The following is a 230,054-nucleotide window of genomic DNA, read 5'->3' as shown; positions in this document are numbered from 1 at the left end:
CGGACGGTCCAGGGAAGCAGGTGACGGGCACACCTGCCTCCACGGCCGCATCGACGATGGAATGACCTGGATCAGAAACCAACGGCATTCCTGCGTCGGACACGACTAGAACCGTCCCGGTTCGCGCGGCGTCGACCAGCATTCGTGAGCGTTCCGCCTCGTTGTGATCAAAATTGGAGACCACCTTGCCTCGAATGTCCACGCCCAATGCTTGGGCTAGGTTGCGTACGCGGCGGGTATCTTCCGCGGCGATGACATCGGCGTGCCCCAAGGCTTGCATGAGGCGTGCGGAGGCATCGCCAGGATTTCCTAGGGGCGTCGCAGCGAGGATGACACCGCGCGGCAAAGGATCAAGCTGAAGACTCATACACCCCAGCATGGCACACGCACGCTAAACTCTTCCGAGTGAGTATCGCAACGTCCATCGCCCGACCTGCCCGGAAGGGCCACACCGCCGCGCCCGGCCGCCATACCCGGCCGGCGCCGCCTGCGCCCCGCCCCTACGTCTGGACCAGTTCCGACACCATTAGCACCGCCATTATCGCTGTGCTGGCCTTCATCACGCGCTTCGTAGGCCTCACCAGTCCAGTATCGGAAGGCACCCCGGTCTTCGATGAGAAGCACTACGTGCCGCAGGCCTGGGACATGGTGAGCAGCTGGCACAACCTGTTCCTCGGCGGAATCGAGTCCAACCCCGGCTACGGTCTCGTGGTTCACCCACCGCTGGCGAAGCAGATTGTCGCTCTTTCCGAGTCTGTCTTTGGTTATACCCCGATGGGCTGGCGTTTCATGACCGCCCTCTTCGGTGTGGGCACTGTACTACTCACGATGGCCCTGGCTCGCCGCTTGTCGGGTTCCTGGCACGTCGGATTCTTAGCTGGACTGATCGCCGTTTGCGATGGCGTACTTCTCGTCTCTTCGAAGTTTGGCATGCTGGACATCTTCCAGGTCTTCTTTGTTGTCGCCGCCGCTTGGGCGCTTGCCCGTGACCACCAGCAGATGCGTGAGCGCCTCCACACCGCTTTCATCACGGGGGCGATGGGTACATCTGATTTCGGTCCCCGTTTTGGCTTCCGCTGGTGGCGTTTTACGGCCGGTGTTTTCTTGGGACTGACGTTGTCCGTGAAGTGGTCCGGCCTGTACTACATCATGTTCTTCGGCCTCATGAGCGTCTTCTCTGACCTTGCTCTGCGCCGCATGTACGGTGTGCGCCGCTACGTCCTTGGCACCCTCATCCGTGACACTCCGGCAGCTCTCGCCTCCATCGTCGTGCTGCCCATTGCCCTGTACGCCTGGTCCTGGCGTGCATGGTTTGCCGATGAAACCGCCGTGTACCGCCACGCTAAGGTGGACGGCACGATCGACGAAGGTTCGTGGCTCCTCAATCTCCCCGAACCTATTGCAGGTTGGTTCTACTATCACAGCTCGGTCTTGGAGTTCCACGCTTCATTAACCTCCTCGGGCGGCCATAGCCACCCGTGGGATTCCAAGCCATGGGCGTGGCTCGTGGCAGCGCGCCCTATTCTCTATTACTCCTCTACCGATCTCACCTGCCCCAATGGTGGTGACTGCCGCAAGATGCTCTATCTCTTCGGCACCCCCGCTATCTGGTGGCTCGTCATTCCGGCCGTGTTGTGGGGCCTGTGGTCGCTGCTCGTGCGACGCAACCGTGCTTTCCTCATCCCACTCGTGGGCGCAGCTGCCGGTTTCCTCCCCTGGCTCATGGTCTTTGACCGACAGATGTACTTCTTCTACGCCACGGCCTTCATCCCCTTTGTCATCGTGCTCATTGCTCTCGCGTGTGGCCAGATGATCGGCCGTGGGCCGGAACTCAGGTGGCCATGGCTCCGCTCGATCTTCGGTTCAACGATGCCACTGGGTACCTTCCTCACCGTGTGCTACGCGGCGCTCGTGGTCGCCATGTTCGCGTACTTCTCCCCCATTCTGTACGGATTTCTCATCCCTGAATCGTGGTATCAGTCGATGATGTGGCTGCCATCGTGGAGCTAATCCCACCTCACAGGATGTATCTGTTCCCCTAACGCTTAACGAGGACTCGCAGTCAGGGCGCGATAAACGTCCCGCAGCACAAATCCCCTGTCTGCAGCCCACGCCCAGCCCAGGCCCACTGCAGCCAATCCCGTGGCCACAAGGATGTAGATTTGGCCGGCTCCTACCGTTCCCAAAGCGAAATCCCGCATGGTGAAGCCACAGAGGAAGGCGAACATGGTACAGGCGACCGGCAGCAGGCCAGGCGCTGATGCTGGCCGCCAAGCGGCAAAACCGAGACCGCTGGCTAGTCCGAATCGCAACGCAGCTGCTTCCATGAGCAGGCGTGCGCGTTCCGGATCCGCACCTTCTGCCAGAGTTCCTTCACTGCCGGTGGTGGTCAGCCCAGATGCACTCACCACGACCACCACTGCCCACACAAGAAAGACCACGGACAGTACTGACAGGCTTATTCTCGCAAGAGCCACGGAAGCTTGACGTGCGCTCGAGGCCCGCTGCCATTCCGGTTCCACGCCCGCAAGGATGACCTCTGAGAGGTCCCGAGGGGGGTGCCCTGCAGGTTGGACCTGGCTCAACGAATGAGACAGCGCAGCTGCTTTATCACGGAAGGCCGCACATTCCGGGCATCCGGAAAGGTGGGCATCGATAACATCCGGAGCAAGCTGCGGCACTTCACCATCCAACTGCGCGGAGATTGCCGCCTGCACCTGCTCATGCTTCAGCACGGTTCAACACCCCATCTACGCTGGCGCGACCCGAACCAAACACGACAATCATGAGTAAGGACACCATGAGCACCAGCGGATACTCGATACCACCGTCCGCAGTGAAGAGGCCATTGCTCAAATGCACAAAGTAAAGAGCACATGCCATGAGCAGCGCCAATGCGCCGGCCACGAAGGTGGTCAACAGGCCGACGACCAAGGCGGCACCACCAATCATTTCCGCAACGCTGGCCAAATAGGCCGATAGCTGCGGCTGCGGGATTCCCCACGCAGAGAACTGCCCGGTGGTTTCGTCCATGCCAGCAAAGAACATCTTGTCCACGCCATGCGCCACGAAGATGACGCCCAGCACTGCACGGAAGATGAGCAACGCGGCATCGCGAACAGCGGGTCGATTCATGATTCATAGACTACCCTGGATGCCCACTGCCCTACGAAAGGACTCCCGCGCCATGAGCATCTGGACCGCCGTAGATTCACCGCTGGGTTCACTGACCCTCGTCGCCAGCGACGACGGCTTAACCCATGTCTATTTTCCTACTGAGAGCCCTGATCTGGATGCGGTCCCGCAATCCCCACGCGCAACATCAGCGGCTAGGTCTACCTGCGTACCCGAGCGCGTGCTCTGCTCCGCAACGAAACAACTCATCGAATACTTTGGCGGCACCCGCCACCATTTCGACGTGCAACTCGCCCTGCCTACTCCCCCGCTGTCCTTCCGTGATCGCGCCCACCGAGCTCTCGGCCTCATTCCCTATGGGCATCGGTGGAGTTATGCGCACTTAGCACAGGCCGCAGGAAGCCCGCGTGCGGTTCGGGCAGCCGGCAGCGCCTGCGCGTCCAATCCGCTGCCGATCGTGGTTCCTTGTCACCGAGTAGTGCGCGCCGACGGGCTTATCGGTTCCTACCGCGGCGGCGCCGAAGCCAAGGCTTTCCTCCTAGAACACGAAGAACACCACGCTAGGATGGCGCAGAGCGGGAACCGCTGAGAGGTTTGCGCAGTCTAAGAAGGTATGACTGTTACGGAAATGACGAACGATACTGGGCCTGTGTACGACGCGGAGGGATTGGGGCGCCCCGCATGGGCGATGACCTCGCCGCTGCTACGCCACTATTACGACACTGAATGGGGTATGCCCGTTCACGAAGAGTCCGCTCTCTTGGAGAGACTGTGCCTCGAAGGATTTCAAGCAGGGTTGAACTGGGAGCTCGTGCTGCGCAAGCGTGATGCTTTCCGCGAAGCCTTTGCCGGTTTTGATGCGGATCTGCTCTCCAGCTTTGGGGAGGAAGAAATCGAACGCCTCATGGAAAATGACGGCATTATCCGCAATCGCTTAAAAATCAAGGCCACCCTCACCAACGCTAAGGCCACGGTGGCATTACGCGAGGAGGGCGGGCTCGATGAGTTCATTTGGAGCTTCCTGCCAGAAGACACCATCGCTCCTGAATGCGAGGAAGATATTCCCAAATACACGCAGGAAGCTGAAGACATGTCCAAAGCTTTGAAAAATGCAGGATTCAAGTTTGTAGGGCCGGTGACCTGTTTCTCCCTCATGGAGGCCATCGGCATGGTGGATGCCCACTTGGTGGGCTCACACCGCCGCGGCACCTCCGGTATCTGGCCGGCCTAACTAGCCCACACGGCGCGCCGCAAGGTCATCGCGGCGCTGACGTGGAGAGCTGTGCGGGCCGTCGAAATCACCGTCAGTGTCATCCTCGTCGTAGACCGGCAAGTAATCGAAGTCAGGGCTCTCATCATCAATCTCGAGGACGAGGGCACCTGGGCGTCGCAGGTTTGGCGGCAACGATTCAGCTGGGTTTTCTGCGTTACGCACTCCAAGGCGTGCACGGCGCAAATGGTAGACGCGGCGGCGCAGCAACTCCTGCTCGCGGCGCACTTGGGAGCGCAATGCGACGAGGTACACAGTGGTGATGACACCGGCGATTCCGGCGAGCCACCAAGCCCAGCCGCCAAAGACGATGCCGAGACAAACCGTGGCAACCACGGCCACGGCCAAGCCTATAAGCGTGCGCTGGCGGCGCTGGTAGCGGGTTGCGGATGCTTCCTTCTCCTTTACCGGATCCCAGCCGCCGCGTCCGAGGCGGCGCTGTGCAAAGGCAAGCTCCTCAGCGGAAAGCTCGGTATCGGTGTGTGGGTTGCGCTCCGGTTCTTCTTCCCCGTCAACGGCCTCGCTCATGGGAACAGCAGCTGATCCGGAAGAGACGGCATCATCGAACTCTGCGGAGTCCTCAGCATCAGTCTCCTCAGCATCAGCCGTACCCTCATCAGTGACAGCAGCACTCGCGGCAGCCGGGGCATCGATAGCCCCCGGATAAAGGAGATCAACCGGGGACGTGAAGGTCTCATCGAAGTCGTAGGCATCCTCTGCCACTGAGGTGTGGGCCGGCGTGGTAAAGACCTCAGCTTCAACGGGATCGACGTCTGCGTCGGGCTCCTGGATGCGTTCCTCTTCCACGATGACGTCATCCTCAACGTCGTCATCACTGGTGTCCTCGGCCGCGTCTGCATCTGATGCAGCATTCTCAGCACCGACGGGGACCGCCGCCACAGAAGCAGCCGTGGTGGCGCCCTCAGGGGTCTCGACCACTTCGCCGTCGATCGTGTCCGCCACGACATGGCCCTCAGTCCCCTCACCGGGACCCTTACTGGAGGCGGCATCAGCAGTACTGGAATGCTCATCCGAGGCATCATCAGCCAGCACCAGCTCATACTCGGCATCCGGGTCCTCGGCAGAGACGCGGGCGCTGGGCCGGATATCCGCCTTACCCAATCGTGGCTTGCGGCGGCCCGGTACGGAGCCAGAGTCGCCTTCAAAGAGCACGCGGGTCTCCTCGAAGGCCTCACCGGTGTGGCTCATGGGACGCTGGGAGCGCAGCAGCCACGGAGCAAGAATGAAAAGCCACACCACAATGACGAGGATGATGGGCACAGTGGTCATCATGAGGAAGGTTCCCACTTTCCAGGGTCGACGAAAAGGGAGTACAACTAGGCCCCCACTTTAGCCTCCCTACTACCCGATTCGGGCATTGTCGGCCCCAAAATTACAAGGTTGTGACTTAAGTGAAAGCAGAGGTCGACGGCCTTTATGCGATACGACCACTACTACGCAGGCGCTCGACGGCACTCGATGCAAAATCCTCTCGATTGAGCGCCAAAAAGTGGTGATCACGCCACGCACCATCAATATGCAAATTGCGGCGAAGGAAACCCTCATCACGGAAACCGTTATTGTGAAGGACCTTGCCGGAAGCGGGATTGCCCGGAAGATAGGTCGCGGTCACGCGGTGCAGACCAACCCGGTGGAAAGCATGATCTACCCCCAATGCGCAGGCCGCAGTGGCAATACCCGCGCGGTGTACCCCTGAATGTACCCAGTAGCCCACCCAGCATTCACTGACTCCTCCGTGCTGGATGTTTCCCAAGGTCAACTGACCACGAAACTGGCCGTCAACCTCGATAACAAGGGGGACCACGGTGCCGGAGCGGGCTGAATCACGCAGGAACATCAGGTGGTTCCACCACGCGGACTGAGAATGCGCGGAGTTCCAAGAAGTGGGCAGGGTTGGTTCCACCGGCTTGAGAAACTCACGATCCTCAATTCGCTGCTGCCGCCAAGCTCCGCCATCACCGCGCATGAGCGGCCGCAAACGCACAGACAGTCCGTGTGGAAACGCCGGAGTTGGTCTCATGCGAACGACGGGAGTGGCCTCAGGCCAACCAGGATGATTCGGGTTAACCTCACCGCTCGCAGGGCTCGACAGCCGCCCAGCGGCATTTCCAAAGGGATCCAGCATGGGCCTAGCTGCGCTGGGTCAAGAACAAAACGTCAACCACATCGCCTGGTCGGATCTCCGTGACTTCCTCCGGAATACGAATCATGGCGTTGGCCTCTGACAAACCAGCAAGCAGGTGAGCAGGTGCGCCCGCGGCCCCACCGAGCCCTTCCACAAGGTAGTCAGAGGTTTCAGCGTCACGCATCAAACGCGCACGGATAAAGCCACGCCGGCCCGGGCGAGACTCAACATGGTTGAGCACACGAGCGCGCACCACTCGGCGCTGTCCGCTTCGCTTGCCCAGGGATAGCCTAATAAGCGGGCGAACAAAGACCTCAAAAATGACCAGCGTAGAGACCGGGTTCGAGGGCAGCAGGAAGGTCGGGATACGTTCCTCTCCCAGCAAGCCAAAGCCCTGAACCGAGCCTGGGTGCATGGCTACACGTGAGGTATCGACGTCACCAAGCTCATCGAGAACCTCACGGATCTCGTCTGCGCCTGCGCCACCCACGGCACCGGAAATGACGAGAACTTCACTACGCGCGAGGTGGGTTTCCAGAGCTTCGCGCACACGGCGAGGCTCGCCAGCAGCAATGCCCACGCGTTGCGCGTCGGCGCCGGCCTCCTTCGCTGCGGCCGCCAAGGCATAGGAATTCACGTCAAAGACTTGACCCAAGCCCGGTTCACGGTCAATATCGACCAACTCTTTGCCATAGGACACGATGGTCACGCGCGGACGAGGATAGGCCAAAACTTTGGAGCGGCCTACCGCAGCGAGTAGGCCAATCTGTGCTGGCCCCAGGACGGTCCCAGAGGACACTGCAACGTCACCCGGCTGAATGTCATCGCCCACGCGGCGGACAAAGTCACCCGAGCGCACTGGACGGTGCGAGGTTACGCGCTTGCGTCCGCGATCAGACCATTCGAGGGGCAGGACAGCGTCGGCAAGCGTCGGCAAAGGTGCACCCGTGTACACCCGCACTGCCTGCTTAGGCTGAAGGCGCAAAGGCTGACGCGAACCTGCCGGTACCTCACCGACCACAGGTAGGGAACGTTCAGTCTCCGGTTCTGAGGCAGGATCACCCGCCTCATCCTCTGCCGGCCGCGGGCGGGGCTTAAGTGCCTTCTCCCCGCCGACATCAACTGCACGCACTGCATATCCATCAATCGCTGCCTGCGGAAAGCCCGGCAGCGGCTGATTCGCCTGCACTTCCTCAGCGCACTTGAGTCCCAGGGCATTCGCGATGGCTATGCGCACCGGCTCCGGGGTCACCGCCGCATCAAGAATGAACGCCATCTGGTCATCGACCGAACGCATACACCGCCTACCTTCGCTGTGGAGTCTGTGGGGGGATGGACTAAAGCTTAATGTGCGGAGGCTAGCCCTTCAGGCCGTTCTCCGCCTCATACTCATCCATGATGTGCTTGAGGGCCTTGTACAGCGCAGGGCCATACTTCTCATCACGCAGGCCGAAATCCACGTTTGCGGGAATATATCCACCCGGGTTACCCAGGTCATGGCGCTTGCCTTGGTGAACCACGACGTGAACCGGGTGGCCTTCCTTGATGAGAAGCTCAATGGCGTCGGTCAGCTGCAGCTCACCGCCCTTACCCGGTTTAATGCGACGCAGGGCATCAAAAATCTTACGGTCCAGCAGGTAGCGGCCTGTCGCGACCAGATTGGACGGAGCGTCCTCCGGCTCCGGCTTCTCCACCATGCCCACGACCTTTTTCACGCCAGGGACATTGGTGTCCTCTACGTCAAAGACGCCGTAGTTATAGGTTTCTTCTCGGGATACCTCGAACGCGCACAGCACACTGCCGCCGAGCGCTGCACGTACGCGAGCCATCTCACCCATGACGGTCGCGGGTAGAACGATGTCATCTGGCAACATCACGGCGAAGAAGTCTTCGTCCTCGTCCAAAACGGACTCAGCCAAGCCGACTGCATGCCCCAAACCAAGGGGCTTCTCCTGTGGAACGGAGATGGGGTGAATCAGTTGAGCGGCACGCTTAACCTTGCCCACCTGCTCATCCTTGCCGCGAGCGTCAAGAGTCTCAACCAGCTCGGGAAATTCCTCAAAATGGCGCATCACTTCCTGCTTATTAGGTGCGGTGATGACGGCCAGGCGCTGTGCGCCTACGGATGCGGCTTCCTCCGCAATCAGCTCAATACCCGGCGTATCGACGACAGGGAGCAGCTCCTTCGGCACAGTTTTGGTGGCGGGCAAAAAGCGGGTGCCCATGCCAGCTGCGGGGACAACAACCGTGGCGATCCCAGTGGGGGAATCCTCATGTGCAATAGCCATAGATTCCAGTTTACAATGCGCCGACCACAGCTCCGCGGTGCGCTACGCCAGCGATCTATGATTTATATCCATGACAACCTCCCCTAAGGCTGTTCTCAGGGCCCAGCTTCTTCAGTCGCGCCGAGCGCGCAGCCCCGAGCAGCGCGCTCAAGATAACAAGGCGTGGTGCGCCGGGGTTCGTGCACTTCTCACGCCTGCAATGCGGGTCGCAGCGTACCACCCGCTCGGCACTGAGCCGGGTGGCCCAGAGCTGGTGGACAGCATTGCTGCTGCGTGTCGCGAGGTCTATCTGCCGATTTCCGGCACCGATGGTCAGCTGCTGTGGACGCTTTACGACGGCCCAGAAGCCATGCGTCCCGGCGCGTTGGGCATTGCGGAACCGGTTGGCAAACGCCACACCAGCGCGGTGCTGGCACACCTTGATCTCATTCTGGCGCCCGCCATGGCCGTGAGCCCATCAGGCATGCGCCTGGGAAAGGGCGCCGGTTACTACGACCGCGCCTTGGCTCCCCTCACGACTGGCCAGCCGCCTGTGGTGGCTCTCGTGCATTCCACCGAAGTACGTGAGGTTCCCTTTGAGGACCACGATCGTCCCGTCGATGGCATCCTCACTGAGCGCGGAATGAGTTGGATGTAGCGACCTGGGAACCGCACGGAGCTCTGCACAGTCTAAGAAGATATGGAACTCGTTCATATCCTGCGCACACCAGGGCACCGACGCAGCGTGCTGATTCGGCGAACTCTGGCCTGCATGCTGCTCGTGGCTGCTGCCGTGAGCGCTCTAGCCTCTACTCGTGAGCAGCCTCGCACCGTGGTCATGGCACGCGAGGTAGCTGCGGGCGAGAAACTTGCCCAGGGTGATGTTGCGGTGGCTCGTGTCCCCTCGTCTCTTCTTCCCGCCACAGCCCTGGGAAGTAACCCGGAGGAGGCTGTCGGCCGAGTTCTCGTGGCATCGGCTGGCGCAGGTGAAATCCTCACTACTACGCGGCTGCTGAGCTCCGACCTCGTCGCGGACTTCGGGATGTCAGATGCCCACCTCATCCCTTTGACCTTGGCGGAACCGGAGATCGCATCCAACCTGCATCACGGCGATACCGTTAATATCGTCGGCGGCACAGACTCCCGCGATGTGGATGACGCGGTCGCTCTCGATGATTATGGTTCCTCTGCACAAGGCGCCACAATCGCCAGCGGCGCACGCGTCGTCTCGGTTGACGCGCCGGACGCTGGCGCCCGCACACGCACACTCCTCGTCGCACTACCCGCGCAGGCTGCTGAAGCCGTCGCCGCCGCGTCCCTGGCGCAACCGCTCACGGTGATCATTGTTGGAGACCGCGCTCACACATAGTCAGGTTCTGTGTTTGTCGGCGCCTTTTCTCGGATACCTGTCTCTGCACGTTGCCTCCGTTAACGTGCGCGGATTAGTGTGTTTATGTCCACTCAGGCGCCACAGCCCACTAGCCCACAGGGAGCTGCCGGCAGTGCGCCAGTCAGTGGCCTCTCATCGCAGTAGTTTCCCGCTCCGTCTCGCCCCTCTTTCCCGTTAGCCCACCACAGCATCGAATACATCGCGGTGGGCACGCTACGTATGGCGCACTGCACCGACATCCATGCGAGGAAGGTTGTAAGGCGATCGAGGTTTTCATTAGAAAAGGACATTCATATGCTCAAGGGTTTTAAAAACTTCATCATGCGCGGAAACGTCATTGAGTTAGCTGTCGCAGTCATCATTGGTTCGGCGTTCACCGCCATCGTCACCTCCGTGACAGATAACCTCATCCAGCCGCTCATCAATTCCTTCGGCTCCCCGGATATGGGCGGCCTAGGGTTCAGCATCACCGGTAGCCCGGAAACCTTCCTGGACTTCGGCGCCGTCATCACCGCCGTCATCAATTTCCTCATCATCGCCGCTGTGGTCTACTTCGGAGTCATTGCGCCGATCGATGCTCTGACGCAGCGCGCCAAGCGCCGCCAGGGTGTCGATCCTGAAGAGGCTGCACCGACCAGCGAGCAGCTTCTCGCGGAGATTCGTGACCTGCTCGCTGCTGAGAACGGTGGTGCTACGGGCCCGAACGCCAACGCCACCAAGAAGTAAAGGGCATAAAACACAAGGAGGGCTGGCCGTTCCGAGGAGGAAGGCCGGCCCTTTTTTCATGCACTGCCTACGGCCGCCTGCTCTACTGGGTAGCCCCGAAATGCGGCGGCATATTCTCGCGGTAGAAGGCCTCACCGGTGGGCTCATCGTCGTTTCCGACGACGGAGTCATTGTCGAGCGCGACGCTGCGCAGCTCGTCATCACCCACGTTCCCTGCGGTGTCGCGGAAATCCGTGCTGGGTGCATCAAAGCTACGGTCATAATTCTGCGCAGTGGACGGGCGCTGTACGCGGCGGCGACGACGTGCAGGACGCCGATCTGATTCAGCCATTAGACGCTGGACTTCTGCAGCTGGTCAACGAGGTGGTGTACCAGCGGCGTCAGCGTAGCCATGCCGTCACGGACCGCGGCACGCGACGCTGCGACATTGACAATCACCGTCGAGCCGGAGACACCGGAGATACCGCGGGACGTGCATGCATCCACCGCACCACACGCCTGGCCGGAGGACCGCAGCGCCTGTGCCACACCGGGGACCATCTGATCCAGCACTGCGCGAGTGGCCTCCGGAGTCTTATCGCGCGGCCCCACGCCGGTACCGCCGATGGTGAGCACGAGGTCCACGCCACCTACGACACCTGTTTCGATGGCTTGGCGGATCTTGGACTTCTTCGAACGGACAATCACAGCACCATCAACGGTAAACTCTGCTTCCGACAGCAGCTCGCCCGCGAGGCGGGAAGTATCCTGCGCAGTGTCATCTGGGTGATCCGTCACGATGACGACGAGCGCACGACGTGGCGCCTGCACGCTCTGCTCCTGTTCACTGGCAAAAAGGAAGGCGTCATCGGGTTCGTTGACGTCATCAAGCTCGTATGAGGCGTCGCGTCCCAGCATGTCTGTGGTATCGGTTTTCTCTGCCAAGGGAGTGTCTCCTTAAGGCCAAAGGCTCAGTGTTGTCCGTGGGGTGTTCTCTGCGTGGTCTAGGTGCGGCGGTCTCTGTGCGGCCCCGAACACGGCGCCCACTCAACCGCTTGGCTATGTGTAAACTTACTCGCTCGCCAGCGTTACCTCTACCTGTCGCGAATCTTCGCTGTCCTTGGTCGTCACTTCAAGGGTGACGGTCGCACCGAACTCCTGAGAACGTGTGGCCGCGATCAGCGAATCGGAGCTCTCAATGAGGCGATCGTTGACTCGGGTGACAATATCGCCGTCCTTCAAGCCTGCCTTGTCAGCGGGGCTGTCGGGTTCCACCTCGACGATTTCTGCACCATAGACAGTGCTTTGCGCGCGCACCTTCACTCCCAACGTGGGGTGCTTGACCTTGCCGTTGTTAATGAGCTCATCAGCCATGCGCTTAGCAAAGTTGGACGGGATGGCAAAGCCCAACCCAATGGAGCCACCTTCAGCGTTAGCGCCACTGGACAGGGAGGCGATCATCGAGTTCATGCCGATGATATTACCTTCCATATCGACCAGTGGTCCGCCGGAGTTTCCGGGGTTTACCGCGGCGTCGGTCTGGATGGCGTCGATAAGCGAAGACTCCCCGCCTTCCTGTGAAGCGCGCACTGGACGGTTCTTTGCTGACACAATGCCGGACGTCACCGTCGCATTGAGTCCCAGCGGCGAGCCTACTGCGACGACTTCCTGGCCCACTGCGGCGGAATCAGAATCGCCGAACTGCAAGAACGGCAGGTCTTTCGCATCATCGATCTTGATTACGGCAACGTCTGTCGTGGCATCTGAGGCCACAAAGGTTGCGGAATGATGCGAGCCGTCATTCATCGTTACCTCAAGGCGCCCGCCTTGATCCGCTCCCGCGACCACGTGGTGGTTGGTGAGAACATAGCCATCCGGGGAAATGATTGACCCAGAGCCCTCAGCACCACCCGAGCGCGTCATACTAAAAATCGACACCACTGCTGGGAGCACCTTCGAGGCCACCTCCTCCACGGAGCCATCGGCAGGCTCTTTGCCCGTGCTGTTGACCACGGGTTGCTGTTGCAACACCTCATTGACCGTCGACGTCGAATCCTTGTCATTGTTCATCGCGCCGACGACAGCGCCGGTCACACCACCCGCAGCGATGGCACCTACCAGCATCGCCAACGCGGTGCCTAAGCCAACTGTGCGTTTGGGTGTGGACTGCTTGTCAGTAGGAACCATGTGAACACCAGCATTCTGTTGGCCGCCGAACACTGGCTGATTCTGGGGGTTGTGACCAGTGCTGGCAGCGGTGCCGAACGCTCGCTGTCCGGCATAGGGTTGCTGCTGCTGAGTGCTGTGCGCGTTGTAGCCGTTGCGTGGCCGCGGGCCACCAAAACCATAGGAGCTGCCGCCGCTATACGACGTCTCCCCGCCCATGGATTCCTGGCCGGTGTACGGAGAGTGCGGTGCCTGAGGCACATACGGGGCCGACGCCCCCGAAGCGTCATTGGACCCTTTCTGCTCAGGGTTGTGGCTGGGACGGTTCCCAAAGCCTTGCGGGGTCTGTGCCGCAGAGCGCGGCTGGTTCCAGCCAGTCGACTCGCTCCCCGCCTGAGTGTTACGGGGTTCCTGCGAGTTATCCATGTTCGAGTTCCTCACGTTCATGTCATCTAGTGTGCACTACAGCGCTGATGCGGATCTGTTAGTGCACTGCAATTCTGCTACTAGAAGCTGAACGTTTCCTGTATACCATGAACTGGGATGTTAGCCTCTGGCTAGCCTTGGTTGAACCACCGCTCCGCAAAGATCTGGCCACGGTCAGCGGGGGTATCCTCCTGAAACTCATTAGGCTGTTCTTCCAGTCCGTCCACCATGGCATCTCCTTCCGTGGGGCGGCCCGGCAAAATGACTTCCATACGCGTTCCGCCATCCGCGGAGTCCTTGATGGTGATGACACCATTGTGACGCTCAACCACAGCCTTGACGATGGCCAAGCCCAAGCCGGAGCCCGGCATCGAACGAGCTTCCGCAGAGCGGTAGAAACGCTCGAACACCTTTTCCCGCTCCTCTGGAGCAATACCGGGGCCAGAGTCATCGACGCGCAGACACACCTTGTTCGCTGCCACCTGACGCATAGACACGCGGACCGTACCGGTAGGCGGAGACCACTTGGCCGCATTGTCCATGAGGTTGAGCGTGGCACGACCCAAGGCGAAAGGATCGCCATCGAGCACCCACGGGATAAACCTCACGCGGAAATCCACATCGGGGCGGCGACGACGTGCTCGGTTGAGAGAGTTCTCCAAAACCTCATGCAGCTCCACCGGCTCCGGTTCCTTCTCCGTTGCGTCCTCTCGCGCCAAGTCCACGAGATCACCAATAAGAGTGGAGAGCTCAGACATCTGTGCCATCACGTCGTCTTCGAGGTCGCGGCGATCTTCTTCGCTGATGCCGAATCCACCACCAGACTTGTTAAGCATCATGAGTAGCTCAATATTGGTACGCATGGAGGTTAGCGGCGTCTTGAGCTCGTGACCGGCATCGGCCACGAATTGGGACTGCTGCACGCGAGCGTGCTGAAGGGCGCTCAGCATTCGGTTGAAGGACACCGTCAACTGCGCCATCTCATCGTTGCTGACAACTTCAATCGGGCGCAGGTCATTGGTCTGGGTAACGTAATCTGCCGCGCGCTTCAGGCGCGCGATCGGCTGCATTCCTGTCTTCGACACCACCATGCCCGCAAAAATTGCCAGCAGCACGCCGAAGGCAACGATAATCAGCAGCGCTGAGCCCACGGCAGAAATTAGTTCCTCAGTAGCGCTAAGGCTCTTAGCCACGACCACCGTGGCGCCGCCATCGTGAGATTTAGCCAACACCCGCTCGCCATTCACCGTACGGATGGAGGTTTCCGTCGTGTCACCGTCACGCTTGAAATCCCCGCCCACCGGGAGAGCATCACCGTAGGCAAAAGTGGCCGAAGGAGGCGAAATGGAGACCCGTGTCTCCGGGTTGTACAGCTTGAAGGACGCGATTTCTTGGTCGATATTGCCGACGAAGCTGGGATCCTGCGCTTGACGTATCAGCACATCGGCCTGTTGCGCCATGAGCTTATCCACGCTCGCCGTCATTGACGCTGCCACCAGCCAATAGGTCACCAATGTCATGACTGCAACCGATACAGCGACGACAACGCCTGTCACGAGAGAAAGGCGCCACCGTAGCGGCGCCCGTGAAGCCCAGCTGCCGCGGCGGGGGGACATGGCCACCTGTGCGGCGGCCGGTGAGGCTTCAGAAGGCACCGCGTGAGGCGCGGGCCTTCGGAGAATCACGCGATAGCCTCCCTCATCACGTAGCCCACGCCACGCACGGTGTGGATGAGACGCGGTTCGCCATCTTCCTCGGTCTTCTTACGCAAGTATCCAATGTAGACCTCGAGAGCGTTGCCCGAGGTGGGGAAATCATAGCCCCACACCTCTTCGAGGATGGTGTTGCGGGAGAGCACCTTGCGCGGGTTTTCCATAAGCAGATGCAGGAGGGCAAACTCGGTACGGGTCAGAGAGATCTGACGGCCGCCGCGGGTGACCTCACGGGTGTCTGCATCCAGCTTGAGATCCTCAAAGCTCAGCTGGGTTTCAGCCGGCGGCTTTGCACCAATGGAATCAGCAGCAGCGCGACGGACCAAGGAACGCACGCGCGCGAGCAGCTCCTCCAACGCGAAGGGCTTGGGCAGGTAGTCATCAGCACCCGCATCCAAGCCAGCAACACGATCCGAGACACCATCACGGGCGGTAAGCACAAGAATCGGACGGTCCCAGCCCTCACTACGCAGAGTGCGGCAGACCTCGAGGCCATCCATGTTTGGCATCATGACATCGAGGATGAGTAGATCAGGGTTATCGCTGTGCACTGCTTCGACGGCCTGAACACCATCGGCGGCCAGCGCCACATCGTAACCATTGAACTTCAGAGATCGGCGAAGCGATTCGCGTACGGCTTGCTCGTCATCCACGACTAGAATCTTCATAGAACCAATTATGACTTATGAAGGGCATTTTAACGAAGCGAAACGTATTATTTCGCCCCCTTCAATCCCCCCTTAAGGACGAAAATCACCCCTCCGGCTTCATACCCCCCTTCCTCAACCCCGAAACGCGCTGCTCAATGACGGGGTGAAGATAGAAAAATCCCCGGCATAATCACTCAGTTTGAATGACTACGCCGGGGATACTGTCACAGCAGCAGGCTTAAACGCCTTAGAACTGCTCGACGTCGATGAGGCCGAGCTTGGCAGCCTTCACCAGACGGCGCGGGATACGCACGGTCTGACCGTCGATGGTGACTTCCTGGAGGGCGACGTTGTCAGCCTTCCACTGGGAACGGCGAGAGTGGGTATTCGCGCGGGACTTCTTAAACTTAGGAGTTGCCATCTTTTCCTATCCTCCTTACGCGTTCTTCTTCTTACGGCGAGCCATTGCACCGAAGCGCTGGTTGAACTTCTCAACGCGGCCAGCGGTATCCATGACGCGCTGGGCACCAGTCCAGAACGGGTGGGACTCAGCGGTCACGTCGACGACGATGAGCGGGTACTCGTTGCCGTCTTCCCATTCAACGGTGCGGTCGGAGGTAGCGGTGGACTTGGTCAGGAAGGAGTGGCCGGTACCGGCGTCCTTGAAGACCACCGGGTGGTAATCCGGGTGGATATCTTTCTTCATATGTCGATTCCCTCAGGGTTGAACTACGGGTCGGTTCCCTCTCTCCACACCGTGCGTGGGTGCATCACTACACGTCGCAACGCCACAGCGTGCGTAAGGATCGTGCCCGAGTTGGGTCTCAATGCTTACAAACTGTGCGGCTCTCGCCGACAACTCGGAATATCCTACAGGGCCGAGGTACCAAAACCTAAATCGCGGCTACGGCCCAACATTTCCTTTATATCTCCAGCCACACAGGGCCTCAGAGGTTACACACCTGACGGGCGCTACACATGCGCTCTCGTCGCCAGTTTCGCCTGCTCTTACAGCGAGGTGAGCAGGGCAAGAGCTGGCACGCTATGCTTAGCGACGCCTCCCCGTCCGCACGCCTCTCAGCGCGGCCAACCGCACGCGCCTACTCGATGGCTCAACTGATCGGCGATTAGGTTCTGAGCTGGCTGGCATGTAAGATTTCCCCTTGCTGTTGTCAAAGTAATCGTTTTACGCCCTCATCAACTGGTGTTCAACGGATTAAGCCTCCTGCTCAACCTCACTTTTCGAGCGCCGCGCCTCACCGCGGATTAGGCACTCCGTTAGTCGCTTTCGATGTGGGCGGCTAGGAGAAAGAAGACCCATGTCGGCTATTTGCCAGGTAACGGGCCGCAAGCCGGAATTCGGCAAGCAGGTCTCGCACTCGCACCGCCGCACCTCGCGCCGTTGGAACCCCAACGTGCAGCGTCGTCGGTACTACCTGCCCTCCGAGGGCCGTACCATCACCCTGAATGTTTCCACCAAGGGCATGAAGATCATCGACCGTGACGGCATCGAGTCCGTCGTGGCCAAGATTCGCGCACGTGGGGAGAAGATCTAAAGATGGCACGTAATGACATCCGTCCAATCATCAAACTGAAGTCCACTGCGGGCACCGGTTACACCTACGTGACCCGCAAGAATAAGCGCAACAACCCGGATCGCATCACCCTCAAGAAGTTCGATCCGGTTGTCCGCAAGCACGTCGAATTCCGCGAGGAGCGATAATTTATGGCTAAGAAGTCTAAGATCGCCAAGAACGAGCAGCGCAAGGAAATCGTCGCCCGCTATGCGGAGCGTCGCGCTGAGCTCAAGGCAATCATCAAGAACCCGAACACCCCGGACGACGAGCGCCTCGAGGCGCAGTTCGAGCTGAACCGTCAGCCGCGCGACGCCGCACGCGTTCGCGTCCGTAACCGCGACGCTGCCGATGGCCGCCCGCGCGGTTACCTCCGCAAGTTCGGTCTGTCCCGTGTCCGTATGCGCGGCATGGCTCACCGTGGTGAGCTGCCGGGCGTTCGCAAGTCCAGCTGGTAAAGGGGTAACCACACAATGGCTGTCAAGCGTAATAACCACAAGAAGTTCCGTATGGAGCAGACCCGTCGCCCGAAGAAGAACCCGCTCAAGGCCGAGGGCATTGAGAAGGTTGACTACAAGGAGATCAAGACTCTGCGTCTGTTCATCTCCGATCGTGGCAAGATCCGCTCCCGTCGCGTCACCGGTCTGACCCCGCAGCAGCAGCGGCAGGTTGCTACTGCCGTCAAGAACGCACGCGAAATGGCTCTCCTGCCGTTCACGTCCCGCTAAACACTAGCTGGTTTCAACAGCGCACTTTTGCCGCTGTACTCGTGACTCACTAGGACAGGACAAAAGAGCTTTCAGGCCGCCGCCTCGTTCCTCATTCAGAGGAGCTGGGGCGGCGGTCCTCGTTTTCACCGCTACAACTGACGTAACCTCGCACCACCCGCCACATGGCCATCGGTGGCTGTACTGCTAGATTGAAGAACGAGAAATACCCTGACAGGAAGGGGCCTGAGAACCTATGTCGCTGCACGAATCCTTAACTGATCTAAGCGAGCTCGCCGCACACTGCCACTCCCCCGCGCACGCCCGTGGCCTGCTGGAAGAGGCCCAGGACCTCATCCGCAATGCTGCTGCGCACCGCGCGGATGGCGTCGAGCTGGCAGCGTGGTTTGCCCGCGTGGTCACAGATCTCGTGCGCTCTCCGGGCCTCTGCAGCCCTGTACGTCTCACTGGGCCTGCCGCCCGGGGCGATCTCTTACCATCCATGCGCATTACGTGGCTAGGAGAAGACCCTCAGCTGGAGCAGGTAATCGCCGATGCTGGCCTTAACTGCGCCGCGGTTGAAGCATCTGCCGCCACCCGTGCCGATGCCGGCCTCCCATTGGGCGCTGGCGGCGAAGAGGACCTCTACACGGATGTCTTAGCCAAGCGCCCAGCTCCGCTGAAGCTCGTCGATGGCCTGCCGGACCGTTCCGCTGACGTCGCCATCCGCCCGACTCTGCTGGCCCCTGTCTCCGCCATTGCCCGCTGGGCAGCGCCCGCCCCTCGCCCTACTCCGGATCGTTTGGCCATCGGAGTAGAACGCGAGCTGCTCACCGCCAGCGAGGCCGAGGGGCTCAGCCTCGCCTGGGGCACGGGCGTGGCACTTGAGCTCGGAAGGTGGTACGAGGGCGTCGACAAGCACGGCGTTGTTCTTGGTGACCTTCCCCCACTCGATCGCACCGCCTATGGCTCTGCCTGCCGCACTGTTTCTGCAACTGTAGAATCCATCGTTGCGCGGCACGGTAGTGTGGTAGGCACAACTAAAGGGTAGGAATTAAGCCCTTCCCGCTGTGCGGAGTACGATAGTTGAATTGAAAATAATTAGTGAGTGACGCTCATCGAAGGGAGTCCGCCTGATGGCAGGTACCGTTGGCAGGCCGCGTAAGAACAGCCCACGCCGCCGTGGCAACACCGCGCGCGAGGAGATCTTAGACGCCTCGTCCGAGCTGTTCACCACACAAGGGTTTGCCACGACTTCAACCCACCAGATCGCTGATGCCGTGGGTATTCGCCAGGCCTCGCTGTATTATCACTTTCCGTCCAAGACGGATATTTTCCTTACCCTGCTCAACTCCACCATCGAACCTTCCCTCGAGCTCGCAGAAGAGTTGGCTAACTCAGACGCCGCACCGGCCCAGCGCTTGTGGTCTCTCGTTGCGGCAGAGTCGCGCCTCTTGCTGACTTCCGCGTGGAATGTGGGCCGGCTATATCAGCTTCCGGTGGCTAACTCCCCGGAGTTTGGGGAGTACCACGAGCAGCGTGACCGTCTGAAGGAGCATTTCCGCTCGGCTGCCGCCGGGATTGTCGGTGAAGATGATCCGCGCGTTGAGCTCCCCTTCCACATCGCCCTATCCGTCATTGAAATGCGCCCCAATGATGGCACAGCACCGTTCGATGCGTCCCAGCGCGTGCCGGAGCAATCCGCCATGCTGGCGGATGCCGCACTGGCAGTCCTCGGCACCACTCCTCCCGACGCCGCAGAGGCCACGACCCTGGAGTTGCTCAAGAACCGCAATGACTCCATCTCTTCAGCCGCTGCTGCCGCCGCCGACCGCAAGAAGGCCGCACGCTAGTAGCCCTCGGCGCCTTCAGCGTCCGTGACGAATGGCGTAGTGCGCCAGAAACGTCTTATAGGGTTTGTAGACCTTCTCACCGTCGGCTTTGAGGTTGTCAACGAGTCGATCCATTTTGTGGTTCGTCTTCTTTTCCGTCCATTCCAGGGCGTCCGCAATCTCGCGCACGGATGGAATATCAGCATCCGTTGAGCCGGGCTTCTTGAGGTAACTCGCTAGCTGCCGCAGGAGTTCCTCCTGCTCATCGTTAGGTACGTGGCGAGTTCGGGTGCGTTCTTCTTCCTGCACCTGCTCGCGCTTGGTGCGACGAGCATAATTGCTATTCTCCACGTCAATGTAGAGCTCATAAGGGCACTCGGGGGTCTCAAAAGTGATACGGGATGGTCCGGGCGGAACGGCGGCCACTGCCCGCGGGCCGAGGTCGATTCGCGAGAACCCCTTAACCCCACGCAGCTCGATGCGTAACGGGATGTGGCTGCCCACGTTACAAATCATCCAGCCCTGGCCGGCGTACCACAGCTGGAAGAGATGACGGTGCAGGGTGAGATCACCTTCGCCCACACGAAAATCACCGGCGCGGCCGACAACGACTTCCTCCCCCGGTGCAACGATCCTCACGCCACCAATGAGATCATCAATCCGCAGCCGCGGGCCGCGTTCCGCTTCCTGAAGCGTATGTGGTTGTTGCGTGCTCATAGTCACCTCCGTCGGGGGCACAACTTGGCAATCATGCCCGGAAAATTGTCTTTCAGTCTAGCGCCAACTCCTATGGAGCTTCTGAAAGAGCCTTCCGCTAAGCCACAACTGCCCAGGTCACCAGGAAAATAAGGAAGATTACCACGACGGTCGCAGCGATGAAAAGTGCATTCGTGTTGTCCTTCTTGTCCGGTATGCGTGAACCTGACGGCACCGCCGGAGTTACAGGCGTTGAAGGATCAATGTGCTCCGTTGACGAGATGGGGTTTGCCGGTGTGAAAAATCCGGTTGGCCGACTGTGTTCTGTCGGCCCCGACGGCTCTGGCCACAGCTGCTGTTGCTGCTGCGATATGCGCGGTAGCGGAGATTGCTGTTCGGGTTGCGAGGGTGGTGTCACACGGGCCTCTGGCCCCGGTTGTGACTGGGCCTCTGGTGTGGGCACGTGCTGCCTAGGCAGTGCGGCCGGAGACGAGGTCGAGCTCGCTGCCTTGTCGAGAGCCGAGATGAACTCCTGCGCCGTGGCATAGCGGCGCATGGGCACGCCATCGAGGGCTTTATCTAATACCTTCTGTACGTGGCTAGCCACTCGCGCGGTTTCCGGAGCTAGGAAATCGGCAAAGGCCGCACTCGTCAGATCGGGGAGGCGACGCTCCCCTATCCACTCGCTGCGGGGCATCGTGTCTTTGAGATGATGCAGAGTCAACATTTCAAAGGCGATGAGTGCCAAGGCGTAATCGTCTGCACGGGCCGAAAGATCATCATCGCCATAAGCTCGGCCATTGTTCTCGGGGGCCAAATACTTTTCTGTTCCTACGATGTGCCCAATCCTTGTCAGGCGGGACTGGCCTTCCTGAATGCTGATGCCGAAGTCCGTGAGGACAGCTGGCGGGAGACTACCTGGACGCTTCCGAAGCAGAATATTCGCCGGCTTGACGTCGCGGTGTACCCAGCCAGGATGTAACTCGTGGTGCATGTAGTCCAATGCCGAGGCAATCGGCTTGAGGTAATAGACAACCTCATTCACGCTAAAGCCTCGTCCAGTGCGGGCGCGATCCTTAATCGCATGCGCGAGAGTGCCACCGTCAATAAAGGCCATGACCATAACGTCGTCACCACGCGGAGTTGATTCCTTGGAGTAGAACTGAACCACGCCGGGATGGCTTCCGATACGGGTCAGCGCCTTCATCTCGTTGTGGAAGCGGGCGCGTGAGGCTTCATCACGGACATCATCAAGCAGCACCTTGACCGCTAGTTCTCGGGAGAGATCTGGATCCGTCGCATGAAAGACCTGCCCCATGCCGCCTTCACCCAACAGGTACACGGTGGTGTAGCGCTTATGCTGGGTAAGCCACTGAACGAAATAGGAACTAGTCACCTGACCATTGCACCATATGCAAAGAGTGCGCTGAGTCTGCCATGTCCCGTCTCCCCCGAATGGAGGGTACTCCCCTCGGTTGATGCCGGTTCGGGCATGCTCGTTATGATCGCTGTTGTTCTCAATCGTCTTTCCAAGGACTTTATGACTACCCCAGGATTTGGCACGAACTCTTATTCCGAGCAGCACGACCTCACCCCGGCTTCTGCTCACCCGGCTTCTGCTGCCTCTGAACAGCGCAATAATGTGCCGATCATGTGCGCGATCGCCATCCTCGTCGCGCTCATGATCTCCGGAATCGTTATTTGGAACGACGTGCGCTCCACCAGCCAAGAAATACCTGTGGCAGGAGAAAACTCCGACACTGCCGTGGCCTCGGAAGATCCAGAGCTTGAGCCCAAGGACAGTGCTGCGGAAGAGGCCTCACCGATCACAGACGCCGCGGCGGATAATGACGCCGCGGCGGATGCTTCCGACGTTGCTGCGGTTCCGCCCGGCCTGACTGCCGCCGGTTGGTCCGATTTCCCGGAGGCACGCTGTCAGAACCGTGAATCGATGGTCTTCGCAGCAGCTGGCTCCGACCCGAATTCACACATTGTTATCTGCGAGAGTCACGATTCCCTCGTCTACCGCGGTGTGTGGTCAAGCGGCGCTGCCTTTGGACCGGCAAGAGGCAACGGCACTGATTTCAGCGCTGCCATTGTGGATCCCGCAAGTGGCGCCACCACTGGTTCAGTATTGACTATCCGCGGCAAGGACTATGCCATCGACGGCGATACCGGAGTCTTTGACGTGTACTGGCCAAAATAAGGGTGGGCGAGCTTCTGACTCGACGTTATACCGCTCCCTGCTGGCAGCCGGCCGAAGGCCACTCCACGTCAGCGGACTCCAGCTGAGACACAAGGCGAGTGAGCATCTGTTGGGCATCGCCGTACTGCCCAGATTCAGCTTCGGCATAGATAGCCACGGCTACCGTGCGGCCGCCAAGGGTGATAAGACCCATCTGGCGGGCCTCATAGGAACCATCGGTGGCTGGGCCCCATCCACCTTTCTTCACTGCACCTTCAACGCCTCCAAGGCCATAGTTTTGCGCCGGATCGGGTTGCCCCATCGCCGCGAGCACTGCCTCCGCGCCATCCATACAGCCCAGTGCGGCCACGAACTCAGCTTGTTGGACCACCGACCACTGGGTTTGTCCAAAGGAACTAAAACCTTCGCGCGGCGGAATGGCCGGCACCGTGACCGTTCCGATGACGGCCTGCGTTGCCTGTGCTGCTTTCTCGCCCCCACCGAGTGCGGACCACAGCGAATCAGCAGCAGCGTTATCGGAATACGTGATTGCTTGAGACACAGCACCGGAATCAGCTACCCCGGCACGCTCAGCGGCGATGGCGAGGGGAACCTTCGACGTCGACCATGCGGCCACTGGGTCGGTGATTCCCGCGGCAAAGACTTCGTCAGCACCGGCCACGGCGATGCCGGTTCCGGGGTTCTCCGCCGCGATGGCGTCGAGGGCTTCCTGGGGGCTAGCCGCCTCAATCACGGGAACGTCCTCCATCGTGTCGGGGGCGGATGAGGTTTCCGGCAGCGTAGGCTGCGGAGTCGAGGGGCCGAGTGCTGACGGATCCTCGGCAGAGTCATGGGAGGAGACGTCCCCAATCGTGCAGGCGCTGAGCAGCGCTACCGACACGACGGTCGCGGTAGCAAGCGCGGAATCGCGCAGTGTCAACATTCGGCGCATTAGAGGATGTACACGATCGCGTTGTTGCCACCAGTGCAGGTGACAAATTTGCCGTTATCGGAGCAGTCCATCGTGTAGGTCTGCTTGGTCACCGGACTGTAGGCGGAAATCGTCGCGTTGAGTTCTTTGGTATCGACATAGTGCTTCACGTATTCATCGCGCACGATGTTGGCAAAGGCCTCGGAGGTAACCGTGGAACCGCGGTATATGCTGTTAAAGTTTCCGCCCGGTTCGTTGTTGCGGGCAGCGTCGTTCACGGGCTCAGCACCAGCTGGGAGCTCAGGGTGCTCAGGGCGTTTCTTCGGTTCGGAGCTCGTAGTCTGTTCCGAAGAGGTCGGTGACTCCGCGGTTCCCGCTGTAGAGTTTGCTTCGCCCTCATCGCCTGTGGCCTCCTCGGTTGCCTGCACGCCCGTGGTCAGTGGCGGCTGGGCCTGATGTCCAGAGGTGGAGTTCTTAAAGAAGAAGAGGTAGCCCAGCGCAGCAATGACGAGGAGAACGGCGAGGATCAGAACGGCGATGAGAACCATCTTGCCGCCGTTGGAGGAGCTAGAGTGTGCCGTAGCCTGCTGCGGGTATGCGGCAGGCGAACCACCAGCGGGCACTGTCTGCTGTCCCCACTGGTTCTGCTGTCCTTGCCAGCCCTGCTGACCTGGGTTTTGTTCCTGTGTAGGAAACTGCTGGGTCGGATGGGCAGCGCCCTGCTGTGCGAAGGGATTGGAGTACTGACGATTTTGGCTCAAAGGGCCTGACTGGGGCTCAAAGTCCACAGTCTCCGGGTGGGTATCCTTGCGCGACGAGTGCGGTTGGCCGCCGTGTTCCTGAGGGTGGGGCGCGCCGAATCCATGGTTGCGTTCTGAGTCAGTCACCGAAACCTCCGTTTCTACAGTGCCTGCAGCGTCGATGTCTGGAGTGGTTGCCGCTACAGCGAGTACAGTGCCTCCATCTTTGCACAGTGGTGACGGATATCTTGCTCAATTTCTTAGCGCAGTCACGAGAGCGCGGGGAATATCCCTCAAAAGTGGCGAGCACCGCGCGGGATTAGGCGGATACGGTTTAAGTTGTTAGAGACACCTCTCACGCATGCGGAAAGGCGGGTACGGACCCATGACATTTCCTTCTGGCCCCTCGGGCACACCATCTGGACGCTCAGGAGGTAACTCCGGTTTCGGTACCCCTCGTCCCGGCTTTGGTTCTCCTGCCGGGAGTTCTGGGGGTTCCGGCCATGGTGGGCCGCCGCCCTTCGGCAGCCGCCCCCAGAGCCCGGGGTCGTATCCGGGTGCTCCTACTGGCGGTAGTAGCGCCAACGCGCAGCCCGTTTTCGGTGGCGGGTCGACGCCTCCCCCGGGTCATGCCCAGTCGGGCCAACCACAGTCGTCGTTCCACGCCCCGAACCAGCCCCCGCAGCAGCCGCAGACACCGCAGTACTCCGCCCCGACGTCCCCGCAAGGCGCCGGCAAAGGAAAAGGCAGGTTCAGCGGCGCGATCGGCGCGCTCATTGCCCTCCTCGTTGTCCTCGCCATTGTTTTAGGTGTTGGCGCGTGGTTGATCTGGGGCCGTGACTCCGCCGATGCTGCACAGGCGGGGGCGTCCTCGGAGCAGACGTCGACAGCCGCGCTTGCCGGCACTCCGATTAGCACGCATGGCAGCATCGACACGGATCTCACCGAACAGGATGCGGTTATCGCACGCACTCTGTTTCCGGATTCCTATGTCTCCCACGGAGGCAGCACAAATATTGCTGATGTGCACCTGGCTGAGGGGCAGCGCCAACTCATCGCAGTCTTTGGGTTTATTGATAATCGTGAGAACTCCAAGGCTGCCAGCGCTACAGTTACCGTCAATGGAAGTGATGGCGCAGAGCTTGCATCTTTCGAGGTCCCCGTCGAGGAAGCAGTGGAAATGCCTATCAACGTGGCGAATCACCAGACACTGCGTTTTACCTTTACCTACAAGGATTCCGCCGGCAATCCTGCTGAGAACACCGGCTTCGCGGTGGCCTCACTGCACGCGCAGTAATAACCCGCATACCACGCAGGCCGCCCCTCAACCAGTGCGCTGCACCGAGCTGAGGGGCGGCTTTGTCAGGTCCTGCGCATACCGTCAGGACAAAGCTTTCAGGGAATTTAGTGGAAGAAGTGGCGCGTACCGGTGAAGTACATGGTCACACCGGCCTTCTTCGCGGCCTCAATGACCTCCTCATCACGGATGGAACCACCGGGCTGAACAACGGCCTTGACGCCTGCCTCAAGGAGGACTTCGAGGCCATCAGCGAACGGGAAGAAGGCATCGGAGGCGGCGAAGGAGCCTTCAGTACGATTGGTGCCGTCCGCCAGAGTGTTGGCGCGCTCGACGGCGAGCTTGGCAGAGTCCACGCGGTTGACCTGGCCCATGCCCACGCCCACGGTGGCGTTATCCTTGGCCAGCAGGATGGCGTTGGACTTCACCGCGCGCACGGAGCGCCAGGCAAACTCGAGCTGTGCCAGGTCGGACTCGTTGAGCGCCTCACCAGCAGCCAGAGTCCAGTTGGCCGGGTTATCGCCCTCTGCCTGGTAAGTATCCGGTTCCTGGGTGAGCACACCACCGGAGATGAACTTAACTTCCTCCTCCGGCGCTTCGTGCTCTGCCTGCAGCACGCGCAGGTTCTTCTTGGCCTTGAGGACGTCAATGGCGCCCTCCTCGTAGGACGGGGCCACGATGACCTCGGTGAAGATCTCCTTGACCTGCTCGGCCATCTCCACGGTCACCTCACGGTTGACGGCGATAACGCCACCGAAGGCAGACATGGGGTCGCAGGCGTGTGCTGCGCGGTGAGCAGCCGCGATGGACTCTTCAGATACCGCGATGCCACACGGATTAGCGTGCTTGATGATCGCCACGCAGGGGCGATCATGATCCCAAGCCGCGCGCCACGCGGCGTCGGCGTCCTGGTAGTTGTTGTAGCTCATCTCCTTGCCGTTAAACTGCTTCGCATTGGCCAAACCGCTAGTACCGATGCGGGTCACGGTCGCCTTTTGGTGGGAGTTCTCGCCATAGCGCAGCGAGGTGGTTGTAGGCTCCTCGCTGAGCTGATCAACGAACCATGCAGACACCGCGGCGTCATAATCTGCAGTGTGCAGGAAGGCATCACGGGCTAGGCCGCGGCGCTGCTCCAGAGTGAAACCGCCGGTGGCGACGGCCTCAGTGACATCGCCGTAACGAGCCGGGTCCACGACAACCGCCACGGATGGGTGGTTCTTTGCGGCCGCGCGGACCATGGAGGGGCCGCCGATGTCGATTTGCTCGACGCAGCCATCGAAGTCCGCGCCGGACGCTACGGTCTCACGGAAGGGGTACAGGTTGACCACGACGAGCTGGAAGGGCTCAACCTCCAGCTCAGAGAGTTGGTTGAGGTGGTCTTCCTTGCGGGTATCCGCCAGGATGCCGGCATGCACGCGCGGGTGCAAAGTCTTGACGCGGCCTTCCAGGCACTCCGGGAAGCCGGTGAGCTTCTCCACGGGGGTGACCTCGATGCCCAGATCCGCAATCTTCTTCGCGGTCGAGCCGGTGGAGACGATTTCTACTCCGGCCTTGTCGAGGGCCTGGGCAAGGTCCTCCAAACCGGTCTTGTCGTAAACGCTAATCAGTGCGCGCTTGATGGTCTTACGATCTTCGCTCATGGTGTGGGGACTCTAGCCTTCCTTGCTGTTGTTGCAGTTGTTACAGCTCAATGGTCAGCGCCGCATCCTGCGCGCGGGATGCCCGCAGGACAGTGACGATGAGTTCTCTTTCGACCACTTTGATGCGCTCGTGCAGGCTGGCTTCGTCATCTTCAGGCAGCACTCGCACGGGTTCTTGGGCGATGATGGCGCCAGTATCGACACCGGCATCAACAAAGTGGACTGTGGAGCCTGTGACCTTGGCACCGTAAGCCAGCGCGTCGCGCACGCCGTGCGCGCCCTTGAAGGCAGGCAACAACGCCGGGTGGGTGTTGATGGTGCGACCTTCGAAGCGGTCCAGAAAATCCTTCCCCAGAATCTTCATAAATCCCGCAGAAACAACAATGTCTGGCTGCGCAGCATCTACTGCAGCAACCAGACTCTTATTCCATTCGGCACGGTCAGCACCCATTTCCACGACCTCGGTGGCGATTCCCGCCGCCTGTGCGCGTTCGATGCCCTTACAGGGCACGTCCGCGATGACTTTGACTACGCCGTAGTGTTCGTCCTGACCATCGAGGATGGCCTGCAGCAAGGAGCCGGTTCCAGAAACGAGAACCACGACGTTGAGGCGGGCAGAAGTAGCGGGCTGGTGCGGTGTAGTCACGCGCTACAGCCTAGCCGCTGCGAAGCCTAAACAGGGAATGTCTTACTCCTTAGTGGGGTCCGAGTGCACGTGCTTGGCGACGTCCCCCTCATCACCCTCATCACTCACGCCACCGTGGTCCTCGTCCGCATCACTGATTTCTGGAGCTTCCGGTGTCTCATCCTCCGCCGGTGTCTCATCCTCCTCCGGCTCCTCAGGGTCTAGTGCTTCCTCAGGGTCTGCCGCTGCTTCAGCGTCATCAGTCTCATCAGCGAGCATGGCGGATACAGGCACTGCAGTCGCGGCTTCAGAATCAACTTCGGCCTCGACCACATCAGGTTCAATAGATTCAGACGACTCAGTGGACTCAGTAGAGTCAGCTGCGACGGTCCCTGTTGTGGTCTCTGTTGTCGCAGTGGGCACCGCAGCATTCTCGACATCGGCCTTGACGCCGGCAGTCTTGGCTTCGGTTCCATCACCGCGACGCCAGGCCATCAACGCATTAGCCGCGGCGAAGCCGACCCCCACGACAAGGCACCACAGTGCGCTGAGCCCCACCGCAGTCCAGAGCTCGGGACCGGTATAGCCGTAGGCCCCAAGGGTGCCGGAGACACCGTAAACGGCAGCCAACGCAGCAAGGGCAGCAACCACAGCCGCAGTGACGGCCACCTGGAAGTTCACCAACGCTCGGCGACGAGCAAAGGCCACAGCAGCAGCCAGAGCGGGCAGTGCAAGGAGAACCACAGCCCAGGAGCTAACGCTCGGAGGCACGGCGGCTGCCAGCGGCAACGGCGGCAAAGGCACCATATGACTGCTAAACAGGCTCACGCTACTCTCCGGCCCGATGTGCAGTTCCGAACCGCTCAGCACGGAACCCGCGGCCACGACGGCGTTAGGCAGGTACAGAATGCTCACAAAAATCAGTCCGGCGGTCCCCAGGGCATCAAGCGCCGGATACTGCGCCAGCATCTCAGCCTGTCGCGGCCACCCCAGAGCCCACAGGACAACAACGAGGACGAAACCACTGACGACGAGGTATCCGAGGTAGCTGAGACCGATGCGGGAGGCGTCGACAAGCACGTGCGGCACCCCGCCCCGCTTAGCCAGCGCCTTCCACAGACGCGTGCCCATACCTCCGATGAGCGCTGCTGAATGCAGGAGAAGCATGCGCGGAAGCACCACATAAAGCGCCGGTGGGGACACGTCATAGGCCTTACCAGCGTCCCACAGCATCAGCCAGGCCAGACATGTCAAGACGAGCGGTACGGCAAAGACACAGCCGGTGAGGACAATCAGATCATTAATACTGACTTTGTCCTTAATCGCTGTGCGCACGCGGGACCCCACCAACCAGGCCAGCAGCACCGCAGGTAAGGCCGGCAAGAAACCAAGATCAACGCCTCCAGCACGAATTGGCGCGAGGTTAAAGACCATCCAGGCTTCCGCCACGATGGTGTTGAACCATGCGGATGGCGAGCTCGTCAGCAACAGCGCGGCGATGACCACGACAATAATGCCCAGCACCACCACCAGATTGGGGACGGCAACCACCATGAGCATGCGGCGGATACGCTCCCGCAGCGTCGTAGGCCCCTGGGCGCGGCGCGCCTTAGCCTTAGCGGACTCCACCCCTTTAATTCGCTGAGCAGGCGCGCGGCGATCGCGGCGGGAAGAACGCTTGGAACGCTCGCCATCCTGGCCATGTCCACGCACCTGAGTGCGCGGCCGGGTTGCCGACCGTGACTGGGGACTCGTTTTCTTATTCATTGGCGTCCACTTTGCCACGCCCTACTCCCCCAACAGGGGTGGCGCGGCGGGGCTAGACCCAAATGATCGCTTGGCCGCAGGTGGTGGCCGAGAAGCCACACAGAGACAGCCCACACAAACAGCAAAATCTCAGCCCACAGACACAAGCTCTCAGGTAAATGCAAATATTCTTGCACTACCCCGTTGGGCAGTCACACTCATCACAACAATTAGCTTCAGTACCATTACTATTAGGATGTACGGCACTTACACAAGAAAAACCGCAAACTGGGTTGCTCTAACTTTCCTGAGACGCTACTGTTACATCTCGTTGGTAACAGGAAGGTCACAATCGGATAACCAACCGGCCGAGAACGTAACGTTGACGCCGGATGGACGATGGTGAATGAAGACGGAAGAAGAGTTCATGCGAATCAAGACTCAGCGGAGCGCAGGTCGCCACCGCAAGATCACCACCTCGCAGACCACGAAGGGGCGCATTGCAGTCGTCACCGTCGCTGCTGGCGCCGTGTCCACCGCAGGTGTCGGCGGCGCAGCCGCAGGCACCATTCAGTCCGGCGGCACTGAGGAGACTAAGACCCAGCCCATCGACTACGCCCTTCAGGCAGATACCGATCCGCTGAAGGACGTTCAGACGTCCATCGAGGATGCCGCACCCCAGATTCTCGCCATCGCCGAGTCTAAGCCGGTTGCAGATCTCTCCGCACAGCTCGACAAGGCCATCCAGGCCGCCAATGCCCGCGCCGCGGCCGATGAGGCCAACCGTGCGCCTTCCGTCGCTCGCCCGGCCGAGGGTGTATTCACCTCTGGCTTCGGCACGCGCTGGGGCTCCTTCCACTCTGGCATCGATATCGCTAACGCAGTCGGCACTCCCATCCTTTCCGTCATGGACGGCACCGTCATCGACTCCGGCCCGGCTTCCGGCTTCGGCCAGTGGATCCGCATCAAGCACGATGATGGCTCCATGAGCGTCTACGGCCACATGCAGACCCTCGACGTTGCTGTGGGCGAGCGCGTGCATGCCGGCCAGAAGATTGCAGGCATGGGTTCCGAGGGCTTTTCCACCGGCTCCCACCTTCACTTCGAAATTCACCCCACGGGTGAAGGCGCCGTAGATCCGATTCCGTGGCTGGCAGAGCGCGGAGTCGTCATCTCCTAGAACCCCAACTCTTCTCAACCTTCCACCAGCCCCGGCGGCTCAGAGCACTCACGCTCTGGGCCGCCTTTGGCGTTAAAGCCTCCCCTCCGCCGCGCCTCGCAGAAGATCTCACCCCGGGGCCAAAGCATTACCCCCAGCTAATACACCCTTGACTCGACTGATGGTTACCCGGTAACTTACCGGGTATGCAACGCATTTTAGTGATAACTCCCCCCGGGAGGTGACCATGTCCGTAAAACATTCCGTCCTCGCATTACTCAGTGAGGAACCCGCCACCGCCAGCCGAATCAAGACCCGCTTTGCTGAGTCCTTTGATGACCTCTGGCCGCTCAACATGGGCCAAATTGCCCAGACCTTGAGCCGCCTCGAGCGCGACGGCCTCATCACCGTCGACGGCGAAGTTACCGGCCCCACTGGGCGGCGTTCCACGAGTTACGCCCTTACTGACGCCGGCCGAGACGAGCTAGCCGGTTGGTGGACGTCAACAACCAACAAAGACGCTATCGAGCGCGACGAACTCGTCCTCAAAGTAACGCTTGCCGCACGGCGCTCCGATGTGGACGTCATTGCTGTGCTGGACGCCCAGCGCTTCGCCACCGTCCGCCAGCTCCGCGAGCTCAACCGCCAGGCCGCTGAACTCCCCGCGGAACGCAGCGCCCAGCGCCTCGCCGTCGAACGCCACATTTTCGACCTCGAATCCCTCTCACGCTGGCTCGACCGCGTGGAATCCCTCGCCAACCCATCCACCCCCACCGATACTGAGGAGGCCCCACAATGACTCCCACCTCTGTGCCAGCAACACAGCACCTGCCCTTCCCGCTCGAGCTGGAGAACATCACTTGTGTCTTCGGCAGCGGCGCTCGCCAGGTCACCGCACTGGACTCAGTCAACCTCCAACTCTCCCCCGGCGAACTCGTCGCGGTCATGGGGCCGTCCGGTTCTGGCAAGTCCACTCTGCTCAATGTCGCGGGGCTCTTGCAGCCACCCACATCGGGCCGCGTGCTTCTCGACGGCGCCGACGCCTCCCACCTCTCCAAGGCCAAGGCTGCGCTGGCTAGGCGCCGCCATGTCGGCTTGGTATTTCAGCACTTTAACCTGGTGTCGTCCCTGACCGTGGGTGAGAACGTTGCTCTACCCCTTGAGCTGGATGGACTTTCACCGTCACAATGCCGCGATGCTGCAGAGGAAGCATTAAGCGAGGTGGGCCTCGACGGCACCATTGACCGCTTCCCCGAGGAAATCTCCGGCGGCCAAGCTCAGCGTGTCGCCATTGCTCGCGCGCTCATCGGGCCACGCAAGGTGCTGCTCGCTGATGAGCCGACGGGAGCCCTCGATACCGCAACGAGTGAGGACATCATGAAGGTACTGCGCTCCCGCATCGACGCCGGGGCTTCTGGGCTGCTCGTTACCCACGAGCCGCGCTTTGCCGGCTGGGCCGACCGCGTTGTCATGGTCCGCGACGGCCGCCTCACCGGTGAGGAGGCACGCTAGTATGTCAGCGCTTACCGCCGCTACCCGCCCTACCCGGCGCGACCTATGGCGCCACCCGTGGCGCACATGTGCCGCCATCATCCTTATCGCACTACCAGTGGCCCTCGTGGTGGGATTCTCCTTGTTCTCGGCGTCCTCCACGTTCAATACTTTCCTTCTGTCACCCGAGCGCAGCATTCAGGTCCGTAGCGACCAGAAGGAGACCACCAACGCTGACGTTCCCGAGCTCGCTTCTGAGATTCTCCCTGAAGGCGCAACCGTCTCGCCTATCACCAGCTTCGCCAACACGTCGGTACTCGTAGGTGACCGGTCTACCAGTTCCTGGTTGGTGCAGTTTGATGCGGAGAATCCACCGGAGAAGGCGCGGGAGGTCGTCGACAAGCTGGGGCTTGGACCAAACGAGATCGTCCTATCGCGCGGCTCTGCCCGCGAGCTCGATGCCGCAGTGGGCGATACCGTGACGTTCCTGGGGCGGTCCATCGACGGCGAGCGCCACGCCACCGTAGCCGCCATCGGGCCAGATAATTTCAGTTTCGTCACCGCCCCTGCCTTAGGAGATCCCCCGGGTCACGCATCGACCAACACTACGTGGGTCATCAACGGCAATGTCCAGCTCACCTCTGAGATGGAGGACGCCGCCGCGCAGCAGGGACTCGACCTGTGGGGCCCCGAGCTAAGCGAATCTCTCCCCGACCAAGCACACGCGCCCACCCCCGGGGAAGCACTAGAAACCGTCGTTTTCTTCGTGTTCTTCGCCAGCGTCTATATCATCGCTGGCCTCCTCATTCTTTTCCTCCTGGCACCTGTATTCACACTCGCCATGGGGCGCAATACGCGCCTTTATGCACTCATGTCCAGTCAAGGAGCAATGCCGCGCCATATCATGCTGGCGGTTATGGCCTACGGTTTCTTCATGGGCATCCTCGGCGCCACGATCGGCTTGACCCTGGGACTGGGTGGCGGATGGCTGGCGTGGACGGCGCGGTACCCGGACTTCCCCGTCCACATGCCATGGGCTGAGGGCATCATTGCCTGGCTCGTCGCAGTCGTGGGATCAGTGGTGGTGTCCATCGTCCCGGCGTGGCTGGCTCAACGCAGCGCCTTGGCCGCGGCTATTCAGGGCGGCGCTCCTGACCGTCTGCTGCGCTTCCGGCCGTGGATGGCCATCGGTCCTGTGGCGTTGCCGCTCCTGTTACTCCTCAGCTTCACCCCGTTTGGCAGGATGTTTTCCGCTCTCATTGTGCTCTTCGGCATGATCGCCATCGCCGGCTCCGCCCCCGCACTAGTTTTCCTCTGCTCAAAGATTGCCCGGCGCGGGCCGTTGACGCTCCGACTTGCAGGTCGCAGCCTGACCCGCCGCAGCATGCATGCATTGCCGACGGCCATCGCCATCGTCGCCGTCTCGTTCGTCGCCACAGTGTTCGGCGTGTCCACCATGACCGAGGACGCCAAGCACCGCGCTGAAGAGCAGATCATCATGCCGAGAACTTCAGCGCTCATCCAGAGTGAAACGTACGGCGATCCTGTGAAGGAATCGAATGAGGCGGAACGCGCGGCTGCCGACGCCGTCATCAACACCGCCCCAGGCTCCACTCACCCCTATTACACGTACCCGTCCTATGGGGGTTACTCCTGGGCAGAGGAAGATCGAGAGATCTACGACCTCAGCACCGAGTTTGATTTTTTGTGCGAGCAAGTTGATATCACCGTGCCGGTTGACAGGGCCGTGTTCATCGACTCGCAAGGACGCCGCACCGATGAATCAGAGGAAGCGCGCGAGGAGTGCGCACACGAGATGATGACGATGTACGTCAGTAACTCGATGATCTCTGATTCCCGCCTCATCCAGGCTGACTCCGCGCAGTTGGACCTGTGGCAGTTCGATACGGAACAGGACCGCCAGGCCGCTGCCCGCACACTCGATGCCGGAGGCATTGTGCTTGCCCACAATTCTCATGTTGGAACGCACACTGAAGGCACGGTGACTGTGGATACGTTCGAGGATTCTTCTGCCAGTGCAAAGACCGACACACGGTCTGCTGACCTGCCCATCACTGAAGCCTTGCCCACCATGGCACGTGACATCGTTCTTGTGAGCCCGCAGGCAGGCGAGGCCTTGGGAATGGAACCGTTCTATGAGGGACGTGCTATTGCTTTAGACGAGGTTCCGGATAACACGACGCGCGAGGAGCTTAGCGACGCCGCCGCCCAAGCCTCCCAGTCCCAGTACTACCTTGCCTGGGCCTCGGGTCCCGTTGAGGACGTTCGCTTCTACCCGGCCCTCGGCATGGGTGTGGTCTGCTTGGTGGTTCTGGCGCTCATCATCGCTAATGCCGCCACGAGCATGCGTCAGGAGAACAACGTGTTCCAGTCCATCGGCGCTGACCCGGGGCTCATGTCACGGGTGTCGGCGTGGCAGACCTGGCTGGTGGCCACCGCAAGCATGCTCTTCGGTGTGCTGGCTGGTCACATTGGCACGTATGTCTTCTGCGATAACCCGCGCTACTTACTCGATCCGCCTTCCTATGCGCTGCGCGGCCAGGACTACTTCGTCCCCGACTGGTGGTCTTTCCTCGCGGTGCTTGTGGTGCCGCTGATCGCTGCAGCCCTTGCCGCCGCCGTGAACCGCACGCGGGAAGGAGCTGCGCTCACAGCTCGTGACCGTAGTGAGAGCAGGTCGTTGACCTAACCGCGTCTGGAACCACCCCAGCTCGCTAGCACGAGCTCGACCCCCCTCTTCGCCTCGGACCACCTCCGGTCCGAGGCACCCCCATTTCATACCCCCATTCTTTAAACCACTACTTTACCCTTGTAACTATCTTCACTTCAGTCACATGCGTAACATGCAGGGCTGTTCGATAATTTTTCGAACAATTCCTGGGTTTACCTGCATTTTTCACATTGCACAGGGGGTCAACCCGGGATAGTTTGTATCTCGTTGCCACACGGACTCACACGATGGCGTTAAGACGCCGGCGTGTCGCTGGCCGCGCGGCGGCACCGCGGTTGTTAGGACCGCAGCCCATCACTCACAGGTTTCATGCTGAGGGCCCTACCTCAGCAGAAGTCGCCGATACAGCTAGCCAGAGCAGTTCATAAGGACGTGAAGTTATGAAGCGCACCCTCTGCGCACTCGCCGCCGTGGCAGTTAGCGCCGCCGCTACCGTCACGGCTCCGGCGTTCGCCGCCGAACCAGCGGCGAGCGTAGATGTCTCCGACGGGTCCTCCAAGGGCACGGTCACTACAGACGTCAACGAAGAGTCCCAGTCCGACCTTTTCAAGGCTTTCACTGGGCTCCTCATCTCCACGGCCGGTGCTTTGAACGGCGCATCCGTCCCCACGGTCAATGCCACTGAGAACGGCTATGACATCGTTCTCGACCCTTCCAGCATTCCCGGCCTCGCGGAGGCCTTCGCCCCTGAGGGCGACCACTCCGGCCTGACCCCTACCCGCGGCCAGGATGCTGACGGCAACATCGTGGTGTTCCCAACGTCCGGTACGTTCACCTCTGGCTTCGGCCCACGCTGGGGTTCCTTCCACAACGGTATCGATGTGGCGAACCCGGTTGGCACCCCGATTTACGCCGTCATGGACGGCGAGGTCATTTCTTCAGGCGCAGCCCAAGGCTTCGGCAACTGGATTCGCATCCAGCACGATGACGGCACCATCACCGTCTACGGCCATATGCCGAGCGACCAGCTCTTGGTCAGCGTAGGCGACCGCGTCGAGGCCGGTGACCAGATTTCCGTCATCGGCAACGAGGGCCACTCCACCGGCCCGCACCTGCACTTCGAGGTTCACCCAGGCGGCGGCGCAGCTGTTGACCCAGTGGAGTGGTTCGACGAGCGCGGCATCCTCATCTAAAGCTTTAGAGCTTTTCCATCGGCACACCGCCGATGAGCATGAGGCGGACTTTGCCCGCTGAACCGAAGTCCACGGTAACCGTTGCGCGCGCACCGGTTCCGGAGGCCTCGATCACCGTGCCCAGCCCGTACTTCGCGTGGTTGACGCGGTCCCCCACAACTAAATTGAGATGGTTATTCTTTGGCATCGACGATGCTGACGCTGGCTTGCGTGAGCGCTGCGAAGGGGAAGACGCAGCGCCCCGCGAGCCATAACCACCCTGGCTGCCACCGCTTCGGGAACGGAAGAATCCGCTCTCGGAGCCAAAGCTACGCCCGTATTGGTAGGAATCATCTCCACCCCACGCGCCGGACAGCGAACTGTCTGGTTCTTCACGGCGCCAGTCGATGAGGTCCTCCGGGACCTCGGCGAGGAAGCGACTGGCCGGGTTCGTCACCGGGTTGCCCCACGACGAACGAAGAATCGCGCGCGTGAGGTAGAGCTGTTCCCGAGCGCGGGTAATACCCACGTAGGCAAGGCGGCGTTCCTCACTGAGCTCTTTCGGGTCACCTAAAGAGCGCATGTGCGGGAACTGGCCGTCCTCCCAGCCGGTGAGGAAGACCACCGGGAATTCCAGGCCCTTTGCAGTGTGCAGAGTCATCAGTGTGACGACTCCGGATTCGTGGTCCGGAATCTGGTCCGCGTCTGCCACGAGCGAGACTTTTTCAAGGAAGGCTTGCAACGAGCCCGGCGCGGCCTCTCCTTCCGCAAGCTCAGGAGTCTCTTGCGCATCCGCCCCCATAAAGGCTATTTGGTTGGCTGCCTCTGAGCTGAATTCACGAGCCACGGACACCAATTCGTTGAGGTTATCCAGACGGGCGCCGTCTTGAGGGTCGTTGGAGTTTTCCAGTTCGGCGCGGTAGCCAGTGGCATCAAGCAGTGCATTCAGCAGCTCCCCTAGGTCCGGCTGGCCGGTGACCTCATTGGTCATGCCCGGCAGCTGTTCACGCACGCCGTCCATCATCTCGTTAAATTTGCTCACCGCATTAACTGCGCGTGTTCCCAGCCCAGCGACTTGTCCTTCCGCAGCGTCCCGCAGAGCAGCACCAAAACTGACACCCAAGTTCTCCGCGTGGAGAGCAATCTGCGCCTGGGCCTTGTCACCGATAGCGCGCTTCGGCACATTAATGATGCGGCGCAGGCTCACGGTGTCATCTGGGTTATCCATAATGCGCAGATAAGCCACGAGGTCTCGAATCTCGCGGCGCTCATAGAAGCGTGTTCCGCCTACCACCTTGTAGGGAATGCCGGAACGTACGAACACGTCCTCAAGCGCACGGGAAGCATTATTCGTGCGGTACATGATCGCAATATCGGAATAGGACTTCCCCTTATCCGCAAGAGAATCGATTTCAGAAGCGATATAGCGAGCTTCATCGTGCTCGTTATCCGCCACGTAGCCCACAATCTGCTCGCCTTCGCCGTGTGCCGTCCACAGATTCTTCTTGCGGCGGCCCTCATTCTTGGCAATGACAGCATTCGCTGCATTCAAGATGGTCTGGGTCGAGCGGTAATTCTGCTCCAGAAGAATCGTGTGCGCTTGCGGGTAATCACGCTCGAATTCTTGGATATTACGGATCGTGGCTCCGCGGAAGGCATAAATGGACTGATCGGAATCACCCACCACACACAATTCAGGAGCATCATGGGGAAGCTCTCCCCTTCCTACCAAAGCAGAGACGAGAGCGTACTGCGCGTGGTTGGTGTCCTGGTATTCGTCGATAAGCACATGCTTAAAGCGCCGACGATAGAACTCCACCACCTGCGGGTGCTGGTTAAAAATACGCACGACCTCACCAATGAGGTCATCGAAGTCCACCGAATTCGCCGCGCGCAGGCGGCGTTGATACTCCTCGAATACCTTCGCCACAGTGAGTTCGAAGGGATTCTTCGTCTTCTCCGCTTCAGCGCGTGCCTCCTCTGGAGAGATAAGTTCATTCTTGCGGTTCGAAATTTGATTAGCCAGAACGCGAGCAGAGTACTTCTTAAGGTCCAGCTGCATGTCTTTGGCAATCATGGTGAGCAACCGGCGCGCATCATCGCCGTCATAAATGGTGAAGTTCGTATTCAGCCCCGGCACGAGCTGCGCATTGTTGCGCAGGATGCGTACACAAATGGAGTGGAACGTAGACACCCACATGCGCTCAGCCACCGGGCCGACGAGCTGGCCGACGCGCTCCTTCATCTCTGCAGCTGCCTTGTTGGTAAAGGTGATAGCGAGAATCTGCCAAGGAGCTACCCCGCGCGAGCGCATAAGAAAGGCGATGCGTCGCGTCAACACTGCCGTCTTGCCGGATCCTGCACCGGCAACAATAAGCAGCGGCGAGCCAGAGTGGGTTACGGCCTCTGCCTGCTGTGGGTTAAGTCCTTCCAGCAGTGGATCAACGCCCATTTCCGGCTCTTCTGGTTCCGGTTCCGGCTCCATTGGTGGCTCCGCCGGCAGACCAAACAAGGCATCGTCAGCGGCAGGCTCCGACGGCGCAGGGCTAAACGGTGAAGAGGACTGTGGCGCGGAGGGACGAGGGCTAAAAGGAGATTCGTTGTTCATAATGCTCTCCAACCTACTAGCCCCGCTGGACATTCCCCGTAAACCACATGTCACCTGCACCAACCACGGAACCACCAGAAGCGATTCCTTTTTGTTTGGCGGGGTGGCAAAATCTGATGGCATGAGCTCTTCACATGCTGATTCCTCCTCCGCAAGCGTGAACCCGGAGCACCACGACCCCAATGTCGTGGACAACGGGCTGAACATCCGCATGCCGTCCGGCACGGACGATCCCTTGAGCGACGCCGAAATTCAGCGCTACCGCGAGGAAATCAACCGCCTCGACCGCGTCATCCTTGATGCCATCAAGCGCCGCACAGATATTTCCCGCACAATAGGTAAGACTCGCATGAGCTCTGGCGGCACCCGCCTGGTACATACCCGCGAGATCGCCATTCTCAATGAGTTCCGCGATGAACTAGGCGAGGAAGGCCCCTCCATTGCCTCCGCTTTGCTTCGATTAGGTCGCGGCAAGCTGGGCTAGACCCGCCGGACAGGACCGCTCAACAATGAAAATTCTCTCTCGCATTCTCTCTACAGTCACCGCAGCTGCCATCGCTGCGAGCCTCTGGGCTCCTGCAGCACAGGCCCAGTTGGGCTTGGCGCAGCTCAGCTCAGGGTCATCGCAGCTTGATATAGGTGGCCTCGCTGATGCCTTGGCTCCCACAGGGGATGGCAGCATCTCGCTTCCAGGAAACCTGCAGCCGGAGATTTATGTCGCCGACCGGAATGCTGCTCAGTACTTCACCAACGCTGGACGCGTCGAGCCTGGATCTGCAATCTACAACCACGACGAACAGAAGAAATGCTCTGCAGGTCATATTGTGGGCGATGGGCACAACGTTTTTGTTGTCACCGCTGGGCACTGCGGCAATCCCGGACACCGCTTCTTTTACCGTGACCGCGCGGGGAAACCAGTGTTTTTCGGTCAGATGACCGTAGAGACCAAGAACACCAACCGGGACGGTCTTATCTCTTCTCCTGACATCGGCCTCATTCAGATCACCAACCCCGCCGCGGAGTACTCGGCGACACCAGCGCTCAATGGCAAGGTCAATGGTTGGTTGTCCCTCGAACAAGTCGATCGGATAAAGCCAACTATCTGTCGCATTGGTGCTACCCGCGGGTACTCCTGCGGCAATTACCTCACTGCGAAACCAGAGATCGGTGCCTTCTTCTTCGGAAACGACGGCTACTTCGGTGATAGTGGCGGAGCAGTCTATGCGCTCATTGATGGTCAGTACTACCCCGTGGGTATCTACTCCGGCTCTCTGACCACAGATAATCGGATTACGATGGCTATGGAATTAGGCCACATCATGAATCACTTCGGGCTCAAGGTCTATTCCTAAGAATCAGCCCTGCGTTTAAGGTCACTGTGGGGATCCGCCACCTCGTCAACTGTGTCGTCACACTCTCAAACTTTTCGGTGTGCCCCGTGGACAGCCGCGGACTGCTCCCCAACTGAGAACAGAGGCATTCAGCATGCGCTAAGCTCGCGGCATGCGCCTTCCCTCCCGCCTCGCGGCCTCTCTCATCGCGATCACCTCCGCCGTAGCGCTCAGTGCCTGTGGCAGCTCTTCTTCCACGGTCGCAACGATTACCACGACTACGCTGAACCTTCCGGGTGCAGGCGCCGGCCTGGAGGGCCGCGCCCCTGATAATGAGCAGCACCCCGATACGCAGGCCTCGGAGAAAGGCTCGGACAAGGTCCTCGATGGCGACGCTTTGTGGGATAATACCACCGAAATCCCCCAAGCCGAGCGCCCCGAACCACGCGTTGACCTAGCTCAGCCCGAAGCAGCCGAATACTTCATGACGGCAGGAGTGCTAACCCCGGGGGTTGCAATCTACAATCTCGACAATGACGGACGCTGTTCCGCAGGCCATTTTGCGGGTGACGGCCAACGCCTCTTTATTCTCACCGCAGGCCACTGCGGCGATAAGGGCGATACGTTCTATTACAACGACACCGCCGGAAACCGCGTCAAGATTGGTGAGATGGTGCTCGAAGCACGCAACACCAACACCGAACAGATCAACTCCGCCGATATCGGCTTGATCGAAGTTTCAAATCCCGCAGCCAAGGTATCCACATCCCCGGCTCTCAACGCACCGTTGATCGGTTGGATGAGCCTTGACGAAGTCGACCTAGCACACCCCACCATCTGCCGCGCCGGGTCCACGCGAGGAGTGTCTTGTGGTAACTACATTGGGCGAGATGCTGACCAGGGGTTGTTTGCCTTCGGTAACGACAGCGACCGTGGAGACAGCGGCGGCCCCGTCTACGCCGTCATCGATAACGAGCTCTACGCCGTGGGCGTCATGTCATACGTCGTTGATGAGCCCGATAACCAGAAAGCCGGCGCCATGGAAATCGGCAACACAATGCAGCATTTTGGTCTTACCCTCTACATCTAACTCCCCCGGCAGCGTCGCGCGTTCTGGACTACGGTAGAAACAGTAAGTTTCATGTCTGCTACCTGCCAGAAAGGCTTTTGCAATGGACATCACCGCACAGCCGCAGTGGGCCGCGCTCAGCTCGCTCTTTGAAGAGAAGAAGGACCTCAATCTGCGCGAGCTCTTCGCCTCCTCACCCTCCCGCGCCGCCGACTATTCCTTCGATGCCGCAGACCTGCATGTGGATCTGTCGAAGAACCTCATTGATGAGGAGGTCGTCGCCAAGCTTGTGGACCTTGCCCGCGCTGCCGACGTCGAGGGCCGCCGCGACGCCATGTTCGGCGGCGAGCACCTCAACAACACCGAGGACCGCGCCGTCCTCCACACCGCACTGCGCCTGCCCGTGGAGAAGGATCTCAGCGTCGATGGCCAGGACGTGGCTGCCGACGTCCACGAGGTCCTCGGCCGCATGCGTGATTTCGCCACTGCCCTACGCTCCGGCACCTGGCTGGGGCACACCGGCCACACCATCAAGAAGGTCGTCAACATTGGCATTGGCGGCTCCGACTTGGGCCCAGCCATGGCTGCCAAGGCCCTGCGTTCTTATGAGGTCGCGGGTATTAGCGCGGAGTTTGTCTCCAACGTTGACCCGGCGGATCTTGCTGCGACTCTCGACGGCCTCGATGCCGGCTCCACCCTCTTCATCGTGGCCTCCAAGACCTTCACCACCCAGGAAACCTTGGCCAACGCTCATGCCGCTCGCCGCTGGCTCATCGAGCAGTTTGATGGCGATGAGTCCACCGTGGCCAAGCACTTCGTTGCCGTTTCCACCAACGCGGAGAAGGTCGCCGAATTTGGCATCGATCCGAAGAACATGTTCGGCTTCTGGAACTGGGTGGGCGGCCGCTACTCCGTCGATTCTGCTATCGGCCTGTCGCTGATGTGCACCATCGGACCGATGGACTTCATGCGATTCCTCGAGGGCTTCCATGCCATGGACGAGCACTTCCGCACCGCACCGCTGGAGCAAAACGTTCCGGTTCTCATGGGTCTACTGGGCGTGTGGTACTCCAATTTCTTCGACGCTCAGACTCACGCAGTGCTGCCCTACTCCGAGGACCTCGGCCGGTTCCCGGCTTACCTGCAGCAGCTGACCATGGAGTCCAACGGTAAGTCCGTGCGTCGCGATGGCACCCCCGTGACCACCGGCACCGGTGAGATCTACTGGGGCGAGCCGGGCACCAACGGTCAGCACGCCTTCTTCCAGCTGATGCACCAAGGTACCCGCCTCATCCCGGCGGACTTCATCGGCTTTGCCCGCCCGAAGGAGGACTTCCCCACCGCCGACGGCACCGGCTCGATGCATGACTTGCTCATGGGTAACTTCTTCGCGCAGACCAAGGTTTTGGCCTTTGGTAAGACCGCCGAGGAAATTGCGGCTGAGGGCGTAGATCCTGCCGTGGTTCCGCACAAGGTGATGCCGGGCAACCGCCCTACCACCACCATCCTGGCTGAGGAACTGACCCCGCAGACCCTCGGCGCGCTCATCGCGCTCTACGAGCACATCGTGTTCACCCAGGGCATTATCTGGGATGTCAACTCCTTCGACCAGTGGGGCGTGGAACTGGGCAAGCAGCAAGCCAACGACCTGGCACCGGCCGTCTCCGGCAAGGAGGAAGCCGCATCCGGCGACGGTTCCACCGATGCTCTCATCGGTTGGTACCGCAACCACCGCTAAGCACTGCTTGGCGACGTCTCACCAACCCCCGATCGATCAAACGGTCGGGGGTTTATACGTATGAGAGGACTGGATTGTTCTGCGGGATCACCAACGTCGCGGATGCCTCGTGGGGGCGTCCGCGTCGGCGGTGTGGCGTTGGGGGGTTTACCCTGGCCGGGGCAGGTTGTTCTGGGCTTGCTGATAAGCGGCTTGGGTGGTGATTGGTTCTGCCCAGGGCGGGATGTAGCCAACCTCACCGCGCAGGCGGAAGACATAGCCTGCCCCGGTGGGTTTATCCGGGTCATCATCATTAATCCCGTTGTGATAAGCACACAACATCGTTAAATTCGGCGGGTTTGTTTCTCCACCGGCCTTCCACGGCACCAGGTGATGCACCTGGGCAAAATCAGCCGGCTTATTACAGCCTTCCCTCGCACACGTAGGGTGCTCGGCACTGGCCATCATGCGTTGCTCAAACCCAGCGAAGCGTTGCATGCGGTGTAGCCATACCGGCCCGATGGTGGGGTGGATTAGGGTGACGTAGCCGATTTCAGCAAACTTGTAGTTCAAAAACTCAGCCCCGGTCATACGCCCACCGTTGGTTAACTCCAGGACGATGTCGTCACCGTCACCGGAGACAATCTTGTCAAGCTTGTCTAGGGTCACCACCACGCTGGTGAGCACCGCAGGCTTTGTTCCACCGTGGTTGTTGGTGAAGAAGACTTGTTTGCAAGCCTCCAGCAGGTTGGTGTGGTTGATGGATTCTAAGGTGCCGTGCATCTCAGTAATCATCAACGGATCCCCGGTAATAGTCAGCGAGTGCGGGCCTTGCTTACGGTAGGTCATGCGCACCCCAGGTTTCGGCACACGCTTGGGCTTGAGCTCTTTTAGGCGCTTGGTGGCTACTGCTGGGATGTTGTGTGCGTCGGTGCCGGCAAGTCTGAGTCTTAGATTCCAGGCATCCAGCTGATTCTTGAGTTTCGACGTGTAGGACTCGATAAGGCTTAGTGTGGCCACATCGTGGCCTTGGTCTAGGGCACGCGCACGCGCGGTGCGTTGCTTACCAGTGAACTTGGTAGCACCGAAGTAGATGTGGTGCAGGCGTGCTAATTCGGCGGCATCGGCCGGTGCGGCACCGCGTGCGCGTAGGTGTTGTTCTCCTCCTCCCGCTTGCTCCACCAACGTGATCCCCGAGTTGCGGAAGGAGAAATAGGTCTCTAAATCCCCCATGCCAAAGGAGACTAAACCAGTCTCCTCACCTCCGCAACCGCAGAGAAAATCTAGAGCTTGATCATCGATTCCCAGCCGAAGGGAATCTCATCCGAATCGACAATCTTGCGACCGAAGGGGAAGCAGGTTACCGGAATCATCTTCAGGTTGGCCCACGCAACCGGAAGGCCCACGATGGTGACTGCCTGCGCCGCGGCGGTGGTGACGTGACCAATGGCCAGCCACAGGCCGGCGACGAGGAACCAGACAACGTTGGAGAACCGCGACATTCCACCAGTACCCTTGACCGGCTGAATGACGGAGCGCCCAAAGGGCCACAGCGCGAAGTTCGCCATGCGCATCGAGGCCACGCCAGCGGGGATAGTCACGATGGGGATACAGGCCAGGATGCCGAGAAGGAGGTAGCCCAGTGCGAGGACAAGGCCACCAGTTGCCAACCAGATGATGTTCAAAATGATCTTCATACCACCAAGCCTAGCCGCGCGGTTGGCAGTGCGGGCACCACCAGATGACTCGCTCTAGCTCACCGTCGTCGCCGCCGGCGTCCACACCACCCAGCGTGGATTTCTCAATAAGCGTGCCACACCGCCGACAGCGCTGGCGGTTGCGCCCAAAGACGTAGGTGGTCTCCCCTGCTCTCTTCACACCGGTGGTCACGCGCACTGGGGAGTCGCGGTTGGCCCAGATGAGGCGGCGGGAGAGGGTGAGGATCTGGGGGACGTCGGCAAGCGCTACGGGCGTTGCAGGATGGATACCGGCCAGGAAGCAGATTTCTGCGCGATACTCGTTGCCCAATCCCGCCACATTGCGTTGATCCAGGAGTGCCGCGCCAATGCTGCGCTCAGGACGCGACTCGATGCGCCGCACCGCCTCCTCAAAGCCGCCCTCCAACCACTCCGGCGCAAGGATGTCTGGACCCAAGTGCGCCATGCGTTGCTCAAATTCGCGGGCCGGGAAAACCTCGACCAACCCCAGCCAGTGGCCCACCAGCTCGATATCACGCGGTGAATTCTCCATCTGCAGCACCACGCGCGCGCTGTGGCCAGGCTTGTGCCAGCGGTCCCCGGCGTAATGGATGGCCCAGGTGCCCTCCATCTTGAGATGTGTGTGCAGAATCAGCTCGCCACCAAAATCCATGAAGAGGTGCTTGCCATAGGGCCAGACTTCCTCACACACCAGCCCATCGAAACGCACGGTGGCATAGCGCGGCACGCGCACAGAGGAATGCGACACGCGCCGGCCTTCCATAAACTGCAGCCGGTTAGACAGCTGTAGAACGGAATCACCCTCAGGCACAGCAGAACCTCCTCACCAAACGGGTGCCTACTCTACCGGCGTGTGCTGCCCAGTTTCCAACGGCTCCCACGGGGTAATGACGTGCTGTCGCCCAAGATCCTCAATCTTCTTCACACCCAGCAGCTGCAGGGTGTTCTTGAATTCGGCAGCGAGCAGCTCGATGGCGCGGTCGACGCCTTCCTTACCGCCAGCCATCAGACCATAGAGGTAGGCTCGTCCGATGAGGACGAAGTCTGCGCCGAGGGCCAAGGCGATGGCGATGTCCACGCCGGACATGACGCCGGAGTCGTAGATGATCTCTACTTCTGGGCCCACCTCTGCGCGCACGGCCTCAAGGGCCTGGAGTGTGTTGACTACGCGGTCGAGCTGGCGCCCGCCATGGGAGGAAACGACCACTCCGTTAGCGCCCAGGTCGATGACCTTGCGGGCGTCCGCCGGGTTGACGATTCCCTTGACGAAGAGCTTGCCCTTCCACTGCTGGCGTATCCACGCCAGGTCCTCGAAGTTGAGGCCGGGGTCAAACATGGTGTTGACCAGCTCGCCCAAGGTGCCGGTAGTGGACGTGAGGGAGGCGAAAGTGACTGGGTCCGTGGTAAGAAAATTGAACCACCATTCCGGGCGCCACGCGGCGTCGAAGACAGTACCGGCGGTCAGGCGCGGCGGGATGCGCATGCCGTTGCGGGTATCACGCAGGCGCTGGCCTGCCACGGGCGTATCCACGGTGACGACGAGAGTGTCATAGCCGTTCGCGGCAGCGCGGTCCATAAGGTCCTGGCACGCAGCGTGATCTTTCCACAGGTAGAGCTGGAACCAGCGGCGTCCGCTCGTGCTTTGCGACGCCGCCACCTCCTCCACCGAGCGCGTCCCCATCGTGGAGAGCGTAAACGGGATGCCTGCATCGCGCGCGGCTTGGCACCCGGCATCTTCGCCCTCGGCATGCATGAAACGAGTAAAACCGGTTGGGGCAATTCCGAAAGGTAGCGCGGCGGGTTCACCGGCGATCTCGGTGCCGAGGTTGATGTCATGTGCGCCATTGAGCACGTTGGGCATAAGGCGCACATCACGGAAGAAGTCACGGGATTCCCTGTAGCTCACCTCATCGCGGGCGGCACCGTCGACGTAATCGAAGGCAGCCTTCGGCGTGCGGCGCTTGGCAATCCGACGCAGATCCCACACGTCTGCAGCTTCCGCCAGACGGGCGGCTCGGCGGTCAAAGTTGGGAGCCTCGAATCGCATGAGGTTTTTCAGCTCGGTGACGTTGGGCAGTTGGCGCTTTAGCCGCATGGAAAGCACGACTCCTTAAAATCGAATGGTCTATCGTCCTTCCACGTTAGGCCTCGCGCCGAGTCGCTGAGGAAGCATTGCCCCTTAAAATTCAGCGTCGACGGCGTCGCGGGCGGAAGCCACCCGGGCTTCCAGGTTTTCCGGGTGAACCATTCTCGCCCACGGTGCCAGGAGCTTCCTCGTCCGAGTCGTCGAAGGAAAGCTCCTCGATGGCGTCCACGGCGCGACGTCCTCCCCGGCGAGCGGGACGGTGCGGCTCGGAGGGGGCTGCAGAAGATCGCGAAGGCATCACTGAGTTCGCGGAGCCAGTAATGCGCACACCTTTCGGTGTCAAAGCCGCACCGGCCGCGCGCAACTCACCGGCAAGCTCACCGTCAAAAATGGGACGGCCGTTAGCCTTCTCAATGACGAGCTTGCTTAGGCGGCCTGCGGCAACCAGCTCAGAGAGGCCCGCGAGAATGGCGGACACCACCTCGGTGCGCTCGATGCCCTCGGGCAGCGCCGCGAAGAACGTGGTGAGCGTCTTGCCGCCGCGGGTCAGGTGCGCAACAGGCAAGCCGTCCATGAGTACCACCAAGGCACCCGCGGCGCGGGTGGGGCGGGCTGCGGAGTCGGTGCCGTCAGAAGGCGGCCACGGTAGCGCTGCGCCATACGGGTTCGCGGGGTCCGTGGCGGCAAGGACATAGACCTGCGGCTCACGAGTGCCAGAAGGCCAGCCCGTGACGTCGGGGGAATCCGCCAAGCCGCGCAGGCGGTCGATGACCGCGGGGGTGGAGAACTGCGCAGCGCCTAGGCCCTCGATGACGTAACCGCGCATGGCCTTGCCGGATTCCTCAAAGCCAGAGAGCACCTTATAGGCCAGGGCGAAACCACCAAGGACGTCCTCGGCCACCACGGAACCGCGGGTGAGCACGCCATAGCGATCCAGCCAGGCTTCGCCATGCGCGATGGACCGCGACGTCGCATCCGTGGCGGCGGGAACGGACAGGGACCAGCGGCCCACCACGTCGGGGGCGTTCTGCGTTCCTACGGCATTGTGGGACTGGGCAAAGGACGTACGCCCCATGCGCAGGCGGGACCGGGTTGGCCGGCGTTTAGCGCGGTGAGCAGCCCGCCCCGCGCGGCCGCCCGTAGCCAGGTGAGCACGGATCGGGGAGAAGGAATCGGGACTCACCAAGCCGGCTTCTACTAGGCCCCAGAGCGCTTCGCGAACCTCCTCGCTCGTGCCGCTCAAGCGCGGTTGGATATCGGAGATGAGGTAGCTGCCGCCGCCGCTTAAGGCTTCAAGGATCTGGGTTTGCAGCATGGACAAGCCCACCTCCTCCGCGGAGACCTGCGGCGCCAACTGCGCTGCATAATCTACCGGCAGCAGCATGATCCAGGGGTCATTCGCACCCGCCTTGCCCGCGCCCACAATGAGGACCTCGCCACTAGCGGTGAGCTCATCCAGCATGGTCGGCGAATAATCCCCCACACGCGCGGGCAGGATGAGGCTCTCCCACGCAGATGCCGGAAGGCGTACACCCGCCAACTGCTCGATTACCGCAAAGACACCATCCACTCCGCGCAACACTGGGCGCCGGCCCACGGCCGCCACCTGCTGCCAGTCCGGCAGGAAGCGTCCGAAGGCTGCGGGCGAGACCGGCTGCGTGGCCGCACGGGCAGCAGCCAGCGAGCGGGAGCGAATAACCTTGAGCACCTCCGCCGCGCAGTACTCCTGTTCCTCCACGCCCTGGCGGTAGTGCCCGGCCAAGATGGAGTCCAGACCATTGAGCGTCGAGTGCGCCACGGCAGCGGACAGCCCAAAGGCTTCCTGCACATCGCGCGCGATGAACGGCCCACGCGTGCGCGCCCACCGGCTGACGAGCTGGTCCACAGCATCAGTAATCGTGGCTTGCTGGGCGGGGATGCCGGGCGGGACGGGGATGCCCAGACCGTCGCGAAGCAGCGGCGCATCCAGCGCTTGGGCTATGTGTTCGCGGCCGTTGATACGCACCCGCATAATGCGCGCACCGAGCGCATCGAGTGCGCTCAATGGCACCGTGCAATGTGCGCCCAGCTCGTCGACGGGAATCGGGCCCAGCACGCGCAGCAGGTCAGCGACCTCCTCGGTGGTGCGCGCCTGACGCTCCGGGGTGGTGCGCTGCAGCTGGGCGTGGACCTCGGCGATAATGTCGGCGTCGAGAAGCTCGCGCAGCTCCACCGTGCCCAACAGCTTCGCCAGAAGCGCCGGATCCAGCGCCAAGGCCGCCGCTCGCTTTTCCGCCAGGGGTGAGTCACCCTCGTACATGAAGGCGCCGGTGTAGTTAAACAGCAGCGAGGAGGCAAAAGGCGAGGGCTGCTCCGTGGTGACCTCCGCGATACGGATGCGGCGGTGCGACAGCTCCCGCATGACCTCCGTGAGCGCCGGCAAGTCGTAAACATCCTGCACGCACTCGCGCACGGTCTCCAGGATGATGGGGAAGGAGGGGTAGTTGCGGGCGACGTCGAGAAGCTGCTCTGCACGCTGGCGCTGCTGCCACAAGGGCGCGCGCTTGCCCGGATTGCGCCTCGGCAGGAGCAAAGCACGCGCCGCGCACTCCCGGAAACGGGAGGCGAAGAGCGCAGAGTTACCCACCTGCTCGGTGACGATGTCCGCGATCTCGTCGGCGTCAAAGGAAAACAGCGATGCATCCGGGTCCGCCTCGCCCTGCGGCAGGCGCAGCACGATGCCGTCATCGCCCGCCACGGCTTGAGCGTCCATGCCTGTCCGTTCCGCCACGCGCTGTCCCACCGCCAGCGCCCACGCAGCGTTGACCGGCCGGCCAAACGGGGTGTGCAGCAGCACGCGCCAATCCCCCAACTCATCTGTGAAGCGCTCCAGCAGCAGCGTCTTCTCATCCGGAATCAGCCCCGTGGCCTCCTCCTGCTCCTTCAGGTAGGCCGCGATATTGCGGCGAGCGAGCTCATCGGCATCGCGCACGATGGCCGGGTCCGCATATGCTTCTCGACGAAACGCTCCCAACGCCTTGCCCAGCTCAAAGGGACGCCCAGCCTGGTCGCCGTTCCAGAAGGGCAACCGCCCGGTATGCCCCGGGGCAGGGCTGACGAGCACCTGGTCGCGCGTAATCTCCTCCACGTGCCAGCTCGTCGCACCAAGCGTGAAGATGTCCCCCACGCGCGACTCATAGACCATTTCCTCATCGAGCTCACCCACACGGCGCGGGGATTTCTCGTTGCCTCCCACGAGGAAAACGCCGAACATACCGCGGTCGGGAATGGTACCGCCGTTGGTCACCGCCACGCGCTGCGCCCCGGGACGCGGGGTGAGCACGCCGCTCACGCGGTCATAGACCACGCGGGGTTTAAGCTCCGCAAAATCCGTCGAGGGATACACGCCACTGACCAGATCCAGCACGGAATCGAAGACCTCGCGTGCCAGATCGCGGTAGGGCCAGGAGCGGCGGATGAGGGAATACCAGTCGTCGGCAAGCAGGCCCTCCTCCCCTGCCGCTGCCGCAGCGGCCACCGTCTGCTGGGCCAACACGTCGAGCGGGTTACGCGGGGCGTGCATCTCCTCGATGAGGCCGTCCTCCATGCGCGCGACGGTGAGCGCCGACTGCACAAGGTCCGCCCGGTGCTTCGGGTAGAAGGAACCGTGGGACACCGCGCCTACCGAGTGCCCGGCGCGCCCCACGCGCTGCAGGCCCGACGCCACCGACGGCGGGGATTCCACCTGCACCACCAGCTCCACCGCACCCATGTCGATGCCCAGCTCTAGGGAGCTGGTCGCCACGACGGCCTTCAGCGTTCCCTCCTTGAGCATGGTTTCCGTCAGCGCACGCTCGTCCTTGGACACCGAGCCGTGGTGCGCTCGGGCGATAACAGCCGGGGCCTTCCCAGCAACGTCGACCTGCTTCATGAGCTGGGCTGGGTCGCGCCGGGTTGCAGGGCTTAAGGACTCTGGGTCGTGCTCCTGGGCGTAGAGCTCGTTGAGGCGGCTGGTCAGCCTTTCGGCAGTCCGCCGCGAGTTTACGAAGACGAGGGTGGAGCGGTGCTCCATGATTTCGGCGTAGAGCTCTTCTTCGATGAAGGGCCAAATGGACTTCGCCGAGGGCAGGGCCGATTCCCCTGCCCCGTCCTGCGCATGCACGCGCAGTGCATCTTGAGGGCCTTGCGTGATGCCTAAGGGGTCCTCGACTGTCGCCTCCCCGATGGGAGAACCCTGCTCCGGGGTGGGCAGGTCCGACATGTCCTCAACCGGCACGTGGACGTCGAGCTGCCAGCGCTTCTTCGCCGGTGGCGCGATGATGTCGACGGGGCGGTCACCGCCCAGGAAGTTCGATACGGCGCTCAGTGGCCGCACGGTGGCAGATAGGCCGATGCGCTGGAACTCGCCGGCGATACGCCCCAACCGCTCAAGAGTCAAGGCCAGATGTACGCCGCGCTTGGTGCCGGCCAGGGCGTGAATCTCATCAATAATGACGGTATCCACGGTCTTCAGGATCCCGGCCGCCTTCGACGTCAACATGAGGTAGGCCGATTCCGGCGTAGTGATGAGAATGTCCGGCGGCTTGCGCACCTGGCGGGAGCGCTCTGCCTGCGGGGTATCGCCGGAGCGCACGCCCACGGTGATGTCCGGCACGTCGAGCCCCAGGCGCTCAGCAGTGCGCGCGATGCCATTGAGCGGGGCACGCAGGTTGTTCTCCACATCCACGCCCAAGGCCTTGAGCGGGGAAATGTAGAGCACCCGTACGCCGTCGTGAGCGCCCTCGCGTGTGGGCTCGGTACTCAGCGGCAGGGCGGTCTGGCCTTCGCGCTCCACCAAAGAGTTCAGTGCCCATAGGAAGGCCGCGAGTGTCTTACCAGAACCAGTCGGGGCCACCACGAGGGCGTGGGCTCCCTCGGAGATAGCCTCCCATGCTTGTTCCTGAACGGCGGTAGGAGCAGCGAAAACGTTCTCGAACCAGCCGGCGACCTGCGGGCGAAACTTTCCGAGAACGTTTTTGGGCATGCCCTACTGTAGCGCGCGCGGTAATCTGGGCGTTATGACCGTTGAGATTTCTGATTCCCGTCTAACCAACTCCCTCGCCGATGGCTGCGGCGAGATCCTCAAAGGTGTGCGCAACGGTGGCCTGTTGCGCGGCTTGGCGCTTGGTGATGCCGGCGATGAAGCCGCCCAGGAATGGATTGCCCGCGTGCTGGAGCAGCACCGCCCTCAGGACGGCGTCCTGTCTGAAGAAGCCTCCGATGACTTGAGCCGCCTGAAGAAGGAGCGCGTGTGGATCGTTGACCCGCTCGACGGCACCAAGGAGTTCGCTACCGGCCGCCAAGACTGGGCCGTCCACATCGCACTGGTGGAAAACGGAGTCCCTATCCACGCAGCCGTAGGTATGCCGGATATGGGAGTGACTTTTAAGTCTTCCGACGTACGGGCGGTGACCGGCCCGCTGTCGAAGAAGTTTGTCGTTTCTCGCAACCGCCCGCCGAAGGTGGCGGGTTATGTCGCGGACAAGATGGGCTTTGAGACCGTCGGCGTGGGGTCTGCAGGTGCCAAGGCCATCCACGTCTTGTTGGGTGACTATGACGCCTACATTCACGCCGGTGGCCAGTACGAGTGGGACCAGGCTGCCCCGGTCGGCGTTGCCTTGGCCGCGGGTCTGCACTGCTCGCGCTTGGACGGCTCCCCCATCAAATTCAACAACGAGGACACCTTCATCCCAGATCTGTTGATCTGCCGCCCGGAGCTGGCCGAAGATATTCTCAAGCACGCTGCCGCCTACGCGGAGGCCAACGGCGGGTACTAGGTTTCTTGTGCGGCGTTCCCCTCCTACGCAGCGCCGCTAAGTCAAAGTCCCAACTCGTCTGCAAGACGAGAAACCATTCGAGCATGAAACTCGTGGTAGTCATTTAGTGTGTCTTTGCCGAGGTAACCGAAAACCTCGGCATTAATCACGCCAATTATCTGTATCCACGCCTCAAGCGCCTTTTCCATGACGTCAGCGGGAAGTTCCACATCAAGCTCATCAGATGCCGCAGCAAGGTCTTGCGAGAGCTGAGAGGAACGCGGTTCTAACTCTTTAACCGAGGTCTCAGATAACAAAACGGCTAGTCGCCGACTAACTTTTGTACCCGCACCCGTTGTTTCTGAGGCGGGCGCTTCGTATCCAATGATGGGCGTGCCGTAAATAAGCGCCCACCTTTGAGGAAATTTCAAAGCCCACATCCTCATAGCGGCCACAAGGCTCACGAATTTAGCTCGCGTCCCAGTAGCCGTACCCACTCCTTGGGCAACGGCGCCATCGAGCGCTTCAAACGCATCGATAATCAGCATCGTTAATAGGTGGGCCCTGTCGGGCACATAGCGGTAGATACCCGAAGAAACTATCCCCAAATCACGAGCAATTGCACGCAGATTCAAGGCTTCTGGGCCACCTGCATCAAGCTGCTTTCGTCCGAGCTCAACAATGCGCGACATCGTCTCTTCGCGAGCACGCGCTCTTGGTGTCATCGACATATGAAAACTATATCAACACAAAAGAGAGCACTGCTCTTGACGGTAGCCCAGTGCACCTATAACCTTAGAGAGCGCCAGTCACTAATAAGAGTGGAGGACACTCAATGCACTTTCTCATCACCGGCGCGGGCCCCGTTGGCCGTGCACTATCACGTGAACTCGCAAAAAGAGGGCACACATGCACAATCATGACGCGGCGACAGCCCCAATTCGCCACCAGTGAAAACGTTGATTTCAAGAAGGGCGACGCAACACACAGTGACGCCTACCCAGACCAGATCGACGCCATTGCCCACTGCATCCACGCCCCATATGACGCACAAAAGTGGCGCGACCTACTCATTCCAGCTGAAGAAACCGTGCTGAAGGTAGCCACCCAACGGGGCATCCCCGTCGTCTTTCCCGAATCGATGTATGGGTTCGACCAGACTTACGAGGTGATTTCGCCTGATACTCCCCTCACCCGATCTCGCAATGGCAAACCCGGTGTTCGAGCGACCCTAATCGAGAACCGCTTAGCCTCCCCCTCGCGCACTACCTCAGTAATCGCGGCCGATCTGTACGGACCAGATGCCGGCCCCGGATGCGTTTACCATCAGCTCATCATTGGGAAGAAGCGTCCCCTTGCTCTTTTTAACGCACACGCTAAACACTCGGTCACGTATCTTCCAGACTTTGCACGAGCGTTGGCAGACGCACTTTTAGATGATTCAACACCCCCAATAATTTCCACACCTTGCGCTCCCGCTCTGACTCAAGCTGAGTTTGCTCGACGTGCCGGATGCCAACACTCCCCCATCACCATTCACCCATGGATGCTGAAAGTAGCTGGCGTTGCCAGCACGGACCTCCGAGGACTGAAAGAAATGAGATACCTGTGGGACCGTCCCTCAATTCTTACCGGTGCCACGTCCTCATGGCAGGCGACCCCAATCGACGAAGCTCTAGAGGCTATTTATCAAGCCCAGCTATCGAAATAACAAATCTCATCACCGGTACCCCTACCGCTCTACCTAAGATTTCTCCAACGTTCTACACTTGGACATCATGAGTGACACTCCCACCGCTTCTTCAGCCCTCACAACACCATATGAGGATCTTCTCCGCCGCGTCCTCGAAGAAGGCACACCCAAAGGCGACCGCACTGGCACCGGTACCCGTTCCCTGTTCGGCGCCCAGCTGCGCTACAACCTGGCGGAGTCTTTTCCGCTGCTCACCACCAAGAAGGTTTATTTCCACGGCGTGATTGGTGAGCTGCTGTGGTTCCTGCGCGGCGAGTCCAACGTCAAGTGGCTGCAAGAGAACAAGGTCCGCATCTGGAACGAGTGGGCTGATGAGGACGGCGAACTGGGCCCTGTCTACGGCGTGCAATGGCGCTCCTGGCCCACACCGGATGGCCAGCACATCGACCAGATTCAGGTCGCGCTCGATACCCTGAAAAACAACCCGGATTCCCGCCGCAACCTCGTCTCCGCATGGAACGTTTCTGAGCTGGACAAGATGGCGCTCATGCCCTGCCACCTGCTTTTCCAGCTCTATGTCGCTAACGGCAAACTCTCCATGCAGGTCTACCAGCGCTCAGCCGACATGTTCCTCGGTGTTCCCTTCAACCTGGCCTCCTATGCCGCGCTGACCCACATGTTTGCCCAGCAAGCAGGTCTCGAGGTGGGCGACCTCATCTGGACCGGCGGCGACTGCCACATCTACAACAACCACATCGAGCAGGTCAAGGAGCAGCTTTCCCGCGATCCCCGCGAATACCCACAGCTCAAGCTCCACAAGGCCGCGAGCCTCTTTGACTATGACTTCGAGGATTTCGAAATCATCGGCTACGACCCCCACCCCACCATCAAGGCGCAGGTGTCCGTCTAATGCTCGGTGCTATCTGGGCGCAGTCCCTCGACGGCATCATCGGTGACGGTGCCGTCATGCCCTGGCACGTGCCAGAGGATCTCAAACACTTCAAAGAGGTCACCATGGGCGCGCCCGTCATCATGGGCCGCAAGACATGGGAATCCCTCAACCCTAAGTTCCGCCCGCTACCAGGCCGGGAGAACATCGTCCTCTCCCGTCGCGCACCTGGCGAGTGGTCTGCGGGCGCCACCGTGGTGGACAACCTCGACGCCGCACTCGATGCAGTGCTTGGCGACGCCTGGATCATCGGCGGTGGCCAACTCTATAACTCCTCCCTTGACCGGGTCGACACCATTGAGCTCACCCTCATGGGCGTGCAGGTCGGCGATGCCTACGGCGCGGATGCCGTCCACGCCCCCACTGTGCCCGAAGAGTTCAGTTTGTCTGCCGATACCGACTGGCTCACCTCCGAGTCTGGTCACCTCACCATCCCCGGTCAGCCCCCAAGCGAGCTGCCCATGAAATACCGATTCCTCACCTACAACAGAAAGGCTGCCGCCTAATGAGCACCAACGTTCCTACTCCCGAAACCACTGAGCACGTCACCATCTTCTTTGCCGACTGGTGCCCGTTCTGCAAGCGCTTGCTGACGGATCTGAATGAGCTCGGCACCCCGCACGCGCTTGTCGACGCCGAAGCGGAAGGCACCGAAGATATCAACGCGTGGATTGAATCCGTCAACGATGGCAACCGCATCGTGCCCACCGTCCTCTACTCCGACGGCACGCACGCCACCAACCCTTCCGCCAGCGAGGTACAGGCCAAGTACGCGGAGCTGGCCGGCAAGTAAATCCAAGGCGACGCATTTACCGCCACACCGAGCGGTGCTGCTAGTCTTACCTAGGTGCACAACGCACCCCCGCCCCAGTAGCTCAGGGGATAGAGCACGGCTCTCCTAAAGCCGGTGTCGGAAGTTCGAATCTTCTCTGGGGCACCATGTGAAGTCTCGAGACATCGTTCCGGTCGGTGTCTCGAGATTTTTCGTTTTCAGTTGCCCCAGAAACTAGCGATTCGACTCTCTGGGGCGTCCCGGAAGCTCAACACGACAGTGAGCTGCTCGACACATATTTGTGCCCCATTTTTGGCCTACAAGTGTTAGGACCACGTATTTAGTAACGCCGTGGTGAGCAAGCAGTAACGCCCGGGTGAGTATTGAGTAACACCCGGGCGTTGCTTATGAGCAACTACTCTGCGTTGCCTTCTAGGCGCATGTTGGGTCCTTCCAGTGTGATGATCTCAGCGCCAACGACAAGCCGATTCAGTATCGACTCGGCGATGACAGCATCCGGGATGGATTTGTACCACTCGTCGGGCGTGAACTGTGAGGTCACGATCGTTGATCCCCGGTGTTCACGTTCCGCAAGAATATTGAGTAGCTGGTGTGCTGTGGCTGCATCAATCGGGGTTGTTAGGAAGTCGTCAAGAACGAGTACGTCTGCCAGGTGTAGGTCTTGAAGAAATTCCATGCGTGCTGCGTCATTATGGCGTAGCACCATCAGCTGGTTGGCTAGTGTGTCTGTGCGGAAGAAGCGGGCGGAGTAGTCGTTTCTGCACGCGGCGGTTAGCAGTGCTTGGGCCAGGTAGGTTTTGCCGACGGATGATTTGCCGAGGATGACAATGCTTTGCGCTTTTTGACACCATTGGCAGTGAGCGAGTCTGGTGATTTGCTCTTTGTTGAGGTTGCGGCCGGGTGCGTAGGTGATGTCTTCGATACATGCATCAAGATTTGGCGATCGGGATGCTTTGAGTAGTTTGTTGACTCGTCTCTCACGCTTGGCCGCGACTTCTTTATCGAGTGCGTGGAGCACCTTGTCAGAAAAGCTCCACGAGTCGAAGACGGGATCTGCGGCAATATCAATCACGGTTCGGCCGAAGGCCGTCATTCGCAGATCGGTAAAGACCGGCAGGACCGATTCATCTAGAAAGCGTGCTGATGCCGATGCTGGTTGTGGCTGTGTCATGACTGCGAAGGTCCTTTCTTCCTAAGGTTTTCCATGCTGAACTGAGCAGACCCACCCAGATACGCGCCGCGGGTATCACGTGCGTGTACTGCTGGTGGTGTTTCAGGCGGTGTTGTTGGCAGAAGATCATGGCCTGTCGGGCGGGTGGATTGGTCTTTGCGTACCGCAGCCATCATGTTTTTCACCGCGGTATACGACACGGCCCTCCTTGCGCCATCAGGTGCGATCAGGCGGGCACAGGCTTGTTCCAAAATCGCCTTGTTGGCGTGCTTGCCCATATTTAGTACGTTTCGACACGACTGATATGCCTGGGCAGGGATTGCCTTTGCGCTGATGAGTTCTGCGATGACTTTCTGGGTCGCTGGCCCGATCTTGGCTGCTTCACGGTAGAAGTAGTCACTGGTCCACAGTCCTGTGGTATCAGCCATGGTGGCAGGAATATGATCCACGTCAGTGACATAGATCCCCCGGGCTTGGGCTAGCTGGTGGGTGGCAACACGCTGCCCAGCGTCAAAGACGGTTACTTCGTTGCCGGTGATGCGTACATCGACAGTGCGGCCGACGAGCTGGTAGGGCACCGAATAGTGAGCAGTATTGACGGTGATGTGGAAGTTGGGGGCGACTTTCGCGCGTTTCCATTCGGTATGCTGCCACGGTGATGCGGGAAGTTGGCCAAGCACATCACGTTCAAACTCATTAAAGAGCATTCTTCTGCTGGTGCAGGTGCCACGAAAGGGTACCGCGTCATTGATACCGTCAACTAGGCTGCGGATGCGTGCATTGAGTTCATCGAGCCCAACGCATTGATGCCCGTGGAGGGTATGGATGACTTTTTGGGTGATGATCTTGACTGCCGCTTCCACGTTCGCCTTGTCCTTCGGACGCCGAGCGCGAGCAGGCAGCGCGGCAGTGTTGTAATGCTCGAGGAATTCCTCGTAGGTGGAATTAACCTGCCGGTTGCGGTCAGCAGCACCGATTGCGTGTGACGCTGTCGAAGCATTATCAGGCACAATGACTTCAGCGACGCCACCGAAGTATTCAAACGCTTGGATATGCGCCCACAGCCATGCTGCTTGCCGCTGGTTCGGGCAAGCACAGGCAAACAACATTCCGGAATACGGCAGTGACGCCACGAAAATACTGACTTTTGCACCCCGGGCATCAATCGGGTCAAACAGCCGCATTGTGGTACCGGCCCAGTCGACTTGCATAGTGTGTGCCGGGATATGCGTAATGCGTGCGGTAAGTCCTGTGGCATCAACGTGTTCGGCGACAAGCTGGCGGAACCGCTCGTAGCTGTAGTAACGCTGAGACGGACGGGCAGGTTGGGTGGTGTAGCGGCCCCACAAGACTTGGAGAGTGACTTTGTTTCGGCCGGTACGTGCTTTGGCCACCGCGTCGAAGTCGATGGGCACGAAGTCTCCTTGGGCAAGACTTCGACCATCAACAAACCATGTGGCCATTTCTTCGTCGGTGATGCCGGCGAGTTGTTCATGGGTTGTGATCTGGTGTGCCGCCATTGTCTGGCGGGCCTTTTGGACTGTGGTATGTGAGCAACGCACAGTCGAGCAGATTTGACGGACGGACCAGCCTTGTAAGACAAGGTCCATCACGGCCCGGTAATCAGTCACGATCGGACTCCTCTGATTATGCCGCGAGCCCTTTTGTCACGCGGTCAGAAGAATCTTCCCCCAAAGTGTTACTCGATACTCACCATCCCGTTACTAGATAGTCACCACGGTGTTACTAGATACCCCCGCGCAACACTACAAGCTCCGTAGCTGGGCCTCTAGCCCGTTCATGCACGGCAAAATTGGCAAACAATGAAAGCCGCAACCCCATATTACTGGGATTTTAATCCTCAATAGAGTTCCTTAAGCAACGAAAGAAATACATCGACTTTTGCCCGCTCTTCTCCCCCTTTCAAAGTGACCGCTACGATAGGCAGCGCATCAAAATCATTCGAAAGCTGCTTTTGAACATAAGCATTCCCGTCATGCGAAAAACTGAGTTCCGAATATTGAGTCAATAAGGAATATCCCAGGCCGCGGGCCACCATACCTCGGATAACTTCATTGCTTCCGGTCCGAAACCAAACTTTTGGCTTTAACTTGACTTTCTCGAACAAGGACAGAAAATATTGTGCTGCTGGCTTCAATTCGAAAAGGATAAATCGGTCCTCGACCAACTGCTCCAACCAAACAGAAGGGGAACCTGCCAGAGGGTGTTCAGAAGGCAGTAAGGCATACGGTTTAACCGCCGTTAGCTCAGTAATCGTTCCAACTTCATTCAGCCCCTGTTCAAAACTGTAATCGTAAATCACGATGACATCGAAGTTTCCGCGCCGCAGGCCATCGATAAGCTTGGAACGATCTCCTGTTTCAAAAGATAACCGCAATTCTGGATACTTTGATTCCAATAGTTCTACAAGAGGAGGAACTAGACGCGGCGCGATTGTTGAATAACAGCCGAGACGAATAGACCCCGAAATCTCCTGCCCCAAGTGGCGTGCAACATTTTGGATTTCACTGACAACACCGAGTGCAGCCTTTGCATGTCTCAGAATTACGAGACCATCCGCACTTAGAGACAACCCACGAGGATGACGTATAAACAAGGAGACATTAAGGCTTGACTCTAGCTCACCGATTGCGCTCGAAATCGCCGACTGCGAGACAAATAGTTTTGAAGCAGCCGCAGTCACACTGCCAGTTTCAGCGACGGCGTCAAAGTACTCGAGCTGTCGAAAGGAAATACCCAACGAATACCTTTCTTCCAACGCCAAAATTGCAGGGCCCGTAAATGCTTGCTGTCACCCTGCAATCGTGGCAATCTTCTACCGGAAGTATAGTCACACCCGCTTAGGGGCGAGATGTATCATTGATAGTTCATTCTCCTAGAAGAGCCTCTTTTTTATTCCTCTTTGCGCCAGCCAGGTCCGATTCGTGCAAGAGAGCAATACCTTTCGTCTCAGGAATTGTAAGCAGAGTAATCACGCCAATTATCGCGACCACAATTAGCGTGTATGCCGGAATCATGTCGTTGCCAGTGACATCGATGAGCCACGTATTCAGGTACGGAAGGGTGCCGGCAAAGAAAGCTCCAGCAATTGAATAAGCCATCGATAAGCCTGATTGTCGGGTACGTGTCGGGAAAAGCTCGGATACGGTTGCCGAATGGGTACCAAGAATAAGCGCAAGAGATGCCGCAAGCCCAAAGGTAGCGATAAACCCTGCCAGCGCAGTCCCCTGCTTCATAAGCAAGAACATTGGGAACGCCAATACGATAAGCAATGCTGCAGCGGTAAACAATACCGGTTTTCGTCCGATTTTGTCGGACCAAATTCCAGCTAGTGGAATCATAGCCGCGGCAACAATCGAAGCGACCGCAGACAATATGGAAGCCACACCAGGTTCAATGCCTGCAACTGTCTCTTGGTAAGTGATGAGATAAACCATGACCACATAGAACGTGCAATTCATGAAAATCTCAATACCAATTGTTTGGAAAAACTGCTTGGAGTTTTTCTGAAATACCTCTTTCAGAGGGGCCTCAGGAACAATATCCTCCTCTTGCAGTGTTTGAAATTCTGGCGTGTCTTCAATTTTCAATCTGATCCAAAGGCCTACTGCTGCCAGAGGGACAGTCAGCAAGAATGGAACTCGCCATCCCCAAGCCATAATTGCTTCATCGGAAAGCGTCAAGTGCATTCCGGCCACCACCACGGAAGCCAAAAGGAATCCCATAACAGAGCCAAATTCAATCCACGAGGTTCCAAAACCACGTTTTCCGCGCGGCGAGTATTCAGAAAGGAACGATGCGGCAGAACCGAATTCTCCTCCAGCCGCGATACCTTGAATCACCCGGGCGACAATCAACAAGATCGGAGCCCAGATACCGATAGTTTCATGGGATGGAATCAGTCCGATCATGAGGGTTCCCACAGCCATCGTAATGATGACAAATGAGAGGGTTTTCTTTCGCCCGAGTGTGTCGCCAATATGACCAAATATCACGGAGCCAAGAGGCCGAACGAAGAAAGCAACCGCGAAGACCGCAAATACAGAGAGAAGGCTGGCCGTTTCATCGTCGGAGGGAAAAAATACGTGGGAAATCGTAGTCGCCAGATAGGCATAAACTGCCCAGTCGAACCAGTGGACGAGGACACCGATTGCCCCGGCAATGGTGTTGCGCCGTAGTTCTTGAGGTGACGCAGCCTTTCTTTGATCTATTGAGTTCGTCATTATCCAATCCTTTGCGTGATCCTACCGCCAGGTCTGTGTTGGACACCACAATTGAAATTCTGAGTGACAAGACAGTATTTATACTTCCAACGTGATGCGCCTTACACTGGCGCGTATTACGGATCACAGTATGGCAACTCTGACGTTTAGTCTATCGGTATTTTTTGATACCCCCTTCACTTTTCTTAATACCATTTCGCCAAATAGCCCTAGAGGCCCACCGGGTCACTTAGCCCTCCGAGCACTTCGTAGTGCAACTATCGACGCTCCTGCAGCAACAATCGCACGGTGTCAACAAACAATTCCGCCCTCAGCGACAGATTCTCCCCCCTTCGCTTAATTACCCCGACCCGAAGCCCCTCCTCCGCCCCAACTATCGGCACACGATTCAAATGCAGTCCTTCGTTAGTCAGGTCATGCACCGGCGACTGATTAAGCACGGAATACCCATAACCCCTTGCAACCATAGATCTAACAATCTCAAAGCTCTCGAATCTATAACTCACCAGCGGTTCAACCCCTGCCTCACGAAACACAGACAAGAAATAGTTTGAGGATTTCCCCAAGTCCAACAGCACTAGGGGATCAGACGCCAACGAGGACAATTCCACCTTTTCCGCATGAGCGAACCGGTGACCATCTCCAAAAACTGCATAAAGAGGTGCTGTGCCCATTGGGACAAATTCAATCTCTCGGCCATAATCGAAGTCATATGCAAGGGCAGCCTCAATTTTCCGCTGTGACAATGCGTCCTCCAACTGGTCCGCATCACATTCCCAAATATCAACATCCACCCCTGGATGGCTCGCATGAATTCCTTCTACAATATCCGGAATCCAAAACTGCGCGAGAGTCGTAAAGCATCCAGCCGTCAACCGTCCCCCCAAAGCACCCGTCCGCACACTATCAACCGCGTCCTTAACCCCCGTTAGAACCCTTAGGCAATGCGGATAGAAAATTCGCCCCTGATCCGTAAGGGCAACCCCCTTTGAACGACGTCGCATCAGAAGCTGACATCCAACAGCCTGCTCAAGCTGTGAGATAGCCATTGACACTGCGGACGGAGCTACAAAAAGCTCATCTGCAGCTGCGCTCATCGACCTCAGCTCAGCCACCCGCACAAAGTAACGCATTTGCGTCAGCGTTATCGCCGATTCAGTCTTTGCCACTGTCTGCTCCTTTACCCATCAAATACCCAAAACCGCACTCTCCACCGCAAAAAATACAGGTCATGCCTATTATCAGAATAATTGATGATCTTTGTACGTAGAAGGTACTTGCTTTAACTCGCACCCCCACAACAGACTATTGATATCTGGATCACACTTTCTAGACAGTGTGCCGCACTTTACCTTTACGACCGTGATCCAGCCTCATTTTCCGACATTTGGAGTTTTGTATGCCTCACATCAAAAAGGAAGTCGTCATTATCGGCGCTGGCCAAGCTGGTATTGCAACTAGCGAACATCTTCGCTCCTACAGGATCGACCACATCGTCCTTGAACGAGACAAAATCGCTTCTCGCTGGCGCTCGGAACGATGGGACTCTCTCGTTGCAAATGGCCCCGCTTGGCACGATCGTTTCCCAGGGTTGAAGTTCGAGGGAGACCAAGAACGCTTCGTCCCTAAAGAAGAAGTCGCTGACTACATGGTGAAATACACCAAGCTTTTCGATCTACCGGTTAAAGAGGGAATAACCGTCAGGAAAGTGACTCGCAAGGATGGCGGTCACGGATTCATTGTGGAAACTTCCGAGGACACGTATGACTGTGACTTTGTCGTTGCCGCCACTGGAGCATTTCAGGTCCCCGCAATCCCTGCCGTAGTCCCACAAGAAGAAATCTTCCAAATCCACTCATCCGACTACCACAACCCAGGAGATCTTCCCGAAGGCGGGGTACTCGTTGTTGGTGCGGGGTCTTCCGGCGTTCAGATTGCAGACGAGCTCCGCGACGCGGGCCGGGAGGTCTACCTTGCCGTAGGTCCTCACGATCGTCCTCCTCGTCGGTATCGAAACCGCGATTTTGTCTACTGGCTCGGCGTCTTAGATAAGTGGGATATGGCAACACCAGCAGAAGGCGCTGAACATGTCACTATCTCAGTTACCGGTGCCAAGGGCGGTCACACCGTGGATTTCCGAGATCTCGCAGCTAAAGGAATCACGCTCGTAGGACGCGCCGGACCGTATGAAAACGGTCGCATGAAATTTGCTGCAGACCTCGCACGCAATATCCATGAGGGAGACGAAAACTATCTCTCACTCCTTCGAGAGGCAGACGCATTCATTGAACAGAATGGGCTAGATCTCCCCGAAGAACCCGAGGCCCACACTTTGGGACCTGATCCTGAATGCGTAGTAAATCCGCTACAAGAGCTCGAACTGAAGGCCAATGGTGTGAATAGCATCCTTTGGGCCACCGGATATGGGAGAGATTACGCCTGGCTCGACGTAGAAAACGCTGTCGATAGCCAAGGTACTCCGATTCACAACCGTGGAGTCTCTACTGCGCACGGTGTTTACTTCGTCGGACTGCCGTGGCAGTCACGTCGTGGCTCGTCGTTTATTTGGGGCTGCTGGCACGACGCCAAGTTTGTCGCAGATCAAATCAACATTCAGCGCAACTACCGCGATTACCGTCACCCCGAAGACTGAGTCCCTCACGTTCATCATCCCAACTACCGAAAGGCTTCACCATGAAGTTCACTCGTATCCGTCCCTTCAATACGAAGGACACATACCCAGAACAAAATCTCTCCAATGATCTTTGCCAAGCAGTGGTCGCTAATAACATTGTCTTCCTCCGTGGCCAGATTGGCCAAGATCTAGACTCTCGCGAATCTGTCGGCATCGGTGACGTCGAGGCACAGGCCGAAAAGGCAATGGCAAACATCGACATGCTTATGAAAGAAGCAGGCGGAAGTCTCGAGAACATCGTAAAGGTCACCGTCTATCTGACAGACATTCGCTACCGCGAAGCCGTTTACAACGTAATGGGTAGGTGGCTGAAGGGCGTGTACCCCGTTTCTACAGGACTTGTAGTTGATGCACTGGCTCGCCCGGAATGGCTCGTCGAAATTGATGCGACGGCCGTTCTAGATAACAACTAGATTTCGATAACCATTCTGAGCCCTACAGGGGTGTCGACACTTCTCACTGTCCATCCGTATAAGGCTCCCCAAGCATTGGAAGGCTTATGACTTTTTCAATCATTGCTCGCGACAGCTCAGGTGCCATTGGCCAAGCTGTTTCGTCTTCTTCACCCGCAGTCGCTGCTCGCTGCCTCAACCTTCGTAGCGAAATCGGTGCGGTGTCATCCCAAAACATCACCGATCCACGGTTCGGTCCGGTACTTTTGGGGCGACTCGAAAATGGCAGTTCAGCTCAAGAGGCGTTTGACTGGCTCAAGGAGAATGACTCCACGCTGGATTACCGACAAATTACGATTCTTCCAGCGAAGGGTCCAGGTTTCTCTCACTCTGGAGTCCACACGCTTGGTACGCACAACCAGGTTGTCGGCGATAACTGTGTAATTGCCGGAAATATGCTCGCATCGGAAAAGGTTATCGACGCGATGCTTCGCCGATTTGAAAGCACTAGCGGTGAACTCGAGCACCGTTTGCTTGAAACGATGATCGCTGGCCTGGAGGCCGGTGGTGAAGCTGGCCCAGTTCAGTCTGCTGGTTTAGGCGTCGTTCGTGACGCTGGGTGGATAGAAACTGACCTGCGGGTGGACTGGTCTGATTCGCCGATTGCTGAACTCGAGAAGCTACTCGAAATTTGGATGCCCCAACGCGATGACTACGTGACGCGCGGAAAATCACCGCACACCGCTCCTTCCTATGGGGTGCCTGGCGATGAATAAGTATAAAGAGAGGGCGCGCGAAGCTATCCACAAGGAGTTGAGTGCTCTCATCGAGCTTTCTGAATGGCTTCATGAAAATCCCGAGATCGCTTGGGAGGAGGTTGAGTCATCTAAACGATGTGCAAACTTCTTGCGTTCACGTGGCTTTGATGTTGAAGAGAATTACGTAGCAATCCCTACATCATTTCATGCAGTGAAAGGCTCGGGTTCTAAGCGAATTGGGATCATGGCGGAATACGACGCACTGCCAGGTATTGGGCATGCCTGCGGCCATAATCTGATTGCTGCCATGTCTCTCGGGGCTGGTATCGCTCTTTCCGAGGTCGCGGAAGAACTGGATCTCTCAGTAGAGATTTTCGGAACTCCAGCAGAAGAAGGAAAGGGCGGGAAGGTTGAGATGCTAGACCGCGGCGCTTTCGATGGGCTGCACTTTGCAATGATGTCGCACCCCGCCCCCGTTGATGTCGTAAGGGCTAAGCCATTCGCCGTTCTGCATTGGGAAGTAAATTTCACTGGCCATGCGTCACATGCGGCTTCCTACCCAACCCAAGGCGTCAACGCTGCCGATGCTTTTACAATCTCAGAAGTTGCCATTGGTTTACTACGGCAGCAGCTTCCCCCGACTGTGCGTGTGCACGGGATTGTCACTAAAGGTGGTGATGCTCCAAACGCTATTCCTCACCGCACACAAGGGCGCTGGTACGTACGAGCGTCAACGATGGAAGAACTGGAGGCTACGTCCCAAAAAGTAATCAACTGTTTCAAAGCTGGGGCTCTTGCCACCGGTTGCGAAGTCTCCATCATCGATGAGTCGAAACCGTATTCCGACTTCGTTACTGATGAGGCTGGCCTCGGATACTACGAGAAAAATGCCCTTCTCCTTGGACGTGAATTGCGTACAGATGGCCCTGAAACATTAATGAGTCAAGCCTCAACTGATTTTGCTAACGTCTCCAATATAACTAGGGCAATACACCCTTATATCGGTGTGGGTTCTTATCCTGTTTTGAACCACCAAGAGGCTTTCGCCGATGCATGCGTAGGCGAAGTCGCTAACCAAACGCTTTCGGATGGTGCCACTGCTCTTGCGTGGACAGGAATTGATGTCGCCCTGGATTGGCTGAAGGAGCATTCCGGCTAATTGCATTTCCAAAGCGTTAGAACAAGTTATTGAGCTAGCTGTCCTCTTAGATTAAAGGCCTTCCGAAATTGCCGATGGCAATTATCTAGCGAGTGTAGATTCGAATTATGGCTGATTTCGACTTCGTTCCCGGAAAAAAGAATTACCCCATCGAAGCTTTTGCACCAGATGGCGAACTGTGGTGGGAGTCTAAACAGCGCGGTACGACCGGAGCAGTTCCAAGAATGGCATCCTGGCTTCGTTGGAACGTCGAACTAGGAGGCCGGTTTACTACGCGTCAGCTCAGAGAGACGCTCAACATCAAGAATGAACACGCACAGCGAAGGCAACGAGAACTTCGCGACTACGGTTGGGAGTACCTTTCAGCCAAGGAGGAACCGAGCCTTGGCGAGGATTGCATCCTTGAAAAGTACGGCTGGTGGCCCGGAGAAGGACCTCGCCCAAGCCGAGACTCCATTTCTGCGAAACTACGTCGGCAGGTTTTCGAACGTGACGGCGGGCGCTGTGTTCTATGCGGACGAGCCGCCCGTGAAAAGTATGATGACGGTTCAACAGTCGTTCTAACCGCTGGCCATATCAGAGCAAACTCACATGGTGGAACGGCTACGCTTGACAATCTCCAGACTGAGTGCCGTGTCTGCAACGAATCAGCACGAGCAGATACCGGTTCGACTGCTGATCCCCAAAGCGTAGTAGAACAAGTTAAGAGTTTGAAAAAGTCCGATCGCCTAGAAATGCTCTCTTGGATTCGGGCTGGCCAGCGAACACGAACTAATCTGGACCGTGCATTTGATGAGTACCGTCTTGGTGGACCGCTTGTTCAAACCGCCGTGCTCGATTATCTCGAAAGAGTCGAGGAACGCTAACTAGTTTTGCTATCTGTCGCCTCAAAGGCACTACGGATTTGAAGACCAACTGCCTTAGCTACGGGCGGCGGAAAAGCGTTACCAATTTGACGACAAGCGTTGGTCTTTCGACCTGTAATTTCCCAAGAATCAGGGAATCCCTGAATCCTCGCCAACATCTTAGGGGTCATCCGCGGTTGGCCGTTGAAATCTTGCTCTGGTGCCTCATCTGCAATAGTCGTGCCAATGACATTCATCTCCAGCCAAGCTTTCCGCGCGCGAGTTGGTCCTAAGTCTGGCCCACCATGCTTCTTTGAACCGCCAACAAGCGTCGGAGCGATTTTATTCGCACTTCTGGCCCAAGACTTTGCCCCTTTCCAACCGTTAGCGGACATTAGATCAACTACTGCTTCTCCAACTGTTGGTGCCTCTTCCGGATGCTTCTCCGGCCATTCAAAGTGCTCCCAATCCTCAGGTCTCAGAGCAATCAAGATCGCCCGCGGACGAAGCTGCGGAACTCCATAATCTGAAGCGATTATGAGCTTCCATTCGGCGATGTAGCCAGCCTTCTCTAAACGAGAGAGAATCTCCTTACGATATTCCTCAAATTTAGGATCCATAAGACCTCGAACGTTTTCAAGCAAAACACCGCGCGGGTTAATAATTTCTACAAGTTCGATTGCGCGCATGAAAAGATCACGCTCGTCTTCCTTACCGAGTTGCTTTCCTGCAACACTAAATGGAGGACAAGGTACCCCTCCTGCAAAGAGGTCAATACCGTGGTGCTCGGGCGCAGGCTCCCACTCGTTGAGATCAGCTTGCAGTACATTCCATTCAGGACGATTATGACGCAACGTTTTCGTACACCAGCTTTCGATCTCAATTAAAAGATCGTGCTCGAAGCCCGCCATCTCCAGCCCCAAGGCCTGCCCTCCAGCACCAGCGCATACCTCGATCGATGAGTAAAGTTGAGCCATCTTCTCTTACCTTTCATAGAGCGTGCTTGAGCTTTTTCGCTTTACACACTTGCCCCAGCCTCATTTTGTCTCCATCACGCTACAGGAGGGGCAAGACATACAGGCCACTGCCCCTAGGACTCGAGAAGCCGCCAAAGGCTCTCAAGCTCCCCCGAGAGGTGTCCACTGAGAATGTCAGCTATCAAAGACCGTAAGCCTAGTGATTCCAGCTTGATTCAAACAATCAAGGGCTAACGAGCGAGCCGAATCTAACAGTGTTTCTGGGTCCGAGATGTCTACCGTTACAGTGACGGGAATGAAACGAGTGATCGGCAGCGGCTTTTCACTAAAAAAGCGAATATCCCTAGGAGCAGAGATCTCCAGTGGCCTAGCCCCGGTCCACTCCATACCGATCCTAACGTCGTACCCTCTGACTCCCGTAAGCCGAGAGTACTCGGCCATCAAAGCTACGAGATCGCCTGCAACAACCGCAAGCCTATACGAGCTAACTAATGACGTCCCAGATCCTGCCACCGCTTCATCTAGGCGACACAACACAGAAATAGCACCATCGTCGTGAAACTCAACATATGTTTCCGGCCTCTCCCAATCGCGGTCCTCAGCAAATCTCCAGCTCCTGAAGCCTCGCCGACAGCTTTGATAACTAGCTGTCAATGGAGTTATCCCACCGTCATATTGCTTACGTATTACGTGGTCCTTGGCCGCTAGAGCAACTTTTACAATAGTTGTGGCTTCCCGTTTGAACCCAATAGCGCTCGAAGTCGGGTAGGCAACGCCCGCCATCCAATAGCCTTCATCTGCTCTGAGCTGAATAGTTCTTTCGAAAAGTACCTGAAGTTGCTCATCAGCCCTTGCCTGTGCTTCAAATCGCTGGCGGTACAAACGAGCGATTTCCGGCTCGGTGAGCCACTCAGAATAGGCGCCATTCCTGACTGGGACCGCAAGGGTCCGCTTATCTTTTTTCTCCACAAAATACATATGCGGCGCCTGCCTGCTTGCAGGTACCACAAGAACGAGAGCGTTGTTCTCTCGCCCTTCGTCCACTCGGTGAAACTCAAGCCCGTTCAGTGGCGGAGCGATACTTCCATAAGCCAGTTGTAAGACTGCTTGCTCAAACTCAGGACCGGTACTTCCTGCTGAGCTCCGAGTTCCCGCTTGATCTTTGTTCTCGCTGCTCTCGCGAATGCCGTATACAATCACTCCACCTCCCGTATTAGCCATGGCACACAAATCCTTCTTCATGTCACCGGCAGCTACAGCGGAGGCGGGGGGAACTTTCTCTTTAAAGTCCAAATCCGAGGCTTCCTCCACCCCGAACTCGACTAACTTGTCGAGCATTTCAGAAGTGATCTTTTCAGTGGGGCCGAGCCCCAATGCACGGTGAAGCGATGTGAACATAGCCTCAAGTATAGAGAGTTTTCGCTAGTCTTTTCGAGTCACTAAGGATTAATCGTCATCTGGCAGACCCACAACAAATCCCCCGCCTCAATGTGAGACGAGGGACGGAGGATCGAGGGCTGAGCGCTAGTTCAGGCCCGGAATCTTCGGCAGCGGCGGCTGCGGGATGTTGAGGCCGAAGATGCGGTTGACGGTCGGGATGAGGGCATAGGCGGCACCGCCCAGGACGGCGATGACGGCAACGATCGGGAAAATCACCTTGGCGCCGTTGCTCGAGCCGGCGAAGAAAGCCTCACCGATACCGCTTGCGGAAGGCTCCTTCGTATTGGTCGGCTCAGTGGGCTTGGTCGGTTCGGTAGTGGACTCAGACGGGGAGGTAGACGCAGAAGAGGACGGCTCTTCCTCCTTCACAGCCGGGCGAGCGGTGAGCCATTGGTCCGGGGTGAGAACGCCCTGGGTCAGGCGGGTCTCACCAATCCAGCCATACCACGGGTCCTGCGGCGTACGGTTATCAAAGCCAGCACCCATGACCCACTGCAGTTCGCGCGGGAGGAGGCCTTCAGCACCCTTGGCATTGCGCAGGATCGGGGCACCATTGATGAACATCTCCACGGTGTCGGAATCCGGCTTGTTCACCACCGCGATGTGCATCCATTCATCGGTGGGAACCTCGTGGGACCAGACAGTAGAGCCGGAGCCTTCCTTGGGCTCCGCCCACCAGCGCAGCTCGCGCAGGTTGGAGATGCCGAACATGACGGTGGGATCGGTGTCATCGGAGCCGTCGACAAGCTCAGCAATGCTGGAGTCACGAGACAGCGCACTTCCCCAGCCGTGCTCAGAGCCGTTGAAATCCTTCGGAATCTTCACGAAGGACTCGAAGGTGTAGCCCGCGGAGGTATCGACCTTGTTGATGGCAGCGCCTTCCTTGGACCGGAACTCCGCCATCGAAGCCTTGCCAGCCGGGTCAGACCAGTACAGGGAACCGGAATCGGAGGACAGCGGGTGGTGGTCAGTGCTGTAGGTGATGCGCTCGCCCACGTTGGACGGGCCGCCTTCGCGGACAAGGTCACCAGCACCATCGGCACCGAAGGCATCGGGGATGACTGCACCCTCGGTGGCCACATCGCCTTCGGCAAGCTGCTTGCCATCCTTGTTCTTGGTCTGACCAGGACGCCAGTGGAAGACAGTTTCTTTAGCCTTGACGTAGTCGTTCGGGCCTTCCGGCAGCTGGTCCTTCGGGATGGTGTACGGGGTGTAGCCTTCCTCAGCGATGTCGCGGGCCTTCTGGCCTAGGTCGGGGTCATTCTCATCGCCGATGGTCCACTCCGGGGCGAAGTCCGCGAAGCGCTCCTTGAAGTTGAGCGGCACGTGGTAGCTATCGCCCTTGCCGTCGAGGATGAGCTTGTCGAACTGCGTGAGCTCCTTAGCCGGCTTCTGCGCTACCCACGGGGACAGTGCGGTCATCTCCAGCTCATTGCCGGAAAGATCGAACTCGAGCACGCCGAGCAGACCGTTACCGCCCTGGTACGCCATCTGGTAGTCCTGCAAAATGCCGATAACATCGTGGCCAGCATCGTTCTTGTCTACGCGGTAGCCGGCGCCGTGGTGGTGGCCGCCCATGGTGAGGAAGATCTGGTCATTCTTCTTGATGAACTTGTCCCACAGACCCTGGCCGTAGTCATCGGAGTAGAACACCTTGCCAGAGCCATCAATGTTGAGAACCTCGTGGCTGGTGAGGATGACTGGCAGGTCCGGGTGCGCATCGAGAACGCCCTGGGCCCACTTCAGAGCTTCGTCGTCCGCGCGCCAGGCCAGCGCCAAGACCAGGTACTTCTGCCCCTCAGCCTCAAAAATGTGGTACTCAGAGTCATTGTTCACCGCGGTGTGGCGCTCCTGGAAGGTCTCCGGGTTGGCGGCCTTGGCGCGCTTAGCGCTGAAGTAGTCGTTGTACGGGTGTGCCGACTTGTCATCGATCATGTCGTGGTTGCCCGGCAGAACGGAATAATTCAGATCCGACTCATCGAGAACCTTCATCGCCTCGTCCGCGACCTTCCACTCGCCATCGATGTCCGCTTGGTCCACGACGTCACCGAGGTGGGTAGCGAAGTCCATATTGAGGGCCTTTTGATTCTTTACCAGCCACTCTGTCTGTGCCTTGTAGGGCTCGCTGCCATAGCGGGCCTGAGCAAGGTTTCCGGTCTCCGGAGTGGAGTAGCGGGAGTAGAACTGGGTATCCGGCAGCACGCCAATGCTGAAGCGCGAGCCCATTCCTTCTTCTGGCTCGGCGGCGCTAGCCGGGACCACGAGGAATGTTCCGGCCACCGAAGCGGTGACCAAGGTGCCAAGAAGGCGGCGAGTAGTCATAGTACTTCCAATCAAAGTGAATGTGGGTGAGATGAATCGGCCGAAAGAGACGACTGAAGAATAGTATTCCGAGTTGTCTCCTTCATGTCCGCAATATGAATAAATTTTTAACTGAACTCAATCGCTAGGATGGCCCTCATGAGCAATATCACGAAGAAGTACGGCGTCGACGTTACCCGCGTCAATACGGGTCACTACCGCGCCACAAATGCCGCCGGCGCCACCCTCGAGTTTGGAACCGGTGAGGGCCTCCTCAGCCCAGTCGAGCTGCTGCTGGCAGCCGTGGCGGGGTGCTCAGCAGTCGACGTTGATGTGGTCACTTCCCGGCGCGCAGAGCCTGAGCTTTTCGACGTCCACGTGGACGGCACCCGCATCAACGAAGACGGGGCTTCCCGGCTGAGCGAAGTCGACGTGGAGTTTTTCCTCCGCTTCCCCGACACCGATGCCGGCCGCCAAGCAGAGTCGATGATCGAGCGGCTCGTGCGCATTTCTCACGACAAGGACTGCACGGTATCCCGCACGGTGGAAAACCCCACCACCGTCACCTTCCGCACAAAGGAAGCTTAAGCACAAGGGCTATCGTCCTGGGCTACACCACTAGGGTTACTTTTCCAGTTACATGTGATGCAATTTTCAACCATTGTGACTAGAGTGTTTCCAGATACTCTTTTACCGTCAACTGTAGTGACATGCGGCGCCTTTCTATCCCTGTCCCCGCGCCGTCGTCCATGAGCCCGCTTGAGGAGAAACCGTGTCCCTGTCCCGTCGTTCCCTATTCAAGGTCAGCGCCATTGCGCTAGCCGCTGGTGCCGTTGGCAGCCAAGCCCCCGCCGCCCTCGCAGTGGGCCCCGCACTTGGCACCATCATTGATTTCTCCGCTGGTGTCCCTTCAGCCAACGCCATCAAAGCAGCCGGACACCTTGGCGCCATTCGCTACGTTTCCCAACGCCGCCCTGATGCACAGTGGATGAAGGGCAAGCCCGTAACCTTGGCAGAGACCAAGGCCAACGCCGCTGCCGGCCTCAAGACCGCCTCCATCTATCAGTTCGGCCGCGCAGAAACTGCTGACTGGCTCAACGGGGCCGCCGGCGCCGGTGTCCACGCCCCGCAGGCTATCGCCATCCATAAGGCCGCAGGAGGACCGACCGGCCGCCCGATTTACATCGCTATCGATGACAACCCAACGCGCGCACAGTACGAGAATCAGATTCGCCCCTACCTCGAGGCTTTCTCCACCGCGCTGACGGGCGCGGGATACCAGACGGGCGTGTATGGCAATTACAACGTCATCGACTGGTGCGTCGCTGACGGAATTGGTGAGTTCTTTTGGATGCACGACTGGGGTTCGGGCGGCAAGATTCATCCGCGCACCACCATCCACCAGCCAGCTAAACGTCAGGCCACTATCGACGGCGTCACGTGTGATATCAACACCGTGTACGCCCGCGACTGGGGCCAGTGGACGCCGGGCGACGGTTCGCTCTCCCTGCCGGATCTCAAAGACATCCCTGCTGTGCCGAACGACGCTCCACTGCCCGACATCTCCCTGCCCGATCCCACCGGCCGCGGCTCCAGCGCCGGCGGAAATGGCATCACCATCGCCGGCTCCTCAGTCAGCAATGACCAGGTTCGTGGCGCCATCGATGTCCTTAACACTGTACGCAAGGCGATGGGCTAGGGCTCCGTTACTTTTTGTCTGATGACGGCGACGTTGACGCGACTGTCGACGTCGCCTTTTTCTTTGTCTTTGGTTTCTTCGTCGTCGATGACGTGGTCGCAGTGCTCGACGAGGGCTTCGTCGTTTCAGACGACGAAGCAGTGGCCACCGTCGACGTGGTGAAGGACGGATTGGCTAGAGCTTCCTTATTCAGATTATTTCCCTTAACCAGGCTCTTGCCGGTGATTTCTTTGCGGACATACGAGGTAAGTTCACTCGCCGAGCCCTCAATAGATGCGGCAACGACGAAATTTTCGCTGAAGGAAACCGAGGAGTGGCGGTCCTTACTGTCGGACCATCCCCACTTCGTACCGACGACGTCGCTTAGCGCAGCAGTGCCATAATCCTGCTGGTATCCGTCAGCAGACACCTCGTCGGCGTGAGCCATGGCCACGAGTACCGGGTGGGTAGGGTCATCCTCCATGAGCTGCACAATGAATCTGACCACGTCATAGGTCGACGTTTTCGAATGCCCCCAGTCCTTCCCTGCCTTGGTTGAGGTAAGACCATACTCCCTGGCAATCGAGTCGATAGACCGTGGATATTTCTCAAAAAGCTTCCCGGCGCTCTCGTCGGATGAATCAGCAATCATCTCCAACGCGAGGTATTTGTCTTCGAAGGAGCCATGCTCGATGACATAGGTGGCGATGTAGAGCTTGATCAGGCTCAGCGCATAGCGGGGTTGGTGCTCTGTCGGCGAGCCCATGTGCATTCCGGTCTCGATGCGGTAGTACGTAATGGACTTCGACTTATCACCTGTGAGGAATTGACCCACGCTGTCATCAACGCCAGCCAGCTGCGGTGCACCTTTCCTGTGCGAGACGGGCGCTAGCGTCGCAGGTGCGGATCTCGTAGCACGACCTGAGTCTGAATCCTGCTCATTCGGCGGCGCGCAAGCGATGAGAACCGATGCACCAAGTACGCACGCCAGAAGGGCGGCACCAGCTCGTGCTGATACCGCCCTGTGCGATGGCTGCGAGTTAAACACGGAGTGTGAGTTTACCCGCTTCCCTCCTAGAAGTAGTGATCCACTATTGTCTTAGTGGTCAACCGGAGCCTCAACGCCGACACCGGTCAGGGAACGAACCTCCATCTCGGCGGAGAGCTCTTCGAGGTTGTCCGGCGGAGTCATGATGGACACGATCCAGCCTGCAAAGAACGCCAAAGGGATGGTCACAAGACCCGGGGAGGACAGCGGGAAGATAGACCAGTCAGCGTTAGGGAACATCGAGGTCGGAGTTCCGGATACTGCCGGGGACAGGAAGATGAGCACCAGACACGAGATAACGCCGGTGTACATCGAGGCCACTGCGCCTGCGGTGTTGAAACGACGCCAGTACAGGGAGTACAGGATAGTCGGCAAGTTCGCAGAGGCGGCAACGGCGAAGGCCAGGGACACCAGGAAGGCGACGTTCTGAGTCATGGCGAGAATACCCAGGATGATGGACGCTATACCGAGAATAACCACGGTGATCTGGGAGACGCGGACTTGCTCGGCCTCGGTGGACTCGCCGTTGCGGATGACAGAGTGGTAGACATCGTGCGCGATAGACGCGGACGCGGTAATGGCCAGGCCTGCCACAACGGCAAGGACTGTAGCAAACGCCACCGCGGAGATAACCGCCATGAAGATGGAACCGCCGATTTCCAGTGCTAGCAACGGCGCCGCAGAGTTTGCACCACCCGGCGCAGCGAGGATGCGGTCCGGACCAACCAAAGCGGCAGCACCGTAGCCCAGAACCAGGGTCATGAGGTAGAAGGCACCGATAATAACGATGGCCCACGTAACGGAGCGGCGAGCCTCGGTGGCAGTCGGCACCGTGTAGAAACGCATGAGAACGTGCGGCAGACCGCCAACGCCCAGAACGAGCGCAATACCCAGGGAGATAAAGTCAAGCTTGGTGGTCAGGTTCTTGCCATACTTCAGACCCGGCTCCATAATCTGGGAGGCCTCATAGCCGCCCTCCTTGATCGCAGCGGAGTTAGCGTGCATATCAATAGCCTGGCTAAAGAGCGTGCTAAAGCCACCTTTGAGCATGACGAAGGTCAGAATGCACATGATGACCACACCGGTCACCAGAAGCACGGCCTTGATCATCTGCACGTAGGTGGTGCCCTTCATGCCACCGATGAGAACGTAAACGATCATGAGGATTCCCACGATGCCGACCACGACTGCCTGCCACTTGAAATCGTGGATATTCAGCAGCACGGCCACGAGGGAACCTGCACCGGCCATCTGCGCGATGAGGTAGAACAGCGACACAAACAAGGTCGAGATGGCTGCTGCCACGCGGACCGGGCGCTGCTTAAGGCGGAAGGACAACACGTCTGCCATGGTGAAGCGGCCGACGTTACGCATCGGCTCCGCCACGAGCATAAGAGCTACGAGCCAGGCGACGAAGAAGCCGACCGAGTACAGGAAGCCGTCATATCCGTTCAGTGCTACGGCACCAACGATTCCAAGGAAGGATGCCGCGGAGAGGTAGTCACCGGAGATAGCAAGGCCGTTCTGACGGCCGGAGAAGCTACCGCCACCGGTATAGAAGTCCGACGCTTCTTTGGTGGACTTTCCGGCACGAAGCACCACGTACATGGTGATAACCAAGAAGGCGGCGAAAACGCCGATGTTCAGAATCGGATTGCCGGCGGAGGATTCCGCTGCGGCGACAGTAAAGGTCTGCATTGTTTAGCCCTCCAGTTCCTGGCGAATGGCCGCTGACTGCGGCTCAATGTTCTTGTTGGCGTAATTGACGTAGATGTACGTAATGACGAAGGTGGTCAGAAACTGAGCCAAGCCGAATACAAGGCCAATGTTCCAGCCGCCACCAATTTCAGTTCCCATGAACTCCGGCGCAAACACGGCTGCAAGTACGTACAGGACGTACCACAGAAAGAAGGCCACGGTCATGGGGAAAGTGAACTTGCGGTAGGTTCCGCGCAGTTTGCTGAACTGGGGGCTATCCCGCATGGCAATAAACTCTTGCGGCGTAGGTTCGCGGCGCGAGTTAAGCGAGGCAGGTGCATCAGTCATGTCGCTCTCCTTTGTGGAAATTATTTCTGCACAAAACGTCCACCGGGAATGAGGGACAGTGCCCTCGGTCACGTTTTGTCTTGATCTGTAAGTTACCGAACAGACTCTGCAAGGTTGTAAATCCTGCCAAGAAAAGTTGCCCACCTTAACATCAGCCACCCCCGCGATGCACTACAACATGCACCTATCCCCCGATTCTTGGCACCCCCGCTAATTCACCGCCCGCTCAAATCTAATTTAGCGAACCAAAAGTTAGCAGAGTTCTAGCCGACGACTTAACAACGTGCGAAGAGAAATCGTCACTTCATTGCCCAACGCCTCTCCCCGTTGCGTGATTGGACACAGCGAAACCCGCCTTCCTCCACTTCCCGAGCCTCCCCCTCCCCCAGCACTGGCGGGAGAATCGGGCGACGTGACGTGAAGAAAGACGGGCTAGCTTGTCTCAGTATGCGCGGGGTTACTCAGCTCCGGGGAACTCGCGCGGATCCTTGAACATGCGTCCAAATCCCTCACGGCCGTCAAGGGAATCAAGAACCTCGATGTCCTCGCGGGTCAATTCGATCGTGGCAGCCGCGAAATTCTCCTCAAGGCGCTCGCGACGGCTGGACTTCGGGATGACAGAAATCCCCTTCGCCATCAGATAAGCCAGCACCGCCTGCCCAGGAGTGATGCCGTGCTTCTCTGCAACGGCGGCAACCTCGGGGTTGTTGAGGATGACACCGCGCGCCAGCGGCGACCAGGCCTCTGTGACAATGTCGTGATTGTCGTGGAATTCCCGCAGCCCCGGCTGCGTAAAGCCCGGGTGCAGCTCCACCTGGTTCAGAACAGGCACGATGCCAGTCTTTGCCATGAGCTCCTGGAGGGTCTCCTCGTAGAAGTTTGCCACACCAATGGAGGCAATCTGCCCCATGCCCTGCAAACGAGCCATTTCCTCGAATGTCTCCACGTAGAGCCCTCCCTGTGGCCAGGGCCAGTGGATAAGGTACAGGTCAAGGTAGTCCAGCTGCAGCTTGTCCAGAGACTCACGGAAAGCCAAGTCCACCTTGCCTTTGCCGTGGTGGTCATGCCAGACCTTGCTGGTGATGAAGAGCTCATCACGAGTGACGTCACCGGCCTTCATGGCGTCGGCCAAAGCGTGACCTAGCTCCGTCTCATTCTCATAGAGAGTTGCTGTATCAAAGTGGCGGTAGCCCAGCTCGATAGCCTCGCGCACGCAGCGGGTGAGATCCTCACCGCGCAGTTTGTAGGTTCCGAGACCCAGCAACGGCATCTCGCGGTCATCATTAAACGTGGTTTGTGGGACACTCATGTCCCCCATTGTGCCCCACTGCGGCACACCGTGGGGCCGCCGAGCGCAATCACACACCTATCGTGTCCCCCGATTTTTGGGGACACCGTTCTTACCATCCCCATATACGCCGTATGCCCCGCCCATTTCCCCCTCAGCGCCTATCACGGCACTGGGGAGAAAGAGGCGGGGCACGTACCCTCGTGTGCGCGGTTTAGGCGCGAATCAGGTCAATGACGAAGGTCAGGGTGCGGCCAGACAGCGGGTGTGCGCCACCGGCAGGTCCATAGGCCTTCTCCGGCGGGATGACAAGCTTACGGCGGCCACCCACCTTCATACCCGGGATACCTTCCTGCCAACCGGCGATGAGGCCGGTCAGCGGGAACTCGATCGACTGACCGCGGCCCCACGAAGAATCGAACTCCTGGTTCGTCTCGTAGTCAACGCCAACGTAGTGGACCTCAACGAAGCCGCCCGGCTGGGCCTCGGCACCGTCACCCACCACGATGTCTTCAATGACAAGGTCTTGGGGAGCGGGCTCCGTTGCCGGCTCGATTACGGGCTTGTCCATTGGGGGATCTCCTCCTTGGATAAATTTTTCTTCTTTGGTGGCTGCAAATACTTAAGGCCGAGCCACATCGCCCCCAGTATACGGGGTAACGGGTGGCCCGGCCCTAGAAGCGCAGCGTATGAGCTATGCGCCGCACCGTATCAGCGTACGGTTTAGCGCTCGCTGCGCGGGGTAACCTTGCGCAGGGTCTCGCCGGTGTAAATCTGGCGCGGGCGGTTGATCTTGGTGTTGAGCTCCAGCTGCTCGCGGTACTGAGCAATCCAGCCCGGCAGACGGCCGATGGCGAAGAGGACGGTGAAGAAGTCCGTCGGGAAGCCCATGGCACGGTAGATGAGGCCGGTGTAGAAGTCCACGTTCGGGTAGAGCTTGCGGGAGACGAAGTAGTCGTCGTTGAGCGCAATCTCCTCCAGCTTCATAGCCAGGTCCAGCATCGGGTCGCCACCGAGGTGGTCGATGATCTCGTGTGCGGTCTCCTTGACAATAGCCGCGCGCGGGTCGTAGTTCTTGTACACGCGGTGGCCGAAGCCCATGAGGCGAACGCCCTTTTCCTTGTTCTTCACGCGGTTCATGAAGTCCGTAGCGTCACCGTCGTGGTTGTTCTGAATGTCCTCAAGCATCTCCAGAACGGCCTGGTTAGCACCACCGTGCAGCGGGCCAGACAGGGCGTTGATGCCACCAGCGATAGCAACAAACAGGTTGGCCTGTGCGGAACCAATCATGCGAACCGTGGACGTGGAGCAGTTCTGCTCGTGGTCAGCGTGGAGAATAAGAAGCTTATCCAGGGCCTTAGCAACAACCGGGTCAACCTCGTACTCCTCGGTCGGGTAACCGAACATCATGCGCAGGAAGTTCTCACGCGCGTTGAGCTTGTTGTCCGGGTACATGTACGGCTTACCCTGGGATGCGCGGTATGCGTACGCGGCCAGCATCGGCACCTTAGCCAGAAGTCGCACGGTTGCCTTGTCCAGCTGCTCCGGGTCCAGCGGGTTGAGCTGGTCCTGGTAGTACGCAGACAGAATGTTAAGGGAGGAAGCCAACACCGCCATGGGATGCGCGTTGCGCGGGAAGATGTTGAATGCGGCCTTAAAGTCCTCATCCAGCAGGGTGTGGTGGCGGATTTCCGTGTTGAACTTGGACAGCTCGTCCTCATTCGGCAGGTGGCCCTTAATCAGCAGGTAAGAGACCTCGTTGAAGGAGGCGTTCTCAGCCAAGTCCGCAATGTCATAACCGCGGTGGCGAAGGATGCCTTCCTCACCATTAATGAACGTAATCTTGGACTCAGTAGAACCGGTAGCTGCGTAACCCGGGTCGAAGGTAACGAGGCCAGTCTCGTTGCGGAGCTTGCCAATATCGAAACCGGAGTCACCCTCGGTGGACTGCTTGATGTCCATCTCGTACTCGCCACCAGGGTAGTGCAGTACAACCTTGTTCTCTTCAGAAGCCACGTGCTTTCCTTTCTCAACATGCCATTCCGGCTCACGCCGAAGCGGCTTAATTAAACCTCTTCACACTTTATCAAAACTTGTGACTCTGCCAACATTGGCAATCCTGGCAAAGTACCTAGTGCGCGAACGAAATTAGGCTACACTGCCCCCATGAGCAACTCAGAACTCTCCCTGCCAGCAGATCTCCTTCCTGCCGACGGCCGGTTCGGCTGCGGCCCGTCCAAGGTTCGCCCCGCCCAAATTGAGGCAATCAGGGCCGGCGCAGGCACCATCATTGGTACCTCCCACCGCCAGCCGGCCGTAAAGAATCTGGTTGGCTCCATCCGTGAGGGTTTGAGCGACCTTTTCTCCCTTCCTGCAGGTTATGAGATTGTCTTGTCCCTCGGCGGCGCTACCGCATTCTGGGATGCAGCCACCTTCGGACTCATTGAGAAGCAGTCTGCACACCTGAGTTTCGGCGAGTTCTCCTCCAAGTTTGCAAAGGCTGCTGGCAAAGCTCCGTGGCTCGATGCGCCACTCGTCACCGAGGCAGAAGTGGGCACCGCACCGGACCCGAAGGCGGCCGAGGCCACCGGCGCGGATGTCATCGCGTGGGCTCACAACGAGACGTCCACCGGCGCCATGGTTCCGGTCACCCGCCCGAACCCCGACGCTACTGACCAGCTCGTCGTCATCGATGCCACCTCTGGCGCGGGCGGCCTTCCGGTCGATATGTCTGAGACGGACGTTTACTACTTCTCCCCGCAGAAGTGCTTTGCCTCCGACGGTGGCCTGTGGTTGGCCGCTATGTCCCCGGCTGCCGTGGAGCGCATTGAGAAGATCAACTCTTCCGATCGCTTCATCCCAGCCTTCCTTAATCTGCAGACTGCCGTGGACAACTCTCGCAAGAACCAGACGTACAACACCCCCGCGGTAGCCACGCTGCTCATGCTCGATGACCAGGTGACGTGGATGAACGCTAATGGTGGCCTCGACGGCATGGTCAAGCGCACCACGGCGAATTCCAGCATCCTGTACAGCTGGGCTGAATCGCGCCCGGAGGCCACCCCATTCGTGCAGGATGCTTCCGCTCGATCTCTGGTCGTCGGAACGATTGACTTCGACGATTCGGTTGACGCTGCAGCGGTAGCCAAGACTTTGCGCGCCAACGGCATTCTCGATGTCGAGCCTTATCGCAAGTTGGGCCGTAACCAGCTGCGTGTGGGCCTCTTCCCGGCTATCGATTCCGAGGACGTCACGAAGCTCACCCAGGCCATCGACTACGTTCTGGACAACCGTTAGTCCCAGCAACCGTTAGTCCCAGCACAAATTCACCTACCTCCTCAACATGCCCCGCGCTCTTGCCAGAGTTCGGGGCATGTTCTGGGTAAAGTGGACTTCATCACATGTCCGCTACCAGGCTAAGGAGCGCCACCATGCGCGAGATTTTCCTCGCACCCAGCGACTCAACTGACTCCTCGCTCGTTCTCCGGGCAGAGGATGGTGAGGAGTTTTTCCTCGAGGTCACCGACGAGCTTCGTGAGTTGCTCGCTCCTGCTAGCTCCAGCGAGACCTCGGAATCTAAAGACTCCACAGCCTCAGCCAACTCGTCGGCAGACCAGGGTTCGGACCACACCACGGCAACCACAAGCACCACCCCATCGCCAGCTACCGCACACGAGCCTCCCCGGGGTCTTCACACCGTAGTGCCCTCCTCTCAGAGCGCCCACGATTCGCAGTCATCCTCCACGCAGGCGATGAGCCTGCGCCCGAACGAGATCCAGGCACGTATCCGCGCCGGCGCGTCCACCGCAGAAATGGCGGAAGAACTCGGTGTGCCGGAATCTCGTATCGAACCTTTTGCACACCCGGTGTTGCTGGAAAGGGCGAGGATTGCGGACGTCGCCAAGCAGGCACACCCCATCCGCGACGATGGGCCGGCCAAGCTAACGCTGTGGGAAATCCTCGCTACGGCTTTCGCGGCGCGCGGGCACTCACTGTCGGAGTCGACGTGGGATGCCTACCGCCACCAAGGCGAGCCGTGGATTCTACGTATCACGTGGAAAGCAGGCCTGTCTGCCAACGAGGCGGAGTGGACGTTCAAGCAGACCATGACCTCCCCCGCCACCGTGGAGGCTCGCAACTCTGTAGCCGCTGACCTGACGGACCCGGACTTTGTGCAACCGGTACGCTCCCTGACTTCAGTGGGGCGTGGCGAGCGCTATGACGAGGCCATTGACGGCCGCGGGCAGTTCGACGAGCACGAGGACATTGAGTCTGCGCGCGCCGGTGACCCGGGGGTGACGGATCTGTCCGTGTACTCGGGCAGCGCTTCGGACGCTGACTCCGCCGAGCATTACGCGGAGCCCTCCGTCCTGCCTTCGCCGCGCGGCGGCGAGGAGCCGGGCGCAGAGGCCTCCACCGATGCTGCTCACCGTGAAGACAGCCAGGGCTCCGCGGACCCCGTTACCGACGCGGAGAAGAGCAAGGACACCGGCGTGGACGAGGACTTCCTCCAGAACCCCGATCCGGAGCCCAAGCCCACCAAGCGCCGCCGCAAGGCCGTCACCCCGCACTGGGAGGATGTGCTGCTCGGCGTTCGTTCCACCACGAAGCGTCCCCGCGAGTAACCTGCCGTGGAAACTCAAAGCGCCGTTCTCACTCTCTGGTACGTCACTGCTGCTGACCCCGCCGAGGTCCTCCGCGGTGAGCCCAAGGCCGATCGCGGCTTCGGCCGGAAATTCCTGGCTCAACTCAATCCTGCACTCCCCGTGACGCCGATTGGTCAGTTCCCGCTTAACCGCTCCGCTGAGCCTGGTACGAGCGAGTTCTATATCGGCGGCTACCCAGGCGTCACCGTGGTTCAGACAATCATCAGTGATGATCAGCTCATTCTCTCGCAGCTCTCGCGTACTCTGCGGGAAGCCGTTCCGGCGCATGAGATCTATGCGTTCACCTCCAATCCGGAGACGGGTTACGCAGGATTCGCACACTGGACGGGCCCGCGCCTGCGCCGTTCCTTGTGCGGAACCCGTGTCAATCTCTATGAGGATCACGGACTTCCCGAGACGTTCGAGGCTCCCTACTGGGCCGGCGAGAAAGACGAGCCAGCCGGCGGCATTGCACTCCCCTTCGAGCCGCAGAGCATAACCGAAGCTGCCCAAGCCTACTGGTTGGGCATCGAGGTCGGCGCTGATGGTCCGGATGTGGACGTCGTGGGCTATGCCACCGATGGCCGCCCAGAGCCCAAGGTTGACACACCCCCGCCCCGCCGCAGCGTGGCTGAGGTAGCCAGCACCTCGGTGGCGAAGCTCGGCCTTCATGACTATGACGACTATGAGGAGCACGATCTTGAGCCGGATTCCACGGGTGAAGAGATTGTGCGCACCGCCAAGCACTTGGGCGGGTTAGTGCGCCGCTATGCGGTGTCGACCTCGCGGAATCTCTGGCAGCGCTGGCGCTCATAAAACGCAATGGCCGCCGACGTCGCCACGTTGAGCGAATCGGTTCCCTCCGCCATGGGGATGCGGGCACGCACGTCGGTAGCTTTCATCGCATGCTCAGTCAGCCCTGGTCCCTCCGCACCCACAAGCAGCGCCACCTTGTCTGCACCGTCGAGGGCGTCCGCAATGTGCACAGCCTCGGGATGCGGGGTCAGCGAGACGAGCCTGAAGCCCTGCTCACGCAGTGTCTCCAATCCACGCTGCCACGTAGTGAATCCGCCATCGAAGCGCGCCCACGGCAGGCGCAACACATGACCCATCGAGACGCGCACCGAGCGTCGATAGAGCGGGTCGGCCGCACCCGAGCCGAGCAGAATGCCATCCACCTCCATGCCGGCGGCATTGCGGAAGAGGGAACCAATGTTTTCATGATCCCCGACGCCCTCCATAATGGCGAGGGTGCGTGCACCGGCGATGACCTCATCCACGCTCCACGCCTCGGCGCGGTCTGCTGCTGCGACGAGGCCGCGGTGCATATCAAAGCCGGTGACTTCCCCCAGGGTGTGGCGGGTAACCTGGTACACGGGGATGTCCCCCACGTCGTGCGTGGCAAGGAAGGTGTCCAGCTTGGCCTCGAATCCGATAATGCAGCGCACCGGAAAACGCGAAGCCAGCAGGCGCTCCACACAGAGGGGGCCTTCACCAAAGACGAAACCCTCGCCGGACTTATCCGCGTGCTTCAAATCGCGGATATCGTCCAGGCGAGGGTCTTCCGGGTCATCGATGATCAAACGCATGCGCCCCAGTCTAGCGGTGGCCCAGTCTTGGTCCGAACCTCCCTAGGTCAGCGCTGCGGTAATCGGCCCCATGGCGAAGTAGACCACGAAGAGGGCTGCAACAAGCCACATGATCCAATGCACCTTCTTGGCCTTACCGGCGAAAGTCGCCATGAGAGCGTAGGCGATGAAGCCCACGCCAATACCGTTAGCAATGGAATAGGTAAACGGCATGACCACAATGGTGAGGAAGGCCGGGATTGCTTGGTCCATGCGGGTCCACTCAATGTCCTTGAGCTGTGCGGCCATCATGACACCGACGATGACGAGCACTGGGGCGGCGGCCTCAATCGGCACAATTTCGTAGAGCGGAGTGAGGAACATGGCCAGCAGGAAGATGACACCGGTGACCACGTTGGCGAGACCAGTTCGGGCGCCGTCACCGATACCGGCGGCAGAATCAGCGAACACCGTGTTGGACGAGACCGAACCCGCACCACCAGCAACGGCACCGAAACCTTCGACAACCAGCGCCGTTTTCATGTCCGGCAGGTTGCCCTGCTCATCGACGAGGTCAGCCTGCTTGCCCAAGCCATTCATCGTGCCCATGGCGTCGAAGAAGTTGGTGAGCAGCAGCGTGAAGATGAGCAGCACGGTGGAGACCACACCCAGCTTGGTGAAGGCGCTTATCGGGTCGACCTGACCCACGATGGAAAGGTCCGGCAGGCCGCCCAAGGAATCGGGAACCTCTGGGGTGGCCATGCCCCACTCCTCAGAACCAGTGAGAGCCTGGATGATCATGGCAATAATCGTGGTGATAACAATGCCGATGAACAGGCCGCCACGTACCTGACGGATGACGAAGAAACTGGACAGGATTAGACCCACGATGAAGACGAAGGCGGGCCACGTGGAGATCGAACCATTAATGCCGAGGCCCACCGGAACGGTCGTCATCGCCGCATCTGGGACGCGGGTAACGAAGTGACCATCAACGAAACCGATGAGCGCGATGAACATGCCAATGCCGACGCCCATCGCGGCCTTCATGGAGGCGGGAATGGCATCGAAGACAGCCTGGCGGAAGCCGGAGATAGCCAGCAGGACAATGATGATGCCCTCGATGACGACGAGGCCCATGGCCTCGCGCCACTCTAGGCCGTTGATGGACACCATCGTCACGGCAACGAAGGTGTTCATACCCAGGCCTGCAGCCATGGCGAATGGATAACGCGCAATGGCGCCGAAGGCGATGGTCATAACACCGGCAACCAGCGCCGTTGCAGCGGCGACTTGTGGGATGCCCAGGGTGGTACCCGCAGAGTCTTCCGAGGTACCCAGGATGAGAGGGTTCAGGAGAATGATGTAGGCCATCGCAAAGAACGAGACCACACCGGCACGGACCTCGGTGCCGATGGTGGATCCGCGTTCGGTGACTTTGAAATAGCGGTCGATAGCTGCGTTCATCGTGAGAGAGCGCCCCTTACTATCTAGAGAAATGAAGTTTTACCAGCTAAGAGTGCTCCATCTGACCCCTAAAATGCAAAACCCACACGTGCATTACTGCTTCGTGCAGGTAAAAAGCCACCATTAGAAAATCGGCTTCTCGTCGTCGAAGGGCCGCTCCGGTTCCGATCCTTCTTCACGAATGGTCGTCCCGGAATGTGCGCCACAGCCATAGGCGGCGTGAACGACCTTGCCGTCGGCGGAGTATTCATTGGCGCAGACACCGTAATTGGGCAGAAGTGTGAGGTAAAAGGCACAGGTTTTACACTGCAGCTGCGCCTGCGATGCCATCTCCGTTGTCGGCCCGTACTTCTTGCGCCACCGATCCTTGGCCTCCTGAAGGCCGGTCTCAGAGAGCTCACCATCGTGTAGGCGTTCATCATCAGGTGCCGGCGGCATGAGATCGCCGGGGCCGAGGTCACCTGGGCGCAGTCGCTCGGAATAGGGAACCCATTCCGGGGCCTGGAGCGCGTGCCCACCAGGGACGAGCGCAACCTCATTGACAGTCGGTGTTCGCGAGCCTTCGGCGCAGGCAACGACGGCGTGCCACTCCCAGCCCGGATAACCCGGGACGTGGGCATCAAAACGGTGGGTGGCCACGTTGCGGCCCACTCCGGCAACGCCGCGGTGCTTGCCGACGTCCCCCTCACCCACCTCCTCCACTGCCCGGCGCGCCAGGTCGACCGCGGCGGAATCGAGAAGCGGGGAATGCATCTTTTTCTTGCGAGTCACCCTCTCATTATTCATCACGGCCGTCACCATAGTGCACAATGACAGACATGACCCTCCCCCGCCTCACTCGCGCGTCCCGCATTCTCACCGCTACGTTGTCTGCTGCAGCGCTGCTCGCGCCGCTGTCGTCCTGCTCTTCCACACCTGGTGGTGTGGATCCAGCGGCGCCTGAGACGGTGGAGACGGCGCAGGTGGGGGCCGAGGGGACGTCGGCAAGCACTGCGTCCCCCGAGCGCCTCAGTGCCACAGTCCTGGAGACGAAGCCTCTCCTCCCCCACACCTTCACCCAAGGCTTGGAAGTGGACACCGCGGGCAACCTGCTCATTGGTACAGGTCAATATGGGGAATCACGCCTGCTTCGAGTTCGCCCAGGTTCGCTTAACCCACTCCAGGAAATCGCACTCAACAACTCCTATTTTGGTGAGGGCATCACACAAACCGATGCCGGCATCTGGCAGCTGACATGGAAATCCGGCACAGCTATCCTGCGTGATGCCACCACCTTCGACGAAATCAACCGGGTGGACTACGACGGCGAAGGCTGGGGGCTGTGCAACGCGGGACACGAGCTCATCATGTCCGATGGCTCCGCCACGCTACGCCACCTGCACCCTGACACCTTTGCCGAGCTTGGCCCGCGCACTAACGTCACTCTTAACGGATCCCCGGTGGACAATCTCAATGAGCTGGAATGCGTCGACGGTCAGGTGTACGCCAATGTGTGGATGAGCGACGACATCCTGCGCATCGACCCTAGCTCTGGCGACGTCACCGCCGTCATCGATACGGCACGTCTCCAGCACCGCCCCTACGAGGACCCCAATGCCGTCCTCAACGGCATCGCCCATATTCCAGGCACGGACGAGTTTTGGATCACCGGCAAGCTCTGGGATGACCTGTACCGGGTTCGCTTCGAGTAGGATTCACAGCCATGGCAACCGTGAAGCAAGCAAGGAAAAAGTCACTACTGCAATTTCTGGCGCTCATTATCGCCGTAGCGGTAATCGTTGTAGCAGTGGTGCTGTTCCAGAAGTGGTGGAATGACCGTCCGGGCCCGGAGCCGAAGGATGTCACCATCACGGCCACGGTGGGCGATGAAACCATCGAGGTTTCGCCATACAGCATCTGCGAGCCGGGCACTGAGTGCGAGGAAGGTGACGTCCCCAACCTCACGGTGGGCCCCGATGACACGCTCAAGCTCGACATCCCCGAGGCGATCTCAAACCACGAGTGGTCCGTACTGTCCATCTACGATGATCCGGCCGCCAATGACAGCACTGCCCACGGCGCCAACGAAACCACCTCGGTGGAGATCCCCGGCTCCGTCGCCCCGATTGAAGCGTCCACCGGTGAGCGCCCACTGTTGAAGGTGGTGGAGATTTCCACCCTCATGATTGGCCATGATGCCAACGGTGAGGAGACTCCCATGCACACTGTGTGGTCTCTGTCCACGCTGAGCGAAGATGAACTCAAGGAGTCCAAGGCTACCGGCGACGCCGAAGCGCCAGCAGAGTAATAGCGGCGCTGCGGCGCGTTGCCCCACGCGCCTCCACGATCGAAAAGTGCCCTAGCTGCCAAACTTACGACTGATCATTGAAAAATCAGCCTAACTTTCGTCAGCTAGGGCACTTTCGAGCTATCGGCCTAAAAGCTTTAGGCCCTAGCTATCCAAGTCCTTCGCAATGGCGCGCAGAATCTCTGCTACCTGACGTCCAGTCTTGCGTTCTGGGTAGCGACCCTGGCTAAGAACCGGCTGGACCTGGGTCTCAAGCAACGTCATGACATCAGACAACATGCTCGACAGCTCCTCCGGCTTGCGAGCCGGGGTGCGGCGGCGTGGGGCATCCAGAACCTTCACGCGCAGGGCCTGCGGACCGCGACGGCCGGCCGCGAAGTCGAACTCAATGCGCTGGCCCTGGAACAGCTCGTCGACGCCCTTGGGCAGCACGTTGCGGCCCACGTAGACGTCTTCATCGCCCGGGTTGCTGACAAAGCCGAAGCCCTTGTCGGCGTCATACCACTTCACTTTGCCGATTGGCATGGTTCTTCACTCACTTTCTTTCCGTCTCTCCTATGCAAGTGTAGGCGCCACCAGGCCGTGGGCCCATGAGCGCTCCACTTCCGGAACAAGGAGGCGCGGCGACGCTTAGCTCAGACTCCTAAGACCGCGCGCAGGAACTTTCCGGTGGAACTAATAAAGAGATTCATTCTAACCTTTGACACCCCACCGAAGAAACCCACGTTATGTATCGCCACACCCACCACACCCGTTACCCGTGTGACATAGATAACATTCCCGAAGCGAGCAGGGAAAACACTGCGATTCCAACGCTTCCGTTACCGTTTTGAGCCAAATAACGTGACTGTTTCGTTATAAACGGCTACCCTTTCCCTCAGGCACTTCGGCCGCCAGTCGTGGAAGTCTCGCCCCAGACACAGTCCGGGCTTTCACACAGCGGCCACTAATGATGTGCATGAATATGAACATCGAATACATAAACATCTGCCGGACTGGGCACTATCTGGGCGCGAGAACGCAAGAGACAACCTAGAGAAGGAATACTTTAATGGGACGCCACTCCGCTAAGAACAAGTCCATCGCTACCAAGTTTGCCGCTTCCACCGTTGCCGTGGGTGCTGCTGCAGCCATCATGGCTCCGAACGCCGCTGCTGCTCCGGATTCTGACTGGGACCGCCTCGCACAGTGCGAGTCCGGCGGTAACTGGGCTATCAACACCGGCAACGGCTACCACGGTGGACTGCAGTTCAACGCTCAGACCTGGCAGGCATACGGCGGCGGCGAATTCGCTCCGACCGCTAACCTGGCAACCCGCGAGCAGCAGATCGCTGTTGCTGAGCGCACCCTGGCGCAGCAGGGCTGGGGCGCATGGCCGGCTTGCTCCGCAAGCCTGGGCCTGAACTCCGCCCCGACCCCGCGCAACGTCAGCGCTGCTCCGGCACCGGCCGCAACCCCGGCTCCGGTTAAGGAAGAGACCGCACCGGAGGCTCCGGCCGACGCACCGGAGGTCGTGAAGGAAGCTGCCGAGGAGCAGCCAACCGACGAGCTGGCCGTTGATGCCCTCTACACCCTCGTCGAGGACACCGCCACCCAGTACGGCCTGACCATCCCGGCTTCCTTCACCGAGCAGTACAAGGCCAACCGCCACGACTTTGATGCTTTCTACTCCGCGAACCGCCACGTCATCGACCCGCTGGCTCAGTTCCTGAGCATCATCGCCGCTCAGGAGTCCTAATGGGAACCACTGCTCAGCAGTCCTAGAAACTGAGCGCGACAAACAATAGACCGGCTGGACAATCCAGCCGGTCTTTCTGTTTTTACCCCCTCAGCTCATCCTTTAGGGAAATATCCTGAACACGAGGCATAGCCCCACCGAGGAGAACATTCTCGGAGGGGCGTTAAACTTGCCGCGTAAGGCGCGGCCTCACCGTAGATGAATGCGCAGCTATCTGCACATTCTCTTAGCGGTTGATGCGGGTGTACGGGTGAACGTAGTTCAGCTTCTCTGCCGGCATCGGCAAAATCAGATCATCACCGAAAGGGCTGGAAGCGCCGGCAAACGGTGCGGAGATTTCGGTGATGGCGTGCTCACGGGGGCTATTCTTCGGCCAAGCCGGGGAAATGTGGCCTTTGTTCTCATTCGACATACCCCTCATTATTCCAAACCGCGCGCCAAAAAGTAACTCAACTGAACAACAAGTGCCCCAATCCTCCCCCGCTCCCTACCAGTCCTTCCCAGCAACTAAACTAGGGGCCCATCATGACCTCCCCTAAGAAGCGCGCCCGCGTCACCGACAGCTACCGCGAATGGCTTAGCCACTTGCCTGAGGAGGACCTCCGCGCCCTGCTCAGCCACCGCAGAGAAACCTTGGCCCCGGCACCGAAGGACTTCGGTGCGTTAGCCTCGCGTCTTACTCTGCCGATGCACGTCGTCGATGCCCTTGCGCATAGCAACGCAGAACAACTCGCAGTTCTGGAGGACATTGCGCAGCGCGGCGGTGAGATTGGCATGGTGGATGACACCAACCCAAAGGTCACACAACAGCTCAAGGAGCGCGGCCTCGTTTTTGGGGATGCCCCTCAGGTGCGCATCGTGACCGGCGTAATGGGCGCACTCCCCACGGGGTGGTCACTGCTCAACCGCCGTGAGTTCAGCGAGGAGGACATCGCGGAACTACCGGACGATGAACGCCGGATTCTCGGCACGCTAGCTAAAAGTGAAGGCGCGGGGTACACCACCAACACGGAGCCCGACAGTAACTCCGAGGACCCCACCAAACGCCTTCTGGCCAAGGGGTTTCTCGAGCGCATCAACGCGCACTCAGTGCGCCTTCCACGCTCCCTCGCACGAATTCTTGCCGGGGATACCACCCCACCCATCCCCACGACACCGTCCGGGCGCGCCGGTATCCCGGAGCCGGATTCGAAGGCGGATGATGTCGGTGCGGCCGCGGGCTTGGAGGTTGTGCGCACCATGGAGCAGCTCATTGAGGTGTTGGGGGCTCATCCGGAGGCGCTGCTCAAGGATTCCTCGGTAGGCGTGCGCTCCCTTTCCCAGCTTGCCAAGGAACTCGATGTGGACAAAGAGGAAGCCGCACAGCTCATCAACCTTGGCCACCATGCCCGTCTCCTACACCGCGGCGAGCCGGATAGCCTCGAAGGACACTTCCTCGCCCCCACCACGGGATCACACGACTGGCTCGTGGCTGAGCTCGGGGAAAAGTGGCGCATTCTTCTCGACGCCTGGCGCGACTCCCCCTGGGCCAGTTGGGACGGCACCCGTGCGCTGTCTGAGGACACTCACGTGCGCCGTCTATCCCACTTCCGAGCGTTCGTCCTCGACGTCTACGCCCACTCCGCAGTTGCGCTCACTGAAGAAGAATTCTGGGAAGAGCTGCGCTTTAGATCGCCGCTTTTCGCTAGCCATACCCGCACACTCACCATCGAGAAGCTGCGTGCCGAGGCCGAATGGATCGGTGCGGTGGCGATGGGCAAAGCCACACGGGTGCTCAACAACTCCTCTGCCGCTGCTGATCTCGTCCCCGACACGGTCTCCGAGTTCATCATCCAGCAGGATCTCACCATCCTCGTGCCGGGGCCGCTCGAGCCAGCTACGCACCGCACCTTAACGTCTCTGGCTGATCTTGAATCCCCCGGCCTGGCCAGTGTGTACCGCATGAGCGAATCCACCATTCGCCGCGGCATGGACCACGGCCTCACCGCTGCGGAGATGACGGAATTCTTAGAGAAACATTCACCCATGGGCGTGCCACAGGCGCTGGGGTTTGCCATCGGGGACGTCGCCAAGCGCCACGGCACTCTCCGCAGCGGACCTGCACTGTCATATCTGCGTAGTGAGGACCCCGCGCTGATGGAACTCGCTGCCGCTTCGGTCTCCGAACTGCGACTGCTTGCTCCAACGGTCGCGGTCTCCCCACTGCGCGTTGGCGAGCTGCTGGAGAAACTCCGGGCTCAGGGCTTGTCTCCTACCCCGGAGGATGAGTCCGGCGCCTCGATCGCAGTGGCACCGGAGCCGTATCTTCTGCCCACGCCCCGTGCCACGGCCACTACCCGCACGCCCGCCTCGGTGGACCAGGCGGTGCAGAACCTGCGGACATCAGGACAGACCCCCAGCACACACAATGAGGAGGAAGCGGATCCGCTCGCGCTGGCCCGAGCTGCCGCGCGCGTCCACACCGATATTGTGATTTCCTATGCCGACAAGAGCGGCACCATCCGCACCGTCACGGTGAAGCCGCTGTCCGTCGAAGGCGGCTACATCGATGCCCTGGGCGCGAGCGGCAAGCCCGTGCGATTCCCCGTGCACCGTATTTCCACTGTTCGGTTCGCCAACGACGTTTAACAGCACACCAGAAAGGACTCGGTTCCACCATGCCCGGACCGCTCATCGTCCAGTCGGACAAAACCGTCCTCCTTGAGGTCGACCACCCGCAGGCCACCCAGGCCCGTGCCGCGCTCGCCCCGTTTGCTGAGCTCGAGCGCGCGCCCGAGCACATTCACACCTACCGGATTACCTCGTTGGCCTTGTGGAATGCGCGCGCAGCCGGCCACGATGCCGAGCAAGTAGTCGATGTTCTGGAGAGCTACTCCCGCTTTCCGGTGCCGCAGGCGCTGCTTATCGACGTCGCCGAGACCATGTCCCGCTACGGCCGCGTCCGCCTCCTAGCCCACCCGGCCCACGGCCTCATCCTCGAATCAGATGAGCCCGCCATCCTGGAAGAACTCACGCGCCGCAAGAAGGTGGGTGAGCTGCTGGGTCAGCGCATCGACGACAACACCGTTGCGGTTCCACCCTCTGCCCGTGGGCGGCTCAAGCAGGAGCTGCTCAAGGCCAACTGGCCGGCAGATGACCGCGCCGGCTACGTCGACGGCGAATCACACCCCATGCGTTTAAGTACCGATGAAGTGGACTGGCAGTTGCGCGATTATCAGCAGTACGCCGCCGAGTCCTTCTGGGCGGGCGGCTCCGGCATCGTCGTTCTGCCCTGTGGCGCAGGTAAGACCATCGTGGGTGCCGCCGCGATGGCCAAGGCCCAAGCCACTACCCTCATCCTCGTCACCAACACAGTTGCTGGCCGCCAGTGGCGCGATGAGCTGCTGCGCCGCACGAGCCTCACCCCGAATGAGATCGGCGAATACTCCGGCGAAAAGAAGGAGATCAAGCCGATTACCATCGCCACCTACCAGATGGTGACTCGCAAGACGAAGGGCGAATACCGAGCGCTTGAGCTCTTTGATTCCCACGATTGGGGCCTCATCATTTACGACGAAGTTCACCTACTCCCTGCCCCAGTCTTCCGCATGACCTCCGACCTCCAATCACGCCGCCGTCTGGGACTTACCGCCACCCTCGTGCGCGAGGATGGCCGCGAAGGCGATGTTTTCTCGCTCATCGGGCCCAAGCGCTATGACGCACCCTGGAAGGAGCTGGAGTCCGCAGGTTACATCGCCACCGCGGACTGCGTCGAAGTGCGCGTGGACATGACGCAGGAAGAGCGCATGCTCTATGCCACAGCGCAGTCACGGGATAGGTACAGAATTGCGGCGTCGGCAAGCGCCAAGCTCCGCACCGTGGACAAGCTACTGAAGAAACATGAAGGCCAGCAAGCACTCATCATCGGTGCCTACGTGGACCAACTCGAAGAATTAGGCACGCACCTTCACGCCCCCGTCATCGACGGCACAACCTCCACCGCCAAGCGCGAAAAACTCTTCCAACAGTTCCGCGATGGCGAACTTAACACACTCGTGGTGTCCAAGGTGGCTAACTTTTCCATCGACCTGCCCGAGGCAGCCTTGGCAATCCAGGTCTCCGGTACCTTTGGCTCCCGGCAGGAGGAAGCACAGCGCCTCGGCCGTCTGCTGCGCCCGAAGAAGGACGGGCAGGAGGCCACGTTCTACACTCTCGTGGCGCGTGAATCCCTTGATTCGGAGTACGCCATGCACCGCCAGCGTTTTTTAGCGGAGCAAGGGTATGCCTACCGGCTGGTGGACGCAGTAGACTTGTGAACCAATGAAGATTTTCAAGTTTAATGTCCACGAGGACTTTGCCAAGCAGAACAACGAGCTCCTGCGCGATTCCTCACGCCTGCGCAACTCCGGTCTCGTTATGGGATTGCTGCTCATCATTGGCGGCATTGCGCTGTACTTCGGCATTGATGCCGCCTGGCGCATTACCGTGGGATTGGGCATGGTGCTCTTCGGTATTTTCTGCGCGGTCATTGGTGTGCTGGCCTCCCGCCAGGTGGGCTCGGCGCAGAAGCTGTATGACTCCTATCCTCTTGCGCCCGCAGTTGTGGCTGAGGTCAATGAGCGCGACATGGTGCTTCTCGCGCTGGTGAACACCAACGTGGACCCGAAGGCCACGCCGCGCTGGGGCGTGTGCCTGCGCACGGTGAGCAACATCCCGGGCATCAAGCGCACGGTGGGCACCAAGGTTCCGGTTGCGGCTGTTTCTGGCCAGCGTAGCTCCAGCGACAAGGAGCATTGGCAGCAGATCACCCCTATGCCCATCGCGTGGGGCACCCCGGATGCGGAAACAGTTACCGTAGCGCGCAAGTCCATCCCGGAAGACCAATGGCAGCGTCTCGAACGCGCGCGCAAGCGCCTGTCTGACGTGAAGGCCACGAAGTATGACCTGTTGGTGCTCTAAATGACTGTTGAGAGACTGCAAGAATTCGACGAAACCATCTTCGCCACCATGACCGCGCTCGCCGTAGAGAATGACGCGGTAAATCTGGGCCAGGGATTCCCCGATAGTGATGGCCCGCAGCGCATGCTGGAGATTGCCCAGGAGAACATCGCTCATGGGAACAACCAGTACGCACCTCTGCGCGGAGTACCGGAGCTGATCAGTGCCATCGCGGAGACCTACTCGGTTCCCCAGGACCACGTCGTGGTCACCGCCGGCGCCACCGAAGCGATCACCGCCTCAGTCTTGGGCCTGGTGGAGCCCGGCCAGGAGGTCATCGTCCTTGAGCCCTACTACGATGCGTACATCGCGGCCGTAGCGCTTGCCGACGCCACCCGCATCCCCGTCCCCTTAAAAGAATCAGGGAACAGCTGGGACATTGACGTCGACGCCGTGCGCGCGGCCATCACGGACAACACCGCCATGATCATCATCAATACTCCGCACAATCCGACGGGCTCGGTCTTCTCTCGTGCGGCACTGTGTGAACTCGCAGAACTCTGCGTGGAAAGAGACCTGCTGGTTCTCGCCGATGAAGTCTACGAGAACCTCACCTTCGACACCGAACACGTCAGCATCGCTTCCCTGCCGGGGATGGCTTCGCGCACGGTCACGGTGTCTTCTGCCGCCAAGTCTTTCAACTGCACCGGGTGGAAGACTGGCTGGGCCATTGCGGAGCCTAAGCTTCTCGACGGCGTCATCAAAGCCAAGCAGTTCACCACCTTCGTGTCCACCACGCCATTCCAGCCCGCCGTTGCACATGCCCTGCGCTATGAAAAGGAATGGCTGAATGGAATGGTGGCTGAGCTCGCAGAATGCCGAAGCATCCTCGTAGAAGGGCTCGAGCAGCTAGGGTTCCACGTCCACGACACCGGCGGCACCTATTACGTGGTTGCCGATGTCTCCTCTACTGGTTTAAGCGGCATCGACTTCTGCATGCAGCTGCCCACGACAAAAGGCGTGGCTGCCATCCCGTTGGCCGCCTTTACGGACAATCCTGAGCCTTGGAAGCACAAAGTGCGCTTCGCCTTCTGCAAGCGCCCCGGGGTCATCCGTGAAGCCGTGCGGCGTCTAACTGCAGAGTCCTAAGAATTCAGGCTCCTAAGCTTGCCTTCACTGCCCTGCGCGTTCTTGTCTTTAACGGCTTTCAGCCCCTACATTCTGTTCTGGCCTTTAGCAGAACCGGGTTCTACAATCAGCGCGAGCCCCGAAGCAAGGTCTGCCAGCAACTGCTTCGCCGAGTCCACAGGCGCATTGAGGTAGTCGATCGTCAGCCCGTTGACCAGTGCAGTGACAAGACGAGCACCTTGCTCAGGCGACAGCCCTCGGGCTAACTTTCCGAAACGTTGCGCTACTTCGAGACCTTCAGACACTCGCGCTCGAAACTTCCTCACCTCGGCGTCGTATAAGTCAGCCAGCCATTCGCGCGTCGAGGCAGCAGCTCCCACAATGACCCACACTGCGGAATCCTCGCGCTGGACAGGTCCAATTGGCAAAAGCTCGGCCAGGCGACCGTGGAAGATCGCGTGAAAATCCGTCGCATCGGTTTGCGTAAGTGCCCGCGACTCTTGGCGCTGCAATGACCTGACAAAAGCTTTCGCGATGATGTCGTCCCGTTTACCCATATGGTACTGGACAGTCCCAGGAGCGACGCCAGCCTCAGCGGCGACATTGCGCACGCTAAGGGCATCGAGCCCCTGGCTGACCATCACTCGAATCGCAGCATCAGCGATCACGGCGGTGGTGCCAGTGATGGGTGTGGTGCGATCAACAGACATGGATCTCCAATCTTCCGTGGCTCAAATGCGATGAGCCATTCATGAGTGTAGTTGCACTCGCGCATTGCGCCTCATACAATCGTACCAACCGCACGATTAATACGAACGTATAAATCGGGATTAAGGCCTTTCGCGAAGCTAAGGTCAACCCCCCTCGAACACCCGACTACTGGAGAATTCCATGTCAGACTTCCTTCCCCTTGCCGGCCTTGCACTCGTAGATAGTTTGAGTGCAGGTACCCTTGTCATTCCTATCGCCCTGATTGTTATCTGGCGACGAGTACGTTTAGGCCTATTGGGCACCTATCTCGCTACGATCGCCACGGCATATTTCTGCCTTGGCCTTGCGCTTCTATTAGGGTTCGATGCGGCGATATCGAGGCTTTCTGGAGCAAGCGAGACTGACTGGTTCCGGTGGATGACGCTTGTTCTGGGCGCAGGGCTTTTCGTCTTCGGTGTGTTCTCGCCAAACCCCAAAAAGCCCAAGTCCACACAGACCGCCGGCAACACTGTGCCAACGAGTCGGGCTTCACGCCTTGCACGGAGCGCGTCACTGAGCGCGACCGGCATGGTGGGGCTTGCGCTAGCTGCTGCCGTTGTCGAGGCTGCGACGATGTTGCCCTACCTAGGCGCAATGGGAATTATCCAGTCTATGTCTTTCGGGTTTAGCGGCAAGGTCGCGCTTATTGCGGGGTACTGCATCATCATGGTCCTTCCGGCAACTCTTATGGCTGTCATTGCAGGCGCAGCAGGGCCGGCTGTATTTCCCCGTCTGGAGCGCGCCATCCGTCGGCTGGAGTATGAAGCGAAAGTGACGTTGCTGTGGATCGCGGCAATTGTGGGAGTCTACATGGCGGCATCGAGTGCAGAAGGACTCGGATTGATCGGTTGAGTGCCAGGTTAGCCCTTCCGCGGGATCGTCGGCTGAAGACCTCCTGCCTATCTTTCCTGTAAAACTAGCCCCCCCCGGCCCGCCACGATAGCGGCCGGGGGGCTAGTTTTGCTTTGACTTGTAGAGGAAACCATAGACTTTGGCGAGACAGCTAACTTTAGGGGAACTGTAGCCCGCGACTAGACCTGAAATGAATGCCCTCACCGGCACAGTTGTGGCGCGTGGCCGGACCAGCTATGTGTCCGTCGAACTAAGGATAGGTAGCGACTCCGCGGCGTACCAGGGCGTGACAGTTCCCGCAGAGCCGATTCCCTTGAACTAGATCGTGGTGCCGTGGCCTATAAGTGCAGACCCGCAGGTGGCTGATTCAGTCTGGTTTGGGTGGGTGTTGGGCCAGCTGGGTGTGTCGACTTTCAGGTCTGCACTTTTACAACGGCAGCAGCGTGTGCCGGTGATGCTGATGAAAACAAAAAGAGGAAAGGGGTCCTAGACGTTGTGTCGTCTAGGACCCCTGTCTCTGTATTGAGTTGTTTGTTTGTTGTTTAATGTCGGCGGTTTCTTACTCTCCCACAACCTCCCGGTTGCAGTACCATCAGCGCGGGCAGGCTTAGCTTCCGGGTTCGGAATGGGTCCGGGCGTTTCCCTGCTGCTATAGGCCACCGACAAACACGTAGAGCACACCTGGTCTGGTTGTGTGTGTTGTGTCAGATACTGTGTAGTGGACGCGAGCGACAGTGACTTTTTGTCTTCGTGTTTGTGTTTATTCCCCAAACCATTGTTTGTTTGGTGTGTTTGTTTTGGTCTATTAGTACCAGTAGCCTTCGCACCTTGCGGTGTGTCCAGGTCTGGCCTATCAACCCCATCGTCTGTAGGGGACCTCAAATGAAACCTCATCTTAAAACAGGCTTCCCGCTTAGATGCTTTCAGCGGTTATCCCTTCCGTACGTAGCCAACCAGCGATGCTCCTGGCGGAACAACTGGCACACTAGAGGTACGTCCGTCCCGGTCCTCTCGTACTAGGGACAGCCTTCTTCAAGTTTCAACGCGCGCGGCGGATAGAGACCGAACTGTCTCACGACGTTCTGAACCCAGCTCGCGTGCCGCTTTAATGGGCGAACAGCCCAACCCTTGGGACCTACTCCAGCCCCAGGATGCGACGAGCCGACATCGAGGTGCCAAACCATCCCGTCGATATGGACTCTTGGGGAAGATCAGCCTGTTATCCCCGGGGTACCTTTTATCCGTTGAGCGACACCACATCCACAAGTAGGTGCCGGATCACTAGTCCCGACTTTCGTCCCTGTTCGACATGTCTGTCTCACAGTCAAGCTCCCTTGTGCACTTACACTCGCTACCTGATTGCCAACCAGGCTGAGGGAACCTTTGGGCGCCTCCGTTACATTTTGGGAGGCAACCGCCCCAGTTAAACTACCCACCAGGCACTGTCCCCAACCCAGATCATGGGCCAAGGTTAGATGCTCAATCCGATCAGAGTGGTATTTCAACAACGACTCCACACGTGCTGGCGCACGCGTATCATAGTCTCCCACCTATCCTACACAAACCGAACCAAACACCAATACCAAGCTATAGTGAAGGTCCCGGGGTCTTTTCGTCCTGCCGCGCGTAACGAGCATCTTTACTCGTAGTGCAATTTCACCGGGCCTGTGGTTGAGACAGCAGAGAAGTCGTTACGCCATTCGTGCAGGTCGGAACTTACCCGACAAGGAATTTCGCTACCTTAGGATGGTTATAGTTACCACCGCCGTTTACTGGGGCTTAAATTCTCAGCTTCGCCAACAAAGTTGACTAACCGGTCCTCTTAACCTTCCAGCACCGGGCAGGCGTCAGTCCATATACATCAACTTAACGTCTTCGCATGGACCTGTGTTTTTGATAAACAGTCGCTTCCCTCTATTCTCTGCGACCCCACAACCCACCACCAGCGCAMAGACTGGTTTAAGTCGTGTGGTCCCCCTTCTTCCGAAGTTACGGGGGCATTTTGCCGAGTTCCTTAACCACAGTTCACCCGAACGCCTTAGTATTTTCAACCTGACCACCTGTGTCGGTTTAGGGTACGGGCCATACATCCACATCGCTAGAGGCTTTTCTCGACAGTACTAGATCACCAACTTCACCCCAATCGGGCTACGCATCACGCCTCAGGCTATACGGTGTGCGGATTTACCTACACACCACCTCACACGCTTACACCAACAATCCACTAAGCGGCATGGCTACTACTCTGTGTCACCCCATCACTTGAACCACACATCAGGCCCCACGACATCAACAACCAACGTGTTCAAAGAACACATCAATCATATCCGCGGTGGTTAGTATCAGTGCTTTATCATGGGCGCGGACATACGGGTACCAGAATATCAACTGGTTATCCATCGACTACGCCTGTCGGCCTCGCCTTAGGTCCCGACTCACCCTGGGAAGACGAACTTGACCCAGGAACCCTTAGTCATCCGGCGGGAAGGATTCTCACCTTCCAATTCGTTACTCATGCCTGCATTCTCACTCGCACACACTCCACGCCTCCTTACGGTAACGCTTCMAMACATGCACGACGCTCCCCTACCCAATAACAAGTTATTGCCGCGGTTTCGGCGGTGTGCTTGAGCCCCACTACATTGTCGGCGCAGGACCACTCGACCAGTGAGCTATTACGCACTCTTTCAAGGATGGCTGCTTCTAAGCCAACCTCCTGGCTGTCTTCGCGATCCCACATCCTTTTCCACTTAGCACACCCTTAGGGGCCTTAACCGGCGATCTGGGCTGTTTCCCTCTCGACTATGAAGCTTATCCCCCACAGTCTCACTGCCGCACAACACRATTGATGGCATTCGGAGTTTGGCTGACATTGCTAAGATTGTAGTCCCGCTCAACCAACCAGTAGCTCTACCTCCACCAAGCTAATGCGACGCTGCACCTAAATGCATTTCGGGGAGAACCAGCTATCACGGAGTTTGATTGGCCTTTCACCCCTACCCACAGCTCATCCCCGCAGTTTTCAACCTACGTGGGTTCGCGCCTCCACAGCATCTTACTGCTGCTTCACACTGGCCATGGGTAGATCACCCCGCTTCGGGTCCAGGACATGCCACTAAAACACCCCATTAGGATTCGGTTTCCCTACGGCTACCCCACACGGGTTAACCTCGCGACATGCCGCTGACTCGCAGGCTCATTCTTCAAAAGGCACGCCATCACACACAAAAAAAGGTGCTCTGACGGATTGTAAGCACATGGTTTCAGGAACTATTTCACTCCCCTCCCGGGGTACTTTTCACCATTCCCTCACGGTACTCATACACTATCGGTCACACTAAGTATTTAGGCTTACCGGGTGGTCCCGGCAGATTCACAGCAGATTCCACGAGCCCGCTGCTACTCGGGCACCCAACCACACAGATGCTGAAGTCTTCAACTACGGGACTATCACCCTCTACGGTTAGTGTTTCCACACCACTTCGCCTAACAACAACACCCACGCAAACCAGTGGTAGCTAGCTTAAAATCGGGCCCCACAACACCGCACACACAACCCCTACCAAGTATCACATGCATACGGTTTAGCCTCATCCACGTTCGTTCGCCACTACTAGCAGAATCATAATTTTATTTTCTCCTCCTACGGGTACTGAGATGTTTCACTTCCCCGCGTAAACCCCCACAACAGCTATGAATTCACTGAAGGGTAACACCCCATAACAGGTGCCAGGTTTCCCCATTCGGACATCCTCGGATCAACGCTTTATTGACAACTCCCCGAGGCTTAACGCAGCCTTACACGTCCTTCATCGGCTCAGCATGCCAAGGCATCCACCATGCGCCCTCAATAACGAACACACAACCAACCACACACAACAACAATGCCAAAAGCACCATCACCACGTATGCGGCCGGCGTGAACTACACAAAACACAAAAGAACAGAAATCACACAAACCACACACCCACCACCACAAAGCACACCAACAAAAGTCAGTAAAAGCAGTGGCAAGCATGCAGTTTAATGCTCGCGTCCACTATACAGTTCTCACACAACACCCCACACCACAACCACCACCAAGCAACAAGGCTTCGACAGTGTGTTACCAGCATGGGTTACAACCAGGGGATAATGCCCCAGACACCCAACAATGCACCAACATACAAAAGAAAAAAGTAACTTGCGTCGATTAGATAAATTAAGACTCTGGTTAAGGTGTATCTCCACCCGATTAAAAAAATTGGTGGCAGCAGAACACGCGTCTACATCAACCACCACAACCACCACACACCCACAAAAAGAAAGGGGGTCTGGATGGTTAAACACCAACTGGTGTTAAAAAATAATGCTCCTTAGAAAGGAGGTGATCCACCCGCACCTTCCGGTACGGGTACCTTGTTACGACTTCGTCCCAATCGCCGATCCCACCTTAGACAGCTCCCTAACAAGTTTGAGCCACTGGCTTCGGGTGTTACCAACTTTCATGACGTGACGGGCGGTGTGTACAAGGCCCGGGAACGTATTCACCGCAGCATTGCTGATCTACGATTACTAGCGACTCCGACTTCATGGGGTCGAGTTGCAGACCCCAATCCGAACTAAGACCGGCTTTCAGCGATTCGCTCCACCTCACAGTGTCGCTGCGCGTTGTACCGACCATTGTAGCATGTGTGAAGCCCTGGACATAAGGGGCATGATGATTTGACGTCATCCCCACCTTCCTCCGAGTTAACCCCGGCAGTCTCTCATGAGTCCCCAACYAAAATGCTGGCAACATAAGACAAGGGTTGCGCTCGTTGCGGGACTTAACCCAACATCTCACGACACGAGCTGACGACAACCATGCACCACCTGTACACCAACCACAAGGGAAACTACATCTCTGCAGCGATCTGGTGTATGTCAAGCCCAGGTAAGGTTCTTCGCGTTGCATCGAATTAATCCACATGCTCCGCCGCTTGTGCGGGCCCCCGTCAATTCCTTTGAGTTTTAGCCTTGCGGCCGTACTCCCCAGGCGGGGCGCTTAATGCGTTAGCTACGGCACAGAAGACGTGGAAGCCCCCTACACCTAGCGCCCACCGTTTACGGCATGGACTACCAGGGTATCTAATCCTGTTCGCTACCCATGCTTTCGCTCCTCAGCGTCAGTAACTGCCCAGAGACCTGCCTTCGCCATCGGTGTTCCTCCTGATATCTGCGCATTTCACCGCTACACCAGGAATTCCAGTCTCCCCTACAGCACTCAAGTTATGCCCGTATCGCCTGCACGCCCGGAGTTAAGCCCCGGAATTTCACAGACGACGCGACAAACCACCTACGAGCTCTTTACGCCCAGTAATTCCGGACAACGCTCGCACCCTACGTATTACCGCGGCTGCTGGCACGTAGTTAGCCGGTGCTTCTTATACAGGTACCGTCACAAAAAGCTTCGTCCCTGTCGAAAGGAGTTTACAACCCGAAGGCCGTCATCCCCCACGCGGCGTCGCTGCATCAGGCTTCCGCCCATTGTGCAATATTCCCCACTGCTGCCTCCCGTAGGAGTCTGGGCCGTATCTCAGTCCCAATGTGGCCGTACACCCTCTCAGGCCGGCTACCCGTCGACGCCTTGGTAGGCCATTACCCCACCAACAAGCTGATAGGCCGCGAGCTCATCTTGCACCGAAAAAACTTTCCAACCACCACACTAAAGGCAGTTCCTATCCGGTATTAGACCCAGTTTCCCAAGCTTATCCCAGAGTACAAGGCAGATCACCCACGTGTTACTCACCCGTTCGCCACTCGAGCACCCTAGCAAGCTAGGGCCTTTCCGTTCGACTTGCATGTGTTAAGCACGCCGCCAGCGTTCGTCCTGAGCCAGGATCAAACTCTCCACAAAAAAGGCCGTGAAAAGCCCAAACCTAGACAAAAAGACAAACCAAACCGTGCACAGCACGGACTGGCATATCCAAAAATTACATAAAGAAAAAATCAACAACCAACCCCCAACCCGACGGGGATACAGGAGGCTGGCCACGTTAGAAGATTTAAATCAATACGCCCAAACAACTTACTGTTATTTACAATGACGCCGCTTGAAAAAGCGCCATCCGGCATACACCAACCATGCCGCACACACAGCACAACACAGCCAGAACAATAAAAACCAACCAACACAAAAAAGTACATTGGCACACTATTGAGTTCTCACACATCATCCGCACACCACAAGAAAATTAACCAAACGTTAACCTCCCGCAAGCGGCCCGAACAAGCCTACCCAACCAACCCACACAAGTCAAAACCAACCCAGCAGGCAGCCAAACAAACCGTCCAGCATCTACCACCAGTTAACCTCCCGGCTACCTCGCGGCGACTCGAATTAATATACGCACACCCCCAACAAACAACAAATCGCCTGGTTAGCTCGTATTTCTACGGCCTTCCAGGCGATGAATTATGCGGGCTTTTAGTGATAACAAGCCAAAAGCCCATCCGGACCATCGATGACTGTGATAGGAGTTTCGAAGATTGGGGTGAGCACATCATCCTGCATGATCTCTTCCGGGCCACCGAAGGCCACGATGTTGCCATCCTTAGCAGCGCAGATGTAGTCGGCATAGCGCGCAGCGAAGTTGATGTCATGGAGAACAATGATGATGGTTCGGCCAAATTCCTTGGCTGCTTTTCGCAGGTGCTTCATCATCTCCACTGAATGGGAGATGTCGAGGTTGTTGAGGGGTTCGTCGAGAAGCACGTAGTCCGTCTCCTGGCACAGCACCATGGCTACGTAGGCGCGCTGGCGCTGACCACCAGAGAGCTCATCGAGGTAGCGATTCTCCATCTCCCCTAGTCGGAAGAAATCAATGTAGCGCGAGACTATTTCTTCATCCTCGGCTGTAAGCCGGCCTTTGGAATAGGGGAAGCGGCCAAAGCTCACCAGCTGGCGCACGGTCAACTTCGTGATGAAGTGATTCTCCTGACGCAAGATGGACAGGATCTTGGCTAGATCCTCGGACTTCGTGGAGGACACGTCGTATCCGGCAACTTCGATGCTGCCCTCGTCGGCGTCGAGAAGCCTGCCAATCATGGTGAGCATGGTGGATTTTCCGGCACCGTTTGGCCCGATGAGGGCGGTGATGCCTCCTGTAGGGATCTCCAGATCGATGGGACCAATGTTCGTCTCACCAGAGTAGGACTTCGAAACCTTCGAAAGCTTGATCACAGCTTGCCCTTTCGCAGAATGACGATGAGGAAAACGCTGCCGCCTACCAGCTCAATAATGATGGAGACAACACCCTGTGCATAAAAGACGTGCTGCATCAAGAAGTAGGCACTGGTGAGCACGGCAAAGGCGGTGGCCATAGCCATTGGGAAGAGATAGCGGTGGTCATAGGTCTCCGCAGCCTGGTACGCCAGGGTGGCCACGAGGAAGCCCAAGAAGGTCATAGGGCCGACGAGCGCGGTCGTCGTAGCCATAAGAATGGATACCAAGATGAGCGTGTAGATGGCATTGGCCTTGTGGTTTACGCCAAGATTCGTGGCAGCATCGCGGCCGAGTGCCAGCACATTGAGACGGCGGGAGTTGAGGAACATCAGGACCGTCACCACGATGACCAACGGGATGGCGATGGGATAGTACTCGGACTCCGCATTGTTGACGGAGCCAAAGAGGCGCGCGGTGAGCACATCGAACTCACTGGGAGTCAACATGCGCTGCATGAACGTGGACAGCGAGCCTAAGCCACCGCCGATAATGATGCCTACCAGCAGCATCGCGTGCATGTTATTTCGGCGGCTGGTGAGCAGCCAAGAGTACAAGACCAAGGAAAGGCCCACCATGAGTACCAGCTGGACTAGGAACGCGCCCACATTACGGGACTGGGTCAGCCCAGCGGCACCGAGGAAGAAGATGGTCGCGGTATTAATCGCCACGTAAAGCGACTCAAACCCCATGATGGAGGGCGTGAGGATTCGGTTGTTGGTCACGGTGTGGAAAGCCACGGTGGCCACGGCCTGGCACACAGCGACAATTGCCATGGCCGTAACCGCGTCTGCGCGGCGGCGTGCAATAAGCCACCACTTGCGGGTGCCAAAGTCCATGGGGTTGTCGTAGGCCAACAGCCCAAAAGCAAAGAGCAGGCCCGCGGCGATGAGAGCGGCCAAGATGACCCAGTACTTACGGGCCGCGGCAGCGGACTGGAAGCTTCCCACGCTGCGACGCGCGCGCTGAGACTGGGATTGCGTCGTCGATGCAGGAACAGAGATACAGACACTCACTTGGTTGACCTCACAATCAAAACAACGAAGACGATGGCACCCACCAGGCCCAAGATGACGGAAACCGGCATCTCAAACGGGGAAATGATGACGCGGCCCAGAATGTCACACAGCGTTACTGTGGCAGTGCCCAACAGGCAAACCCACGGAAGGTTTGCACGTAGGTCGTCGCCGCGCAGCATGCTCACCACGTTGGGAACGATGAGGCCCAGGAAAGGCAGCGCTCCAACCACAACGGTCACCACACCCGTGGCCACCGCGATGAGCCCGGTGCCTAACAGAATCATGCGCTGATAGTTCAGGCCAATGTTGGTGGCGATGTCCTCGCCCAGGCCGGCCACAGTGAGCTTGTCGGCATAGAGATATACAGCCACGAGCACGAGCAGCACGACCCACAGGACCTCGTATTGCCCCTCGTAGACCGAGGTGAAGGATCCCATGAACCAAATGCCAAGCTGCTGCAAGGTGTCCGTCCGCAGCGCCACATACGAAGAGACGGCGGAGACCACGGCGCCGAGCATGATGCCGATGATCGGCACGATGAGCGAAGACCGCAGTGCCACTCGGCGCAAAAAGGCGAAGAAGACCATGGTGCCCACGAAGGCGAAGACCACGGCAATCACCATCTTCACCAACACCGACGCATGGGGGAAAAGAATGAGAGAAAAAAGCAGACCCAGCCCGGCCCATTCGGTGGTACCAGTCGTCGTGGGTTCCACAAAGCGGTTCTGGGTGAGCAGCTGCATCACGAGGCCGCTCATCGCCATGGCCGCGCCGGCCAGAACGAGGGCGATAGTGCGCGGGACGCGCGTGGTAAAGAACATGGTCCAGCCATCCTCATTATCGAGGATGCTGTACTCCCCCACCATGAGGGACAGCAGGAGCAGCGCAACGACGCCGAGCACACCAAGGCCCAGCGTCCAGGTCAGGACAGGTTCGCGGGAGCTGCGCTTAGCGACGTCCCCCCGTTCCCCCTGTGCATCTGGCCTCACTGTCACGGTTTTCACTCTGCTCCTTGAGGTTCTTAGGCGTTGGCCTTGTCGAAGGCGTCGGCAAGCGCGTTGAGAATCTCGGTGTAGGTGATGATGGACTCATCAATATAAGTATCCTGCGGGGCGACGTAGACGTTGCCGTCCTTGACGGCAGACACGTTCTTGAGCGCAGCGTTGTCTTTCACCAGCTTCTCACCTGGGGTAACCTGCTCACCTTCCTTGGAGATGGCGGAATCACGGTCCATGATGAGGATCCAATCCGGGTTGGACTGCGCAATAGCCTCCACAGAGATGTCATCGCCCTCGTGGTCATCAGAGGCATTGTCCACTTCAAGAGCCGGCTTGAGGCCCAGTAGGTCGAAGACCGGGCCATAGGTGCGGCCGATGCCCGGGGCAATGTAGCCAATCTCGCCACCGGAGGTGTTGACAGCCATGACCTTCTGCTCTGGGTCGTAGGCCTTCTTGGCGCGATCGGCCGCAGCATCGAAGTCCGCAATGAGCTTTGCTGCGTCCTCTTCGTGGCCGAAGACCTGGCCCAAGGCCTCGGTGTGGCGCTTGAGCTCCTCGAAGAAGTCCTCGCCCTCGCGCGGCTCGAAATCGAGGACGGATACGTCCTCAAGCAGCTTTTCCATATCGCCCTGGTGGGGCTCGAAACGCTGGCCATTCCACACCACATCCGGCTCGGCAGCCACAAGGCTTTCAAGGTCTGGCTCCTTGTGGGAGCCCAGATCGACGTCCACGGTGTCCTTGTTGTAGGTGTCACGCAAGGACTTCGGGACCAGTGGAAGCGGAGCCGCGGCAAGGTCGATGTCCCACTGCGCCAGAACCGCAAACGCTCGGTTATCCGTCACCGCAGGGTTCTCCACTGGTGCGGTGACGTCCTTCGAACCAAAGTTATCCTCCAGCGTGATGGTGGAGGCATCGGCGGCCTCGGCCCCAGCAGTCTCCGGAGACTCCTCAGCGGAGTTGGAGGAGCAACCGGTCAACGCAAGCGCTGCCACGGAGACGGTCGCAGCAACCTTGGCGGTAGTCGTGCTGAAGACACGACGGGAAAGAGTGAACATAGTGTCCTTGCTTTTTAGGTGTGGCTAACCACAGGCGATAATTAACGTCGTCGCCTAACCTAACCTATGTAAGGGTTACCTTTCAAGCACACTTTTGTTTCTTAATTCCCCGCGGGGGCACTTTCCCCTCTCGCAAGCAGCTCCTCCACCGCTACCGGCCCCTCTTTATCGAAGTCCTCTCGGACAGCTCGGCGAAACTCAGCATCCGCCAAGAAATCTAGAGCTACCTGCGCTAAACCAGCCGCGGAATCCACGGCGGCATCGACCGCCTGGGGCGTGGCAGCCCACCGCGCAAAGTCCTCGGTATGCAGCGCCACGTCCGCGGGTGAGACTTTCACCATAGGGTGCAGACCAGGGACCAAATGAGAGACATTGCCAAAGTCCGTCGACGCCGCCACCGTGTCCGGCACTGTCCCCGCCGGCAAAGCCGTGCGGCCCCGGCGCGCCTGTGTGGCCGCCCAACGTTCCACTAGTGCAGAATTGTTGCGCACCGGCAGCGTCATGGGGTGTTCATCCCACTCGAGCTCCACCTCCACTCCAGCCATGAGGGCCGCCCCGCGAACAATATCCTCAACACGTCCGGACAGGTCCATGAGAGTGCGCGTTCCCAAGGAGCGCACATAAATATGCATCTCGGCTGAACTAGGAATGATGGAAGGCCTGTCCCCGCCGGACATGATGGCGTGGACACGATCCGACGGGGGCATCTGCTGCCGCATGAGCCCGATGCCTTGGTAGGCCAGGCTTGCAGCATCAAGCGCATTGCGCCCCATGAAGGGCTGGGAGCTCGCGTGGGCAGCCACGCCGCGATACGTCACGCGCAGAATGCGGCGGCCTACCCAGGCGTGTGCGCCAATGTCATAGCCAAAGCCGTGAATCATCACCGCCGCGTCCACCCCCTCAAGGCTGCCGCCGCGGATCATGTACTCCTTGCCAGAGTGCCCTTCCTCAGCTGGGGTTCCTTGGAGCAGGAGGCGGCCGGCGAAGGGGGTGGAGTCAAGCACTGCCGTCGCCGCCAGGAACCCGCACAAGCCCGCAGCGGCGATGACATTGTGGCCGCACGCGTGACCAATCTGCGGCAGCGCATCGTATTCCGCTAAAACGGCTACGGTGGGGTGCCGCTCTGGGTCAAAGTCCTCACTCTGCCACGATGCCTCGAACGCGGTCTCCACGCCATAGGCCCCTCGGTGCGTGGAGAATCCGTGCTGTTCCACGATGTCTGCGAGTACCGCCATAGAGCGATGCTCCGCAAATGCCGTTTCAGGATGTGCGTGCAGATCCGCCACAATGTGCGCGGCAGTCTCGCGCAAAACCTCAGCCTCCGCCGCGGCCGCATCCCAGACCTTGGCCTGGTCGGCATAGTTCTCCCCATGGTGCTCGGGTGGAGCGGCGGCCGCCACGCGTTTGGCGATGTCCCCCTCCATCGCCTCCAGATACGCCGTCGAGGGATTGTTGGGTTGACTCATACCTCTACCCAATCATGACCGAGTTGCCTGGGCCCAACGGAAGGTCCACATAGAACCAGACGGCCAGCAAGATGGCCCACGCGGTAAAGAATGGAATCACGAAGGGCATGAGGCGCGACATGAGCGTGCCCAGGCCGGCATCCCGTTCGTAGCGCTGGAGGAAGCCCAGCATGACAATCATGTAGGGGTTCAGCGGAGTGATGATCTGGGTTGCCGAATCACCGACGCGGAAGGCGCCCTGGATGAAGGCCGGCTCGTAGCCCAACAGAGCAAACATAGGCACGAAAACCGCCGCCATGAGCGTCCACATGGAGGAACCGGAGATGATGAGAAGGTTCAGGCAGGATGCCAGCGCAATAAAAGCGAAGATGGCCGGGAAGCCGGTGAGTCCAATGGACTCGAGGAAGGCCGCGCCCTTCACCGCAGTGAAGGTACCGATGCCTGTCCAGGCGAACAGAGCCACGAATTGTCCCAGGATGAAGGCCAGAATGAGGAAGCTCAGCATGTCCTTGAGCGCGCCGACCATCATGGTGACAACGTCCTCGATGCCCTTAACCGTGCCCACGACCTTGCCGTAGACGACGCCGAGTACCAAGAAGTACGCGAAAACCAAAAAGACAATGGAGTTGAGCAGCGGCGACTTGGGGAGGAAGCCTCCCTCTTCATTGCGCCACGGTGACTCTGGCAGCAGGACGGCAAAGAGGATGATGGCGGTGAGGATGACCGTCGCGACTCCGGACCAGATGAGTCCCTTGTTCTCCTCCGAGCGCAGCTCCGAGCTGAGTTCCTCACCATTCTCGTCGCGGTCGCCGCGCTCAGCGGCATCCTCCGGGTCAATTTCTTCCTCGGTAGGTACCTCCTGCGCCCACATACGCGGCTCGATGACCTTGTCAATAATGAGACCAGCAAGCACACCCAACACGATGGAGGAGGCCACGTTGAAGTAGTAATTCGACATCGCATTGACCGGCGCGAATTCCGTATTCGGCAGCGTATCCATCACCGCGGTGGTGATACCCGCGAACAAGGCATCCAGTGAGGTCGGCACCAATGCCGTCGAATAACCTGCGCCTACCGCAGCGAAGCCACCAATTAGGCCCGCCACTGGGTGGCGGCCCGCGGCCTTAAAGACCATGGCGGCCAGCGGCGGGACAATGACGAAAGCGGCATCTGCCATGACGGAGGCCGTCACACCAATAACACCGACGGCGTACGGGAGCAGCCACGGCTTCGCGGAACCAAAAAGCTTACGAATAAGCGCCGAAAGCATCCCGGAGCGCTCTGCCACGCCAACGGCCAACATGATGGGAAGAACCGTCACTAGGGGCGGGAAGTTGATGTAGTTCTCCCCCATTGTTGTGGTGAGCCACGTCAGCCCCTCACCGGTAAACAGGCCTTTAACCGGCTGAATTTCATCCGAACCGGGAATCTTAATTTCCACCCCCATCGCTGCCATGATGGTGGAGAGCACGCCCGTAATGAGGAAGAGGATAAGGAAGATAGTGAAAGGCTCCGGCAGCTTATTGCCGATGTACTCCACGCCATTGAGGAACTTATCAAGGATTCCCCCACTGGACTGCTGCTTCGACCTTTTCTGCACCTTTACAGCACTCGACTGCGATGATCTCGGCTTTTCTGTGCTGTCCGCGCCAGCTTGTGGCGATGCGTTGGTTGGGCTGTTCATGGATACTCCTGTCGTAGGGGTTATGCCCAGTGCTCCACGTCACACTGATGGAGAAAGGCTACCACGGGAATGTAACTTGGGTAACAAATAGTTTTGGAATGAGTCACATTTTTGTTCAGCCAGCCCTGCTCCGACTCCACTTTCTCGTCGTCTGCTCACCTCCGCATACCTATAGGCTCTCCCCAACTACGCCCACGGTAGATAGTGGCCAAAAATCGCCAGTTTTTAGCCCCTTACTTACCGTGAGCGTCGACAGATTGCCCGAACGTTCTGCTCCCACGCTCAGCTTCGTCGCCGCTCGACTACACCAGCCCGTTTATCCGCGCAAAAGGATCCCATCCACTGTCGCGGTGTGGCTCATATTCCACAAAGTTGACAGCGTCGATGGCAACAACTTCGGAAGTGAGGTGCGCAATGAGCGCGACCGCCATGTCCATGCCCGCCGCAACACCTGAGGAGGTCCATCGATTACGGTCGTGCACCCACCGCGCCTCCGGCCGCCAGGACACATCGCCCCCGAAGGACGTGGCCCAGCTAAAAGCACGCTTATTGCTCGTTGCGGCGTAGCCCTCCAAGAGCCCGGCAGCCGCCAGGACCGCAGAGCCCGTGCACACGGAGGCAGTCCAAGGAGCGTGTGTACCCGCCTCACGAAGCCACGACAGAAAAGATTCGTCTTCCACGAGCTTCCGGGTTCCCTTTCCGCCCGGGACGAGGAGGGCGTCGGCCGACTCAATCTGCCCATAAGAGATTGTCGGCACCACTTCCACGCCCTGCGAGCTAGCAACTGGCCCACCATCCGGTCCTGCGAAAACAACGGCGACATCAGGCACCGCTTGAAGCAGCTGGACGGGTCCGAAGACGTCGAGAAGCTCAAAGCCTTCAAACAAGACGACTGCAATTCGGAGAGATTCGGTATCCATGCGGCCATCCTAAAGCAGGCCCCATGAGCACGGACGAGCATCTGGGACTCGGGTTCAATTCCCGGCGGCTTCATCACCTCGCCAGGGCTTCTCCACTCAGAGTTTATAGCGTGGCCCGCCTTGGGCCGTGACAATCTGCAGGCGAGACACTACCCTATTTATTGATACGTCATCATTAGGAGTATTCAACCAATGACAGCATTCGGATTCTTAAGCTTCGGGCACTACGCCTTCGGGAACCAGCATGGTCCGTCCGCTGAAAAAATTGCGAAGATCCATCTGGAAATCGCCCAGGCAGCAGATGAGATCGGTGTGAACAACGCGTCTTTCCGCGTCCACCACTTCGTACCGCAAGCCTCAGCCCCGATGCCGCTGCTCGGCGCAGTGGCCGCCACCACCAAGAACATTGAGGTGGGCACTGGCGTGATCGATATGCGCTAGCGCATGTTCGTGTTATGGCTCTCGTTTTCTCGGTCCGCGTCCCTCTACAGGTACCGGCAGACCTGGTCTGGGCTGCATGTGTCGGGGTCCGGGTGCGCGGCGTCGTGCCGGAGGTCGGCGATGGTGCCGTGCAGGGCGGTGAGCTGGGCGATCTGCTGCTCGATCTCGGCCAGGCGCGCGTCGAGGAGGTCTCGCACGTGCTCGCAGGGCGCGTGGCCGCTGTCGCGGATGTCGAGGATTTGGCGGATCTGGGCGAGGGTGAGGCCTGCGGCCTGGCCACGGTGAACGAAGTCGATCCGGGCGACGGCGTCGGGCGCGTAGTCGCGGTACCCGGATGGCGTCCGGTCGGCCGGGGGCAGCAGTCCCTGCTCTTCGTAGAACCGGAGCGTCTTCGAGGTGGTGCCCGCGCGTTCGGCGAGTTCTCCGATGCGCATTGCGGCCTCCGATCATTCGGCAGGGGCCACGCTTGACCTTCCCCTGCACTGGAAGGTCTAGTATGGCTGAAACGGAACAGAAGTCCAAGCCTTGACGGGAGCAGCGATGCCTACGAAGTACGATCTCGCCATCATCGGATCGGGCGGCGGAGCGTTCGCCGCCGCGATTCGCGCGACCATGCTCGGGAAGTCGGTGGTGATGATCGAGCGTGGCACGCTCGGCGGCACCTGCGTGAACACGGGCTGCGTGCCGTCGAAGGCCCTCATCGCCGCCGCCGATGCACGGCACGTCGCCGCCGACCGGTTCCCGGGGATCGCGACGACGGCAGGCCCAGTGGACATGCCCGCGCTGATCGCCGGGAAGCAGGCGTTGGTCGAGACGATGCGGGGCGAGAAGTACGCCGACGTCGCCGATTCATACGGGTGGCACGTCCGGCGGGGAGACGCCGGGTTCGCGGGCACCCCGGACGCGCCGGTGTTGGAGGTCACCGCCGCAGACGGAGCGGTCGAGACGATCGAGGCCGAGCACTACCTGGTCGCCACCGGTGCGCGGCCGTGGGCTCCGCCGATCGACGGCCTGGACGAGGCCGGGTACCTGACCTCAACCACGGCGATGAACCTGACCGAGGTCCCCGAGTCGATGCTGGTGCTCGGCGGCGGCTACGTCGCCCTGGAGCAGGCGCAGCTGTTCGCCCGCCTCGGCTCCCAGGTCACCGTGCTGGTGCGGTCCCGGCTCGCGTCGAAGGAGGAGCCGGAGGTGTCCCGGACACTGCAGGAGGTGTTCGCCGACGAGGGCATCCGGGTGGTCCGCCGCGCGGTGCCGACCCGGGTGTCCCGGGACGCGGCGACCGGGCAGGTCGTGGTTACCGCGGACGTGTCCGGCGGCTCGCACGAGTTCCGCGCCGACCAGGTGCTCGTCGCCCTCGGACGCCGTCCCGTCACCGACGGCTTGAACCTCGATGCGGTCGGGGTGAAGACCGGGGACTCCGGCGAGGTGGTCGTCTCCGACCATCTGCAGTCGTCGAACCCGCGGATCTGGGCCGCGGGCGACGTGACCGGGCACCCGGAGTTCGTCTACGTCGCGGCCCACCACGGCACCCTCGTCGCCGAGAACGCGTTCGCCGACGCCGACCGGTCCGTCGACTACTCCCATCTGCCGCGGGTGACGTTCACCGGACCGGCGATCGGCGCGGTCGGGATGACCGAGAAGGAGGTCGTCGCCGCGGGGATCCGCTGCGACTGCCGCGTGCTGCCCCTGGAGTATGTGCCCCGGGCGGTGATCAACCGCGACACCCGCGGGTTCATCAAGATCGTCGTGAACGCCGATACGAGCGAGATCCTCGGCCTCACCGCCGTCGCCAAGGACGCCGGGGAACTCGCCGCCGCAGGCGTCCACGTGCTCGGCAAGACCATCGCCGAAGTCGCCGACGCCTGGGCCCCCTACCTGACCATGACCGAAGGCATCCGGATCGCCGCGAAGTCCTTCACCACCGACCCGTCACTGCTCTCGTGCTGCGCATGAACGGCAACGCATGCAATCGGAGAGATCTCATCCGGAAGAGGTCCAGACGATGAGCGCCGATCACGACCGCGACGAACGGCGCGCCGGTCCCATCGTCGCCGCAGGGACCGGGCTGCTCCTACTGGCATGCTGCGCGCTTCCGTTGCTGCTCTGCTGCGGCCTGCCGCTCATCGCGACTGTCGTTAGCACCGCCAGCGCCAGCGGCAGGGCCAACCATCCAAACAAGAAACCCGCTGGCCGTTCTGACCAGCGGGTTTCTTGACATTCGGTGGAGCCGCCGGGAATTGAACCCGGGTCCTTCGTCATCTTGCCAGGGCTTCTCCGTGCGCAGTCTGCACAGGATCTCTACTCGGCCCTCCGGCTCGGGCAAACACGCTCCGGATGATGGGCCCAGTTGCTCTTAAAGTCCCCAACCGGCCGAACAACAAACCGGTCAGGCAAGTTCCTTAGTCGATGCCAGGTTCTAGGTCAGGAACGAAACCTAGGCTGACAGACACGCGTCGCTGTAATTAGGCAGCGAGGGCGTAGTCACGCTGAGAGTTCTTCTCTGCGTTTATTGGTTGCTACGACGCTTAACGGTGGTCTCTAGCCTGCACCGGCACGCTTCCCCTGGCTCAATGTACGAAGTCGAAACCAAGTCGACCCCTCAGTAACACATTGCTGTGAAAGCTGCGCAGAACACGTTTTCACGCGCCTACGGTTCGTTCAACGCTACTGCACACACCCCTATTCCCGCAAGCCCCACCCCAGGCCACATGAGGCATAGCTTTCATAAGCACCCCCTTGTGATTAACGTCAATTTCAACGCTGTTAAGGTATGCGAGTCCAGTCCACCTACTTTGTTAAAGGCTGCAAAGTGAGCACACGTACCGAGACCTCCAGCTCCCCGGAATCCACTAAGCGCCCGACGAGCAATACCGAATGGGCTATCTCGCTCTTCGGCACCGCCGTCGGCGCTGGCATTCTGTTTCTTCCTATCAATGCCGGCAGCTTCGGCTTCTGGCCTCTGCTCGTGGCCACGATTTTGATTGGCCCGATGACCTACTTCTCCCACCGTGGACTCGCCCGCATGATTTGCGCATCACCGCGCCAGGGTGAAGACATCACGGCCGTGGTCACCGACTATTTCGGCAAAACCGCAGGCCTCATCATCTCCGTGGTGTATTTCTGCGCAATTTTCCCCATTGTGCTCATTTACGGCGTATCCATCACGAACACGGTCAACAGTTTCATCGTCAACCAGCTGGGTGGGCCTACGATTCCGCGTCCATTGCTGTCCTTCCTCCTCGTCGGTGTGATGACCGTGGTCTTTGCCTTCGGCCAACGCATCGTGCTCGCGGTGACGCAGTTCCTGGTCTATCCGCTGATCTTCTGCCTCGGCGCGCTGTCTATTTACCTCATTCCGCGGTGGGACATCGCCTCTTTCATGGAGGTGGGCAACAATGACTGGCGCATCGTCGGTTCGGTGGCCCTCATCATTCCGGTGCTGGTGTTCTCCTTTAACCACTCTCCCGCCATTTCCCAGTTCTCCCTGGCCATGGTCGCCGCACACGGTCGCGAGAAGAGCTCGGAGAACGCTTCCCGCGCACTAGCCCTGACGGCCATCCTGCTCACCGTGTTCACGATGTTCTTCGTGTGGTCCTGCACGCTGACGCTGGGCGCGGACGGCCTAGCGGAGGCTCGCGAGCAGAACCTGCCGGTGCTGTCTTACTTGGCAAACGTCACCGGCGTGCCGGTCCTGGCCTTCCTCTCCCCCATCGTTGCGATGGTGGCCATTGTGTCCTCCTACTTCGGACACGTGCTGGGCGCTACCGAGGGCGGCAACTTCCTGCTGCGCACCGTGGCACCGAGCGCGACGAAGAAGCTCTCAGAAAAGCAGCTCAATTCTGTCATGCACGGCATCATCTTTGTGTCCGCTTGGGTCGTCGCCATCATTGACCCCTCGATTCTCGGCCTCATTGAGGCTATCGGTGGACCGTTCATCGCGTCGATTCTCTACCTGCTGCCGATGTACGCCATCCACCGCATCGATGCTCTGAAGCAGTTCCGCACCCGTGCCAGCAACTACTTCGTCGTTGTCACTGGCCTCATCGCCGTGGGCGCAACCATCTGGGGCCTCTTTGCCTAGACCCGCGCTAGTTCTCCTCTAACCACGCCTTCAGCACGACGGCGTGGTTTATCTTTCGGTCCTTGGCTGCGAAGAGAAGGGTGAGGTCGCCGTCTGCTGCAAACTGGCGCAGCTTCTCCAATTCCTCATTCTCGTTCTCATCTAGCTCAGCGCGGTAACGCCGACCGAACTCCTCAAAACTGTCAGCGTCGTGGCCCCACCATTTCCGGAGCTCCGCGCTGGGAGCCACGTGCTTGAACCAGTGATCATAATCCAGGCGTTCTTTGGCCACGCCGCGGGGCCAGAGCTTATCGACGAGCACCGCTTCCCCACGCAGCTCCTCGTCACCGTGAACAACGTCATGAACCTTAGCCGTGTAAATCATGGTTCCCAGGCTAGACGCTCACTGGCTAGGCGTTGATGCCCTTGACGCGGCGCCCCAGTTCACGGGTGATATCACGGTCTTGGTCGCGGCGCTTAATCGCTTCGCGCTTGTCGTAATCCTGCTTACCCTTGGCTAGGCCGAGCTCACACTTGGCGCGGCCATTTTTCAGATAGACCTTGAGCGGGATCAGGGTCTTGTTGCCATCGCGCACCTGACCCATGAGCTTGTCAATCTCACGTCGGTGCAGCAGCAGCTTGCGCGTGCGCTTCGGCGAGTGATTCGTCCACGTGCCCTGGGAGTACTCCGGGATGTGGAGGTTGCGGATGTAGACCTCACCATCGTCGATAGTGGCGAACGAATCCGCAAGGGAAATCTTGCCTTCGCGCATCGACTTAATCTCGGTGCCCACGAGCACCATGCCGCATTCCACGGTATCGAGGATGGTGTAGTCGTGGCGGGCACGTCGGTTGGTGGCCAGGGTCGAATTGTTATCCGCCGCTGCCCCTTTTTTCTTCTTTGCCTTCTTCGCCATAGTTCGGACTATGTTACGCCACTGCCAGGCAAAAACCACATCTGGTTCCACCGCGGAGGGAGAAGGCTTTTGATAGTAGAGCCCCACCCTTCCACAGACCACGGTCGGGCTTAGGTACGAACGTAAGCGCGCATGGTCACCTGGGCAGTCAGCGCGGCGAAAAGCAGCGCTACGAGGCCAACGATGGGCAGTGCCGTCCACACATCGCCCGACGTCACCGGAGCCAGCAGCTGCTTCTGATAGAGGTCTTTCAGTGCGGGGTCGAGGACCACGTTCTTCCCCAAGAGAACGCCGGCGCCGCCGAGGATAACACCGCCAATCGCGCCTAGAACGGCTTCCATGATGAACGGCGCATGGGTAATCCAGCGTGAGGCGCCCACCATACGCATAATCGCGGTTTCACGCTGACGCTGGAAGGCAGCAATCTGCACCATGTTGGCGATGAGCATGATGGCGGCCAACGCCACCACCGCAGCCAGAATGAAGGTGGCGTTACGGATGGCATCGAGGTTGCCGGCAGCGCTGCGCACATCCTCCTGCTGGTCGATGATTTCGCTTACGGCGGGGTCCTCCGCGATGGCGTCGATAGGCGCGGTGTCCGTTGGATCCTTCAGGCGCACGTGGAAGGCGGCCGGCAGCGCATCCGGCGAGGTCTCCTTCACCATGACCGGATCGGTTTCCTTAAACAGCTCTACGAAGCGGTCATAGGATTCCTTTTGGCTGCGGTAGTCAACGGATTCGATATCGTCATCCGCCTCCAGCTTCTTCCTCAATCCGGAACACGCCGCGTCCGTGCATTCAGGGTCGTGTGCGGAGATGTCCTCGTTGAGCTGCACCATAACCTCTACCTGCTCGAGGTAGATGTCTTTAGTGTCATTCGTCATCTGCGTGACAAGAACACCAGCCACCACCAGAGCAACGGAAATAGCCGTGGTGATCACCATGGCGATGGTCATCGTGATGTTGCGGCCCAAGCCTTTAACGGCCTCGCGAAAAACAAAACCCAAGTTCATTTAGAGCGCCTCCCCGTACATTGCGTTCTTCTCATCGCGCACGAGCGTTCCATTGTGCAGCTCGAGGACTCGCTGGCGCGCATCGTTGACCGCGCGCGCATTGTGCGTCGACATCACCACGGTGGTGCCGCGGCGGTTGATCTTCGTCAGCAGGGCCATGATTTCCGCGGCGGTGGCGGGATCGAGGTTGCCCGTGGGTTCGTCGGCAAGCAGCAGCTTAGGACGGTTGACAAAGGCACGTGCAATGGCCACGCGCTGCTGTTCGCCGCCGGAGAGTTCATGAGGCATGCGGTGCTGCTTAGCCCCCAGGCCCACCATGTCGAGGACCTCGGGAACTTGCTTGGCAATACGAGATTTCTTCTTGCCAATGACCTGCAACGCGAAAGCCACGTTGTCGTAGACATTGAGTTTGGGAAGAAGGCGGAAATCCTGAAAGACGTAACCGATGGACTGGCGCAGCTGGTTGATCTGACCGCCCTTGAGCGCGTTGACGTGGAAGTCCCCGAAATGGATATCCCCGGAGCTCACGTTGGTTTCACGCACCATGAGCTGCAGAAAGGTGGACTTTCCGGAGCCAGAGGGGCCAATAAGGAAGACGAATTCGCCATCGTCTATCTCGAAGGACACGTTGTCCAGCGCGGGCCTAGTCGACGTCGCATAGACCTTGGACACATTCTCAAAAGTGATCACTCAAGCAACATTAGCAACAAACGTCACTTAAGCCTAGGCCTCATTCTCCGCCATACGCCAGCGAATACCAGCCTCCAAGAAGCCGTCAATGTCGCCATCGAGCACCTTGGATGGGTCACCGACCTCGTAATTCGTCCGAAGATCCTTGACCATCTGGTACGGATGCAGAACATAAGAGCGCATCTGGTTGCCCCATGACGCATTGCCGCCCGCGCCCAGCGCATCGAGCTCCGCGCGCTCTTCCTGACGCTTGCGCTCCAGCAACTTTGCCTGCAGCACGCGCATCGCCGAGGCCTTGTTTTGAATCTGGGACTTCTCGTTCTGACAGGTCACCACGATGCCCGTCGGGATATGTGTGAGGCGAACTGCCGAGTCAGTCGTGTTCACCGACTGACCGCCCGGGCCCGAGGAACGGTAAACATCCACGCGCACCTCGGAGTCTGGGACCTCGATGGAGTCCGTCTGCTCCACCACTGGCAGTACCTCTACCTCTGCGAAGGAGGTCTGGCGGCGGCCCTGGTTATCAAAGGGTGAGATGCGTACGAGGCGGTGCGCACCCTGCTCGACGGAGAGTTGGCCGTACATGTATTCGCCATGCACAACAAAGGTGGCGGACTTGATACCTGCTTCCTCGGCATAGGAAATGTCATAGACATCCACCTTGTGCCCGTTCTTTTCAGCCCAACGGGTGTACATGCGCATGAGCATCTCCGCCCAGTCCGCGGCATCCACACCTCCGGCGCCGGAGCGGATGTTGATAACTGCCTCGCGCTCGTCATATTCGCCCGAGAGCATCGTGGTAACTTCCAGCGACTCGATGGCCGCACCGAGCTCCTCAAGCTCAGCCTCCACCAGCTCCTGGGAGGCCTCGTCGCCCTCTTCTTCCGCTAGCTCAGACATGACGGGCAGGTCCTCGATCCTTCCACGCAGGGAGGAGAGCTTGCGCAGCTTCGCTTGCTCCGCTGAGAGCGAAGAGGTCACCTGTTGCGCGTGGTCGGGGTCGTCCCACAGCGACGGGTCCCCCGCTTGGGCCTCAAGCTCGCGCACGCGCTCGGACACCGCTTCCGGGTCCATCACCTTTTCAATGGAGGTCAAGGTGGCGCTGAGTTCCTCAAGTCGTGCTGTTTGTTCCGGACGCATAGCCCCCTACTCTACTTATTCTTGCCCTCTGATTAGCCATCGGCCGCATTTAGCGCGACAATAGGCGGCATGAGTGACCAGCCAAGCCTCACCGAGATGATCGATGCCATCATCAAGACCTTCATCGTTGCCCATGCGGACGATACTGATGCCCACCTTGCCCAGGCGCTCGTCTACAACGCCGGCCGCCTAGCCTGGCGCCTGCGCGAACAGGGTGTGGACGTATCCCAGAAAACAGACCGTGCGGATGTCGTCACTGACGCCGACTTTGCCGCCGAGCGCTTCGTCGCGGGCGTCCTCGAAGCTCTGCGCGGAGAGGACGGCATCGTCGGCGAGGAGGGCGCCAACCGCGAGTCGAAGTCCGGCCGCACCTGGGTCATCGATCCGGTCGACGGCACCTTCAACTTCGCCTCCGGCTTCGATTACTGGTGCTCGGCACTGGCGCTTACCGATTCCTCCGGGGTCATCCTCGGCGCCGTCCACCGCCCCGCCATGGGCTACACGTGGTTCGGCGGCCGCGACCACGCCACGACCCTGGACGTCAAGGAGGTGACGCCGCTTGTCGACACCCCCGCGGAAGACCTCTGCCTCTCCACGTACCTCCACCCTTCAAGCATCACCGACCCGAAAATTTCCGCAGCCTGGGACAAGGTGGCCCCGCACTTTGCCACCGTGCGCATGTTGGGTGCTGGCTCCGTCGACCTGTCCTCTGTGGCTGACGGCACGTGGGGAGCATGGATGCAGCACTCCGTTAAAGACTGGGATTGGTTCCCCGGTCAGGCGCTTGTGCTTGCTGCTGGCGGCGCGGCGCGCAAGGTTACTGCCGGCGGTGTGGAATGGTGTATCGCGGGTAATAAACAGGTAGTCGATCAGATGGAGGAATGGCTCCGTGGGTAAGTACAAAGAGGACCTCGGCCTGGCCCTAGAGATGGCAGGCCACGCGGATGCTGTCACCATGCACCGCTTTGAAGCCACAGACCTTTCGGTCAAGGACAAGCCGGACATGACCCCAGTCTCAGATGCAGATCTGGCCTGCGAAAAGGCCATTCGTGAGGCATTGAAGCGCTCCCGCCCGCGCGATGAGGTCTTGGGCGAAGAATTTGGTGGCGAAGCCTGCTACGAGGGCCGCCAGTGGGTCATCGACCCCATCGACGGCACCAAGAACTTCGTTCGCGGCGTGCCTGTGTGGGCCACCCTGATCGCATTGCTTGAAGATGGCGAACCAGTCGTCTCCGTCATCTCTGCCCCCGCTCTTCGTCGCCGCTGGTACGCGGCCAAGGGCACTGGCGCCTTCCGTGTCTTCGGCGGTGAGCCCAAGCGCCTGCGCGTCTCCGAGGTCGCTGATCTGGAGAATGCGTCCCTAGCCATGAGCTCGCTGGCCGGCTGGGGCCTATCCCGCGACGCCTTCGTCTCTCTCACCGACAAGGTCTGGCGCCTGCGCGGCTACGGTGACTTCTGGAACTACTGCCTAGTTGCCGAGGGCGCTGTCGACATTACTGCCGAGCCCGAGGTCTCTCTCTGGGACCTGGCTGCCCCGGCCCTTCTGGTGACTGAGGCCGGCGGCCGCTTCACCAACGTTCGCGGCGAGGACGGCCCCCACGGCGGCTCCGCGCTTGCCTCCAACGGCAAGCTTCACGACGCCGCCCTCACCGCCCTCTCCTAGCCCGCGCGGCGCCCCAGCGTCGCACCCCAGCGAACCGCGCCGCGTAGGTCACTTCGATCAAATAAGGCCCCAGATCTTTAACGATCCGGGGCCTTAAATGTTAGAAACGTACTTCTAGTTCTCCGGAAGCGTGAATCCAGAACCCACACCCTCGCGCCGGTTCAGATCCGCCACAATAGCATCGGTGTTCGCTACAACCGTCGGGTTGTGCAGCGCACCCTGCCACGGGGTGCGGCACGACGGCAGGCCCGGGAACAAACCGCGGGAAATCGAGCCGACGATGCGTCCGTCACGGAAGACTGGAGCGCCGGAATCACCGACCATGGCGCAGACCTGATTGACGGAGATCTGCTTACCGTGCTGGAAGGTCATACCGCAGGTGGTGCCGGTGGCTACGCCGCGCTTACAGGTGATATCCCCCGGCTTCGTCGTGCCACCGACGCCGTAGGCAGTCACGCCGTTGTAGCTGCGGGTGACTTCAGCATCCGAACCGAACTCAATGAGCGAGTAATCCAGGTAGGTGTTCTTGCTCACCAGCGTGCCGGTGGGGCCGACCTGCCAGGAATCCGCCGAAGACACCGGGTCACCAACGTTGCCGCAGTGACCAGCAGTGATGCCAACCTTACGGCCTTCAGCATCGGTTCCCGCCGCAGTCAGCGTGCACATGGTGTCTTCGCTGATGTAGAGCGGAGTTCCAGGTCCGTAGAGGGACTTACCGTTCGTCATCGCGGTGTTGGATTCCTCCGGAATCTGCGGAGCATCGTAGAAAGAACCAGGCACTCGGTGCAGGACATAGTCCGCCTGCGGCTTGCCAGCCGCAATCTTGGAGAACGAGTCATTTTTCCACACGTAGTTCGGGTCAGTGCCCTTTGGCACGAAGTCTGGCTGCGTGGCCTCCTGCAGGAGACCAATCGGCTCCGGATTGGTCAGCGGTTCCCCCGTAATGGCATCGACACCAGCGTAATCCTCCCCCGTCGGGAGGGCTGGCAGTTGTGCCTGGTCCGCAACCTGGCGAGCCACAGGGGAATTTACCGCAGACGCAATCGCGTTGGAGGCGTCCTGTGCCGCTGCCGCAGCGGCGCCGTTGACGGCGGTATCGAGGACGTCGGTAAGCGCAGCGTCTACTGGCTTGGTCTCAATGCCCACGGAATTCAAGTCCGCACGCACCTGGTCCACGACGCCCGCCGAGTCAAGCTCCGGGATGGTGGGGAGTTCCTGGGCGCCGGCCACCGGGTTACCCAGGAAAAACGCACCTGCGAAAGCCGAGCCCACAAGGACTTTCTTAAGGTGCGGGATTTTTCGCATTACGCAATTCCTCTTTCACTTCTTCTCGTATTGGTCTATAAGACTTACCCATGATGCCACGCGAGTATGGTCCCGCGTTTCTAACGTGTGGGACTGTGTCCAACCCGTTACATTACTGACAGCTTTCGGGTGCCCCCTCTTTTCTTTCACCACAGTTCCCTACCCCCGCCCAGACCTACAATGGAGGTATGTCTGAGAACCCCACCTCGCCATCATCTACTGCAGACATTTCAGAAATTGTCGCCATTGTCCTGCGTGATACCCACGGCCGCGTTCTTGTCATTCGCGCTACGTCTACCCCAGAATTCGTCCTGCCTTTCGGCTCCATTGACACCACCATCGATCCCGCCCGCGCGGCCCAGCTCATCGCCCATGAGGCAGTGCGTGCTGTGATTGATATGTCGAAATTGCGTCGCCTCGCCACCTACGTATCGTCGGCTGCCAACGGTGCACCAGAGACCATCCACGCGCACGTCTATGTCTACGAAGAAGAAATCTCCGTCGCGCATCCCGACAAGGAGATTGCTGAGCTCGCGTGGGTCGATCCCGCCGCTCCGGATGTCGAAATCGCCCCGTTACTCAAGGAGAGGGTATTCCCCGCCCTGTAGGAACTCTAAGTCCATAACGTCTAGACTCCCCACCATGATTACGCAGCGACTACTCCCCGTTCTCGCCGCCGATTCCCTTGCCCTTGCACTGGCCGGCTGCATCACCGACGACAGCACTGATGGCACGCTTTCTGCTGTCTCCCCCACCACTCAAGCTGGGTGGAGCGATCCGTCAGCCAGTTGTCTGCGCCCTCCGGGATGCCCACGACCGGCGCGATGGCCGACAGTGTGTCGTAGCGCTCTCGATCGCCCGAGGAACGAACATCAAGGATGAGGAGAAGGTCCGGCTGCACGCCGAGCGAGAGCGCCAGCTCGGCGTCGCCCCAGCCCAGGGCCACGACGCGCCGCGGGGCCTCGTCAATGGTGACGTCGCCGAACTTGGTGGAGATGGTGGCCGGGAATGCCGCGTTGTCCGAGTTGGAGGCGGAGGCCGCGCTCGAGGAGCAGGCGGCCAGGCCGAGGGCGAGCACAGCGACGACGCCGAACACGCGCACGGAGGCAGGACAAGAGTTCACGAGAGGTACTTGTATAGAAAGGAAACGATGTGCCGCGTAGCTGGGCCTTGCCCATCTCCCATGCGCGAATTACCGGCAGGCTAGGACTGCTACACAGGAACGATATCCTCCAGCAGCGGCACCCGCTCGTCCAAGGCGTAGTTGGTGGACTCTGCTGTCGCGAGCGAGAAGGCCTGCGAAAGCTCCTTCGGCATGACGATGGCGCGCCCCTCGCGGACCGCGGGCAGGCCCATCCACGCCGGGTCCGTCTCCACCGTGGAGATGTCCGTGGACACGGCCTGCGCAATGACGACATCCGAGTCCGCGTTGGACAGGGTCTCCCCCGAGAGCGGGACCGAGATATTCTTCGCGGACGCCGACTGCGACTTCACCCAGGGGTTGAGCGAGAAGCCGAGCTCGATGAGCTGATCTGCGCGGTTGGTGCCGTCGTTGTAGGCACCCCACGTCGTGGCCGTGCGGCCGAGAACGGCGAAGGTCGTGCCCGACCACTCCGGATGATCCGCGGCGATGCCCGAGATGCGCTCCTGCAACTGCTCGATCTGCTCCTGCGCCTCCGCAGGCTTGCCCAAAGCGGCGCCGATCATGGTGAGCTGCTCGTCGCGCGACGTCTTATACTTGTCGCCGCCCACCGAGACGCCGATGACCGGCGCGATGGCGGAGAGCATGTCGTAACGCTCCTGGTCACCGGACGAGCGCACGTCGAGGATGAGGTCGGGCTCGAGCGCCGCCACCGCCTCGTAATTCACGTCGGTCGTGCCGAGGATCTCCGGCGACTGCGTGTAGCCGTGTTCTACACAGGGGCCTACGCCGTCGCCACCGAAGGAGAGCCAGTCGGCCGCGGCGATGGGCTCGACGCCCAGCTATAACGCCACCTCCGCATCACCCCACCCCAGGGCCACCACGCGCCGCGGGGCCTCCTCGACGGTGACGTCACCGAACTTGGTGGCCACTGTGACCGGATAGGCCGCGGCGTCGCCGTCAGCCGATGCCTACTGCGCCAACGATGCCGACGATGCCGCCACCGAGTTGTCGGCCACACCGGAATCGGGGTCCGACGAGCATGCGGCCGCACCCCAGCCGACAAGGGCGAGCGACAGGAATACCGCGGCCGAGCGACGAGTGCGGGAATTCCGCAGAGGCATAAAAGACCTGTCGAATTGAGAAAAGATAGCCTAACCAACATTAGGTGAACCTATCTCAAGCCGACGAACCTCCAGCAAGGAAAGACAATTCACGTATATCGGCGAAATAAGGCTAACCTTACCTACATGACATCGACGACTCTGCCGACACCGGCCGCGGGCACCCCGCGCGCCGCGGGCCACAGCAGACGACTCCTCGGCCTAGCCCTCCTCGTGGCCGCACTCGTCGCCCTCGTCTTCGCCAGCCTGGCACTGGGCGCCAAGGCGACCTCCATCTCAGAGCTCACCCAGGCCTGGCCCACCGCCTGGGAGATCCTGCGCGGGCGCACCGACACCGCCCAGGCCGCCGGCACCGTGGGCAGCAGCGTCGCCGAGATCGCCGGAATCCTTGCCACCATGCGCATCCCGCGCACCGTGCTCGCCATCGTCGTCGGAGCTGCGCTCGGACTAGCCGGCACACTCGTGCAAGGTCTGACCCGCAACCCGCTCGCGGACCCTGGCCTACTCGGCGTCAATGCGGGCGCCGCACTCTTCGTCGCGGCTGGCATCTTCCTCTTCGGGCTGACGTCCATGCAGTCACACCTTTTCCTCGCCTTCCTCGGCGCGGGCCTGGCGGCGCTGCTCGTCTTCGGGCTCTCCGCCGGCGGCATCGGTCGCGGCGACACCCTGGGCCTCGTCCTCGCGGGTTCCGCCCTGTCCGCCGTCCTCGTGGCGGCCACGTCGGCCATCGTCTACATCGATCCCAACGCGCTCGACACCCTCCGCTTCTGGCAAGCGGGGTCCGTCACCGGACGCGGCTTCGACATCATCACCCCTGCGCTCGTGCCGCTCGCCATCGGCGCGGTACTAGCGCTGGCGCTGGGCCCGACGCTCAACATCCTCAATCTGGGCGCGGAGGCCGCGCAGGCGCTGGGCACCAACGTTGCCCGCGCCAATATCCTGGGCTTCGTGGCCATCACCCTGCTGGCCGGCGCGGCCACGGCAGCCGCGGGCCCCATCGGCTTCATCGGTCTCGTGGTGCCCCACGTCGCCCGCGGCATCACCGGCCCGGACTACAAGTGGGTGACCCCCTACTCCGCGCTGGCGGGTGCCTGCCTGTTGCTCGGCGCCGACATCGTGGGCCGCCTCATCATGCGCCCCGGCGAGCTCCAGGCGGGCATCGTCATCGCGCTGCTCGGCGGGCCGGCGTTTATCTGGCTCGTCCGGCACCGAACGGTGGTGAGCCTGTAATGAAGTACCTCAGCCTCGGAAAGTTCAGCTTCCTCTACCACCCGCGCACGCAAGCCTGGACCGCGGCCATCGTGGTCGCGAGCGCGCTCGTGTGGGTCATCAGCCTCGGCATCGGCGAATTCCCCCTTAACCCCGCCGAGGTCATCGGCGTTCTGGCGGGCGGCGGAAACAAGCTCGAGCGCACCGTCGTCATCGACTGGCGCCTGGCCCGCTCGCTCGTGGGTCTAGCCGTCGGCGCCGCGCTGGGGCTCTCCGGCGCCATCACGCAGCGCATCGCCCGCAACGGCCTGGCCAGCCCGGACATCCTGGGCATCAACCAGGGCGCCACCGTGGCGGCCGTGGCCATCATGGTCTTCGGAGGATCTGCCGGGGCCGGCGGGGCGTTCGCCGCCTACGTCGGCATCCCGCTCGCCGCCATGGCCGGCGGTCTCGCCACCGGCGCGGCCATCTGGATGCTGTCCCGGCGCGGCGGGGTGGATATGTTCCGCCTCGTCCTCGTGGGCATCGGCGGCAACGCGTTCCTCCACGCCCTGGTCACGTACATGTTGGCCGCCACAGATCTCAACACCGCGGCCGCGGCCAAGGTGTGGATGGTCGGCTCGCTCAACGGCTGCACCTTCGAGCACCTATGGCCCACCCTGGGCATGCTCGTGGTGTGTGGCCTAGTACTAGCCCGCATCGCCATCGATCTGCCCGCGCTGGAGCTCGGCGAGGATTCCGCCCAAGCCCTCGGCACCCCCTTGAAGAAGATCAACGCGGCACTGCTCATCGTCTCAGTTCTACTGGCCGCGGTGACCGTCTCCGCCGTGGGCCCGGTGGGCTTCGTGGCCTTCGTCTCCCCGCAGATCGCCGCGCGTCTGGCGCGGGTCGGGGCGCCGTCCCTGGGGGCATCGGCGGCCATGGGCGCGCTCATCGTGTGCGTGTCCGACCTCATCGCCCGCTGTGCCTTCGGCTGGGAGATCCCGGTGGGCATCATCACCTCGGTCATCGGCGGACCTTTCCTCATCTGGCTGCTCTGGCAGCAAACTCGAACACGAAAGTAGACGACCATGCAACGACGTAACTTCCTCAAGATCACCGCCGGCCTCGGCGTCGCCGCCTTCGCTGCGGCCTGCTCCAAACAGGAGACTGCGCCGAGAGAGCAGGCGGCCACCTCCGCGGCATCGTCCAGTGCCGCCGAGCAGCACCAGCGCGTGATCGCGCTCAACACCGGCCAGCTGGACAACCTCCTCATGCTGCGCATTCTCCCGGTGGGCGCGGCCAAGGCCAAGAACCTAGGCGTCGTCCCGGACTACATCCGCAACCGCTTCGGCTCCGACTTCGATCTGGACTCCATCGCGGACTGCGGCCTACGCGCCAACCCGGATCTGGAGACCATCGCCTCCCTGAAGCCCACCCTCATCTGCGCTAACTCGCGTACGGACGAGGCCATCCTGGAGCAGCTCAAGGCCATCGCGCCCGTCGTCACCGGTAAGGGCGGCGGCGAGAACTGGAAGCAGGACCTCCTCACCATCGCCGAGGCCGTGGGCAAGGAGGACTCCGCCGAGACCCTCCTGGCCGAGTACGAGTCCAACGCCAAAGCCTGGGGCGAGGGCCTATCCTCCAAGCCCACCGTCTCCTTCCTGCGTTCCAAGGACGACCAGTTCCAGCTCTACGGGGTCAACTCCATGGCGGGCTCCGTGGCCGCCGATGCCGGCCTGCCCCGCCCCGCCAACCAAAAGCAGATTGAGAAGGCTGGCCAGGACATCTCCGCCGAGCAGCTCTCCGAGGCCGACGCCGACTGGATCTTCTACGGCGTCAACGCCGGCGCCGCCGACCCCTCGCAGGCCGCCGCGTGGCACTCTCTCAAGGCAGTGCAGGCCAACCAGGCCGTGTCCGTGGACTACGAGTCCTGGTACATGAACGCGTCCCTGCTCTCGGCCACCATCATCCTCCAGGGTCTGAAGGACAACATCAAGTAATGAACGCTCGACTTTCCGCGTACTCCGTCTCCGTCGGTTATGGCGATACCGTCATCAGCCGCGACGTCACACTCGACATCCCCGACGGCCAGGTCACCACGCTCATCGGCGCCAACGGCTGCGGCAAGTCGACCCTCCTGCGCGGCCTGTCCCACTTGCTCCCACTGTCGGCGGGCTCCGTCACCCTCGACGGGAAGAAGCTGGGTGACTACTCCTCCCGAGAGCTAGCCACGCGCTTGTCGATGCTCCCCCAGTCCCCCATCACCCCTGCCGGCGTCACCGTCGCAGACCTCGTGGCCCGCGGCAGGCACCCGCACCAGTCCTGGCTGCAGCAGTGGTCCGCCTCCCACTCCGCCGCCGTGGACGAGGCCATGGCGCTCACCAACGTCTTTCAGCTGCGCGACCGCCCCGTGGACTCCCTGTCCGGCGGCCAGCGCCAGCGCGTGTGGATAGCCATGGTCCTGGCTCAGGACACCGACATCGTCTTCCTCGACGAGCCCACCACCTACCTGGACCTGGCGCACTCCATCGACGTCCTCGAGCTCGTCTCCACGCTCAATAAGGAACAGGGCAAGACCATCGTCATGGTGCTCCACGATCTCAACCTAGCCGCCCGCTACTCGGACAACCTCGTCCTCATGAAGGACGGCTCCGTCACGGCCCTGGGCTCGCCCGAGTCCACCATCACGCCGCAGGCCCTGCGCGACGTCTTCGGCCTGGACTCCCGCGTCATCGAGGACCCCGTCACCGGCGGGCCGCTCATCGTGCCGGAGCGCCCATAGGCCCCGTCGTTCCCTGCGTTTTTCGATCATGGGAAAGGCGGCGGGAGTTCATCATGTTCACACTTTCAGTCACAGGACGGCTACTGCACACTGTGTGACACATTCTGCGAATCGTTGCTCATTGCTAGCAAAGACTTAACAGACTCGTGACCAGTAATCTCTAGTCCCCGTCGTGCTGTGAAACTACCCTGTGGGTGTGAAGAATCTGCGCGCACTCCTGTCCCTCAGCCTGCTGCTGCCACTCGCCGCGTGTTCCGCCGGTGAGGAGGACTCTGCGGCACCGTCGGCAGTCACGACCACCGTCGTTCACTCGGCCGACGCACCTGCGGGTGACGATGCCGCCGACGGCACTGTCGGTGCTGGCGGTACTGGCGGTGCTGACGCCGCCGATACCGCCACGGCCGACGACGTTGCTTCCGGGGCCGCTCCCGGCGCGTCCGGCACCGCACCAGCCCCAGCATCCTCCACTATCCCGCCCTTGCCCGAGGGCGCCTGCGCCACCTCCCAGCTCTCCGCCGAGATCACCAACGAGCAGGGAGCCGCTGGCTCCCGACTCGTCGACATCGTGCTGACCAATACCTCTGGCGAGGAGTGCACCCTCACGGGCTTCCCCGGCGTCTCCGCCGTCACCAGCAACGACGGCACTCAACTAGGCCCCGCCGCGCTGCGTGAGACCGGCACCGAAGCTGCCACCGTGACGCTGGCGCCAGGGGCCCAGGCCCGCGCGGGGCTCAAGATCACCAACGTGGGATTGCTCGACGCGGCGGCCTGCCAACCGCAGGACGCCGATGGCCTGCGGATCTATCCGCCCGAAAACACCGACAGCCTCTATGTCGCAGTGCCGGGCCTGCAGGCCTGCGCGGGCGAGGTCGACATCTTGTCTGTCCAGCCCATCACTCAGCTCTCCCCGTAAATCATTTCGATCTCCTAACAATTTCCAGCCGGTGATAGGACTCGGCTTCGCGCTTCGTTAGTCTCGGCCACGAGTTCGCCCCTCGGACGAAGGACATACACCATGACCACTCTCCCTGTCCTCCTGCCCCAACGCACCGCGCGTGCCGCAGTAGCGGCGGCATCAGCAGCCGCGCTCGTTGCGTCCTGCTCCCTCCCCGACACTCGGCGCGAGGCAGCCCCGTCGGAATCCGCAGTGGCACCTGACTTGAGCGCGGCGACCGAGTCTGCCTCCAACCCACCAGCGACCTCGAGCACTTCCTCACGCGCGACTCGCAGCAGCACCAGCCCAGCTACGTCGAGCAGGGCGGCATCGACACGCAACTGGCCCGTATCCTTGGCCGAAGAAAGCTGCGACCCGAACGCCGGAGTCGCCGACTCCGGAGTCGGCGAATTCGTTGACAAAGGCGAAGCACCAACGGCCATCGTTCATTTCCTGTTGACGGAGGAGCCTGAACGCGGAGCACCTCTCAAAGACTTCAAGGTCACCCAAGATTCTTTCGATGCGTGCGAGCCCCTGAGCTACATCATTGCCTCCGGCAACTACGAGGGCGAACAAGTGGTCTTCTCCATCGTTTTCAACTGGGGCCACCCGCTCAATGACAGCAATGGGTACTTCTCCGGCGACGGCATCGACTTCACCATTGGCAGCGACTCCGTAAGTTTCACTACGGGCGATACTCCCGCACATGAGGCAGGCAAGCCAGTGAGCGTGACATTTACCGCGATGGACTTCGGAGCACTCAAGACCGAGCTCAACGCAGAAGACAAACACCACATCGGAATCGACCTCACCCATCTGAACGACGCCGTCGATCCGGCCGACCTCGACGAGTTCTACGAATTCGACACCAATAGCGGCCCCGTCCGCTGCCGCTTCTCCATCAGCGAAAGTGAATGCGACTTCCTCGACGGTGAGTTTTCCCCCGCGGAAGCCATGAACGGACCAAGCAACTACTTCCTCAAAACCCATGGCGAAACGGAAGTCGACCTCGCCACCTTCAGAGACGACTCCAAAGACTTCCTGTCCGACAAGAAATTTGAAAAGGTCGGCGACGGCACTTACGAGGCCGGCACCTTGGGTCACCCCATCCAGGCGGAGCTCAAAGACGGCACTCTGACCCTCTACTTCCCCGACGGCGCCTACGTCTTCGAGGACGGCGTCCTCGACTTCTTCAACGAGGATGACCTGGAGGCGGGTACCATGCGCTCGGCGGCAACGTCCTCTGCCCGCGCGGATTAGCCCTCGATGTCGCGCAAGTAACGGGCCGACACCCCGCCCGCAATAGTGCGCAGCGCGACGTCCTTGGTCACCACCGTGCCCGCGGCCACGACCGCATGCTCCCCTTTGTGGATGCCACCTTGATCCTGGAAACGCGCGCCCGAGTTGATGACAACGTTTTCCCGATGTGCGTGTTGCTGCCAAACAGGCTGGATACCTAGCGCGAGCAAGATATCGCTGTCTCCTAGGCCAACTGCGGCGATGCGCTCGTTCCCATTGCCCTCAATATTTGACGCCGAGGAATCCTCGCCTCGGGAGCAACCGGAAAGGACGAGAGTGGATGCTGCTAAGACAGCGGCCGTCTTCATTGCCGCGCGACGGGTCAGCGAATTGTTTCGAAACATGTAGAAGCCTAACGTGTAGGGAGCTCATTGGGGTGCGGTGAAGGCCATCGGACGCACGGGTGTTGATCGATCCTCGAGCGCGCGTCAATCACGTCTACCGCGTCTACCCCACATGGGGCAGCCTAGCTAGATAAAGGATAGGCTAAGTTAATTACTTTGGGGGGTGTGTGACTGCCGATATGGAGGCAGCTCAGCCGCTAGGGGCCAGCCGACAGGCGCTCCCAGCCGAAGGGGTGGGACCCCAGCCGATAGGAAGGCTCCCAGCGGAAAGGGGGATCCCGGCCGACAGGGGGCACTTTAGAAACGGTTTAGCAAACCACCGAACGTCCGCCGCTCCTCCACACGCTTCGCCCGACCACAGGCAGTTACCTACCTCCCCTCCCCACCTCGAACAGCTGGGCACTCCACCCCACCGCCTGCTTCGAACGCACTACCGCCCCCACGGCAGCCAGGTGCTTCGCAATCACACGGGCCGTGGGCAGCTGCGATCCATACAGAACGAGGCGTGATAAATCTTCCTGGTAGTCATGATCCTCGGCCCCGCTTTCCTGCAACACTGGGGTCACCAGGAACAGCTGCGCCCCAGAACGTAGTACGGCAGCTACCAGCTGCTGCAGCTCTATAGCTGGCCAACGTCGCCACGGATCAACCAGCACCACAGCATCTACCTGCTCGCACAAAGTAGCCACTGTGCCAGCCCAATCCGCCCGGCGCGCATCCCCACCGCTACGCCCAACCGTTGGAGCGTGCAGTGCACTATATCGAGCACGATCCCGGCGGCGTGGAGCAATATCGCGCAGCATAACCTCCTCTGCGCTGGCCCCAGGCTCCGTCATCGCTGCAGTTGTTGCGCCTACTGAAATCCTTGCGTCATCCTCTGCCTCCGAAAACGACCCCAACACCACGGCGTTGGCCTGCGGTATCTTACGTAGAATCTCATCCGCATACACCGCCGCGGCCGGACCTCCCACCGCACATCGAAGCGAGCCAGCATCCTGTCGCGCTAGTAGCTTGCTGCTCAGAATCTCCGCTGCGGCCGGGGCCGACCACTGAGCGCTGGAGGCCGCCTGTTCGTGTTCCTCCACGGCCAGTTGTGGCTGGGTTTGCACAATGTAGTCCCAGCGGTGCTCGCCGGTATCAGCCGGATTCTGCAGTGCCTGCCCTAGCTGGCCAAGTGCTGCGGTCTTGGCGGCTGCCGGCCCGGTAATCCAATCCCTTACTGGAGAATCCGGGTTTGCCAACTCGCTGCCCAGCGCAGTGAGGCCGATTCGAACCGCCCGTTGGTCCGCCACATCCTCCGCTGAGCTATCCAGTGCTACATCCGCCGACAACGTCACTAACCCCACTGCCTCCAGGTAACGCGCAATCCGGAGAGCCAGCTCCTGCTGCAGGCCAGTTGCTTCGGCCAGTTGATCCACTCGATCCGCGCCCTCATCAATCAGGCCAAAAATCCCCAACCCTACGGCTTGGCGCACCAGAATCGCCGACCCCATTTCGGTGAGTTCATGCAGCTCAACCAGCGCATTACGGTGGCTCGTCACAGCCCCTGTCTCCGCCCCCTCACTGTCGCCCTGCGACAGAGTGCCCGTAACCTGCCCCGCACTCTCAGCCTGCGTAGCCGTCGCCCCTGCTTCCGATTGCACCGGTGCCATTGCGCGCCAGTACCCCGTAATCTCCACGATTTCCCGCGGAATCCCCAGAGCTCGAACCCAGCGTCGGATCACCTTCAATCGCCCGGCCTCTCCCGCAGCCCATACATAGGGCATCGCAGCGGGCTCGGCCGCCCACTCTGGGTGTTCTCCGTACAACTCGGTAGCTTTCGCCACGAAGTCCCCGCCCTCGTCTCGCACCTGCCAGTGAATGTCCACCTGTGCTTCGAACTCCAGTCGCTGGACATGTGCCCGCGTGGCTACCTCAATAATCGCCACTGCCCTATACCCGGCGGGCAAAGACTCTATACAGCGAGCAATCGCCGGCAGCGCCGTCTCGTCGCCCACCATCAGTAGCCACGGAGTGTGGGTGGGCAGCGCTGCGCAAGACTTCGGCCCTGCGATATACAGGGGATCTCCCGGTCGAGCTCGTGCGGACCAGTCCTCGGCCAAGCCTTGGCCATGCCGCGCGAAGTCTACGACGAGACGGCCCTGGGAGGCGTCGAATGAACGGACGGTATATGTCCGAAACAGATCTTTAACTTCCTCTTGCCATAGCACCGTCGCGTCCTCCCGTGTGATGGGGTGAGGGCGCTCCCCGGTGGCCGGGTCTGGGAAGATGATGCGGATATCGTCGTCGAAACCATCGCTGACTAGCGGTGGTGCGTCTACGCCGAACGCACTATGGGCGCGTAGTTGTTCGCCCGTCAGAGTAATGCGACGCATCCCTGGTGTGATGTCCTCGATGTCATCGACCTGCAGTTCGCGGATCGTAATGGGGTAGATTTCCCTGTCTCGGCTATTCCTCGCCATGGTCATTCCTTTCTCGTTTCTGGGTTGGCGGTGTGCGGTGAGTCGGTGTGCGTAGGGTCGGTATGCGGGTTGTTTCAGTGGATTGGGTCGGTGTGTAGCGGGTCAGTGCGGTGGATCGGCATGCGGTGGGTCGGCATGCGCACGGTCGGTGCATCTCGCCTCGGGTGCTGGCCGGTCAGCCGAACTCTTGTCCAGCACCGCGGTGCCCACTGCTGGAAAACGTTCTTCCAGCCATCGGCTTTCACCAGCTGCGCGTGCGTAAGTTCAAGTTCGCTCACCCGCACCGAATACGCCCCCGGACGGCGCCTCCACGCAGCAGCCGGATCCCACTGCGTAGAAGACAAGCAGAGTTCCTTGCGGGTCGGAGGGCGACAGCGGGGAGGCGAGTGAGCGAACAAGAAAGGGCATAAGAAAACACCCCACGCTGCCACACCGGGCGACACACTCGCGAGGGGTGCTGGAGAAAAAGAGACTAAGAGATCTTTTTCAAGGTAGGCTTGACCTGCTCCAATACCCATGCACGGGACAGGGAGGTCGGCGTGTTCAGGCCGGCAACCACAGCCTCGTTACCCGCCAGGGTGGCGCCGGACTTGACCTGCGGCAGGTCTGAGTAGCCCGGGATCTTCTCCACCTCCGCGATGTCACCGGTGCGGTTATAGATCACCATGAAGTCCGCAGCCAGGGCGGAGACGTTTTCTGGCGACAGAGTCACGCGCCCCTGCTTTACCTCAATAGAGCCGTCGGTCAGAGGCTCCGGGAACTTCATACCCAGGTCGTAGATGAAGGAGGCTCCTGGATCCTTCGGGTCGGCCACAGCTCCAAAGGATCCCTGAGCGAACTGGGAGACCACACCGGTCTTACCCTCGATATTCGGCAGCTCGGACTTCGCATCGGAGAAGACCTTCTCATCCTGGTCGATGACTTCTTGAGCTTTATCTTCCTTGTTAAAGATCTTGCCGAGCTCCTTCAGCTGCAACTTCCAGCCGATCCCTTCACCCTCGGTGCCAATACCACCCAGAGTGGGCGCGATCTCGGAGAGCTGTGTGTAGTTATCCTCGGAGATCGTCCAGTAGTCCCCGACGATGAAATCCGGAGCAGCGGCAGCGATCTCTTCCTTCGGCAGAGTCCTGAAATCGGTCTGCTTGATAATCTCCACTCCATCCAACTTGCCGTCGCGCCACGGGGCATTCATGTCCTTAGCAGACACCACCACGGCGGAGGGCTTGATGCCCATAGCCAGCAGGTTGTCGATGGCTGGACCAATGGCAACGACGCGCTCGGGGTTTACGGGGTATGTGTCTTCCCCCCTGGCGTGCTTGATGTTGACTTCGGAGGCATTATCGCCGGAATTCGCTGCGGAGTTTGCGCCTGAGGAAGTATTTTCCGCCTTGTCATCTGCATCGGAGCTGCAGGCTCCCAACGCCAGGGTGGTGGAGAGCACGGCGATGCTGAGCGCACGGACAACGTTTGAGTTCTTCATTCTGAATGGGTTTCCATTTCACTAAACAAACAAGCTTAGGTAAGGCTACCATCACCAAGGGTAGGCTAACAAGGGTAATCAAGACTTTTTTAACTTAATCCGGATCGGGGAGGGCACGACGATCCAGCTTCCCATTACTGCTCAGCGGCAATGCCTGCAGAGCCACTACACGGCGCGGTTAGCGGACATCACCTTCACCAATACGTCCTCCCAGCCCTGCACCTTGCACGGCTTCCCCGGTGTTTCCGCCGTCACCAACGACGACGGCACCCAGCTTGGCGCCGCCGCCGTGCGCGAAACCGGCAAGGAAGCAACAACCGTCACGCTTCAGCCCGGCCAGTCGGCCCGCGCGGGCCTCAAGATGACCAACGTTGGCGTCCTCGACCCCGCTTCCTGCCAGCCCCAGACAGCCGACGGCTTGCGCGTCTACCCACCAGGCGAAACCGCCAGCGCTTTCATCCGCGTCGAAGGCCTCGAAGGCTGCGCGGGCGATGCGAATTACCTCTCAATCCAGCCCGTCGCCGCCGCCTAAAGCCCACCCCCGGGGGGATTCGGAGATAGACCTTTCAACGTAACTGGCCGCAAATCATGAAACTCATGTCCCTCAGGTAACAAGTCTTAAAGTTGATCCCCCAAGCTATTGCACAGCAATCACACAGGGGGCATTATAAATCTGCCACATACTGGCGATTTCTCTTCTCTCAAGGAGCTCTCATGATTCATCTCTACAGGCTTGAGCAAACCCTGCCGCAGATTATTGGTGCCATTATCACCATCATCGCCATCATCGCCGGTGCCGTTAACGGTGCTGGCAGCTCGAATCCTAACCCCGGCAACGCGCCCCAGTCAGCCCCGCGACCATCAGTGACAAGCGAAAACCTTGTTCAGCCAGGCTCGAGTCAGTACCTGCTGAATATGGACTACGTCAACAGCATTTCGGTCAATGGTCAAACCATCACCGACACCATGGTCCGTACCCGCACCACATCAGACATTGAAGCCTACGTCGGACGAGGCGATCTGGATGGCAAGTACAACACCCTAACCTTTAGCCTTGCTTGGGATGAGAACATCAAGCGCAGGGAGGGCAACGACTCCGCCGTCGTGAAGGTCTTCCTCGGCAACAATCGTGCAGAGTACGCGAAGACTTACGTTGTTAGGCCCGGTCAGGTAGTAAACTCTGGCCCCATCAACATCAGCGGGCTGGATAAGGTAGTTGTTCAGGTAGAGCCTATTCACGGTCCCGGCCTTGCCATCTTTAACGCACGCCTCCACCGCTAATTACTAAATTTCCCAATGACCCAGAACGTGTAAGTTCTGGGTCTTCTCTTTTGTCTCGGCAGCCAAATCATTGACGACAGCCTACAATCGCGGCCATGGAATCGAAGACGCTGACGTCACTGGTATTTGGAAATGTTGTGCTGGAATCGCAGATGACGAAGACGATTATCGTCGTCTACGCCGACGACATGCGGTCGTGGTACTTCCGGCCAAGCCCGTATACGGAACTCAAGGTGCCCCTCGATGAGCTGCGGGGGCAGTTAAGCAGGGAACGCGCCGAACTTATCTCTGAGCGCATCTTTAACGATGTCAAGATAGAGCTCGAGGAAAGCTACCCCGGAGGTGTCGACCGCGCGCAGAGGCAGCTTTGTGGCTGGCTCCTGCGCGAGGAACCAGCCGCTTAGACCAACATCAGGCCGGTGCAGGTGCTGATTTGGGCTCGATGCGGCCCGTTGGGCCGTATGCTAGTCGGCGATGTGCCCACTCGAACGGGCCAGGTTTGCCCCAAGCCTCAAGCAAAGCGGCAAGAAGCAGCGTGAGAACAAAGACCAGTAGACCGATTCCAAGCTTGCCACTCACCGAAGCATCCGCCCCTAGCCCAAAGCCAGCTGGGGTAACCAGAATGATGAAGAAGACCGACTGCGCAATGTAGCCCGACATCGAGCGCTTGCCCAGCGCCACGAAAGCATAGGCCCACCCGGGAACACGGTTGTTGAGTTTCTCCGTGAGCAGTGCCAATATCGCCAGAATGCCAGGACCAGTAAGAAAGCCAAACGCTTGGTTCAGCATGAAGAACACCGGTTCCAATTCGGTTGACACAACGCCAGCGGCCGCAAGCCCCCACGGAAGACCAACAAAGACAATGACCATACCTGCAATAACAACCCAGGTGACCAAGGTTCGGCGGTGCGCAGAAACGTTTGCAAGCACGCCCTCCCGCGCCCAGATATATCCGATGAGTAAAACGCCTACCAGCCCCACAAATGTGATGGGGATCTGCCCCAAGGCAGCAATCTCACCGCGCAGGTTGCGGGCAAAGTAGTCGCCGAAGGTAAAAAGGTCAGCGGTCATCGGCCGCGAACTGGGCAGAGGATTGAAGTAGCCAAAATAGGCTCCCACTGCACCCGAACCAGCGAAAACCGCATATCCGCCAAAGAACCAGTAGGCAATGCGCCGCAGAGTGCGCGTCGAGAGCGTAAAGCACCACGCCAGAGCGATGCCCATGAGGCCATAGACCAGCATGATGTCACCGTCGAAAAGCACAAAGCCATGCGCCAAACCAAAGACCGCCAGCAATCCGTAGCGGCGGATGAGCACGCGCCGTGATTCTTTAGTGGTGTAGCCCTTGCGCTGCAGGCTGGCCTCAATTAATCCAATGCCGAACCCCAACAGCATGCAGAACATCGGCAGGCCGCGCACACGCACAAACATGCCGGTAAACACTGCGGCCACGATGTCGGGGGTGTTATCGGGACGCACACCGCCCACGGTGGAGCTGGGCCCCAAGGACCACTCGTTCACAACCCAGCTCTGCACGGCGTTCGCCATGGCAATCCCCAACAGCGCCGTGCCGCGCGCTAAGTCGGGAACGATGAGGCGTTGTCGTTTCTCCTGCATACACCCTATTTTACTATTCTCAAGCATCATCTAAGGGCGGTTTGACTAGGCTAAGCCCCATGCCTGAGCCACTGTCGTACTCTTCCACTGAGGGCTTCCCGCAGCTGCACATGTCCCGCGTCATCGATACTGACTTCGATGCCGCGGCCAACAAGCTGTTTCGCTGGAGATTACAGCGCAGCGGCCTCTTTCGCGTGCGAGCAACTCATGACGTCGTGGAGGAAGGCGCAGAGGTCAGTATGAGGTTAGGGCTCTGGACGTTTCGCTGCCGAGTGGTGGATGTGTTCCGTGACGAAGGACACTGCGGATTCACTTATGGCACTTTGCCCGGCCATATCGAGCGCGGCGAGGAAACCTTTACGCTGGAGCGCCTGCGGGATGGGCGCACGCTGTTGCTTGTCGATGCCTCCTCCCAGCCCGCCCATTTCACCTTCCTGCGCCCGCTACTCGATATTCCCCGGCGTGCGTTGATTCAGTGGTTTTATCTACGGGCGTTGGACGGCTAACAGTGGGGGCCACTCCCCTCGTGAACTGCTTTCGGCGACAAGACTTCCACGCTGCATGTAACTTGACTCACATGAACACAGCGCCTCGCTTCTCGCCGACATCACGATTCACCGCATTACTTGGCACCCTAGCCGCCATCGCCATTGCCGTTGTGGCTGGGATTTTCCCGGTAGCTGCTGCCGACGATAAGACAGTAGAACCACCCAGCCCATCCACGTCGAATACTCCCTCTAGCTCCACCACTATGGCACCAACTATGGTGGTCTTCGATTCTTCTGGCTCCATGATCACCAACGACGCCGGCGGCCAGACCCGCATCGACGCAGCGAAAGACGCCGCTCGGACCTTCATCTCAGAAGCCGGTGACGACGCCCCACTGGGCCTTGTCACCTACGGCGGTAACACCGGCGAGGCGCCCGAGGATGAGGCAGCTGGCTGCCAGGACATCACCGTGGTCACGCCACCGGAAGCCGGCAACTCCGAGAAAATGATTACCCACATGGATGGCTTGCAGCCACGAGGTTTTACACCTATTGGTGAGTCCCTGCGCAAGGCCGCGGCCGAGCTTCCCAAAGAGGGCCAGCGCAGCATCATTTTGGTGTCCGACGGCGTGGCCACCTGTACTCCACCGCCAGTGTGTGACGTAGCAAAAGAACTGAAGGAACAAGGTATCGATCTCGTCATCAACACGGTGGGCTTCAACGTCGAGCCTGAGGCTCAGCAGGAGCTGCAGTGCATTGCTGACGCCACCGGCGGCACCTATGCCGATGCCTCCGACGCCGACAGCCTAGCCAAAGAACTACGCCGCGCGGCACCCCGCACCTACAACGCCTACGAATCTGAACTCGAGGAAATTAAAGGCGGCAAATCCGAAGGAGCCGCGGCCAAGGTGGACCGTGACGTAGAGGCCTTCTCCACCATCCTTCCGCCGACGGAAGGTAAAGGGCACTCCGCTGAGTCCACGACCTTCTTCACCACCCCTATCGCTGAAGGCGAGCGCGTGGTCATCAGCGCCAACACGACGCAAGAGCCGAGTATTAATAGCTTCCGAAAAGGTGAATCATTCCATTTAGGTGTTTCCTCAGTCGAGCTATCCTGCGCACTCGACACCGCCACGGCCAATGAACTTGGGGTGAACCAGTACCAAACAGCGTCTTTGTATAGCACCCAGGGCGGTGAAGAGGGATGCGATTCCGATGAACTCGCCTTCGCTATCGAGCGCGTAGGCGACTGGAAGCAGGATGAAGAGCTCGGCGTCGAAGTGACCATCACCCGCTTTGGCGAGCCGGATATGGACGGTCAACCGGATCCGGCCGAAGAAAAGACCGAGCCAGGCCGCATCACGACTTCCGGCGACCCCGCCGAGGTAACTCCCGGAACGTGGTTCACCGATGCCACCGAACTTTCCCCTAAGCAGCCCGTGCGTGCCCAGATTGTTCCTGGTGAAACGCATTTCTACCGCATCCCTGTCGAGCACGGGCAGCAACTCGCGGGCAAGGTATCCATGGTTGAAGAAGCGGAGGATTTCGAGCACTCCAAACCTGGTGATGGACTAGTTCTGACCGCCTACAACGACGCGCGCAGTGAGATTCGCATGGAAGGGTACCGCGCAACCGTCCAGAAGGACAACAGCCAAGACTTCAGTTATCCAGCGCCCATCTTATTCGCCAACCGCTACGGCGGCTCACACAACGACGGCTCTGGGATGTCGGAAATCGAAAGCGTGTGGCAGGGCGGCGAGCAATATATCGCTGTCAACTATGAGCAGTTCCTGACTGACCAAGAGATCGACGAAACCACCCAGCTGCCTGTTCTTACGTATGACCTCGTGACCGATGTTTTCGGCGACCCAGTCCCCGAGCCAACCTTTGCGCCGGTCAAGCTCGAGACCGAGAAACCCTCAGAGGCACCGGAGCCAACCGCGCAGGACAACTCCAATAACCAGGCGCAAGACAACGACGACTCCTCCTTCTTCTCTGCTATCCCTCTTCCTCTCATCGGTGGTCTGGGATTGTTAGTCCTACTCGGGCTCATCATTGCTCTGGTTGTGGTTATTAGAAGCCTGAACCGCTAGCCGCGCTCACGACGATCGTCGTTCACGGTAGATAGTGCCCCGAATCTGCAAAGTTTTCGGGGCTTATTTACGGTGACGGTAAGGCCTAGCGCTCGAGACGGCCTTTCGGGCCGAACATGGCCCGCTGATTATTCTGTTCCACCGTGGAAACACGGATATAGCCCACCCGCTGCCCACGCGAACCAGAATCACTAGCCGCTGACACCACACTCACCACTTTCTGTAAACATAAGGCCTAGACCTCGCTAGCCACGTGTAAAACAATGCCAGGAACGGTGCTGTTGCAAAGTTGGGGCAGTAGAAAGACCGGCGTGAAATAATCAGAGCCATGGGCATCTTCTCCGGTCGGCATTTCCCCCGTGACATCATCCTGTGGGCGGTGCGGTGGTACTGCCGCTACGGCGTGAGCTACCGCGACCTCGAAGAAATGATGACCGAGCGGGGTGTGCCAGTCGATCACACCACGATCTACCGCTGGGTGCAGAAATACGCCCCTGAGCTGGATAAGCACACTCGCTGGTACCGGCAGGTACCCGACTGGCAGGCCCGGTCCTGGCGGGTGGATGAGACCTATATCCGGGTCGGCGGCACGTGGTGCTATCTCTACCGGGCTATTACCGCCGGTGGGCAGACCTTAGATTTCTACCTCTCACCAAAACGGAATGTGGCTGCGGCCAAGCGTTTCCTGGCCAAGACGCTGCGATCGAATACGACAGCCGGGTCCCCGCGGGTCATCAACACCGACAAGGCACCAGCTCTGGCCAAGGCAATATCCGAGCTGAAGGCGGAGGGAATCTGCCCGCCAACAGTGGTACACCGGCAGGTGAAATACCTCAACAACATCCTGGAAGGCGACCATGGTCGGCTGAAGCGGATCCTCGGGCCGAAAGGCGCGTTTAAGAACCGGACGTCTGCCTACCGGACGTTGAAAGGGATGGAAGCGATGCATTCATTACGGAAAGGTCAGGGCACGATGTTTGCTTATGGGCACCCCAATCCGGACGCGGTGATCGTCAACCGGGCCTTCGAGACGGCCTGAGAACGCCCACACGCAGCGGCCATCAAGGAATGAGAAACTGAGTCTTCGCTGCTCTCCCCCCCCCAACTTTGCAACAGCACCTATACGAGCCAGGTGCGCGTCATGCGGGCAGCCCATTCAACAACGGCTGCACCAGTCAACGCTGCGTCGGTCGCGGCCTGTGTTTGTTTTGTACTCCATAGTCCATTAACTGCTAGCATCGCGGACATGGGTAGACCACGAACGTTTGACGAGGCGACGGTGCTGGATGCCGCGGCCGCGCAGTTCAGGGTGCGTGGATTCGCGGACACGTCGACTGAGCAGTTGTGCGCGGCGGCCGGGGTGCGGCGGAGCAGCCTGTACAACGCCTTCGACTCCAAGGATGAGCTGTTCGTTCGAGCACTGGAGCGCTATGTCGAGGTCACTGGTGAGAGTCAGGAGGCGGTGCTCGCCGATGCCGAACTGGATGGCTTCGCACGCGTGAGCGGTGTTCTGAATCTCATGATCGCCGAGGAGTACGAGGCGTCCACTGAAGGGCACGCGGCCGGGTGCATGGTCGTGACGACACGCATGACGCCGGACCGCGGCAGTCAGGACCCGCGCGTCGCCCGCATCCTCGACCGTGCACTGGGACGCCAGCTCGCGATGCTGGAGCACGCCGTCAGGGCCGGCAGGTTCGACGGCAGCCTCCGGCCGGACCTGGACGCTCGGGACACCGCACTGCTGGTCGTCACCCTGATCTCAGGGATTCGCGTCATGGCACAGGCCGGCTCCGCACCCGAGGAACTGCGGCGGATCGTCGCACTCGGCCTCAGTGCCCTGACACCTTGATACGCTACTACTGAGAAATCCGTGAGCTGTCGGGCTCACCTGCACCTTTATTTTGTACTAGAGAATCCACATTGGAGACCGAGCAATGAAGAAATACCTGTACGTACTGATGCTCACGATCATGGTGGTGGTCATGAGCGAGTTCCAGACCGCGGGGATGATGCCGCAGATCGCCGCAGACCTGGGCGTCTCGACCGGCCAGGTCGGGACGGTGGTCACTTTGTACGCGCTCGGCATGGCGCTCGGAGGCCCGCTGCTGGTGTACCTCCTGCGGCATCGCCCACCCAAAGCCTCGCTGTTGATCGTCATCGGAACCTATGCCGCGCTGGAGGTCCTGGTCCCGCTGATCCACGAGTTCTGGTGGCTGGCACTGCTTCGCGTCCTGACCGGATGCCTCTCCGGCGCCGCCTATGGCATCGCCGTGTCCTACAGCGCCCGACTGGCCCCGAGTCCGGAGAAGATCGGCGAAGCAGTGTCCATCGTGCTCGGCGGCATCATGATCGGAACCGTCATCGGCCTGCCGCTGTCGCACTTCCTCGCGGCCCGCTGGGGCTGGCAGTCCAGCTTCTACATCCTAGGCATCGCGGCCTTCGCCGTGTTCCTCATCAGCCTGCTCACCCTGCCCGCCCGTGAAGCCGCCACCCAGGAAGCCGCCGCACAGGACCTGCGCAAGCTGCGCTCGCCGAAACTCTGGTCCAGATACCTGGTCAGCCTGCTGACCATCGGCGCAGCCTTTGCCGGCTTCTCCTACTTCACCCCGCTGCTGGAACAGAACGCCGGCTTCGCGACGAATACGACGACCCTGATCCTGCTCGCCTACGGGATCGTGTCCTTCATCGGCAACCTCATCGTCGGCAAGTTCGCCGACCAGCACGCCATCGGCATCCTGCGCATCGGACACACACTGCTATTCATCTCACTCGCGCTCCTTGGAGCCTTCAGCAACGCACAGCCGCTCGTGCTGGCCATGGTGCTCATCGTAGGCGTCGCCGGAGTGCCGATGAACCCCGCCATGGTCGCCCGCGTCGCCGAAATCGGAGGAACCGGGAACATGGTCAGCACGGTGCACACCTCCGTCATTACCATGGGCGTCGCCCTGGGATCAGCAATCGGCGCGCTCGCCATCGGCCGAGCCGGTGACGATCCCTCCGCAGCCATGTGGATCGGAGCAGCCTTCGCCGTTCTCGCCACACTCACCCTCGCAACACAAGCACGAGGCAGAAGACAACCTCTTCGACCGCCCCATGCAACTGAAACAGTAGATTGTGTCTGATCTGCTGATCTGATCAGATCACATCTCCAATCGGCAGGCCCGTCGATCTCCTGGACCATCAAACAGACGTAGCTACTTTCGCATCCCAACGGCGTTCTCGTCTCCATGTAGCACTGTGGAGGCGATGCACTCATTGCGGAAAGGGCAAGGCACGATGTTTGTCTACGGGCAACCGAACCCGGACGCGGTCATCGTCAACCGGGCCTTCGAGACGGCCTGAGAACGCCCACACGCAGCGGCCATCAGGGAATGAGAAACTGAGTCTTCGCTGCTCTCCCCCCAACTTTGCAACAGCACCTGAAATGGGGACCGACGGTCTCAAGGTCCGGGGCGACATTCGCAGGGGTCAGATCTTGTATTTCTGGGAGTCGTAACGGGTACCTGGTCTTGTAGGCCCAGGAGCTCCCACAGGTGGTCGACAACCTGCACTGGGCTCTTCCGGGGGGCAAGGTTGGATGAATCCCATCTCAGCGACACGGGAACTGTACGAATCGATGTATGGGTCGACCACGACCTCGGCGGATCTAGTATTTTGAAGAAAAAATAACCCCGCAGGGAAACCTACGGGGTGTTGTTGTAACTAGAACGGTGCTTGTTCAGCGTCTGCGAGCGCTGCGGTCGCAGCGTCGTTGCCTCGACGGGCTGCTCGGGCCGCGGACTCCTTCTTGGAATCAATCAACTGCACCGTGTCGATGCGTGCGACCAGCGGGTAGTGCTTCACACCGTCCTTGTCGGTGTAGACGTCGGTTTTCAACGAGTAGCTCACCACGACGCGATCGCCGGAGCCGATGCAGCCGAACACGCCGGGGTTCTTCGCGTCCTGGACGTAGCCGGTCAGCTCCACGATCTCGGACTCGACCTTGCCGGTGGCCTTGTTCTTGAAGGTGTTGCGCGCATAGACGCTGAGCTTCACCGTCGCGCCACCGTTTGCGTGCTCGAACAGCTTCGGTGCGCGAGCTGCGTTGCCGACGATGGTGCCGTTGTTGAATGGGTTGGACATGGTGGTTCTCCTTACGTGAGTGGGTGTGAATTGCTGTGCAGTTTGGGTACTTAAGCAGCGGCTTTGCTGCTGTGGGGTGGTTGCGCTGTCGTTACAGCACTGCCCAGGGCAGCGGTGTGCCTGCCGCCTCTAGGTCGCGCAGTTCTTGCGCTGCGCCCGGATCGGCGTCCTCGCCGTCGATACCGTCGGCGAGCTGGTAGAGCAGTTCCAGGTCGGTGTGGATGAAGTCGCGCATCAGGTGCCTCCTTGTTCGGATTGATGGTCAATCCGTCTGTTGGAGACAGCTCTGCTGTCTAAAGGCCACTCCCCTGCCTCGTTGAGGTGTCGGTCGTCGCAAGCCACGGCCCCGCGAGAAAAGAAAAACCCCGTTGCATCGCTGCAACGGGGTAGGTGGTGCTACTCGGCAAACAAGATCGTGCGGGTCTTCTCGGCGCCCTCGCGGACGAGTTCGACCATCCGCTCGCCCTGGCCGATGTCGGTGAGCTTCGCCACCAACGACGGGAAATTCTCGTCTGGCCCGATCTCGGTGGCTCGCTGCGCAGCCACGCCAGCTAGCCCCGGCTGGCCTGTGGCGTGCGCAAGCACGGCAACAGTGGCGGTGAGCTGCGCGCGCATCCCTGGCCAGCTGGTCGGGACAGCGCGCATAACCTTCTCTATGAACGCAAGGCCCGCCTGCGGGTCATCGAGCAGCGCTGCGAGCAGCGCGTCTCGCAAGCGCTTTGTAGTGAAGCATTTCAGCGCCGATCGAACAGCGCGCGTGCTCGGCTGGGTTATTCCTGCCGCCGCCTGCTCGTATTCACGCTGCAGCACGTCGGAGAACATGGGCGGGATATACGCCAGCGCGTCTTCGATGATGTCGGCGTGCTCGGCAGCGTCGATGCCGTGATCGGTGCTGTTCAGGCGTGCCTCGATGTCGTCTTTGCTCGGCTCCGGCAGCTCGCCGGTGTGCTCTAGCATCTGCCGCAGCGCCGCCGATGCGGCGACCTCGCCGACAACGCCGTGGCGCGGCTCGTCGATGAGCGGATGCTGGTACACAGACCACCACGCAGCCCCGGTGACGATCTCAGGCACCTGCACCACCCCGAGCAGCGGCGGTAGGTGCACGGCCCCGCTCGTGAGATACGTGGCTGTCTCGCCGAAGACCGGCTGCGCAATGTCGTCGCTGATCATGTACGCGATAACAGCGTCGAGTTCGAGGTGGTGGACCCACGCTGCGAACCGCTCGCGGCTCTCGGTGAGCTTCTCCACGGCCTCGTCCAGGTCGAACCGCGCGACCGGGCCGAGGCGGATGGTGTCGACACCCTCGTCGTCGACGAAGAACGCGAGGATCAGCGAGTTGTTCGGGTAGAAGCCGAGGATGCCGGGGAGGTTCGCGAGGATCTCTCCGTGGGATGCAAGCGTGTGGGAATGAGTGGACATGACAGTGCTCCTTTGCACGAATACGGGGTGTACGTGGTCAATCCCGTATTCGGCCCGGCTCTGCCGGTCGCAGGCGTATCCTAGCAGTGCAGCACTGATGTGTGTCGGGCGTCGCTAGCGCAGCCTGGTATTGGGCTTGCCGGGTGCGGGCGCTAGCGACGCAGCATTGTTAGATCCCCGCGTCGCCGCTGGTTAAGCGTTACCTTTGGCGCGGTTGTGAGACTTGCACAGCAGTTCGCAGTTGCTTTCCTCGAACTGCCGGCTCCCGTGGCGTTCCTTCGTTGCCGCCGACCTCGCAATCACTAAGCAATGCCCCGAAAACCTGCGCCGCTTCGTTGGAGCGTCGCAGTTCCGTTTGGTGCAGGATTCTGACTCTAGTGCACCATCTAGTGCACCAAATGCCGGGTTTCAACACAAAACAAAGAAGACCCCTACCAGCGTTTCCACTGGTAGGGGCTTGGAAGTTGGTAGCGGGGGCAGGATTCGAACCTACGACCTCTGGGTTCTCACCCTCAAGTTCGAGCCACCTGCAGTTATTACCCTTTTACCTGCTGATTAGAGAGGTATAAGCATACTGGGCCTTACTGCGCCTTACCGCAGATTACCGACTCTTAAGTCCCGTTTTGAGTCCCACTTTCTTCACCGAGATTCAAGACTCCCCGCATAGCGTCGACATCAGTCCAATCCGTGTAGTTGCGCGTGTTCACGTCGACGTCATGCCCGAAGTAGGCTGCACGCACCTGGGCGGGCACCCCTCGCGCGATGGCCCGGTTATTGAGCACCGTGCGCCAGTCATGGGATCTCATTAAAGCGATGTGGTCGTCCTGGACCTGCGCGCCGACATCTTTAAACAGAGCCGCTGACGCTTTCACGGCGTTGTCGGTGCGCCAGTGCGCCTGCTTGTCTCCTGGCGAAGGGATCAGTGGGTCGGTCGTTCCTAGTCCGTCGAGCCGGTTTAACCAAAACTTTTCGACACGCTTGTCCAGGAACGGGATAGAACGGCCTCTGTGCGTTTTGGATTGATCAGATGTAATGCTGATCGCGATTTGCCCATTAGCGACTTTTACAGATTGTCTCGTCGCCGCCAGCGCCTCTGAGATGCGAAGTCCCGTCCCCGCTTGTAGTAGTGCCAGCGCAACCACGTTGCCATGTTTTGCGATGGAGCTTGCTCGTCTGTCCGTACCCGGTGGTAACGGTCTGGCCGTATCGCGTGCAATGAGATGGTCTACAACGGCGTCGTATTGTGCGTTCGTCAGGGCGTGACCACCTTGCGGTTTATTGCCCTTCTTGACCTCGCCGAGGTCGATACTGATTCCGCGTAACGGGTTGTGGTCGATAACGCCCTCGCGGATGAGTTGATCCAGAATATACTTGCTCACGACAGTACGGGCCTGCCGTGCGGATTCCGACCCGTTTGCGGTGGCGATGGCCTGCAATGCGCGTTCGAGAGTTCGGAATTTCACAGCCTCGCCAATGGCATGTTTTCCAAGCTGTGCTTCGGCCTGTTTCAATGCGAGCTCATACCGGGCGCGCGTGTTCGGCCGCAGCCGTGCCGCCTGGATGGCCGGCTTAGAAACGTCGGTAATGAACGCCGAGAAGTTCTTACTCTTATCCCAATTGGTCGACGTCGAGTTGAGCTTGCTGTCCCGCTTCTCGACGGCAATTCGCCGGAATTCCCCCTTTGTCCTTGCCCGGATTGTCGGGCGGTAAGTCGTTCCGTCCCATAGTCGGACGGTGATTTTCGCTTCGTATGGACCACGCGGCGGTAAAGCATCAACGACGCGATCGATGGAATCTTCCCCAGGGCTTAGTTTCGTTCTGGCGGCACGTATTTGCTTGGACATACACACCACTATAGACCCACTTTTGTAATAGGTACGAATTTGTTATCATTGCTGGTATGGATCCTTCAGAACGTCCTGCAAAATGGTCTACCGACGACGTCGCGCGTAGACGCCAGGAAGTGCTGCGCACGTTGGTTGACGATAACCACACGCTTTATGTTGACGCTCTCGATTTGTTCACTCCCCCACTTTCCCGCGAGGAGGTGACACAGCTCTTGCTTACCGCCCTTGAAACTTACGGTGAAATCCGCGCCGTAGCTCGTGAACTAAGGTATCTGGACGCCATTGTGAAGAACGATACGAAAGGCCGTCAGAAGCGACACCCGCGTCTGCACGATGCGCGCAAACACCTCCTGGCACGACTCGAGCTCCTGGAGAACGAAGCCGATCAAACGTTGCCGTTCACCTTTTACCGGCCTAGCACCGGACGACGCTTCGCCGCAGGTGAAGGACTGACGATGGATCTTATCGACCCTGTACCGGACAGTGTCGTGGCTACGATGTTTCCGCCGATCTTTGATTTGTCCTCACAAGTAGGGTAAAATGTAATCAGCCGTACTTGAGACGGTTGGCCACCGAGGCACCGGGCAGAATAAAAGCCCAAGGTTTGCAACTCGGATATGCAGGCCCCCAAAGCGGATAACCGCTAGGCCGGGGCCCTTTCAGCATGTCTGGAGCAAACCTTGAAAGGTGTTTCTAATTTAAAACTGGTCGATCATGCCGAGCCTATTGCGGTTAAAAGTTCGGTAGCGGCATCCCTGATCGGGATTGCCCCTCAAACTCTCAACAACTGGCGTGTTCAGGGCAAAGGGCCCAGATACGCCAGCGTGGGTGCCAACCTCGTCGTCTACAGAATCGCCGATATTGAGGCGTGGCTAGATGGGCGTGTTGTCGGTGGTGAGAGGCCATGACGACAGCGAACGAGTCGTGGAGCATAGAGATCTCCCCCAAGGACGCGCCCGACACGGTGCGTCATGAGCATGAACTCATCGAGCTTGACGTGAATGGCACCGAGTGGCAATCACGCCTCGTCGACACTGCCGTCGACGTTCCTGGGCGTTCTGACCCGTCGTACTTCACCGTTTTGGTACGTCGTGAACCTCGATCTGTGGCTAAGGTCTCGGAGACCTTGGCCACGATTTCAGGCAGTTCTACGGACGTTCCTGCTGGTCAAGACCCTAAAGTCGTTTCAGGCCAAAATCCCCTAGGGGAGAGACAGAATGGCCGGGCCGGAGCGCCCGGTCGTCGTGGCTCCGCAGCAGCGGTGGATGCCGATGCGGTTGCAGGGGTTAATGATGGGGACTCAGAGTGTGTCGCTGACCCGTCTCGTGCCGGTGACGGTCCTGTGGAGTTTGGAGCGCTTCCGACGGTGCGGTCTATGGGTACTGGTCGCATGGCGCATGTGGTCGGCTTTGATACCGAGTTCACCTACGCCGAAGGCGACGTCACTAAGCGCACCATCGATAGTTACCAGTTCGCGTGCACCGATCCACTCAACGATGACGTTCTTGTGGAGGTTGTCGTGTTGCCGCTGGCAGGTGATCGCATCTATTTGGAGGATGCGCTGTATGTGGTTACCCTTGCTGCGGGTCTACATGTGTTGGCGCGTGGCAAGGGTCCGCAGATTGATCCTCGCGGCGTTCTAGTTCGTGATGTGCGTTGTGATGACGCTGATGACCGGTTTGATTATATCGCCACCCGCGATGCAGTGTTCAAGAGGTCGATCCCTCTGGTGTTGGCGTGCCATTTTGCGAACGCCGATTTGACCGCATTTCGCAGGCCCCCGGTTCAACGTAGTGGTGGTGGGAAGTACAACGACGTGCTGCACCGTGTGACATCGGCTTCGGGCGGTTTGGTTTCTTTGCAGCCTGCCCGGTTCATGCGCAAATCTGGTAAGGGTTCTAATAGCTACCGTTGGCTGCCGTTTTCGTTGCTGGTGCGTGACACGATGTGTCAGTCGGCTCCGGGGCAGAAGAGTCTTGAAGTCCTCGGTGACGTATGTGGTGTGCCGAAGCTCGATGTGGGCGTTGCCATCGAGGACATGACCGCTATGCGCGGTGACGATCTGCTGACGTTCCTCGAATATGGGGTAAACGACGCTGTCATCGTGGTCGAGTATCTGGCAATGTTGTGGGGTCTTAACGTTGTGCCTCCTGTCACTCTGTCTGGTGCCGGTGCGAGCGCTGTTCGTGACGGCATCATGCAGTACATGGGTGCTTCCTCTAAGAGAGACTTCCTCATACAGTTCCGTGGATTGGTGGCTAAGACTGATCCGAGTGCATCCGAGGAGCATGACGACCTGTCGTACTACGCCAGTCGCGAGCTTGTGCCTGTCGATGGAGATGCCAACCAGTCTCACACTGCGTTCAAGATGTCGTTCCACGGCGGTTGGAACAGCTGCTTGTCACCGGGTTATCACCCATATCCAACGTTCGACCATGACATCCAGTCTGCGTACCCGTCCGCAATGGCATCGGTGATCGATGTTGATTACGAGACCGGCTGCATCGAGGAGGTCTTGAAAGACCGGGAACTCACGCTCGATGATTTCCCCCTTGGGCCTATTACACCTGTCGTCGCCTATGTCAGTTGGGACTTTCCACCCGATGTGAAAGTCCCTTGTCTGCCAACGGTTGAGGGTGATTGCGTGTTGTATCCACGTACATCGCACGGTGCAGGTGCCGCGCAGGGTGACGATGTTGGTGAGTACGCGGGCTTTCACGGTGCTTGGTGTGCTGGGCCTGAGCTGTATCTCGCATTGATGTTGGGGGCGGCGGTGCGAGTGCAAATCGGTTATCGCATGAGGTTGCTCAATAATGCTGACGGTTCTCCGTCGATGTCACTGCGCTTCGCCCTTAAGCAGATGGTTGCTGATCGTGCGACTGCGAAGAAGGCGTTCGGCAAAGGGTCTCCTGAGGAGTTGATGGTGAAGGTTGCCACGAATTCCGTGTACGGAAAGTTGGCTCAGGACGTCTCGGAGCGCAACGGCTGGGACGCATGGGCCGAGCAGATGGAGTCCATCGGTGGGTCATCTGTGACTTCTCCCTATCACGCGTCTATGACGACATCGCTTGTCCGCGCGCTTCTTCTGGCGATGGCCAACACGATTCCGATCTTGTCGGTCACGACCGACGGCTTCATCACCTCGGTTGAGGAGATCGAGCACTTCGATTGCTTTGGCATCGCCGACGTGTTTCGGGACGCGCGCCAGGCTCTTGTCGGTGATCCGACTGTCTGGGAAATCAAGCACCACCAAGATGACCTCGTGAATCTTTCTACGCGCGGCAATGTCTCCCTACATGACCACGGAGTTTTAGCTAAGGCCGGGTTGAAGGTGCCAGAAGGGATTGAACGAGGGACTATCGATGAGCGTCGTTGGTTCCGTGACGTGGCTCTGACGCGCGAGGGCAAAATACCGAACCCGTACACGTCTTTCCCTCCCTTCCGTGAATTGTCGAGGTCTGTGAATCGGGTGGACTTCCACCCCGTGGACCTCACGCCTGCGGTGTCCGCCTTGGACTTCGACCTCAAGCGGGAACCGTTACGGGACTCGCTTCGGGTGGACATCATTGACGGTAACGAGATGGCTGGGTTTGAAACTCGTGCCTGGGATTCGATTGATGACTACAAGCGTGCTCGTGGGATTGCTGGTCACATGCAGTTGGTTCGGTATGGGACAACCGGTGATGACCGGCCTACCGGATGTCTGCGCACGGGTCACGATTGGGATACATGGTTTAGGCGATTTGAGTCTGCTCGGGGTCGTCGTATCCGTACTGCTGACGGTGCCCTACTCACTGAACTCGTTGCCGCGCATAAGGCAGGTCTCGTCGTCGTTGACCGTTTGGCTGTTCGTGTTTCCGTGGCTCAGAAGGTGGATTGGTTGTCCTCTCTGGGGATGGGTGAGTTTACCCGAGCGCAGTGGGATCACATGAGCAAGAAGGATCGGCGTTCGACGGTGCTACGCGATGCCGATATGGATGCTGTTCGTGCCTTTGCCGATGAGCTGAATCGCGGTGATGGCTATGTCTAGCACCCCTCCCCCTGGTCGGTTTGGTATGAAGCTTTCTCGCGGCCCTCCTATAGGCACTTTTATCGTCACAGAGACGCTAGCCATGCAAGCAACAGCACCCCAGCTAAGTCTTGAACCATCGGGTGCTTAGACCGAGTTCCCGATGGCACCAATACACCGCAACCCAAGATAAGAAGGAACATATGGAGCCACAATCGCCCCGAGCACCACGGATGCCGAGCGCCCCACGAGCGCCGCGCAGTGGAGCTAAAACAGGCGCGGAAATGGAGGAGAGCAGGTACGCAGCGGAGGAGTCTGCGAAGGGGCTTATCGCCGGTTTGGTTGGTCTAGACCGCGCCGATATTATCCGTCGTTCCAACCGAGTCCAGGAGATTCTGGACGATTTTGCCCAGCACGCCCCAAAAGAAGAAGTGTCTTTGGAGCAGCTTAAAGCGGAGGGAGAAAAGGTTGACGCTGAGCTTGATCAGCTAGAGCAAACCCTCGATGAGCGCGCTCAGTCGCGGCGGAAAAAGCAGAATCAAGGTGGCTACCCACCGCAGCCGCCGCGGGAAAAGAAGCCTCGTGTCCCTCGGGTCAAAAACCCGCGATTCACCCCACTTTTCCAGAATGAACCAGAAGAAAAAGACACCAGTAAAGGATGGGAACCAGGACTATGATTACGAAGTCTCAGACCGCTTCGTCGGTAAAAAAGATTGAAGCTCTCCGCCAGGAGCGGGAGCAAAAAGAAGCCGAAGAAGCCCAGAAGGTTGAGGAGTTTAAGCGTCAATTAGGCGAAGTTCTCTACGCCTGCGCTTATGAGCCTTCAAGCAAGTGGTCCAAATTTCGCGGCGGTTCCGTAAGGGAACTGTTCGCAGAAATCGGTATACGGGAGGCCCCCTCCCGTGAAGCGTCCGAGGGACACGAGGGCGCACCTCGCGGCGGAACGCAGGAGCCGATAAAGGCTCCGCAGTCGATTCAGAGGACTCCACAGAGTCAAATGAATCCCGCCGCAGGCCCGAAGCACGCGGGCCATTTTGGCCCGCAAGCGTAGGGCCAGAGGGTCGAGGGAGAGAATCTCCCTCGCCAGCGCCACGAGGCACCGGAGGTGCCCGAGTGGCTTGCTGGCCGCCTGTTTGTGAGGGCCGTCTTTGACGGTGGCGAGTACGCCTGAAGATGCGCAGCAGATTCAGGGGGCCGACACCGGAGAAGCGTGACCCTTACAAACAGACTGTGGCCCCGGCTGCATCAGCAGTCGGGGCCACCCTGCCACAGTAAGCACGATAAGTAGGAGGTGGATATGCGAGACAAGTTCTCGACATATTCGCGCACCACCGTGCGCCTCGATAAGGATTTAGACCGATTTGTCGAGGAGGTCGCACGGGTCGTAGGGGTGCAAAAGGCCGTCGTGTTCCGGGAAGCTCTCTATGTCCTCGCGGAGGAGGAGAGCGTGCTGACGCAAAAGCGTTTGGCCCCGGACACGCTGCGCCGCCTGGACGAGATGAACGACCAACTGCGGCGGATTGGCGTCAATCTAAACCTGTTGGCTCGCCGCGCGAATATCGACGGCGTGGCCCCCGTGTCTGAGGCTGTAGAAAGCATTGGCTCCGAGGTTTCTTCTCTTCGCAAAGAGGTGAAGGACTTTGTCCACAATCAAGATTAACTACAGCCAGAATATCCGCGCGGCAACGGTCTACGCCGTCTATGGAACGGCAGACAATGCCCGCAAGGGTGAGGTGCGAGCCGATGCTTTATGCACGGTTCAACCTAACGCTGAATCGTTTTCTCCGGAGGCTACGGCTGGCCGTTGGTCGGGTGTGGACTTCATGGAAGCCAGTGTGGAAGAAATGGAGCGATATGCTCCGGCTCAGCGCACTGACGAAGCAATTATTTATATCCAATCGTGGGCTAAAGACGAGCTGGATAAGGATAACCCGGCCGATGTAGCTCGGGCTAATGCGGCTGGCTCAGAGCTGGCGATGCGGCTGACGCAGGGCACGGGAGTTCCGTTTACCGTGGCTACGCACACCGACAGTAAAAGCAGCTGTGTCCACAACCATATCGTCTTTGCCAACCACGATACGCAGACAAAGAAGGCTGCACCTCGGGATATGCGCAACTGGTACAAGCTGCGCAATATCAACGACGAGCTGATGCGCGATTTGGGGATGCGTGTCCTGGAGCGAGAGCCGGAAATATCGCTGCTTCCTGCTGAGCGCAGGGCACGCAAGGAGGGCAAGTCCACAGACTCGACGGGCCTGGGCGTGGATGAGCTGACCGCAGCCACGTGGGCTGATTTTGCCCGCAAGCGCATGGATGAGCTGTGCGCGGATAAACAGGTGGCAGATGCTGACGACCCACTGGCGAAGGCAGTAGAGATTGCTGGCAAATACAACCTGTCTCTAAAAGTGCAGCCCAACTCAAAAACCGAGGGTGAGTCGCTAACCGTGGCCCTGGTCGACGACGACGGCGAGGATGCCTACTTCACGAACACCACGAAGGCCGGACGTACTCGAAAGCGTAAAGCAGCTAAAGCTGGCTCAAAATTGGGCCGCAGCTACTCGCTAGAGGGTGTGACCGAACGCGTTAACGAGGCCCAATCAGCCCTTCTTGCGCGGCAGCTTGCAGCACTTCAAGCCAATTCAACCGATGACGACCTGGAGGCGAAATACGGCTCCAGCCTTCTCGATGACGAGGAGGAAGAAAACTATAACAACCAGGAGGTATTCAATCATGGTGTCAGTGACCGAGATGACGAAGCTAGCCCAAGCAGCGGCGAAAGGCAAGATGGACAGCGTCTTGAAGGTTCTCAGCCCACGCCTGGACAAGGCGGAGAAGGCTATCAAGACGCTGCAGGAGAAACTGAAGAGTCTGCCGGAGAATACAGGGGACATTCTCAGTTCTCTGCCCAGCGACTTCTCGACGAGGTTGACGCAAGCGGAAAGCGAATTAAGGAACGTAAAAAGCAATCTCGCCGCAAACAAGAACTACGTGAGCAGCAGTCACTTCCAAGTAACGATGATGGAAGTGCAGCAGATGATCACCGGGCTGATAAGGAACATCGAGGATCTGCCCAACGGCCTGGAGGGGGTAAAAGGGTACCTAATCGAGATAAGCGAGCAGATGTCGCGTCTGACAAGGATGCAACAGCTGGTACTCAAAGCAGCCGAAAGCCCCATCCATCTCGACAAGGATTCCAGCCAAGCAGTAGCCCAGAGCCTGAACGCTCAGATGACTTCGAGCCTGACTTCTAGCCTGGAACCGCTGGTAGAAGTAGCTGTATCTGAGGCAATGTCGAAAGAGTCCGAAAGCCTGCACAAGGCAGCAGAAGCATCTAAGAAGGCTCGCAGCGCCCTGCTCCAGGAGAAGGAGTCCAACGAAAAGCTGCTGGAGAAGATACGTGCAGAGCGCAAAAAGTACAACGACGACATGGAAAAGTCGAACACGAACTTTATTAAGGCCTGCATGTCTGCCTCGTGGATTGCAGCCAGTGTTCTCTTCGTTGCTATCGCACTCGTTGCTGTCGGAGCCTTGGGGAACGGGCTGCTAAGTATGCTCGGCATACCCGACGGCGTGTCTGCCTTGTGGGGTCACGTCCAGGAGGCCAACGGCATCGGCCCAACACTGGGCTGGTTGGCGTTAACACTTATCGTCATAGGGGTTCTTATAGCGCTTATGACCTGGATGTTGTCCCAGGCTGCGCCGGGTATTGCTCACTTAGTCGAGGAATACCGTCGCAATCACCCGAGGAAAGAAACGAACCACTAACTAGAACACGTGCACCGTAAAAAGTAAAAATCCCCACAACACAGCGTAGCGGTTAACCGCTACGCTTCTTTTATGCTCTTCCTATGCCCCAACTTTGCAACAGCACCAATAAACTGGCGCCCCGGTTATAAGTTGGGGCGCCAAGTCGATGTGCTCGAGTCGGGGGATGTTAGTGGCCGGTGCCAAGCCGGCCAGACAGGCGGTTCAGCCGGTCCTGACTGGGACCGTCGAGCCCGATAATGGACACGGTTTTGCCTCTGTCCTGGAACTTCTGCGTAATCGCGTCAAAGGTCGCGACCGTGGAGGCATCCCAGATCTCCGCCTCAGTGAGATCAATAGTGATATGACGGGCAGAATCGGTGTAATCAAAGCGATAAACCAGGTCATTGCTTGATGCCCAAAACAACTGGCCATGCACCCGGTAGGTACGAGTATCAATCTCGCCATCGCCGTCGCCGTCGATCTCGGAGACCTTTTCAATGGAAGCGATATGTGCCATCCGACGGGCGAACATGATCATCGCGGTGACCACACCCAACACCACACCAATGGCCAGGTTGCTGGTGGCTAGGGTGGCAATAATCGTCACGGCCATAACAATGGTCTCAGAGACCGGCATGAGTTTAAGGGTGCGTGGATGCACCGAGTGCCAGTCGATGGTGCCGACCGAGACCATGATCATGATTGCCACCAGCGCAGCCATCGGGATCATGCCAACGATGTCGCCCAGTGCCAGGACCAGGACCAGCAGGAACACACCGGCTAACAGGGTGGATAGGCGGGTACGTGCCCCGGATTCGCGGACGTTGATCATGGTTTGACCGATCATCGCGCAGCCACCCATGCCGCCGAAGAAACCGGAGGCAATATTAGCCACCCCCTGTCCCCAGGATTCACGAGTTTTATCGGAATGAGTGTCGGTGATGTCATCGACGAGCTTGGCGGTCATCAACGATTCCATGAGACCGACCACGGCCATGGCCAGGGCATAAGGCGCGATGATCTGCAGGGTCTCCAACGTCCACGGCACGTTCGGAATAAACAGGGACGGTAAGGTCTCCGGCATCTTGCCCATGTCCGAGACCGTCGGGACAGTCAAACCGGCGGCAATGACCAAACCGGTGAGCACGATAATCGTGACCAGCGGGGCGGGGATCACACTGGTGAGCTTGGGGAAGAAAATCATGATCACCACACCCAAGCCGACGAGTGGGTAGACTATCCAAGGCACATCAATGAGGTGTTCGAGTTGGGCGGTGAAAATCATAATGCCCAGTGCATTGACGAAACCCAGCATCACCGATCGGGGGATAAAACGCTGAAGTTTCGCCACACCGAGGGCGCCGAGCACGATTTGTAGGACACCGCCCAACAGGACGGTGGCGATGAAATAATCCATCCCGTAACCACGCGCCACAGGAGCAATGACTAGGGCAATAGCCCCGGTGGCGCCGGTGATCATTGCCGGGCGGCCACCGGTAAAGGCGATCGCAATGGCCATGACTACCGAGGAAAACAGACCCATGGCTGGGTCAACACCGGCAAGGATGGAAAAGGCAATGGCCTCAGGGATCAGCGCCAGGGATACCGCCAGTCCGGCCAGAATCTCTATACGGATACGGGCGGGGGAAGAAAATGCGTAACGGAAGGATGCGATGATCCCGGTAGGGGCATCAGCGCCGTCTGGACTCAGGAGGGGGCGGGGGCCGCCGTGCTAGTTTCAGTCATAGATGTCCAATCTTTGAGGGGATAGGTAACTGGGCGAACGCCCGAAAGGAATCCAACCCTCTAGTAACTTTAGGTTTGGTGATGGTGGTCATGGTAGCGGGAGTTTTACTCAACCGCCAACCCAGGCACAGGAACCCGTGGGCAACATCACAGTGAAGGAGAACAGGCAATGCAAAACAGTAATTTCAAGATCGGCGAGGTCGTTGACCAGACGGGGTTGTCGATTCCCACCTTGCGTTATTATGACAACGTCGGCCTGATTACCCCATCGGGGCGTAGCCCTGGTGGGTTCAGGCTTTATAGTGAGGCTGATGTACGTCGTGTTTTGCTGGTGCGACGGATGAAACCGCTGGGGTTTACTCTGGATCAGATGCGGGAATTCCTGGAAGCTGCGGAGATTCTTCATAGTTCAGATGGCGGGCAGGACAGTGATACCGCACAGCAGGCACGGAGTAATGCCAAGGCCACCCTTGCCGACATTCGTGAGGAGACGCGCACCCGCTACGAAAAGCTACGCAAGCAAATTGCCTACGCTGAGGAATTCCTCGATCTGGTCAACACCCTGGCACCCTAAACTGCCCCCATCCTTCGCAGGGAGAAAAAGACCATCGTATTGAATGCGCTCTGTCGAATCGCGTTCCAGATGAAGTGGACGAACGCCCGCGGCCTCTCCGGAGTGGATGGCGATAGTACAGAGGACTTCTGAAATCCGTGCAGACGACTCCTCAAAACGACACAGTCATCCAAGGTCACAAAATCGAAAATTGTCACTTAACCCCATCACTTCCAAACCGGCTTAAGTGACAAAATGCCATCGCTAAAGTCCCGATTTGAGTCCCAGGACGTGCGCCTTAAGAGAAATAACTAAAGCCCCTACCAGTGTTTCTCCTGGTAGGGGCTTGGAAGTTGGTAGCGGGGGCAGGATTCGAACCTACGACCTCTGGGTTATGAGCCCAGCGAGCTACCGAGCTGCTCCACCCCGCGTCGAGATGCACTTCCGAACATCAAGCGCTCTGCGCACTGTCTCGTGCGCTGGCGACTCATGTAACTATACAGACGCCATGGCGCCCACCCAAATCCCCTGGGCAGGCGCCATTTCGTGGTCAGTGGCCGGCTATCTTGCTCAGCCTTCAATCGGACTTACTGGGACTGCAGTGAGCGGTAGTCCTCCACTGCCTTGTCCAGCTCGTCCAGAGCCTTGCCGTACTCCTCGAAGGAGCCACCCTTGGCCTTGTCCACGCCGTCGAGAGCCTTGTTGATGGCGTCGATCGCCTCGCCCTCGTTGGAGGCCTTCGGCGCGGAGGCCGGTGCAGAAGACTCGGAGTCCTTGCCATCCTTGGCGTCCTTCTGGTCGCCCTCGGAATCCTTCGCCTCATCCTTGTCGGTCTTCTTGCCCGAGTCGCCCTCGATCTCCGTGATGTCCTGGGCGGCCTTCGGATCGATGCCGACCTGTTCCAGGGCCTCACCAATCGTCGGGGCGTAGCCTACTCGGCCCTTGTAGGACACAAGCACGCGCAGCAGCTTCGGGAAGGCCGACTCTTGGCCCTTGCGCTGAGAGTAGATGGGCTCGAGGTAAAGGATTTCACCGTCGCCCACCGGCAGCGCCAGCAAGTTACCGTTCTTCAGGTCATTCGAGCCCTGCCACAGCGTGCGGTCACGCGCGACTTGGTCGGAGGACATCATGGCATCCTGGGCCTGCTTCGGACCCTGAGTCTGGGTATTCGTCGGCAGCACGCGCACGGTGATGTCGCCGTAGGTCTCCGGGTCGGAGGACACGGCCATGTGTGCGGACAGGAACTGACGGTTCAGGCCACGGTAGGAGGTGATGAGCTGGAAGCTCGGCTTGTTCGTTTCCGGGTCAGAGGCCAACACGTAGTACGGCGGCTGGTTCAAGCCCTGGGACTCGCCGGCGGTCGGATCCTCCGGGACGGACCAGAAGGCATCGTTGTTGAAGAACACGCCCGGGTCATCCACGTGGTACTTGGCCAGCAGGTTGCGCTGCACCTTGAACATGTCCTCCGGGTAGCGCAGGTGCTGGCGCAGCTCGTCGGAAATCTCCGACTCCGGCTTGACGACGCCCGGGAAGACGCCTTCCCACGCCTTGAGGACAGGGTCTTCGGTGTCGAACTCATAGAGATCAACGGTGCCATCGTAGGCGTCGACAGTAGCCTTCACCGAGTTACGGATGTAGCCCACCTGGTCGTTGACCAGACGCTGCGTCGTGCCGTTCGGGTTCTGCGCATCCTGGGTAGTCTCCGTCAGGGAGGTTCGCTGCGAGTACGGCAGCGAGTCCAGGGTGGTGTAGCCATCGACAACCCACTTGATGCGGCCATCAATGACCGCCGGGTAGGTGGAAGAATCCGTGGTCAGCCACGGAGCAACCTTCTCCACGCGCTCACGCGGATCGCGGTCATAAAGCAACTTGGACTCCGAACCAACACGGTCCGACAGCAGGAAGTTCAGCTCCTGGTACTTCAGGGCAAAGGCTGTGCGGTCCACAAGGTTTCCGATGTCCACGCCACCTTTCCCCTCGTAGGTGTAGGTGGAGGTATCGGTGTCGTACTCCACCGACTGCTCACCAGTCTTGCCCACGATGGCGTAATCCATGCCATCGCGTGCGCTAGCGATTACCGGGCCAAAGTAAATGCGCGGCTCGTCCACTTTAATGCCCAAGGATTCCTCGGCGTTCTTGGTCTCTCCTTCGCCCTCGGCATCCTTGCCAGACTGCGTCTGCAGATCAGCCACGGTGAAGATGGGGAAGCCACCGCGGGCAGAACCTGCATCACGGGCGACCTCATCAACCGTATTGGCCTGAGCGGCGATGAAGCCATTGCCGTGGGTATACACGGTGTGACGGTTGATCCAGTTCTGCTGGTTCTCCTGCAGCTCGTTGGGATCTAACTCGCGGGCAGCGACAACAAAATCACGGATCTCGCCGTCGATCTCGTAGCGGTCCATCGCCAGCGTCTCCGGGAAACCGTAGAAGTTCTTGAGCTGCTGCATCTGCGTAAACGTCGGCGCAAGAATATCTGGATCCAACAAGCGCAGGTTAGAAATCGTCGAATTATCGGACGCAACCTTGTCATCGGCAACATCGCCGGCGCCCCAGTTTTCCTCGTACGTCACCTTGTCTTCGGTCAGACCGTAAGCAAAACGCGTGGACTCGATGTTGCGGGAAATGGACTCGGCTTCCTTGGCCTGACGGTTCGGGTTCACAGAGAAGCGCTCCATGATGAGCGGCCAGCCCTGGCCAATGACCAGTGCCGAGAGCACCATGAGCACCACAGCAAGACCCGGGATGCGCAGGTCCTTGATCACCACTGCGGAGAAAATGGCCACGGCGACGAATACGCCGATGATCATGAGGATAATCTTCGCCGGCAGGTAGGCGTTGATGTCGGTGTAAGAACCACCGGTGAACAGCGAGTGCTTCGTGTAGAGCAACTGATAGCGCTCCAGCCAGTAGCTGGCCACCTGCAGCAGCATCCAGATACCAGCCGTCACGGCCAGCTGGGTGCGCGCGGACTTCGACAACGAGCCGCGCACACCGGCCGCGCGGTTACCAATGCGGATGCCACCGAGAATGTAGTGTCCCACCAGCGCGATGAGGAAGCACACGGCAAACAGCAACGAAAGAGCATTGACCAGCATCGACCACACCGGCAGGCGGAAAGCATAGAAACCCAGATCGTGGTTGAACTGCGGGTCAGTCACGCCGAAATCATGCGAGTTGAGGAAAAGCATGACTGGGCGCCAGTTAGCCTGGCCCAGCAGGCCGGAAACAATACCAACAAGCACAGGGATGGCCTTGAGGAAGACCCCCATGGTGCTTTCAATGGACTTGCGGTACTGGTAGACGGGCGAATTGAGGTCCGCCATGTCCATGGATGCCCCGCGCCCGCGCCAGACCAGAAGGCCAGCAACGTAAGTGATGGCGGCGGCGACCAGACCAAAAATAAGGAAGAGCACGAAGCGCGTGATCAGGGTCTTGGTGAAGACCCCGCGGTACTCAATCGCGCCGAACCACTTCCAGTCTGTGTAGAAGCCCACGAACATGGGGCCGATGAACAAGAGGATAGCGATGACGGCGACTACCCAGGACAGCACCCTGGGTGGACGTTTCATCGGGGCGGTGGGTCGGTTGAGTCCGGAAGCCAACTCCAGCTCCAATCAAGTGTCGTGCGAATATAGAGGTATCAAGCTTCTAGTCTAGAGAAGCACTACCACCGTCAACGAACAAGGACGCTTATGAGTTCCCAACCCAACTCCCAGCCAGCTGCTAACCGCGCGCTCAACAAGGCCATGCGCGAGGCCGTGGATTTCATTCACGCCGAAGGCTGGGACGCCCCTCCTACGCTGTTTGCCCTTGTCCCCACCGACTTGGTGGCAGCGCAGCTGGGGGATGTCGACGAGGATTCCCCTCTCACACTCGTGGTCCAGGATCTCCCCGAAGGTATCGAGCCGGGTTCGGATCACCTAGCCGAGTATGTTGCACGTTTGGCATGGCCGCGTGAGGTCGCCGGAGTCATCTTGGCACAGGAGATCACGTTCAAAGACACCGCAGACGCCGCGCTTGCCGACGCCCACCCCGCTCGCCTTTTCTCCGGTGTCCTCCGCGAAGGCGTGGGAGAGGATGGGACGGAAGGTGCAGAGCTCACTTTGCTCCAGCTGCGCCCCACTGAGGAGGAGCTAGAGGCCGCTGGCCCATTCGCGGAGGATGATATCCAGTTGCGTGGCGGGCCCAACGTCGCCCCCGGAGTCATCGCCGCCCTGCGCTATGGCCTCGAGCAGGATCCAGACGACGTCCTTTAATCGACTAAACTGGGCAGATAGTATTACCTACGTGTACCGCAGTACCGCAATTTAGAGGAGTATCTCGTGCGCTTGACCACCCGCCTCACCGCCGCTGCCTCAGTCGTGCTCGCCACCGGCTCACTCCTTGCCGCATGCGGCCACAAGAAAAACCCTGAGCCAGCACCGGCCTCCACAGTTGCTGCCACCGAGGAGAAGAGCCCAGAGTCTCCCACCTCCGCATCGAAGCAGGCCACTGAAACAAGCTCGGCTGTCTCGACGAGCTCCGCTGAAGAATCCGAGTCCGCGGACGCATCTGCCGGTAAGAGTGGTTCACGCAGCTCTGCCTCCACCGCTGACGGGGAGGATGGCGAGGGCTCTGACTCTGCCGAGCCAAGCTCGGCATCGGGAGGGAAATTCGACGCTTCCGTAAACGAGGCCTACGAGATTTTCGGTGGCCTCGTTCCGGAAGAGATTTTCGAGCAGTTCGATCGCTGCGATCCCAATGGTGTGACGGACTCCTTCAACTGTTCTGGCGCTGAGGTGGGCCAGTTCCAGTTCTTCAAATCCAAGGCCAAAGCCTCCCAGACCACCCAGGTGCTCACGGAGCTTCGCAGTTCTCGCGTCATCGAGGACAGCGGCAACCGCGTAGTGGGCTGGTCCATGCTGGGTAACACCGCAATCCTGACCGTCGTCGATAACGACGAAGGCCTCATCATGCAGCAGATGATCTCCACCGACCAGGATGATCCGGAGGAGCGGCTCAAGGAGCTGGGGCTGGTCTAGCTAGCCGCGGTGCGGCGGGGTCCCGCAGGTCTCGACTTCTTCCCCATCGGCGAAGTTTCGCATTGCCGCTATTGCGTCATCGAGGGTGTGTACCTTCGCCACCACCATGTCACCGGTGTCTCGGCTGGTGGCTTCCGCACAATTCTCCGCTGGGGACAGGAAAAGCTCCGCGCCCGCATCACGGGAAGCGCGAACTTTGTGGGCGATACCTCCGATGGGCCCCACCTGTCCGTCCTCACCGATGGTGCCGGTACCAGCCACAACCGCACCGCCTGTGAGGTCCTCAGTGGACAGTTTGTCAATGACCGCGAGCGTAAACATCATGCCTGCTGACGGGCCTCCGATGTCCTGCAGATTGTAATCCACACTAATGTCCTCAGTCGGCACCGACATCATAAGAATGCCCAGCAGCGGGGTGTCCTCATCCTCCGGATGCGCACCGAGGGTCACTGTCACCGTACTGTCCTTGCCCTCGCGAACGATGTCCAGTGTCACCTCATCGCCTGGAGCGAGCTCACGAACCTTCTCCTGAACCTCACCGGGTTCACTGACGGGATCTGCGTTAACGGCGGTGATGATATCGCCTTCATGGAGCGAGTCGGCCGCGGGGGCGTCACCAAGCACCTGCGCTACCTCAATGCGCACCGGTTTGTTGAGGTAGTCCATGGCCGCCACCGTGGCGGCAGACTCCGACTGCGTAAAAGCCTGCTGGTTAGCCTCCTGGACTTCCTCATCCGTCTTACCTTGGGGAATGATGTTCTCGATCGGCACGAGGGTGTCATCAGTAAACATCCACCGGCCAAGCGCCTGCGCCATCGTCATGTTGGTGCGCACCGACACCGTGGTCATATTGAGCTGACCAGAAGGTTCAAAGGTTTCGGGCGCCTTAACCTCAACGACCTGCATGCCCTCGACCTCACCCAAGGTATCCACGACGGGCCCCGGACCTTCAGAAGCATAGGGAACAGTCAGCGTGATGTCCGTGCCCGGGATGCGGTCGATGCTCAGCAAGGCTCCCGTCAGCGCCACCGGGATCGCTCCCCAGGTCAGGGTACGAAGGCGGCGGGTTCGGGGGTTCTGCTGTCGATTCACGGAGAAACAGCCTACAACGTTTGTCGGCCTGTTCGCTCTCAGCGTTGCCGTGAACCTAGAATCCTTAGCTCAGAAACCGGTAGATTGGGGCGCATGAACAACGGATTCGGTTTCTCTTTTCCCAACAACGATGATGACGACGACAAGGATCGTCGCGACCAGAACCCGTTTGGCGCCTTCGGCTTCAGCGCGGGTGGCGCTGGCGGTGGCGGTGGCCTAGGCGATCTCCTCAACCAGTTTGGCCAGATGCTCTCCGGCATGGGTTCCTCCATGAGCTCACCGGAAGGCTCCGGACCGGTCAACTATGACTTGGCCAAGCGCATCGCCCAGCAACAGATCTCCGGAGACAAGGAAGTCAACGAGAAGGACCGCACTGCGGTTCAGGAGTCCGTGCGCTTGGCGGAGCTGTGGCTTGATGATGCCACCCTGCTCCCCACCGCCTCCGGTTCTGTTACGGCGTGGAATTCCACAGAGTGGCTGGAGCACACCCTGCCCATGTGGCAGCGCATGGTGACCCCGGTGGCTGAGCACATGAACAATGCGCAGCTCGAGTCCCTGCCAGAGGAGGCCCGCGAGATGATGGGGCCGATGACCTCGATGATGAACTCGATGTCCAGCATGAATTTCGGCATGAAGCTCGGCCACGCGCTCGGTGATTTGGCCTCCCAGGCGCTCACCGGTTCCGATTTCGGACTGCCGGTCTCCCCTGCTGGCACCACAGCGTTGCTGCCGCACAACATCCAGGCCATCGCCCGAAACCTCAACGTTCCGGGCCAGGAGGTGCTGGTCTACATCGGCGCCCGTGAGGCCGCCCGCCAGCGCCTGTTCAAGCACGTTCCGTGGCTGGTAGAACGCCTTGTATCCTCCGTGGAGGAATACGCCATGGGCCTCGTCATCGACACCTCCCACATTGAGGAGGCCACCCGCGAGCTCAACCTCGAGTCCGGTGACCCGCAGGCAATCCAGGATGCGATGGGCAAACTACAGGGCATGGACCTCTCCCCCCGCATTACCTCCCGTAATGCGGGCGCAGCTTCCCGCCTAGAGACCTTGCTCGCGCTCGTTGAGGGCTGGGTCGAGCACGTTGTCACCGAAGCCTTGGGCGAGCGCATTCCATCGACGAAGGCTATGAATGAGGCGTGGTCGCACCGCCGCTCCACCGGTGGCTCTGCCGAGAAGGCTTTCTCCCAGGTCGTCGGCATTGAGCTCAACGCCCCGAAGGTGGAGGCTGCCGCTGAGCTCTGGCGCCGCGCCACCGTGGCCGTCGGTGTGGACAAGCGTGATTCCGCGTGGGATCACCCAGACCTGCTTCCTACGGCCGAACACATCGAGAACCCTGCCTCCTTCATCGACGGTTTGCTCGATGACAGCACCGACGAGGGCTTCGAAGAGGAGTTCTCCAAGCTGGAGGAAATGCTCAAGCAGCAGTCCAGTGGCCAAACTGATGCCGCGGAAGAAGACGGCACTCCCGACCAAGACTCCGCGTCTAACGAGGACGTCCACGATTCGGACGACGGCACGGGTAAGGATGAGGGCGAAGGCAAAGAATCCCGCGACAACTAGTGCGCGCGGCAGGACTACTGTACTGCGCGGTTAGCGGAAGCGCTGATAGGCCTCCAAATAGCCTTTGGCCCGTTCCGCTTTCGGTGCCCGGTCAGCCCACTCCCAAAACTCCGGGCCATGCCCGGAAATGAAGGTATGGGTTAACTCGTGAATGATCACGGCGTCAAGAACGTACTCAGGGACGTCCTGCAGACGGTCAGAAATGCGGATATCTCCCGTTGAGGTAGTACAGCTGCCCCAACGGGATTTTTGGTTGCTCACCCAACGAATAGACCCCAGCTTCGCGCGGCCTTCCAGGTAGCGCGTGTTGAGAGAGTGGGCGCGGGTGGTGAGGGAGGCGTCGGAAAGCTGCGTCGATGTGTGCTTTTTCTGCACCTTCGCCACGATGTCCGCCACGGCCTTCTCCTCCTCCGCGGAGGACATCCACGCGGGAATGCGTACCTCCAGAATGCCGTCGACAGTGCGGGCTTGAACGGTACGCCGGCGCCGGGCGGAACGGATGACACGCACTTCGGGATTACTCGACATGACAGGGCATTCTACCTGTGGTGCAATGGAAGCCAACCGCGGCTGGGAGGGATGCCGCGACACGGGGAGGAACACATGGCGGCACAGGCCTACGCATTGGCGCCCGACGTGGCGGTACTGGAACGCGAGCCAGGCATCTTACAGTGCGGTATGGATGCCACACGGGTCGGTGTGCTGGAAGCGCACCCACAGTTGGCAAGTCTGCTCAACCGCCTTCGCACGCCGCTGACAAGGCAAACCATTGAAAAATCAATTGAAAACACCGGGCTTACCCCAGCGGCCGCACGCAGTGTGGTGGATGATCTCATCAGCTACAACGTCCTGTGGCCGGAACCCGCACCGCAACGCGTGGCGGTGCTGGGAACGTCGGTGTTGGCCGATGAGCTTCGAGATGCCCTCCTCACCGACCATTTCCAACCTCGCTCACCACTGCACACAGAACCGCCCGCGAAGTATATCGAAGGAGTGTCCGGGCATCTGCCCATCGTGGCGGTCGACATGCTCAGTGGAGCGGTGGAATGGGCGCATGCTCTCCACAAAAGTCCGGCGACGTGGCTTCCGGTTTCCATGCTGGACGCTCGGGGCATCATCGGGCCAGTGCGCGTTAAAGGCACAGGACCTTGTCCGATGTGCGCACACCTGCACCGCATCGATGCCGATGAACAGTGGCACGAGGTAGCCCAACGCGCTAGTGAAGCATCACGGCCGGGAGACCCCGTGACACGCACCGCGGTGGTCATGCATGCAGTGGTCACAATCCGGCGGCTGATGGGACGTCCAGCTCCGCCTGGAGCGCCACGCACACGACCACTGGCGGGAGAGCTCAAGGAGGTTGACCTGTACGGAGTTGAACAGCACCGCCTCGTACTGGAGCATCCACGCTGCCCTTATTGCAGGGGGTAATCTGTGCGGCCCTAGTGGGTAGAGGCAATGATCTGCAGGACTTCCGCCCCATAGCGCTCCAGTTTGGCAGGCCCCACGCCAGATACATCGAGCAGCTCAGCCTCCGTAGACGGCAACGCCTCTGAGATGGCCTGCAAGGTGGCGTCTGAAAAGACGACGTAGGCCGGAACCTTGGAATCCCTTGCCACTGAGGCACGCCAGGAACGCAGTGCCGTGAAAACTTCCTCATCTCCCTCATACTCACACCATTCGTGACGGCCGAGGACTTTTTCTGCCGGGCTGGTGAGTTCAGCAGAGCACACCCGACAGCGGCGTGGGCGGTAACGGCGGTTGCTGGATTGGCTTTCTTCGAGTTCAGGAACAAGGCCATCGAGAAAACGTGTGCGTTCACGCGAGGCCCGCGAGCCAGTTGTTTTTGCCAATGCCCACGACAAGGCTAGATGCTCCCTGGCACGGGTAATGCCCACGTAGAACAGGCGGCGTTCCTCTTCCACCTGCTCGTCACCTGCCTTGATGGCGTGGTTGATGGGCAGCAGCTTCTCGGTGAGCCCCACGAGGAACACCGCATCCCACTCCAAACCCTTGGCCGCGTGAATGGTGGCCAAGGTAACGCCTTCCATGGTGGGGTTGTGCTTGTTGTCCGAACGGCGGTGTAGCTCTCCCAGCACACCGTTGAGGTCAATGTCCTCGTGGTCTTCCACAATCTGAGCAATGAGATCCACGAGCGCGCTGAGGGACTGCCAACGCTCACGAGCCTGCGCACCCTGCGGCTCAGTAGCCGTTAACCCCAGCTCCACAAAGGCGGCACGGGCAATAGCCACTGGGTCCTCCGGAAGATCATCGCGGCGCGTAGCCGCAATGAGCACGCGGATGGCCTCCAGAATTTCTGGGCGGCGGAAGAAACCTTCGCCACCGCGAACTTGGTAGACAATTCCGGCATCCGCCAAGGCCTGCTCAAAGTGCTCCGATTGCGCGTTGATGCGGTAAAGAATGGCAATCTCTGAGGCCTTCACGCCCTGGTTCAGCAGGGTGAGCACCTGACCAGCGACCTCTTTGGCCTCAATTTCCTCGGATTCATAGGCCTTAAATGTGGGCTCTGGCCCCGGCTCACGCATGCCCTGCAGCTCCAGACGAGTGCCAGCGGCGCGTCCAGTAGCTTTAGCAATGACCGCATTCGCCAGATCTGTGACCTGCGGGGTGGAACGGTAATCTCGCTGCAACTTAATCATCGTGGCCTGCGGATACGTGCGGGAAAAGTCCAGCAGGTATTCCGGGGAGGCTCCGTTAAAGGAGTAAATGGTCTGGTTGGCGTCACCCACCACAGTCAGGTCATCGCGCTCCCCTAGCCAGGCTTCAAGCACACGCTGCTGTAGTGGTGTGACGTCCTGATACTCGTCCACGACGAAGGTGCGATATTGCTCACGGAATACTTCCGCCACGGACGGCACATTTTCGATGGCCCCGGCAATGTGCATGAGCAAGTCATCGAAGTCCAAGTACATGAGGTCAGGGGTGGACTTCATATCCTCATAGCGGCGAAAAACTTCCGCCACGGCGTTCGGATCCCCAGGCGCTTCGCGGTCCGTGCTCTCGATGATGCCTGGGTAGCCCTCGGGGCTAATGAGTGAGGACTTAGCCCACTCAATTTCCCCAAGGAAGTCCCTAATGGTGTCCTTGGTGTTCTCTAGGCCCAATGACCGGACTGCGCGGCCAACGAGGCTGAATTTGTTATCGATGAGCTGCCATGGCAGGTCTCCAGCCACCTGCGGCCAGAAGAACTTCAGTTGGCGGCGAGCCGCCGCATGGAAGGTTTGGGCCTGCACTCCCCCGACGCCCATCTGGTGGAGGCGCTCGCGCATCTCACTCGCCGCACGCGTGGTGAATGTGACGGCGAGCACGCGCTGCGGGTTGACGAATCCTCGGTCCACCATGTGGGCGATGCGGTAGGTAATCGTACGGGTTTTACCCGTGCCCGCGCCCGCGAGGATGCAGACCGGGCCGCGCGGTGCCGTCGCAGCGGCGCGCTGATCTTCATCGAGCAGGGACAGATCCGGTCTCATCACCGTGGAACCACTCCATAATCATCGTGTGTGCAATTGAGCCCGAACGGGCAATGGGCAAACTCGGCACATCGGCACGGGACACCCACCGAACCTCTGCGAGTTCTTCGTCAGTATCGCACACGGGTTGGACATCCTGTGCCACCGCGGAAAAGCCCACCATAAGGGACCCACTGGGCGGCCACGGTTGGGAACCCCAATACGTCACTGAATGGATACGGCGGCCGGTTTCTTCGAGGGCCTCCCGTGCCATCGCGTCCTCCAACGTCTCTCCCGGATCAACATAGCCCGCGATGAGGGAAAAGAATCCCGGGCGGTGCCTGTTCCGGGCCAACAGGATGCGATCCAGCTCAGGATGATGAATGATACCGATAACCGCGGGATCTACTCGCGGAAAGACCATTCGCTCCCCTATGCGCCCCACGGCTCCAGGTGCTGGGTAGTCCAACTCCTGACCTGTGCGCGGATCGAAGCGCGCTTCGCGACGGTTACGGATAAGATGCAGCGCTTTAAGCACAGCGTGCTGACCAGTAAAGAACGTGGCATCCCGCAAAGCACCAAGTTTCTCAGCGGCAGAAGTCTCAAGTACAAAGGCACGGACCTCGCCTACCTCCACAAGAATGTCACCTGCCGGTTCGGCAACAAGGACCGGCCGGCCCTCTGTATCCACAGGGATCCGGCCGGTTTCGGTGACAGGCAGGAACATTACTTGTCGTCGTCCTCGTCCTCATCGGAGTCTTCAATTGCCTGCTGCATCTCATGCTTGATGTAGAGCAGGCGGTCACCCGGTTTCAGGGCATACGCATCCGCGGTGTCCACGCGGTGCAGCTCATTGTTGCGGAGGACGGCTAGCACGATGTCTGCCAAGTGGCGTGGGTTAGAGCCGACTTCAAACTCACGTACCGCGCGCTCCGCGACGGAGAAGCCCTCATTCGGGGACAGAAGATCCTCCATCATTTCCACCACGGTTGGGGTAACGGTGGCCAAGCCGAGGAGGCGTCCAGCGGTCTCTGCAGAGGTCACCACTGAGTCAGCGCCTGACTGCAGAAGGAGGTGGCGGTTCTCGGATTCACGAACAGAAGCCACCACCTTGGCCTTAGGGTTGAGCTCGCGCACGGATAGCGTACACAGCACCGCAGTATCGTCGGTGGACGGCGTCACGACGACTGACGACGCATGTTGTGCACCGGCGATGCGCAGGACGTCCTGCTTCGATCCCGAACCGTAGATGGTGACGAGTCCATGGTGTTCTGCATTGGCAAGTGCAGCACGGTTCGTATCAACGACGACGATTTGCGAAGGCGGGACATCATCCGCAATGAGTGCGGCCACCGCACCAGCGCCCTTGGTGCCATAGCCGATAACGACAGTGTGGTTACGCAATTGCTTTCTCCAATTCTGGATTTCAAATGTGCGGCGCGCACGATCCGTGAGCACTGACAACGTAGCGCCGACCAACAGCACAAGGAAGAGCAGTCGGGCAGGTGTAACGATGACGAGGTTCAGAAACCGTGCTTGTGGGGTAACCGGAACGATGTCACCATAACCCACGGTGGTGAGTGACACTGCCGAATAATACGCCGCATCGAGGAACGACAGATCCTCGCTGTAGCCATCGCCGTCGAAGTAAACGACGATGGTGACGAAAACGAGCAATCCCATGGCCCACAAAACGCGGCGTGCGAGCTGCTTCCACGGGTTGGTGCTTTCTGTACGCGGGAGAGTGATGACGTCAATCAGCGCATGGTCAGGCTGCGACGTCAACTCGATCTGCGGTAAGAAACGCGACTTAAGGCGTTTACCTATGCGTTTGGCCACGAGGTGCCAACCTCCCTTGGACGGAGCGAATGTACCGTGAGACTACCTTAGACTCAACCCCGGCGGGGTTGAAACTGCAGAGTCTAAAAGCTCTGCGAGACGAGCGCCTGTGGGCAAGTCCTCCGGCTCCAAAAGGAAGTTCTCATGGACGTAGAAAAATGCTGCTCGGACAGAATCAACACCGTGGATTCGGCGCCACGCTTCGGCATATACAGCGAGCTGAATCTGTGCTGACTTTAGCGCAGCTCCCTGCGGGCGTCTGCCCGTCTTCCAGTCCACAATGAGCCACGATCCGTCTGGCTGCTGAAATACGGCATCCATGCGGCCGCGCACTACGGAATCCCCGATGGTGATTTCAAACGGCGCCTCGACGTGTGCCGGGGTCCGCTGTGCCCAATCAGAGGCAAGGAAAGCCTCTTTGAGTGATTCCAAATCGTGGTCCGGTTCGTCATGGGAGCCAGGCAGCTCATCCTCGCCCAACAATGCCGGTGCTCCAAAGCGTTCCTCCAACCACGCATGGAAGGCAGTACCGCGCTTGGCATAGGAATTAGGTTTAAAGGGAATGGGACGACGCTGACGGCGGGCAAACTGAATGGGATCGGCCGACATGGCCACCATGTCAGAAGCCGTCAGTTCGCTCGGCAGCTCCACATCAACGACGGGGGCCTGCAAAGACTTGTGCTCTTCAATAAGTGCGTTGGCTTCTTGTTCCCACAAATCAAAGGTCTCGCCATCGCGCAAAGGCGGAAGCTCCTCCAGTGCAGTGCGCACCGCTGCTGCCGCATCCACCGCCTCCGGTTGCGGGGTCAGCGACGGGAAGTGAGCTTTGAGCTCTGCGCCTTCTTCAGCTTCAACTGGGAGGTCTGGGACTTCCCAATGGATGATGAGCTCAGGATGCTTGGCGGCGAGCAGTTGCAGGTAGGAGTACGGCCCCTTCTTATTCTTTCCTTTTTGCTTAGTGGTACCTGATCCCGTCACCGTGAGCGTGGACTCTGTGCGCGTCATCGCTACATAGAAAAGGCGAGCTGCTTCCTCTGCTTGGAATTCTCGGTCAAGGTCCTTGAATGCCACACAGGCTTTGCCGAAATCCGACCGACTTGTAGCGTCTTCGGGAAGCTCGATGTAGTCATCATCGCCGGGAGCCTTCTCAATCTTGGTGAGGAATGTTTCAGCCTGAGCCTTATAGCTCGATGAGTCTGCGTGCGCTACGCACACGTGCTCCCACTCCAAGCCTTTGGCCTTGTGCACGGTCATGATCTGGACCCGGTTGCGCACTACTGGAACCTCACCCAAGGCGAGTCCATCCTCTTTCTCCTTGGCAAGCTCAAGATAGTCCAACAATGCAGCCAAGCTATCCCCGTGGAAACCGGCGACTAGGTCAGCGAAGGCATCGAGGTGCGTTGTTCCTCCGAGAGTGCCGGCAGCGAGAACCTCAGTACGCACACCAAAGACGAGCTCGATATCAGCGAAAATGTCATTCAGTGATTTACCCAGCGAGTACGTGCGCAGGTAGCGCAATTTGGCCGCGACATCCTCCATCCGCTCGAGCCCTTCTGGACTGTAGCGGTCACGTTCACCAAGATCGGCGAGGGCATCTGCGAGGCCCAGCACTTGGTCAGGTCCTTCAGTTGTGATGGCATCTACCTGTTCGGCTAGGTACTCCACGGGGTCGCCATCCTCCCACCGCAAGCGGCCTTCAGTGGCGCCAGCTAGGTTGCGCTGACGCGAGTGAAGGGCCTGGATATCGGCAATGCCCAATCCACACATCGGTCCTGTCAACACACGCAACGCTGCCGTTGTGTTCTGCGGACGAACCAGCAACGTAGCTACTGCAACGAGGTCCTGGATTTCAGGACGCCACAGCAGTCCTCCCACACCGAAGATTTCATTAGGCACACCTACCTCGTCGAGAGCCGCAGCGATCAATGGGGATTGCCGGTTAGTGCGTACCAAAACTGCAGCACTAAAATCCTCGCCCTCAGGCGTGGCCTCATACAACTCACGAAGGTGTTCCGCAATGAAGGCTCGCTCCTCTGCTTCCGTGGCGAAGTAGCCCAATTCAACGGTTCCTGCCGGGGCCGTTGGTTTCGCTGAGAGCTCATCAACGGGACGTTGCCCTGGGCTTCCAGAAAAGAGCTTCGCAGCAACATCGTTGGCCAGCTCTAGAACCGTGGAGGGGTTTCGCCACGACGTGGTGAGCTGGTCTTTCGGCGCATCGGATCCGTCTTGTTGTGGGAAGTCCGTCACGAACGCGGCAAGGTTTTCGGATGTAGCACCACGCCAGCCATAGATGGACTGCATGGGGTCACCAACGGCGGTCACCGACAATCCCTCACGCAGACCACCGAAGAGGGAGCGCAGCAAGATGCGTTGTGCGTGAGACGTGTCTTGGTACTCGTCGAGCATGACAACGCGATAGCGCGCGCTTTGCTGTTCTCCCAAGAGCGGAAAGTTCTTGGCCAAGGTAGCTGCGATGGACATCTGTTCGCCGAAGGTGATAACACCGCGCTCAGCCTGCTCCTTCTTGAGGGCTTCCACGAGAGGCAAGTACTCCACACGGAGGCGCTGCGTGTCAAGATAGCGCTGAACATCCTGGCTGAACTCGCCCTTGGTCCTTTTGTCTTTTGGAAGGTCCTCGGCAGTTTTGCGAAAAATCTCCGCATGCTCGCGCAACGTGTATGGATCCGTGAGTTCACCGTCCATAGTCTGTGCGAGGTTCAACAAGGTGGCAGTCACGGAGGCAACTGAGTTATCGGTACTCAGGGAACCGGAATAGTTACTCACTACCTCATGAGCAATGGCGTAGCGCTCAGCCTCCGTAATAATGCGTGCGCTCGGTTCCACCGGCATGAGAAGCCCATATTCACGAACGAGGTCACCTGCGTAAGAGTCGTAGGTAGACACCTTGGGCACAATATTGTCGACGGCCTCAGCAGCAGCGCTGCCGGGAGTAAGGATTCCCGACGAGCGCAAGGTCATAAGCTGACGCCGGATACGCTGCTCAAGCTGCTGCGCTGCCTTGCGGGTAAAAGTCAAGCCAAGGACCTGTTCGGGACGCACAAGGCCGTTGGCAACAAGGGAGACAACGCGAGAAGCCATCGTCTCGGTTTTGCCTGCGCCAGCACCAGCAACGACGAGTTTGGGCCCGAGCGGACTTTCGATGACGGCAGCCTGCTCTTCCGTAGGAGGGAATGGCTTGCCCAGGGCAGCCGCCAATTCTTCAGGACTGAAGTGGTGATTGGGATTCTGAGATTGATTAGGCATTGGTCACCAGACCTCCTTCGTTCATGATGGGACAGATGGAGCGGATAGCGCATCGATCGCAGCCGTCATTCTCACGGGCAGTGAGCCTGGGTCCGCGCAGCTCTGCGACGAGGGCCGGTAACTGTGCTGCGAATTCCTCGAGTTCCTCGGGCGGCTTCGCTGTTTGTTCACGTTCCGTCACGGAGGCAGCCGAGGAGCGAGGGAATATCAACCGGCTTGTAGCACGGGGGACACCGCCGCCAGTGCGGATTTCCTTGACCCATTCCCCATCAGCTGTGTCCTCCATGACCAATTCTCCGTGAGCAAGGGCCAGCTGGTAAGTCATCAGCTGCGTGTTGTCCCGAACGCTGTTTTGCGTTGCTACCTGCCCCCCAGTCTTGAGATCGACCACGGCGTACTCCTCACCGTCTTTCATGAGCCGGTCGATGTATCCACGTATGGTCACCTCAGCCGCGACGTCAACGGTCACGGGGACCTCGACGCCAACGGACTCCAATTTGTTGCTCAGAGTCCAGCTATAGGTGCGATCAATAAGCCGCTCAAAATCGGCAAGCTCGGCATCCCGATGCCACAAAGGACCGTCAAGCAGGGATGCGAAGGCGTCGACCACGAGTTGCTTCGCAGCTCCAGGTTCAACTCGACGCCCCAGTGCTTCAAGGAAAGCATGGGCAAGGTTGCCGCGAATAAGATTGATATTCGTCGTCTCTTCTTCAGCAAGGCTTCCCAACACGGCGTTGAGAGGGCACGCCATGAGTGCCTCCACCCGAGACGGCGACACGCTGGTGGAGCCACGCAGCTGCTGCTCCGAGGCCACGGAACGTGCGGCCCACCACTGATCCGGGTGAGCGCCCGGGACACCAGCCTCAGCAAGTCGGGCTAGTTGGCGTACTGCCTGAGAACGTTCGGCCTCCCCTGACTCTGGGTCGGTGGCGCACCGGCGCAATTGTGCAACAAAGGATGGCACAGAAAGCACCGAGATTTCCAGAGGATCCAGTTCCTCATCGTTGTCGCCACCGCGACGCACCGTTACCGGACTTGGCTCCGGAAGCTCCAGGCCTAACTCGCGCGGCAGGGCCTGGCGCGACAGCCGCTGACCTGCTTCCCGGCGCGCCCGGGCTCCGGGAACATCCACGCCGCCAGCTGACAGGAACTCCGCGATAAAGCGGGAAGGTTCTTCCACCTCATCACTTTCGGGGGAATCCACCGACACAATGAGCAGTCGATGCAGATGACGAGTCGTGGCCACGTGGAAAAGACGCCGCTCTTCTGCCAAGCGCCCGGAAACATGGCTGACCGGAGTGCCCGGTGCGATGCCACGATCGAGCAGATCGATGAGGTCCTCCTGTCCGAACAGCGAACCAGTCTCTCCCACCGAGGGCCAGGTTCCTTCCTGTACGCCAGCGACAACGACGGTGTCCCATTCGCGTCCCACCGCGCCATGAGCAGTGAGAATCTCCACCGCATCTGGCAGCGCAGAACGGCGGTCACGCACACCGGTGGGCAGCTCTTGTTCCGTAATGTGGAGAATGAAAGACTCCAACGAGGCTGAGGGGCGGCGTTCGGCGTAGTCACCCGCAGCATCAAAGAGCGCCATCATGGCATCAAGGTCACGGTCTGCTTGCGAGCCAGCCGCACCACCGCGTAATGCTGCGGCTTGCAGGCGGGTATCAAGGCCGGTAGCTTGCCACACTTCCCACAGGACTTCTTCCACAGCGGCCCCGGTGCGCAGGGCTTCACGCCCGGCAGAGAGGACGCCACGAATACGCGCCAAGATGGCTTCTTCGCGCTCGGTAAGGAGGTTATTGAAATCCGGCAGCTCACCCTCGAGCAGCTCGCGCAGCGTATCCATGCCGCGCTGCTCCGGCTTCCAACGGCGCAAGCCGCGAATAAGACGACGCAACGTGACCGGATCGGCACCGCCTACTGGCCCGGTGATGAGTTCCTCAAGGTCTGCTGGGTCAAGCTCGGACTCTAGCGCACGCAGCGCCAGCATGACGGCCTTCACCAAACGCTGTTCTGCCAGCACAACGTCCGTAGGGTTGATGTGCACAGGAACGCCCGCCGCTAACAGGGTGCGGCGAACCGGTCCGATGTCTCCCGTCGAGCGCACGATGACTGCAATATCGCGCCAGCCCACGTTGTCTTCTAGATGACGGCGGCGGACCGTATTGGCCACAACGTCGCGCAACGTGCGGCGAGAATCCACGACGCTGACACAGGCCGGGGCGGGCTTGCGTTGCGGAGCTTCGAGGCGCAGTTCGTTGCCCGCCTCCCACGTGGTCAAGAACTCCGAGTTGGCGCCGCGAAAAGCAAACACGGCCTGATCTGGGTCACCGCCAATGACGGTGAGGCGGGCAGTTTTTGCTAGTTCCGCAATGAGCTGTCCGGAGGTGGGGTCCAACAGCTGAGCATCATCCACCACAATGGTGTGCCATGGGTGCTCCTGGAGCAGCTCTGGGCGCAAAAGTACCTGACTGACAAGCTCCGCCGCGGAGTACGAGTGCGAACCTGCAAGCGCCTGGATGCGTTCGTATTCGCGGAGAAAGTCTCCGGCTGCGGACCACATGGGGCGCTCGTACTGAGCACCGAGTTCCTCTAGATCGCTGGGGCCCAACCCGCGTTCGATGGCGCGCAACAGGAGGTCACGCAATTGACGGGCAAAGCCTACGTAGTCCAAAGCTGGGCGGATGTCTGCCGGCCACGCACCTCGACCATCGGCCGCGTGGCCGGCAAGAAGCTCGCGGATGACTGCATCCTGTTCGGCACCGGTAATTAGCCGTAGCTCCTCATCACTTCCACGGCGCAGGAGTGCGAAAGCCAAGGAGTGCACGGAGCGCACCATGGAAGCTTGTGCGGCATAGTCATCAAGATGTTCGGCTAGCTCACGGCGAAGTAAGGAACCAGACTCTTTCGATGGTGCGACAACGAGGATGCCGGAAGCATCGGCGCCGCTGGTGAGTTGTTCCACGACAACGTCGATAAGCAAGCTCGACACGCCCGACCCCGCTGTGCCTAGTACTCGCCAGGTTCCCTCCTTCGGTAGCGGAACATCCCACGTACGCCGGGAAACACGACGAGTGCGGGGAACGAGGCGGACATCCGGCGATGGAGGAAGCGTGACGCCGGCGCGGGTGGCGGACTGACTGCTGTAATTCACGCCTTATAGTCTGTCAGATACCGCGGACACGAGGGCCTCTTCCACCTTCTCAATATTCGAACGCACCGTCGACTTCGAGGAAGGATGCAGAGTATTGACGTAGCGACGGTACGCCACGGCACGCAGCAACAGCTGGCGCAGGCCCGGCACTGCAGCAAAGCGGCTACAGATATCCGCGTCGACGGCGTCCGCGATAAGTCCATCCACCATGACCAACGCTGCAGACCAACCCTGCGGGCGAGGAGCCGCCGAGGGCACGATATCGGTCACCGCAGGGGGATGTGCCCCAGAGAAAATCGTCGTCCCCACGACATCGACATGTGCGGTCATTAGCGGAAGCTGTGCAAGCTCGGCGTCCGAATAAGCCTCACCTGTCTCCTCCCACGCAGCACGCTCTGCCCGGGCGAAGATGTCGTCGCGCTGGCCGAAGGTAGGAAGCGGTGCGGTAGCCAGGACGGCTTCTAAACGCAGTGCCACGTGCACTGTCTCATCAATACGCCCGCGCAGCTGACCAGGGACAAATTGCGTGGCCTTCCAGCCAGCAGCAGTGTAGCGGCCATCTGTAGTGAGTACAGGACGGGCGATACGCATACCGGGAACACTAAGCTTGTCACGGACTTTGGCAGACCAGCCGGACCAGTCGCGCGCTTCAGCAAACACGACATCGCCAACGAGGATGCCGTTATCCCAGGCAGGCCCCAGCACCTCACCGCCCGCTCGGCGGGAGCGGACCTCAGCGTTGAACGTGGCCAGGACAGGTTCGGGCGGCAGCGGCATGGTTCTTCAGTCCTTCTTGTTGGGCTATTCCGGCTTGCTGTGGTCGTGGTTAGCCGGGTTCGGATAGGGCCACGGGTTTGGCTCGCAAGTCACGTCCTCATCCGGATACACCTCATTCGGGTCCTTTGTGAAGAGCTCAGCATTATTCAGACTGAGCGTTTGCTGCATCATGACCGGCGCTAGCTTACCGTTACCGCCGCACGGCTGGTGGGCTGCGTAGCCAATAGCATGGCCGAACTCGTGATTGATGAGGTACTGGCGGTAATTACCCAGGTCGCCCTCATAGGGCGCAGCACCGCGCACCCAGCGCGATTCATTGAGGTAAACCGCCGATTCTCCGGTAATCGTTGTGTGACATGAGGTCTCAGTGTGCAGCTGCGCGCCACACATCTTTGCCGTTGTGCCCAACGAGGTTAAGCGGATATGGGTATCGGGATTATCGTCCGCTTTAACGTGGATGAACTCATACTCACCAGCGGCGGTCCAACCGCGGGGGTCGGACAAGGTGGCGTCGACAAGCGCTACCACTGCGCTGTCGCCACCATATGCGGACGTGTCCACGCCGTTCTCAATCTCGACGGAGAATCGGACTGTATTCGTGCCGCCTTTGCCAACGTGCATCGTGGACGGGCCGGCGTCACGGTAGGTTTCTTCTCCCTGTTCCGTAAACTTACCGCCGGCGGGAAGGCCATCCTTTGCCGCTGCAACAGCGCTGGCATTGGCAGGATCCGGCCCTCGGCGCGCAGGGGTCGTTTCAACGACGCTTGTCGTTGTGTCGGCCTCCCCTGCCGTCGGCTCCAGTGCGTCCTCCGACGGAGATCGGAGGATATCAACCATAATCCACACCGTGATGACCGCCATGACGGGGATCGCCACCACGCGCCACCAGCCGTAGTCACGGGCAAATCGCGTCAGCGCTGAGGTGCGCTGGACGGGCTGCTGGGGGCGCTGATCAGTGTGCGCGGGATTGTCCATGGCCATTTAGGCTACCCGCTGTTGCGGCTTGTGCGTACTTAACCCGCGAAGCCCACGGTGTGAGCTCGTGCGGTGCCGATTTCTACGTACACCACGCGGTCGGTGCGAACGATGAACTTGCGGCCCTTCGCATCCTCCAGCTCCAAAGTCGAGTTCTCCGCCAGAGCACCGTTGATGGTGTGCGCGAGATCTTCCTGCTTTCCTTCAGCATGAATAACCAGCTCACGGGCCGTATCAGCGAATCCAAACTTGATGTCCATACCTTCTGTACTCCTTTAATCGTTCGCACGTCATTCGCCGGAGGGACGCAGGCAGGCGCCCGCGCTCCAGCGCTCTAATGGCCCCACTATAGCCACGTCCTCTACTATCAAGGTGTGCATGCCCCGAAAACCTCGAACGCTTCCCGCGATCAGCGCGGGAGTACCAGTGAATCCCCCACCTTTGCCGCGCTCGGCGTCGCTGCCGAGATCTGCGATGCTTTGGCCACACGTGGGATCACGCACACCTTCGCAATCCAGGAGCTCACGCTACCTATCGCTCTCAGCGGTCACGACCTCATCGGCCAGGCCCGCACCGGTATGGGCAAGACCTATGGCTTCGGGGTCCCTCTGCTGGACCGGGTTTTCGATGATGCCGACATTCCCGAACTGGATGGGACTCCCCGCGCGCTCGTCATCGCGCCGACGCGTGAGCTCGCCATTCAGGTCAGCGGGGACTTGAGCGTTGCCGCCGAGAACCTGCCCCTCAGCGTCATCACCTTGTGTGGAGGCCGCCCGTACGAAGAACAGATCAAGCAGATTAAGGCCGGCGCAGACGTCATTGTGGGCACCCCGGGCCGCCTGCTCGACCTGTGCCAGAAGAAGCATCTGTCCTTCGACAAGGTCAGCGTCCTCGTTCTCGATGAGGCTGACGAGATGCTGGACTTGGGATTCCTGCCGGACATCGAGAAGATTCTCACTCTTCTCCACGGCAACCCGCACCAAACCATGCTGTTCTCCGCCACCATGCCTGGGCCCATCGTTACCTTGGCCCGCACGTTCCTTAACAAACCAGTCCACATTCGGGCTGAGTCCGGCGATGACCAGCAGACCCACTCCTCCACTCGCAAGGTCACTTTCCAAGCTCACCGCATGGACAAGGTCGCCGTGCTGAGTCGAATCTTGCAGGCCGAGGGACGCGGACGAACAATCATCTTCACCCGCACTAAGCGCGCAGCCGCGGTGGTAGCAGATGAGCTAGCGCAGCGCGGCTTTAGCGTGGGCGCGGTCCATGGCGATATGGACCAGACTGCACGTGAACGCTCCCTGTCCGCTTTCCGCGAGGGAACCGTGGAGATTCTCGTCGCCACGGACGTCGCTGCACGCGGTATCGATGTCGATGATGTCACGCACGTCATCAATCATCAGGTCCCCGATGACCCCATGACGTTTGTTCACCGCATTGGTCGCACCGGCCGTGCGGGGCATACCGGGACCGCTGCAACACTGGTGGGCTACGATGAACTGAGCAAATGGCGCATCATCAATGATGAACTCGATTTGGGTCAGCCGGAGCCGCCCCAGTGGTTCAGTACATCCCCGGAACTCGCTGAGGCTCTCGCTATTCCGGCAGATGCCGAGGACACTGTCGGCCCCGCAACCAAGGTGTTAGGGGCACCGCGCAGGTCACCCTCATCGCGCCGCTCTGCCACTGATTCCGCGCGTGCTTCTCGCCGCACCCGCTCCCGCAAACGCAATTCCCGTCAAGGAGGACGCCGATGAGCCCAGAGGCGCAGGACGATAACCTCGTGCAGCCACAGGATGATAACTCCGGGCAGACGCAGGACACGCCCTCAACTATGCCCCCAAGGAAGGCCCCGATTCTGCGCTCAACCAAGTCAGATTGGACGGCCGTCGGCATCATCAGTGCGGTGTGCGCCATTGCCATCGGCGGTGCAGTGATCACTGCCCCCATTCACAAAGCGGAGCTCACCCCGGCCGTTAACGTCTCTACCGACGCGGAGCCGGAGCTTCTCGACGTCATCCCAGACTCCCTCACCGAGTCTTTCTCCGTGCCCAACACCCTGATGCCAGGCCAGTCTCGGGCAGTGTCCTCGAAGGGACTCCTGATTAGCCACGAAGGTGACACTCTTTCCGCCACCGATTCCGCTGGGAATACGGTCTGGTCTTACGAGCGCCGCGATGCTGATCTTTGCTCACTGGGCACGGCGTGGAACAAGGTTGTGGCGACCTATCGGACAGGCGTGGGCTGTGGTGATGTCGTGGCCCTGCACGCCGCCAACGGCGAGTACGCGGATACGCGCAGCGCGCGCAGCGCCGATGAGGTCGTCCCCATTACGTCCAATGACCGCGTGGGAACCGTGTCCACTGGTCGCGTCGAATTGTGGCGTTCAGATCTCGTGCGCACCGTTGAATACGGTGATGTCGATGCCAAACAGGAGCCAAATATGCAGCCCCACGAGGACTGCTCCATTACATCAGCACTGACACGTACTGAGTCTTTAGCTGTTACCGAGTCCTGCCCCGATTCCCCAGATTCCACGTGGTTGCGCATTCAAGAAGCCACCCCGGAAGATTCCCGAAAGCCAGAAATTACCAAGGACATCGAGATTTCTGACCCTGGCGCACGTCTTGTCGCCTTTGGCCAAGAAGCCGCCGCCGTGTACCTCCCCGCCGACACGCCGCGCATTATCTCCTACAACTTCGACGGCGAAGTCGTGTCCACCACGGAGGTTGAACCCTCCACCGCGATTACGGACTCTGCCTCGCCGTTTGCGCCGGCGATTGCAGATCTCCCCCACCACATGTCCTGGTTCGATGGCGAGCGTCTCTACCTCTTCACCCCTACCGCGCTGGAGGTTGATCACGTTCTCGACAATGCTCTTGGAACGGGCATTACCCTGGGTGAGCGCCTGTTAGTCCCCACCGAGGAGGGCATTGACGTAGTGAACTGGTCCAGCGGTAGAACTGAGCGAACTATCCCCGTTGACCGCGACGGCTACACGGGGCCAATCTCGCTCACGCTCGCGGGAAAGGCCATTATCGAACAGCGCGGCGATACCGCTGTGGGCCTTGTAGCGTCGTAGCTTCTGCACAGGCAGGCGGAGGTGGGCAGAAAGCGCTCTAAAAGTTGCGCTCTGCCCAGTGAGCTGTTTCTGGCACCGCCATGAGCAGGTAGAGCACAATGGCCGCGCTGGCCAAGGTGACGGCACCCAAAAGCGGTGATCCTCCACTAAACATTTGGAAGGCGATGGCCGCCAGGATGAATTCCACGAGCACGATGGCCCCGCGTCCCCAGCGTTTGCCCTTCACAAAGGCCCATGAGCCAACGATGACGAAGCCAAACACGATAAAGAGGAAGATGGCTGTCCCCAGTCCCACAAACCCCGTCGCACCAGAGTCAGACACCATCGAGGAATTCTCCGCACCGGTTACCTCGCGGACAATAAGGAAGATGCCGAAAATGATGACCACGATGGATTGCACTATCGCGATGCCTGCCGAGAACACAACGGAGCGCGGCGCGCCTGCAGTATGCCCGCTTTTCCCTTGAGCCTTCCCCTGCGGCTGCGCCTCCGTCCGAGACTTCTTCGAGCTACCAGTATTTTTCTTCTTCTTAGTCACGTTGTGTAAGTCTACTTCGCTTACTCCACCCCAGAGTTCACCGAACCAGTGGGCAATGTCGGGGGCAGTCCTTCAGGAATGGATTTGACGCGATCCAGGTCACCACACTCACCACACAGAAGGAGTTGTTGCTGGTAGATAGATTATTGGCAGGCTTCTTTCAGCAAGCCGACGGAGGCGTAAGCGCGACAAGCGTTCTATTTTTTAGTGACTTTGGCCACTTTTTAGCCTTTACCCCTAGCGCACTTTGAGTAAACATGTCATTATTCTCAGGTAGCAAAAACAACGAGCCGTTAAACCGGTTCGTAACTCGGAGCAAAATCCGAGTAAACAGAAAGTGAACCAAGGCGGCGTCGACGCTGGCCCTAACTCGAGACAGGGCCCCACTGACCGCAGACCAGTCCACTTCCACCCCACTAACACTTGGGACAGTTTACGGCTGTGAGCTACTGCTGTGAGCTGTTCTTAGTGCGCCCACTGCTGTCACAATTTTGTTAGGAGATTTCAATCATGGATTGGCGCCACGAAGCCGTTTGCCGCGACGAGGACCCGGAGCTGTTCTTCCCGGTCGGTAACTCCGGCCCAGCACTTACTCAGATCGCTAAGGCCAAGCTGGTCTGCAACCGTTGCCCGGTTGCATCCTCATGCCTCAAGTGGGCCCTCGAGTCCGGTCAGGATGCCGGCGTCTGGGGCGGCCTCTCTGAGGAGGAGCGCCGCGCAATCAAGCGTCGCAACCGCAGCCGCGCCCGTGCCCGCGTGTCTGCCTAACCAGACCCCGATTAGCACTCCGGCATACCCTGCCGCTACAGTTGAATAAGTTCATTTACCCTTAAAAGAAGGAGTACGCGATGAGCAAGCGTGGCCGTAAGCGCAAGGATCGCCGTAAGAAGTCCGCTAACCGCGGCAAGCGTCCTAACGCATAACGTCAGCATTGAAGGCCCGTTCCCCACTACCGTGCACACACGGCGGGAACGGGCCTTTGCTGGATCCTGCGCACCTAACGCCAAGTGATCTCAGTGCGCGTGATCTGCACCGAAATCCGCTGGCGCAAGGACTGCGGTGCTTCTTGTCCACCACAGCACTTACGCACGAGGGCTCTCACCACCTCTTCGCTGTCGAGGCGTTCCTGGCAGGCATCGCACTGAGCAATGTGCTCACGAATGGCCAGTGCCCGTGCATAACTCGTCGATTCGTCGAGCAGCTCCCGAAAGAGTGCGTTGACCTCCGGAGAGTTGCACGCACCGCAGTTGCGTCCGGTTGCGCGTTCCATTACTTCTCCTCCGTATCTGACATCATTTCTGGGTGGTCACGGCCAATACCTTTTTCTCGTGCCACGTCCTTCAACGCCGCCCTTAGCAATTTTCTTCCACGGTGCAGCCGGCTCATCACGGTTCCTAACGGAGTTCCCATGACCTCGGCGATTTCCTTGTAGGCCAAGCCCTCCACATCCGCGTAGTACACGACCATGCGATAGTCTTCCGGGAGGTCATTCATCGCCTCGGAAATCTGCGAGTCAGGCATCTGTTTCAATGCCGCCACCTCGGCTGATTCCAAGCCGGTCGAATCGTGTCCTGACGTGGTGTAGAGCTGAAAATCACTGAGCTCATCCGCAGAAGACTCAGTAGGCCGGCGCTGGGCCTTGCGGTAAGAGTTGATGTACGTATTCGTCATGATGCGGTAGAGCCAGGCCTTGAGATTGGTGCCCTGTTTGAAGGAACTAAAGTTCTTGTACGCCTTCAAATAGGTCTCTTGGATCAAGTCCTCCGCGTCCTGGGGATTGCGGGTCAGGCGCATTGCACCACCGTAGAGCTGGTCCAGCAATGGCAGGGCTTGCTCCTCAAACAGCCGCTGCTGTTCTCGCTGCTCCTCGGCAGTCTCGGTCGCACTCGTTGTGTCTGTGGCCATGGATTCCATCCTAGCGTTGACAGGCTAGGGTGGTTTTCATGGCTAAGAAGACCCCTCACGCAGCTACCCCCGCCCTCAAGATTCTTGAAGAAGCCGGAATCGAGCACCGCGTCACCACGTTCGATGGTGGCAGCGATCACTTCGGGGAAGCAGCCGTAGCGGCTCTCGACGTCGAGCCTGAGCGCATCTTCAAAACCCTCGTTATCGATCTCACCGCAGGAAAAGGTCCTAAGCGCCGCCTTGCCGTTTGCGTGTTGCCCGTGAGCCACCAGCTCAGCCTCAAGAAAGCTGCTGCTGCCTTCGGCGCCTCCAAGGCATCCATGGCCGAACCTGCCGATGCGTCGAAATCATCTGGCTACATCCCCGGCGGCATCTCCCCGCTCGGACACAAGCATGTACTCCCCACCGCCATCGATGAAACTGCGTTGCTGTGGGACACCATCTTTGTCTCCGGCGGCAAGCGCGGGCTCGATATCGAGATGAACCCTGAGGATTTCTCCCCCGTCCTCGAGGTCACCTTCACCGATCTTCTTGCCGAATAGGTCCCCAGCTCCACGCAGTAATCACACATGCGTGAGCACCACTGCGCTTGAATCAGAAGAGGGTACTGGACGGCTGTTCGTCGATAAGCTCGGCGTAATCGTTGCGGACGTTACCCACCGCAGGGTCTGCCGGGCGAGCATTGAAGCCGTGCACAGAGCTTGGCTCCAACAAAGCCTCCCCCGCTAACCATGGCGCAATCTCATCCTGTGTCAGAAATTTAGGCAACCGGCCATGCAGCCATGCCATCTCCTCAGTAGCTTCCGTGGTCACCATCGTGGCGGACAATCTATCCATTCCCGTGGCCCACAGGCCCGCTGCCCACAACAGCCCATGTGGACCAGTGACGTAATAGGGCTGTTTCTTGGCTTTTGGTTCGTCTCCAGCCTTCCATTCGTAGTAGCCATCAAGAGGAATCACACAGCGCTGGGCTTTAAAGGCATCACGGAAAGAGGGCTTTGTCGCCACGGTCTCAGCACGCGCGTTGAACAGCGGCGGACCATCCATGTCCTTCTTCCAATGCGGTAGGAGGCCCCAGCGCGCCGGATCGACCCGCGCCGTGTTGTCCTCCACCCGCACGATGGCAACGGGCTGCGTCGGCGCGATGTTGTAACGCGCTGGCGGCAGGCCTTCGGGGGCATGGACCTCAGTAATGGATTCCCACTCCCCGACCTCCTCAAGGAGGGACTCAGTGAACAGTACAAATCTTCCGCACATGCCCTTTATTATGGACTACATGTCTGCTTTCTGGAGTGCACCCCAACCCACCGGCCCTTTGTCGTGGACTCAGGAGATCCCGGGCTCGAAGTCGATGACCAATCGCGCCCTCGTCCTCGCTGCCTTGGCTGACTCCGCGTCAATCATTTACAACCCGCTGGTCTCGCGCGATACCGAACTCATGAAAGACGGGTTGCACGCCATGGGAGCGGGATTCGTCCCGTGGGGTCCCCATCTTCGCGTTTTCCCAGCTGAAACGCTTCGCGGCGCAGAGATTGACTGTGGCCTCGCAGGTACCGTCATGCGTTTTCTACCACCGGTAGCAGCGCTGGCGGATGGTCCGGTGCTCCTGGACGGTGACCCCTACGCCCGCAAGCGCCCTATGTCCACCATGACTGCCGCATTGAGAGAACTTGGTGTGGACGTGGACGGCGATAGCCTGCCGCTGCGCATCACACCGCGGGGAATCCCGGACACATACGAGGTCACGATCGACGCCTCCTCGTCCTCCCAGTTCATCTCCGGCCTTCTCCTGGCTGCGGCGCGCTACCGCAATGGTCTCGTCGTGCGTCACCAGGGAGAACCTGTGCCTTCCCAGCCGCATATTGCGATGACCATTTCTATGCTGCGAGAGGCCCGTGTTGAAGCTTTCGCGGCAGACAACACGTGGGTCGTGCATCCGGGACCGATTCAGGGCCGCGAGTGGCACATTGAGCCGGACCTGTCCAACGCCACTCCTTTCCTCGCCGCTGCGGCCGTCGCGGGCGGCAGCGTGAGTATTCCTCACTGGCCCGAAGAGACGTGCCAACCGGGCGATGCATTCCGCAGCATCCTCGAGCAGATGGGCGCCACCGTGGAATATGTGCCGCAGAGACCACGGAAGGACCCGCACCTTACGGTCACCGGCCCGGCGGAGGGATTGTCTGGGCTGCGCGGCATTGACCTAGACATGTCAGCTATAGGTGAGCTCGCCCCCACCGTTGCTGCTTTGTGCGCGCTGGCCTCAACGCCGTCGACGCTCACGGGCATTGCTCACCTGCGTGGTCACGAGACGGACCGACTGGCAGCGCTCGCTGCGGAGATCAACGGTCTGGGAGGCAACGTCACTGAGCTTGACGACGGCCTCCGCATCACCCCCGCCCCACTCCACGGCGGTCAGTGGCATGCTTATGCGGATCATCGCATGGCCACCGCCGGCGCCATCATTGGCTTGGCCGTCGAGGGCGTGGACATCGATGACATCGAATGCACCTCAAAGACCTTGCCTGGCTTCGCCGACATGTGGGAGGCCATGGTTCATGGCTAGACGAGCACGCAGTTATGACGAATCCGATGTCCGCATCCGCCCTGGCAAGGGCTCACGTCCGCGAACGAAGGACCGTCCGAAACACAAGGACGCTAAGTTCGGCATGGTTATCACCAAGGACCGTGGGCGCTGGGGAGTGGCGCTGGATAATAATGGCCCCGTTGTTACCGCTATGCGCGCCCGGGAAATGGGCCGCACCCCGGTGGAGGTCGGCGACCGCGTTGGTGTCGTGGGCGACACCTCGGGCAAGAAAGATACGCTGGCGCGCATCGTCAAACTCGAAGACCGCACCTCCGTCCTGCGCCGCACTGCCGACGATACGGACCCTTATGAACGCATCGTCGTGGCGAATGCCGACCGTCTCCTCATCGTCACCGCCGTGGCGGATCCTCCGCCGCGCTCTGGGTTTGTTGAGCGCGCGCTCATTGCCGCCTTTGCCGGCAATATTCGGCCCGTGCTCTGCCTGACCAAAACTGATCTCACCGATCCCACGCCGTTTGCCAAGGAATTCGAGGATCTGAATGTCACGGTGGTCGAGGCCGGCGTGGACGATGACCTCACGGAGGTCTGCGCGGCTATCGACGGCCACGTTACCGCCCTCATCGGCCATTCCGGCGTAGGTAAGTCCACCTTGGTCAACCGCCTCGTTCCGGACGCTCACCGGGAAACCGGTGAGGTTTCTGCCGTGGGCAAGGGCCGTCACACCTCGACGCAGTCGGTAGCTCTGCGCCTTCCTGCCACTGGTGACACCCCACGGGGCGGATGGATCATCGATACCCCTGGCATCCGCTCTTTCGGGCTAGCCCACATCGATGCGGAGAACGTCATCGACGTCTTCGAGGATCTTGCCGAGGCCATCGAGGACTGCCCCCGCGGCTGTACCCACGCTGGTCCCCCAGCTGACCCTGAGTGCGGCTTGGATCTCAACATCGACGATGGCACCGCCTCTGCCCGCCGCCGCGATGCTGTCCGCAGCCTGCTTGCAGCCCTGCGCACCAACGTGGACTGGGCGTAACGCACAAGGCCCGAGGCTCCTCTTTCCGTACTGGGGAGGTGCCTCGGGCCGGACATCTCAACGCCACACGCTAGGGGCTAAACGCTGAGGGCGTAACGCTAAGAATTATGTGCTTAAGCCGGGATCATGTTCGCAAGCTGCGGCGGCAGAATCGTCTTGAGGAACGGGCCGGCCGCACGGAGAGCCATCAGAATGATGGTCAGGCCACCGGTCACACCGAAGAGGATAGCTCCGCCGGTATCAATATTGGACGAGGTGTTGTCGCTGTCCGAGTCCTTCTTCTTGTTGAACTCCTTGTTATTTGCGCACGCGTTGAGCGCCTTCACGTACTCCGGAGCGATGTCGCGGAAGGTCTCAACGACCTTGACGTTGTTCTTGGCGCGCTTGGCAGATTCTTCATCGCCGATTTCTGCTTCAGTCTCATACGCAGCCAAGTCGCGGTACAGCTCATCCGATTGTGTCTCAACAGCGCGAGCGCGTGCTGCGGCATCCTTCGGCAGAATCTCGTAGTCATCCTTCAGGAGGCCCGAGTCAACGTCATTGTCCTTGGACTCAGCATTGGACAGGTCGCTCGACTCCTTATCACTCAAGGTGATGGTGCACTTCGCGTTCTTGATAGAGGTGGTCACCGCACCTGCGGTCGGGGCAACAACACCGCCAGCAATGAGCGCGACGGACAGCGTAGAGGTAGCTACGACGCGGCGCAGACGAGAGGAAGACATGATAGGGAGCCTTTCGATTGAGCTGTGATTTTACTCAAGCAGACTATCAGTAATTAGCCCAGCTTGGGCAGATATTCCCCAAACTGCTGGTAAGCAGCCATCCCCAGGCTGATGATGCCGAACAGAATCGTGATAATGACGCCCACTGGCCCAGCGGAGGATCCCTCGAGGATGCGCAGCCACGGTGTTGTGGGCTGCTCAGCGATGTTCGGATCCGGCTCAGTCAGCTCGTCAGCGTCAATCAGCTTGTCAGCGTCAGTCGTGGTCTCTGCGGTAGCTCCTGCAGTGGTGGCAACAGCTTCTGCAGTGGTGTCAACTGCGGTTTCGACGGGAGTGGGAGCCTCCTGGGCGCTGGCAGTCGGAACAGCGACAGCAGCAACCGACACAGCAGCGGCAGCGACGAGGGTGGTCAGGCGGGATGCCTTCATGGTGGTGGTACTCCTTAAAACACTCGAACAAGAGAGCCCTGCAGGGAGGCATGGCTCAGGGAAAAATAGGTGAGGACAGGGCCGGTCCTACAGCAGCTCAACGAGGAAGGGCAGCTCCGTCGGGTCATAGAAAGCCATGAAATTATCCAGAGCATCACCAACGGCAAGCTCTGCGTCTTCGTCACCGAGGTCAGCGCTATCGATAGCTTCGATCGCTTTCGCTGTGGCCGCTTCAGATTCTTCGATGTCGACGTGGATAGCCTGCAGGTTGTCCTTGGTAATGACGGCCGGATTCAGCGCGACAACCGGCTCACCCATGTCAGGCTTCGGCGTCACCACGGATTCATCAACGTCCACGGAGATAACAACTCGGCGGTGCGGGAATTTCTCCTCGTCTCCGATAGCTAAAAGACGCAGCGAGGCCATGGAAGCTTCTAGGAAGGCTGAGTATGCAATCTCTTCTTCGTCGCCACCCTCGGTGTAAAACTCGCGGAGCGCCGGGGTGACCATGAACCCCCACCCGCTGCGGGCAGCAAGCTGCCCGGTTTCTTCTAGCTCAGCGAGCATGGCAAAGGTGGCAGGCAGGAAGACACGCACGTCCGAGGACATTTAGAACTCACCCTCAATATCGAAGACGGCTTGAACCTCAACGCTGGTGCGGTCGAAGACCGTGTAGAGCATGCCCACCATGCCGTTCTCAACGGCAGCGCGCACGTTGACGATGGAATCATCCACCATGACGCAGTCATTAATTGGCAAATCGATGGCATCCGCCGCGGCCTGGAACGCAGCACGGTCCGGCTTCTCTGCACCGACTTCTCCGGAAAGGATGACCGCATCCACGATTCCACGGTATTCCCACTCGCGGATGTGCTCCGCGCCTGGGCCGCCCGGATCGTTGGAGAGAATAGCGGTGGCCACGCCATTGGCCTTGGCGGCAGCAAACAGCGCACGCCAGCGCTTGACGTCTTCCTCGGTGCCATCCAGCACACCTACAAAATCGACGATGAGTCCACGCATAGTCTCTATCTTCACCCTTCGCGTTGAGCTGTGTATATCGTCCGAAAGTATAGCGAACATACAGCTCCACTGCTCCCACCGCCTACTGCAACTCCCAGTGCGTCGTCACCCCTTCACTCACCGCATACATCAGTGGCCAGCCACCGCACCAGCATGGCACAATGAGGGGGCGTCCAGCTTGCTCCCCTTTTGTCCCTGCGCTGCTCACCGCTGGGAAGGTCAGAGAAACTGTGTATGTCCCCATCCCCGGCATGAGCCACCTACAGCTTTATGTCGCTCCTCAGCGTATCCGCTATGACCGCCAGCCAACTGCTGGTGATCTCGCCACACGCGAAGAGGTTCGTGGACTCGTCGTTATTGTGTTGGAGGTCGCCGCGTCACTGCGCCCGCTCAGTCACCTCAACAACAGCCGCTTCGCTCCGGAGATTTCAACTCATATCCGTGCGTGGAAAAAGGCGCTGCCCGCCGATGAAAGCCGAGGGCGCATAGCGCTCAGCAGTTTACATGCGCGCGAGAACGGAGAATACTTCGGCTCCGCCGTGATTGGTGGTCAGCAGCGCGCGTTTACAGGCGCTGCTGCGGGCAGGCAGCTGCAATCATTCCGGATGCTCTCCGTCGGCCCGCGAACCCAGCTCTGATGCGCTCTCCTCCCCACGCGGCACCAGCATAGGGCTCTATCCCCTAGAGACCCTAGGTCTTAGAACCAGGACCCCAGCTTGATGAGGATCGGCGTCCAATCGATGCCGGCGAAGGCTGCGGATGCGCTGATGAGCGCCAAGCTGATGCCACCGAACATGGTGGCCTGGGTGGCAGCACCCGTGGCCGGAGCCGCAGCGGAAGAGCCAGCCTTGACTGGCGCATCAGCGGCAGTGCCGCACTGAGAAGCGGCCGCCGCGGAGGAGCTCATACCGTCCAGAACGGAAGAGCCCTCAGCCTCGGCACTGCCCTCCGAGCCCAGAACGGAGGACAGGTGGCACTGCTCCTCCGGAGCTGCCTCAAAGGCAGAAGCAACCGCGCCGCCGCCCAGAAGGGTGGCGGAGGCAAAGACGGACAAACCTACTCGCAGAGACAAGCGGCGCATGGTGAAACGAACCTCCGAGGCACGAAATGAATAAGATTCTGACAGTATATAACTAAGTGCTTCCAATGAAAAGGCGCCACGGGGAGGTAACCCCGCAGCGCCCTCACAGGGTACTGTATGCCCCTTCTTAAGCCTCGGCCTGACCAGCGTTTTCTGCGCCGGCTGCCTCGCCTGCTTCAGCGGCGTTAGCTTCTTCCTGAGCCTTGAACTGCTTGCGCAACATGAACAGCTGGCGCACGGTTTCTTCCTTCACGCCGTCGTTCATCGCATTGAACATATCGCCGCCCTCCTTCTGGTACTCAACCAGTGGATCGCGCTGCGCCATGGCACGCAGACCAATGCCTTCCTTGAGGTAATCCATCTCGTAGAGGTGCTCACGCCACTTCTGGTCGATGATCGGGAGGATGATCATGCGCTCAGTGTTACGCATCTGGTTCTCACCGCCGATGGCAATGACGGCGTCTTCCAGCTTGTCGTACTCCTTGTTGGCGTCGGCAAGCAAAGCGTCACGCAACTGCTCTGCAGAAAGCTCACCTGCCGAACCATACGCGGACCCCTCCACGAGGGATTCGTGCGACATGGTGGGACCGTACAGCGAGTCCAACGCGTTCCACAACTCATCGAGGTTCCAGTCCTCCACGTATCCGGTGGCAGTTGCGCCGGCCACATAGGCCGAGACGGTGTCATCGATCATCGTGCGGATGTTGTCCTTAATGTCACCAGAATCGAGAATATCGTGACGGGTGGCGTAGACAACCTTGCGCTGCTCGTTGAGGACCTCATCGTACTTGAGCACGTTCTTACGCATCTCAAAGTTCTGGTTCTCCACCTGTGCCTGAGCGCCCTTGATGGAGTTGGAAACCATCTTGGCCTCAATCGGAACATCGTCCGGCACATTGAGACGATTCATCATGTTCTCCATGGACTGACCCACGAAGCGCACCATCAGCTCATCACGCATGGACAGGTAGAAGCGGGTCTCACCCGGGTCACCCTGACGGCCGGAACGACCACGCAGCTGGTTATCAATACGGCGCGACTCGTGACGCTCGGTACCCAGCACATAGAGACCACCGGCTTCGCGGACCTGGTCACCCAGCTTCTTAGAGTGCTCCTTCTCCGCGTCAATCTCGGCGTCCCAGGCCTCTTGGTACTTTTCTTCATCCTCGAAAGGATCGAGGCCACGTTCGCGCAGCTTCTCATCCAGGATGACTTCCGGGTTGCCACCCAGCACGATATCGGTACCACGGCCGGCCATGTTGGTGGCCACGGTGACGGCGCCAGGGCGACCAGCACGAGCAACGATCTGGCCTTCTTCTTCGTGGTGCTTTGCGTTCAGCACGGAGTGCTTGATGCCGCGCTTGCTCAGAAGCTGCGACAAGTACTCCGAACGCTCCACCGAGGTGGTACCCACCAGAACCGGCTGACCAGACTCAACGTGCTCAGCAATGTCATCCACCACTGCGGCGAACTTAGCTTCCTGAGTCTTGTAAATGCGGTCAGCGCGGTCAGCACGCTGATTCGGCTTGTTGGTCGGAATCGGCACAACATCCAGGCCGTAGATCGAGTGCAGCTCGGCTGCTTCGGTCTCGGCGGTACCGGTCATGCCGGAAATCTTGTTGTACAGACGGAAGTAGTTCTGGAGGGTAACGGTGGCCAGAGTCTGGTTCTCATTCTTGATCTCCACCTGCTCCTTGGCCTCGATAGCCTGGTGCATTCCCTCGTTGTAGCGGCGGCCAGCCAGCACACGGCCAGTGAAGCCATCGACGATCATGACCTCGCCGTTGCGGACAATGTAGTCCTTATCGCGGGTGAAAAGTTCTTTAGCCTTGAGAGCATTATTGAGGTAGGACACCAACTGGGAGTGCTCTGGGGCATATAGGTTGTCGATGCCAAGCTGATCCTCGACGAACTCAACACCGTCCTCCAGCACACCAATGGTGCGCTTCTTGTGGTCCACCTCGTAGTGGATGCCTTCACGCATCTTCGGAGCGAGCTGGGAGAAGACGCTGTAGAACTGGGAAGAGCCATCAACTGGGCCGGAAATAATGAGCGGGGTACGGGCCTCATCGATCAGGATGGAGTCCACCTCATCGACGATGCAGTAGTTGTGGCCGCGCTGCACAGTGTCATCGAGCGAGCGGACCATGTTGTCGCGCAGGTAGTCAAAGCCCAGCTCGTTGTTGGTGCCGTAGGTGATATCGCAGTTGTAGGCTTCCTTACGCTCCGCTGGGCGCATCTCAGAAAGGATGACGCCAACGGAGAGACCGAGCCAGCGGTGCACACGACCCATCATTTCGGCGTCACGCTTAGCCAGGTAGTCGTTGACAGTCACGATGTGCACGCCCTTGCCCTCAAGCGCGTTGAGGTAAGCCGGCAGCAGCGAGGTGAGGGTCTTACCCTCACCGGTGCGCATCTCAGCAACGTTGCCGAAGTGCAGAGCAGCACCACCCATGATCTGAACCTTGTAGTGCTTCTGGTCCAGCACACGCCATGCAGCCTCGCGCACGGTGGCGAAGGCCTCAAGCAGAATGTCGTTGAGCTTCTCGCCCTTATCCAGGCGCTCCTTAAACTCGTCAGTCTTCGCCTTCAGCTCATCATCCGTGAGCTTGCCAAAGTCTTCTTCGAGGGCAATAACATCATCAGCCATTTTGGCTAGGCGCTTCACGGTGCGTCCCTCACCGGCGCGGAGCAGCTTGGAAAGTCCAAACACGTCTAGATAGTCCTTCTTGTCGCGACAATATAGTTAACTCGTCGCCATTGTACTCACTAGCTTTTAAGCCTCGCTGCAGGGCTAGCCCAAAGTCTCTCTACACTGCCTCACTCCACCGCGAGTTCGACGTTCACTCAGTTCCCCCTGTTAACGATTCCGTGGAGGACAACGATTTCCTTAACAAAGGTGAACGATGTTCATCTTGCTCCTCTCGCTTCGTCCCGAGGAATGTCCACTCCACGCCCTACACGAAAAGGACTAAACCATGAAGCTTTCCAGGTTTGCCGTAGCCGCAGCCACCTCCACCGCCCTGGCGGTCAGCACGCTCACCGCCCCTGCCGCCTTTGCTGCCGAAGACGATGCCCCACAAGGCGGAAGTGCCATGTGGCTCTATAGCACCATTATGACCGGAGCATTAGAAATCGCTAAAAGCTCTCACGCCCCTAACACGCATCCAACCGAAAACTTCGGCACGGATTTGCTCATCGTCGCCCCGCTAGCTATCGCGCTGATTCCACTCCAATTCGTGGCCGAGCAAGAAGTCCGCCTATCGAGCCAATTCTCCCTCTAGGAATCCGCCTATCAGTACAGAGCAAGAAGGCCCTCGCCGCACAGTCCACAGTGCAGCGAGGGCCTTTGGCTCTTCGGCGACCAGTATGCGCTTGACTTACGCAACTAGACGGGAAGGCACGAGAGCTTAGCTCTCTTCGTTCTCCTCAGTCAGGGAGATGAGGCCGTAGTCAAAGGCGTGGCGACGGTACACCACGGATGGCTTGTTGTTCTCCTCGTTAACGAAGAGGTAGAAGTCGTGTCCCACCAGCTCCATCTCGCTGAGGGCATCATCGACGGACATCGGGGTGGCCGGGTGCTCCTTGAAGCGCACGATCTGGCCTGGGCGAACATCCTCAACGGTCTCTGCGTAGGGATCGATGTAGCGATCTTCCTTGGCAGCCTTGGAGGCTTCAGCTTCCGCCACCATCTCGGCGGCGAGCTGGCCGGTGCTCTTCGGTGCGCGGTGGCCGGATTTCACGTTCTCACGGCGTACCTTCACCTTGCGCAGGGAGCGCTCCATCTTACCCAACGCCGTCTCGAGGGCGGCGTAGAAGGAATCTTCCTTGGCCTCAGCGCGGGCGATGTGACCCTTGCCGGTAGCGGTGATCTGTAGACGGTTAGCCTGAGATTCGCGGCGGGGGTTAGGCTCGTGCTGCAGCTCCACATGGAAGAACGTCAGAGTCGGATCAAGGCGCTCAATCTTGGCCAGCTTGTCCGCGACGCGCTCCTGGAAGTGTTCCGGAACTTCCACGTTGCGGCCCGTGATGGTGATTTGAGCGTTGGTCTGCTGGGACATGTAAATGCCTCCCTTTACTCGTGGGGACTGAATGACGCACATTCTGCGGACTATCCAAGGCCTGTGATGAAGGCTTCGTGCCCGCTTCCCTGTGACACCCCTCATGCTACCACTGGTCATAACCAACGGATCCACCGGCCCCCTCGGCACGTGCTTGTCGACGCCTCCCCTTACGCATCTGCCAGCACAATCGCGCCGACCACGTCACCCCCGACGGCCCTCACCCGCGCTGCACTCGCGCGTAGGGTGGCACCGGTGGTCACGACATCGTCGACAAGCAGCACCGCACGCCCTCGCAGCTGCTGCGCACAGGGACGCAACAGCACTGCCGATCGCATATTGTCGGCACGCTCCCCTGCCGTAAGCTCCGACTGGTCTGCGCTTGATTCTGCCGTGGCCAGGGCGACCACCGTCCGCCAACCCGGCAGGCGTGCCTCAGCCGCCTCACACATCGCGGTAACGGGATCTCCCCCTCGCTGACGCGCCGAGGAAGCCCGAGTCGGCGCGGGCACCAACACGGCCGTCTCTGGAATATCGCCACGCGCACGCAGATACTCGATCCCCGCCGCCAGCACCGCACCGACGTGCCTGCGCACCGCCTGATTACCGCGTTCTTTCATCGCAATGATGACGCCACGGCGCGTATCCGAATAGGGCCCCAACGCCCACGCGGGAAAGCCCAGTGGAATCGGCCGTTCCACCCGGCGCGGAACGTGGCGCAGATGCTCCTGGCAAGCACCACAGAGCACCCCTCCCGCTTCAGTCGCTGCGCCGCAGCCGGCACAGGGACGCGGTAGGACGAGTTCCACGAGCGAGGCGGCCAGCTCCCCCATCCCCCAGTTCTTCGGCATAGCGCCTACAGTAGCCGTGACGACGCGACGTTGCTGTGGTGAGACTGCCGAAGCGAAGCTTAACGCGGGACAATCGGTGAGGACCGCACGCCGCGCAAACCATCGACCTCACGCCAGTAGGAGCTCTCCGAGCCACCTGCGGGCATCTGCAAAGTCGCGTGGGTGTCGGTGACATACAGCGTCGACGGCGACGCTGCCACCGCGACCACGGGAGCAGTGATGTTACCCGTCGGCAACGTGGTGGCAGCAGATCCATCCTGCTCCACACGCCATACCGGCGAGCTCGAGGCTGACGTGCCTACCAGCAGTGAGCCATCAGCTTGCCATTCCAACGAGAGCGCCGAGCCAGTGAGCTCAGGGCCGACCTGGTGGACATTGACAATGCGCCGCTCTCCCGAGGTCGCACGAGCAACGACGCCAGTGTAGATGCTGCCGTCGATAATCATGGCGATACGCGCCCCCGTAGTGGATAGGCGGATGACGGAGATCTCGCCATCAATGCTATCGAGAGCCGAGGTATCCACCTCAGACGTGCTCAGTTCACCAGTAGCCGGAGACCGCGTCACGCGAACGACATGTTCGCCGTCGATGACGGTCCATGCCACTTGACCGCCCATTTCGAACGTGGGGCGGGCAAGCGTTTTGCCCGTGACAGAATCACCAAGGTTGTGGTCGAGCTCGCCCATAAATAGCTGTGACTCGTTCTCGGAACGCTTGCGTATGGCCGCCACTAATCCCTCATCTGAGATGTCGGCGGATTGAATATCGCTGATCTCGCCAGTTGGGCCAGCGAGCTCGGTGGGCCCGTCCGCGGTGATGTCAAGAAGTGAGCCATCATTGACCGCATAGAGCTTGGCCACGGATTGCGCCGCGACTTCCGGGTTAAACTCCGCGAAGTCATCGATGGTCATCTCCTCCATGCCATCAACCATGGGGCTGCCGTCGATGGTGGCCCGCACAGTGCTAGCCACTTCCGCATTGTTGAGCGTCCACACCAACTGGGCTGCGAACTTGAGGCGTTCCTCCTGCGACATTCCTGACATGCCGCTGAACTCATACACCCCGTCGTTGATCCCCAGGAAGGTGGCGTCCTTAGGAACCAGCGTGGAAATGGCCGGCGAGATATCGGAGGATGCCCCCTGGAGCAGCAGCGTCACGAGCTCAGCGGCGATGGAATCCTTACCTGTGTAGAGCCACCGCCTATCAGCGACGAGCACGCGCTGGGTGACGTCATAGAAATACAACGACTGAGGGCGATAACGGTTGCGCAACTCGGTGCGCTCGATAACCGCACCAGTGGGCAGATCCGTAATCCGCCACTGACCATCAAATTGGCTCAGGCGGACGGTGGCCTCAATGCGCGAGTTATCGGGAACATAGGCACCGCCATCGGCGAGGCGGCCGATGATGTTGCCGCGCACCGAATACTCCAACACACCATCGTCCATCTTGGAGGTCACCAGATCGATGGAATCCACGACAAGGACCGTACTCGTAGGATCCCATGTGTCAGCAATGTCGGAGGCCAGGAAGGTGCGTGCGGCGGCGTAGTTGCTAGTGGGGATCGCCGCCGCGGAATAGAAATCACGGATCAAAAGATCCGGGTCGCTATCGGTACGCGGTTCTACGACGGCATCCTCGACCCGTTCGTGTGGTTCAAAGGTGCCTATCACCTGGGGGTCGGTGTCGTGCGGCAGCGTAGAGCAGCCCACGAGAGTGCTCAGTGAGATACAGCTGAGAACAGCGAGAACACGGCGAGCGGGGGTCATCGCTGGGCCTCCTCGTCGAAGTCGGCAACGCGCTCCTGGTTGAAGGGAGTCTCCGAGTCCATAGCGGCAGCGGCTCGGGACTCACGTTCCGAGGGCCACACGATGCCGGCGTCATCCCCGGTGGTCGTGCTCTGTGACGCAGTGGCGCCGCCGTCTCGGAATGCGGCGTCGACGGTAACAGTGTTTCCCACCATTCCCATGCCGTCTCCTACGCTCGCTACGCCCACGCTTTCAGCACTGAAACCGGAGGGCAAAGCAGCTTGCTCATCTGCGTGAATCTGGTCCGGGCTCGGTGCTCCCGGTACCACCAAAGCAATAGGCTCGGACTCTATCTTGTGACCTGGAGTGCGCGGGAGGATGAGTCGGAAACGCGAACCCACGCCCAAGTATCCTGTCGCATCCAGAGTGCCGCCATGCAATACGGCATCCTCACGCGCAATAGCCAAGCCCAGGCCAGTACCACCGGAGTGGCGCTTGCGTGAAGAATCCGCACGCCAAAAACGATTGAACACGAGCTCCTCTTGCCCCTCTTTCAGGCCCACTCCGGAGTCTGTCACGGCGATTCCGACGGCGTCATCAGTCGCAGCGACGTCCACCGTGACAGGATTACCCTCAGAGTGGTCGATGGCGTTGGCCAAAAGGTTGCGCAAAATACGCTCAACGCGACGTGAATCGCATTCCACGGTCACAGCCTCTCCTGGGGCGTTGACGCGAACCTCGACTCCCAGTTCTTCCGCAAGGTGCTCAACCTGGCTCATAGCGGAATCGATGCAGGAGCGAATGTCAATGGATGCCGTCGACAAATCTGCAACGCCGGCATCATGGCGAGAGATCTCCAACAGATCCGCCAGGAGTTCCTCAAACCGGTCCAACTCCTTGATGAGAAGCTCGGTCGAGCGCTTGGTATAAGGATTGAAATCATCAGCGTCGGCAGCGATGACGTCCGCAGCCATGCGCACCGTCGTCAGCGGAGTACGCAGCTCGTGCGATACATCGGACGTGAACTGGCGTTGCAAGTCGCCGTATTCCTCCAACTGCGCAATCTGTTTAGACAGCTTGTCCGCCATGTCGTTAAAGGAGGAAGCAAGGCGGCCCATTTCATCATCAGAATTCACCACCATGCGCTCACGCAGATGCCCAGCGGCCAGACGCTGTGCAATGCGGGATGCTGACCGAATTGGGGTAATGACCTGCTGGGTAGCCAGCCACGCAATACCTACAAGCAGCACCACAACGACCACCCCGGCTGCGGAGAGCAAACCGCGCATCAACGCCATTGTGGACTCCTCGGACTCCATCGAGAGCACAAGGTACACCTGCGTGTTGGGGATATCGCACTCGATAGGTGTGCCCACCATGAGCGCGTTATAGGTGGCGCCTGACTGCTGGTCCACGGTGGCGTATTGCTGCACAATCTGCCCACGGCCGACGAGCTCGCGCATCCCCTCTGGAATGCGGTAGCCCTCTGGGGAGGTTGTGGCAGTGCCGTCGGAGTTGTCGACGACGACAACCGGCTCATAGACCGCCTGCGCATCATTTTGCTGCGCTGACATTTGCCCCAGTGCCGCACGCGCCGAGTTGATGCGAACCTGGGTTGAGTTCGCCGTACCAGTCGCATCAATCTGCTGTTCAACGGCCACGCGGGCACGCTCAAGCTCCTGCAGCGCAGTGTCTTCCTTCTGGCTCACCAGCTGCTGTGTCAGCACGGAGACCAGCGCATACGCCAAGAACAGCATGACCACTGCGGAGGCCACGAGAATCATGCCGATAACGCGGGTCTGCAGGGATGTGCGCCAGCGCTCGACGACGCCGTCCTTGACGCGTCTCAACCCAACAAAAATAACGGCTGTCCTTTACTCGCCGATTTTTCCGGTCTTGTATCCCACGCCGCGCACAGTGAGAACGATGCGTGGATCTTCCGGATCGTGCTCGATCTTGGCGCGCAGTCGCTGCACGTGCACATTCACCAGACGCGTATCCGAAGCGTGGCGGTAACCCCACACGGACTCCAACAACGCTTCACGGGTATGCACCTGACCGGGCTTGCGGGCCATTTCGAGCAGGAGGTCGAATTCCAGGGGCGTCAGGGAAATCTCCTCACCGCCCTTGCGAGTGACGGTGTGTTCGGGGACATCGATAAGCAGGTCCCCCACCTCAATCATTTCACCAGAAGAAGAATCCGTGCGGCGCAAACGTGCGCGGATGCGAGCGATCAGCTCCTTGGGCTTGAAAGGCTTAGTGATGTAATCATCGGCGCCAGACTCGAGGCCCAACACAACATCAACGGTGTCCGTTTTTGCAGTGAGCATCACGATGGGTACCGAAGATTCCGTGCGGATGGCGCGGCAGATATCCACACCGTTCATGCCCGGCAGCATGAGGTCCAGCAAGATCAGATCAGGGTCGTGTGCGTGGAAGGCAGGAATGGCCTCATTGCCGTCATTGACAGCGATAGGCTCCAAGCCTTCGGCTTCGAGCACGATGGTGAGCATTTCGGCAATTGCCGGGTCATCATCCACGACCAAGATTTTCGGTGCCACGTTACTGTTCTCCTACAAGGTCCTTGACAGATTGAATAATCATATCGGCATCCGCGGTGGCGATCCACCGCCCTGCCCACTTCTGATCTGCCAATCGCCGGTAGGCAGCGGCCGTACGGGCTTGAAGCCCAGCATCGCGCTCATAGCGGTCACGGGACCGGGTTCCGTCCTCCGCCGCCCGGGTGACCGCGCGCTGACCGGCCACTGCCACGTCCGTATCGAGGAAAATCTGCAGCTGAGGGACAGGCAGGCCGAAACGTTCAAACTCTAGGTCATAAATCCACTGAACGACGGCCTCCTCACCCACTCGGGCAGCCGAATATGCCGCATTGGAGGCCACATAACGATCAAGGATGAGAAGGGACGATGTGTCCTCAGCTGCGGCAATCAGCTGCTCCTTCGCCCCCAATCGATCCAAGGCAAAAAGCGTGGCCATGCCATAGGCAGAATCGGTGAGGTCTCCCATATTGCCGTACAGCGCCTGCTGCGCGAGCTGTGCATGGATGGAATCCTCATAGCGCGGGAAGCTCAGGACCTCAACCGCGCAGTCAAGCTCTTCGCACAGACGCTGGGTAACGGTGTTCTTGCCGGCGCCGTCGATACCTTCAATACTGATCAGCATACTGGTAGAAAACCTCTAAAACTACGACAGCGCCTCGATGAAAGCCTCGAGGTCGTAGTCCTCTTCTACGCTTTCAAGCAACTCCACAGCATGCTCATTGAGGTTCTCGCTACCGGATCCCGCAAGCTCGCGAATGAAGGGATAGTCCTCCACCACGTCACCAGCACTAAACGGGGCGCCAGCCCAAATTGCAGCGATGGTGGCAGCCGCCAGAGCGTTGCGTTGTTCCTCGTCGGTCTGGTCCTCCCCGGAGACCGCAAGCGCACAGGCATCATCCACCGCAGCCACGATATCGTCGTCTTCGAGGTCCGACAGTTCGTCGAGGAAGTCGACGTTAGCCTCGTCAGTGAAGATGTCTTCGTCCCATGAGCTCATTGGTTTTCTCCTTAATACCTAGTGCTTGTTCATACTTGGTGCTTGATGCTGAAATCTGTAACTGTGGGGGTGGTGGGCGACAGCACTCCTCGCCTCGAGGGAGGTCTCTTACCCACGTTTTACCATTCTTTAGACCGTGTCACGCTAGTCTTCACCGTACCGTGTCTAGGGCCACGACACTGGGCCGTGTGGACGATGCCAAACGACCTTTTCCTGGCAAAATCCTGTGCACATGTGGGCGCCGAAAGGGGAACCACCAGCTGCGCTGGTTTTCATGCTATCGTTGTTACCGACTTGTGACCTTCTGCGCGGAAAGGAGACCCCAGCATGACCAGCACCCCACGCCGCGTCCTCGCTTTTGTGGCGGCGGGTCTCCTGTGCGCGGTGGCCATTGGCATTGCGGTCTGGCAGATGAGCGCTCCGGAGTCTGTTTTAACGGAGCCCTCGGCGGCGACCGCTGGGACCAGCGCCTCCGTCACTACGACGACATCCTCGTCCGCGGAGCATTCCTACACGACCACTGCCTCTGCCCCACAACCAAAGTCTTCGCAGGCGCAGATTGCCGCTCCCGCGGATGACCCGTACTTGGCACCCAATGCAGTTTTCAACCGCACGGAGCCGGCCCGCCCGACGGCGGTTTACCGCCCTGACAACGTGTCCGCACTGAACAATCAGCAACCGCAGGATCAGAGAACTGAAAGCAACTACCCGCTAACCCCGCTGCCCGCAGATCAATCCACAGCACCCTCGTCTGCCGCTCCTTCCCCAGAGTCCACCCAGAAGGTCACCCCGGGTTCGGAGCCCACAGCCCAGCCAGCGCCGCACACCGCCTCCCCGCAGGACGCGCACGAGAATCACCAGGATGACTCCGACTCACGTGATAGCGGGCCGCAGGCCTCCCCTGCTCCGCAGCCGTCCCACGTGCCAGAGCACACTCAGGCGCCGAGCGATGCGGATGCCCCACACCGCGACAACCCAACCCCACAACCTGCAGGATGGACTCCAGAAGCACCAAAGCCCAGGGAAGAGCCACGCGACGGTGCAGGGTTTAACGAACCAACTGACGCGGAGAAGAAGGCACAAGAAGAGGCAGCTCGAAGGGAATCCGAGGAGCTGGCTCAGCTCGCCAACGCCCTCGAGCAGGAAGCTTCTCACACCAACGAGGCCCCGACTCCGGCAGCTCCTACCGACGACAGGCCCGCCGCCGAGGAGCCATCCGTCCAGACTGCCTCTCTTGGCCCATCCCCCAGCCCACGTGACACAACGTCCGAGGACTCCCCGGAGGGTACGACTCCTGTCGAGGAAGACTCTGCGGAAATTCCAGAGATGCCCTCCTCTCCAGCCGAGCTGTCTGGCAGCACCGCTGACGCTCCCTAAAGCACCCAGCGCATAAACATGACCACCCAAGCTCCACGAGCTTGGGTGGTCATGTGATCGGGCCTACACTCGCGCGACGAACACCTGCGCGCTCTTACCTTCCACAGCGCGGATTGTGGCGGCAGGGTCATGTGCCGGAAGCCACGCAGCATGACCGGCGGTCAGCTCAATGCTGTCGCCCTGCTCGTTGCTGAGAGCTGCCACACCGGATGTGCACAGCACAATAACGGGGCCGTCGAAATCCACGTCCACGGAGTCCTCACCGGAAAGCTCTACGCGGTCGAGGGCAAATTCCTCAATTGGTACCGGGTATGACCACGCCTGGGCGCCGAGAACGTTGTCTTGGCCCGACTTGTCTACCTGCGCCACGCGCGGGTCCTCCGCGGCGGAATAAGTCAGGACCTTCACCAATTCCGGAACATCCACGAACTTCGGGGTGAGGCCGCCTCGGAGCACATTGTCGGAGTTAGCCATAATTTCTACGCCCAAGCCGGAGACGTAGGCGTGCAGCTCACCGGCGTTGAGGTAGATCGCTTCACCTGGCTGCAGTACCAAGTGATTGAGCAACAGTGCGCCCAGAACGCCGATATCACCCGGGTACTGCTCGTTGAGCTGAGCCACGGTGTCCATGACCGTGCGCATCCACTCGTCGCCAGCAGCGTGTTCACGAAGGCGCTCACCGGCAGCGACCACGGCGTTAATAAGTTCCTTGCGCTTGGCACCGGGAATGGTGATCCACGTTGTGAACAGGGCGCGGAGGTTATCACTTTCGGCCGCGGGATCGTCCGCCAGCATGCTCACGTAGTGGTCGAGCTCTGGGCAGTCCAGCGCGGCAAAGAGGCGACGAGTCTGTTCCAGTGGACGAAAGCCCGCCATGGCGTAGAACTCCGTGAGCGCCACGATGAGCTCCGGCTTGTGGTTGTCATCCTTGTAGTTGCGGTTGGAGGCGGTCAGGTCAATTCCGGCCTCGTTCTCTCGGGCAAAGCCTTCTTCGGCCTGGACCTTGGACGGGTGTGCCTGCAGTGACAGCGGTTCCGCTGCGGCGAGGATCTTCAGGAGGAAGGGGAGCTTCTCGCCGTAGTCAGCCGTCACTCGCGGGCCTACGTGGCTTTCTGGGTCGGCAGCGATAATGCCGTCGAGTCGTTCGCCATCAATCGTTGAGGGATCCGCGGGGTGTGCGCCGAACCACAGCTCAGCAACAGGGCTCTGAGTCTCTGGTTCGCCTAATAGGTTCGGTATCAGCGTGCGCGAACCCCAGGAGTAATTGCGGGCAGCGCTCTCAAGCAGCTTCATTGACATCCTCTATTTCACGTCATAGGCGGTCGCGGCATAACTCCGCGTAATCAACTGCAGCGCGCGAGCCACATCTCCACAGTCGGGGTCGGCGCTCGCTGCAGCGAAGGAATGGGGCAGGTTCGCCTCTTCCTGGCCCCATAAAACAATTTTCAAGGGTACCAAAGGCTCCTCGTCCTCAAACGGGTCGTAGAAGATATCTGTCGGCGCGTCCTTAAGAAGTGGCCCCACGCCTTCCGCATCCACGACGGTGCCGCCGAGGCCATGAACTGACCAGAGTGCGCCTGCCATGCGGGCAACGAGCGCACCGAGGTCCACGCGGGTGCGTTCGTCCGAGAAACCATAGGGGTCCACCCCGCTGCTGTGAACGACGCGCCCGCCCTCCGCGAACTCACGCAGGGCTCGCCCAGGGTTGGTGGTGGCATCGCGGTGCGGGGACAGCGCGTCAATCTCGCGGTCGATTGCGTCTGCAACGTCGTCGAGACGGCGTGCCACCAACTCTGGGTCTTCGCTCAGTACTGCCTGCACCGCGTGGAGCGCGGTGATAGCTCGTACTGGGGAGACTCCTTCTGTTGTGGGCAGAGCATCGATCACGATGGTGTCTTCAGGTGGGTCCTCTAGGACGTCGACAAGCACGGTGGTTGCGCCGCGCCGCGCTGCATCATGGAGCGCGCGCTCTGCCCACAGGCTCTCCCCTGCTACAACGACAACATCCAGTGCGCCTGTAAAACGCGGCAAAGACTCACTGACCACGATGGGCACATCCGCTGGCTCGGCTAGGCCCACGGCCACGTGCGCGGCGGCTCGCGAAATCTGGTCTGCGGCAAGGATGACGAGCGACCGCGGGCGCATTCCACCCAGGACTCGAGCGAGGTCGGGCACAGCAGAGGCCACGACACGGGCTTGGGCTCCTTCGTGGGCAACGTCGAAGAAGCGCACGGTTTCGGGGTCATAGGAAGTCATGAGCCCGAGCATAGCTAGGATGAGTGGCCATGAGCATTCATCCGGTAGTCCTTGTCGGCGGCGGCCCGGGCGCGTGGGACCTCATCACCGTGCGCGGCATGCACGCTCTGCAGGCCGCAGACGTTATTGTGGCGGATCATCTCGGCCCTACCGCGCAACTGGATCGGTTGTGTGACATTGACGCCAAGGAGCTTATCGACGTCTCCAAGATCCCCTACCGCAAGCAGGTGGCTCAGGAGCGCATCAACGAGATCCTCATTGAACAGGCTCGAGCAGGCCGCCGCGTGGTGCGCCTCAAGGGCGGGGATCCGTATGTCTTCGGACGCGGCTTTGAGGAGCTCACAGCACTCACGGACGCGGGTATTACCGTGGAGGTTATCCCCGGCGTCACCTCGGCCGTGGCCGTGCCGGCACTGGCGGGCACCCCGGTCACGCATCGCGGCATGGTCCATGCTCTCACCGTGGTTTCCGGCCACCTCCCGCCGGGCCATCCGAAGTCACTGGTGGATTGGGCCGCCTTGGCACAGTCGGGAGCAACCCTGTCCGTCATCATGGGGGTGAAGAATGCCGCAGCCATTGCCGCAGCGCTTATCGACGCCTCCCTCCCGCCCCACACCCCCGTGCGCATCATCCAAGAAGGCTCCCTCGCTGAGGAGCGCGTTTTTAGCTGCGAGCTCTCCACGCTTGGTTCCACGATGGTGGACAAAGCGGTGGCCCCGCCGGCCGTCATCGTCATCGGCGAGGTTGCTGGGCTTTAGTCAGCGTTGACACCCACCGGTGCCGTTGATTCGGCAGCTTCTGGCTCTGAAGAAACCACAACTCGGCTACCGCCGCGCGCCGGTGCGTGACGGCCGTCCTGATTCCCCTCACGCTCACGGCGGGTGCGGCGCCTGCTCGCCCACACGGAGAGGCCCACGCCCACGACGAGCGCCGCGATTTGAAGACCAAGGATGGCCGGATGCGGCAGCGCCCAGTCCAGGGCTCTAGGCACGTTGAGCGTGACGATGGCAGTGCCCACAAGCCCGCCCAGCACTGTGGGGTTCACACGCGAGATGAGCCACGCCGCGATCGGCGCGGTGATGGTGCCACCGATCAGCAGTGCCACAACGGCCGCGGCATTGGCCACGATTTGTTCCCAGAGGCCGATAATGAACCCTGCGGTCGCACCGAAAGTAACAAGAAACTCAGCGGTGTTGACCGTGCCGACGATGCGGCGGGGCTGCTCGCGGCCTACCGCCATGAGCGTCGAGGTGGAGAGTGGGCCCCAACCACCGCCACCGGAGGCATCGACGAAGCCGCCAACCACGCCAAGACCGGCGAGGAAAGGCGTGGAATGCGAGCGGGCTGTCGGGGGCTTCTTCCGACGCGGCTGAGAAAAACGCCACACCAGATTGATGCCCATGATGACGAGGATGGCCGAGGTGACGGGAGCTGCCGCTTCGAGCGACAGATTCGACAGTAATGTCGCACCCAGGAAGGCTGAGATTCCTCCGGGGACGCCCAGCTTGAATACCGTTGGCCAATGCACATTGCCAAAGCGCCAGTGACTGATTCCAGAGACGAGCGTCGTGCCCAGCTCGGAGGTATGCACCACGGCGGAGGCCGTGGCCGGACCCAAGCCCGCGAGCAGCAGAATGGTGGTGGAGGTGACGCCGAAGCCCATGCCAATGCCGCCGTCGACAAGCTGCGCCGCAGCCCCCGCGAGAGCGATAAGTATGAGACTACGCATGGGCCACCTCCTGATAGCGCTGGGAGACAATCTCCGCAAGGGCTGTCCCAAGCGGCGGGAGCACCTGACGTTGCGAAGCCGTGGTCAAGCCACCATCAAGGCGGTCAAGCAAGAGTCCAGGGCTAACAAATAACGGCACGACAACCTCCCCATGCTCGCGCGGTGAAAGGTTCTGCTCGGCGGCGGCCTTAGGACCCGTGGCATAGGCTGCAGAGCATTCACACCCGGCAATCTCGCCCACGCGGCGCGCGAGTTCGGCCACCGCGGCAATGGCTCCCTCATCAGAAGAACCGACGGAGTACACCACGACTTTGCTGGCTTCCTCGGGAACTCGCGTAGCCAGCAGTTGGGCCATGTCCTCACCGGTACCGAGCCCCCGTCCTCGGTGAAGGATGAGCCCGGACGACGCGGAGGCGCTGTCGAGCGCGGCGGGAACGTCCACCCGCTGGTGATAGCCCTCGGTGAACAGCAATGGCACGACGACTGCCTCCCGCTCACCGCGCGCAGCCAAGCCCTGAGCTGCGGCCTCCAGAGTTGGAGTGTTGAACTCCAGATGCGCTGCCACAGCAGGCACGCCGGTGAGCACCCCCGCAGCGCGGGTCAAGGCCTCCACGCTTGACGCGGCCTCAGGGTGGCGCGAGCCGTGTGACAGGGTAATCAATGCGGTCATGGCGGCCCTCCTTCTTCAGTCTTTAGTCCTTAGGCGCGGTGGAGTGGCCGCGGCGAGCCAAGGAGCGCTTGAGCGCCTCGTTCGCAGAGAGCGCCGGTGCAGGGGCTACCGGGGCATCATCCTGACCGTGGAATCGCAGCGAGAAGATGCGCAAGCACTCCTGGCACTTCCAGGCAAAGTCATCTTCCTCATTGGGGAAGAGATCCGTGCCGGCGCAGTAGGGGCAATAGGCCGGATGATTGCGGTTTGGGTTGGGCTGGCGGCGGAAGTTCACTGCAGGTCCTCCTCCTCGGCGCGCAGGACCCAGTGGCGGAACTCTTCGCCTTCTTCGCGCTGCTCCTTGTACTTATTCACCAGCCGGATGACATACTCCGGAACTTCATCAGCAATGACCTTGTGTCCACGCAGCTTGCGGCCCCAGTCCGGGGACAGCCCCAGCGCGCCACCGAGATGCACCTGGAAACCTTCGACTCGGTTGCCGTCGGCATCGGTGACGATCTGGCCTTTGAGGCCAATGTCAGAGACCTGCGAACGGGCGCAGGCGTTCGGGCAGCCGTTGAGGGCAATGGAGATTGGCACATCCAGATCACCCAGGGTGTCTTCGAGAATGTCAACAAGCTCGATAGCGCGGGCCTTGGTGGTCACGTGCGCCAACTTGCAGAACTCCAGGCCGGTGCAAGAAATGACACCGCGGCGGAACTCTGAGGGCTGCGAGTACAAGCCCGTCTCATCGAGTGCACGAGACAGCTCCGGGATGTCTTTTTCCTCCACATCAAGGAAGAGGAGCTCCTTCATCGGAGTGGTGCGAATGCGGGTAATGCCGAACTTTTCGGCCACATCTGCAATAGCAATGAGCTGCTCACCCGTGGCGTGGCCCACGGTTGGTTTCACGCCGACGTAGAACTTGCCATCCTGTTGGCGGTGCACACCTACATGGTCGCGGTTGCCGGGTGCGATGGGGAGGGGGTGGCCGTCGAGAAGCGGCTCATCCAAGTACTCGTCCTCCAGCACTTGGCGGAACTTCTCAATTCCCCACTGCGCCACCAGGAACTTCAGGCGGGCGCGGTTGCGGTTGCGGCGGAAGCCGTAGTCGCGGAAGATGCGAGCCACGCCGGCCCAGACCTCGGGCACGCGCTCAAGCGGAATCCACGCGCCGAGGGACTGTGAGAGCATCGGATTGGTGGACAGACCGCCGCCGACGAAGCAGTCGAAACCAGGACCGTATTCGGGATGTTCGGTGCCGACGAAGGCCACATCCTGGATCTCATGGGTAACGTCCTGGCGAGCATTACCGGAAATAGCGCTCTTGAACTTGCGCGGGAGGTTGTGGAACTCATCGCGCAAGAGGTAGTCGTTCTTAATCTCCTCGATGGCCGGAGTGGCATCAATGATCTCATCGGCGGCCACACCAGCGACCGGAGAGCCAAGAATAACGCGAGGGACATCACCGCAGCCCAGCAAGGTGTCCAGACCCACGGAGCGCAGCTTCTCCCAGATGGTGGGGACATCCTCAATCTGAATCCAGTGCAGCTGGATGTTCTGGCGGTCGGTGAAATCCGCAGTGGAGCGGGCATAATCACGAGAAATCTCTCCCACCGCACGCAACTTGGCGGGGTCGGCGCAGCCACCATCAAAGCGCACGCGCATCATGAAGTACTCGTCCTGCAGCTCGGCGTTACTAAGCTTGGAGGTCATCTCTCCGCCCAAGTTCTGGTTGCGCTGGGTGTAGAGACCGAGCCACTTAAAGCGCGGGGCAAGATCCTCCGCGGGAATCGAGGAAAAGCCTTCCTTGGAGTAGATGTCAATGACGCGCTGACGCACAGCGAGCGCCTCATCGTCCTGCTTAATCTCCTCGTCAGCATTAAGCGGGGAGGTGCCGTCAATCTTCCACTGTCCTTCGGGCTTCTTCGCGCGGGCCGGTCGCTTTGTGGCGGTGGTCATAGTCTGCTGCCTTTCGTCGGATAGTGAAAACCTACCGGTCTAGGCAGAACAGACAAAGCAGTCTTTTTTATTTTCGCGGCAATATGCAAAGCACGCTGCGTCTATGCCACAATGTTCTCCGAATGTAATTAGGCACAGTTGCCCTTGAGCAGACAAGCCGGTTCAATAAACCCCACGCTTGTTTAAGACCTAAGCTTTCGTTAGTTAGCACAACACTCCGAAAGGCCATCCATGACCCAGCAGCCCCTGAAAGTAGCCGTCATTGGTGCCGGCCCGGCCGGCATTTACGCCTCCGATATCTTGATTAAGAAGACCGGCGGCAACGTTCAGATCGATCTCATCGAGCAGATGCCAGCACCATTCGGCCTCATCCGCTACGGCGTGGCCCCAGACCACCCGCGCATTAAGGGAATCGTCAACTCTCTGCACCGTGTGCTCGATAGCGAACAGATTCGACTGCTGTCCAACATCACCGTCGGCCGCGATGTCACCGTGGCTGAGCTGGAGGAGTACTACGACGCCATCGTCTTCGCCACCGGCGCCGTCGGCGACCTTGGCATGTCCATCCCCGGTTCTGATCTCGAAGGCGTACACGGCGCCGGTGAGTTCGTCGGCTTCTACGACGGCAACCCGCGCTTCGAGCGCTCCTGGGATCTCTCCGCCGAAGAAGTTGCCGTCATTGGTGTGGGCAACGTGGGCCTTGACGTCGCCCGAATCCTGGCCAAGACCGGTGACGAGCTCAAGGAATCCACCGAGATTTCGGATAACGTCTACGAGTCTCTGGCCAAGAACCAGGCCACCACCGTGCGCGTCTTCGGCCGCCGCGGTCCGGCCCAGGCCAAGTTCACCCCGCTGGAGCTCAAAGAACTCGACCACTCCCCCACCATCAACGTGGTGGTGGACCCGGAGGACATCGACTACGACGAGGCCTCCCTCAAGGCCCGCGAGGAAGCAAAGTCCTGCGACCTCGTGTGCCAGACCCTCGAGGGCTACGCCATCCGTGAGCCCAAGGATGCGCCGCACACCCTGCAGATCCACCTCTTTGAGCAACCGGTGGAGTTCATCGGGGAGAACGGCAAGGTCACGGCCGTGAAGACCGAACGTACCGCGCTCAACGGCGACGGTTCCGTGTCCGGCACCGGCAAGTTCACCGAGTGGCCGGCACAGGCCGTCTACCTGGCGGTGGGCTACCGCTCCGATGCCATCGACGGCGTGCCTTTCAATGCACAGAAGAACGTCATTAACAATGACGGTGGCCACGTCATTGATCTCGACGGCACCATCGTGCCGGGCCTTTACACCACCGGCTGGATCAAGCGCGGTCCGGTGGGGCTTATCGGTAACACCAAGTCCGATGCGACGGAGACCATCGGCATGCTGCTTGATGACGCCGAAGCGGGCAACCTCTCCCACTCCCGTGACGAGGACATCGTCGACCTCTTCGAGTCCAAGGGACTCGAACACCTGACCTGGGAAGGCTGGAAGAAGCTCGACGCCGCCGAGCGCGCTTTGGGTGAGGCCGAGGGCCGCGAGCGCAAGAAGTTTGTCGAGTGGGAAGAGATGGTTCTCAACTCGCGCGGCGACTAGGCTGCTGTCTCAAGGATGGGCCCACAGCCCAGCCTCCTTCGCCAGCCCCCTCTCCACCAACGCTACGGCCGTACCCGAACTAAAACTGCCCTATCTGACGAAACTCTCGCCTCCGCCACAATTGACGCGGAGAAGCTCGTCAGTTAGGGCAGTTCTTGTCTCAAGGACTGCGCGTGAAGGCTCATGCCCTCGCGCTAGGCGCGGATAATGCCCAGTACCTCGTCGACGATGGCCTGAACCTCGTCCTCGGTCTTGGCTTCAACGTTGAGCCGCAGCAGCGGCTCCGTGTTAGAGGCCCGCACATTGAACCAAGCATCGGTCCCCTTCAGCTCAACGGTGACACCATCGAGTTCGTCGACGGACTCAATCTTGTCCGCCAGCTCATCGAGCACGCGCTGCGTTGCCGCCTTCTGGTCCTCCACCGTGGAATTGATCTCACCGGAGGCCTCGTAGCGCGAGTACTGCGCCATGAGCTCGCTCAGCGGCTTATCCTGCTCACCCAGCGCTGCCAGCACGTGCATAGCCGCAAGCATGCCGGAATCTGCATTCCAGAATTCCTGGAAGTAATAATGAGCCGAGTGCTCACCACCAAAGACCGCCTGGTGCTCAGCCATCTGTGCCTTAATGAAGGAGTGCCCCACGCGAGTGCGCACCGCTGTGCCACCCTTCTCTGCGATGAGTTCCGGAACCGTCTTCGACGTAATGAGATTGTGGATGACCGTGGCGCCGGGGAACTTATCTAGGTAGCGCTCAGCCACCAACGCACAGATTGCAGACGGCGAAACCGGCTGACCCTTCTCATCCACGACAAAGCATCGGTCCGCGTCACCGTCGAAGGCAAGGCCGATATCCGCCTTTTGCTCGACAGTGAACTTCTGCAGATCTACCAAGTTCTTCGGATCCAGCGGATTGGCCTCATGGTTGGGGAAGGTTCCGTCCAGTTCAAAGTACAGATCACGCACGTCAAAAGGCAGTCCCTCAAACACTGCTGGGACGGTGTGGCCGCCCATTCCGTTAGCGGCGTCGACAGCCACGACGAGTGGGCGCGAGTTTTCCAACGGGACCAGACCGCGGAGGAAAGCTGCATAGTCACCCAGCACTTCACGCTTGGCAATGGAGCCAGGCTCGCCATCGAAGGCCGGCGTGCCGTCGATCAGCATGTCCTTGATCTGCTCCAAACCAGTCTCCTGGCCCACCGGCACCGCTCCCGCGCGGCACAGCTTGATGCCGTTGTATTTAGCCGGGTTGTGCGAGGCGGTAAACATTGCCCCCGCACAGTTCAGGTCACCAGCTGCAAAGTAGAGCTCATCGGTGGAGGTCAGTCCCAGCATGATGACGTTGACGCCTTGGCCGGCGGCACCCTCAGCGAAGGCAGCAGCCAGCTGTGGGGAGGATGGGCGCATGTCATGGCCCACCGCTACGGTACTCTCACCTTCACCGCGGAGAATCGCAGCATAGGCCGCGCCAGTATCGCGCACGAAAGTTTCGTCGATATCCTCGCCCACAACGCCGCGGACGTCATAGGCTTTAATCACTGCATTGAGCTGTTCACGAGTTCGCATAGCCCACAAGCATACCCGTGCCCCCTGTGCAGTCCGGTTAGTCGGCGTCCGGCACTACCGTGAGGTGTGCGCGGCGGCGCTGACGAGCGTCATGAACACGGCGAGTGCGGAAGACTGGATGGTTGGAGTTACGCGGGTCTGCACCATCAAAGTTGGCGGAGTAATCAATGGGATCTGCGCCAGAGCCAGTCGTGGAATCGTCGACGAGCCCGGTGGTCACACGGCCGGCCTCACGCACGGCCTCAGCCAGCGCGGTGAGATCATCATCCTCATCGAGCTCAATGCGGTCGACGCGCACCATCTCCCACCCTTGTGGTGCCGTAATGCGCTCACTGTGCTTCTCACACAGGTCCCAGGCATGGGGATCGGTATCCTCAGAAAGCGGGCCCACGACGGCAGTCTGCTGAGCGTAGGCATAGGTCAACGTCGCCACGGCGGGGCGGCCGCAGCCGGGGCGGGAGCAACGGCGGGAGCTATTCACGGGCCCAAGTCTAAACCCAAACTTGAGATTTAGATAGTCCCACGCGGCGCGCCCCATAACGAAGGGATGCCGGTGCGCCTTAAACTAAGCCGCATGACCACGCCTCGCCCCCACATTCGCCCGGCCCGCCACCGCCACGGCCGCGGCGCCCGTGGGCCACTGCTGCCGCATGCAACACCGCGCTATCGCAGCAGCGCCGAGCGCTTCGACATGGCGGTGCTTGAAGCCTATGCCCCCATTCAGAACGCCTTCGCCGAACAGCTCGCGGGCCTAGATCTCGCCGTCGACACTGTGCCTCGCATGCGCCTGTCTGTCGATATGACGGTGATGCCAGATGAGATCATCGCGGATGGCCCCATCCCCTTGGGACGCATTGTGCCGGCTGGCGTTGATTCAGCGGGGCAGCCTACGCGTGCCCGCCTCGTCATTTTCCGTATGCCCGTGGAAGAACGCGTGCGCTCAGCTCAGGAGCGCGAGGAGCTACTCGCTACCGTCCTCACCGCCCTTGTAGCCAACTACCTCAATGTAGACCCTGAGGATATCGATCCACGCTTTAGCTGGTAAAACGCAAACCTCCCCCGACACCCTGCAGGAAGCAAAGGTGCCGAGGGAGGTGAAGATGCTGCACTACCAGATCCGCTGCGCTAGCCGACTTCGCGTTTTAATCGGCGGCGCTCGCGGTCTGACAATCCGCCCCAAATTCCAAAGCGCTCATCGTGCTCCAGTGCATATTCAAGGCATTCATCACGCACAGCGCAGGCCTGGCAGATGCGCTTGGCCTCACGCGTCGAGCCTCCCTTTTCCGGGAAGAAGGCTTCCGGATCCGTCTGGGCGCACAGCGCCTGGTCTTGCCACTCCTGCTCGACGGCACCAAAGAGTTCATCGAGCGACATCTCTGCAGCAGCACCGCCACGGAGAATAGCGCTGTTATTCGTTGTATCGTCCACGCCGCTTCCTTTCTCCGAGGTCGTTTCTCTCTCACGTCGGTGGCACCGACCCTACACCGAAACTTTCTTTCAGTGCCGCGCCCGCCGTGCCGTTGATTACACTGATGTCATTTCACACCGGATCACTAAATATCGTCAACCTGTCAGGAGTGATTTTTTCGCAATGTCGACAAAAGCGCAGCACGCGATCCTCAACTTTCACACCAGTCACAGCACCCCGACGGCGGGGGTGAACATCGGGGGTACTACATATAGTGGCACCCTCTTGTCCTGTGAACAATTCCAAGGTTTCCACGGCGTGTCGCCACCCATGCGCGCAATTCTCGTGGATCTCACCGGCACCACGAAAACCTTCCGTCACTCCTCGAGCAGACGGCGGTGGTGCCAGAAAAAGAGGCGCTGGGAGAAACTCTCCCAGCGCCTCGGGCTGTGTTAAGCGTCAGAGCTAAAACGCACGCCCGCATCCGGCAGGTTCACGCCCGGGAAGACGCGCATGCCTCCCTGCAGCTCGCAGCGTGCGCCAATCGTTGCACCCTCACCAATAACGCAGTTATCGATGTGCGCATTGGCTCCGATGTGCGCACCCGAAGCGATGATGGAATTGCTGATGATGGCGCCCGGCTCAATGGTCACCCCATCGAAAACCACGGTGCCGTCAAGGCGTGAGCCCGCACCAATCACCGAGCCGCGGCCCACGGCCGTACCGGAGAGCAACAGCACGCCACCAGCAATACCCGCGGATTCATCCACCACAGATTCACCCGTGTGACCAGCCAACAGCGGCGAGTGCGCGATGCCGCGTACCAAGTCAGAAGAACCGCGTACGAAGTCATCTGGGCGGCCCATGTCGCGCCAGTAGGAGTTGTCCACGTGACCCACCACAAGGCGGCCAGACTCGAGGAGCTGCGGGAAAGTCTCACGTTCGACGGACACCACACGATTCGCCGGAATGGTCTCAATGACTTCACGCTTAAACACGTAGCAGCCAGCGTTGATCTGGTTTGTCGGCGGGTCCTCGGTCTTCTCCAAGAAGGCCGTCACGCGCCCCTCCGAATCCGTAGGCACACACCCAAACGCACGCGGATCAGCCACGTTGAGCAGGTGCATCGTCACGTCCGCATCCTTGGAATGGTGCGTATCGAGAATGCCATTGAGGTCCATGCCGGAGAGCACATCACCGTTGAACACCATGACCGTGTCGTGGCGCAGCTTGTCGTAGACATTGCGGATACCGCCGCCGGTACCCAGTGCGGTCTCCTCCACCACGTACTCGATCTCTAGGCCCAGCTCGGAGCCGTCACCGAAGTACTCTTCAAAGACCTCCGCCTTAAAGGACGTGGAGAGCACCACATGCTCAATCCCCGCTTCCTTGATGCGGGCCAACAGATGCTGAAGGAAGGGGTAGTTGGCCGTCGGCAGCATCGGCTTCGGCGTACCAATCGTCAGCGGGCGCAGGCGAGTACCGCGGCCTCCCACCAGAATGACGGCATCGGCCGTCGATCCCCACTGGGGCGCTGATTCAGTCATATCGATCCTTAAACTCTCACAGATAAGTCACCGTTAGTGTATAGGGCGCGTGCCCTAGGAGTTGTCGCGGCACGCGCTCAAAGCCAGCCCGCGTACCCGCAATCCCAGCCACAGCACTGCGCGTAAAGGCGCTTCGAACCACTGTGGGTATCGATCCGCCTGAAAACGGTAGGCGGAATCATGGTGCGCACGCAGCATCGCGCCGCGATGAGCCTTCGTCGAATGCCCTTTAGCGTGAGTAATCACCGCCGAGGGGCAAAAGATGTTGCTCCAACCGGCGCGAGTGAAGCGGTCACCCAAATCCACATCCTCCATATACATGAAGTAGCGCTCATCAAAGCCGCCAATGGCGTCGAACGCCTCCCAGCGTACGAGCAAGCATGAACCAGATAGCCAGCCGGCAGGCCGTTCATTGTCCATGTCAGCGTCATCGCGGTAGGCCTTCGACCATGGGTTAGAGGGCCACACGGTTCCGAAGAGAGCGTGACCGATGCCCGTGAAGAGCGTTGGCACCGCGCGGGCGGAGGGATAATTCGTTCCGTCCGGTTCGACGATGCGCGGGCCCACGGCCGCAGCCTCTGGGTGGCGACGCGCACACGCTATGAGCTCGTCGAGGGAGCCCTCACTAAAAGTCACGTCAGGGTTCGCAATAAGGAAAAACTCCTCATCCACTCCGCGCGTGCGGGCAAACCGGGCACCGGCGTTCATCCCAGCGCCATAACCGCTATTTCCTCCGGTGTCGAGGAACTCCACATGCGCATGATCCCGCGCGGCGGCCTCCGGCACGCCATCCGTGGAGCCGTTGTCGGCGAGGATGGTGAGGGTTGGGTGGGACGTCGCCAAGCACAGCGAGTCCAAAAAGTCACTGAGGTAGCGGCCCGGGGAGAATGTCACCGTGACCACAGCCAGGGGTTTGCGTAAATCTTTCACGATGGCATCGAGCGTACCCAACGACGACGCGCGCACGCGCTCGCGACACTGCTTCACGTTTTGACCGCTTGCTCACTTAAACTGTTGCCGTGACTTCCCCGAACTCCCCGCGCGCCGCCCGCCACATCCAGGCCGCGCCGTCGCAGTCCGCACCCGCAACCCAGCGTGGGTCCACGCCGCTCAAGGCCATCGTGGCCTTCCTCTCCGCCGTGGTCCTCGTGCTCTCCGGTGTGGGTTACTTCACCGTGGGCAAACTGGGCAATGACATCTCCTCCGCCTCGAATTTGTCCTTGGGCAACGACGGGGGGTTTAAGGATCAAGGCATCGACGGCGCAGTGGACATCCTGCTCGTGGGCAAGGACTCCCGCACTGATGCCAAGGGAAATCCTCTGTCTGAGCAGGAGCTGGCGGATCTCCACGCGGGTGTGGATGAAGGCGAGGAGAATACGGACACCATCATGGTCATCCGCATTCCCAACGATGGCTCGCGCGCCACGGCTGTGTCGATCCCGCGCGATACCTACGTTCACGACAGTGAGTTTGGCAACACCAAAATCAACGCCGTCTTTGCACTGCACAAGTCCGCAGCGATGGAGGAGTTGACGCAGGAGAATGCCGAGGCTGAGGCTGAGGGCAAGAAACCGCCACACACTGAGAAGGAGATGGAGCAGCTCAGCACGGAGGCGGGACGTACAGGGTTGATTTCCATGGTGCGCACCCTCACGGACGTCAGCGTGGATCACTACGCCGAGGTGGGCCTTCTGGGCTTCGTGCTGCTTACCGACGCCGTCGGGGGCGTCGACGTCTGCCTCAACGACGCCGTGGATGACCCGATGTCAGGCGCCAAGTTCCCGGCTGGGCGCCAGACCTTGCACGGCGCAGAGGGCCTGTCCTTCGTACGCCAGCGTTACGACCTCCCGCGCGGTGATCTGGACCGTATCGTGCGCCAGCAGGCCTATATGGCATCGTTGACCTCGAAGGTGCTGGATTCCGGCACGCTCACGTCCCCAGGCAAACTCAACAAGATTGCGGATGCGGTGGAGCGCTCCGTGGTCATCGATGATGACTGGGACATCATGGGTTTTGTCACGCAGCTGGCAGGCCTCGCCGGCGGTAACGTCACGTTCACGACGATCCCGGTGACCTCCATTACCGGCACCGGCGATTACGGCGAGTCTGTCGTCACCATCGACGCTGCCGAGGTACATCGCTTCATGGACGACCTGGCCAAGTCCCAGGAAGCTGCGGAAGACGACAAGAAGGCTGAGGAGGAAGCCTCGGACGAGGCCGCTGACGATGGCGACAAACCCGTGGCTGAGGGACTCAACCTCCACGTGCTCAATGCCGGAACCGTCGACGGCATGGCCGGCGGTATCGGCACGTGGCTGAAAAACGTAGGCTACACAGTCGAACGCACCGCCAACGCGCAATCAGGCCTCTACACCGAGTCCCAAATTGTCGCTGCTGATGCCACCGACGAGCGTGCCCTCGCTCTGGCCGAGCAGCTCGGTGGCCTGCCGGTTACCGCGAACGAGAACCTTGAGCCAGACACCTTCATCGTCGTGGCCACGGATGATTACGCCGGCCCCAAGGATGACTCCGCCATGGAGCAAGAGGCTGAAGCGGAATCGAACGAGGTGGCCGAAGACCAGCAGGTAGGCACCCCGGGCGATGACTTTGGTACAGCTGAGGTGGCGCCGGAGATCGATGCCGGTGGCGACGGCCCGCGCTGTGTGAACTAAATACACCGTGGCGGGCTTCGTGCCCGCCACCTACGATGGGCGAACATGGAACTCCTACAGCACCTCCTGTCCGCCGATGCCTCCGCGCCGCGCCTCAGCGTCTACAACGAGTCTGACGGCACGCGTATGGACTTCTCGGCGCAAACGCTGGAGAACTGGACCTCCAAGATTGCCAACATGCTGCTGGAAGAGCTCGACCTTGAACCCGGCGCTGAGTCCCGTATCCTCATTGACTTGCCCGTGTCCTGGCAGTCAGCGGTCATCGCGCTCGGCGCGCTAGCCGCCGGTATCCCCTTCGATGTGACCGATGGCGCATCTCCGGTTGGGGCTGTCGAATCTGTCGCGGTGCTTTTCACCTCCCCCGAAGCCTGTGCTGAGGGCTCCACAGTGCCCGGGGCAGACACCGTGCTGGTTACTCAAGATCCTTTTGGACGCGGCGTAACCGAAACCGGCGGAAAGCTCCCCACCGGCACCATCGATTTTGGCCCAACCGTCCGTTTCTACGGCGATCACTTCTACGGCACCACTACGCCACTACCGGAGCTTTTCCCCACCGAAGGGGGCGCTGAACGCGTGCTCTCCCAAGGCTGGACAGACACCTCCTCCTTCGAGCGCGCAGTACTCCAACCACTCGCCGCGGGCGGCTCCGCCGTCATTGTGGCGGGCCTGTGCTCGGCGGACCGTTTGAAGGAGATCGCGGACAACGAGAAGGTCACCGTCCGCGCCTAGGCGGCGCCGTGAGATAGTGGAGCAATGTTCAGCTGGCTCTACATCTTCATTGGGGTACTCATTCTCGTGGGTACGATCTGTCAGGGAACCATCGGATTTGGGCTGGGCACCATCGCCACCCCTATCTTGGCGCTGATTAAGCCAGAGCTGGTTCCCACTCTCATCCTCCTGCTGGCCTTTGTCATTTCAACCACGACGATGCTCAAGGCTCGCACAGCGGTGTCCTGGGACATCGTGGCTATTTCCTCCATCGCGCGCATCCCCGGCTCACTCGCGGGTGCGTGGGCGATTGCCTCCCTGTCTCACCGTGGGCTGTCCATTTTCATCGGTTGCGCCGTCATCTTCGCCATGACCTTGTCGAGCCTCGGCTGGTCTCCCAAGCGCACAACAAGCAACATCGCTGTCGCCGGAGTGGCCTCTGGCTTCTTAGGTACTTCGACCTCAATTGGCGGCCCGCCCATGGCCTTGGTGCTCAAAGGCTACGATCCTGCCCGCGTGCGCGGCACGCTCTCCGGCACCTTCATCATCGGCACGCTCATCTCCCTGGCCATCCTCGCCGTAAACGGGCAAGTCACCCAGCTGCAGCTCACCGCCGCCGCAGCCTATCTTCCCGTGGCCATTGTGGGGCTCATCGCCGCTGGCTACCTCAACCGCTTCATCAACGCGAAGGTGCTCTATCGCATTGTCGTCATTGTGGCCATGAGCGCTGCCGCAGCACTCATTGTTGAAGGGCTCGTTGCAGCCTAGCGTCCGCGACCTACTGTCAGGGTCAACTGCCAGGCACACGCTCCACACTGACCCGATCTGCCAAAGAGAACACCTCCGGTTCACGTTCTGGCAATAACTTCGTCAGCTAGGCCAGTTAGATGGCTCTGAGTAATCAGGAGGGTCAGGCAAGTCCGGCGGAAGATATCCCAAGTGCTCGCTGTACTCCCAGGGCTTTGGTTTGGGTGGCAACACTCCCTCATGCCAGAAGCCGATGAACTTGAAGTAGCGCTTCTCGAAGTCGGGATTCCTGGCATTAGCTATCTGGTCGATGACGTAGTCCAAGTGGTGCGCCACGCAATGACCTGTGTAGCGCAGCGTTAGCCACCCAATCAGCGCACCTTCGTTGTTTTTCCAGTGGTCCCGCAGCCATGCCTCTTGTTGGGAATGAAATTTCATCCCGTTGATTTCTACCGCAACTTTGAGCGATGGGAGCACAATGTCCCAGGTGTAGTGGCCGATAACAACGTTGCACTCAACCTTGAGCCCACGCCTTTTCAATCCCTTGGCCACCTTGACCTCCGCACCAGAGTCTGTGAACAAAACAGCCTGCTCCAGCATCCGTTGGCTTGCAACAGGGGTGACCTTGAGCGCTTCGCGGTGACTATCCAGGCGAGCCCGCCCGGCCTTTGAGGAATAGATGGACTCAAAAACGCGAATCCCCAGCTCAGGACTAACTTTCGTCATTGCGACAAGAGGATTAAGGACCCGGATCCCAGACAGCGTAACAAAGCTTTCGACACTCACCCGTGTGTGCACATAAAAGGTTGATGTCGGCATTCTCTCCACACTGGCGAGCCTCAGTGGAAAAGTGACAGTCTCGCCAAGGAGTACCTGAGCAGCCGTTGTACCTGTCGCCTTAAGGAATGGCCGGTGCTCCTGCAAAAGCTTCAATAGTTCCAATGGCTCGGGCCTACCCCAGACGTAGAGCCCCCTGGCGAGACGCGTAATCTCTCCCCGGCGCACCCGAGTTGCAAGCGCACCTTTAGATAAGCCGCGCACAATGCCGTGTTTCATGTCATTCCCCCCCGGAAAGCTCGGCCCCAAACTAACACGGCGCACCGCTGAGTGCAGAGCAACTGCCCTATCTGCCGAAGTTATCGTCTCTGGCTCAAGATCCAGCCAGATCTTTGGCAACAAGGGCAGTAATATCCAATGCCACTAGGAGTGCACCGCTCAGCACCAAGAAAGCAGCTCTAGCGAAGAGATCCCACAATAAAACTGCGAAACCGCCGGGCAATCTGCGCAATCTCCTCCCTCGCGTAGTGCCCCGGGGACCAGGCCGCCACCAGCGGCACACCGTCCAGAGACTTTCCACCATCGACCACGTCGAAGCCCACTAGTCGCGCCGGTTGCAGCTCAGTCATCAGTGCCACGGCCTGGCCCGAGCGGGCCAAGGCACTCAAGGTTGCGGTGTCATCACACTCAACGTGAGAGCCGAGGCTCAAGCCTGCCCTTCCAATAAAGGAATCAAGCACCCCACGAGAAACGCTGCGGCGCGTGGGAAGGGCAAGTCGCTCCTTCAATAACCGCTCAGCCTCCACCGCAGCCGATCCAGCACACTCCAGCGCCAAGGGGTGCGTGGACGGCATCCAAGCACGAACAGGAACTGAGCCGAGCGGCAACGAGGCAACCTCGGGTCCTGGCGGTATGGGTGCGATGACGAGGTCGGCAGTGCCCTCCAATGCTTCAAACACCTCGTAGTGCGACACCGGAAACGTGGTGAGCAAGGGAACAGAGGAACCCGCTGCTTCAATGAACGGCGCAAGCAAGGTAGAAATTGTCGTCGGTGTCGCTGCTACCCGCAGTGCGGCAACGTTGCCCGAGCGCAGGGCATCGACTGCTTGCCCGGCGCGCGCGGACTCCGCGAGGAGGCGCCGGCAGGTGGGGATGAGGGCATGGGCGGCGTCGGTAAGCACCAGCGCTGACCCGGCGCGGGCGAAGAGCTCGAGGTCCAGTTCCTTCTCGAAGCGACGCAGCTGGCGACTGAGCGCCGGTTGGGTAATTCCCAACTGCGTAGCTGCGGCTGTCACCGTGCCAGAGTCTGCGAGTGCGAGAAAATATCTGGCTTTCACCATGTCCATTTCTCTACTCTTAGCACGACCTATGCCCTTAGGGAATAGGTTTCCAGCTTTCTAGACATTAGACAACATAAAATTAAGTGAGAATAATGAGACCATCGCCACATCAACCTACGGGAGGTTTTCTATGTCACACGTCGGCACCGCTATTGCCGAATCCCTCGCAGCACACAATGTCAGCCGCGCGTTCCTTGTCCCCGGCGAAAGCTTCCTGCCCGTCCTCGACGGTCTCTACGATTCCCCTGCCGAGGCCATCGTCACTCGTCAAGAAGGCGGAGCGGCCTATATGGCGGAAGCCCACGGCAAGGCGACGGGCCAGCCAGGTGTGGCTATGGTGACTCGCGGCCCCGGCGCGGCCAATGCCTTCGTGGGTATCCACACTGCGTGGCAGGACGCCACCCCGCTCGTGCTATTCGTGGGACTCATCCCCATCTCGGACCGTGACCGCGAGTCCTTTCAGGAGTTTGACCCGAAGGCCTGGTTTGGAACCCAGGCCAAGCAGGTCTTCGTTCTTGACGATCCGCAGCGCGCCTCCCGTGTCGTAGCCGAGGCCTTTTTCCAGGCCCAACAAGGCCGCCCCGGCCCCGTGATCGTGGGCTTGCCCGAGGACATCCTCCACCGCGAGTTCACCGGCACTATTCACCCTCCCATCCAGGTTGCTGACGGCGCTCTTTCCGACGCCGACCTCAACCATCTCAGCCGCGAACTCACGCAGGCACAGCGCCCGCTCATATTCGCCGGCGGACCGCGTTGGACCCCGGAGTCCGCCGCAGCCATTACCCAGTTTGCCGAGGACAACCACATCCCCATCATCCAGGACTTCCGCGCCGCTGACCGTGTGCCTTTCGAGTCCCCGGCCAACGCCGGGTGGCTGGGCTACGGCCGCGATCCACGCGCAGCACAACTGCTGGAGGAAGCCTCCCTCGTGCTCGAGGTAGGCGCAGTACTGGGTGATGTCCCTACTGACGGCTATACCCTGCGCCAGTCCACCGATGCCCGAAACATCGTCATCAGCCCCGATACCAGCTTGCGCGGCCACTCCGTCGCCCTAGAGCGCCATATCGTGGCCAGCCCTGTCGCCTTCACCAGCGGGCTGGAGCGCCTCAACGTCGGGGGCGCGGAGGCGCGTGAGGAGTGGTTCAACACTGCTCATGCGAACCACCTAGACTTCGCAACCCTACCTGAGCCTGCCCAGTACCGCGCAGGCAAGGAGGGCACGGCCCACATGGAAACCGTCTTTGCGGCCCTCCACAAGCAACTGCCCAAAGACTCTCTCTACACCTTCGGCGCCGGCAACCATTGCATCTGGGCCCAACGGTTCCTTCGTTCGACGGTCTACCCCTCGCAGTTCAGCGTGCGCAACGGTTCCATGGGTTATTCCGTCCCCGCCGCTGTAGCCACCAAGCTGCAGTTCCCTGAGCGCACCGTGGTCACCATCGCCGGCGACGGCGAGTACCTCATGAACGGCCAAGAGCTCGCCACCGCCCTGCAGTATGGTGCGCCGTTCCTCATCATCGTCATGTCCAACGGTGAGTTCGGCACTATCCGCGACCACCAGAAGAAGCACTTCCCCGACCGCGTCTCCGGCACCCAACTGGTGAACCCGGATTTCGCGGCGGTCGCCCGCGGCTTCGGTGCACACGGCGAACTCGTCACCGAAGACTCTCAAGTCCCCGATGCCGTCGCCCGCGCCCTAGCTGCCATCAACAACGACGGCGTACCCGCGCTCATCAACGTCATCACCGACCAAGACCTTTCCTTGCCCATCGATTAAAGGAGGCTCACCATGAGCACCACGCATAATCCCTCAGCGGCATCCTCCGTGCCCGCCAGTGAGCTGAAAGAAGGTGAGCACCGCGTCGGTGATGATGTCGTGGCCAAGCAGCGACCGGCGGCGTCCACCGCCTCATGGATCATCACGCTCTTCGGCACCGCCGTGGGCGCCGGAATCCTCTTCCTGCCGCTCAACGCTGGCGGTTTCGGCTTCTGGCCGCTCGTCTTCGCCACCGTCTTCATCCTGCCGCTGGTGTACTTCTCACACCGCACCTACGCGCGCATCGTGGCCGGTGCCCCACAGGAAGATCATGGCAAGGACATCCTTGAGCTCGTTACCCAATACTTGGGCAAGGGCTCGGGTGTCGTCTTCGCCCTGCTGTATTGGATTACGGTCTTTTCCACCGTGCTGATCTACGGCGTCTCCATCACCAACGCGGTGGACAGCTTCATTGTCAATCAGCTCGGCGGCCCTTCGCTGAACCGCTGGCTGCTTGCCACCATCTGCGTCGGAGTCATGACCGGTGGATTTGCCATCGGCCGCAAGCCCATGATCTGGCTGGCCCAGGTACTGGTCTACCCTCTCATCATCGCGCTGGCGGTGACCTCCATCTACCTCATTCCTCGCTGGGACCTCCAGAGCTTTATCCACTTCGATGACGGTGCTGATGGCTGGGGCCAGATGCTTAAAGGCATCTTCCTCATCCTGCCGGTTCTGGTCTTCTCCTTCTCCCACATGGCAGCGCTCTCGCAGTTCGCCATCGATATGCAGCCGCAGTACGGTGAGAAGACCGAGAAGCGCGTCTCCCGCACGGAGCTCTACACCGCCATCCTCCTCGTGGTGTTCACCATGTTCTTCGTGTGGTCCTGCGTCCTTGCCTTGGGCGCGGATGGCATGAATGAGGCCCTCGAGCAAAACATCCCGGTGCTCTCCTACTTCGCCAACGTCACCGGCACTCCCTTCATGGCCTACATGGCTCCCATCGTCGTCATCTGCGCCATTGTGTCCTCTTACTTCGGACACATGCTCGGCACCGAGGAAGGCACCGAATACTTGATCAAGACAGCCGCCCCGAAGCTGGCAGAGAAGGTCTCACACCGCACCGTTCTTAACATCATTTATCTCATTGCCTTTGTCGGCACCACGCTCGTGGCAGTGTTCAACCCGTCAATCATTTCCATGATTTCCGTGGTCTCCGGTGTATTCGTGGCGTTCATCGTCTACATCGTACCGGTGTACATGTTCAAGAAACTTGATGTATACAAGAAATTCCGTAACGACCCGTGGAACTACTTCGTCTTCGGTATGGGCGTGCTCATCATGGCCGTCACCATCTGGGACCTGCTTTAGAAAGGAACGTGAATGCTTCGCAGCGATCTCTCCAGCTTCCCTGAATACAAGGTAGGCAAGGACTACCCTGATGCCCTCAAGCTCTCCTCCAACGAGGTTGCCTTCTCCCCGTCGGAGAACATCATCGCCGCGGCTGCCGACGCCGCCCGCACCACCAACCGTTATCAGCAACCCGGCTCCCCGGAGCTCACCAATGCTCTGTGCAATTACCTTGACGTACCCGCGGACAATATCTTCGTATCTGCTGGTTCGACACCGATTCTGCAGGCCACCATCCTCGCATGCTGCCAAACGGGTGATGAGGTCATCGTGCCGTGGCGCAGCTTTGAGGCTTACCCCCTCTACGTGCGCATGGCCGGTGCCGTCCCAGTCCTCACCCCACTCACGGCGGATTACCGGGTGGATCTCGACGCCGCCCTAGAAGCCCTCACCGACAAGACCAAGCTCATCATCTTGTGCAATCCCAACAACCCGACGGGCACGGTCATTACTCGGACCGAGTTCCGTGATTTCATGGACCGCGTGCCTAAGGACGTCGTCGTTCTACTCGACGAAGCCTACTGGGAATACAACGATGCCCCCGATACCCCGGACTCCACCGAAGAATACCTGCGTTATCCCAACTTGCTCGGCGTGCGCACTTTCTCCAAGGCCTGGGGTCTAGCAGGCATGCGCGTGGGCTACGCAGTAGCCGGCCCCGAGATCATCAACGCCCTGCGTCTACTCTCCCTGCCTCTAACGGTCACCGCCATGGCAGAGATGGCCGCTGTAGAGGTGCTCAAACACCAAGACGAGCTTCTCGACGCCGTCGCTACTACCAAAGCCCAACGTGACCGAGTCGCGGAAGCCCTCGGGGCCGAGAAATCCTACGGAAACTTCGTGTGGCTTCCCCGCGGCGACGCTGCCGAAGTTGAGAAGAAGATCCTCGACGAAGGCGTAGTCATCCGCCGCTATCTCGACGAAGGTGTGCGCGTGTCCATTACCAATGAGCAGGAAACGACGCAGTTCCTTGAGGCGTGGGAGCGGGCCGGCATTCAGCCGTGGTGATATCCGCCAGCAAGGCCTCTAGCCCTAGGCGGAACGACTCATCGGCATAGGGGTTACGGTCCGCTGTATTGCCCGCTTCTGCTCCATTAGAGTGCGGCAGGAAAGCTTCACGAGCTCTAACAAGGTGAGGTGCCTCGACGGCATTTTCAGGGGGAATATCAAAAATCTCCTCTGGAGCATGAACGTCGTAGGCACTGCCGTAAATAAAGGATTCAAGCGCCACAATGCGCGGCATGATCCGCTCATCCGACAAGCCAGCTTTTTTAAACACTTGCACGACGAGCTCGTACATTTCCATCGTTCGCGGTGCACCCGAGATTGGCGTGACGGCGATAAACTGCACCAAAGGGGTATGCCGAGCACAGACATCACGATAAGACGTGGCCCAAGCGGAAAGTGCCTTATAAGGCGTGCTCGTTGGTGTAACGCCAAGCGCGGCATAGAGAGGGCCACAGTCGACTTGCTCCATGACCGCATCTTCGACAAGTGTAATGAGCTCTTCTTTCCCCGAAACGTGGTTATAGAGCGCACTGGTTCCCACACCGATTTCACGGGCAATGCGTGACATAGTCAGTTTTTCGTAGCCTTCTGCCCCCACAATGGTGAGAGCGGCCTCTGCTATTTTTTCCCGCGTCACCAGTGTTTTTGTGGGACGTCCCTTTGATCGACTACGGGTCACAGTTCATTTCCTTGTCGTGAGTTACGTTTCTTCGGTACAGTGATACGTGACACAAAATGAATCACATTCATTTTCTGCCTAATTGTCCCTCCATCATCCCACAGGAACGGAGTCCCCATCATGACCTCCCTCATTAAGTCCGATAACCCGGTCATCGAACGAGACGTCGTCGTTATCGGCGCCGGCCCGGCTGGCCTCATGGCTGCCCACACTTTGAAAAAGAAGGGGTTAAGCGTTGCCGTTCTTGAAGCCCGCGACCGCGTTGGCGGCCGCACCTGGAACGGCAAAGTCAAGGACGACCAAGGTGTTGAGCACTTCGTCGAGCTGGGTGGCCAGTGGATTTCCCCTGACCAGACTCGTCTGATCGAGCTCGTGGACGAGCTCGGCCTTGAGACCTTTTCCCGCCACCGCGAGGGCAAGTCCATTTACGTAGCTCCTGACGGCACCCGCCACGAGTACGAAGGAACCGTATTCCCCACGGATGAGAAGACGATCGCTGAAATGGACCGTCTTATCAAGATCATGGATGATCTTGCTGCAGAGATGGACCCGGCAAACCCGTGGTCTCACCCAAAGGCCAAAGAACTCGACTCCATCTCCTTCCGTAATTGGTTGGAGACACTCTCCGATGACAATGAGGCAATTGACAATGTCTCCATCTACGTAGCATCCGGCATGCTCACCAAGCCGTCCTACACGTTCTCCACCCTGCAAGCAGTACTTATGGCGTGCTCCGCAGGATCCTTCAGCAACCTCGTGGATGAAGATTTCATCCTTGATAAGCGCGTCGTTGGCGGTATGCAGTCCGTCTCCCTTACTTTGGCCGAGGGCCTAGGCGAAGACGTCCACCTTGGCACCCCAGTACGCGAGCTCCACTGGGCTGAGCCAGACGCCTCTACCGCAGATGAACTCAACAAGATTCAAGCTGACGTCCGCAATGGAGTCGAAGGTAACGGCGAGCCGGGTAACGTCACTGCTTACTCGGAAAAGGTCACTGTCAAGGCTCGTTTCGCTGTTCTGGCCGTGCCGCCGAACCTGTATAACCGCATCTCTTTCGTCCCCCCGATGCCACGCGACCAGCAAATCGCCCATCAGCACATCTCCATGGGTCTTGTTATTAAGGTTCACGCTGTTTACGACACTCCGTTCTGGCGTGAGGAAGGCCTCTCCGGTACCGGTTTCGGTGGCGGACGTTTGGTTCAGGAAGTGTATGACAACACCAACTACGGCAAGAACTTTGCCGAGTCTGCCGAAGGAGAAGAAGACACCTACGGTACCCTCGTGGGCTTTGTTTCCGATGTCTACGCTGAAGAGATGTGGCACCTGCCTCCCGAGGAGCGCAAGGTCCGCATCCTCGATGCCATGGCGGACTATCTCGGCCCGAAGACCAAGGAACCCATCGCCTTCTACCTGTCCGATATGGCCGCTGAAGAGTGGACCCGCGGTGCCTACGCAACCTCCTACGACCTCGGTGGACTCTCCCGTTGGGGTCACCTTCAGAACCAACCGACAGGCCCGATTTACTACGCCTGCTCTGACATCGCCGCCGAAGGCTACCAGCACGTCGACGGTGCCATTCGCCAGGGCGAAATCGCTGCACTGACCATCACTGAGAAAGCGAAGTAAAGATGTCACCGGCAAGTTTTCCTCACCGAGGTGCCAGCGGCTGCATTGTGATCGGTTACGTCGCCACCGACTTTGGCAAAGATGCACTACAGCTCGGTATCGCCTTGGCAAAGGAACGCAACGTACGCCTCGAGATCGTCATGGTCGCACCGGCACAGAACTCTTTCTCCGGTGTGTACCCGCACGATCGCGGGTATGGATCAATCTTGGAGGAGCAAATCGCCGGTTGGCTGGAAGAGGCCTTGGCTGCGGTCCCTGAGGGGATCGATGCCACCGCTCGAATCGTTCCCGGCGAGTCTGAGGCATCCGCCCTGAGTGAGACCGCTGAGAAGCTAGGTGCGGACCTACTGGTTGTCGGAGCTCGTAAGGGTGGTCTGTTCGGCCGCTTCCAGATGGGAGCAGCAGTCAACGTACTTCTTCACTCCGCCCCAGTTCCCGTTGCGCTTGCCCCACGCGGATTTTCGCACCCCGGTCCGATTGGGCGCATCACCACATTCTTCGGACCCCGCCAAGGAACCTCTGACGTCATTGCCATCGGGCTCGACCGAGCTCACCGTCGTGGAATCCCACTACGCTTGGTCTCCCTCGTCCTCAATGGTGAGTCTGACATGCAGGGACTCGGAACCGATGTGCCCAGCGCACTTAACGCCTACGCCAACCGCAAACTAGCCGATTCCGCACAACACATGCTTGATGCAGGCCACGCCACAACCGAGGTGGCATCCGGCAAGGATG

The 230,054-nt window shown here is 59.7% G+C and carries 215 protein-coding genes, 2 tRNA genes, 3 rRNA genes, 1 other RNA gene and 3 pseudogenes (2 of these 224 only partly in view); 101 read left to right on the top strand and 123 right to left on the bottom strand.

What is annotated here, in order from left to right; genetic code table 11:
- On the bottom strand, positions 1-367 hold the start of the coding sequence (gene rsmI, locus CSING_RS04540; protein WP_042530089.1) for a 16S rRNA (cytidine(1402)-2'-O)-methyltransferase. Its footprint begins 482 nt before the window's first position; 367 of the gene's 849 nt are visible here — the first part of the coding sequence; its start codon is at positions 365-367; the stop codon falls past the left edge of the window.
- Positions 368-423: 56 nt separating this feature from the next.
- On the opposite strand from rsmI, the gene CSING_RS04535 reads away from it, so the two are divergent.
- Positions 424-2,010: a dolichyl-phosphate-mannose--protein mannosyltransferase gene (locus CSING_RS04535; RefSeq protein ID WP_042533149.1), complete on the top strand. Its 1,587-nt coding sequence runs from the start codon at positions 424-426 to the stop codon at positions 2,008-2,010.
- A gap of 35 nt (positions 2,011-2,045) precedes the next feature.
- Here the strand turns inward: CSING_RS04535 and CSING_RS04530 are convergent, their stop codons facing one another.
- Both CSING_RS04530 and CSING_RS04525 read right to left on the bottom strand, forming a co-directional pair.
- Positions 2,046-2,735, bottom strand: coding sequence for a zf-HC2 domain-containing protein (locus CSING_RS04530; RefSeq protein WP_042533147.1), 690 nt, complete (start codon positions 2,733-2,735; stop codon positions 2,046-2,048).
- The gene (locus tag CSING_RS04525; RefSeq protein ID WP_042530087.1) at positions 2,722-3,135 is read right to left on the bottom strand and encodes a DoxX family protein; all 414 of its coding nucleotides are present in this window, start codon (positions 3,133-3,135) and stop codon (positions 2,722-2,724) included. The genes CSING_RS04530 and CSING_RS04525 overlap by 14 nt, the downstream gene beginning before the upstream one ends.
- A gap of 52 nt (positions 3,136-3,187) precedes the next feature.
- Between CSING_RS04525 and CSING_RS13260 the strand changes: the two genes are divergently transcribed.
- Positions 3,188-3,724 (top strand): methylated-DNA--[protein]-cysteine S-methyltransferase, encoded by a 537-nt coding sequence (locus CSING_RS13260; RefSeq protein WP_084226166.1) that lies wholly within the window; start codon positions 3,188-3,190, stop codon positions 3,722-3,724.
- A 24-nt stretch (positions 3,725-3,748) separates the two neighbouring features.
- Complete coding sequence (locus tag CSING_RS04520) at positions 3,749-4,366, top strand: DNA-3-methyladenine glycosylase I (RefSeq protein ID WP_042530085.1); 618 nt, start codon at positions 3,749-3,751, stop codon at positions 4,364-4,366.
- On the opposite strand, the gene sepX is transcribed toward CSING_RS04520, so the two are convergent.
- From sepX to CSING_RS04500, 4 genes are all read right to left on the bottom strand, one after another.
- Positions 4,367-5,698: a divisome protein SepX/GlpR gene (sepX, locus tag CSING_RS04515; protein WP_042530083.1), complete on the bottom strand. Its 1,332-nt coding sequence runs from the start codon at positions 5,696-5,698 to the stop codon at positions 4,367-4,369.
- A 142-nt stretch (positions 5,699-5,840) separates the two neighbouring features.
- Complete coding sequence (locus CSING_RS04510) at positions 5,841-6,551, bottom strand: GNAT family N-acetyltransferase (protein WP_042530081.1); 711 nt, start codon at positions 6,549-6,551, stop codon at positions 5,841-5,843.
- Between the two features lie 4 nt (positions 6,552-6,555).
- A complete protein-coding gene (gene glp / locus CSING_RS04505; protein WP_042530078.1) occupies positions 6,556-7,848 on the bottom strand; it encodes a molybdotransferase-like divisome protein Glp in 1,293 nt (430 codons plus the stop codon).
- A 61-nt stretch (positions 7,849-7,909) separates the two neighbouring features.
- Positions 7,910-8,839, bottom strand: coding sequence for a UTP--glucose-1-phosphate uridylyltransferase (locus CSING_RS04500; protein WP_042530076.1), 930 nt, complete (start codon positions 8,837-8,839; stop codon positions 7,910-7,912).
- Between the two features lie 70 nt (positions 8,840-8,909).
- Here CSING_RS04500 and CSING_RS04495 point away from each other — a divergent pair, with 70 nt between their 5' ends.
- The 3 genes from CSING_RS04495 (at position 8,910) to mscL (ending at position 10,934) form a co-directional block, all read left to right on the top strand.
- Entirely contained in the window at positions 8,910-9,476 is a 567-nt protein-coding gene (locus CSING_RS04495) for a 5-formyltetrahydrofolate cyclo-ligase (RefSeq protein WP_042530074.1), read from the top strand.
- A 42-nt stretch (positions 9,477-9,518) separates the two neighbouring features.
- Positions 9,519-10,187 carry an SAF domain-containing protein gene (locus tag CSING_RS04490; RefSeq protein WP_042530072.1) on the top strand — a complete coding sequence of 223 codons (669 nt, stop codon included), beginning with the start codon at positions 9,519-9,521 and terminating at the stop codon, positions 10,185-10,187.
- A 315-nt stretch (positions 10,188-10,502) separates the two neighbouring features.
- Positions 10,503-10,934 carry a large conductance mechanosensitive channel protein MscL gene (gene mscL / locus CSING_RS04485; RefSeq protein WP_042530070.1) on the top strand — a complete coding sequence of 144 codons (432 nt, stop codon included), beginning with the start codon at positions 10,503-10,505 and terminating at the stop codon, positions 10,932-10,934.
- Positions 10,935-11,016: 82 nt separating this feature from the next.
- Here mscL and CSING_RS04480 read toward each other — a convergent pair whose 3' ends face one another.
- The 7 genes from CSING_RS04480 to CSING_RS04450 form a co-directional block, all read right to left on the bottom strand.
- Entirely contained in the window at positions 11,017-11,265 is a 249-nt protein-coding gene (locus tag CSING_RS04480) for a hypothetical protein (RefSeq protein ID WP_042530068.1), read from the bottom strand.
- Positions 11,265-11,831, bottom strand: coding sequence for a MogA/MoaB family molybdenum cofactor biosynthesis protein (locus CSING_RS04475; protein ID WP_042533145.1), 567 nt, complete (start codon positions 11,829-11,831; stop codon positions 11,265-11,267). Before CSING_RS04475 ends, CSING_RS04480 begins: the two co-directional genes overlap by 1 nt.
- A gap of 153 nt (positions 11,832-11,984) precedes the next feature.
- Complete coding sequence (locus CSING_RS04470) at positions 11,985-13,505, bottom strand: S1C family serine protease (RefSeq protein ID WP_236684033.1); 1,521 nt, start codon at positions 13,503-13,505, stop codon at positions 11,985-11,987.
- A 131-nt stretch (positions 13,506-13,636) separates the two neighbouring features.
- Positions 13,637-15,190 carry a HAMP domain-containing sensor histidine kinase gene (locus CSING_RS04465; RefSeq protein ID WP_042530065.1) on the bottom strand — a complete coding sequence of 518 codons (1,554 nt, stop codon included), beginning with the start codon at positions 15,188-15,190 and terminating at the stop codon, positions 13,637-13,639.
- The gene (locus tag CSING_RS04460) at positions 15,187-15,885 is read right to left on the bottom strand and encodes a response regulator transcription factor (RefSeq protein WP_042530063.1); all 699 of its coding nucleotides are present in this window, start codon (positions 15,883-15,885) and stop codon (positions 15,187-15,189) included. Before CSING_RS04460 ends, CSING_RS04465 begins: the two co-directional genes overlap by 4 nt.
- Positions 15,886-16,114: 229 nt before the next feature.
- Complete coding sequence (rpmF, locus tag CSING_RS04455) at positions 16,115-16,288, bottom strand: 50S ribosomal protein L32 (RefSeq protein ID WP_039674524.1); 174 nt, start codon at positions 16,286-16,288, stop codon at positions 16,115-16,117.
- 15 nt (positions 16,289-16,303) lie between these two features.
- On the bottom strand, positions 16,304-16,573 hold the full coding sequence (locus tag CSING_RS04450) for a type B 50S ribosomal protein L31 (protein ID WP_005530151.1): 270 nt from the start codon (positions 16,571-16,573) through the stop codon (positions 16,304-16,306).
- Positions 16,574-17,186: 613 nt separating this feature from the next.
- Between CSING_RS04450 and rpmB the strand changes: the two genes are divergently transcribed.
- The 6 genes from rpmB (at position 17,187) to CSING_RS04420 (ending at position 20,001) form a co-directional block, all read left to right on the top strand.
- The gene (gene rpmB / locus CSING_RS04445) at positions 17,187-17,423 is read left to right on the top strand and encodes a 50S ribosomal protein L28 (RefSeq protein WP_005279911.1); all 237 of its coding nucleotides are present in this window, start codon (positions 17,187-17,189) and stop codon (positions 17,421-17,423) included.
- A gap of 2 nt (positions 17,424-17,425) precedes the next feature.
- Positions 17,426-17,590 (top strand): 50S ribosomal protein L33, encoded by a 165-nt coding sequence (gene rpmG, locus CSING_RS04440; RefSeq protein WP_042530058.1) that lies wholly within the window; start codon positions 17,426-17,428, stop codon positions 17,588-17,590.
- A 3-nt stretch (positions 17,591-17,593) separates the two neighbouring features.
- A complete protein-coding gene (gene rpsN, locus CSING_RS04435) occupies positions 17,594-17,899 on the top strand; it encodes a 30S ribosomal protein S14 (RefSeq protein ID WP_042530056.1) in 306 nt (101 codons plus the stop codon).
- 15 nt (positions 17,900-17,914) lie between these two features.
- Positions 17,915-18,169: a 30S ribosomal protein S18 gene (gene rpsR / locus CSING_RS04430; protein WP_010187626.1), complete on the top strand. Its 255-nt coding sequence runs from the start codon at positions 17,915-17,917 to the stop codon at positions 18,167-18,169.
- 235 nt (positions 18,170-18,404) lie between these two features.
- Entirely contained in the window at positions 18,405-19,199 is a 795-nt protein-coding gene (locus CSING_RS04425) for a hypothetical protein (protein ID WP_042530054.1), read from the top strand.
- Positions 19,200-19,284: 85 nt separating this feature from the next.
- Complete coding sequence (locus tag CSING_RS04420; protein WP_042530052.1) at positions 19,285-20,001, top strand: TetR/AcrR family transcriptional regulator; 717 nt, start codon at positions 19,285-19,287, stop codon at positions 19,999-20,001.
- Between the two features lie 15 nt (positions 20,002-20,016).
- Here CSING_RS04420 and CSING_RS04415 read toward each other — a convergent pair whose 3' ends face one another.
- Together CSING_RS04415 and CSING_RS04410 are read right to left on the bottom strand one after the other, a co-directional pair.
- Positions 20,017-20,697 carry a hypothetical protein gene (locus CSING_RS04415; protein ID WP_042530050.1) on the bottom strand — a complete coding sequence of 227 codons (681 nt, stop codon included), beginning with the start codon at positions 20,695-20,697 and terminating at the stop codon, positions 20,017-20,019.
- Positions 20,698-20,794: 97 nt separating this feature from the next.
- Entirely contained in the window at positions 20,795-22,072 is a 1,278-nt protein-coding gene (locus CSING_RS04410; protein ID WP_042530048.1) for a serine/threonine-protein kinase, read from the bottom strand.
- Between the two features lie 144 nt (positions 22,073-22,216).
- Here CSING_RS04410 and CSING_RS04405 point away from each other — a divergent pair, with 144 nt between their 5' ends.
- Positions 22,217-22,882, top strand: coding sequence for a hypothetical protein (locus CSING_RS04405; protein ID WP_042533141.1), 666 nt, complete (start codon positions 22,217-22,219; stop codon positions 22,880-22,882).
- A 25-nt stretch (positions 22,883-22,907) separates the two neighbouring features.
- Here CSING_RS04405 and CSING_RS04400 read toward each other — a convergent pair whose 3' ends face one another.
- Positions 22,908-23,804: a serine hydrolase gene (locus CSING_RS04400; protein WP_042530046.1), complete on the bottom strand. Its 897-nt coding sequence runs from the start codon at positions 23,802-23,804 to the stop codon at positions 22,908-22,910.
- Positions 23,805-23,812: 8 nt separating this feature from the next.
- Positions 23,813-24,679, bottom strand: a complete 867-nt coding sequence (locus tag CSING_RS04395) for a hypothetical protein (RefSeq protein WP_042530045.1) — start codon at positions 24,677-24,679, stop codon at positions 23,813-23,815.
- 238 nt (positions 24,680-24,917) lie between these two features.
- Here CSING_RS04395 and CSING_RS04390 point away from each other — a divergent pair, with 238 nt between their 5' ends.
- Complete coding sequence (locus CSING_RS04390) at positions 24,918-25,829, top strand: flagellar basal body-associated FliL family protein (RefSeq protein WP_042530043.1); 912 nt, start codon at positions 24,918-24,920, stop codon at positions 25,827-25,829.
- A gap of 107 nt (positions 25,830-25,936) precedes the next feature.
- Here the strand turns inward: CSING_RS04390 and purH are convergent, their stop codons facing one another.
- Genes purH through CSING_RS04375 form a run of 3 tightly spaced genes read right to left on the bottom strand, consistent with a single transcriptional unit; the run spans position 25,937 to position 29,861 of the window.
- Complete coding sequence (gene purH, locus CSING_RS04385; RefSeq protein WP_042530041.1) at positions 25,937-27,469, bottom strand: bifunctional phosphoribosylaminoimidazolecarboxamide formyltransferase/IMP cyclohydrolase; 1,533 nt, start codon at positions 27,467-27,469, stop codon at positions 25,937-25,939.
- 40 nt (positions 27,470-27,509) lie between these two features.
- The gene (gene purN / locus CSING_RS04380; RefSeq protein WP_042530039.1) at positions 27,510-28,115 is read right to left on the bottom strand and encodes a phosphoribosylglycinamide formyltransferase; all 606 of its coding nucleotides are present in this window, start codon (positions 28,113-28,115) and stop codon (positions 27,510-27,512) included.
- 42 nt (positions 28,116-28,157) lie between these two features.
- Positions 28,158-29,861: a cell division protein PerM gene (locus CSING_RS04375; RefSeq protein ID WP_144403113.1), complete on the bottom strand. Its 1,704-nt coding sequence runs from the start codon at positions 29,859-29,861 to the stop codon at positions 28,158-28,160.
- Positions 29,862-30,267: 406 nt separating this feature from the next.
- On the opposite strand from CSING_RS04375, the gene CSING_RS04370 reads away from it, so the two are divergent.
- The 5 genes from CSING_RS04370 (at position 30,268) to CSING_RS04350 (ending at position 36,375) form a co-directional block, all read left to right on the top strand.
- Positions 30,268-31,020 (top strand): M23 family metallopeptidase, encoded by a 753-nt coding sequence (locus CSING_RS04370; RefSeq protein WP_042533138.1) that lies wholly within the window; start codon positions 30,268-30,270, stop codon positions 31,018-31,020.
- 226 nt (positions 31,021-31,246) lie between these two features.
- The gene (locus tag CSING_RS04365) at positions 31,247-31,798 is read left to right on the top strand and encodes a PadR family transcriptional regulator (RefSeq protein ID WP_042530037.1); all 552 of its coding nucleotides are present in this window, start codon (positions 31,247-31,249) and stop codon (positions 31,796-31,798) included.
- Complete coding sequence (locus CSING_RS04360) at positions 31,795-32,511, top strand: ABC transporter ATP-binding protein (protein WP_042530035.1); 717 nt, start codon at positions 31,795-31,797, stop codon at positions 32,509-32,511. Before CSING_RS04365 ends, CSING_RS04360 begins: the two co-directional genes overlap by 4 nt.
- A 1-nt stretch (position 32,512) precedes the next feature.
- Complete coding sequence (locus tag CSING_RS04355) at positions 32,513-35,200, top strand: FtsX-like permease family protein (RefSeq protein WP_042530033.1); 2,688 nt, start codon at positions 32,513-32,515, stop codon at positions 35,198-35,200.
- Positions 35,201-35,622: 422 nt separating this feature from the next.
- Entirely contained in the window at positions 35,623-36,375 is a 753-nt protein-coding gene (locus tag CSING_RS04350) for a M23 family metallopeptidase (RefSeq protein WP_042530032.1), read from the top strand.
- 4 nt (positions 36,376-36,379) lie between these two features.
- Here CSING_RS04350 and pcrA read toward each other — a convergent pair whose 3' ends face one another.
- Complete coding sequence (gene pcrA / locus CSING_RS04345; protein WP_042530030.1) at positions 36,380-38,962, bottom strand: DNA helicase PcrA; 2,583 nt, start codon at positions 38,960-38,962, stop codon at positions 36,380-36,382.
- Positions 38,963-39,173: 211 nt separating this feature from the next.
- Here pcrA and CSING_RS04340 point away from each other — a divergent pair, with 211 nt between their 5' ends.
- The 4 genes from CSING_RS04340 to pgi all read left to right on the top strand — a co-directional run bounded on the left by CSING_RS04340 (position 39,174) and on the right by pgi (position 43,100).
- Positions 39,174-39,446, top strand: a complete 273-nt coding sequence (locus tag CSING_RS04340; RefSeq protein ID WP_231913944.1) for a chorismate mutase — start codon at positions 39,174-39,176, stop codon at positions 39,444-39,446.
- Between the two features lie 25 nt (positions 39,447-39,471).
- Positions 39,472-40,314 carry a chymotrypsin family serine protease gene (locus CSING_RS04335; protein ID WP_042530027.1) on the top strand — a complete coding sequence of 281 codons (843 nt, stop codon included), beginning with the start codon at positions 39,472-39,474 and terminating at the stop codon, positions 40,312-40,314.
- 151 nt (positions 40,315-40,465) lie between these two features.
- Entirely contained in the window at positions 40,466-41,383 is a 918-nt protein-coding gene (locus tag CSING_RS04330; protein ID WP_042530025.1) for a trypsin-like serine protease, read from the top strand.
- Positions 41,384-41,465: 82 nt separating this feature from the next.
- Positions 41,466-43,100, top strand: coding sequence for a glucose-6-phosphate isomerase (pgi, locus tag CSING_RS04325; RefSeq protein WP_042530024.1), 1,635 nt, complete (start codon positions 41,466-41,468; stop codon positions 43,098-43,100).
- Positions 43,101-43,247: 147 nt separating this feature from the next.
- Here the strand turns inward: pgi and CSING_RS04320 are convergent, their stop codons facing one another.
- The 5 genes from CSING_RS04320 to CSING_RS04300 all read right to left on the bottom strand — a co-directional run bounded on the left by CSING_RS04320 (position 43,248) and on the right by CSING_RS04300 (position 51,885).
- Positions 43,248-44,312, bottom strand: coding sequence for an HNH endonuclease signature motif containing protein (locus tag CSING_RS04320; RefSeq protein WP_042530022.1), 1,065 nt, complete (start codon positions 44,310-44,312; stop codon positions 43,248-43,250).
- Positions 44,313-44,362: 50 nt separating this feature from the next.
- Positions 44,363-44,776 carry a YccF domain-containing protein gene (locus CSING_RS04315; RefSeq protein WP_042530020.1) on the bottom strand — a complete coding sequence of 138 codons (414 nt, stop codon included), beginning with the start codon at positions 44,774-44,776 and terminating at the stop codon, positions 44,363-44,365.
- 10 nt (positions 44,777-44,786) lie between these two features.
- On the bottom strand, positions 44,787-45,608 hold the full coding sequence (locus tag CSING_RS04310) for a DNA-formamidopyrimidine glycosylase family protein (protein WP_042530018.1): 822 nt from the start codon (positions 45,606-45,608) through the stop codon (positions 44,787-44,789).
- A gap of 27 nt (positions 45,609-45,635) precedes the next feature.
- The gene (locus tag CSING_RS04305) at positions 45,636-46,892 is read right to left on the bottom strand and encodes an alpha-hydroxy acid oxidase (protein WP_042530016.1); all 1,257 of its coding nucleotides are present in this window, start codon (positions 46,890-46,892) and stop codon (positions 45,636-45,638) included.
- A gap of 91 nt (positions 46,893-46,983) precedes the next feature.
- Entirely contained in the window at positions 46,984-51,885 is a 4,902-nt protein-coding gene (locus tag CSING_RS04300; protein WP_042530014.1) for an Lhr family ATP-dependent helicase, read from the bottom strand.
- Positions 51,886-51,919: 34 nt separating this feature from the next.
- On the opposite strand from CSING_RS04300, the gene CSING_RS04295 reads away from it, so the two are divergent.
- Positions 51,920-52,678, top strand: a complete 759-nt coding sequence (locus CSING_RS04295) for a 3'(2'),5'-bisphosphate nucleotidase CysQ (RefSeq protein WP_201773964.1) — start codon at positions 51,920-51,922, stop codon at positions 52,676-52,678.
- Positions 52,679-52,719: 41 nt separating this feature from the next.
- Here CSING_RS04295 and CSING_RS04290 read toward each other — a convergent pair whose 3' ends face one another.
- Complete coding sequence (locus tag CSING_RS04290) at positions 52,720-53,388, bottom strand: TetR/AcrR family transcriptional regulator (protein ID WP_042530012.1); 669 nt, start codon at positions 53,386-53,388, stop codon at positions 52,720-52,722.
- Between the two features lie 104 nt (positions 53,389-53,492).
- On the opposite strand from CSING_RS04290, the gene CSING_RS04285 reads away from it, so the two are divergent.
- The 5 genes from CSING_RS04285 (at position 53,493) to CSING_RS04265 (ending at position 56,239) form a co-directional block, all read left to right on the top strand.
- Positions 53,493-54,368, top strand: a complete 876-nt coding sequence (locus tag CSING_RS04285) for an NAD-dependent epimerase/dehydratase family protein (RefSeq protein WP_042530010.1) — start codon at positions 53,493-53,495, stop codon at positions 54,366-54,368.
- A gap of 67 nt (positions 54,369-54,435) precedes the next feature.
- The gene (locus CSING_RS04280) at positions 54,436-55,260 is read left to right on the top strand and encodes a thymidylate synthase (RefSeq protein ID WP_042530008.1); all 825 of its coding nucleotides are present in this window, start codon (positions 54,436-54,438) and stop codon (positions 55,258-55,260) included.
- On the top strand, positions 55,260-55,805 hold the full coding sequence (locus CSING_RS04275; RefSeq protein WP_042530006.1) for a dihydrofolate reductase: 546 nt from the start codon (positions 55,260-55,262) through the stop codon (positions 55,803-55,805). Before CSING_RS04280 ends, CSING_RS04275 begins: the two co-directional genes overlap by 1 nt.
- Positions 55,805-56,092 (top strand): glutaredoxin domain-containing protein, encoded by a 288-nt coding sequence (locus CSING_RS04270; protein ID WP_042530004.1) that lies wholly within the window; start codon positions 55,805-55,807, stop codon positions 56,090-56,092. The genes CSING_RS04275 and CSING_RS04270 overlap by 1 nt, the downstream gene beginning before the upstream one ends.
- A gap of 71 nt (positions 56,093-56,163) precedes the next feature.
- A tRNA-Arg gene (locus CSING_RS04265) sits at positions 56,164-56,239 on the top strand.
- A 247-nt stretch (positions 56,240-56,486) separates the two neighbouring features.
- Here the strand turns inward: CSING_RS04265 and CSING_RS04260 are convergent.
- The 5 genes from CSING_RS04260 to CSING_RS04240 all read right to left on the bottom strand — a co-directional run bounded on the left by CSING_RS04260 (position 56,487) and on the right by CSING_RS04240 (position 62,676).
- Positions 56,487-57,263, bottom strand: coding sequence for an ATP-binding protein (locus tag CSING_RS04260; protein WP_042528814.1), 777 nt, complete (start codon positions 57,261-57,263; stop codon positions 56,487-56,489).
- Positions 57,260-58,894, bottom strand: coding sequence for an IS21 family transposase (gene istA / locus CSING_RS04255; RefSeq protein ID WP_052471350.1), 1,635 nt, complete (start codon positions 58,892-58,894; stop codon positions 57,260-57,262). The genes CSING_RS04260 and istA overlap by 4 nt, the downstream gene beginning before the upstream one ends.
- A 230-nt stretch (positions 58,895-59,124) precedes the next feature.
- Positions 59,125-59,967 (bottom strand): LysR substrate-binding domain-containing protein, encoded by an 843-nt coding sequence (locus tag CSING_RS13255; RefSeq protein ID WP_144403112.1) that lies wholly within the window; start codon positions 59,965-59,967, stop codon positions 59,125-59,127.
- Between the two features lie 184 nt (positions 59,968-60,151).
- Positions 60,152-61,507, bottom strand: coding sequence for an MFS transporter (locus tag CSING_RS04245; protein WP_042530002.1), 1,356 nt, complete (start codon positions 61,505-61,507; stop codon positions 60,152-60,154).
- Between the two features lie 257 nt (positions 61,508-61,764).
- Positions 61,765-62,676, bottom strand: coding sequence for a LysR family transcriptional regulator (locus CSING_RS04240; protein ID WP_042530000.1), 912 nt, complete (start codon positions 62,674-62,676; stop codon positions 61,765-61,767).
- Between the two features lie 230 nt (positions 62,677-62,906).
- Here CSING_RS04240 and CSING_RS04235 point away from each other — a divergent pair, with 230 nt between their 5' ends.
- From CSING_RS04235 to CSING_RS13250, 5 genes are all read left to right on the top strand, one after another.
- Positions 62,907-64,160, top strand: coding sequence for a flavin-containing monooxygenase (locus tag CSING_RS04235; RefSeq protein WP_042529998.1), 1,254 nt, complete (start codon positions 62,907-62,909; stop codon positions 64,158-64,160).
- A 41-nt stretch (positions 64,161-64,201) separates the two neighbouring features.
- On the top strand, positions 64,202-64,615 hold the full coding sequence (locus tag CSING_RS04230; RefSeq protein ID WP_042529996.1) for a RidA family protein: 414 nt from the start codon (positions 64,202-64,204) through the stop codon (positions 64,613-64,615).
- Positions 64,616-64,701: 86 nt separating this feature from the next.
- Positions 64,702-65,370: a DUF1028 domain-containing protein gene (locus CSING_RS04225; RefSeq protein WP_042529994.1), complete on the top strand. Its 669-nt coding sequence runs from the start codon at positions 64,702-64,704 to the stop codon at positions 65,368-65,370.
- Positions 65,363-66,511: a M20 family metallopeptidase gene (locus CSING_RS04220; protein ID WP_042529992.1), complete on the top strand. Its 1,149-nt coding sequence runs from the start codon at positions 65,363-65,365 to the stop codon at positions 66,509-66,511. Before CSING_RS04225 ends, CSING_RS04220 begins: the two co-directional genes overlap by 8 nt.
- A 107-nt stretch (positions 66,512-66,618) precedes the next feature.
- Positions 66,619-67,377 (top strand): HNH endonuclease, encoded by a 759-nt coding sequence (locus CSING_RS13250; RefSeq protein WP_084226163.1) that lies wholly within the window; start codon positions 66,619-66,621, stop codon positions 67,375-67,377.
- On the opposite strand, the gene CSING_RS04210 is transcribed toward CSING_RS13250, so the two are convergent.
- From CSING_RS04210 to CSING_RS04200, 3 genes are all read right to left on the bottom strand, one after another.
- A complete protein-coding gene (locus CSING_RS04210) occupies positions 67,374-68,333 on the bottom strand; it encodes a DNA cytosine methyltransferase (protein WP_042529990.1) in 960 nt (319 codons plus the stop codon). The genes CSING_RS13250 and CSING_RS04210 overlap by 4 nt on opposite strands.
- Before the next feature lie 174 nt (positions 68,334-68,507).
- Complete coding sequence (locus CSING_RS04205; RefSeq protein ID WP_084226162.1) at positions 68,508-69,731, bottom strand: AlbA family DNA-binding domain-containing protein; 1,224 nt, start codon at positions 69,729-69,731, stop codon at positions 68,508-68,510.
- A 126-nt stretch (positions 69,732-69,857) separates the two neighbouring features.
- Positions 69,858-72,095: a LamG-like jellyroll fold domain-containing protein gene (locus CSING_RS04200; protein WP_042529986.1), complete on the bottom strand. Its 2,238-nt coding sequence runs from the start codon at positions 72,093-72,095 to the stop codon at positions 69,858-69,860.
- 138 nt (positions 72,096-72,233) lie between these two features.
- On the opposite strand from CSING_RS04200, the gene CSING_RS04195 reads away from it, so the two are divergent.
- Together CSING_RS04195 and CSING_RS04190 are read left to right on the top strand one after the other, a co-directional pair.
- Positions 72,234-72,662: an OsmC family protein gene (locus CSING_RS04195; RefSeq protein WP_042529984.1), complete on the top strand. Its 429-nt coding sequence runs from the start codon at positions 72,234-72,236 to the stop codon at positions 72,660-72,662.
- Between the two features lie 184 nt (positions 72,663-72,846).
- Positions 72,847-73,773, top strand: a complete 927-nt coding sequence (locus CSING_RS04190) for a DUF1906 domain-containing protein (protein WP_042529982.1) — start codon at positions 72,847-72,849, stop codon at positions 73,771-73,773.
- A 7-nt stretch (positions 73,774-73,780) separates the two neighbouring features.
- On the opposite strand, the gene CSING_RS04185 is transcribed toward CSING_RS04190, so the two are convergent.
- The 6 genes from CSING_RS04185 to CSING_RS04160 form a co-directional block, all read right to left on the bottom strand.
- Positions 73,781-74,800 carry a hypothetical protein gene (locus CSING_RS04185; RefSeq protein WP_042529980.1) on the bottom strand — a complete coding sequence of 340 codons (1,020 nt, stop codon included), beginning with the start codon at positions 74,798-74,800 and terminating at the stop codon, positions 73,781-73,783.
- A 51-nt stretch (positions 74,801-74,851) separates the two neighbouring features.
- Positions 74,852-76,498 carry a solute symporter family protein gene (locus CSING_RS04180; protein WP_042529978.1) on the bottom strand — a complete coding sequence of 549 codons (1,647 nt, stop codon included), beginning with the start codon at positions 76,496-76,498 and terminating at the stop codon, positions 74,852-74,854.
- Positions 76,499-76,501: 3 nt separating this feature from the next.
- On the bottom strand, positions 76,502-76,846 hold the full coding sequence (locus CSING_RS04175) for a DUF485 domain-containing protein (protein WP_042529976.1): 345 nt from the start codon (positions 76,844-76,846) through the stop codon (positions 76,502-76,504).
- 457 nt (positions 76,847-77,303) lie between these two features.
- A complete protein-coding gene (locus CSING_RS04170) occupies positions 77,304-78,164 on the bottom strand; it encodes an aldo/keto reductase (protein WP_042533129.1) in 861 nt (286 codons plus the stop codon).
- A 184-nt stretch (positions 78,165-78,348) separates the two neighbouring features.
- Positions 78,349-78,705 carry an FKBP-type peptidyl-prolyl cis-trans isomerase gene (locus CSING_RS04165; protein ID WP_039674461.1) on the bottom strand — a complete coding sequence of 119 codons (357 nt, stop codon included), beginning with the start codon at positions 78,703-78,705 and terminating at the stop codon, positions 78,349-78,351.
- Positions 78,706-78,857: 152 nt separating this feature from the next.
- Positions 78,858-80,150, bottom strand: a complete 1,293-nt coding sequence (locus tag CSING_RS04160) for a citrate synthase (protein WP_083280829.1) — start codon at positions 80,148-80,150, stop codon at positions 78,858-78,860.
- A 150-nt stretch (positions 80,151-80,300) separates the two neighbouring features.
- Between CSING_RS04160 and serC the strand changes: the two genes are divergently transcribed.
- From serC to CSING_RS04145, 3 genes are all read left to right on the top strand, one after another.
- Positions 80,301-81,431: a phosphoserine transaminase gene (gene serC / locus CSING_RS04155; RefSeq protein WP_042529974.1), complete on the top strand. Its 1,131-nt coding sequence runs from the start codon at positions 80,301-80,303 to the stop codon at positions 81,429-81,431.
- A 134-nt stretch (positions 81,432-81,565) separates the two neighbouring features.
- On the top strand, positions 81,566-82,759 hold the full coding sequence (gene sepH, locus CSING_RS04150; RefSeq protein WP_042529972.1) for a septation protein SepH: 1,194 nt from the start codon (positions 81,566-81,568) through the stop codon (positions 82,757-82,759).
- 6 nt (positions 82,760-82,765) lie between these two features.
- Positions 82,766-83,596, top strand: coding sequence for a DUF6928 family protein (locus CSING_RS04145; RefSeq protein ID WP_042529970.1), 831 nt, complete (start codon positions 82,766-82,768; stop codon positions 83,594-83,596).
- Here the strand turns inward: CSING_RS04145 and CSING_RS04140 are convergent.
- From CSING_RS04140 to CSING_RS04130, 3 genes are all read right to left on the bottom strand, one after another.
- Positions 83,548-84,369, bottom strand: a complete 822-nt coding sequence (locus tag CSING_RS04140; protein WP_042529968.1) for a TrmH family RNA methyltransferase — start codon at positions 84,367-84,369, stop codon at positions 83,548-83,550. The genes CSING_RS04145 and CSING_RS04140 overlap by 49 nt on opposite strands.
- 42 nt (positions 84,370-84,411) lie before the next feature.
- Positions 84,412-85,815 carry an NCS2 family permease gene (locus tag CSING_RS04135; RefSeq protein WP_042529966.1) on the bottom strand — a complete coding sequence of 468 codons (1,404 nt, stop codon included), beginning with the start codon at positions 85,813-85,815 and terminating at the stop codon, positions 84,412-84,414.
- 123 nt (positions 85,816-85,938) lie between these two features.
- On the bottom strand, positions 85,939-86,568 hold the full coding sequence (locus CSING_RS04130; RefSeq protein ID WP_236684066.1) for a DUF3027 domain-containing protein: 630 nt from the start codon (positions 86,566-86,568) through the stop codon (positions 85,939-85,941).
- Between the two features lie 65 nt (positions 86,569-86,633).
- On the opposite strand from CSING_RS04130, the gene CSING_RS04125 reads away from it, so the two are divergent.
- Positions 86,634-87,506 carry a glutaminyl-peptide cyclotransferase gene (locus CSING_RS04125; RefSeq protein WP_042533126.1) on the top strand — a complete coding sequence of 291 codons (873 nt, stop codon included), beginning with the start codon at positions 86,634-86,636 and terminating at the stop codon, positions 87,504-87,506.
- Between the two features lie 11 nt (positions 87,507-87,517).
- Positions 87,518-88,102: a DUF2771 domain-containing protein gene (locus CSING_RS04120; protein WP_042529962.1), complete on the top strand. Its 585-nt coding sequence runs from the start codon at positions 87,518-87,520 to the stop codon at positions 88,100-88,102.
- Positions 88,103-88,246: 144 nt separating this feature from the next.
- Here the strand turns inward: CSING_RS04120 and CSING_RS04115 are convergent, their stop codons facing one another.
- A complete protein-coding gene (locus CSING_RS04115) occupies positions 88,247-88,627 on the bottom strand; it encodes a cold-shock protein (protein ID WP_039674441.1) in 381 nt (126 codons plus the stop codon).
- Between the two features lie 526 nt (positions 88,628-89,153).
- On the opposite strand from CSING_RS04115, the gene CSING_RS04110 reads away from it, so the two are divergent.
- The gene (locus CSING_RS04110; protein WP_042529960.1) at positions 89,154-89,840 is read left to right on the top strand and encodes a resuscitation-promoting factor Rpf1 domain-containing protein; all 687 of its coding nucleotides are present in this window, start codon (positions 89,154-89,156) and stop codon (positions 89,838-89,840) included.
- Positions 89,841-90,066: 226 nt separating this feature from the next.
- On the opposite strand, the gene CSING_RS04105 is transcribed toward CSING_RS04110, so the two are convergent.
- Positions 90,067-90,252, bottom strand: coding sequence for a hypothetical protein (locus CSING_RS04105; RefSeq protein ID WP_042529958.1), 186 nt, complete (start codon positions 90,250-90,252; stop codon positions 90,067-90,069).
- Between the two features lie 113 nt (positions 90,253-90,365).
- Between CSING_RS04105 and CSING_RS04100 the strand changes: the two genes are divergently transcribed.
- Genes CSING_RS04100 through CSING_RS04085 form a run of 4 tightly spaced genes read left to right on the top strand, consistent with a single transcriptional unit; the run spans position 90,366 to position 95,906 of the window.
- Complete coding sequence (locus CSING_RS04100) at positions 90,366-92,468, top strand: helicase-associated domain-containing protein (RefSeq protein ID WP_042529955.1); 2,103 nt, start codon at positions 90,366-90,368, stop codon at positions 92,466-92,468.
- Between the two features lie 29 nt (positions 92,469-92,497).
- Positions 92,498-94,135 carry a DNA repair helicase XPB gene (locus tag CSING_RS04095; RefSeq protein ID WP_042529953.1) on the top strand — a complete coding sequence of 546 codons (1,638 nt, stop codon included), beginning with the start codon at positions 92,498-92,500 and terminating at the stop codon, positions 94,133-94,135.
- Between the two features lie 4 nt (positions 94,136-94,139).
- The gene (locus CSING_RS04090) at positions 94,140-94,778 is read left to right on the top strand and encodes a DUF3239 domain-containing protein (protein WP_042529951.1); all 639 of its coding nucleotides are present in this window, start codon (positions 94,140-94,142) and stop codon (positions 94,776-94,778) included.
- Positions 94,779-95,906, top strand: coding sequence for an aminotransferase class I/II-fold pyridoxal phosphate-dependent enzyme (locus CSING_RS04085; RefSeq protein WP_042529949.1), 1,128 nt, complete (start codon positions 94,779-94,781; stop codon positions 95,904-95,906). It begins immediately after the preceding gene.
- A 65-nt stretch (positions 95,907-95,971) separates the two neighbouring features.
- On the opposite strand, the gene CSING_RS04080 is transcribed toward CSING_RS04085, so the two are convergent.
- The gene (locus CSING_RS04080; protein WP_042529947.1) at positions 95,972-96,595 is read right to left on the bottom strand and encodes a TetR/AcrR family transcriptional regulator; all 624 of its coding nucleotides are present in this window, start codon (positions 96,593-96,595) and stop codon (positions 95,972-95,974) included.
- 181 nt (positions 96,596-96,776) lie between these two features.
- Between CSING_RS04080 and CSING_RS04075 the strand changes: the two genes are divergently transcribed.
- On the top strand, positions 96,777-97,487 hold the full coding sequence (locus tag CSING_RS04075) for a GAP family protein (protein ID WP_042529945.1): 711 nt from the start codon (positions 96,777-96,779) through the stop codon (positions 97,485-97,487).
- 546 nt (positions 97,488-98,033) lie between these two features.
- Here the strand turns inward: CSING_RS04075 and rrf are convergent.
- From rrf to CSING_RS04025, 10 genes are all read right to left on the bottom strand, one after another.
- Positions 98,034-98,151: ribosomal RNA gene (gene rrf, locus CSING_RS04070) — 5S ribosomal RNA — on the bottom strand.
- Positions 98,152-98,273: 122 nt separating this feature from the next.
- A 23S ribosomal RNA gene (locus tag CSING_RS04065) occupies positions 98,274-101,348 on the bottom strand.
- Between the two features lie 498 nt (positions 101,349-101,846).
- A 16S ribosomal RNA gene (locus CSING_RS04060) occupies positions 101,847-103,365 on the bottom strand.
- The 16S, 23S and 5S rRNA genes sit together here, the layout of an rRNA operon.
- Before the next feature lie 570 nt (positions 103,366-103,935).
- Positions 103,936-104,691, bottom strand: coding sequence for an iron ABC transporter ATP-binding protein (locus CSING_RS04055; RefSeq protein ID WP_042529943.1), 756 nt, complete (start codon positions 104,689-104,691; stop codon positions 103,936-103,938).
- Positions 104,688-105,746 (bottom strand): iron chelate uptake ABC transporter family permease subunit, encoded by a 1,059-nt coding sequence (locus tag CSING_RS04050; RefSeq protein WP_084226161.1) that lies wholly within the window; start codon positions 105,744-105,746, stop codon positions 104,688-104,690. The genes CSING_RS04055 and CSING_RS04050 overlap by 4 nt, the downstream gene beginning before the upstream one ends.
- Complete coding sequence (locus CSING_RS04045; RefSeq protein WP_236684065.1) at positions 105,743-106,615, bottom strand: ABC transporter permease; 873 nt, start codon at positions 106,613-106,615, stop codon at positions 105,743-105,745. The genes CSING_RS04050 and CSING_RS04045 overlap by 4 nt, the downstream gene beginning before the upstream one ends.
- 155 nt (positions 106,616-106,770) lie before the next feature.
- The gene (locus CSING_RS04040; protein ID WP_042529939.1) at positions 106,771-107,802 is read right to left on the bottom strand and encodes a siderophore ABC transporter substrate-binding protein; all 1,032 of its coding nucleotides are present in this window, start codon (positions 107,800-107,802) and stop codon (positions 106,771-106,773) included.
- Between the two features lie 101 nt (positions 107,803-107,903).
- Entirely contained in the window at positions 107,904-109,268 is a 1,365-nt protein-coding gene (locus tag CSING_RS04035; protein WP_042529937.1) for a M20 family metallopeptidase, read from the bottom strand.
- 4 nt (positions 109,269-109,272) lie between these two features.
- On the bottom strand, positions 109,273-110,952 hold the full coding sequence (locus CSING_RS04030; RefSeq protein ID WP_042529935.1) for an AbgT family transporter: 1,680 nt from the start codon (positions 110,950-110,952) through the stop codon (positions 109,273-109,275).
- Positions 110,953-111,254: 302 nt separating this feature from the next.
- A complete protein-coding gene (locus tag CSING_RS04025) occupies positions 111,255-111,872 on the bottom strand; it encodes a DJ-1/PfpI family protein (protein ID WP_042529933.1) in 618 nt (205 codons plus the stop codon).
- 192 nt (positions 111,873-112,064) lie between these two features.
- Here CSING_RS04025 and CSING_RS04020 point away from each other — a divergent pair.
- Positions 112,065-112,310: pseudogene (locus tag CSING_RS04020) on the top strand (LLM class flavin-dependent oxidoreductase); the annotation flags it as partial.
- A gap of 47 nt (positions 112,311-112,357) precedes the next feature.
- On the opposite strand, the gene CSING_RS04015 reads toward CSING_RS04020, so the two are convergent.
- Entirely contained in the window at positions 112,358-112,747 is a 390-nt protein-coding gene (locus CSING_RS04015; RefSeq protein ID WP_042529932.1) for a heavy metal-responsive transcriptional regulator, read from the bottom strand.
- 106 nt (positions 112,748-112,853) lie between these two features.
- On the opposite strand from CSING_RS04015, the gene merA reads away from it, so the two are divergent.
- Complete coding sequence (gene merA / locus CSING_RS04010) at positions 112,854-114,269, top strand: mercury(II) reductase (protein ID WP_042529930.1); 1,416 nt, start codon at positions 112,854-112,856, stop codon at positions 114,267-114,269.
- A gap of 266 nt (positions 114,270-114,535) precedes the next feature.
- On the opposite strand, the gene ssrA is transcribed toward merA, so the two are convergent.
- Positions 114,536-114,915, bottom strand: a transfer-messenger RNA (tmRNA) gene (gene ssrA, locus CSING_RS13240).
- 210 nt (positions 114,916-115,125) lie between these two features.
- Here ssrA and CSING_RS04005 point away from each other — a divergent pair.
- The gene (locus tag CSING_RS04005; protein WP_084226159.1) at positions 115,126-116,397 is read left to right on the top strand and encodes an SLC5/6 family protein; all 1,272 of its coding nucleotides are present in this window, start codon (positions 115,126-115,128) and stop codon (positions 116,395-116,397) included.
- Between the two features lie 7 nt (positions 116,398-116,404).
- On the opposite strand, the gene CSING_RS04000 is transcribed toward CSING_RS04005, so the two are convergent.
- The 5 genes from CSING_RS04000 to prfB form a co-directional block, all read right to left on the bottom strand.
- Positions 116,405-116,761 (bottom strand): DUF488 domain-containing protein, encoded by a 357-nt coding sequence (locus CSING_RS04000; RefSeq protein ID WP_042529926.1) that lies wholly within the window; start codon positions 116,759-116,761, stop codon positions 116,405-116,407.
- A gap of 25 nt (positions 116,762-116,786) precedes the next feature.
- On the bottom strand, positions 116,787-117,293 hold the full coding sequence (gene smpB / locus CSING_RS03995) for an SsrA-binding protein SmpB (protein WP_042529925.1): 507 nt from the start codon (positions 117,291-117,293) through the stop codon (positions 116,787-116,789).
- Between the two features lie 110 nt (positions 117,294-117,403).
- Entirely contained in the window at positions 117,404-118,306 is a 903-nt protein-coding gene (gene ftsX, locus CSING_RS03990) for a permease-like cell division protein FtsX (protein ID WP_042529923.1), read from the bottom strand.
- Positions 118,307-118,996, bottom strand: a complete 690-nt coding sequence (gene ftsE, locus CSING_RS03985) for a cell division ATP-binding protein FtsE (protein WP_042529921.1) — start codon at positions 118,994-118,996, stop codon at positions 118,307-118,309.
- 33 nt (positions 118,997-119,029) lie between these two features.
- Positions 119,030-120,136, bottom strand: coding sequence for a peptide chain release factor 2 (prfB, locus tag CSING_RS03980; RefSeq protein ID WP_042529919.1), 1,107 nt, complete (start codon positions 120,134-120,136; stop codon positions 119,030-119,032).
- A gap of 69 nt (positions 120,137-120,205) precedes the next feature.
- Here prfB and CSING_RS03975 point away from each other — a divergent pair, with 69 nt between their 5' ends.
- Complete coding sequence (locus CSING_RS03975) at positions 120,206-121,033, top strand: inositol monophosphatase family protein (protein ID WP_042529917.1); 828 nt, start codon at positions 120,206-120,208, stop codon at positions 121,031-121,033.
- On the top strand, positions 121,026-121,799 hold the full coding sequence (hisN, locus tag CSING_RS03970) for a histidinol-phosphatase (RefSeq protein WP_042529915.1): 774 nt from the start codon (positions 121,026-121,028) through the stop codon (positions 121,797-121,799). The genes CSING_RS03975 and hisN overlap by 8 nt, the downstream gene beginning before the upstream one ends.
- 114 nt (positions 121,800-121,913) lie before the next feature.
- Here hisN and CSING_RS03965 read toward each other — a convergent pair whose 3' ends face one another.
- Positions 121,914-123,104 carry a S1 family peptidase gene (locus tag CSING_RS03965; RefSeq protein WP_042529913.1) on the bottom strand — a complete coding sequence of 397 codons (1,191 nt, stop codon included), beginning with the start codon at positions 123,102-123,104 and terminating at the stop codon, positions 121,914-121,916.
- 188 nt (positions 123,105-123,292) lie between these two features.
- On the opposite strand from CSING_RS03965, the gene CSING_RS03960 reads away from it, so the two are divergent.
- On the top strand, positions 123,293-123,712 hold the full coding sequence (locus CSING_RS03960) for an NUDIX domain-containing protein (protein WP_042529912.1): 420 nt from the start codon (positions 123,293-123,295) through the stop codon (positions 123,710-123,712).
- A 101-nt stretch (positions 123,713-123,813) separates the two neighbouring features.
- Here CSING_RS03960 and CSING_RS03955 read toward each other — a convergent pair whose 3' ends face one another.
- The 3 genes from CSING_RS03955 to CSING_RS14020 form a co-directional block, all read right to left on the bottom strand.
- Positions 123,814-124,227, bottom strand: a complete 414-nt coding sequence (locus tag CSING_RS03955; RefSeq protein WP_042529910.1) for an ABC transporter substrate-binding protein — start codon at positions 124,225-124,227, stop codon at positions 123,814-123,816.
- Between the two features lie 89 nt (positions 124,228-124,316).
- Positions 124,317-124,973: an ABC transporter substrate-binding protein gene (locus CSING_RS03950; protein WP_236684032.1), complete on the bottom strand. Its 657-nt coding sequence runs from the start codon at positions 124,971-124,973 to the stop codon at positions 124,317-124,319.
- Between the two features lie 243 nt (positions 124,974-125,216).
- Entirely contained in the window at positions 125,217-125,369 is a 153-nt protein-coding gene (locus CSING_RS14020) for a hypothetical protein (RefSeq protein ID WP_236684031.1), read from the bottom strand.
- Between the two features lie 126 nt (positions 125,370-125,495).
- Between CSING_RS14020 and CSING_RS03945 the strand changes: the two genes are divergently transcribed.
- The 6 genes from CSING_RS03945 (at position 125,496) to CSING_RS03920 (ending at position 131,536) form a co-directional block, all read left to right on the top strand.
- A complete protein-coding gene (locus CSING_RS03945; protein ID WP_042529908.1) occupies positions 125,496-126,599 on the top strand; it encodes a FecCD family ABC transporter permease in 1,104 nt (367 codons plus the stop codon).
- Positions 126,599-127,642 carry a FecCD family ABC transporter permease gene (locus tag CSING_RS03940; RefSeq protein WP_042529906.1) on the top strand — a complete coding sequence of 348 codons (1,044 nt, stop codon included), beginning with the start codon at positions 126,599-126,601 and terminating at the stop codon, positions 127,640-127,642. The genes CSING_RS03945 and CSING_RS03940 overlap by 1 nt, the downstream gene beginning before the upstream one ends.
- Positions 127,643-127,648: 6 nt before the next feature.
- A complete protein-coding gene (locus CSING_RS03935; RefSeq protein ID WP_042529904.1) occupies positions 127,649-128,560 on the top strand; it encodes an ABC transporter substrate-binding protein in 912 nt (303 codons plus the stop codon).
- Positions 128,560-129,342 (top strand): ABC transporter ATP-binding protein, encoded by a 783-nt coding sequence (locus CSING_RS03930; RefSeq protein WP_042529903.1) that lies wholly within the window; start codon positions 128,560-128,562, stop codon positions 129,340-129,342. The genes CSING_RS03935 and CSING_RS03930 overlap by 1 nt, the downstream gene beginning before the upstream one ends.
- A 196-nt stretch (positions 129,343-129,538) precedes the next feature.
- Positions 129,539-130,255: a DUF4232 domain-containing protein gene (locus tag CSING_RS03925; protein WP_236684030.1), complete on the top strand. Its 717-nt coding sequence runs from the start codon at positions 129,539-129,541 to the stop codon at positions 130,253-130,255.
- 102 nt (positions 130,256-130,357) lie between these two features.
- Positions 130,358-131,536: a hypothetical protein gene (locus tag CSING_RS03920; protein WP_042529900.1), complete on the top strand. Its 1,179-nt coding sequence runs from the start codon at positions 130,358-130,360 to the stop codon at positions 131,534-131,536.
- Here the strand turns inward: CSING_RS03920 and CSING_RS03915 are convergent.
- The 4 genes from CSING_RS03915 to CSING_RS03905 form a co-directional block, all read right to left on the bottom strand.
- Positions 131,533-131,919: a hypothetical protein gene (locus CSING_RS03915; RefSeq protein WP_042529898.1), complete on the bottom strand. Its 387-nt coding sequence runs from the start codon at positions 131,917-131,919 to the stop codon at positions 131,533-131,535. The genes CSING_RS03920 and CSING_RS03915 overlap by 4 nt on opposite strands.
- Before the next feature lie 365 nt (positions 131,920-132,284).
- Entirely contained in the window at positions 132,285-134,381 is a 2,097-nt protein-coding gene (locus CSING_RS03910) for a siderophore-interacting protein (protein WP_042529896.1), read from the bottom strand.
- A gap of 74 nt (positions 134,382-134,455) precedes the next feature.
- Positions 134,456-134,725, bottom strand: a complete 270-nt coding sequence (locus CSING_RS13565) for a hypothetical protein (protein WP_144403110.1) — start codon at positions 134,723-134,725, stop codon at positions 134,456-134,458.
- Positions 134,726-134,853: 128 nt separating this feature from the next.
- Positions 134,854-135,861 (bottom strand): ABC transporter substrate-binding protein, encoded by a 1,008-nt coding sequence (locus CSING_RS03905; RefSeq protein ID WP_042529893.1) that lies wholly within the window; start codon positions 135,859-135,861, stop codon positions 134,854-134,856.
- 223 nt (positions 135,862-136,084) lie between these two features.
- On the opposite strand from CSING_RS03905, the gene CSING_RS03900 reads away from it, so the two are divergent.
- The 3 genes from CSING_RS03900 (at position 136,085) to CSING_RS03890 (ending at position 137,546) form a co-directional block, all read left to right on the top strand.
- The gene (locus tag CSING_RS03900; RefSeq protein WP_052471377.1) at positions 136,085-136,393 is read left to right on the top strand and encodes a DUF4232 domain-containing protein; all 309 of its coding nucleotides are present in this window, start codon (positions 136,085-136,087) and stop codon (positions 136,391-136,393) included.
- A gap of 182 nt (positions 136,394-136,575) precedes the next feature.
- Complete coding sequence (locus CSING_RS03895) at positions 136,576-137,142, top strand: hypothetical protein (protein WP_042529891.1); 567 nt, start codon at positions 136,576-136,578, stop codon at positions 137,140-137,142.
- Positions 137,143-137,237: 95 nt separating this feature from the next.
- Positions 137,238-137,546, top strand: a complete 309-nt coding sequence (locus CSING_RS03890; protein WP_042529889.1) for a hypothetical protein — start codon at positions 137,238-137,240, stop codon at positions 137,544-137,546.
- Positions 137,547-137,553: 7 nt separating this feature from the next.
- Here the strand turns inward: CSING_RS03890 and CSING_RS03885 are convergent, their stop codons facing one another.
- Entirely contained in the window at positions 137,554-138,759 is a 1,206-nt protein-coding gene (locus CSING_RS03885; protein ID WP_042529887.1) for a DUF418 domain-containing protein, read from the bottom strand.
- 59 nt (positions 138,760-138,818) lie between these two features.
- On the opposite strand from CSING_RS03885, the gene CSING_RS03880 reads away from it, so the two are divergent.
- Positions 138,819-139,265, top strand: coding sequence for a DUF1990 domain-containing protein (locus CSING_RS03880; RefSeq protein WP_042529884.1), 447 nt, complete (start codon positions 138,819-138,821; stop codon positions 139,263-139,265).
- A gap of 71 nt (positions 139,266-139,336) precedes the next feature.
- Positions 139,337-141,340 carry a vWA domain-containing protein gene (locus tag CSING_RS03875; protein ID WP_236684029.1) on the top strand — a complete coding sequence of 668 codons (2,004 nt, stop codon included), beginning with the start codon at positions 139,337-139,339 and terminating at the stop codon, positions 141,338-141,340.
- An 88-nt stretch (positions 141,341-141,428) separates the two neighbouring features.
- Here the strand turns inward: CSING_RS03875 and CSING_RS14200 are convergent.
- A pseudogene (locus tag CSING_RS14200) lies at positions 141,429-141,545 on the bottom strand (recombinase family protein); the annotation flags it as partial.
- A gap of 123 nt (positions 141,546-141,668) precedes the next feature.
- On the opposite strand from CSING_RS14200, the gene CSING_RS03870 reads away from it, so the two are divergent.
- The 4 genes and pseudogenes from CSING_RS03870 to CSING_RS13560 all read left to right on the top strand — a co-directional run.
- On the top strand, positions 141,669-142,379 hold the full coding sequence (locus CSING_RS03870) for an IS6 family transposase (RefSeq protein ID WP_042529880.1): 711 nt from the start codon (positions 141,669-141,671) through the stop codon (positions 142,377-142,379).
- Positions 142,380-142,586: 207 nt separating this feature from the next.
- Positions 142,587-143,189: a TetR/AcrR family transcriptional regulator gene (locus tag CSING_RS03865; protein ID WP_042529878.1), complete on the top strand. Its 603-nt coding sequence runs from the start codon at positions 142,587-142,589 to the stop codon at positions 143,187-143,189.
- An 85-nt stretch (positions 143,190-143,274) separates the two neighbouring features.
- Positions 143,275-144,462: an MFS transporter gene (locus CSING_RS03860; protein WP_042529876.1), complete on the top strand. Its 1,188-nt coding sequence runs from the start codon at positions 143,275-143,277 to the stop codon at positions 144,460-144,462.
- 115 nt (positions 144,463-144,577) lie between these two features.
- A pseudogene (locus CSING_RS13560) lies at positions 144,578-144,682 on the top strand (IS6 family transposase); the annotation flags it as partial.
- 360 nt (positions 144,683-145,042) lie between these two features.
- Here CSING_RS13560 and CSING_RS03855 read toward each other — a convergent pair.
- The 4 genes from CSING_RS03855 to CSING_RS14015 all read right to left on the bottom strand — a co-directional run bounded on the left by CSING_RS03855 (position 145,043) and on the right by CSING_RS14015 (position 148,725).
- A complete protein-coding gene (locus CSING_RS03855; RefSeq protein WP_042529874.1) occupies positions 145,043-145,462 on the bottom strand; it encodes a single-stranded DNA-binding protein in 420 nt (139 codons plus the stop codon).
- A gap of 91 nt (positions 145,463-145,553) precedes the next feature.
- Positions 145,554-145,697: a hypothetical protein gene (locus CSING_RS13820; protein ID WP_005291046.1), complete on the bottom strand. Its 144-nt coding sequence runs from the start codon at positions 145,695-145,697 to the stop codon at positions 145,554-145,556.
- 161 nt (positions 145,698-145,858) lie between these two features.
- The gene (locus tag CSING_RS03850) at positions 145,859-146,881 is read right to left on the bottom strand and encodes a DUF4192 domain-containing protein (RefSeq protein ID WP_042529873.1); all 1,023 of its coding nucleotides are present in this window, start codon (positions 146,879-146,881) and stop codon (positions 145,859-145,861) included.
- 611 nt (positions 146,882-147,492) lie between these two features.
- On the bottom strand, positions 147,493-148,725 hold the full coding sequence (locus tag CSING_RS14015; protein WP_236684028.1) for a site-specific integrase: 1,233 nt from the start codon (positions 148,723-148,725) through the stop codon (positions 147,493-147,495).
- Between the two features lie 56 nt (positions 148,726-148,781).
- Here CSING_RS14015 and CSING_RS03840 point away from each other — a divergent pair, with 56 nt between their 5' ends.
- The 7 genes from CSING_RS03840 (at position 148,782) to CSING_RS03810 (ending at position 156,502) form a co-directional block, all read left to right on the top strand.
- Positions 148,782-149,267, top strand: coding sequence for a hypothetical protein (locus CSING_RS03840; protein WP_144403109.1), 486 nt, complete (start codon positions 148,782-148,784; stop codon positions 149,265-149,267).
- Between the two features lie 365 nt (positions 149,268-149,632).
- The gene (locus CSING_RS14010; RefSeq protein ID WP_236684027.1) at positions 149,633-152,758 is read left to right on the top strand and encodes a hypothetical protein; all 3,126 of its coding nucleotides are present in this window, start codon (positions 149,633-149,635) and stop codon (positions 152,756-152,758) included.
- A 263-nt stretch (positions 152,759-153,021) separates the two neighbouring features.
- On the top strand, positions 153,022-153,414 hold the full coding sequence (locus tag CSING_RS03825) for a hypothetical protein (protein ID WP_144403108.1): 393 nt from the start codon (positions 153,022-153,024) through the stop codon (positions 153,412-153,414).
- Entirely contained in the window at positions 153,411-153,788 is a 378-nt protein-coding gene (locus CSING_RS03820; RefSeq protein ID WP_042529867.1) for a hypothetical protein, read from the top strand. Before CSING_RS03825 ends, CSING_RS03820 begins: the two co-directional genes overlap by 4 nt.
- A 246-nt stretch (positions 153,789-154,034) precedes the next feature.
- Positions 154,035-154,397, top strand: coding sequence for a plasmid mobilization relaxosome protein MobC (gene mobC / locus CSING_RS03815; protein WP_042529865.1), 363 nt, complete (start codon positions 154,035-154,037; stop codon positions 154,395-154,397).
- The gene (locus CSING_RS13220) at positions 154,378-155,988 is read left to right on the top strand and encodes a relaxase/mobilization nuclease domain-containing protein (protein WP_084226156.1); all 1,611 of its coding nucleotides are present in this window, start codon (positions 154,378-154,380) and stop codon (positions 155,986-155,988) included. Before mobC ends, CSING_RS13220 begins: the two co-directional genes overlap by 20 nt.
- Before the next feature lie 37 nt (positions 155,989-156,025).
- Positions 156,026-156,502: a hypothetical protein gene (locus CSING_RS03810; protein ID WP_012359769.1), complete on the top strand. Its 477-nt coding sequence runs from the start codon at positions 156,026-156,028 to the stop codon at positions 156,500-156,502.
- A 169-nt stretch (positions 156,503-156,671) separates the two neighbouring features.
- Here the strand turns inward: CSING_RS03810 and CSING_RS03805 are convergent, their stop codons facing one another.
- On the bottom strand, positions 156,672-158,195 hold the full coding sequence (locus CSING_RS03805; protein ID WP_042529863.1) for a SulP family inorganic anion transporter: 1,524 nt from the start codon (positions 158,193-158,195) through the stop codon (positions 156,672-156,674).
- A gap of 204 nt (positions 158,196-158,399) precedes the next feature.
- Between CSING_RS03805 and CSING_RS03800 the strand changes: the two genes are divergently transcribed.
- The gene (locus CSING_RS03800; protein WP_005293770.1) at positions 158,400-158,804 is read left to right on the top strand and encodes a MerR family transcriptional regulator; all 405 of its coding nucleotides are present in this window, start codon (positions 158,400-158,402) and stop codon (positions 158,802-158,804) included.
- Between the two features lie 333 nt (positions 158,805-159,137).
- On the opposite strand, the gene CSING_RS03795 is transcribed toward CSING_RS03800, so the two are convergent.
- Positions 159,138-159,214: transfer RNA gene (locus CSING_RS03795), tRNA-Met, on the bottom strand.
- Positions 159,215-159,370: 156 nt separating this feature from the next.
- Positions 159,371-162,355, bottom strand: a complete 2,985-nt coding sequence (locus CSING_RS03790; RefSeq protein ID WP_042529860.1) for a UPF0182 family protein — start codon at positions 162,353-162,355, stop codon at positions 159,371-159,373.
- A 123-nt stretch (positions 162,356-162,478) separates the two neighbouring features.
- Here CSING_RS03790 and CSING_RS03785 point away from each other — a divergent pair, with 123 nt between their 5' ends.
- The gene (locus tag CSING_RS03785; protein WP_042529858.1) at positions 162,479-163,042 is read left to right on the top strand and encodes a PPA1309 family protein; all 564 of its coding nucleotides are present in this window, start codon (positions 162,479-162,481) and stop codon (positions 163,040-163,042) included.
- Positions 163,043-163,108: 66 nt separating this feature from the next.
- On the top strand, positions 163,109-163,807 hold the full coding sequence (locus CSING_RS03780) for a hypothetical protein (RefSeq protein WP_042529856.1): 699 nt from the start codon (positions 163,109-163,111) through the stop codon (positions 163,805-163,807).
- On the opposite strand, the gene CSING_RS03775 is transcribed toward CSING_RS03780, so the two are convergent.
- Positions 163,808-164,899: a YlbL family protein gene (locus CSING_RS03775; RefSeq protein WP_042529854.1), complete on the bottom strand. Its 1,092-nt coding sequence runs from the start codon at positions 164,897-164,899 to the stop codon at positions 163,808-163,810.
- 93 nt (positions 164,900-164,992) lie between these two features.
- Between CSING_RS03775 and CSING_RS03770 the strand changes: the two genes are divergently transcribed.
- Positions 164,993-166,462 carry a zinc-dependent metalloprotease gene (locus tag CSING_RS03770; protein WP_042529852.1) on the top strand — a complete coding sequence of 490 codons (1,470 nt, stop codon included), beginning with the start codon at positions 164,993-164,995 and terminating at the stop codon, positions 166,460-166,462.
- A 30-nt stretch (positions 166,463-166,492) separates the two neighbouring features.
- Here the strand turns inward: CSING_RS03770 and CSING_RS03765 are convergent, their stop codons facing one another.
- Entirely contained in the window at positions 166,493-166,990 is a 498-nt protein-coding gene (locus CSING_RS03765; protein ID WP_042529850.1) for a M48 metallopeptidase family protein, read from the bottom strand.
- Positions 166,991-167,065: 75 nt separating this feature from the next.
- On the opposite strand from CSING_RS03765, the gene CSING_RS03760 reads away from it, so the two are divergent.
- Positions 167,066-167,893, top strand: coding sequence for a TOMM precursor leader peptide-binding protein (locus CSING_RS03760; protein WP_042529849.1), 828 nt, complete (start codon positions 167,066-167,068; stop codon positions 167,891-167,893).
- An 11-nt stretch (positions 167,894-167,904) separates the two neighbouring features.
- Here the strand turns inward: CSING_RS03760 and CSING_RS03755 are convergent, their stop codons facing one another.
- The 8 genes from CSING_RS03755 to CSING_RS03720 all read right to left on the bottom strand — a co-directional run bounded on the left by CSING_RS03755 (position 167,905) and on the right by CSING_RS03720 (position 180,204).
- Positions 167,905-169,956 (bottom strand): ATP-dependent DNA helicase UvrD2, encoded by a 2,052-nt coding sequence (locus CSING_RS03755; protein ID WP_042529847.1) that lies wholly within the window; start codon positions 169,954-169,956, stop codon positions 167,905-167,907.
- Complete coding sequence (locus CSING_RS03750) at positions 169,925-170,659, bottom strand: NAD(+) diphosphatase (RefSeq protein WP_042529845.1); 735 nt, start codon at positions 170,657-170,659, stop codon at positions 169,925-169,927. The genes CSING_RS03755 and CSING_RS03750 overlap by 32 nt, the downstream gene beginning before the upstream one ends.
- Positions 170,659-171,771 carry a potassium channel family protein gene (locus CSING_RS03745; protein WP_042529843.1) on the bottom strand — a complete coding sequence of 371 codons (1,113 nt, stop codon included), beginning with the start codon at positions 171,769-171,771 and terminating at the stop codon, positions 170,659-170,661. Before CSING_RS03745 ends, CSING_RS03750 begins: the two co-directional genes overlap by 1 nt.
- A gap of 42 nt (positions 171,772-171,813) precedes the next feature.
- A complete protein-coding gene (locus CSING_RS03740) occupies positions 171,814-175,035 on the bottom strand; it encodes an ATP-dependent helicase (RefSeq protein WP_042529841.1) in 3,222 nt (1,073 codons plus the stop codon).
- Positions 175,028-178,030 (bottom strand): ATP-dependent DNA helicase, encoded by a 3,003-nt coding sequence (locus tag CSING_RS03735; RefSeq protein ID WP_042529839.1) that lies wholly within the window; start codon positions 178,028-178,030, stop codon positions 175,028-175,030. Before CSING_RS03735 ends, CSING_RS03740 begins: the two co-directional genes overlap by 8 nt.
- A 165-nt stretch (positions 178,031-178,195) precedes the next feature.
- A complete protein-coding gene (locus tag CSING_RS03730) occupies positions 178,196-178,969 on the bottom strand; it encodes a hypothetical protein (RefSeq protein WP_042529837.1) in 774 nt (257 codons plus the stop codon).
- A gap of 24 nt (positions 178,970-178,993) precedes the next feature.
- A complete protein-coding gene (locus tag CSING_RS03725; RefSeq protein ID WP_042529835.1) occupies positions 178,994-179,950 on the bottom strand; it encodes a DUF3152 domain-containing protein in 957 nt (318 codons plus the stop codon).
- Between the two features lie 32 nt (positions 179,951-179,982).
- Positions 179,983-180,204 carry a DUF3107 domain-containing protein gene (locus CSING_RS03720; RefSeq protein ID WP_042529833.1) on the bottom strand — a complete coding sequence of 74 codons (222 nt, stop codon included), beginning with the start codon at positions 180,202-180,204 and terminating at the stop codon, positions 179,983-179,985.
- 114 nt (positions 180,205-180,318) lie between these two features.
- Between CSING_RS03720 and CSING_RS03715 the strand changes: the two genes are divergently transcribed.
- Positions 180,319-181,704 (top strand): DEAD/DEAH box helicase, encoded by a 1,386-nt coding sequence (locus tag CSING_RS03715; RefSeq protein WP_042529831.1) that lies wholly within the window; start codon positions 180,319-180,321, stop codon positions 181,702-181,704.
- Positions 181,705-181,781: 77 nt separating this feature from the next.
- A complete protein-coding gene (locus CSING_RS03710) occupies positions 181,782-183,029 on the top strand; it encodes an Rv3212 family protein (protein ID WP_042533108.1) in 1,248 nt (415 codons plus the stop codon).
- Between the two features lie 37 nt (positions 183,030-183,066).
- Here CSING_RS03710 and CSING_RS03705 read toward each other — a convergent pair whose 3' ends face one another.
- On the bottom strand, positions 183,067-183,567 hold the full coding sequence (locus CSING_RS03705; RefSeq protein WP_042529829.1) for a hypothetical protein: 501 nt from the start codon (positions 183,565-183,567) through the stop codon (positions 183,067-183,069).
- 510 nt (positions 183,568-184,077) lie between these two features.
- On the opposite strand from CSING_RS03705, the gene CSING_RS03700 reads away from it, so the two are divergent.
- Both CSING_RS03700 and CSING_RS14195 read left to right on the top strand, forming a co-directional pair.
- Positions 184,078-184,335, top strand: coding sequence for a WhiB family transcriptional regulator (locus CSING_RS03700; protein WP_042529827.1), 258 nt, complete (start codon positions 184,078-184,080; stop codon positions 184,333-184,335).
- A gap of 80 nt (positions 184,336-184,415) precedes the next feature.
- Positions 184,416-184,490, top strand: coding sequence for a 50S ribosomal protein bL37 (locus tag CSING_RS14195; RefSeq protein WP_100227335.1), 75 nt, complete (start codon positions 184,416-184,418; stop codon positions 184,488-184,490).
- A 74-nt stretch (positions 184,491-184,564) separates the two neighbouring features.
- Here the strand turns inward: CSING_RS14195 and rsrA are convergent, their stop codons facing one another.
- Together rsrA and CSING_RS03690 are read right to left on the bottom strand one after the other, a co-directional pair.
- Entirely contained in the window at positions 184,565-184,837 is a 273-nt protein-coding gene (gene rsrA / locus CSING_RS03695) for a mycothiol system anti-sigma-R factor (RefSeq protein WP_042529825.1), read from the bottom strand.
- The gene (locus CSING_RS03690) at positions 184,837-185,472 is read right to left on the bottom strand and encodes a sigma-70 family RNA polymerase sigma factor (RefSeq protein ID WP_042529823.1); all 636 of its coding nucleotides are present in this window, start codon (positions 185,470-185,472) and stop codon (positions 184,837-184,839) included. The genes rsrA and CSING_RS03690 overlap by 1 nt, the downstream gene beginning before the upstream one ends.
- A 38-nt stretch (positions 185,473-185,510) precedes the next feature.
- Between CSING_RS03690 and ybaK the strand changes: the two genes are divergently transcribed.
- A complete protein-coding gene (gene ybaK, locus CSING_RS03685; protein WP_042529821.1) occupies positions 185,511-186,014 on the top strand; it encodes a Cys-tRNA(Pro) deacylase in 504 nt (167 codons plus the stop codon).
- A gap of 52 nt (positions 186,015-186,066) precedes the next feature.
- Here the strand turns inward: ybaK and CSING_RS03680 are convergent, their stop codons facing one another.
- Positions 186,067-186,729 (bottom strand): SOS response-associated peptidase, encoded by a 663-nt coding sequence (locus CSING_RS03680; RefSeq protein WP_042529819.1) that lies wholly within the window; start codon positions 186,727-186,729, stop codon positions 186,067-186,069.
- Here CSING_RS03680 and aroA point away from each other — a divergent pair.
- Together aroA and rsgA are read left to right on the top strand one after the other, a co-directional pair.
- Positions 186,728-188,035 carry a 3-phosphoshikimate 1-carboxyvinyltransferase gene (gene aroA / locus CSING_RS03675; RefSeq protein ID WP_042529816.1) on the top strand — a complete coding sequence of 436 codons (1,308 nt, stop codon included), beginning with the start codon at positions 186,728-186,730 and terminating at the stop codon, positions 188,033-188,035. The two genes, CSING_RS03680 and aroA, sit on opposite strands and share 2 nt — an antisense overlap.
- Complete coding sequence (gene rsgA / locus CSING_RS03670; protein ID WP_042529814.1) at positions 188,028-189,050, top strand: ribosome small subunit-dependent GTPase A; 1,023 nt, start codon at positions 188,028-188,030, stop codon at positions 189,048-189,050. The genes aroA and rsgA overlap by 8 nt, the downstream gene beginning before the upstream one ends.
- A gap of 113 nt (positions 189,051-189,163) precedes the next feature.
- Here the strand turns inward: rsgA and CSING_RS03665 are convergent, their stop codons facing one another.
- The 4 genes from CSING_RS03665 to CSING_RS03650 form a co-directional block, all read right to left on the bottom strand.
- Positions 189,164-189,772 (bottom strand): hypothetical protein, encoded by a 609-nt coding sequence (locus tag CSING_RS03665; protein ID WP_042529812.1) that lies wholly within the window; start codon positions 189,770-189,772, stop codon positions 189,164-189,166.
- Between the two features lie 53 nt (positions 189,773-189,825).
- Positions 189,826-190,200, bottom strand: coding sequence for a hypothetical protein (locus CSING_RS03660; RefSeq protein WP_042529810.1), 375 nt, complete (start codon positions 190,198-190,200; stop codon positions 189,826-189,828).
- A gap of 87 nt (positions 190,201-190,287) precedes the next feature.
- Positions 190,288-190,797: a DUF6912 family protein gene (locus CSING_RS03655; RefSeq protein ID WP_201773982.1), complete on the bottom strand. Its 510-nt coding sequence runs from the start codon at positions 190,795-190,797 to the stop codon at positions 190,288-190,290.
- 12 nt (positions 190,798-190,809) lie between these two features.
- Positions 190,810-191,220 carry an HAD-IA family hydrolase gene (locus CSING_RS03650; protein WP_042529806.1) on the bottom strand — a complete coding sequence of 137 codons (411 nt, stop codon included), beginning with the start codon at positions 191,218-191,220 and terminating at the stop codon, positions 190,810-190,812.
- 251 nt (positions 191,221-191,471) lie between these two features.
- Here CSING_RS03650 and CSING_RS03645 point away from each other — a divergent pair, with 251 nt between their 5' ends.
- Positions 191,472-191,858, top strand: coding sequence for a hypothetical protein (locus tag CSING_RS03645; protein ID WP_236684026.1), 387 nt, complete (start codon positions 191,472-191,474; stop codon positions 191,856-191,858).
- A 59-nt stretch (positions 191,859-191,917) separates the two neighbouring features.
- Here the strand turns inward: CSING_RS03645 and CSING_RS03640 are convergent, their stop codons facing one another.
- A complete protein-coding gene (locus CSING_RS03640; protein ID WP_042529801.1) occupies positions 191,918-192,301 on the bottom strand; it encodes a hypothetical protein in 384 nt (127 codons plus the stop codon).
- A 127-nt stretch (positions 192,302-192,428) separates the two neighbouring features.
- Positions 192,429-195,014 carry a preprotein translocase subunit SecA gene (gene secA, locus CSING_RS03635; RefSeq protein ID WP_042529799.1) on the bottom strand — a complete coding sequence of 862 codons (2,586 nt, stop codon included), beginning with the start codon at positions 195,012-195,014 and terminating at the stop codon, positions 192,429-192,431.
- 265 nt (positions 195,015-195,279) lie between these two features.
- Here secA and CSING_RS03630 point away from each other — a divergent pair, with 265 nt between their 5' ends.
- The gene (locus tag CSING_RS03630) at positions 195,280-195,585 is read left to right on the top strand and encodes a hypothetical protein (protein ID WP_042529796.1); all 306 of its coding nucleotides are present in this window, start codon (positions 195,280-195,282) and stop codon (positions 195,583-195,585) included.
- A 126-nt stretch (positions 195,586-195,711) separates the two neighbouring features.
- On the opposite strand, the gene hpf is transcribed toward CSING_RS03630, so the two are convergent.
- The 7 genes from hpf to CSING_RS03595 form a co-directional block, all read right to left on the bottom strand.
- Positions 195,712-196,362: a ribosome hibernation-promoting factor, HPF/YfiA family gene (gene hpf, locus CSING_RS03625; RefSeq protein WP_042529795.1), complete on the bottom strand. Its 651-nt coding sequence runs from the start codon at positions 196,360-196,362 to the stop codon at positions 195,712-195,714.
- Positions 196,363-196,532: 170 nt separating this feature from the next.
- On the bottom strand, positions 196,533-197,213 hold the full coding sequence (locus CSING_RS03620; RefSeq protein WP_236684025.1) for a ComF family protein: 681 nt from the start codon (positions 197,211-197,213) through the stop codon (positions 196,533-196,535).
- 59 nt (positions 197,214-197,272) lie between these two features.
- A complete protein-coding gene (lpqB, locus tag CSING_RS03615) occupies positions 197,273-198,982 on the bottom strand; it encodes an MtrAB system accessory lipoprotein LpqB (RefSeq protein WP_042529793.1) in 1,710 nt (569 codons plus the stop codon).
- On the bottom strand, positions 198,979-200,766 hold the full coding sequence (gene mtrB, locus CSING_RS03610) for an MtrAB system histidine kinase MtrB (RefSeq protein ID WP_456062134.1): 1,788 nt from the start codon (positions 200,764-200,766) through the stop codon (positions 198,979-198,981). The genes lpqB and mtrB overlap by 4 nt, the downstream gene beginning before the upstream one ends.
- A 69-nt stretch (positions 200,767-200,835) precedes the next feature.
- A complete protein-coding gene (gene mtrA, locus CSING_RS03605) occupies positions 200,836-201,522 on the bottom strand; it encodes an MtrAB system response regulator MtrA (protein WP_042529791.1) in 687 nt (228 codons plus the stop codon).
- Between the two features lies 1 nt (position 201,523).
- On the bottom strand, positions 201,524-202,144 hold the full coding sequence (locus tag CSING_RS03600; RefSeq protein WP_042529789.1) for a dTMP kinase: 621 nt from the start codon (positions 202,142-202,144) through the stop codon (positions 201,524-201,526).
- A 21-nt stretch (positions 202,145-202,165) separates the two neighbouring features.
- Positions 202,166-202,519 (bottom strand): DUF4259 domain-containing protein, encoded by a 354-nt coding sequence (locus tag CSING_RS03595; protein WP_042529787.1) that lies wholly within the window; start codon positions 202,517-202,519, stop codon positions 202,166-202,168.
- 327 nt (positions 202,520-202,846) lie between these two features.
- Between CSING_RS03595 and CSING_RS03590 the strand changes: the two genes are divergently transcribed.
- Positions 202,847-203,896, top strand: coding sequence for a hypothetical protein (locus tag CSING_RS03590; protein WP_052471375.1), 1,050 nt, complete (start codon positions 202,847-202,849; stop codon positions 203,894-203,896).
- 63 nt (positions 203,897-203,959) lie between these two features.
- Here the strand turns inward: CSING_RS03590 and manA are convergent, their stop codons facing one another.
- Together manA and CSING_RS03580 are read right to left on the bottom strand one after the other, a co-directional pair.
- On the bottom strand, positions 203,960-205,189 hold the full coding sequence (gene manA / locus CSING_RS03585; protein WP_042529785.1) for a mannose-6-phosphate isomerase, class I: 1,230 nt from the start codon (positions 205,187-205,189) through the stop codon (positions 203,960-203,962).
- Positions 205,190-205,198: 9 nt separating this feature from the next.
- Positions 205,199-206,152, bottom strand: coding sequence for an exopolyphosphatase (locus CSING_RS03580; RefSeq protein ID WP_236684024.1), 954 nt, complete (start codon positions 206,150-206,152; stop codon positions 205,199-205,201).
- Between the two features lie 29 nt (positions 206,153-206,181).
- Here CSING_RS03580 and cobA point away from each other — a divergent pair, with 29 nt between their 5' ends.
- Entirely contained in the window at positions 206,182-206,910 is a 729-nt protein-coding gene (gene cobA, locus CSING_RS03575) for a uroporphyrinogen-III C-methyltransferase (RefSeq protein WP_052471374.1), read from the top strand.
- Here the strand turns inward: cobA and CSING_RS03570 are convergent.
- Genes CSING_RS03570 through CSING_RS03555 form a run of 4 tightly spaced genes read right to left on the bottom strand, consistent with a single transcriptional unit; the run spans position 206,907 to position 210,492 of the window.
- Positions 206,907-207,881 carry a sulfite exporter TauE/SafE family protein gene (locus CSING_RS03570; protein WP_042529780.1) on the bottom strand — a complete coding sequence of 325 codons (975 nt, stop codon included), beginning with the start codon at positions 207,879-207,881 and terminating at the stop codon, positions 206,907-206,909. The two genes, cobA and CSING_RS03570, sit on opposite strands and share 4 nt — an antisense overlap.
- Complete coding sequence (locus CSING_RS03565; RefSeq protein WP_042529778.1) at positions 207,874-208,551, bottom strand: sirohydrochlorin chelatase; 678 nt, start codon at positions 208,549-208,551, stop codon at positions 207,874-207,876. The genes CSING_RS03570 and CSING_RS03565 overlap by 8 nt, the downstream gene beginning before the upstream one ends.
- Positions 208,552-208,573: 22 nt before the next feature.
- A complete protein-coding gene (locus tag CSING_RS03560) occupies positions 208,574-208,825 on the bottom strand; it encodes a hypothetical protein (protein WP_042529776.1) in 252 nt (83 codons plus the stop codon).
- Positions 208,822-210,492 carry a nitrite/sulfite reductase gene (locus CSING_RS03555; RefSeq protein ID WP_042529774.1) on the bottom strand — a complete coding sequence of 557 codons (1,671 nt, stop codon included), beginning with the start codon at positions 210,490-210,492 and terminating at the stop codon, positions 208,822-208,824. Before CSING_RS03555 ends, CSING_RS03560 begins: the two co-directional genes overlap by 4 nt.
- Before the next feature lie 231 nt (positions 210,493-210,723).
- Here CSING_RS03555 and CSING_RS03550 point away from each other — a divergent pair, with 231 nt between their 5' ends.
- The gene (locus CSING_RS03550; RefSeq protein WP_042529772.1) at positions 210,724-212,079 is read left to right on the top strand and encodes an FAD-dependent oxidoreductase; all 1,356 of its coding nucleotides are present in this window, start codon (positions 210,724-210,726) and stop codon (positions 212,077-212,079) included.
- Positions 212,080-212,273: 194 nt separating this feature from the next.
- On the opposite strand, the gene CSING_RS03545 is transcribed toward CSING_RS03550, so the two are convergent.
- Positions 212,274-213,641 (bottom strand): phosphomannomutase/phosphoglucomutase, encoded by a 1,368-nt coding sequence (locus CSING_RS03545; protein WP_042529770.1) that lies wholly within the window; start codon positions 213,639-213,641, stop codon positions 212,274-212,276.
- 37 nt (positions 213,642-213,678) lie between these two features.
- A complete protein-coding gene (locus CSING_RS03540) occupies positions 213,679-214,074 on the bottom strand; it encodes a DUF3499 domain-containing protein (RefSeq protein WP_042533099.1) in 396 nt (131 codons plus the stop codon).
- A gap of 141 nt (positions 214,075-214,215) precedes the next feature.
- On the opposite strand from CSING_RS03540, the gene CSING_RS03535 reads away from it, so the two are divergent.
- Positions 214,216-214,686, top strand: a complete 471-nt coding sequence (locus CSING_RS03535) for a metallopeptidase family protein (RefSeq protein ID WP_042529768.1) — start codon at positions 214,216-214,218, stop codon at positions 214,684-214,686.
- Positions 214,687-214,766: 80 nt separating this feature from the next.
- Here the strand turns inward: CSING_RS03535 and CSING_RS03530 are convergent, their stop codons facing one another.
- The 3 genes from CSING_RS03530 to CSING_RS03515 form a co-directional block, all read right to left on the bottom strand.
- Complete coding sequence (locus CSING_RS03530; RefSeq protein ID WP_042529766.1) at positions 214,767-215,069, bottom strand: WhiB family transcriptional regulator; 303 nt, start codon at positions 215,067-215,069, stop codon at positions 214,767-214,769.
- A 432-nt stretch (positions 215,070-215,501) separates the two neighbouring features.
- Positions 215,502-216,596, bottom strand: a complete 1,095-nt coding sequence (manB, locus tag CSING_RS03520; protein WP_042529763.1) for a mannose-1-phosphate guanylyltransferase — start codon at positions 216,594-216,596, stop codon at positions 215,502-215,504.
- Positions 216,597-216,650: 54 nt separating this feature from the next.
- Positions 216,651-217,547 carry a glycosyltransferase family 2 protein gene (locus CSING_RS03515; RefSeq protein WP_042533097.1) on the bottom strand — a complete coding sequence of 299 codons (897 nt, stop codon included), beginning with the start codon at positions 217,545-217,547 and terminating at the stop codon, positions 216,651-216,653.
- Positions 217,548-217,615: 68 nt separating this feature from the next.
- Between CSING_RS03515 and CSING_RS03510 the strand changes: the two genes are divergently transcribed.
- From CSING_RS03510 to CSING_RS03500, 3 genes are read left to right on the top strand one after another with little or no spacing between them, the layout of a single operon-like run.
- The gene (locus CSING_RS03510) at positions 217,616-219,268 is read left to right on the top strand and encodes an LCP family protein (RefSeq protein ID WP_084226154.1); all 1,653 of its coding nucleotides are present in this window, start codon (positions 217,616-217,618) and stop codon (positions 219,266-219,268) included.
- A 45-nt stretch (positions 219,269-219,313) separates the two neighbouring features.
- Positions 219,314-219,997 (top strand): TIGR03089 family protein, encoded by a 684-nt coding sequence (locus tag CSING_RS03505; RefSeq protein ID WP_042529761.1) that lies wholly within the window; start codon positions 219,314-219,316, stop codon positions 219,995-219,997.
- A gap of 24 nt (positions 219,998-220,021) precedes the next feature.
- The gene (locus CSING_RS03500; RefSeq protein ID WP_042529759.1) at positions 220,022-220,744 is read left to right on the top strand and encodes a sulfite exporter TauE/SafE family protein; all 723 of its coding nucleotides are present in this window, start codon (positions 220,022-220,024) and stop codon (positions 220,742-220,744) included.
- Positions 220,745-220,846: 102 nt separating this feature from the next.
- On the opposite strand, the gene CSING_RS03495 is transcribed toward CSING_RS03500, so the two are convergent.
- Positions 220,847-221,779, bottom strand: coding sequence for a type IV toxin-antitoxin system AbiEi family antitoxin domain-containing protein (locus tag CSING_RS03495; RefSeq protein ID WP_042529757.1), 933 nt, complete (start codon positions 221,777-221,779; stop codon positions 220,847-220,849).
- Between the two features lie 179 nt (positions 221,780-221,958).
- Positions 221,959-222,840, bottom strand: coding sequence for a LysR family transcriptional regulator (locus tag CSING_RS03490; protein ID WP_236684023.1), 882 nt, complete (start codon positions 222,838-222,840; stop codon positions 221,959-221,961).
- Positions 222,841-222,970: 130 nt separating this feature from the next.
- Here CSING_RS03490 and CSING_RS03485 point away from each other — a divergent pair, with 130 nt between their 5' ends.
- The 3 genes from CSING_RS03485 to CSING_RS03475 are packed head-to-tail and all read left to right on the top strand — an operon-like array spanning position 222,971 to position 227,014.
- The gene (locus CSING_RS03485; protein WP_042529752.1) at positions 222,971-224,617 is read left to right on the top strand and encodes a thiamine pyrophosphate-dependent enzyme; all 1,647 of its coding nucleotides are present in this window, start codon (positions 222,971-222,973) and stop codon (positions 224,615-224,617) included.
- 12 nt (positions 224,618-224,629) lie between these two features.
- Positions 224,630-225,967 (top strand): aromatic amino acid transport family protein, encoded by a 1,338-nt coding sequence (locus tag CSING_RS03480; protein ID WP_042529750.1) that lies wholly within the window; start codon positions 224,630-224,632, stop codon positions 225,965-225,967.
- A gap of 12 nt (positions 225,968-225,979) precedes the next feature.
- Positions 225,980-227,014 (top strand): histidinol-phosphate transaminase, encoded by a 1,035-nt coding sequence (locus tag CSING_RS03475; RefSeq protein ID WP_042529748.1) that lies wholly within the window; start codon positions 225,980-225,982, stop codon positions 227,012-227,014.
- On the opposite strand, the gene CSING_RS03470 is transcribed toward CSING_RS03475, so the two are convergent.
- Positions 226,947-227,693 (bottom strand): TetR/AcrR family transcriptional regulator, encoded by a 747-nt coding sequence (locus tag CSING_RS03470; RefSeq protein ID WP_042529746.1) that lies wholly within the window; start codon positions 227,691-227,693, stop codon positions 226,947-226,949. The genes CSING_RS03475 and CSING_RS03470 overlap by 68 nt on opposite strands.
- Positions 227,694-227,813: 120 nt before the next feature.
- Between CSING_RS03470 and CSING_RS03465 the strand changes: the two genes are divergently transcribed.
- Both CSING_RS03465 and CSING_RS03460 read left to right on the top strand, forming a co-directional pair.
- Entirely contained in the window at positions 227,814-229,319 is a 1,506-nt protein-coding gene (locus CSING_RS03465; RefSeq protein WP_042529744.1) for a flavin monoamine oxidase family protein, read from the top strand.
- 47 nt (positions 229,320-229,366) lie between these two features.
- A protein-coding gene (locus CSING_RS03460) for a universal stress protein (RefSeq protein WP_236684022.1) crosses the window boundary here: on the top strand, positions 229,367-230,054 show its 5' portion. 212 nt of this gene lie beyond the right edge of the window; the window shows 688 of its 900 coding nt (coding positions 1-688); the start codon lies at positions 229,367-229,369; the stop codon falls past the right edge of the window.

Origin of the sequence: Corynebacterium singulare, from assembly GCF_000833575.1 — a bacterium.
Lineage (GTDB): Bacteria > Actinomycetota > Actinomycetes > Mycobacteriales > Mycobacteriaceae > Corynebacterium > Corynebacterium singulare.
The sequence above is the reverse complement of the archived record's forward strand: the minus strand, read 5'-3'. Positions and strand labels throughout refer to the sequence as shown.

What these genes read in the sequence shown, in the direction of transcription:
- CSING_RS04525 (WP_042530087.1), bottom strand. Translation starts at nt 3,135, where the DNA reads ATGAATCGACCCGCTGTTCGCGATGCCGCGTTGCTCATCTTCCGTGCA.
- CSING_RS13260 (WP_084226166.1), top strand. Translation starts at nt 3,188, where the DNA reads ATGAGCATCTGGACCGCCGTAGATTCACCGCTGGGTTCACTGACCCTC.
- CSING_RS04520 (WP_042530085.1), top strand. Translation starts at nt 3,749, where the DNA reads ATGACTGTTACGGAAATGACGAACGATACTGGGCCTGTGTACGACGCG.
- sepX (WP_042530083.1), bottom strand. Translation starts at nt 5,698, where the DNA reads ATGATGACCACTGTGCCCATCATCCTCGTCATTGTGGTGTGGCTTTTC.
- CSING_RS04510 (WP_042530081.1), bottom strand. Translation starts at nt 6,551, where the DNA reads ATGCTGGATCCCTTTGGAAATGCCGCTGGGCGGCTGTCGAGCCCTGCG.
- glp (WP_042530078.1), bottom strand. Translation starts at nt 7,848, where the DNA reads ATGCGTTCGGTCGATGACCAGATGGCGTTCATTCTTGATGCGGCGGTG.
- CSING_RS04500 (WP_042530076.1), bottom strand. Translation starts at nt 8,839, where the DNA reads ATGGCTATTGCACATGAGGATTCCCCCACTGGGATCGCCACGGTTGTT.
- CSING_RS04495 (WP_042530074.1), top strand. Translation starts at nt 8,910, where the DNA reads ATGACAACCTCCCCTAAGGCTGTTCTCAGGGCCCAGCTTCTTCAGTCG.
- CSING_RS04490 (WP_042530072.1), top strand. Translation starts at nt 9,519, where the DNA reads ATGGAACTCGTTCATATCCTGCGCACACCAGGGCACCGACGCAGCGTG.
- mscL (WP_042530070.1), top strand. Translation starts at nt 10,503, where the DNA reads ATGCTCAAGGGTTTTAAAAACTTCATCATGCGCGGAAACGTCATTGAG.
- CSING_RS04480 (WP_042530068.1), bottom strand. Translation starts at nt 11,265, where the DNA reads ATGGCTGAATCAGATCGGCGTCCTGCACGTCGTCGCCGCCGCGTACAG.
- CSING_RS04475 (WP_042533145.1), bottom strand. Translation starts at nt 11,831, where the DNA reads ATGCTGGGACGCGACGCCTCATACGAGCTTGATGACGTCAACGAACCC.
- CSING_RS04470 (WP_236684033.1), bottom strand. Translation starts at nt 13,505, where the DNA reads ATGGATAACTCGCAGGAACCCCGTAACACTCAGGCGGGGAGCGAGTCG.
- CSING_RS04460 (WP_042530063.1), bottom strand. Translation starts at nt 15,885, where the DNA reads ATGAAGATTCTAGTCGTGGATGACGAGCAAGCCGTACGCGAATCGCTT.
- rpmF (WP_039674524.1), bottom strand. Translation starts at nt 16,288, where the DNA reads ATGGCAACTCCTAAGTTTAAGAAGTCCCGCGCGAATACCCACTCTCGC.
- CSING_RS04450 (WP_005530151.1), bottom strand. Translation starts at nt 16,573, where the DNA reads ATGAAGAAAGATATCCACCCGGATTACCACCCGGTGGTCTTCAAGGAC.
- rpmB (WP_005279911.1), top strand. Translation starts at nt 17,187, where the DNA reads ATGTCGGCTATTTGCCAGGTAACGGGCCGCAAGCCGGAATTCGGCAAG.
- rpmG (WP_042530058.1), top strand. Translation starts at nt 17,426, where the DNA reads ATGGCACGTAATGACATCCGTCCAATCATCAAACTGAAGTCCACTGCG.
- rpsN (WP_042530056.1), top strand. Translation starts at nt 17,594, where the DNA reads ATGGCTAAGAAGTCTAAGATCGCCAAGAACGAGCAGCGCAAGGAAATC.
- rpsR (WP_010187626.1), top strand. Translation starts at nt 17,915, where the DNA reads ATGGCTGTCAAGCGTAATAACCACAAGAAGTTCCGTATGGAGCAGACC.
- CSING_RS04425 (WP_042530054.1), top strand. Translation starts at nt 18,405, where the DNA reads ATGTCGCTGCACGAATCCTTAACTGATCTAAGCGAGCTCGCCGCACAC.
- CSING_RS04420 (WP_042530052.1), top strand. Translation starts at nt 19,285, where the DNA reads ATGGCAGGTACCGTTGGCAGGCCGCGTAAGAACAGCCCACGCCGCCGT.
- CSING_RS04415 (WP_042530050.1), bottom strand. Translation starts at nt 20,697, where the DNA reads ATGAGCACGCAACAACCACATACGCTTCAGGAAGCGGAACGCGGCCCG.
- CSING_RS04405 (WP_042533141.1), top strand. Translation starts at nt 22,217, where the DNA reads ATGACTACCCCAGGATTTGGCACGAACTCTTATTCCGAGCAGCACGAC.
- CSING_RS04400 (WP_042530046.1), bottom strand. Translation starts at nt 23,804, where the DNA reads ATGTTGACACTGCGCGATTCCGCGCTTGCTACCGCGACCGTCGTGTCG.
- CSING_RS04390 (WP_042530043.1), top strand. Translation starts at nt 24,918, where the DNA reads ATGACATTTCCTTCTGGCCCCTCGGGCACACCATCTGGACGCTCAGGA.
- purH (WP_042530041.1), bottom strand. Translation starts at nt 27,469, where the DNA reads ATGAGCGAAGATCGTAAGACCATCAAGCGCGCACTGATTAGCGTTTAC.
- CSING_RS04375 (WP_144403113.1), bottom strand. Translation starts at nt 29,861, where the DNA reads ATGAATAAGAAAACGAGTCCCCAGTCACGGTCGGCAACCCGGCCGCGC.
- CSING_RS04370 (WP_042533138.1), top strand. Translation starts at nt 30,268, where the DNA reads ATGCGAATCAAGACTCAGCGGAGCGCAGGTCGCCACCGCAAGATCACC.
- CSING_RS04365 (WP_042530037.1), top strand. Translation starts at nt 31,247, where the DNA reads ATGTCCGTAAAACATTCCGTCCTCGCATTACTCAGTGAGGAACCCGCC.
- CSING_RS04360 (WP_042530035.1), top strand. Translation starts at nt 31,795, where the DNA reads ATGACTCCCACCTCTGTGCCAGCAACACAGCACCTGCCCTTCCCGCTC.
- CSING_RS04355 (WP_042530033.1), top strand. Translation starts at nt 32,513, where the DNA reads ATGTCAGCGCTTACCGCCGCTACCCGCCCTACCCGGCGCGACCTATGG.
- CSING_RS04350 (WP_042530032.1), top strand. Translation starts at nt 35,623, where the DNA reads ATGAAGCGCACCCTCTGCGCACTCGCCGCCGTGGCAGTTAGCGCCGCC.
- pcrA (WP_042530030.1), bottom strand. Translation starts at nt 38,962, where the DNA reads ATGAACAACGAATCTCCTTTTAGCCCTCGTCCCTCCGCGCCACAGTCC.
- CSING_RS04340 (WP_231913944.1), top strand. Translation starts at nt 39,174, where the DNA reads ATGCCGTCCGGCACGGACGATCCCTTGAGCGACGCCGAAATTCAGCGC.
- CSING_RS04335 (WP_042530027.1), top strand. Translation starts at nt 39,472, where the DNA reads ATGAAAATTCTCTCTCGCATTCTCTCTACAGTCACCGCAGCTGCCATC.
- CSING_RS04330 (WP_042530025.1), top strand. Translation starts at nt 40,466, where the DNA reads ATGCGCCTTCCCTCCCGCCTCGCGGCCTCTCTCATCGCGATCACCTCC.
- pgi (WP_042530024.1), top strand. Translation starts at nt 41,466, where the DNA reads ATGGACATCACCGCACAGCCGCAGTGGGCCGCGCTCAGCTCGCTCTTT.
- CSING_RS04320 (WP_042530022.1), bottom strand. Translation starts at nt 44,312, where the DNA reads ATGGGGGATTTAGAGACCTATTTCTCCTTCCGCAACTCGGGGATCACG.
- CSING_RS04315 (WP_042530020.1), bottom strand. Translation starts at nt 44,776, where the DNA reads ATGAAGATCATTTTGAACATCATCTGGTTGGCAACTGGTGGCCTTGTC.
- CSING_RS04305 (WP_042530016.1), bottom strand. Translation starts at nt 46,892, where the DNA reads ATGCGGCTAAAGCGCCAACTGCCCAACGTCACCGAGCTGAAAAACCTC.
- CSING_RS04300 (WP_042530014.1), bottom strand. Translation starts at nt 51,885, where the DNA reads ATGCCCAAAAACGTTCTCGGAAAGTTTCGCCCGCAGGTCGCCGGCTGG.
- CSING_RS04295 (WP_201773964.1), top strand. Translation starts at nt 51,920, where the DNA reads ATGACCGTTGAGATTTCTGATTCCCGTCTAACCAACTCCCTCGCCGAT.
- CSING_RS04290 (WP_042530012.1), bottom strand. Translation starts at nt 53,388, where the DNA reads ATGTCGATGACACCAAGAGCGCGTGCTCGCGAAGAGACGATGTCGCGC.
- CSING_RS04285 (WP_042530010.1), top strand. Translation starts at nt 53,493, where the DNA reads ATGCACTTTCTCATCACCGGCGCGGGCCCCGTTGGCCGTGCACTATCA.
- CSING_RS04280 (WP_042530008.1), top strand. Translation starts at nt 54,436, where the DNA reads ATGAGTGACACTCCCACCGCTTCTTCAGCCCTCACAACACCATATGAG.
- CSING_RS04275 (WP_042530006.1), top strand. Translation starts at nt 55,260, where the DNA reads ATGCTCGGTGCTATCTGGGCGCAGTCCCTCGACGGCATCATCGGTGAC.
- CSING_RS04270 (WP_042530004.1), top strand. Translation starts at nt 55,805, where the DNA reads ATGAGCACCAACGTTCCTACTCCCGAAACCACTGAGCACGTCACCATC.
- CSING_RS04260 (WP_042528814.1), bottom strand. Translation starts at nt 57,263, where the DNA reads ATGACACAGCCACAACCAGCATCGGCATCAGCACGCTTTCTAGATGAA.
- CSING_RS04245 (WP_042530002.1), bottom strand. Translation starts at nt 61,507, where the DNA reads ATGACGAACTCAATAGATCAAAGAAAGGCTGCGTCACCTCAAGAACTA.
- CSING_RS04235 (WP_042529998.1), top strand. Translation starts at nt 62,907, where the DNA reads ATGCCTCACATCAAAAAGGAAGTCGTCATTATCGGCGCTGGCCAAGCT.
- CSING_RS04230 (WP_042529996.1), top strand. Translation starts at nt 64,202, where the DNA reads ATGAAGTTCACTCGTATCCGTCCCTTCAATACGAAGGACACATACCCA.
- CSING_RS04225 (WP_042529994.1), top strand. Translation starts at nt 64,702, where the DNA reads ATGACTTTTTCAATCATTGCTCGCGACAGCTCAGGTGCCATTGGCCAA.
- CSING_RS04220 (WP_042529992.1), top strand. Translation starts at nt 65,363, where the DNA reads ATGAATAAGTATAAAGAGAGGGCGCGCGAAGCTATCCACAAGGAGTTG.
- CSING_RS13250 (WP_084226163.1), top strand. Translation starts at nt 66,619, where the DNA reads ATGGCTGATTTCGACTTCGTTCCCGGAAAAAAGAATTACCCCATCGAA.
- CSING_RS04210 (WP_042529990.1), bottom strand. Translation starts at nt 68,333, where the DNA reads ATGGCTCAACTTTACTCATCGATCGAGGTATGCGCTGGTGCTGGAGGG.
- CSING_RS04205 (WP_084226162.1), bottom strand. Translation starts at nt 69,731, where the DNA reads ATGTTCACATCGCTTCACCGTGCATTGGGGCTCGGCCCCACTGAAAAG.
- CSING_RS04200 (WP_042529986.1), bottom strand. Translation starts at nt 72,095, where the DNA reads ATGACTACTCGCCGCCTTCTTGGCACCTTGGTCACCGCTTCGGTGGCC.
- CSING_RS04195 (WP_042529984.1), top strand. Translation starts at nt 72,234, where the DNA reads ATGAGCAATATCACGAAGAAGTACGGCGTCGACGTTACCCGCGTCAAT.
- CSING_RS04180 (WP_042529978.1), bottom strand. Translation starts at nt 76,498, where the DNA reads ATGCAGACCTTTACTGTCGCCGCAGCGGAATCCTCCGCCGGCAATCCG.
- CSING_RS04175 (WP_042529976.1), bottom strand. Translation starts at nt 76,846, where the DNA reads ATGACTGATGCACCTGCCTCGCTTAACTCGCGCCGCGAACCTACGCCG.
- CSING_RS04170 (WP_042533129.1), bottom strand. Translation starts at nt 78,164, where the DNA reads ATGGGGGACATGAGTGTCCCACAAACCACGTTTAATGATGACCGCGAG.
- CSING_RS04165 (WP_039674461.1), bottom strand. Translation starts at nt 78,705, where the DNA reads ATGGACAAGCCCGTAATCGAGCCGGCAACGGAGCCCGCTCCCCAAGAC.
- serC (WP_042529974.1), top strand. Translation starts at nt 80,301, where the DNA reads ATGAGCAACTCAGAACTCTCCCTGCCAGCAGATCTCCTTCCTGCCGAC.
- sepH (WP_042529972.1), top strand. Translation starts at nt 81,566, where the DNA reads ATGCGCGAGATTTTCCTCGCACCCAGCGACTCAACTGACTCCTCGCTC.
- CSING_RS04140 (WP_042529968.1), bottom strand. Translation starts at nt 84,369, where the DNA reads ATGCGTTTGATCATCGATGACCCGGAAGACCCTCGCCTGGACGATATC.
- CSING_RS04135 (WP_042529966.1), bottom strand. Translation starts at nt 85,815, where the DNA reads ATGAACGCAGCTATCGACCGCTATTTCAAAGTCACCGAACGCGGATCC.
- CSING_RS04130 (WP_236684066.1), bottom strand. Translation starts at nt 86,568, where the DNA reads ATGCATTCCCCGCTTCTCGATTCCGCCGCGGTCGACCTGGCGCGCCGG.
- CSING_RS04125 (WP_042533126.1), top strand. Translation starts at nt 86,634, where the DNA reads ATGACCCTCCCCCGCCTCACTCGCGCGTCCCGCATTCTCACCGCTACG.
- CSING_RS04120 (WP_042529962.1), top strand. Translation starts at nt 87,518, where the DNA reads ATGGCAACCGTGAAGCAAGCAAGGAAAAAGTCACTACTGCAATTTCTG.
- CSING_RS04115 (WP_039674441.1), bottom strand. Translation starts at nt 88,627, where the DNA reads ATGCCAATCGGCAAAGTGAAGTGGTATGACGCCGACAAGGGCTTCGGC.
- CSING_RS04110 (WP_042529960.1), top strand. Translation starts at nt 89,154, where the DNA reads ATGGGACGCCACTCCGCTAAGAACAAGTCCATCGCTACCAAGTTTGCC.
- CSING_RS04105 (WP_042529958.1), bottom strand. Translation starts at nt 90,252, where the DNA reads ATGTCGAATGAGAACAAAGGCCACATTTCCCCGGCTTGGCCGAAGAAT.
- CSING_RS04100 (WP_042529955.1), top strand. Translation starts at nt 90,366, where the DNA reads ATGACCTCCCCTAAGAAGCGCGCCCGCGTCACCGACAGCTACCGCGAA.
- CSING_RS04095 (WP_042529953.1), top strand. Translation starts at nt 92,498, where the DNA reads ATGCCCGGACCGCTCATCGTCCAGTCGGACAAAACCGTCCTCCTTGAG.
- CSING_RS04090 (WP_042529951.1), top strand. Translation starts at nt 94,140, where the DNA reads ATGAAGATTTTCAAGTTTAATGTCCACGAGGACTTTGCCAAGCAGAAC.
- CSING_RS04085 (WP_042529949.1), top strand. Translation starts at nt 94,779, where the DNA reads ATGACTGTTGAGAGACTGCAAGAATTCGACGAAACCATCTTCGCCACC.
- CSING_RS04080 (WP_042529947.1), bottom strand. Translation starts at nt 96,595, where the DNA reads ATGTCTGTTGATCGCACCACACCCATCACTGGCACCACCGCCGTGATC.
- CSING_RS04075 (WP_042529945.1), top strand. Translation starts at nt 96,777, where the DNA reads ATGTCAGACTTCCTTCCCCTTGCCGGCCTTGCACTCGTAGATAGTTTG.
- CSING_RS04045 (WP_236684065.1), bottom strand. Translation starts at nt 106,615, where the DNA reads ATGGTGGGGGAGTACAGCATCCTCGATAATGAGGATGGCTGGACCATG.
- CSING_RS04040 (WP_042529939.1), bottom strand. Translation starts at nt 107,802, where the DNA reads ATGTTCACTCTTTCCCGTCGTGTCTTCAGCACGACTACCGCCAAGGTT.
- CSING_RS04035 (WP_042529937.1), bottom strand. Translation starts at nt 109,268, where the DNA reads ATGAGTCAACCCAACAATCCCTCGACGGCGTATCTGGAGGCGATGGAG.
- CSING_RS04030 (WP_042529935.1), bottom strand. Translation starts at nt 110,952, where the DNA reads ATGAACAGCCCAACCAACGCATCGCCACAAGCTGGCGCGGACAGCACA.
- CSING_RS04025 (WP_042529933.1), bottom strand. Translation starts at nt 111,872, where the DNA reads ATGGATACCGAATCTCTCCGAATTGCAGTCGTCTTGTTTGAAGGCTTT.
- CSING_RS04015 (WP_042529932.1), bottom strand. Translation starts at nt 112,747, where the DNA reads ATGCGCATCGGAGAACTCGCCGAACGCGCGGGCACCACCTCGAAGACG.
- merA (WP_042529930.1), top strand. Translation starts at nt 112,854, where the DNA reads ATGCCTACGAAGTACGATCTCGCCATCATCGGATCGGGCGGCGGAGCG.
- CSING_RS04000 (WP_042529926.1), bottom strand. Translation starts at nt 116,761, where the DNA reads ATGATTTACACGGCTAAGGTTCATGACGTTGTTCACGGTGACGAGGAG.
- smpB (WP_042529925.1), bottom strand. Translation starts at nt 117,293, where the DNA reads ATGGCGAAGAAGGCAAAGAAGAAAAAAGGGGCAGCGGCGGATAACAAT.
- ftsX (WP_042529923.1), bottom strand. Translation starts at nt 118,306, where the DNA reads ATGAACTTGGGTTTTGTTTTTCGCGAGGCCGTTAAAGGCTTGGGCCGC.
- prfB (WP_042529919.1), bottom strand. Translation starts at nt 120,136, where the DNA reads ATGCGTCCGGAACAAACAGCACGACTTGAGGAACTCAGCGCCACCTTG.
- CSING_RS03975 (WP_042529917.1), top strand. Translation starts at nt 120,206, where the DNA reads ATGAGTGACCAGCCAAGCCTCACCGAGATGATCGATGCCATCATCAAG.
- CSING_RS03965 (WP_042529913.1), bottom strand. Translation starts at nt 123,104, where the DNA reads ATGCGAAAAATCCCGCACCTTAAGAAAGTCCTTGTGGGCTCGGCTTTC.
- CSING_RS03960 (WP_042529912.1), top strand. Translation starts at nt 123,293, where the DNA reads ATGTCTGAGAACCCCACCTCGCCATCATCTACTGCAGACATTTCAGAA.
- CSING_RS14020 (WP_236684031.1), bottom strand. Translation starts at nt 125,369, where the DNA reads ATGCCTCTGCGGAATTCCCGCACTCGTCGCTCGGCCGCGGTATTCCTG.
- CSING_RS03945 (WP_042529908.1), top strand. Translation starts at nt 125,496, where the DNA reads ATGACATCGACGACTCTGCCGACACCGGCCGCGGGCACCCCGCGCGCC.
- CSING_RS03940 (WP_042529906.1), top strand. Translation starts at nt 126,599, where the DNA reads ATGAAGTACCTCAGCCTCGGAAAGTTCAGCTTCCTCTACCACCCGCGC.
- CSING_RS03935 (WP_042529904.1), top strand. Translation starts at nt 127,649, where the DNA reads ATGCAACGACGTAACTTCCTCAAGATCACCGCCGGCCTCGGCGTCGCC.
- CSING_RS03930 (WP_042529903.1), top strand. Translation starts at nt 128,560, where the DNA reads ATGAACGCTCGACTTTCCGCGTACTCCGTCTCCGTCGGTTATGGCGAT.
- CSING_RS03920 (WP_042529900.1), top strand. Translation starts at nt 130,358, where the DNA reads ATGACCACTCTCCCTGTCCTCCTGCCCCAACGCACCGCGCGTGCCGCA.
- CSING_RS03915 (WP_042529898.1), bottom strand. Translation starts at nt 131,919, where the DNA reads ATGTTTCGAAACAATTCGCTGACCCGTCGCGCGGCAATGAAGACGGCC.
- CSING_RS03910 (WP_042529896.1), bottom strand. Translation starts at nt 134,381, where the DNA reads ATGGCGAGGAATAGCCGAGACAGGGAAATCTACCCCATTACGATCCGC.
- CSING_RS03905 (WP_042529893.1), bottom strand. Translation starts at nt 135,861, where the DNA reads ATGAAGAACTCAAACGTTGTCCGTGCGCTCAGCATCGCCGTGCTCTCC.
- CSING_RS03895 (WP_042529891.1), top strand. Translation starts at nt 136,576, where the DNA reads ATGATTCATCTCTACAGGCTTGAGCAAACCCTGCCGCAGATTATTGGT.
- CSING_RS03890 (WP_042529889.1), top strand. Translation starts at nt 137,238, where the DNA reads ATGGAATCGAAGACGCTGACGTCACTGGTATTTGGAAATGTTGTGCTG.
- CSING_RS03885 (WP_042529887.1), bottom strand. Translation starts at nt 138,759, where the DNA reads ATGCAGGAGAAACGACAACGCCTCATCGTTCCCGACTTAGCGCGCGGC.
- CSING_RS03880 (WP_042529884.1), top strand. Translation starts at nt 138,819, where the DNA reads ATGCCTGAGCCACTGTCGTACTCTTCCACTGAGGGCTTCCCGCAGCTG.
- CSING_RS03875 (WP_236684029.1), top strand. Translation starts at nt 139,337, where the DNA reads ATGAACACAGCGCCTCGCTTCTCGCCGACATCACGATTCACCGCATTA.
- CSING_RS03870 (WP_042529880.1), top strand. Translation starts at nt 141,669, where the DNA reads ATGGGCATCTTCTCCGGTCGGCATTTCCCCCGTGACATCATCCTGTGG.
- CSING_RS03865 (WP_042529878.1), top strand. Translation starts at nt 142,587, where the DNA reads ATGGGTAGACCACGAACGTTTGACGAGGCGACGGTGCTGGATGCCGCG.
- CSING_RS03860 (WP_042529876.1), top strand. Translation starts at nt 143,275, where the DNA reads ATGAAGAAATACCTGTACGTACTGATGCTCACGATCATGGTGGTGGTC.
- CSING_RS03855 (WP_042529874.1), bottom strand. Translation starts at nt 145,462, where the DNA reads ATGTCCAACCCATTCAACAACGGCACCATCGTCGGCAACGCAGCTCGC.
- CSING_RS13820 (WP_005291046.1), bottom strand. Translation starts at nt 145,697, where the DNA reads ATGCGCGACTTCATCCACACCGACCTGGAACTGCTCTACCAGCTCGCC.
- CSING_RS03850 (WP_042529873.1), bottom strand. Translation starts at nt 146,881, where the DNA reads ATGTCCACTCATTCCCACACGCTTGCATCCCACGGAGAGATCCTCGCG.
- CSING_RS14015 (WP_236684028.1), bottom strand. Translation starts at nt 148,725, where the DNA reads ATGTCCAAGCAAATACGTGCCGCCAGAACGAAACTAAGCCCTGGGGAA.
- CSING_RS03840 (WP_144403109.1), top strand. Translation starts at nt 148,782, where the DNA reads ATGGATCCTTCAGAACGTCCTGCAAAATGGTCTACCGACGACGTCGCG.
- CSING_RS14010 (WP_236684027.1), top strand. Translation starts at nt 149,633, where the DNA reads ATGACGACAGCGAACGAGTCGTGGAGCATAGAGATCTCCCCCAAGGAC.
- CSING_RS03825 (WP_144403108.1), top strand. Translation starts at nt 153,022, where the DNA reads ATGGAGGAGAGCAGGTACGCAGCGGAGGAGTCTGCGAAGGGGCTTATC.
- CSING_RS03820 (WP_042529867.1), top strand. Translation starts at nt 153,411, where the DNA reads ATGATTACGAAGTCTCAGACCGCTTCGTCGGTAAAAAAGATTGAAGCT.
- mobC (WP_042529865.1), top strand. Translation starts at nt 154,035, where the DNA reads ATGCGAGACAAGTTCTCGACATATTCGCGCACCACCGTGCGCCTCGAT.
- CSING_RS03810 (WP_012359769.1), top strand. Translation starts at nt 156,026, where the DNA reads ATGTCGAAAGAGTCCGAAAGCCTGCACAAGGCAGCAGAAGCATCTAAG.
- CSING_RS03800 (WP_005293770.1), top strand. Translation starts at nt 158,400, where the DNA reads ATGCAAAACAGTAATTTCAAGATCGGCGAGGTCGTTGACCAGACGGGG.
- CSING_RS03790 (WP_042529860.1), bottom strand. Translation starts at nt 162,355, where the DNA reads ATGAAACGTCCACCCAGGGTGCTGTCCTGGGTAGTCGCCGTCATCGCT.
- CSING_RS03785 (WP_042529858.1), top strand. Translation starts at nt 162,479, where the DNA reads ATGAGTTCCCAACCCAACTCCCAGCCAGCTGCTAACCGCGCGCTCAAC.
- CSING_RS03770 (WP_042529852.1), top strand. Translation starts at nt 164,993, where the DNA reads ATGAACAACGGATTCGGTTTCTCTTTTCCCAACAACGATGATGACGAC.
- CSING_RS03765 (WP_042529850.1), bottom strand. Translation starts at nt 166,990, where the DNA reads ATGTCGAGTAATCCCGAAGTGCGTGTCATCCGTTCCGCCCGGCGCCGG.
- CSING_RS03760 (WP_042529849.1), top strand. Translation starts at nt 167,066, where the DNA reads ATGGCGGCACAGGCCTACGCATTGGCGCCCGACGTGGCGGTACTGGAA.
- CSING_RS03750 (WP_042529845.1), bottom strand. Translation starts at nt 170,659, where the DNA reads ATGTTCCTGCCTGTCACCGAAACCGGCCGGATCCCTGTGGATACAGAG.
- CSING_RS03740 (WP_042529841.1), bottom strand. Translation starts at nt 175,035, where the DNA reads ATGCCTAATCAATCTCAGAATCCCAATCACCACTTCAGTCCTGAAGAA.
- CSING_RS03730 (WP_042529837.1), bottom strand. Translation starts at nt 178,969, where the DNA reads ATGCCGCTGCCGCCCGAACCTGTCCTGGCCACGTTCAACGCTGAGGTC.
- CSING_RS03725 (WP_042529835.1), bottom strand. Translation starts at nt 179,950, where the DNA reads ATGGCCATGGACAATCCCGCGCACACTGATCAGCGCCCCCAGCAGCCC.
- CSING_RS03720 (WP_042529833.1), bottom strand. Translation starts at nt 180,204, where the DNA reads ATGGACATCAAGTTTGGATTCGCTGATACGGCCCGTGAGCTGGTTATT.
- CSING_RS03710 (WP_042533108.1), top strand. Translation starts at nt 181,782, where the DNA reads ATGCCCCCAAGGAAGGCCCCGATTCTGCGCTCAACCAAGTCAGATTGG.
- CSING_RS03700 (WP_042529827.1), top strand. Translation starts at nt 184,078, where the DNA reads ATGGATTGGCGCCACGAAGCCGTTTGCCGCGACGAGGACCCGGAGCTG.
- rsrA (WP_042529825.1), bottom strand. Translation starts at nt 184,837, where the DNA reads ATGGAACGCGCAACCGGACGCAACTGCGGTGCGTGCAACTCTCCGGAG.
- CSING_RS03690 (WP_042529823.1), bottom strand. Translation starts at nt 185,472, where the DNA reads ATGGCCACAGACACAACGAGTGCGACCGAGACTGCCGAGGAGCAGCGA.
- ybaK (WP_042529821.1), top strand. Translation starts at nt 185,511, where the DNA reads ATGGCTAAGAAGACCCCTCACGCAGCTACCCCCGCCCTCAAGATTCTT.
- aroA (WP_042529816.1), top strand. Translation starts at nt 186,728, where the DNA reads ATGCCCTTTATTATGGACTACATGTCTGCTTTCTGGAGTGCACCCCAA.
- CSING_RS03680 (WP_042529819.1), bottom strand. Translation starts at nt 186,729, where the DNA reads ATGTGCGGAAGATTTGTACTGTTCACTGAGTCCCTCCTTGAGGAGGTC.
- rsgA (WP_042529814.1), top strand. Translation starts at nt 188,028, where the DNA reads ATGGCTAGACGAGCACGCAGTTATGACGAATCCGATGTCCGCATCCGC.
- CSING_RS03665 (WP_042529812.1), bottom strand. Translation starts at nt 189,772, where the DNA reads ATGTCTTCCTCTCGTCTGCGCCGCGTCGTAGCTACCTCTACGCTGTCC.
- CSING_RS03660 (WP_042529810.1), bottom strand. Translation starts at nt 190,200, where the DNA reads ATGAAGGCATCCCGCCTGACCACCCTCGTCGCTGCCGCTGCTGTGTCG.
- CSING_RS03650 (WP_042529806.1), bottom strand. Translation starts at nt 191,220, where the DNA reads ATGCGTGGACTCATCGTCGATTTTGTAGGTGTGCTGGATGGCACCGAG.
- CSING_RS03645 (WP_236684026.1), top strand. Translation starts at nt 191,472, where the DNA reads ATGAGCCACCTACAGCTTTATGTCGCTCCTCAGCGTATCCGCTATGAC.
- CSING_RS03640 (WP_042529801.1), bottom strand. Translation starts at nt 192,301, where the DNA reads ATGCGCCGCTTGTCTCTGCGAGTAGGTTTGTCCGTCTTTGCCTCCGCC.
- CSING_RS03630 (WP_042529796.1), top strand. Translation starts at nt 195,280, where the DNA reads ATGAAGCTTTCCAGGTTTGCCGTAGCCGCAGCCACCTCCACCGCCCTG.
- hpf (WP_042529795.1), bottom strand. Translation starts at nt 196,362, where the DNA reads ATGTCCCAGCAGACCAACGCTCAAATCACCATCACGGGCCGCAACGTG.
- CSING_RS03620 (WP_236684025.1), bottom strand. Translation starts at nt 197,213, where the DNA reads ATGCCGAAGAACTGGGGGATGGGGGAGCTGGCCGCCTCGCTCGTGGAA.
- lpqB (WP_042529793.1), bottom strand. Translation starts at nt 198,982, where the DNA reads ATGACCCCCGCTCGCCGTGTTCTCGCTGTTCTCAGCTGTATCTCACTG.
- CSING_RS03600 (WP_042529789.1), bottom strand. Translation starts at nt 202,144, where the DNA reads ATGCTGATCAGTATTGAAGGTATCGACGGCGCCGGCAAGAACACCGTT.
- CSING_RS03595 (WP_042529787.1), bottom strand. Translation starts at nt 202,519, where the DNA reads ATGAGCTCATGGGACGAAGACATCTTCACTGACGAGGCTAACGTCGAC.
- CSING_RS03590 (WP_052471375.1), top strand. Translation starts at nt 202,847, where the DNA reads ATGACCAGCACCCCACGCCGCGTCCTCGCTTTTGTGGCGGCGGGTCTC.
- manA (WP_042529785.1), bottom strand. Translation starts at nt 205,189, where the DNA reads ATGAAGCTGCTTGAGAGCGCTGCCCGCAATTACTCCTGGGGTTCGCGC.
- CSING_RS03580 (WP_236684024.1), bottom strand. Translation starts at nt 206,152, where the DNA reads ATGACTTCCTATGACCCCGAAACCGTGCGCTTCTTCGACGTTGCCCAC.
- cobA (WP_052471374.1), top strand. Translation starts at nt 206,182, where the DNA reads ATGAGCATTCATCCGGTAGTCCTTGTCGGCGGCGGCCCGGGCGCGTGG.
- CSING_RS03570 (WP_042529780.1), bottom strand. Translation starts at nt 207,881, where the DNA reads ATGCGTAGTCTCATACTTATCGCTCTCGCGGGGGCTGCGGCGCAGCTT.
- CSING_RS03565 (WP_042529778.1), bottom strand. Translation starts at nt 208,551, where the DNA reads ATGACCGCATTGATTACCCTGTCACACGGCTCGCGCCACCCTGAGGCC.
- CSING_RS03555 (WP_042529774.1), bottom strand. Translation starts at nt 210,492, where the DNA reads ATGACCACCGCCACAAAGCGACCGGCCCGCGCGAAGAAGCCCGAAGGA.
- CSING_RS03550 (WP_042529772.1), top strand. Translation starts at nt 210,724, where the DNA reads ATGACCCAGCAGCCCCTGAAAGTAGCCGTCATTGGTGCCGGCCCGGCC.
- CSING_RS03545 (WP_042529770.1), bottom strand. Translation starts at nt 213,641, where the DNA reads ATGCGAACTCGTGAACAGCTCAATGCAGTGATTAAAGCCTATGACGTC.
- CSING_RS03535 (WP_042529768.1), top strand. Translation starts at nt 214,216, where the DNA reads ATGACCACGCCTCGCCCCCACATTCGCCCGGCCCGCCACCGCCACGGC.
- manB (WP_042529763.1), bottom strand. Translation starts at nt 216,596, where the DNA reads ATGACTGAATCAGCGCCCCAGTGGGGATCGACGGCCGATGCCGTCATT.
- CSING_RS03505 (WP_042529761.1), top strand. Translation starts at nt 219,314, where the DNA reads ATGGAACTCCTACAGCACCTCCTGTCCGCCGATGCCTCCGCGCCGCGC.
- CSING_RS03500 (WP_042529759.1), top strand. Translation starts at nt 220,022, where the DNA reads ATGTTCAGCTGGCTCTACATCTTCATTGGGGTACTCATTCTCGTGGGT.
- CSING_RS03495 (WP_042529757.1), bottom strand. Translation starts at nt 221,779, where the DNA reads ATGAAACACGGCATTGTGCGCGGCTTATCTAAAGGTGCGCTTGCAACT.
- CSING_RS03490 (WP_236684023.1), bottom strand. Translation starts at nt 222,840, where the DNA reads ATGGTGAAAGCCAGATATTTTCTCGCACTCGCAGACTCTGGCACGGTG.
- CSING_RS03485 (WP_042529752.1), top strand. Translation starts at nt 222,971, where the DNA reads ATGTCACACGTCGGCACCGCTATTGCCGAATCCCTCGCAGCACACAAT.
- CSING_RS03480 (WP_042529750.1), top strand. Translation starts at nt 224,630, where the DNA reads ATGAGCACCACGCATAATCCCTCAGCGGCATCCTCCGTGCCCGCCAGT.
- CSING_RS03475 (WP_042529748.1), top strand. Translation starts at nt 225,980, where the DNA reads ATGCTTCGCAGCGATCTCTCCAGCTTCCCTGAATACAAGGTAGGCAAG.
- CSING_RS03465 (WP_042529744.1), top strand. Translation starts at nt 227,814, where the DNA reads ATGACCTCCCTCATTAAGTCCGATAACCCGGTCATCGAACGAGACGTC.